The organism is Pseudoalteromonas sp. NS-SX12 (assembly GCF_057367955.1).
The window spans coordinates 1,228,700-1,459,385 of record NZ_CM170634.1; the positions used below are offsets into that span (position 1 = coordinate 1,228,700).

193 protein-coding genes, 4 tRNA genes, 3 rRNA genes and 2 riboswitches (1 of these 202 only partly in view) are annotated in these 230,686 nt (G+C 40.8%); of the genes, 121 read left to right on the plus strand and 79 right to left on the minus strand.

Annotated features, from left to right (window positions below):
• Window positions 1–281: the final stretch of a translational GTPase TypA gene (gene typA, locus AC2IOM_RS05850; protein ID WP_486359385.1), read on the plus strand. It extends 1,546 nt beyond the left edge of the window; the window shows 281 of its 1,827 coding nt (coding positions 1,547–1,827); the start codon falls outside the window, past its left edge; it ends in the stop codon at window positions 279–281.
• Between the two features lie 242 nt (window positions 282–523).
• Here the strand turns inward: typA and AC2IOM_RS05855 are convergent, their stop codons facing one another.
• From AC2IOM_RS05855 to dapA, 5 genes are all read right to left on the minus strand, one after another.
• Window positions 524–1,528 carry a phospholipase A gene (locus AC2IOM_RS05855; RefSeq protein ID WP_486359386.1) on the minus strand — a complete coding sequence of 335 codons (1,005 nt, stop codon included), beginning with the start codon at window positions 1,526–1,528 and terminating at the stop codon, window positions 524–526.
• 108 nt (window positions 1,529–1,636) lie between these two features.
• Window positions 1,637–2,749: a succinylglutamate desuccinylase/aspartoacylase family protein gene (locus AC2IOM_RS05860; RefSeq protein WP_486359387.1), complete on the minus strand. Its 1,113-nt coding sequence runs from the start codon at window positions 2,747–2,749 to the stop codon at window positions 1,637–1,639.
• A 2-nt stretch (window positions 2,750–2,751) separates the two neighbouring features.
• Complete coding sequence (locus AC2IOM_RS05865) at window positions 2,752–3,957, minus strand: PLP-dependent decarboxylase (RefSeq protein WP_486359388.1); 1,206 nt, start codon at window positions 3,955–3,957, stop codon at window positions 2,752–2,754.
• Window positions 3,957–4,697: a 2,3,4,5-tetrahydropyridine-2,6-dicarboxylate N-succinyltransferase gene (locus AC2IOM_RS05870; protein ID WP_010561625.1), complete on the minus strand. Its 741-nt coding sequence runs from the start codon at window positions 4,695–4,697 to the stop codon at window positions 3,957–3,959. Before AC2IOM_RS05870 ends, AC2IOM_RS05865 begins: the two co-directional genes overlap by 1 nt.
• Window positions 4,698–4,709: 12 nt before the next feature.
• The gene (dapA, locus tag AC2IOM_RS05875; protein WP_138629422.1) at window positions 4,710–5,591 is read right to left on the minus strand and encodes a 4-hydroxy-tetrahydrodipicolinate synthase; all 882 of its coding nucleotides are present in this window, start codon (window positions 5,589–5,591) and stop codon (window positions 4,710–4,712) included.
• Window positions 5,592–5,716: 125 nt separating this feature from the next.
• Window positions 5,717–5,911, minus strand: a riboswitch (Lysine riboswitch).
• Between the two features lie 175 nt (window positions 5,912–6,086).
• Here dapA and AC2IOM_RS05880 point away from each other — a divergent pair.
• Window positions 6,087–7,025, plus strand: coding sequence for a Solitary outer membrane autotransporter beta-barrel domain (locus AC2IOM_RS05880; RefSeq protein ID WP_486359389.1), 939 nt, complete (start codon window positions 6,087–6,089; stop codon window positions 7,023–7,025).
• 186 nt (window positions 7,026–7,211) lie between these two features.
• Window positions 7,212–8,261, plus strand: coding sequence for an energy transducer TonB (locus AC2IOM_RS05885; protein ID WP_486359390.1), 1,050 nt, complete (start codon window positions 7,212–7,214; stop codon window positions 8,259–8,261).
• 50 nt (window positions 8,262–8,311) lie between these two features.
• On the opposite strand, the gene AC2IOM_RS05890 is transcribed toward AC2IOM_RS05885, so the two are convergent.
• Window positions 8,312–8,932 carry a DUF4097 family beta strand repeat-containing protein gene (locus AC2IOM_RS05890; RefSeq protein WP_100914240.1) on the minus strand — a complete coding sequence of 207 codons (621 nt, stop codon included), beginning with the start codon at window positions 8,930–8,932 and terminating at the stop codon, window positions 8,312–8,314.
• A 91-nt stretch (window positions 8,933–9,023) separates the two neighbouring features.
• Entirely contained in the window at window positions 9,024–9,920 is an 897-nt protein-coding gene (locus AC2IOM_RS05895; protein ID WP_486359391.1) for a TraB/GumN family protein, read from the minus strand.
• 529 nt (window positions 9,921–10,449) lie between these two features.
• On the opposite strand from AC2IOM_RS05895, the gene ilvG reads away from it, so the two are divergent.
• The 8 genes from ilvG to AC2IOM_RS05935 all read left to right on the plus strand — a co-directional run bounded on the left by ilvG (window position 10,450) and on the right by AC2IOM_RS05935 (window position 19,432).
• Window positions 10,450–12,099 (plus strand): acetolactate synthase 2 catalytic subunit, encoded by a 1,650-nt coding sequence (gene ilvG / locus AC2IOM_RS05900; protein WP_486359392.1) that lies wholly within the window; start codon window positions 10,450–10,452, stop codon window positions 12,097–12,099.
• Complete coding sequence (gene ilvM, locus AC2IOM_RS05905) at window positions 12,096–12,344, plus strand: acetolactate synthase 2 small subunit (protein ID WP_010561632.1); 249 nt, start codon at window positions 12,096–12,098, stop codon at window positions 12,342–12,344. The genes ilvG and ilvM overlap by 4 nt, the downstream gene beginning before the upstream one ends.
• 25 nt (window positions 12,345–12,369) lie before the next feature.
• Entirely contained in the window at window positions 12,370–13,284 is a 915-nt protein-coding gene (locus AC2IOM_RS05910; protein WP_010561633.1) for a branched-chain amino acid transaminase, read from the plus strand.
• 62 nt (window positions 13,285–13,346) lie between these two features.
• Window positions 13,347–15,203 (plus strand): dihydroxy-acid dehydratase, encoded by a 1,857-nt coding sequence (ilvD, locus tag AC2IOM_RS05915; RefSeq protein ID WP_486359393.1) that lies wholly within the window; start codon window positions 13,347–13,349, stop codon window positions 15,201–15,203.
• A complete protein-coding gene (gene ilvA, locus AC2IOM_RS05920) occupies window positions 15,203–16,750 on the plus strand; it encodes a threonine ammonia-lyase, biosynthetic (RefSeq protein ID WP_486359394.1) in 1,548 nt (515 codons plus the stop codon). The genes ilvD and ilvA overlap by 1 nt, the downstream gene beginning before the upstream one ends.
• A gap of 106 nt (window positions 16,751–16,856) precedes the next feature.
• A complete protein-coding gene (locus AC2IOM_RS05925; protein WP_486359395.1) occupies window positions 16,857–18,032 on the plus strand; it encodes a methyltransferase in 1,176 nt (391 codons plus the stop codon).
• 25 nt (window positions 18,033–18,057) lie between these two features.
• Complete coding sequence (gene can, locus AC2IOM_RS05930) at window positions 18,058–18,708, plus strand: carbonate dehydratase (protein ID WP_010561637.1); 651 nt, start codon at window positions 18,058–18,060, stop codon at window positions 18,706–18,708.
• Window positions 18,659–19,432: a substrate-binding periplasmic protein gene (locus AC2IOM_RS05935; protein ID WP_394227657.1), complete on the plus strand. Its 774-nt coding sequence runs from the start codon at window positions 18,659–18,661 to the stop codon at window positions 19,430–19,432. The genes can and AC2IOM_RS05935 overlap by 50 nt, the downstream gene beginning before the upstream one ends.
• Before the next feature lie 9 nt (window positions 19,433–19,441).
• Here the strand turns inward: AC2IOM_RS05935 and ubiK are convergent, their stop codons facing one another.
• On the minus strand, window positions 19,442–19,702 hold the full coding sequence (ubiK, locus tag AC2IOM_RS05940; protein WP_486359396.1) for a ubiquinone biosynthesis accessory factor UbiK: 261 nt from the start codon (window positions 19,700–19,702) through the stop codon (window positions 19,442–19,444).
• Between the two features lie 130 nt (window positions 19,703–19,832).
• Between ubiK and rep the strand changes: the two genes are divergently transcribed.
• Entirely contained in the window at window positions 19,833–21,845 is a 2,013-nt protein-coding gene (rep, locus tag AC2IOM_RS05945) for a DNA helicase Rep (RefSeq protein ID WP_486359397.1), read from the plus strand.
• A gap of 3 nt (window positions 21,846–21,848) precedes the next feature.
• Here rep and AC2IOM_RS05950 read toward each other — a convergent pair whose 3' ends face one another.
• The 3 genes from AC2IOM_RS05950 to elbB form a co-directional block, all read right to left on the minus strand.
• Window positions 21,849–24,362 (minus strand): GAF domain-containing protein, encoded by a 2,514-nt coding sequence (locus tag AC2IOM_RS05950; RefSeq protein WP_486359398.1) that lies wholly within the window; start codon window positions 24,360–24,362, stop codon window positions 21,849–21,851.
• A gap of 279 nt (window positions 24,363–24,641) precedes the next feature.
• Window positions 24,642–25,037, minus strand: a complete 396-nt coding sequence (locus AC2IOM_RS05955) for a c-type cytochrome (RefSeq protein ID WP_100914232.1) — start codon at window positions 25,035–25,037, stop codon at window positions 24,642–24,644.
• 157 nt (window positions 25,038–25,194) lie between these two features.
• Window positions 25,195–25,845, minus strand: a complete 651-nt coding sequence (gene elbB, locus AC2IOM_RS05960; protein ID WP_138629400.1) for an isoprenoid biosynthesis glyoxalase ElbB — start codon at window positions 25,843–25,845, stop codon at window positions 25,195–25,197.
• A gap of 491 nt (window positions 25,846–26,336) precedes the next feature.
• Between elbB and polA the strand changes: the two genes are divergently transcribed.
• Window positions 26,337–29,075, plus strand: coding sequence for a DNA polymerase I (gene polA, locus AC2IOM_RS05965; RefSeq protein WP_486359399.1), 2,739 nt, complete (start codon window positions 26,337–26,339; stop codon window positions 29,073–29,075).
• Between the two features lie 282 nt (window positions 29,076–29,357).
• Here polA and yihA read toward each other — a convergent pair whose 3' ends face one another.
• Entirely contained in the window at window positions 29,358–30,005 is a 648-nt protein-coding gene (gene yihA, locus AC2IOM_RS05970; RefSeq protein ID WP_486359400.1) for a ribosome biogenesis GTP-binding protein YihA/YsxC, read from the minus strand.
• A 343-nt stretch (window positions 30,006–30,348) separates the two neighbouring features.
• Between yihA and AC2IOM_RS05975 the strand changes: the two genes are divergently transcribed.
• From AC2IOM_RS05975 to hemN, 5 genes are all read left to right on the plus strand, one after another.
• A complete protein-coding gene (locus tag AC2IOM_RS05975) occupies window positions 30,349–30,981 on the plus strand; it encodes a c-type cytochrome (RefSeq protein WP_054978105.1) in 633 nt (210 codons plus the stop codon).
• 578 nt (window positions 30,982–31,559) lie between these two features.
• Window positions 31,560–32,207: a class I SAM-dependent methyltransferase gene (locus AC2IOM_RS05980; RefSeq protein ID WP_486359401.1), complete on the plus strand. Its 648-nt coding sequence runs from the start codon at window positions 31,560–31,562 to the stop codon at window positions 32,205–32,207.
• Window positions 32,208–32,243: 36 nt separating this feature from the next.
• Window positions 32,244–32,825, plus strand: coding sequence for a Der GTPase-activating protein YihI (gene yihI, locus AC2IOM_RS05985; RefSeq protein WP_486359402.1), 582 nt, complete (start codon window positions 32,244–32,246; stop codon window positions 32,823–32,825).
• Entirely contained in the window at window positions 32,825–33,328 is a 504-nt protein-coding gene (locus AC2IOM_RS05990; RefSeq protein WP_486359403.1) for a DUF2489 domain-containing protein, read from the plus strand. The genes yihI and AC2IOM_RS05990 overlap by 1 nt, the downstream gene beginning before the upstream one ends.
• A gap of 118 nt (window positions 33,329–33,446) precedes the next feature.
• Window positions 33,447–34,817, plus strand: coding sequence for an oxygen-independent coproporphyrinogen III oxidase (gene hemN, locus AC2IOM_RS05995; RefSeq protein ID WP_486359404.1), 1,371 nt, complete (start codon window positions 33,447–33,449; stop codon window positions 34,815–34,817).
• Between the two features lie 4 nt (window positions 34,818–34,821).
• Here the strand turns inward: hemN and AC2IOM_RS06000 are convergent, their stop codons facing one another.
• The 3 genes from AC2IOM_RS06000 to AC2IOM_RS06010 form a co-directional block, all read right to left on the minus strand.
• Entirely contained in the window at window positions 34,822–35,313 is a 492-nt protein-coding gene (locus AC2IOM_RS06000; protein WP_486359405.1) for a DUF1285 domain-containing protein, read from the minus strand.
• Between the two features lie 31 nt (window positions 35,314–35,344).
• Window positions 35,345–35,914 carry a YceI family protein gene (locus AC2IOM_RS06005; protein ID WP_486359406.1) on the minus strand — a complete coding sequence of 190 codons (570 nt, stop codon included), beginning with the start codon at window positions 35,912–35,914 and terminating at the stop codon, window positions 35,345–35,347.
• A 68-nt stretch (window positions 35,915–35,982) separates the two neighbouring features.
• A complete protein-coding gene (locus tag AC2IOM_RS06010) occupies window positions 35,983–36,450 on the minus strand; it encodes a DUF721 domain-containing protein (protein ID WP_486359407.1) in 468 nt (155 codons plus the stop codon).
• A 348-nt stretch (window positions 36,451–36,798) separates the two neighbouring features.
• Between AC2IOM_RS06010 and secA the strand changes: the two genes are divergently transcribed.
• From secA to AC2IOM_RS06065, 11 genes are all read left to right on the plus strand, one after another.
• Window positions 36,799–39,510, plus strand: coding sequence for a preprotein translocase subunit SecA (secA, locus tag AC2IOM_RS06015; protein ID WP_100914224.1), 2,712 nt, complete (start codon window positions 36,799–36,801; stop codon window positions 39,508–39,510).
• 68 nt (window positions 39,511–39,578) lie between these two features.
• The gene (mutT, locus tag AC2IOM_RS06020; RefSeq protein ID WP_486359408.1) at window positions 39,579–39,968 is read left to right on the plus strand and encodes an 8-oxo-dGTP diphosphatase MutT; all 390 of its coding nucleotides are present in this window, start codon (window positions 39,579–39,581) and stop codon (window positions 39,966–39,968) included.
• Between the two features lie 143 nt (window positions 39,969–40,111).
• A complete protein-coding gene (gene ggt, locus AC2IOM_RS06025) occupies window positions 40,112–41,800 on the plus strand; it encodes a gamma-glutamyltransferase (RefSeq protein WP_486359409.1) in 1,689 nt (562 codons plus the stop codon).
• Between the two features lie 204 nt (window positions 41,801–42,004).
• A complete protein-coding gene (locus tag AC2IOM_RS06030; protein WP_486359410.1) occupies window positions 42,005–44,590 on the plus strand; it encodes a family 20 glycosylhydrolase in 2,586 nt (861 codons plus the stop codon).
• 311 nt (window positions 44,591–44,901) lie between these two features.
• Window positions 44,902–46,212, plus strand: coding sequence for an N-acetylglucosamine MFS transporter NagP (nagP, locus tag AC2IOM_RS06035; RefSeq protein WP_486359411.1), 1,311 nt, complete (start codon window positions 44,902–44,904; stop codon window positions 46,210–46,212).
• Window positions 46,213–46,769: 557 nt separating this feature from the next.
• A 16S ribosomal RNA gene (locus AC2IOM_RS06040) occupies window positions 46,770–48,302 on the plus strand.
• A gap of 76 nt (window positions 48,303–48,378) precedes the next feature.
• Window positions 48,379–48,455 (plus strand) — tRNA-Ile (locus AC2IOM_RS06045).
• 45 nt (window positions 48,456–48,500) lie between these two features.
• Window positions 48,501–48,576, plus strand: a tRNA-Ala gene (locus tag AC2IOM_RS06050).
• Window positions 48,577–48,851: 275 nt separating this feature from the next.
• Window positions 48,852–51,732: ribosomal RNA gene (locus tag AC2IOM_RS06055) — 23S ribosomal RNA — on the plus strand.
• Between the two features lie 143 nt (window positions 51,733–51,875).
• Window positions 51,876–51,990 (plus strand): 5S ribosomal RNA (gene rrf / locus AC2IOM_RS06060).
• Together the 16S, 23S and 5S rRNA genes with 2 tRNA genes alongside form the textbook arrangement of a ribosomal RNA operon.
• 352 nt (window positions 51,991–52,342) lie before the next feature.
• A complete protein-coding gene (locus AC2IOM_RS06065) occupies window positions 52,343–53,002 on the plus strand; it encodes a substrate-binding periplasmic protein (RefSeq protein ID WP_486359412.1) in 660 nt (219 codons plus the stop codon).
• Between the two features lie 34 nt (window positions 53,003–53,036).
• Here AC2IOM_RS06065 and AC2IOM_RS06070 read toward each other — a convergent pair whose 3' ends face one another.
• Window positions 53,037–55,070 carry a methyl-accepting chemotaxis protein gene (locus tag AC2IOM_RS06070; RefSeq protein WP_486359413.1) on the minus strand — a complete coding sequence of 678 codons (2,034 nt, stop codon included), beginning with the start codon at window positions 55,068–55,070 and terminating at the stop codon, window positions 53,037–53,039.
• Between the two features lie 112 nt (window positions 55,071–55,182).
• Here AC2IOM_RS06070 and AC2IOM_RS06075 point away from each other — a divergent pair, with 112 nt between their 5' ends.
• Complete coding sequence (locus AC2IOM_RS06075) at window positions 55,183–55,974, plus strand: NAD-dependent epimerase/dehydratase family protein (RefSeq protein WP_486359414.1); 792 nt, start codon at window positions 55,183–55,185, stop codon at window positions 55,972–55,974.
• Between the two features lie 17 nt (window positions 55,975–55,991).
• Here AC2IOM_RS06075 and hutC read toward each other — a convergent pair whose 3' ends face one another.
• Window positions 55,992–56,699: a histidine utilization transcriptional repressor HutC gene (gene hutC, locus AC2IOM_RS06080; RefSeq protein ID WP_054981127.1), complete on the minus strand. Its 708-nt coding sequence runs from the start codon at window positions 56,697–56,699 to the stop codon at window positions 55,992–55,994.
• Window positions 56,700–56,869: 170 nt separating this feature from the next.
• Between hutC and hutI the strand changes: the two genes are divergently transcribed.
• On the plus strand, window positions 56,870–58,123 hold the full coding sequence (gene hutI / locus AC2IOM_RS06085) for an imidazolonepropionase (protein ID WP_486359415.1): 1,254 nt from the start codon (window positions 56,870–56,872) through the stop codon (window positions 58,121–58,123).
• Window positions 58,124–58,147: 24 nt separating this feature from the next.
• Window positions 58,148–59,950, plus strand: coding sequence for an EAL domain-containing protein (locus AC2IOM_RS06090; RefSeq protein WP_486359416.1), 1,803 nt, complete (start codon window positions 58,148–58,150; stop codon window positions 59,948–59,950).
• Window positions 59,951–59,987: 37 nt separating this feature from the next.
• On the opposite strand, the gene AC2IOM_RS06095 is transcribed toward AC2IOM_RS06090, so the two are convergent.
• A complete protein-coding gene (locus AC2IOM_RS06095) occupies window positions 59,988–61,037 on the minus strand; it encodes a formimidoylglutamase (RefSeq protein ID WP_105170315.1) in 1,050 nt (349 codons plus the stop codon).
• Window positions 61,030–61,530 carry a ribonuclease E activity regulator RraA gene (gene rraA / locus AC2IOM_RS06100; RefSeq protein WP_010562157.1) on the minus strand — a complete coding sequence of 167 codons (501 nt, stop codon included), beginning with the start codon at window positions 61,528–61,530 and terminating at the stop codon, window positions 61,030–61,032. Before rraA ends, AC2IOM_RS06095 begins: the two co-directional genes overlap by 8 nt.
• Window positions 61,531–61,853: 323 nt before the next feature.
• Between rraA and AC2IOM_RS06105 the strand changes: the two genes are divergently transcribed.
• The 3 genes from AC2IOM_RS06105 to AC2IOM_RS06115 all read left to right on the plus strand — a co-directional run bounded on the left by AC2IOM_RS06105 (window position 61,854) and on the right by AC2IOM_RS06115 (window position 65,366).
• On the plus strand, window positions 61,854–62,363 hold the full coding sequence (locus AC2IOM_RS06105; RefSeq protein WP_105170314.1) for a phosphatase PAP2 family protein: 510 nt from the start codon (window positions 61,854–61,856) through the stop codon (window positions 62,361–62,363).
• Window positions 62,360–63,409 carry an MJ1255/VC2487 family glycosyltransferase gene (locus AC2IOM_RS06110; protein WP_486359417.1) on the plus strand — a complete coding sequence of 350 codons (1,050 nt, stop codon included), beginning with the start codon at window positions 62,360–62,362 and terminating at the stop codon, window positions 63,407–63,409. The genes AC2IOM_RS06105 and AC2IOM_RS06110 overlap by 4 nt, the downstream gene beginning before the upstream one ends.
• A 76-nt stretch (window positions 63,410–63,485) precedes the next feature.
• Window positions 63,486–65,366: a methyl-accepting chemotaxis protein gene (locus AC2IOM_RS06115; RefSeq protein WP_486359418.1), complete on the plus strand. Its 1,881-nt coding sequence runs from the start codon at window positions 63,486–63,488 to the stop codon at window positions 65,364–65,366.
• Here AC2IOM_RS06115 and AC2IOM_RS06120 read toward each other — a convergent pair.
• The 5 genes from AC2IOM_RS06120 to priA form a co-directional block, all read right to left on the minus strand.
• On the minus strand, window positions 65,356–65,724 hold the full coding sequence (locus AC2IOM_RS06120; protein ID WP_486359419.1) for a gamma-butyrobetaine hydroxylase family protein: 369 nt from the start codon (window positions 65,722–65,724) through the stop codon (window positions 65,356–65,358). The two genes, AC2IOM_RS06115 and AC2IOM_RS06120, sit on opposite strands and share 11 nt — an antisense overlap.
• 63 nt (window positions 65,725–65,787) lie before the next feature.
• Window positions 65,788–67,116, minus strand: a complete 1,329-nt coding sequence (gene hslU, locus AC2IOM_RS06125; protein WP_486359420.1) for an ATP-dependent protease ATPase subunit HslU — start codon at window positions 67,114–67,116, stop codon at window positions 65,788–65,790.
• A 6-nt stretch (window positions 67,117–67,122) separates the two neighbouring features.
• Entirely contained in the window at window positions 67,123–67,644 is a 522-nt protein-coding gene (hslV, locus tag AC2IOM_RS06130) for an ATP-dependent protease subunit HslV (protein WP_010562151.1), read from the minus strand.
• A 131-nt stretch (window positions 67,645–67,775) separates the two neighbouring features.
• Complete coding sequence (locus tag AC2IOM_RS06135; RefSeq protein ID WP_100914210.1) at window positions 67,776–68,297, minus strand: SPOR domain-containing protein; 522 nt, start codon at window positions 68,295–68,297, stop codon at window positions 67,776–67,778.
• Window positions 68,298–68,311: 14 nt separating this feature from the next.
• Window positions 68,312–70,486, minus strand: coding sequence for a primosomal protein N' (gene priA, locus AC2IOM_RS06140; protein ID WP_486359421.1), 2,175 nt, complete (start codon window positions 70,484–70,486; stop codon window positions 68,312–68,314).
• A 211-nt stretch (window positions 70,487–70,697) separates the two neighbouring features.
• Between priA and rpmE the strand changes: the two genes are divergently transcribed.
• Together rpmE and AC2IOM_RS06150 are read left to right on the plus strand one after the other, a co-directional pair.
• Window positions 70,698–70,913: a 50S ribosomal protein L31 gene (gene rpmE / locus AC2IOM_RS06145; protein ID WP_010562148.1), complete on the plus strand. Its 216-nt coding sequence runs from the start codon at window positions 70,698–70,700 to the stop codon at window positions 70,911–70,913.
• Window positions 70,914–71,311: 398 nt separating this feature from the next.
• Window positions 71,312–72,553, plus strand: a complete 1,242-nt coding sequence (locus AC2IOM_RS06150) for a malic enzyme-like NAD(P)-binding protein (RefSeq protein ID WP_100914208.1) — start codon at window positions 71,312–71,314, stop codon at window positions 72,551–72,553.
• 44 nt (window positions 72,554–72,597) lie between these two features.
• On the opposite strand, the gene metJ is transcribed toward AC2IOM_RS06150, so the two are convergent.
• The gene (gene metJ / locus AC2IOM_RS06155) at window positions 72,598–72,921 is read right to left on the minus strand and encodes a met regulon transcriptional regulator MetJ (RefSeq protein ID WP_010562146.1); all 324 of its coding nucleotides are present in this window, start codon (window positions 72,919–72,921) and stop codon (window positions 72,598–72,600) included.
• A gap of 190 nt (window positions 72,922–73,111) precedes the next feature.
• Between metJ and metB the strand changes: the two genes are divergently transcribed.
• A complete protein-coding gene (metB, locus tag AC2IOM_RS06160) occupies window positions 73,112–74,332 on the plus strand; it encodes a cystathionine gamma-synthase (protein ID WP_486359422.1) in 1,221 nt (406 codons plus the stop codon).
• Window positions 74,333–74,340: 8 nt separating this feature from the next.
• Entirely contained in the window at window positions 74,341–76,677 is a 2,337-nt protein-coding gene (gene metL / locus AC2IOM_RS06165; protein ID WP_486359423.1) for a bifunctional aspartate kinase/homoserine dehydrogenase II, read from the plus strand.
• 88 nt (window positions 76,678–76,765) lie between these two features.
• Here the strand turns inward: metL and AC2IOM_RS06170 are convergent, their stop codons facing one another.
• Window positions 76,766–79,222: a penicillin-binding protein 1A gene (locus AC2IOM_RS06170; RefSeq protein WP_486359424.1), complete on the minus strand. Its 2,457-nt coding sequence runs from the start codon at window positions 79,220–79,222 to the stop codon at window positions 76,766–76,768.
• A 135-nt stretch (window positions 79,223–79,357) separates the two neighbouring features.
• On the opposite strand from AC2IOM_RS06170, the gene AC2IOM_RS06175 reads away from it, so the two are divergent.
• The 9 genes from AC2IOM_RS06175 (at window position 79,358) to AC2IOM_RS06215 (ending at window position 88,347) form a co-directional block, all read left to right on the plus strand.
• Complete coding sequence (locus AC2IOM_RS06175; RefSeq protein ID WP_100914204.1) at window positions 79,358–80,437, plus strand: pilus assembly protein PilM; 1,080 nt, start codon at window positions 79,358–79,360, stop codon at window positions 80,435–80,437.
• Entirely contained in the window at window positions 80,425–80,991 is a 567-nt protein-coding gene (locus AC2IOM_RS06180) for a PilN domain-containing protein (RefSeq protein ID WP_100914203.1), read from the plus strand. Before AC2IOM_RS06175 ends, AC2IOM_RS06180 begins: the two co-directional genes overlap by 13 nt.
• Window positions 80,988–81,593, plus strand: coding sequence for a type IV pilus inner membrane component PilO (locus tag AC2IOM_RS06185; RefSeq protein ID WP_100914202.1), 606 nt, complete (start codon window positions 80,988–80,990; stop codon window positions 81,591–81,593). Before AC2IOM_RS06180 ends, AC2IOM_RS06185 begins: the two co-directional genes overlap by 4 nt.
• Window positions 81,590–82,123, plus strand: a complete 534-nt coding sequence (locus AC2IOM_RS06190) for a pilus assembly protein PilP (RefSeq protein ID WP_138629370.1) — start codon at window positions 81,590–81,592, stop codon at window positions 82,121–82,123. Before AC2IOM_RS06185 ends, AC2IOM_RS06190 begins: the two co-directional genes overlap by 4 nt.
• Window positions 82,110–84,194, plus strand: coding sequence for a type IV pilus secretin PilQ (locus tag AC2IOM_RS06195; protein WP_486359425.1), 2,085 nt, complete (start codon window positions 82,110–82,112; stop codon window positions 84,192–84,194). Before AC2IOM_RS06190 ends, AC2IOM_RS06195 begins: the two co-directional genes overlap by 14 nt.
• 142 nt (window positions 84,195–84,336) lie before the next feature.
• On the plus strand, window positions 84,337–84,855 hold the full coding sequence (gene aroK, locus AC2IOM_RS06200) for a shikimate kinase AroK (RefSeq protein WP_010562137.1): 519 nt from the start codon (window positions 84,337–84,339) through the stop codon (window positions 84,853–84,855).
• An 18-nt stretch (window positions 84,856–84,873) separates the two neighbouring features.
• Entirely contained in the window at window positions 84,874–85,953 is a 1,080-nt protein-coding gene (gene aroB / locus AC2IOM_RS06205; protein WP_486359426.1) for a 3-dehydroquinate synthase, read from the plus strand.
• Window positions 85,943–87,433, plus strand: coding sequence for an AAA family ATPase (locus AC2IOM_RS06210; RefSeq protein WP_486359427.1), 1,491 nt, complete (start codon window positions 85,943–85,945; stop codon window positions 87,431–87,433). Before aroB ends, AC2IOM_RS06210 begins: the two co-directional genes overlap by 11 nt.
• Window positions 87,434–87,510: 77 nt before the next feature.
• The gene (locus tag AC2IOM_RS06215; protein ID WP_010562134.1) at window positions 87,511–88,347 is read left to right on the plus strand and encodes a Dam family site-specific DNA-(adenine-N6)-methyltransferase; all 837 of its coding nucleotides are present in this window, start codon (window positions 87,511–87,513) and stop codon (window positions 88,345–88,347) included.
• Here AC2IOM_RS06215 and AC2IOM_RS06220 read toward each other — a convergent pair.
• Window positions 88,344–88,514: a DUF2970 domain-containing protein gene (locus AC2IOM_RS06220; protein WP_082428583.1), complete on the minus strand. Its 171-nt coding sequence runs from the start codon at window positions 88,512–88,514 to the stop codon at window positions 88,344–88,346. The genes AC2IOM_RS06215 and AC2IOM_RS06220 overlap by 4 nt on opposite strands.
• A gap of 11 nt (window positions 88,515–88,525) precedes the next feature.
• Window positions 88,526–88,837: a hypothetical protein gene (locus AC2IOM_RS06225; RefSeq protein ID WP_157813513.1), complete on the minus strand. Its 312-nt coding sequence runs from the start codon at window positions 88,835–88,837 to the stop codon at window positions 88,526–88,528.
• Between the two features lie 229 nt (window positions 88,838–89,066).
• Between AC2IOM_RS06225 and rpe the strand changes: the two genes are divergently transcribed.
• The 10 genes from rpe (at window position 89,067) to speD (ending at window position 98,818) form a co-directional block, all read left to right on the plus strand.
• Window positions 89,067–89,741: a ribulose-phosphate 3-epimerase gene (gene rpe / locus AC2IOM_RS06230; protein ID WP_486359428.1), complete on the plus strand. Its 675-nt coding sequence runs from the start codon at window positions 89,067–89,069 to the stop codon at window positions 89,739–89,741.
• Between the two features lie 96 nt (window positions 89,742–89,837).
• On the plus strand, window positions 89,838–90,842 hold the full coding sequence (trpS, locus tag AC2IOM_RS06235; RefSeq protein ID WP_010562130.1) for a tryptophan--tRNA ligase: 1,005 nt from the start codon (window positions 89,838–89,840) through the stop codon (window positions 90,840–90,842).
• Window positions 90,843–90,907: 65 nt separating this feature from the next.
• Window positions 90,908–91,492 (plus strand): anthranilate synthase component II, encoded by a 585-nt coding sequence (locus AC2IOM_RS06240; protein WP_486359429.1) that lies wholly within the window; start codon window positions 90,908–90,910, stop codon window positions 91,490–91,492.
• Between the two features lie 11 nt (window positions 91,493–91,503).
• Window positions 91,504–92,664 (plus strand): HDOD domain-containing protein, encoded by a 1,161-nt coding sequence (locus tag AC2IOM_RS06245; RefSeq protein WP_486359430.1) that lies wholly within the window; start codon window positions 91,504–91,506, stop codon window positions 92,662–92,664.
• 312 nt (window positions 92,665–92,976) lie between these two features.
• Complete coding sequence (locus AC2IOM_RS06250; protein ID WP_100914196.1) at window positions 92,977–94,182, plus strand: aspartate aminotransferase family protein; 1,206 nt, start codon at window positions 92,977–92,979, stop codon at window positions 94,180–94,182.
• Window positions 94,183–94,242: 60 nt separating this feature from the next.
• Window positions 94,243–95,265 (plus strand): arginine N-succinyltransferase, encoded by a 1,023-nt coding sequence (astA, locus tag AC2IOM_RS06255; protein ID WP_486359431.1) that lies wholly within the window; start codon window positions 94,243–94,245, stop codon window positions 95,263–95,265.
• 19 nt (window positions 95,266–95,284) lie between these two features.
• Entirely contained in the window at window positions 95,285–96,751 is a 1,467-nt protein-coding gene (gene astD, locus AC2IOM_RS06260) for a succinylglutamate-semialdehyde dehydrogenase (RefSeq protein WP_100914194.1), read from the plus strand.
• Window positions 96,752–97,073: 322 nt separating this feature from the next.
• Window positions 97,074–97,412, plus strand: coding sequence for a DUF3802 family protein (locus AC2IOM_RS06265; protein ID WP_395388670.1), 339 nt, complete (start codon window positions 97,074–97,076; stop codon window positions 97,410–97,412).
• 91 nt (window positions 97,413–97,503) lie between these two features.
• The gene (locus tag AC2IOM_RS06270; protein ID WP_486359432.1) at window positions 97,504–97,908 is read left to right on the plus strand and encodes an OsmC family protein; all 405 of its coding nucleotides are present in this window, start codon (window positions 97,504–97,506) and stop codon (window positions 97,906–97,908) included.
• A gap of 97 nt (window positions 97,909–98,005) precedes the next feature.
• Entirely contained in the window at window positions 98,006–98,818 is an 813-nt protein-coding gene (gene speD / locus AC2IOM_RS06275) for an adenosylmethionine decarboxylase (RefSeq protein ID WP_100914192.1), read from the plus strand.
• 42 nt (window positions 98,819–98,860) lie between these two features.
• Here speD and AC2IOM_RS06280 read toward each other — a convergent pair whose 3' ends face one another.
• The 7 genes from AC2IOM_RS06280 to cutA form a co-directional block, all read right to left on the minus strand.
• A complete protein-coding gene (locus AC2IOM_RS06280) occupies window positions 98,861–99,013 on the minus strand; it encodes a hypothetical protein (protein ID WP_157813512.1) in 153 nt (50 codons plus the stop codon).
• Window positions 99,014–99,318: 305 nt separating this feature from the next.
• A tRNA-Ile gene (locus AC2IOM_RS06285) sits at window positions 99,319–99,395 on the minus strand.
• A 193-nt stretch (window positions 99,396–99,588) separates the two neighbouring features.
• Window positions 99,589–100,929, minus strand: a complete 1,341-nt coding sequence (gene accC / locus AC2IOM_RS06290; RefSeq protein ID WP_010562121.1) for an acetyl-CoA carboxylase biotin carboxylase subunit — start codon at window positions 100,927–100,929, stop codon at window positions 99,589–99,591.
• Window positions 100,930–100,950: 21 nt separating this feature from the next.
• Window positions 100,951–101,409: an acetyl-CoA carboxylase biotin carboxyl carrier protein gene (accB, locus tag AC2IOM_RS06295; RefSeq protein ID WP_486359433.1), complete on the minus strand. Its 459-nt coding sequence runs from the start codon at window positions 101,407–101,409 to the stop codon at window positions 100,951–100,953.
• A gap of 40 nt (window positions 101,410–101,449) precedes the next feature.
• Complete coding sequence (aroQ, locus tag AC2IOM_RS06300; protein ID WP_486359434.1) at window positions 101,450–101,890, minus strand: type II 3-dehydroquinate dehydratase; 441 nt, start codon at window positions 101,888–101,890, stop codon at window positions 101,450–101,452.
• Between the two features lie 192 nt (window positions 101,891–102,082).
• Entirely contained in the window at window positions 102,083–103,888 is a 1,806-nt protein-coding gene (locus AC2IOM_RS06305) for a protein-disulfide reductase DsbD (protein ID WP_486359435.1), read from the minus strand.
• The gene (cutA, locus tag AC2IOM_RS06310) at window positions 103,888–104,205 is read right to left on the minus strand and encodes a divalent-cation tolerance protein CutA (protein WP_100914188.1); all 318 of its coding nucleotides are present in this window, start codon (window positions 104,203–104,205) and stop codon (window positions 103,888–103,890) included. The genes AC2IOM_RS06305 and cutA overlap by 1 nt, the downstream gene beginning before the upstream one ends.
• 180 nt (window positions 104,206–104,385) lie before the next feature.
• Here cutA and AC2IOM_RS06315 point away from each other — a divergent pair, with 180 nt between their 5' ends.
• The 4 genes from AC2IOM_RS06315 to AC2IOM_RS06330 all read left to right on the plus strand — a co-directional run bounded on the left by AC2IOM_RS06315 (window position 104,386) and on the right by AC2IOM_RS06330 (window position 108,422).
• A complete protein-coding gene (locus AC2IOM_RS06315; protein WP_486359436.1) occupies window positions 104,386–104,889 on the plus strand; it encodes an FxsA family protein in 504 nt (167 codons plus the stop codon).
• A 121-nt stretch (window positions 104,890–105,010) separates the two neighbouring features.
• Window positions 105,011–105,298, plus strand: coding sequence for a co-chaperone GroES (locus tag AC2IOM_RS06320; RefSeq protein ID WP_010562115.1), 288 nt, complete (start codon window positions 105,011–105,013; stop codon window positions 105,296–105,298).
• Between the two features lie 50 nt (window positions 105,299–105,348).
• Entirely contained in the window at window positions 105,349–106,995 is a 1,647-nt protein-coding gene (gene groL / locus AC2IOM_RS06325; RefSeq protein WP_010562114.1) for a chaperonin GroEL, read from the plus strand.
• A gap of 218 nt (window positions 106,996–107,213) precedes the next feature.
• Window positions 107,214–108,422 (plus strand): tyrosine-type recombinase/integrase, encoded by a 1,209-nt coding sequence (locus tag AC2IOM_RS06330; protein ID WP_486359437.1) that lies wholly within the window; start codon window positions 107,214–107,216, stop codon window positions 108,420–108,422.
• A 7-nt stretch (window positions 108,423–108,429) separates the two neighbouring features.
• Here AC2IOM_RS06330 and AC2IOM_RS06335 read toward each other — a convergent pair whose 3' ends face one another.
• Window positions 108,430–109,272: a hypothetical protein gene (locus tag AC2IOM_RS06335; protein ID WP_486359438.1), complete on the minus strand. Its 843-nt coding sequence runs from the start codon at window positions 109,270–109,272 to the stop codon at window positions 108,430–108,432.
• 114 nt (window positions 109,273–109,386) lie between these two features.
• On the opposite strand from AC2IOM_RS06335, the gene AC2IOM_RS06340 reads away from it, so the two are divergent.
• From AC2IOM_RS06340 to AC2IOM_RS06350, 3 genes are read left to right on the plus strand one after another with little or no spacing between them, the layout of a single operon-like run.
• Window positions 109,387–109,575 carry a helix-turn-helix transcriptional regulator gene (locus AC2IOM_RS06340; RefSeq protein WP_486359439.1) on the plus strand — a complete coding sequence of 63 codons (189 nt, stop codon included), beginning with the start codon at window positions 109,387–109,389 and terminating at the stop codon, window positions 109,573–109,575.
• Window positions 109,575–109,898, plus strand: a complete 324-nt coding sequence (locus AC2IOM_RS06345; RefSeq protein ID WP_486359440.1) for a hypothetical protein — start codon at window positions 109,575–109,577, stop codon at window positions 109,896–109,898. Before AC2IOM_RS06340 ends, AC2IOM_RS06345 begins: the two co-directional genes overlap by 1 nt.
• Window positions 109,898–110,305: a hypothetical protein gene (locus tag AC2IOM_RS06350; protein WP_486359441.1), complete on the plus strand. Its 408-nt coding sequence runs from the start codon at window positions 109,898–109,900 to the stop codon at window positions 110,303–110,305. The genes AC2IOM_RS06345 and AC2IOM_RS06350 overlap by 1 nt, the downstream gene beginning before the upstream one ends.
• A 70-nt stretch (window positions 110,306–110,375) precedes the next feature.
• On the opposite strand, the gene AC2IOM_RS06355 is transcribed toward AC2IOM_RS06350, so the two are convergent.
• Window positions 110,376–110,927 carry a hypothetical protein gene (locus AC2IOM_RS06355; RefSeq protein WP_486359442.1) on the minus strand — a complete coding sequence of 184 codons (552 nt, stop codon included), beginning with the start codon at window positions 110,925–110,927 and terminating at the stop codon, window positions 110,376–110,378.
• Window positions 110,920–111,795, minus strand: a complete 876-nt coding sequence (locus AC2IOM_RS06360; RefSeq protein WP_486359443.1) for a plasmid recombination protein — start codon at window positions 111,793–111,795, stop codon at window positions 110,920–110,922. The genes AC2IOM_RS06355 and AC2IOM_RS06360 overlap by 8 nt, the downstream gene beginning before the upstream one ends.
• 635 nt (window positions 111,796–112,430) lie before the next feature.
• On the opposite strand from AC2IOM_RS06360, the gene mads1 reads away from it, so the two are divergent.
• The 6 genes from mads1 to AC2IOM_RS06390 all read left to right on the plus strand — a co-directional run bounded on the left by mads1 (window position 112,431) and on the right by AC2IOM_RS06390 (window position 122,694).
• Window positions 112,431–112,622, plus strand: a complete 192-nt coding sequence (gene mads1 / locus AC2IOM_RS06365) for a methylation-associated defense system helix-turn-helix domain-containing protein MAD1 (protein ID WP_486359444.1) — start codon at window positions 112,431–112,433, stop codon at window positions 112,620–112,622.
• Entirely contained in the window at window positions 112,615–115,701 is a 3,087-nt protein-coding gene (locus AC2IOM_RS06370) for a type I restriction endonuclease subunit R (protein ID WP_486359445.1), read from the plus strand. Before mads1 ends, AC2IOM_RS06370 begins: the two co-directional genes overlap by 8 nt.
• A complete protein-coding gene (locus tag AC2IOM_RS06375) occupies window positions 115,694–116,881 on the plus strand; it encodes a restriction endonuclease subunit S (protein ID WP_486359446.1) in 1,188 nt (395 codons plus the stop codon). Before AC2IOM_RS06370 ends, AC2IOM_RS06375 begins: the two co-directional genes overlap by 8 nt.
• A complete protein-coding gene (locus tag AC2IOM_RS06380; protein WP_486359447.1) occupies window positions 116,874–118,169 on the plus strand; it encodes an AAA family ATPase in 1,296 nt (431 codons plus the stop codon). Before AC2IOM_RS06375 ends, AC2IOM_RS06380 begins: the two co-directional genes overlap by 8 nt.
• On the plus strand, window positions 118,166–119,803 hold the full coding sequence (locus AC2IOM_RS06385; RefSeq protein ID WP_486359448.1) for a type I restriction-modification system subunit M: 1,638 nt from the start codon (window positions 118,166–118,168) through the stop codon (window positions 119,801–119,803). The genes AC2IOM_RS06380 and AC2IOM_RS06385 overlap by 4 nt, the downstream gene beginning before the upstream one ends.
• A 515-nt stretch (window positions 119,804–120,318) precedes the next feature.
• Entirely contained in the window at window positions 120,319–122,694 is a 2,376-nt protein-coding gene (locus AC2IOM_RS06390; protein ID WP_486359449.1) for a PAS domain-containing sensor histidine kinase, read from the plus strand.
• Window positions 122,695–122,703: 9 nt separating this feature from the next.
• Here AC2IOM_RS06390 and AC2IOM_RS06395 read toward each other — a convergent pair whose 3' ends face one another.
• The gene (locus AC2IOM_RS06395) at window positions 122,704–125,118 is read right to left on the minus strand and encodes an EAL domain-containing protein (protein WP_486359450.1); all 2,415 of its coding nucleotides are present in this window, start codon (window positions 125,116–125,118) and stop codon (window positions 122,704–122,706) included.
• Between the two features lie 295 nt (window positions 125,119–125,413).
• Between AC2IOM_RS06395 and AC2IOM_RS06400 the strand changes: the two genes are divergently transcribed.
• Complete coding sequence (locus AC2IOM_RS06400) at window positions 125,414–125,908, plus strand: DUF3016 domain-containing protein (RefSeq protein ID WP_105170289.1); 495 nt, start codon at window positions 125,414–125,416, stop codon at window positions 125,906–125,908.
• 30 nt (window positions 125,909–125,938) lie between these two features.
• Here the strand turns inward: AC2IOM_RS06400 and AC2IOM_RS06405 are convergent, their stop codons facing one another.
• Together AC2IOM_RS06405 and AC2IOM_RS06410 are read right to left on the minus strand one after the other, a co-directional pair.
• Window positions 125,939–126,247 carry a hypothetical protein gene (locus AC2IOM_RS06405; protein WP_100914182.1) on the minus strand — a complete coding sequence of 103 codons (309 nt, stop codon included), beginning with the start codon at window positions 126,245–126,247 and terminating at the stop codon, window positions 125,939–125,941.
• 42 nt (window positions 126,248–126,289) lie between these two features.
• On the minus strand, window positions 126,290–126,583 hold the full coding sequence (locus tag AC2IOM_RS06410) for a prephenate dehydrogenase (RefSeq protein ID WP_486359451.1): 294 nt from the start codon (window positions 126,581–126,583) through the stop codon (window positions 126,290–126,292).
• Window positions 126,584–126,656: 73 nt separating this feature from the next.
• Here AC2IOM_RS06410 and AC2IOM_RS06415 point away from each other — a divergent pair, with 73 nt between their 5' ends.
• Window positions 126,657–126,863: a hypothetical protein gene (locus tag AC2IOM_RS06415; protein WP_038642861.1), complete on the plus strand. Its 207-nt coding sequence runs from the start codon at window positions 126,657–126,659 to the stop codon at window positions 126,861–126,863.
• 117 nt (window positions 126,864–126,980) lie between these two features.
• On the opposite strand, the gene epmB is transcribed toward AC2IOM_RS06415, so the two are convergent.
• Entirely contained in the window at window positions 126,981–128,000 is a 1,020-nt protein-coding gene (gene epmB / locus AC2IOM_RS06420; RefSeq protein WP_486359452.1) for an EF-P beta-lysylation protein EpmB, read from the minus strand.
• Between the two features lie 42 nt (window positions 128,001–128,042).
• Between epmB and efp the strand changes: the two genes are divergently transcribed.
• Complete coding sequence (gene efp / locus AC2IOM_RS06425) at window positions 128,043–128,612, plus strand: elongation factor P (protein ID WP_010562106.1); 570 nt, start codon at window positions 128,043–128,045, stop codon at window positions 128,610–128,612.
• Between the two features lie 75 nt (window positions 128,613–128,687).
• Window positions 128,688–129,659: an elongation factor P--(R)-beta-lysine ligase gene (epmA, locus tag AC2IOM_RS06430; RefSeq protein ID WP_486359453.1), complete on the plus strand. Its 972-nt coding sequence runs from the start codon at window positions 128,688–128,690 to the stop codon at window positions 129,657–129,659.
• Window positions 129,660–129,727: 68 nt separating this feature from the next.
• On the opposite strand, the gene AC2IOM_RS06435 is transcribed toward epmA, so the two are convergent.
• The 5 genes from AC2IOM_RS06435 to AC2IOM_RS06455 all read right to left on the minus strand — a co-directional run bounded on the left by AC2IOM_RS06435 (window position 129,728) and on the right by AC2IOM_RS06455 (window position 133,552).
• Entirely contained in the window at window positions 129,728–130,948 is a 1,221-nt protein-coding gene (locus tag AC2IOM_RS06435; RefSeq protein ID WP_486359454.1) for a methyl-accepting chemotaxis protein, read from the minus strand.
• A 28-nt stretch (window positions 130,949–130,976) separates the two neighbouring features.
• Entirely contained in the window at window positions 130,977–131,486 is a 510-nt protein-coding gene (locus AC2IOM_RS06440) for a hypothetical protein (protein ID WP_486359455.1), read from the minus strand.
• A gap of 42 nt (window positions 131,487–131,528) precedes the next feature.
• Window positions 131,529–132,224 carry a glycerophosphodiester phosphodiesterase gene (locus tag AC2IOM_RS06445; RefSeq protein ID WP_486359456.1) on the minus strand — a complete coding sequence of 232 codons (696 nt, stop codon included), beginning with the start codon at window positions 132,222–132,224 and terminating at the stop codon, window positions 131,529–131,531.
• Between the two features lie 270 nt (window positions 132,225–132,494).
• The gene (locus AC2IOM_RS06450; protein WP_395388682.1) at window positions 132,495–133,367 is read right to left on the minus strand and encodes a DMT family transporter; all 873 of its coding nucleotides are present in this window, start codon (window positions 133,365–133,367) and stop codon (window positions 132,495–132,497) included.
• A gap of 109 nt (window positions 133,368–133,476) precedes the next feature.
• Window positions 133,477–133,552, minus strand: a tRNA-Ala gene (locus AC2IOM_RS06455).
• Between the two features lie 141 nt (window positions 133,553–133,693).
• Between AC2IOM_RS06455 and AC2IOM_RS06460 the strand changes: the two genes are divergently transcribed.
• The 3 genes from AC2IOM_RS06460 to AC2IOM_RS06470 are packed head-to-tail and all read left to right on the plus strand — an operon-like array spanning window position 133,694 to window position 135,361.
• Window positions 133,694–134,482 carry a class I SAM-dependent methyltransferase gene (locus AC2IOM_RS06460; RefSeq protein WP_486359457.1) on the plus strand — a complete coding sequence of 263 codons (789 nt, stop codon included), beginning with the start codon at window positions 133,694–133,696 and terminating at the stop codon, window positions 134,480–134,482.
• Window positions 134,482–134,880, plus strand: coding sequence for a hypothetical protein (locus tag AC2IOM_RS06465; RefSeq protein WP_486359458.1), 399 nt, complete (start codon window positions 134,482–134,484; stop codon window positions 134,878–134,880). Before AC2IOM_RS06460 ends, AC2IOM_RS06465 begins: the two co-directional genes overlap by 1 nt.
• On the plus strand, window positions 134,873–135,361 hold the full coding sequence (locus tag AC2IOM_RS06470; RefSeq protein ID WP_486359459.1) for a prolyl-tRNA synthetase associated domain-containing protein: 489 nt from the start codon (window positions 134,873–134,875) through the stop codon (window positions 135,359–135,361). Before AC2IOM_RS06465 ends, AC2IOM_RS06470 begins: the two co-directional genes overlap by 8 nt.
• On the opposite strand, the gene AC2IOM_RS06475 is transcribed toward AC2IOM_RS06470, so the two are convergent.
• Window positions 135,347–136,489, minus strand: coding sequence for an MFS transporter (locus AC2IOM_RS06475; protein ID WP_138629877.1), 1,143 nt, complete (start codon window positions 136,487–136,489; stop codon window positions 135,347–135,349). The two genes, AC2IOM_RS06470 and AC2IOM_RS06475, sit on opposite strands and share 15 nt — an antisense overlap.
• Window positions 136,490–136,647: 158 nt before the next feature.
• Here AC2IOM_RS06475 and AC2IOM_RS06480 point away from each other — a divergent pair, with 158 nt between their 5' ends.
• The 6 genes from AC2IOM_RS06480 (at window position 136,648) to AC2IOM_RS06505 (ending at window position 142,195) form a co-directional block, all read left to right on the plus strand.
• Window positions 136,648–137,190: a DUF2058 domain-containing protein gene (locus AC2IOM_RS06480; RefSeq protein ID WP_010562096.1), complete on the plus strand. Its 543-nt coding sequence runs from the start codon at window positions 136,648–136,650 to the stop codon at window positions 137,188–137,190.
• A gap of 297 nt (window positions 137,191–137,487) precedes the next feature.
• On the plus strand, window positions 137,488–137,760 hold the full coding sequence (locus AC2IOM_RS06485; protein WP_486359551.1) for a c-type cytochrome: 273 nt from the start codon (window positions 137,488–137,490) through the stop codon (window positions 137,758–137,760).
• An 82-nt stretch (window positions 137,761–137,842) separates the two neighbouring features.
• Complete coding sequence (locus tag AC2IOM_RS06490) at window positions 137,843–139,027, plus strand: BaiN/RdsA family NAD(P)/FAD-dependent oxidoreductase (protein WP_486359460.1); 1,185 nt, start codon at window positions 137,843–137,845, stop codon at window positions 139,025–139,027.
• Between the two features lie 164 nt (window positions 139,028–139,191).
• A complete protein-coding gene (locus AC2IOM_RS06495; RefSeq protein WP_486359461.1) occupies window positions 139,192–140,130 on the plus strand; it encodes an HlyD family secretion protein in 939 nt (312 codons plus the stop codon).
• Complete coding sequence (locus AC2IOM_RS06500; RefSeq protein ID WP_486359462.1) at window positions 140,127–141,056, plus strand: ABC transporter ATP-binding protein; 930 nt, start codon at window positions 140,127–140,129, stop codon at window positions 141,054–141,056. The genes AC2IOM_RS06495 and AC2IOM_RS06500 overlap by 4 nt, the downstream gene beginning before the upstream one ends.
• Window positions 141,053–142,195, plus strand: coding sequence for an ABC transporter permease (locus AC2IOM_RS06505; RefSeq protein WP_486359463.1), 1,143 nt, complete (start codon window positions 141,053–141,055; stop codon window positions 142,193–142,195). The genes AC2IOM_RS06500 and AC2IOM_RS06505 overlap by 4 nt, the downstream gene beginning before the upstream one ends.
• Here AC2IOM_RS06505 and AC2IOM_RS06510 read toward each other — a convergent pair.
• The 4 genes from AC2IOM_RS06510 to recQ form a co-directional block, all read right to left on the minus strand.
• Window positions 142,192–143,916 (minus strand): BamA/TamA family outer membrane protein, encoded by a 1,725-nt coding sequence (locus AC2IOM_RS06510; RefSeq protein WP_138629860.1) that lies wholly within the window; start codon window positions 143,914–143,916, stop codon window positions 142,192–142,194. The two genes, AC2IOM_RS06505 and AC2IOM_RS06510, sit on opposite strands and share 4 nt — an antisense overlap.
• A gap of 120 nt (window positions 143,917–144,036) precedes the next feature.
• Complete coding sequence (locus tag AC2IOM_RS06515; protein WP_486359464.1) at window positions 144,037–145,305, minus strand: metal-dependent hydrolase family protein; 1,269 nt, start codon at window positions 145,303–145,305, stop codon at window positions 144,037–144,039.
• 61 nt (window positions 145,306–145,366) lie between these two features.
• Complete coding sequence (locus tag AC2IOM_RS06520; protein ID WP_486359465.1) at window positions 145,367–145,642, minus strand: DUF3630 family protein; 276 nt, start codon at window positions 145,640–145,642, stop codon at window positions 145,367–145,369.
• A gap of 15 nt (window positions 145,643–145,657) precedes the next feature.
• On the minus strand, window positions 145,658–147,481 hold the full coding sequence (gene recQ, locus AC2IOM_RS06525) for a DNA helicase RecQ (RefSeq protein WP_486359466.1): 1,824 nt from the start codon (window positions 147,479–147,481) through the stop codon (window positions 145,658–145,660).
• Between the two features lie 159 nt (window positions 147,482–147,640).
• Here recQ and rarD point away from each other — a divergent pair, with 159 nt between their 5' ends.
• Window positions 147,641–148,531: an EamA family transporter RarD gene (rarD, locus tag AC2IOM_RS06530; RefSeq protein ID WP_486359467.1), complete on the plus strand. Its 891-nt coding sequence runs from the start codon at window positions 147,641–147,643 to the stop codon at window positions 148,529–148,531.
• On the opposite strand, the gene AC2IOM_RS06535 is transcribed toward rarD, so the two are convergent.
• Window positions 148,518–149,750 carry a GGDEF domain-containing response regulator gene (locus AC2IOM_RS06535; RefSeq protein ID WP_486359468.1) on the minus strand — a complete coding sequence of 411 codons (1,233 nt, stop codon included), beginning with the start codon at window positions 149,748–149,750 and terminating at the stop codon, window positions 148,518–148,520. The two genes, rarD and AC2IOM_RS06535, sit on opposite strands and share 14 nt — an antisense overlap.
• Window positions 149,751–150,041: 291 nt before the next feature.
• On the opposite strand from AC2IOM_RS06535, the gene AC2IOM_RS06540 reads away from it, so the two are divergent.
• On the plus strand, window positions 150,042–150,977 hold the full coding sequence (locus AC2IOM_RS06540) for a porin (protein ID WP_100914157.1): 936 nt from the start codon (window positions 150,042–150,044) through the stop codon (window positions 150,975–150,977).
• A gap of 82 nt (window positions 150,978–151,059) precedes the next feature.
• Here AC2IOM_RS06540 and hemH read toward each other — a convergent pair whose 3' ends face one another.
• Complete coding sequence (gene hemH, locus AC2IOM_RS06545) at window positions 151,060–152,079, minus strand: ferrochelatase (protein WP_486359469.1); 1,020 nt, start codon at window positions 152,077–152,079, stop codon at window positions 151,060–151,062.
• A 207-nt stretch (window positions 152,080–152,286) separates the two neighbouring features.
• Between hemH and AC2IOM_RS06550 the strand changes: the two genes are divergently transcribed.
• Window positions 152,287–153,486, plus strand: a complete 1,200-nt coding sequence (locus AC2IOM_RS06550) for an alkaline phosphatase family protein (protein ID WP_486359470.1) — start codon at window positions 152,287–152,289, stop codon at window positions 153,484–153,486.
• Between the two features lie 442 nt (window positions 153,487–153,928).
• Here AC2IOM_RS06550 and AC2IOM_RS06555 read toward each other — a convergent pair whose 3' ends face one another.
• Window positions 153,929–155,233 (minus strand): inosine/guanosine kinase, encoded by a 1,305-nt coding sequence (locus tag AC2IOM_RS06555; RefSeq protein ID WP_010562081.1) that lies wholly within the window; start codon window positions 155,231–155,233, stop codon window positions 153,929–153,931.
• A 181-nt stretch (window positions 155,234–155,414) separates the two neighbouring features.
• Here AC2IOM_RS06555 and tadA point away from each other — a divergent pair, with 181 nt between their 5' ends.
• Window positions 155,415–155,915 (plus strand): tRNA adenosine(34) deaminase TadA, encoded by a 501-nt coding sequence (gene tadA, locus AC2IOM_RS06560; RefSeq protein WP_010562080.1) that lies wholly within the window; start codon window positions 155,415–155,417, stop codon window positions 155,913–155,915.
• Here the strand turns inward: tadA and AC2IOM_RS06565 are convergent.
• Window positions 155,912–156,061: a hypothetical protein gene (locus AC2IOM_RS06565; RefSeq protein WP_157813511.1), complete on the minus strand. Its 150-nt coding sequence runs from the start codon at window positions 156,059–156,061 to the stop codon at window positions 155,912–155,914. The two genes, tadA and AC2IOM_RS06565, sit on opposite strands and share 4 nt — an antisense overlap.
• 123 nt (window positions 156,062–156,184) lie before the next feature.
• Window positions 156,185–157,531 carry a membrane-bound lytic murein transglycosylase MltF gene (gene mltF, locus AC2IOM_RS06570; protein ID WP_010562079.1) on the minus strand — a complete coding sequence of 449 codons (1,347 nt, stop codon included), beginning with the start codon at window positions 157,529–157,531 and terminating at the stop codon, window positions 156,185–156,187.
• Between the two features lie 204 nt (window positions 157,532–157,735).
• Here mltF and purL point away from each other — a divergent pair, with 204 nt between their 5' ends.
• From purL to AC2IOM_RS06590, 4 genes are all read left to right on the plus strand, one after another.
• The gene (gene purL, locus AC2IOM_RS06575) at window positions 157,736–161,620 is read left to right on the plus strand and encodes a phosphoribosylformylglycinamidine synthase (RefSeq protein ID WP_486359471.1); all 3,885 of its coding nucleotides are present in this window, start codon (window positions 157,736–157,738) and stop codon (window positions 161,618–161,620) included.
• Window positions 161,621–162,070: 450 nt separating this feature from the next.
• Window positions 162,071–162,295 (plus strand): FeoA family protein, encoded by a 225-nt coding sequence (locus tag AC2IOM_RS06580; protein WP_486359472.1) that lies wholly within the window; start codon window positions 162,071–162,073, stop codon window positions 162,293–162,295.
• Window positions 162,296–162,310: 15 nt separating this feature from the next.
• Window positions 162,311–164,116, plus strand: coding sequence for a ferrous iron transporter B (feoB, locus tag AC2IOM_RS06585; protein WP_486359473.1), 1,806 nt, complete (start codon window positions 162,311–162,313; stop codon window positions 164,114–164,116).
• A gap of 188 nt (window positions 164,117–164,304) precedes the next feature.
• Entirely contained in the window at window positions 164,305–164,814 is a 510-nt protein-coding gene (locus AC2IOM_RS06590) for a DUF2780 domain-containing protein (RefSeq protein WP_105170265.1), read from the plus strand.
• A gap of 42 nt (window positions 164,815–164,856) precedes the next feature.
• On the opposite strand, the gene AC2IOM_RS06595 is transcribed toward AC2IOM_RS06590, so the two are convergent.
• The 5 genes from AC2IOM_RS06595 to AC2IOM_RS06615 form a co-directional block, all read right to left on the minus strand.
• Complete coding sequence (locus tag AC2IOM_RS06595) at window positions 164,857–165,246, minus strand: hypothetical protein (protein ID WP_486359474.1); 390 nt, start codon at window positions 165,244–165,246, stop codon at window positions 164,857–164,859.
• On the minus strand, window positions 165,246–169,406 hold the full coding sequence (locus AC2IOM_RS06600) for a S8 family serine peptidase (RefSeq protein WP_486359475.1): 4,161 nt from the start codon (window positions 169,404–169,406) through the stop codon (window positions 165,246–165,248). The genes AC2IOM_RS06595 and AC2IOM_RS06600 overlap by 1 nt, the downstream gene beginning before the upstream one ends.
• A gap of 60 nt (window positions 169,407–169,466) precedes the next feature.
• Complete coding sequence (locus AC2IOM_RS06605) at window positions 169,467–170,924, minus strand: NAD-dependent succinate-semialdehyde dehydrogenase (RefSeq protein ID WP_486359476.1); 1,458 nt, start codon at window positions 170,922–170,924, stop codon at window positions 169,467–169,469.
• Complete coding sequence (locus AC2IOM_RS06610; RefSeq protein WP_486359477.1) at window positions 170,911–172,554, minus strand: FMN-binding glutamate synthase family protein; 1,644 nt, start codon at window positions 172,552–172,554, stop codon at window positions 170,911–170,913. The genes AC2IOM_RS06605 and AC2IOM_RS06610 overlap by 14 nt, the downstream gene beginning before the upstream one ends.
• A 199-nt stretch (window positions 172,555–172,753) precedes the next feature.
• The gene (locus tag AC2IOM_RS06615) at window positions 172,754–173,179 is read right to left on the minus strand and encodes a hypothetical protein (RefSeq protein WP_486359478.1); all 426 of its coding nucleotides are present in this window, start codon (window positions 173,177–173,179) and stop codon (window positions 172,754–172,756) included.
• A gap of 139 nt (window positions 173,180–173,318) precedes the next feature.
• On the opposite strand from AC2IOM_RS06615, the gene AC2IOM_RS06620 reads away from it, so the two are divergent.
• Window positions 173,319–173,858 (plus strand): GNAT family N-acetyltransferase, encoded by a 540-nt coding sequence (locus tag AC2IOM_RS06620; RefSeq protein WP_486359479.1) that lies wholly within the window; start codon window positions 173,319–173,321, stop codon window positions 173,856–173,858.
• Between the two features lie 514 nt (window positions 173,859–174,372).
• Here AC2IOM_RS06620 and AC2IOM_RS06625 read toward each other — a convergent pair.
• Window positions 174,373–175,380 carry a glycosyltransferase family 29 protein gene (locus tag AC2IOM_RS06625; RefSeq protein WP_486359480.1) on the minus strand — a complete coding sequence of 336 codons (1,008 nt, stop codon included), beginning with the start codon at window positions 175,378–175,380 and terminating at the stop codon, window positions 174,373–174,375.
• Window positions 175,381–175,684: 304 nt separating this feature from the next.
• Here AC2IOM_RS06625 and AC2IOM_RS06630 point away from each other — a divergent pair, with 304 nt between their 5' ends.
• From AC2IOM_RS06630 to AC2IOM_RS06650, 5 genes are all read left to right on the plus strand, one after another.
• Window positions 175,685–175,861, plus strand: coding sequence for a hypothetical protein (locus AC2IOM_RS06630; RefSeq protein WP_486359481.1), 177 nt, complete (start codon window positions 175,685–175,687; stop codon window positions 175,859–175,861).
• Window positions 175,862–175,965: 104 nt separating this feature from the next.
• A complete protein-coding gene (locus AC2IOM_RS06635) occupies window positions 175,966–176,919 on the plus strand; it encodes a ribonuclease Z (RefSeq protein ID WP_486359482.1) in 954 nt (317 codons plus the stop codon).
• 66 nt (window positions 176,920–176,985) lie between these two features.
• A complete protein-coding gene (gene rnr, locus AC2IOM_RS06640) occupies window positions 176,986–179,415 on the plus strand; it encodes a ribonuclease R (protein ID WP_486359483.1) in 2,430 nt (809 codons plus the stop codon).
• A 4-nt stretch (window positions 179,416–179,419) separates the two neighbouring features.
• Window positions 179,420–180,157 (plus strand): 23S rRNA (guanosine(2251)-2'-O)-methyltransferase RlmB, encoded by a 738-nt coding sequence (gene rlmB, locus AC2IOM_RS06645; protein ID WP_010562064.1) that lies wholly within the window; start codon window positions 179,420–179,422, stop codon window positions 180,155–180,157.
• A 120-nt stretch (window positions 180,158–180,277) separates the two neighbouring features.
• Window positions 180,278–180,706, plus strand: a complete 429-nt coding sequence (locus AC2IOM_RS06650; protein ID WP_486359484.1) for a BLUF domain-containing protein — start codon at window positions 180,278–180,280, stop codon at window positions 180,704–180,706.
• Between the two features lie 76 nt (window positions 180,707–180,782).
• Here AC2IOM_RS06650 and AC2IOM_RS06655 read toward each other — a convergent pair whose 3' ends face one another.
• On the minus strand, window positions 180,783–183,560 hold the full coding sequence (locus AC2IOM_RS06655; protein WP_486359485.1) for a M16 family metallopeptidase: 2,778 nt from the start codon (window positions 183,558–183,560) through the stop codon (window positions 180,783–180,785).
• A 366-nt stretch (window positions 183,561–183,926) separates the two neighbouring features.
• On the opposite strand from AC2IOM_RS06655, the gene thiI reads away from it, so the two are divergent.
• Entirely contained in the window at window positions 183,927–185,387 is a 1,461-nt protein-coding gene (gene thiI / locus AC2IOM_RS06660) for a tRNA uracil 4-sulfurtransferase ThiI (RefSeq protein ID WP_054981462.1), read from the plus strand.
• Here thiI and AC2IOM_RS06665 read toward each other — a convergent pair.
• Window positions 185,365–186,276, minus strand: a complete 912-nt coding sequence (locus AC2IOM_RS06665; protein ID WP_486359486.1) for a ketopantoate reductase family protein — start codon at window positions 186,274–186,276, stop codon at window positions 185,365–185,367. The two genes, thiI and AC2IOM_RS06665, sit on opposite strands and share 23 nt — an antisense overlap.
• The gene (locus tag AC2IOM_RS06670; protein WP_100914138.1) at window positions 186,245–186,607 is read right to left on the minus strand and encodes a VanZ family protein; all 363 of its coding nucleotides are present in this window, start codon (window positions 186,605–186,607) and stop codon (window positions 186,245–186,247) included. Before AC2IOM_RS06670 ends, AC2IOM_RS06665 begins: the two co-directional genes overlap by 32 nt.
• 276 nt (window positions 186,608–186,883) lie before the next feature.
• On the opposite strand from AC2IOM_RS06670, the gene AC2IOM_RS06675 reads away from it, so the two are divergent.
• Window positions 186,884–187,366 (plus strand): YajQ family cyclic di-GMP-binding protein, encoded by a 483-nt coding sequence (locus tag AC2IOM_RS06675; protein WP_100914137.1) that lies wholly within the window; start codon window positions 186,884–186,886, stop codon window positions 187,364–187,366.
• Between the two features lie 88 nt (window positions 187,367–187,454).
• On the opposite strand, the gene AC2IOM_RS06680 is transcribed toward AC2IOM_RS06675, so the two are convergent.
• Window positions 187,455–190,709 carry a M6 family metalloprotease domain-containing protein gene (locus AC2IOM_RS06680; protein WP_486359487.1) on the minus strand — a complete coding sequence of 1,085 codons (3,255 nt, stop codon included), beginning with the start codon at window positions 190,707–190,709 and terminating at the stop codon, window positions 187,455–187,457.
• Between the two features lie 200 nt (window positions 190,710–190,909).
• Window positions 190,910–191,069: riboswitch (cobalamin riboswitch) on the plus strand.
• Window positions 191,070–191,103: 34 nt separating this feature from the next.
• On the opposite strand from AC2IOM_RS06680, the gene AC2IOM_RS06685 reads away from it, so the two are divergent.
• Window positions 191,104–193,011: a TonB-dependent receptor domain-containing protein gene (locus AC2IOM_RS06685; RefSeq protein ID WP_486359488.1), complete on the plus strand. Its 1,908-nt coding sequence runs from the start codon at window positions 191,104–191,106 to the stop codon at window positions 193,009–193,011.
• A 57-nt stretch (window positions 193,012–193,068) separates the two neighbouring features.
• Here the strand turns inward: AC2IOM_RS06685 and msrA are convergent, their stop codons facing one another.
• On the minus strand, window positions 193,069–193,593 hold the full coding sequence (gene msrA / locus AC2IOM_RS06690) for a peptide-methionine (S)-S-oxide reductase MsrA (RefSeq protein ID WP_486359489.1): 525 nt from the start codon (window positions 193,591–193,593) through the stop codon (window positions 193,069–193,071).
• A gap of 65 nt (window positions 193,594–193,658) precedes the next feature.
• On the opposite strand from msrA, the gene AC2IOM_RS06695 reads away from it, so the two are divergent.
• Window positions 193,659–194,360, plus strand: coding sequence for an SDR family NAD(P)-dependent oxidoreductase (locus AC2IOM_RS06695; protein ID WP_486359490.1), 702 nt, complete (start codon window positions 193,659–193,661; stop codon window positions 194,358–194,360).
• Between the two features lie 26 nt (window positions 194,361–194,386).
• Here AC2IOM_RS06695 and AC2IOM_RS06700 read toward each other — a convergent pair whose 3' ends face one another.
• Window positions 194,387–197,476 carry an efflux RND transporter permease subunit gene (locus tag AC2IOM_RS06700; RefSeq protein WP_486359491.1) on the minus strand — a complete coding sequence of 1,030 codons (3,090 nt, stop codon included), beginning with the start codon at window positions 197,474–197,476 and terminating at the stop codon, window positions 194,387–194,389.
• On the minus strand, window positions 197,473–198,534 hold the full coding sequence (locus tag AC2IOM_RS06705) for an efflux RND transporter periplasmic adaptor subunit (protein ID WP_486359492.1): 1,062 nt from the start codon (window positions 198,532–198,534) through the stop codon (window positions 197,473–197,475). The genes AC2IOM_RS06700 and AC2IOM_RS06705 overlap by 4 nt, the downstream gene beginning before the upstream one ends.
• Before the next feature lie 222 nt (window positions 198,535–198,756).
• Between AC2IOM_RS06705 and AC2IOM_RS06710 the strand changes: the two genes are divergently transcribed.
• The 10 genes from AC2IOM_RS06710 (at window position 198,757) to rpmG (ending at window position 209,144) form a co-directional block, all read left to right on the plus strand.
• Window positions 198,757–199,449: a DUF2982 domain-containing protein gene (locus tag AC2IOM_RS06710; protein ID WP_486359493.1), complete on the plus strand. Its 693-nt coding sequence runs from the start codon at window positions 198,757–198,759 to the stop codon at window positions 199,447–199,449.
• Window positions 199,450–199,524: 75 nt separating this feature from the next.
• Entirely contained in the window at window positions 199,525–199,857 is a 333-nt protein-coding gene (locus tag AC2IOM_RS06715; RefSeq protein WP_105170248.1) for a hypothetical protein, read from the plus strand.
• Between the two features lie 235 nt (window positions 199,858–200,092).
• Window positions 200,093–201,787, plus strand: coding sequence for an Lcl C-terminal domain-containing protein (locus tag AC2IOM_RS06720; RefSeq protein WP_486359494.1), 1,695 nt, complete (start codon window positions 200,093–200,095; stop codon window positions 201,785–201,787).
• A 13-nt stretch (window positions 201,788–201,800) separates the two neighbouring features.
• A complete protein-coding gene (locus AC2IOM_RS06725; RefSeq protein WP_234004657.1) occupies window positions 201,801–202,322 on the plus strand; it encodes an Lcl C-terminal domain-containing protein in 522 nt (173 codons plus the stop codon).
• A gap of 60 nt (window positions 202,323–202,382) precedes the next feature.
• Window positions 202,383–203,165 carry a YggN family protein gene (locus tag AC2IOM_RS06730; RefSeq protein WP_486359495.1) on the plus strand — a complete coding sequence of 261 codons (783 nt, stop codon included), beginning with the start codon at window positions 202,383–202,385 and terminating at the stop codon, window positions 203,163–203,165.
• The gene (locus tag AC2IOM_RS06735) at window positions 203,165–204,022 is read left to right on the plus strand and encodes a sulfurtransferase (RefSeq protein ID WP_486359496.1); all 858 of its coding nucleotides are present in this window, start codon (window positions 203,165–203,167) and stop codon (window positions 204,020–204,022) included. Before AC2IOM_RS06730 ends, AC2IOM_RS06735 begins: the two co-directional genes overlap by 1 nt.
• A 163-nt stretch (window positions 204,023–204,185) precedes the next feature.
• The gene (locus AC2IOM_RS06740; protein WP_486359497.1) at window positions 204,186–207,308 is read left to right on the plus strand and encodes an efflux RND transporter permease subunit; all 3,123 of its coding nucleotides are present in this window, start codon (window positions 204,186–204,188) and stop codon (window positions 207,306–207,308) included.
• Between the two features lie 11 nt (window positions 207,309–207,319).
• Window positions 207,320–208,378, plus strand: coding sequence for an efflux RND transporter periplasmic adaptor subunit (locus tag AC2IOM_RS06745; protein ID WP_486359498.1), 1,059 nt, complete (start codon window positions 207,320–207,322; stop codon window positions 208,376–208,378).
• Between the two features lie 361 nt (window positions 208,379–208,739).
• The gene (gene rpmB, locus AC2IOM_RS06750) at window positions 208,740–208,976 is read left to right on the plus strand and encodes a 50S ribosomal protein L28 (protein WP_010562023.1); all 237 of its coding nucleotides are present in this window, start codon (window positions 208,740–208,742) and stop codon (window positions 208,974–208,976) included.
• A gap of 12 nt (window positions 208,977–208,988) precedes the next feature.
• Window positions 208,989–209,144 (plus strand): 50S ribosomal protein L33, encoded by a 156-nt coding sequence (gene rpmG / locus AC2IOM_RS06755; protein ID WP_005493124.1) that lies wholly within the window; start codon window positions 208,989–208,991, stop codon window positions 209,142–209,144.
• A gap of 248 nt (window positions 209,145–209,392) precedes the next feature.
• On the opposite strand, the gene AC2IOM_RS06760 is transcribed toward rpmG, so the two are convergent.
• Complete coding sequence (locus AC2IOM_RS06760) at window positions 209,393–211,411, minus strand: tetratricopeptide repeat-containing diguanylate cyclase (RefSeq protein ID WP_486359499.1); 2,019 nt, start codon at window positions 211,409–211,411, stop codon at window positions 209,393–209,395.
• A gap of 123 nt (window positions 211,412–211,534) precedes the next feature.
• Entirely contained in the window at window positions 211,535–212,455 is a 921-nt protein-coding gene (locus AC2IOM_RS06765) for a manganese-dependent inorganic pyrophosphatase (protein ID WP_010562021.1), read from the minus strand.
• A 414-nt stretch (window positions 212,456–212,869) separates the two neighbouring features.
• Between AC2IOM_RS06765 and AC2IOM_RS06770 the strand changes: the two genes are divergently transcribed.
• Complete coding sequence (locus AC2IOM_RS06770) at window positions 212,870–213,331, plus strand: hypothetical protein (RefSeq protein WP_486359500.1); 462 nt, start codon at window positions 212,870–212,872, stop codon at window positions 213,329–213,331.
• An 8-nt stretch (window positions 213,332–213,339) separates the two neighbouring features.
• A complete protein-coding gene (gene mutM / locus AC2IOM_RS06775; protein WP_486359501.1) occupies window positions 213,340–214,149 on the plus strand; it encodes a bifunctional DNA-formamidopyrimidine glycosylase/DNA-(apurinic or apyrimidinic site) lyase in 810 nt (269 codons plus the stop codon).
• A gap of 43 nt (window positions 214,150–214,192) precedes the next feature.
• Here mutM and AC2IOM_RS06780 read toward each other — a convergent pair whose 3' ends face one another.
• From AC2IOM_RS06780 to AC2IOM_RS06790, 3 genes are read right to left on the minus strand one after another with little or no spacing between them, the layout of a single operon-like run.
• Window positions 214,193–214,693: a DUF3299 domain-containing protein gene (locus tag AC2IOM_RS06780; protein ID WP_138629960.1), complete on the minus strand. Its 501-nt coding sequence runs from the start codon at window positions 214,691–214,693 to the stop codon at window positions 214,193–214,195.
• Between the two features lie 7 nt (window positions 214,694–214,700).
• Window positions 214,701–216,038, minus strand: a complete 1,338-nt coding sequence (locus AC2IOM_RS06785) for an ABC transporter permease (protein ID WP_486359502.1) — start codon at window positions 216,036–216,038, stop codon at window positions 214,701–214,703.
• A complete protein-coding gene (locus AC2IOM_RS06790) occupies window positions 216,035–216,721 on the minus strand; it encodes an ABC transporter ATP-binding protein (protein ID WP_486359503.1) in 687 nt (228 codons plus the stop codon). The genes AC2IOM_RS06785 and AC2IOM_RS06790 overlap by 4 nt, the downstream gene beginning before the upstream one ends.
• A 199-nt stretch (window positions 216,722–216,920) precedes the next feature.
• Here AC2IOM_RS06790 and AC2IOM_RS06795 point away from each other — a divergent pair, with 199 nt between their 5' ends.
• The 4 genes from AC2IOM_RS06795 (at window position 216,921) to AC2IOM_RS06810 (ending at window position 223,117) form a co-directional block, all read left to right on the plus strand.
• Window positions 216,921–218,021: a phosphoribosylaminoimidazolesuccinocarboxamide synthase gene (locus AC2IOM_RS06795; RefSeq protein WP_105170235.1), complete on the plus strand. Its 1,101-nt coding sequence runs from the start codon at window positions 216,921–216,923 to the stop codon at window positions 218,019–218,021.
• A 547-nt stretch (window positions 218,022–218,568) separates the two neighbouring features.
• Window positions 218,569–220,404, plus strand: a complete 1,836-nt coding sequence (locus tag AC2IOM_RS06800) for a S8 family serine peptidase (protein ID WP_486359504.1) — start codon at window positions 218,569–218,571, stop codon at window positions 220,402–220,404.
• 136 nt (window positions 220,405–220,540) lie between these two features.
• The gene (locus tag AC2IOM_RS06805; protein WP_486359505.1) at window positions 220,541–222,358 is read left to right on the plus strand and encodes a S8 family serine peptidase; all 1,818 of its coding nucleotides are present in this window, start codon (window positions 220,541–220,543) and stop codon (window positions 222,356–222,358) included.
• 75 nt (window positions 222,359–222,433) lie between these two features.
• Window positions 222,434–223,117: a CPBP family intramembrane glutamic endopeptidase gene (locus AC2IOM_RS06810; RefSeq protein WP_054980534.1), complete on the plus strand. Its 684-nt coding sequence runs from the start codon at window positions 222,434–222,436 to the stop codon at window positions 223,115–223,117.
• 7 nt (window positions 223,118–223,124) lie between these two features.
• Here AC2IOM_RS06810 and AC2IOM_RS06815 read toward each other — a convergent pair whose 3' ends face one another.
• The 4 genes from AC2IOM_RS06815 to AC2IOM_RS06830 form a co-directional block, all read right to left on the minus strand.
• The gene (locus AC2IOM_RS06815) at window positions 223,125–224,315 is read right to left on the minus strand and encodes a hypothetical protein (protein ID WP_486359506.1); all 1,191 of its coding nucleotides are present in this window, start codon (window positions 224,313–224,315) and stop codon (window positions 223,125–223,127) included.
• Between the two features lie 43 nt (window positions 224,316–224,358).
• Entirely contained in the window at window positions 224,359–226,716 is a 2,358-nt protein-coding gene (locus AC2IOM_RS06820) for an EAL domain-containing protein (RefSeq protein ID WP_486359507.1), read from the minus strand.
• A gap of 6 nt (window positions 226,717–226,722) precedes the next feature.
• Window positions 226,723–227,376: a cupredoxin domain-containing protein gene (locus AC2IOM_RS06825; protein WP_486359508.1), complete on the minus strand. Its 654-nt coding sequence runs from the start codon at window positions 227,374–227,376 to the stop codon at window positions 226,723–226,725.
• A 201-nt stretch (window positions 227,377–227,577) separates the two neighbouring features.
• Window positions 227,578–228,438 carry a YicC/YloC family endoribonuclease gene (locus tag AC2IOM_RS06830; RefSeq protein WP_486359509.1) on the minus strand — a complete coding sequence of 287 codons (861 nt, stop codon included), beginning with the start codon at window positions 228,436–228,438 and terminating at the stop codon, window positions 227,578–227,580.
• A gap of 188 nt (window positions 228,439–228,626) precedes the next feature.
• Between AC2IOM_RS06830 and rph the strand changes: the two genes are divergently transcribed.
• The 3 genes from rph to AC2IOM_RS06845 are packed head-to-tail and all read left to right on the plus strand — an operon-like array spanning window position 228,627 to window position 230,438.
• Window positions 228,627–229,340, plus strand: coding sequence for a ribonuclease PH (rph, locus tag AC2IOM_RS06835; protein ID WP_010561976.1), 714 nt, complete (start codon window positions 228,627–228,629; stop codon window positions 229,338–229,340).
• 11 nt (window positions 229,341–229,351) lie between these two features.
• A complete protein-coding gene (gene pyrE / locus AC2IOM_RS06840) occupies window positions 229,352–229,996 on the plus strand; it encodes an orotate phosphoribosyltransferase (protein WP_038637440.1) in 645 nt (214 codons plus the stop codon).
• A 58-nt stretch (window positions 229,997–230,054) separates the two neighbouring features.
• A complete protein-coding gene (locus AC2IOM_RS06845) occupies window positions 230,055–230,438 on the plus strand; it encodes a diacylglycerol kinase (protein ID WP_105170221.1) in 384 nt (127 codons plus the stop codon).
• Window positions 230,439–230,686 lie beyond the last annotated feature (248 nt).

A 230,686-nucleotide genomic window follows, 5' to 3' on the forward strand; every position in this document is an offset into this window, starting at 1 on the left:
GTGTGGAAGTATACGAAGGTATGATCATTGGTATTCACGCGCGTGATAACGACCTTACAGTTAACGCGCTTAAAGGTAAGCAACTTACTAACGTTCGTGCATCAGGTACTGATGAAGCGCAAAACCTTGTGCCACCAATCATTATGTCGCTTGAGCAAGCGCTTGAGTTTATCGATGATGATGAGCTAGTAGAAGTAACGCCTGAAAGCATTCGTATTCGTAAGAAACTTCTTACTGAAAGCGAGCGTAAGCGTGCTAGCCGCGAAGCGAAAAAAGCGTAATAGCGATTTCGTTTTGTAATAAAAAAACCAGCCTAGGCTGGTTTTTTTTATGTTTGAAATTTAACGAAATGCTCTGATACCAATTCACTTAAATAGCAGCTCATCCTAGCGGACTAAATATCATGCTAACTGCGTTAGAATTTATCAATGTAGAACAACTACATAAGAAAAATTCTGCCTTGTTAGCATTTCATTTATCCAGCGCTATCCCTGATCACATACTTAACAGAATTGGTATGAAATTATAAAAAGTCAGTTAATAAAATACCTACACCAAAGCGTTCAATGTGTTGGTTGTAATCAATTAAACTTTCGCCATAACCATTGTAATATTGTGCGTAACCTCGTAAACGACCCCACGCAGGGAATGACCAATCAAGCTGTACTGCACCTTTGTTATCTGACTTTAAGTTGTTGCGTAACATTACGGTAAATTCATGTTCTTCGTAGCGATAAATCGTTGCAAATTCAAAGTGTCCCATGTAGTCATCAATATCTGGGTTGTCATCACCAGTTGGGTCATCTTCGTTGCGTCTTTCTTCTTCAGGGATGCGGTACCAAGGCCTAAAGCTAAACACAAAGCCATCTTGCTCCCAAAACAGGTTCGCATAAATTCGATTCCATGAACGTGAAAGTGGAATATTTCGGCCATTTGATTGGTGTTCAAAACCAAGCACTATGCCCATTTCGTCACCCCATAAACGATTTTCATCGTCCAGTAAATTCATCCAAAATACTTCAGGTTGATAGTTGGTTTCTCGAAATGGCGATGAAATATCATTATTGTAGAGTTGCCAATACGACTGCATGGTAAAACCAAAATAAAATGCTTGGTCGATATCAGACTTAACTTGGTATAGCGGCACTTTTAACGACAGCTGAAACTTAGCTTCTAACTCATCTAAAGGCGCACCTTTTAAGTTAGGATCGCTTTCTGCAGGCGTGTTTTTGGGGCGATCCATGTAAGTCACAGGTAGAATATAGTTGCGATTATGTGGCGTAATTACATTGGGGTTGTTGGTGGTAACTTTTTCTCGGATAACGCGTTTATCAATTGCCGACATGTCATCCATATCTGTTATTTTCAAACACTTTTTCTTAATTTCAGCAAGTGTTTGCGAATCATCGCCTGCAGCAAGTTCGTTAAGAATGCATTGCTTGGCGAGTTCTTTTTCAGAAGGGTCGTCGTTTGCAAATGCAAGCGAGCTGGCCAGTGAGAGTATTAAGCTAGAAGCTAAAAGGCGCATTAATTATATCCCTAAAATGAGTGAGCTTTTATTATAACCATTTTAGAAACATAAAAAAGGCGGCATATTTGCCGCCTTGTGCCCCAAAGGGGACTTCTCACGCAACTGTTACAATTCAAAGTAGTTTGTAAAAAATTTATAAAGCTCAGTGCCTTGATTTACGCTGGCTGACGCAAAGTGCAAAATTGCTATGCCGTCTTGCTCTAGGGTAATTTCATTTAGTGGCTGTTCAGATAAATAGCGTTCCATACGTAAAATTTTGGCAATGGTATCGCCTGCTTTTACGTGGCTACCGAGCGCTGCTGTGTATTCAACCATGCCACCCATTGGCGCGTAATACGCAAGATAATCATCTAAATAACAGGCGTAGCGGGTAATGGCTTGTGGCTGGTAATGAGAATCTTGCAATGCTTCTTTATACGTTAAATAGCTTAGTATGCTGTTTGCATCGTTAGCGGCTTCTGTCAGGTCAATCTTTTCTTGTGAGCCTAGCTCAACGGTAAAGGCTTCCACTAAAACGGGAATGTCGCGACCTGCTTTTTTATAGGCTTGGCTTAGTTGCCACCATGGACAAAAATTCGCTTCGTCCATTGCGCCATCAAATTCATTTGGAATAAGTAACACATGCTCAATATCAAAATAACGGGCACTGTCTTTGGCATATTCTGGGCAATATAAGTGCTTAGCTGAGATAGGCCCTGTGTGTAGGTCGAGCACAATGTCTGCCTGATGCGCTAATTTTTGTAAGTTTAAAGCAATTCGCTTACCCGTATTGAGTGCGTAACTTGGCCCTTCTAAAATTTCGGCAGTTGCATTTATTAGGCGCGATTTAAACGCACTTTTAATTGTTGCGATATCAGCATCCTGATATTCCGCAACAAAGCCATCGACCAAAGCCGAGTGGTTTTGATATATACGGTTCCAGTTGGTACCCGTAATTGGGTCAAATCGTCCTAGGGTAAACTCTCCAGATTTTTGGTTGCAACCAATAGGGTTTGCATAAGGCACTAAGGTAATGTTTGATGCCAACGTCTCGCGCTTCAGTTTTTCAAGTAACTGATATATCACCGCGTTCCCTTGTACTTCTGCACCATGCATATTGGCTTGAATATACACATTTGGTCCTGTGCCGTTTCCTTTGAGGCGATAAACCGGAATAGTCAGCGGTAAGCCGTTGGCAATTTCACCAACTTGAATGTTTTCTTGGGTGATTAGGTTCATAGTTACCTCAAGTAATAATCAGCGCTTTCGCTTTGTCTGACACATGTTACGACGCCGTTTTTTACGATAAATTCTGCGGGTAATTCATGGCATAAAAAGTACGGCATACTTTCAGTAAAGCCATACGCGCCACATTGGGCAAAAATAAGCCAGTCAGTGTCGTTAATATCGTTGGCTAATTCAAATTGGCCTAAGCTATCTAGTGCTGTACAAAGCGGTCCGTGCACTAAATAGGGTTTAGTTTTGCTGTCTGTTTCACGCAATAACTCAGCAGGGAATGCCTGGTTGGTAACGGCAGGGCGTAAAATGTGGTTAATACCGCCAGCAACAATAAGTTGATTAGCACCGTAGTTTTGCTTTTGTTCAACGACAGGATTGGCATAAAAACCCACTTCGCCAACCGCATAGCGGCCGAGTTCCATCCAAAGCTCTTCGCAGCCTACCGCGTGCTTTATTGTTGCCAGTGCATCTACTAATTCTTGCCAGACAAGCTCAGTGCTTGATGCGCAATAAGGAATACCTAGGCCGCCGCCTAAATCTAAAATACGTAGGTCAAATCCGAGTTGCTTACTTAAACTTTGTAAAGGTGCAATCATGGCACGCCAAAGCTCAGCTAGCTTCTCTGTGCTGAGCATATTGCCCCACTGAAAAATATGTAAACCAGCAAAGTCGAGCGCTGGGTAATCGGCAATACTCAATGTGGCCCAGTCGTCACAGCCAAGGCCAAACGGTGTTAAGCTATCGCCACCAAGTGGGTTTTTTTCACTGTCTGGCCAGCGCAATTGCACTCGCAATAAAATGCGCAGGGTTAGGTTATGTTCACTCGCAGCTTGGTTTAACCAAACCACTTGGTTGTGACTTTCAGCGACAAAGGTGCGAACACCTTTATCGAGAAAATGCTGAATCTGCTTTTTCGATTTTGCAGGTCCAGTGTTGAGCACACGTTTTGCGTCTATGCCTTGGGCTAAAACTTGGTTTAGTTCACCGCTGCTTGCTACATCAAAGTCAAAGCCACATTTATCTAACGTTTGGATGATCGCTGAAAGCGGGTTTGCTTTTACTGCGTACCACAGTTTCACCACATTTTGTGATGTAAGCTGCGTTAAATGTGCTTCTAGCTTATCTAAATCGTATAGATAAAATGGCAGATCTGTTTGTTGGCAAAGCTCTGCAAGTAATTGACGTTGTGGTGTGCTCAAAAAGCTCATTAACGTAAAGCCTCTTCCAGTTCTAATGATGCATCGCTTTGTTCATCACGATATTTAACGATAAGCGCACATGACATGCTTAAGCCTTGCTCGCGGCCCCATTCACTTGATGAAGGGCGTGAACCTGGAATAACAATCGCATTTTCTGGAATTGGTTCACCTTTTTCTAAAACGCGCTCATTTACACAGTCATAAACAGGAATAGTCGCAGAAAGACGCACGCCTGGTGCTAGTACCGCACCTTTTTTAACTACAACGCCTTCAACGATGACACAACCTGCGCCGATAAATGCATCATCTTCAATTACTACAGGGCTTGCGCCAACAGGCTCTAATACACCGCCAATTTGCACTGCAGCACTTAAATGTACGTTTTTACCAATTTGAGCGCATGAGCCTACTAATGCATGGCTATCAACCATAGTGCCGGTATCGATGTAAGCGCCAATATTCACATAGGCTGGTGGCATAATCACTGTGCCGCTTGCAACATAGGCACCTGGGCGAACACTCGTACCACCTGGCACCATGCGTACACCTTCTTGTGCAGAAAAGCCGCGTACAGCAAGGTTATCTTTATCTACAAAACCACCTGGAAACTCAGTGTTAGTACCATTTTTGAAAACATCTAAAATGCCTTTTTTAACTTCAACGTTCGCGTGCCAGTTACCATTTTCATCTTGGTTTGCTGCGCGTAAGGTGCCGTTTTCTAGGTTTTTTAATAGTTCTTGCCAGTTCATAGTACTTCTCTCTTAATTCCAAGATAAAATTGTTTGATTAGCAGCGAGAATTGCTGCAGGTGATTCCAGCTCATGATGGGTAAGCGGTGGACGTAAATTAGGGGTGTTGAGCTTGCCTTGTTGGTGCATTAGCACTTTTACCGGCACAGGGTTAGCTACTTCAAATAAGCTATTTACCGCGTCGCTCCAAGTAGTAAACAGGTTTGGTGTGCCTAAAAGCGATCTGCGAACAAACTCTGCGGTTTGTTTAGGCCATGCGTTAGCAGCAACCGATACTAAACCTTTTGCGCCAGCTTGGGCAAAATATGGCATTAAGGCATCATCGCCACTGTAAATAGCCACATTAGGATTACTACTCCTAAATACTTCAAATTTACTAATGTCACCACTGGCTTCTTTTAAAGCCCATAAGTTGGTGTGATGACTTAATGCGGATAACAGTTCAGGAGCAAGTGCTACGGCGCTGCGTCCTGGCACGTTATACAACATGCAAGGAAGTTCTGTGGCACTGAGTAATGTATCAAACCACTGAATTTGGCCTTTAATGCCGGGTTTAGCGTAAAGTGGTGAGCCTAGTAATAGTGCGTCAATCGGTTGTTGGTTACAGAACTCTAACCATTCAAGTTGTTGCGGTAAGTTAACCCCGCCTACAGCAACCATCAAAGGTACAGTCGGCGATAAGTCACAGACAAAACGCACGATTTGCTGCTGCTCTGCGATGGTTAAGGCTAAACCTTCACCTGTGCTGCCGAGTAATAAAATGCCATTGTTGGCATCTTGTTGATCTGCTACTAATTGCGCAAGATTGTCATAGTCAACTTCACCCGTCTCAGTGAAGGGGGTGACTAATGCAGTCCACAGCGGGTACTGCGTCAAATTAAATTGTGATTTCATCTCTAGCGAACTTAATATGTGTTCGAAGAAGGGATAAGAGAAAGGCTTAGTCCAGCTTCGAACAACTAAAAATTCGAAGAGCAATGGACTTAAAAAATAGATAAGGCGAATGGCCTTATTTTTCTAAGACCAGAAGCTCTCCACCAAACATATTTACTTAATACAAGTAATTGGTGACAGTCGCCGGGATTCAGCCCAAGCGCCCGAGATAAGTTATCAGCAAAAAAGCTTATCTCTCGGCGTTAATTCCCCTCATTCAGTGTCTTTGGAGTTTGCTCCCCTCAACTGAACTACCTGAATAACGCACCTCTTCCAGCCCTAAGCTAGCCGCTATTTTAAATAGCCACTAACGTAAAATAGGGTGATTGAGCGGCAATTGAAACATTTTGGACGTCTAAATGTCAATAAAATTTATTTTAGAGCACTGCAATCGCATGATGTTTAATGATATAACTAGCGGCTATTGCCGTTGAAGTTAAGTAAAAATCGTTAGTTGTGAGAAAGTTAGTATTTTTGTTGTGCGTTTTTATAACCTTGCCATGCGATGCATCGGTGAAAAAAGCCTATGAGGAATCGTTTGCGTCCTCGGTAGTATTAAGTGACTCTGACGTAGTGCGCTTTGGCTTTGGTAACTTTGACCCGGTTAATATTTTAGAGCAACTCGGTGATGATGCGGGCGATAAAAGTGTTGATTTAAGAACTCAGCTACAAGTATTTGCACTGCCTTATACCTACACGTTAGACGAAGATTCACGCATAAACACGCACTTTTCTTATATTTCACAATCGCAAGAAATATTGCTGGATGATGTGACCATTCCCGACGATAGCCATGATCAAATCTTCACCGCTTATGCCGATTATGAAACAGCGCTGTATCGTTACGATAATTGGTTGTTAGAAGGCTCAATTGGTGCGCATGTGATGCATTACGACAATATTCATGACTACAACAGCCCTGAAAGCCGCGCCGCTAAAGCAGAAGTGGAAGGTATTTATTTTAATACAACTGCAAACTCAGTTTTAACCGATATGGGGTTAACTCTCAGTCGCAGAAAAGCCAGTCGTTGGGGGCATTGGTTAGTTAAGTCGACCTATAACCACTTCTTTGGTAAAGGGTTTGGTGGTGATGATGCAACACGTGACTCAACCCCATCAGGTTGGTATTTTGCGAATAGCGTTAGGGCAACCATTAAGCTCGACCAAAAATTAAAACATACAGAGTCAATCTATCTTAAATTTCAGCGTGTTGATTTGGGTGGAGACGCACGTAGCGCCTTTAGCACAGGCCATTATTATGAGTACGGTGGCGGCTTATTAATTGACACTCGGCCGTGGACATCTTGGCTTGATAATATCGGCATTGGCTTGCATTACAACGAGGGTAGTGTACTTAGTGGCGGCAGTATTGTAATCTACTTCAATGAAGAGTAACTCCAACTCACTGTAATTGTTATTATTTTAGTGCGCTAAAAGCAATGCTAACTAAGCCTAAATTATCGATGTGACAAAGCACTATCAGATAAATTCCGCCTTATTAGTATGTCATTTTCTCAGCGCAATATTTGAACATAGACGTAAAGAGTTGGTAAACGCCACGAATATAAAAGGACTTAGATAATGATTCTATTACCGCTTATAACGCTGTCTGCAAGTGCCTTGAGTGCAGCTGATACATCTGATTTAGCAAACAAAACCGAACAGCTTCACTTAAATACCATTGTCAATGCTGAGGCAATTGAGCGTGTGCCGCCTAAATATCCAATTAATGCTGCGCGTAACGGTAAAGAAGGTTGGGTGCAACTAAGTTTTGTAGTCGAACCAGATGGTTCAACATCTAATATTATTGTTGAAGATTCCTCTAATGAGGCATTTGAAAAGTATGCACTGCGCTCAATCAAAAAGTGGAAATACTCACCAGCCACTAAAGATGGTAAGCCAATTCAGCAATGTCGAAACCAAGTACAGTTGAATTTTAAATTAAGCGACACCCCTAAAGGTGCGTCAAAGTGGTTCTTTAGGCAATATCGCTCGGCAATGGTTTTTTTAGAGGAAAATAAAGTCACTGAGGCCGAAGAAATAGCCAAGAAGATCGAAGAAAAAGGTCGTTGGAATGCGTATGAAGATATGTATTATTCAATTCTTACCTCGCTTATAGCTGAAAAAAATACCAATCCAAAGGCCGAGCTAGCGGCAATTCAAAAAGTGTTGTCTTATAACGACTTACAAGAGGAAGCACAATACAGTTCGCTTGCTGCACGTGCATTTAGTTTAGCGGTAGAACTTCAGGAATATGGTGATGCGCGTTCGATTTTTGCAACACTTAAAAGGCATTACCCAGAAAATGAAAGATTAGCGATGCTTTCGCCTTACTACAATCAAGTAACGGCGTATTTAAAAAGTGATAAACCAATTATTATTAATGCACAAATAAGTAAACGTGACTTTTGGAGCTACCAGCTCGAACGCAGTGCTTTTATCATTGATAATGTGGTTGGTAATTTAACCAATCTTGAAGTGCGTTGTGATAATCATCATTCACAATTTTTGGTCGAGTCAGGCAATAAATGGCAAATTCCTGAATCTTGGGGAAGCTGTTCTGTGTATGTGTTTGGCGATACCAATGCCAAGTTTACATTGGCCGATGTTCACGGCGAACAAAAAATCTAAATAATAAAAAAGGCGCTTAACGCGCCTTTTTTAGTTACTTGCTGCGTATTTTATTTACGCACTTTGATATCACCTACACCTACTTCGGCTTCAATGCTGTGCTCACCTGCGCCAGAGTAACGTGTTTCAGAGCTAACAATATTACGTGTGCTTTCTAAGTCGCCACTAAAGCCTTTAATGCTAGTATCGCCAACGCCTGTTGATAGTTCGATGCGCTTAAAGTCATCAAGTACTGTATCGACACGAATTGAACCAACACCTACTTCTGCTTCAAGTGAGTTTTCAAGTTTTTCTACATCAATGCTGCCAACGCCAATTTCAATGTCGATCGCTGCATGCTTTGGCACTTTTACAACCCATTCTTGACTTAAGTTTTCTTCGTCAATTTCCAATGAAATACGGTTATCACGAACGCGTTTACTTAGTTCTACATTTGATACATCACGATTTTTTGAAAACCAGCCTTCGTCTTTGCCCTCAATTTCAATTTCAATGCTAAGCTCGTTGCTATCTACTGTGATAATTTCGATGCTGCCCACAGGGAAATCAATTTCAAGGTTTTGACCTTGGTTTAATGTAAGAGTTTCAGTAATACGTTTTTCATCGCCAGCATAAAGATTGGTTGAGATACTTGCGGCGATTAATGTCATTGCTAACGCTAATTTTTTCATGATGATTATTCCTTTTGATGACTGCGCTTAATCAGTTTTAACTGTTTGTTATTTAGTTAGACGCAGGCATCAATTAAAAAGGTTTAAAAAATTATTTATTTTTTTTCGAAAGTTTAAATCCTTCCTTTTCAAGAAGCTTTAATAAACCTTGTGGGCCGTATAAATGAAGTGCGCCAACAGCAATAAAATGTGGTTGTTTGGTTAGGGGAGCCTTTAACTGATCTACCCAGTTGTTATTGCGATCAGTAAGCAGTACTTTTTCAGTTAACGCGCTGTAGCTGTCACCCGTAAAGGTTTCGCGGTAGTAGTTTTCAAGTGCGCTATCGTTGCCTCGCTTCCAGTTACCAATCAGACGATTAAAGTACTTATCCATATCAGCCAGTTCTTTTAAACCGTCTTCAATCATTTTGTTGTTATGTTTGCTAAATCCTTTAAACATGCCCATTTGTTGCTCTAGCGTTTCAAGTTGCATAATCGGAATTTGCAAACGTTGCGCGACATTCATTACTTGCTTGTCGATACCAAAGGAATCTTGATAACCTGCTTTTTGGTATTCCATTAGGGTGATCTGTAGCATTACAGCAAAGGGCTGCATTTGCTGAAAAAGCTCCATACCAAGGCCTAACTTCGCCATATAACTGCTTAGCGCTTTGTAATTTTTAGCGGATAATTCTGACTGTAACGTCTTACCTGCAGGGAGCAGCATATAGTTCATCATTACTTGCTGCTGTTCTATTGGGTTCACCTTAGATAGATCAACCTCAACAACCAGTTTATCGGTTTTTTCAATCGCGCTTTTTACGTAGCTTGGTAAGCCCGCCATTTGCTGATCACCCAAGTGAACAGTGCCTAGTAAATAGGATGTCACGCCATTTTTTTCAATTTTCCAAAGACTTGGGTTGATATTGCTGTTTGCAAATACTGGTTGAGCTAAACCAAGTAATAGAATGGGTAGTAGCAGTATTCGCGTAATTAAGAAAAGTCGCATTGCAGATCCTTGCGTTAATAATTAATTTTGCGTATCAGTGTACTTGATAGTGCAATATTAGTCTTTGCCTAATTATTAACAAAAAAGTTATAAGACTTTTAAAAATAAAGCGATATTCAAATAAGCTTTAGTCTTAGCATACATAATCTTTAAAATTGTATAAAATGGATTTTTTATTCTTTTTATGTGTTTTTTTATGCTTATCTTGGTTTTAAGTTAATTCTATTGATTTAAAAATGCATAGATTTCTTGATTGACTTTTTTGCTCATAAACGATACTAATAAAAAAGAAGCCAAGCAGACGAACGCTTGGCTATTTTTGTAAAGAATTTATGGTTGCTTAAACACATGTTTAAAACAGTAAACGTACTAGTCCTAATTATTAACGTGGTGATTATTATTACCGCGGGGGCTTCGTAGTGCTGTAGCAAAAGTTAAGCATTGAGAGAGCCCCCGAACTGAAAAGTCCGGGGGCTTTTTTTTGGCAGTAAGAAAATGAGCAAGTAGTAAACATCACAGGGTAGAGAAAATGACAGGTGCAGAGTTAACAATCGATTTATTAGCCAAACATGGCGTGAAAGAGGTATTTGGATACCCTGGTGGTGCGATTATGCCAATTTACGATGCGCTGTATGGCTCGCCTGTTACTCACTATCTAACCCGTCATGAACAAGGCGCTGGTTTTGCCGCTGTTGGTTACGCAAGAAGCACAGGCAAACTGGGTGTTTGTTTTGCAACTTCAGGCCCTGGCGCGACAAACCTTATCACTGCACTTGCCGATGCCATGATGGATTCTGTACCACTGCTTGCAATTACCGGTCAAGTACCTACCGCAGCGATTGGCTCAGATGCCTTTCAAGAAGTCGATGTGTTAGGTATGTCACTGAGCTGTACTAAACACAGCTACATGGTAGAGCGAGCTGAAGATTTAGCCGAGGTTTTACAAGAAGCGATGCATTTAGCGCAATCAGGCCGACCAGGCCCCGTGCTTGTTGATATTCCGAAAGATATCCAAATGGGCGCTGTTAATTATCATCCTTGGCTTGCGGCAGACGACTACAAACCTGAATTGAGCCAATCGGAACTAACCAAAGCTAATGAACTACTAAGCCAAGCGAAAAAACCACTGGCGTATGTGGGTGGCGGTGTACAAATGGCAGATGCACAAGATGAGCTTATGCAATTCTTAAAAGCGACTAATATGCCTGCTGTAAGCACATTAAAAGCGCTTGGCTCTGTGACAGCTGATTATGCCTATAACCTCGGAATGCTGGGCATGCACGGTGGTCAAGCAGCTAACTTAGCAGTGCAAGAATGCGATTTGCTAGTGTGTATTGGTGCTCGTTTTGACGACCGTGTAACAGGTAACCTTGCTAAATTTGCCAGTAAAGCTAAGGTTATCCATTTAGATGTTGATGCTGCTGAGGTAGGTAAGCGTAAACCAGTTAATGCCTCACTGGTTGCTGATCTAAAAGATTCATTACCGCATTTAGCGACGCACAAAAGTAATCCAGAATGGTTGGCGCATATCAGTCACATGCAACAGCAATATGCATGGCGCTATGACTACCCTGGTGAAAAAGTATATGCCCCTTATTTATTAAATCGCTTAAGCCGTTTAATGCCAAGTAATGGTGTGGTGTGCTGCGATGTTGGTCAGCACCAAATGTGGGTTGCGCAACATATGGCGTTTTCACATCCAAGTAATCATTTAAGCAGTGGTGGTGCAGGCACTATGGGCTTTGGTTTGCCCGCCGCAATCGGTGCGCAAATCGCTCGTCCTAACGACTTTGTATTAACAGTTTCTGGCGATGGTTCAATCATGATGAACATTCAAGAGCTAGCCACAATTCGTCGTAACAATTTACCCGTTAAACTACTTATTTTAGATAACCAGCGTTTAGGTATGGTTAGACAGTGGCAGCAACTTTTCTTTGATGGTCGCTACAGTGAAACAAATCTTTCAGATAATCCTGACTTTGTACAATTAGCCGCTGTTTTTGGTATTCCGGGTGAAACCATCACCCATGCAAACCAAGTCGATGAGGCGATAGATAAATTAGTGGCGAGTGAAGGCCCTTATATTCTTCACGCGTGTATAGATGATAAAGAAAATGTTTGGCCATTAGTTCCGCCAGGCGCCGCAAATGATCAAATGCTAACTGAGGTGGCAAAATGAAGCACAACTTATCAATAGAAGTGAAACAACAAAGTATCGCATTAGAGCGGTTTTTACGTGTAACACGCCACCGCGGGTTTAATTTAACCTCAATGAACATTGAGACTAGCGAAGAAAAGTATATTGTAAATATGATGGTAGACAGTGACCGACCTATTTATTTATTAACACAACAATTAAAAAAGTTAGTTGAAGTAAACCAAGTTGAAATACTTGAACAACAATCGATAGCAGCAACTAGCTAATTATTATTTTTTAAGGTTTTAGAGAATGTCAGATTTAATTTGGTTCAATGGCAAAATTATTCCACAAGAACAAGCAACTACTCACGTACTTAGTCATGCGCTGCATTATGGTAGCTCAGTATTTGAAGGTGTACGCGCATACGAAACGCCAAATGGTCCAGCCATTTTCCGTTTGCAAGATCACACCAAGCGTTTATTTGATTCAGCAAAAATTTACCGTATGCAAATCCCTTACACAGCTGATGAAATTAATGAAGCGTGTAAAGCAGCAGTACGTGAAAACGGTTTAAAAAATGCGTATCTACGTCCGTTTGCGTTTTTAGGCAATGTGGGATTAGGCGTAAATCCTAAATCACATAAAGCAGACGTTGCCGTTGCCGCAATGGAATGGGGTACGTATTTAGGTGACGGCGCATTAGAAGCGGGCGTTGATGCGTGTGTTTCATCATGGAACCGTTTAGCACCTAATACCATGCCAACAGCAGCAAAAGCAGGTGGTAACTATTTGTCATCGCAGCTAATTTCAGGTGAAGCAAAACGTAATGGTTACGTTGAAGGTATCGCACTTGATGTAAATGGCTATCTTAGTGAAGGTGCTGGCGAAAACCTATTTATTGTTAAAAACGGCGTAATTTATACGCCACCAACAACCGCTGCGATTCTGCCGGGTTTAACACGCGATACCATGATGTATCTTGCGAAAAAAGCGGGCTTTGAAGTACGTGAAGAATCAATCTCGCGTGAAGCGCTTTACCTTGCAGATGAGTTCTTTATGACAGGCACAGCAGCAGAAGTAACACCAGTGCGTAGCGTAGACCAAATTGAAATTGGTACAGGTAAGCGCGGTGAAATCACTGAGCAATTACAACAAGCGTATTTTGATTTAGTGAAAGGCCAAACAGAAGATGAAAATGGCTGGTTAACACTAATCAACGAATAATACGAAAACGACATATTTATTGGGAATGAGGAATGGGGCAGAGCCCTAAAATGAGGTAAACCATGGCAAAATTAAGAAGTGCAACAACAACTGAAGGTCGTAAACGTGCTGGTGCTCGTGCACTCTGGCGTGCAACAGGGATGACAGATAAAGACTTTGGTAAACCCATTGTTGCTGTGGTGAACTCATATACCCAGTTTGTACCGGGTCATGTTCACTTAAATCAACTAAGTGAAATGATGGCTGAAACCATTCGTGACGCAGGCGGTGTACCACGTGAATTCAATACGATTGCTATCGATGATGGTATCGCTATGGGTCATGGCGGCATGCTTTACTCACTGCCTTCACGTGACCTAATTGCCGATTCTGTTGAATATATGGTTAATGCTCACTGTGCGGATGCCATGGTGTGTATTTCAAACTGCGACAAAATCACCCCAGGAATGTTGTTAGCTGCACTTCGCTTAAATATTCCGGTGATTTTTGTATCAGGTGGACCAATGGAAGCGGGTAAAACACGCCTTGCTGAAATTGATATCAAGCTTGATTTAGTTGATGCCATGGTAAAAGGTGCCGATCCATCGGTAAGTGATGAAGATTCAGACCAAGTTGAGCGTAGCGCCTGCCCAACTTGTGGTTCGTGTTCAGGTATGTTTACCGCTAACTCAATGAACTGCTTATTAGAAGCGCTTGGTTTAGCACTGCCAGGTAACGGTACAACATTAGCAACACATAAAGACCGCAAACAACTTTATGTCGAAGCAGGTCGCCGTATTGTCGATTTATGTCGTAGCTATTATCGCGATGAAGACGATTCAGTACTGCCGCGCAACATCGCTGATCGCAGCGCATTTATGAATGCCATGACACTCGATATTGCAATGGGTGGTTCATCAAATACGGTGTTACACATCATCGGCGCAGCGCAAGAAGCGGGTGTTGATTTTGATATGACCCATATTGATCAGCTGTCACGTCAAACACCTTTCTTATGTAAAGTAGCGCCAGCAACACCTGAATATCATATCGAAGATGTGCACCGCGCTGGTGGCATTATGGGTATTCTTAACGAGCTTGGTAAAGCAGGTAAGTTAGAACTAAATGCAGGCCATGTGGCTGGTGGCACCTTAGGTGAATTAATTGAAAAATGGGATGCAACCAATTCTGAAAATAGCGCTGCACAAAAATTCTATAAAGCGGGCCCTGCGGGTATTCGTACCACTAAAGCGATGAGCCAAGAAACGCGTTGGCCTGAGCTTGATCTAGACCGACAAAATGGCTGTATCCGCAGTGTTGAACATGCGTTTAGTCAAGATGGTGGTTTAGCGGTGCTTTACGGCAACCTTGCGCCAGACGGTTGTATTGTTAAAACCGCCGGTGTTGCAGACGGCATGTTGGTATTTAAGGGCACTGCGAAAGTATTCGAATCCCAAGATGATGCAGTTGACGGCATCTTAGGTGGCCAAATCGAAAAAGGGGATGTGGTTATCATCCGCTATGAAGGACCAAAAGGCGGTCCTGGCATGCAAGAAATGTTGTATCCGACTAGCTACCTAAAATCGATGGGATTAGATAAAGATTGTGCGCTATTAACGGATGGTCGCTTTTCTGGTGGTACATCGGGCTTATCAATTGGTCACGCTTCGCCAGAAGCCGCTAGCCAAGGTGCAATCGCGCTGGTTGAAAACGGCGATGAAATCGTCATTGATATCACCAAGCGTAGCATTGATATGATTGTTAGCGATGAAGAGCTTGCTGCGCGTCATGAAAAGCAGTTAGCCCGCGGTAAAGATGCCTACAAACCAGTGGATCGCGTACGTAGTGTAACGCCTGCATTAAAAGCCTATGCATTATTGGCAACCAGTGCGGATAAAGGCGCGGTACGTGACCTTAAAAAGTTAGAGGAGCTCAGTTAATGGTCTCCCAAGAGCTCGATTATTTTCGCGCTATAATCCAAGCCAATATGGAGCCCTTGGCAAAAGTAACTGAGGTTAGCCCAGTTACTAGCCTTGAACAAAAACTTGGCAATCATATTTGGTTAAAGCGCGAAGATCAGCAGCCGGTATATTCGTTTAAATTACGCGGTGCGTATAACAAATTAAAGCAGCTACCAAAAGGCTCGCAAGTAGTCACAGCATCAGCTGGTAACCATGCTCAGGGTGTGGCACTTAGTGCAAGCCACCTTGGTCATACAGCACGTATTGTAATGCCAGTGACTACACCGGAAATCAAAGTAAATGCGGTGCGCAATCTGGGTGGCGAAGTTATTTTACATGGCCATCACTTTGATGCTGCGAATGCCTATGCACTGGAAATTGCTGAAAAAGAAGGTGCGGTGTTTGTACCACCGTTCGATGATAAAGATGTGATCATCGGGCAAGGTACCATTGCGCGTGAACTAATGCAGCAGTTGCCATTACTTGATGCGGTGTTTATTCCGGTAGGTGGCGGTGGCTTATTAGCAGGTATGTCGATTTACTTAAAATCACTGCGCCCAGATATTAAAGTGATCGGTGTTGAAGCTGAAGATAGTGCCTGTTTAAAAGCTGCAATGGATGCAGGTGAACCGGTTGAACTTGAGCGCGTAGGCAGTTTTGCCGATGGCGTTGCGGTTAAAATCATTGGTAAAGAAACTTTTCGTTTAGCGCAAAAATACTGCGATGAAGTCATTACCGTTTCGAGTGATGAAATTTGCGCCGCGATGCAAGATATTTTTGTTTCAACCCGCGCCGTCGCTGAGCCATCAGGTGGTTTATCACTGGCAGGGCTTAAAAAATGGGTAGCACAAACGGGTTCAAAAGGTAAAAACCTAGCGGCAATTTTATCAGGTGCAAACCTTAACTTTGATAGATTGCGTTATGTGGCAGAACGTACAGCGCTGGGTGAGCATAACGAAGCGCTTTTAGCGGTGACTATTAAAGAAGAAAAAGGCAGTTTTAAAAGTTTCTGCAAGGCACTAAATGGTCGTTCAATTACGGAATTTAATTACCGTTACACAGGCCCAGGCGATGCTGAAATTTTTGTTGGTGTTGGCTTGCGCAATGGTGAAGCGGAACTGGTGAGCTTAAAACAAGAGTTGACTGATAAAGGTTATGCTTTTGTTGATATGACCAATAACGAGCTGGCTAAATTGCATGTGCGTTATATGGTTGGCGGTAAACCGGGTGAGCAGTTATCAGAGCGTTTATTCCGTTTTGAGTTTCCTGAATATCCAGGAGCGCTCGAGCGTTTTCTTGATACCTTAGGTGCAAATTGGAATATCAGCTTATTCCACTATCGCAATCATGGTGCTGCAACCGGAAATGTATTGGCTGCATTTGAAGTGCCTGAGCAAGATAATGCTGCTTTTAGTGAGCACTTACAGCGCTTAGCTTATGCTTATCAAGAAGAAACTGACAACCCGTGTTATTTGCAGTTTTTGTCGAGTAAAGCACAAAAGCTTGCGCAGGTAGCAAACAGCTAACGTAAACAACTGACCTAAATGCCCCAATTATTGGGGCATTTTCTATTCTGAACATCACAGCAAGATTTGCTATCATAGCGCTACTCAAATTTAGCTTGTGTTGAAGATGTCTCACACCGCACTTTTTACCGCAATTGATACGCTATTAACTAAAACACAAGCCTATTGGCAATGTGTTGCTTTTGCGTCGCGCGAAATACCTTGGCCGCATTTAACAGAAATCCTGCTGGCGTTATCTGACGATGATGTTGAAAAGCTTGAAAGCAATCAAGTTGAGCTGCAGCGTTACTTGGCCAATCTTATTCCTGAATTAGATAATGTTGAAAGTTTGTTGCAACTGCCAAGCGCAAATAAGCAGGCAGCTGAATTTCCGTTTTGGCTTACCAATGGCATTAAAGGCAGCAAGATTGCGCAATTAGAAAGTTTTGTGATGCAAACCGCAGAGCGAGACTTACCGCTACTGGAGTGGTGCGCAGGTAAAGGGCATTTAGGGCGGCTATATCATTTTGCCCACAAAGTGCCAGTACAAAGTGTTGAAATACAGCCTCAGCTGGTGGCTCAAGGGCAGCAGTTAGCACAGCAATTTGGCTTGGATATTAAACTGGCTGAATTGGATGTTTTATCCGAACGTGCGGCAGATTATTTACAGCAAGAACAGCATGCGGTGGCGCTTCATGCCTGTGGTGGGCTGCATCAAGCACTGATTAAACATGGTGTCGCCAAAGGCACTAAATTAATGAGTATTTCACCCTGTTGTTATCACTTATTTCAGCAATCTGAACAGTATGAAGCAATGAGCAATATTGCTAAGCAGTCTCAGGTTACCTTTACTGCCAGTGATTTAAAGCTTGCGCTGCAAGAAACAGTTACCTCAGGCAAGCGCATTTCACGTTTACGCGAAACTGAAACCGTATGGCGCTTAGCATTTGATTGTTTACTTGATGATGTACTTGAAAAAGACAGCTATCTTCCGGTGCCGTCCGCCAAAAAAGCGTTGTTCACCGGTGAGTTTAGTGATTTTTGCACGTGGGCTGCCAAGCAAAAAAATATCACTTTACCAGAGCAGATAAATTACGCAGCTTATTTAGCACAAGGCAAATTACGGCGTCAGATTACCCAGCGCATTGAGTTAGTGCGCCATGGCTTTAGGCGTTTGATTGAGCTTTGGTTAGTGCTAGATCGTGTTTTATATTTGGAGCAATTTGGCTACCGCGTTACACTCAGTGAGTTTTGTGAAAAACAGATCACACCAAGAAATATACTAATTCAGGCAAAAGCCTAAAAAACTATCAGGAACGCAAATACTGATGAATAAATTAGCGCATCTTTTTGTTAAGAATCGCTCGTGGGCAAAAGAAACAACGGATCGGGATCCTGAGTTTTTTAAGATTCTTTCAATGCAACAAAACCCCGAATATTTATGGATCGGCTGTGCCGACTCCCGTGTACCCGCTAACGAGATAGTGGGTTTATTACCGGGCGAATTATTTGTTCATAGAAATGTGGCAAATATGGTGGTACATACCGACCATAACTGCTTGTCTGTACTACAATATGCAGTAGAGGTTTTAAAAGTAAAACACATTATGGTTGTAGGGCACTACGGCTGTGGTGGCGTAAAAGCAGCGCTTGATGGCATTCGACTTGGTTTAATCGATAATTGGCTGCGTCATGTTGTCGATGCGCGCGATAAATATGAGACTGAACTTAGTAGCTCTGTTAGTGAGCAGCAAAAGTTTGATCGCTTATGTGAAATAAACGTCATTGAGCAAGTGAAGAATGTGTGCCAAACAAATATCGTGATGGATGCGTGGGAAAGAGGGCAAGCATTAGAAGTCCATGGCTGGATATATGGGTTGGCCGATGGCCATATTAGAGATTTAGAAACCAGCATTAATGGGGCGAACGATGTGGCAAAAATTTATAACAATGCCGTTCAAGGTGTGTTTAGTCGTTAGTGCGTATTTTGCGTTAACAGCTAATAATGCCTATGCCGAGCAAGTTGTACCACAAACGACAGAACAAAAAATAACACTGCGTTTTGCAGTGCCGCATTTTCCACCGTACATTTATTTAAATGAAAATAAAAAGCTTGCAGGGCAAGGTATTGTGCGAGTAACGCAAGTACTTAATAACTTGGAAGTAAACTACGAGTTTGAGCTTGTTGCAAATTACGGTGTGGCGCTGCGTGAAATGCGAAGTGGCAATGTTGATGGTTTTTTCTTAGCGACGCAAAATCGTTTTCGCGACCGTATTGCAAAAATTAGCGATGCGGTACTCATTAATAATTGGAGCTGGTTTTATAAAACATCTAATGTAATTGATGTGAAACACAGCGGATTTCGCGAACAAGCAAAAATAGGCACTATTTTAAACACCAATACGCAGGTGTGGCTGCAAGATAATAATTATCCTATAGCAACGCTTAGTAATGATGTGGATACGCTAGTTGAAATGCTGTTGGCTGACCGACTAGATGCGGTGTTTTTATCGGAGAGTGTGTTTGTTCATGCGTTATCAAAACGATCGCAAAGCCTTGATAATATAGCAAGTATTATTGAAGCAAGCAGAGATTTCTCGGTTTACTTTTCAAATAACTTTTTAGTAGAGCACCGCTGGTTTTTAGACGCATTTAACAGCGAGTTAGCAAAATTAAAAGCACAGGAAAAAGAAGCGCTTTAGCTTCTTTTTTTATTCTGCGTCTTTATCGGCAAGCTTTGCTTCTAGGTCGTTCACACGTTGCTCTAAAATCGCCAATTTCTCACGTGTTCTTAATAATACTTGGCTTTGTACTTCAAAATCTTCACGGCTAACAAAATCCATTTCACTTAATTTATTTTGAATCGCTTGTTTTGTTTTGCCTTCCAATGTATCTGCTAAGTTTTTAACACCTTGTGGCATGTTTTCAGTAATTTGCTTGGCAATTTCTTCAAGTTTAGCTGGGTTAATCATAGTCAAATTCTAGTAATAAAAACTGTGTTTAGTTTAACCCATCAGGGCGTGCAGGCAAAGACAATCCTTGCGCCTGACATAGCTGCATTTTAAAATCCCTTTCTTTGTTGTATTAATGCAAGCGATTTTAATGAAACTCAATCCTAAACAAGATGAAGCGGTTAAATATATCAGTGGTCCATGCCTAGTGCTGGCAGGTGCTGGCTCAGGTAAAACCCGTGTAATCACAAATAAAATTGCCTACTTAGTGCAAAAGTGCGAATACAAGGCACGCAATATTGCAGCGGTAACCTTTACCAATAAAGCAGCTAAAGAAATGCGTGAGCGTGTGGCACAAACACTGGGTAAGCAAGAAGCGAAAGGGTTATGGGTTTCTACGTTTCACACGCTTGGCTTGGAAATTGTTAAAAAAGAGCTAGATGCACTGGGATATAAACCTGGTTTTTCATTATTTGACGACCAAGACAGCAACAAACTTTTGGCTGATTTAACAGAACCCGAATTAAAAGGCGATAAAGACTTACTTAATCTGTTAAAAATGCAGATTTCGAATTGGAAAAATGACCTGATTTTGCCACAGCAGGCCATTGCAGAAGCGAGAGAGCAACAAAAAGTACTATTTGCTCAGCTTTATGCGCGTTTTCAAAATCAACTGCGTGCTTATAACGCGCTCGATTTTGATGATTTAATTATGATCCCAACTTTGCTGCTAAGCGCTAAGCCAGAGGTGCGTGAACGCTGGCAAAATCGCTTTCGCTATTTGTTGGTGGATGAATATCAAGATACTAACACCAGCCAATACCAATTAGTTAAACTGTTAGTGGGTGAGCGAGCGCGCTTTACCGTGGTAGGCGATGATGACCAAAGTATTTATTCTTGGCGCGGAGCAAAACCACAAAACCTAGTGCTGTTGAGTAAAGACTTTCCCGGATTACGTTTAATTAAACTTGAGCAAAATTATCGTAGTGCTGGCCGAATTCTTAAGTCTGCCAATATTCTTATTGCAAATAATCCGCACGTGTTTGATAAAAAGTTATTTAGTGAATTAGCATACGGCGAACAGATTAAAGTTATTGCGACAAAAGATGAAGAGCATGAAGCTGAGAGAGTGGTTGCTGAGATTATTTCGCATAAGTTTATGAAGCGCACCAGCTATAAAGACTACGCAATTTTGTATCGTGGTAATCACCAAGCAAGGGTATTTGAAAAAGCCTTAATGGGAAGCCATATTCCGTACAAAATTAGCGGCGGTATGTCGTTTTTCTCACGTGCAGAAATTAAAGACATTATGGCGTATTTAAGGTTATTGGTGAATCAAGATGACGATAACGCCTTTTTACGTATAGTAAATACGCCACGCCGTGAAATTGGCCCTAGCACACTTGAGAAATTAGGATCGCTGGCGAATGAAAAGCACATTAGTTTGTTTGCCGCGTGTTTTGAGCCTGAATTATCGTCGCGCTTAGCTGGGCGTGGTTATAATGCGTTAATGGGTTTTGCCCGTTGGGTGGTTGAACTTTCAGACCGCGCAACTCGCGGAGATACTCTTGAAGCCGTAAAAGACATGGTACGCGAGATTAATTACGAAGATTATTTGTATGAGACCTCAACCAGCGCTAAAGCTGCTGAAATGCGTATGAAAAACGTGTCGGAGCTGTATCGTTGGATCACCGATATGCTGGTTGGCAGTAGCGATAACCCGCCGCTGACCTTACCTGAGGTTGTGATGAAGCTAACTCTGCGCGACATGCTAGAACGCAATGAAGAAGAAGATGAGTCAGATGCGGTGCAATTACTGACATTACACGCATCGAAAGGCTTGGAATATCCTTATGTGTTTATGGTGGGTATGGAAGAGGGATTGTTACCACACCAAACCAGTATTGATGAAGATAACGTTGAAGAAGAAAGGCGCTTAGCTTACGTAGGCATTACTCGTGCGCAGCAAGAGCTGATTTTAACCTATGCGAAAGAGCGCAGAATGTTTGGTGAAACGGCAACGCCAGAGTTAAGTCGTTTTGTTGCTGAAATGCCACAAGATGATCTTGCTTACGAGATGCGAAAACAACCGCAAAACCAACAACAACGTATGGAAAAAGGCCAAGCGCGCGTTGCTAATTTACGCGCCATGTTAAAGAAATAACGTTTACTTTTTATTGGTTTTACTGAGCAGTGATTGCCTTTTATCGAACTGCGATAGCTGCTCAGAACCTTGCGTTAGTGGGCTTAAGAATAAGTTGATACCAAGTATTTTGAGCGCTGACTGAAAATTCACTATGGCAGGTCCAGTTGCGATAATTTCACACTTACTGCCTTTTGTAAGCGCAAGTAAGGCAGCAAGCTGTTGCTGTGCTATTTTCTCTGTGACTAATTTTCGACAAAAGTTAAGTTCTAACTGCATAAAATCAAATTCCACACAGGTTAGCTTTGCAAGATCGATTTGCTGACGAGCAACGTCAATAACACCTATTTTAAATCCTAATTTTTTGAGTTTTGCTAGATTATCAACCTGGGTCGTCGACATTTCAGCAAGATTACTGTCGTTAATTAACCAGCAAATATTATTTGCTGACTTACTTAGTGCTTTGTAAAAACGATCAAATTCACGTGCCAAAATACTGGTGTGCAGTTGCAAAAACACCGTACCATTTTGCACAACATGAGGGAGAATTTGATTTAATAAGTAATCACAATAATCAATTGCCGCATGTTGTTCTTGTAATAAATGAGCAAGGGCTATTGTTGCACCTGATTCCAGTGTTAGCTGTGGATTGTAAAAAGTAGCGACACTGTGATCTTTATGCAGATCAATCACATTTGATTTGGCAAAACTCAGTTGCCCAGCGTTAATTTCTGTCGGGCAAATCAGGCTACTTCTTGGCTCTAGATGTTCAGCGCTGAGCTCAATGGTACCTTTACCTGATTTCTTCGCTTGGTACATAGCACTGTCAGCGTCACGAATAATTTGGTCAGTGCTGGTATAGGCTTTATTGCTGTATGCAATACCAATGCTTGCCCCGCTTTTAACGCATAACTCATTAATACAAAAAGGCTTGTTCATTAATTTGATAATGCGCTTAGCGATAAGCTCAGCTTCGTCTTTGTGCTGTAAATGAGTTAATAAAATAACAAATTCATCACCACCAAAACGTGCTAGTAAATCATGCTCACGAATGCAGGTAGAAAACTCATTAGCAGTCGATTTTAAAAATTTATCGCCAGCGTGATGACCGAGAGTATCATTGATATCTTTAAAATTATCGAGGTCAATAAACATCACAGCAAAGCCGTGCGATTTATCCCGCTTATGACGTTGCAGGGTTTTATCTAATTGAGAAATAAACAAACTTCGGTTTGCTAAGCCTGTTAAATTATCATGATGTGCATCATGAAATAATTGCCGTTCAATTTTCTTACGCTCTTCAATTTGCAGTTGCAAATGAATGTTGGCTTGCTGTAATTCAGCCGTTTTTTCTTTCACTCTTTGCTCTAATTGGTTATCTGCCAAGTGTTTTACGATTACATTGGAAATTTGCTCAGAGACAAAAGAGATAAGTTCAATATCAGATTGTTTGTAGCTGTATTCGTTATTAAACGCCTGACAAGCCAATACACCAATTACTTGTTGGCGGTGATAAAGCGGCACGCCAATCCAAGAAGTCGGTAAAGGAGAATTATTAAATTTAGCTGGCAGCTCAACATGGCCTTTTGCCACTTCATTTAACACACGGTTTTGGTCAAATAATTCCGTTTTACCTGAGCGAATAACAAATTCAGTTAATCCTTTAGAGAAGGTACGAGGTTGATAATCAACAGACATTTCATCCACTGCGTAAGGACAGCTGATCATATTTTCGCTGTGATCATAAAGCGCGATAAATAGGTTTTTAGCGAATACTTCTTCGTTAACAATATTGTGAACTCGCTCAAAAAAGTCTTGGTTGTTAAGACTTTTTGTTGCTAGCTTAGAAATCGCGTACAAAATATTTTGTTTGCGAATAGTATCTTGGTTTCGAGCAATTTCGCGGCTTAACTGTTCAGTGCGCTCAGCAACTTGTTGCGCCATATACTGGCGCTTTTTAACGCGTTCAACTGCGGTACTAAAATAGAATGCAACCGTTTCGAACAGTGCTATCTGACTGTCATCAAACGGCTGATTTACATTATAGCTTTGTGTTGCCATAACGCCGATCACGCGACCGTCGTGATGGATTGGCACACCTAACCAGTATTCACAAGGCGTGCCCATAACACGGCATACACCTTTAATTTCGCAATCGGCAATTTGTTCTTTATTAAATAGTTTGGTTTTACCGGTCTTAAATACAAGTCCGGTAAGCGAATTATCGAGCATTCCTGTTTGTTGGGCTTGAATTGGTAAATGAATGCCATCGATCTCGTCGACAAAATAAGTAAGTTCGAGTTCGCCAATATCAGGGTTGAATAACACCACATAAAAGTTTCTACATGGCAGGCTGCTTTCTAAAATTTGCTGAATAGCGGGGTAGAGCAAGGTAAGTTCTGATACTTTACTTGCTTGTTCGGATAATTGTAATAACGCAGTTTGCGTTTGCAAAGAGGTTTGATATTTCTTTACTAAACTTTTTAAGCGCTTTATTTTTCTTTGCTGTGAGCCGCTATCGGCATGAGCATCTTCCATTGCTATTTCTTATTATTAGGTAGAATTTATAGCAGTGTGAACCCAACCGAACCACACAGTTAATCACTGCCTATTTTTTAACCTTATTTTTCCATTTTTCGTTTTAAATAGCAATCTTGTTGATGAAATTGCTTTGATATTTAACTCATTGATAAATTTGAGTTTTCAAATAAATTGAATATTCTTTTTTATTCTAACTTGTGTTTTCTTAGTTATATAAATGTTAACCAATAAAAAAGCCGCTTAGTTAAGCGGCTTTTTTTAAAATGCGTTTTATGTTTAGTGACCTTTTGCCATAAACTCAATTGCATCTTTAATTTCATCATCAGAACAGTTCATACATGTACCGCGAGGAGGCATTGCATTAAAACCATTAATTGCATGCTGCATTAGTACATCCATGCCTTTCGCCATGCGAGTATCCCAGTCAGCTTTTGTCTTTGGCGCGCCTAGAGCACCTGTACCGTGACAACCAAAACAACTTGCTTGATACACTTGTTGGCCAGTACGTGGGCCTGTTGGCTCAGCAACAACTGGTTCTGCACCTGCTAAATAAACAGAGCCAACTGGAGCGATACGTTTTTTAATTGCTTCTTCAGTTAACGAGTTATCAAAAGGTGCTGCAACTGCGACAGTTGCACTCATCATTAGTAATGCTGCTGTTAATTTTTTCATTTTTTACTTGCTCACAAATTGAGGTGATCAATCACAATAGACGGAAATTAGCACAATTATAACGTTTGCTGCGAATTTATAAAATGGTTAGTTATGGCTATTTAGTCGTAAAATATGAAAAAGTTGCGCTAGCGCAACTTTTTCTTTTGTTACAGGGTTAGCTCATTTTTACTAATTGTGCGATGGCTTTTTCAATACCGCTCGCCGCTTCGCGAATATTTGTCGCTAACATATAAGCTGGTGTGCTGATTACTTTTGCACTTTCGTCGATAATAATATCGTCTACCGCACAGTTTTGGTGTGCTGCGCCTAATGCGTTAACAACATTTGCTGTATCTAGGTCATTGCCAATGGTTGCAAGTGTGCCTGCGGCGTACACTTGTGGAATAATTGCCGGTGCAATACAAATATAGGCTGCCGGTTTTTGCGCATCAGCAAATGCACGACACGCGTTGGCAACGTCTTCATTGATCTCGCACTCAGCGCCTTTTAATGCGAAATCACATAAATTTTTCGCAGCGCCAAAACCACCAGGTAAAGCGAGTGCATCAAACTCCGAAATGTTGAGCTCTTTAAGATCCTTGATCTCACCTCGTGCAATACGCGCAGATTCGACTAGTACGTTGCGTTTCTCAGGCATTTCCTCGCCAGTGATATGATTAATTACATGGTGTTGATCTATATTGGGTGCGAAACATTGGTAACTTGCACCTTGCAGTTCAATATTTAACAGCGTTAATACTGCCTCATGAATTTCAGCGCCATCAAATACACCACAGCCACTTAAAATCACTGCTATCTTTTTCATATATCTATTCCATATCTCAAGATTAGTTAAGCATTATATTCTAGCTATAAAGAAACGATGTAAATAAAAAAAAATTATAAAAAGATCGCTAGGATCTTTGATCTTTTATTGGTAGAGTAACTGCCCTGCTAAAGATTAGGATGTTCCTTGCCAAGCTTTAAGGATAAAAAGTTTAGCAGTTTCCACATCTTGGAAAATTAATAATAATAACAATACGCTAGTAAATTAGCCTTGTTAACTCATTGTATATTAATCAAAAATTTAGATTCTCCATTTGTTTTTTCAAATTCGGGGAAGGCTCTGTTACATCTTTACTAACAAACTTATCCACAGGTTACAACCAGTTGGCCTGAAGAATATTTCAACAATTCGTTTACTGCTTGCACTGCACTGATTATTTCTGTTGTTTATAGAGCTGAATTCTCGTTTTCTTATCGGGGATATGGCATGCTATCGGCAATTTATGTTTAATCGTTTTAAGGCGAGTGCTAATGGCTCAGATCCCTGAAAATCCGTTAATCTTGGTTGATGGTTCATCATACTTATTCCGTGCTTACCATGCTCCACCACATCTAACTAACTCAAAAGGTGAGGCTACCGGTGCTATCTATGGTGTAATTAATATGCTTAAGAGTTTAGTTAAGCAGTATTCGCCAAGTCATATGGTGGTGATCTTTGACGCCAAAGGTCCAACTTTTCGCAATGATATGTATTCTGAATACAAGGCAAACCGCCCACCGATGCCTGATGATCTGCGCACTCAAATTGAGCCTATTCACAATATCATTAAGGCAATGGGTTTACCGCTTATTAGCATTCCGGGTGTTGAAGCCGATGATGTAATTGGCACATTAGCAAAACGCGCGTCAGAACAAAAACGTCATGTACTTATTAGTACAGGCGATAAAGATATGGCGCAGTTAGTTGATGAGCATGTAACACTTATCAACACCATGACTAATACGATTATGGACCCTGCTGGAGTTGTTGATAAATTTGGTATTGGTCCTGAGTTAATCATCGATTATCTCGCATTAATGGGCGATAAAGTCGATAACATTCCAGGTGTACCAGGTGTGGGCGAAAAAACGGCTCTTGCAATGCTGCAAGGACTCGGCTCTATTGACTCACTTTACGATAACTTAGACAAAATCGCAGATCTTGGTTTCCGTGGTTCAAAAACCATGTCGAAGAAACTAGAAGATAATAAAGAACAGCTTCAGCTTTCTTATGAGCTTGCAACGATTAAGTTGGATGTAGAAGTTGAGCAAAACTTGGATTCTTTCGAAGTTGCGGCGCCAAATACTGATGAATTGATCAAGCTTTATGGCGAGTGTGAATTTAAGCGTTGGTTAAGTGAATTACTTGATGGTGACACCGCACCTGCTGCGGAAGTTGAAGTGGCAACTAAACCTGTTGAAACAAATTACGACACTATATTAACTGAAGCACAGTTAGATAGTTGGGTTGCTAAATTGCAAGCGGCAGATCTTTTCGCATTTGATACTGAAACCACCAGTCTTGATTACATGCAAGCTGATCTAGTCGGTATGAGCTTTGCGGTAACAGAAGCGGAAGCAGCTTATTTGCCGCTTAAACATGATTATTTAGGTGCGCCAGCACAACTAAGTCACGAGCTAGTATTTGCTAAACTTGCGCCAATTTTAGCTGATGAAAATAAAGCAAAAGTAGGGCAAAACCTTAAATACGATAAGAGCGTACTCGCGCGAGCGGGTATTGAACTTAATGGTATTCGTTTTGATACCATGCTTGAGTCTTACGTACTCAATAGTGTTGGTACTCGTCATGATATGGACTCACTTGCGCTAAAATATCTCGGCCATAAAAACATTAGTTTTGAAGAAATTGCAGGTAAAGGCAAAGCGCAGCTAACCTTCAACCAAATTGAGCTAGAAAAAGCGGCACCTTATGCGGCGGAAGATGCCGACATAACCTTGCGATTACATAATACGCTTTGGCCAATGTTAGAAAAAGAGCCTGAGCTAGTGGATGTTTTCAATTCAATCGAATTGCCGTTGGTAAATGTGTTATCAGATATGGAACGTACCGGTGTTCATATTGATAGCCAAATGTTGGCACAGCAAAGTGTTGAAATTGCAGCGCGTCTTGAAGAGCTAGAAAAAGAAGCGTATGAGATTGCAGGTGAGGAGTTCAACCTAAGCTCAACCAAGCAATTACAAGGTATTCTATTTGAAAAACTTGGCTTACCAGTATTAAAGAAAACACCAAAAGGTGCGCCGTCGACAGCGGAAGAAGTGCTGCAAGAACTTGCTCACGATTATCCATTGCCTAAATTGATTATTGAACACCGTGGTTTAGCCAAGCTCAAATCAACGTATACTGATAAATTACCTAAAATGGTAGATGAAGTAACTCAGCGTGTTCACACTTCGTATCATCAAGCAGTTACCGCAACAGGTCGCTTAAGTTCAAGCGATCCTAACTTACAGAATATTCCAATTCGTAATGAAGCAGGTCGCCGAATTCGTCAGGCCTTTGTTGCGGCTCCTGGCAAATTAATCATGGCGGCTGACTACAGTCAAATTGAATTGCGTATTATGGCGCATTTATCGCAAGATAACGGCCTATTAAGTGCATTTGCTGAAGGTAAAGACGTTCACAGCGCAACAGCTGCGGAAGTATTTGATGTACCACTTGAAACTGTTACATCTGATATGCGTCGTAAAGCTAAGGCTGTAAACTTCGGTCTAATTTACGGCATGAGTGCCTTTGGCTTGTCACGACAATTAGATATCCCTCGTAATGAAGCACAACATTATATGGATACCTATTTTGAACGCTTCCCAGGTGTACTTGAGTATATGGAACGCACGCGTGAAGATGCCGCTGAAAAAGGTTACGTTAGTACCTTATTTGGTCGTCGTTTATATTTGCCAGATATTAAAGCGCGTAATGGTGCGCGTCGTAAAGCAGCTGAACGAGCAGCAATCAACGCGCCAATGCAGGGCACTGCTGCCGATATTATTAAGCGCGCAATGATCAATGTAGCTGGTTGGCTGAAAACGCAATCGTCAGATGATATTGAAATGATCATGCAAGTTCACGATGAATTGGTGTTTGAAATTAACGCAGATAAAGTGGACGAATTTAGCGATAAAATTTGTTCATTGATGAGTGAAGCAGCTCAGTTGGACGTACCATTGTTAGTGGAAGCTGATTCAGGTGATAACTGGGAGCAGGCTCACTAGTTTGCGCATAAATTAACAACAATTTTAAGTAGCCAATAATTAATGTTGGCTATTTTTTTATGTTAAATTTAAGTTTGCTGAATTTTAGTGCAGATTGTTACATTTCTTTGCAATTTGTCGCGATATAACTTTATTTTGCAAATCTGCTTTGTTAAAGTGCGCGCCGTCCTATAAGGACATCCTGTTGATGATGTATCTCTTACGGGGTACAGCGTTTTAATAGCTTCTCCCCAGATTGCTATACCCGGTTGGTTTTTACCAACCGGTTTTTTCTCAAACGTTTTATTGTTGCTCGTCTGACTCTTGTTCTGGCGCTACCGCGTCAATTTCACCTAAGTACCAAACATCCAGTGTTTTTGCCAATTCTGGCAAACCAATGCCTTTTAACGATGAAAACGCGTGAACAGTAATTTTGTCACTGAGTTCTTTTAACTCGCGGCGAACTTTTAGCACTTCACTTTTACGCTTGCCTTGTTTCAGTTTGTCGGCTTTAGTAAGTAGCGCAAGAATCTCTAAATCACTTTCAACGGCCCAGTTAATGAGGTCCATATCAAGCTCTTTTAATGGATGACGAATATCCATTAAGACCACAATGCCTTTTAAACTTTCACGCTTTTGCAGGTATTCACCTAGTGATTTCTGCCACTTCTTTTTCATTTCAAGTGGTACTTTAGCAAAACCATAACCTGGTAAGTCGATGATGCGCATATCTTCACCCAGCGAGAAGGTGTTGATTAGCTGCGTACGACCTGGTGTTTTACTTGTGCGCGCAAGTTTTTGATCGGTTAATGTGTTTAGCGCACTTGATTTACCCGCATTAGAACGACCTGCAAACGCAACTTCAACACCCGAATCAGCAGGCAGTTTAGTGATGTCTGGTGCACTTGTAATAAAGCTCGCTTTTGAATATTGAACCCGTGACTTTAGCAAGGTTAGCTCCTTAAAACGCTATCTTAAGATTAAAGGCGAATCCCTATTTTCAGAGATTTTTGCTACACTGCCTTTAACATATCTTTTATTTCTGGGCGCGTATTTTATACTAACAATAGCCAAATAAGTAATGCTTTGTCTTTTTTAATGGGTCAAATTAACCTTGAGAAAGATCAAAGAAATGCGCCTTTACGGAGTTTTTTAGTAAAAACCCCTATATTTTATATGTTTTATCAAGGCACAAGAGGTGTCAGATAAAATTTAATCGTGTAGAATATGGCTACTTTAGCTGGTATTCATTCCTGCTTGTCAGGTTTTAACAGGGTCGAAACAGAGAAATAGCATGAAAAAAATAGCTTTATCTTTAATGATGGTTGCTGGTGCGTTCAGCGTCAATCAAGCTGCTGCTTTTGAGGGCGATATAGAAGCTGGTAAAACAAAAGCTGCGACATGTGTTGCTTGTCACGGTGTAGATGGAAACAAACCTCTTCCTAATCACCCTAAACTTGCAGGTCAGCACGCTCAATACTTATTTAAGCAATTAAAAGAGTTTAAATTAGGTATGACATCAGGCGGTGCAGAAGGTCGTATGGACCCTGTAATGAGTGGTATGGCTATGCCACTATCTGAGCAAGATATGCGCGATATCGCGGCTTACTTTTCAAGTCTTAATATGGAACCAGGTAGCACACCAGAAGAAGTGGTTGAGCTAGGTGGTAAACTATACAAAGCAGGTGATGCAGAACGTGGTATTCCGGCATGTGCAGCATGTCACGGTCCTCGTGGTAACGGTACATCATTAGCGGGCTTCCCGAAAGTATCATTCCAAAATGCTGATTATGTAAAAGCGCAACTTGAGAAATTCCGCTCAGGTGATCGCAATAATGACCTAAATGGTATGATGCGCGATTTAGCGACAAAACTAACAGATAAGGACATTGAACTACTTTCTAAGTACGTTTCAGGTCTTCATTAATAACACTTATTCATATAAGTGATGAAAAAAGCAGCGCAAGCTGCTTTTTTTATACCTTAGTCTGTGAGATATTTCTCACAATCATAGTGAGATAATGACTAATGTTAACTGTAAGTTAATTCGCTATTTTGTCACTAGTTATTGCTTAAGTGTCTGTTTTTTATTGTTAACACGATTTTTAAAGAAATCTTTTTTTATTTATTTTAGTTAAATTAGTTGTAACAAATTTATTAACAAGTAAATTATTCACCTGTCGCAAGGGACAAAAAAATAACAGGGAAAGCAGTAAAATACGGAAGTGCAGCGACAATTATGTGCGTAGGGGAAAGTAACCATAGGTTACATTAATGGACTGCTAAGAAAGCGTCAGGAAGACCGAAAATAAAAAAAGCACGGATGAAAATAATAAAAATACGGATAGTAAAATAATAATAAAATTAGACTCGTTGGTTAAAACAGTCGAAGGGAGAAGTGTCATAAGACACTCAGATTAGTAAGCGGCAGAGATTCTCTGTCGCTTTTTTATTTGTCGCAATAAAATTGCTATGATTACGGCAAATAAATTTCACGTTTAAGCCATGTCTGAATCTTGTCCATTATGTCTGCATTCTAAAAGCACCTTTTATAGCGAAGACAAACGCAGAGCTTACTTTCAATGTGAGTTATGTCAGTTAGTATTTGTTGCGCGTAGCCAGTTAATTTCACTCGAGCAAGAAAAACAAATCTACGATAGTCATGAAAATGATGTAAATGACGCGGGCTATCAGAAATTCCTGAGCCGCGCTTTAACGCCTTTGCTGCCAGAATTAGCAGAAGCTAGCCAGGGTCTCGATTTTGGTTGTGGACCGGGCCCCGCACTTGCCAAAATGCTCACAGAGAAAGGTCATGCTACAGCGCTTTACGATATCTTCTATTATCCAAACACTGAGGTGTTAAATCGTCAGTACGACTTTGTAACCTGTACTGAGGTAATTGAACATTTAGCCAATCCAAACGAAGTGTGGGCGCAACTACTGAAATTATTAAAGCCAAATGGCGTATTAGTTGTGATGACAAAGCTCGTCATCGACCAAGCCCGATTTAAAAATTGGCATTACAAAAATGATATTACGCATATCAATTTTTTTTCGCGGGTCACGTTTGATTATTTAGCACAGCACCATGGCTTATCACTGGCATATCATGGTGATGACGTGATGCTATTTAAACAGTCAGCAATAGTGTAAAATAAGCTTAGTTTTGTAAAAATTTTAGATTTAATTATGACCAGAAAGAAAAAGTCACGCAAAATCGGTACCGGTGGCAACGGAAGCTTCCGCCTTAGCAAAGAGAAACTTGCCGAACTACGCGCTTTGAAAGAGCAGCGTGTTAAAAAGCGTACTGGTAATAAAGCGGGTACACGCAACGCACAAGATGCCTTAAATGAGCAGCAAGGTGCGGGTAAGCAACGCAAAGACAGTCGTTTAGGCAGTAAAAAGCCTATTAGTCTTGTGCCTGAAGCAGAGGTTACTCAGCAACAGCCAGAGTTTAAGCGCCATCTACAGCCGCAAGTAGAGTTACGTAAAGTAGGTGAGCCTGAACTAACACCAGAGCAAGAGCTTGAGCAAATTGAAAACGATCAAAAGCTAATGTCGTTACTTGAGCGTCAAAATGCAGGTGAAGTGTTAGTAGGAAAAGACATCAAATACTTAAACGCAAAGGTAGAGCGTCACCAAGCACTTTGCGATTTGTTAGGTATTGATGATGAAGATGAGTTTGACGACGAAGACATGCTTGACCAATTTATGTCGAACGATCTTGCCGATGAATGGTTAAGTGATGATGACGAGGAGGAGCTTAAGTAGTGAATGCTATTTGGGTTATCGCCATTATTATTGCCGCTGCTATTGTTGCAGGGTTAGCTTTTTACGCTGGTAAGTTGTTATTCCAACTGAAAGTGCAAAAAGAAAAGCAACAAGCGCAAATTGAAAAGTTAAAAGTTAAAGCGGCTGAACGCAATGCAAAAATTGCCGACAGCATTAACTTAATTGCACGCGCGATGAAAGAGAAACAGTGTGAGTATTCAGAAGGATGTTTACGTATTTGGGTGTTGATGTCGCAGTATCAATTCTCCGAAACAGTGGATCTTGAAACGGAATACCAGCACGTTTTCAAAATGTATGATGTGGTAAAGGAAATGCCGACCCACGATGCGCGTAAGAAATACAGTAAGAAAGAAGTTTTCCAAATGGATAGCAAGCGTTGGCGTGCTGAAAAAGAGCTTGAAGAAGGTATTTTGGCTGAAGCAGCTAAGCTAGAAGCTTACTTCCCAGCTGATCCGAGTACCAAACACGTATTCGCTAATTAGTCACCTTATCTAATCTGTAAATAAAGCCAGCACTCGCTGGCTTTATTGTTTTGGATCAAAGCCGATTTTTAGTTCCTTTTGTACACTTGCTATACCTTAATATTGTTAGGTTTCAGTCGTGCAAAATTTCGTTGAATGGGATAACTCCCTTATAAAAAAATACAATGTGTCAGGTCCTCGTTATACTTCGTATCCAACGGCGTTGTCGTTTGAGCCTGGCTTTTCTGTTGATTCGGTAACACAGGCGATCGCCAAAAGCGATAATACGCGCTTGTCGCTGTATATTCATGTACCGTTTTGTCACCAGCTATGCTATTACTGCGGCTGTAATAAAATAATTACTCGCCACCAACATAAAGCAGATGTGTATTTAGACTTTTTAGAGCAAGAAGCAAAAGCACAAGCAACTCTTTATAAAGATTACAAAATCGAGCAGTTACATTTAGGTGGTGGTACACCCACGTTTTTAACAAAAGAACAAATGAGCCGTTTAATGGCGATTGTTAAAACGTATTTTAACTTTTCAGATAAAGTGCAAGCTGGAATTGAAATTGACCCACGCTCTTTACCTGAAGATATGCTTAGTCATTTACGCTCGCTTGGTTTTAACCGTGTGTCTTTTGGTATTCAAGATTTTAATGATGATGTGCAAAAGGCTGTAAACCGTGAACAATGTGCTGATAACGTTGCAAACTTAGTTACTGAAGCGCGCGCACTCGGTTTTTCTTCAGTGAATGCCGATATGATTTACGGCTTACCATTGCAAACGCCAGAAAGCTTCCAAGAAAGCATGGCGCGTTTAATAGCCCTGTCGCCTGATCGTGTTTCGGTATTTAACTATGCCCATTTACCTGATCGTTTTGCTGCACAGCGCAAAATTAAAGATGAGCAATTACCTAGCCCAGAGCATAAGCTAACAATGTTTAAAAACACCTTGGCGCAAATGGTTGAGGCTGGATACGTTAATATCGGCATGGATCATTTTGCAAAAAGCACGGATTCGTTGGCGATTGCGCAGCAACAAGGTAAATTGCATCGTAACTTCCAAGGCTACACTACACACGGTGAGTGTGACTTATTGGGTTTAGGTGCATCCTCTATTTCGCAAGTAGGCGATAGCATTTTCCAAAACCCGAAAGATTTGAAAGATTATTATCAAACCGCTGAAACGGCGGGCGTACCTGTTGTTAAAGGCCTAACGTTAACCACAGATGATAAAATTCGCGCATTTGTGATTAAAGAAATTATTTGTCACTTTAAGTTGAATTTCGCAGATGTTGAGCGCAAGTTTTCGATTAATTTTGCAGATTATTTTGCTGAAGAATTATCTGGGCTTTCGTGTTTTGCTGAAGATGGCATGATCTCATTAAACGATAAACAGCTTGTGGTTGAAAATAAAGGGCGTTTGTTTATTCGTAATATTTGTATGACGTTTGATGCGTACTTAAAACAACAAGCAAAGCTAACACGCTTCTCGCGAGTGATTTAAAAGTTTAACCAATAAAGAAGTCTTGGCCGCCAGAGCAAATAGCAAAGCGGCCTTTTTTTTGCTCTGAGATTTCAGCCCATTGATAAAATACGTTTCGTGACACTTTCGCCATTACACCATGATGTAAATGCAGGTAAGGCACGCCACCATTTATCTCTAAGATGTGATTTTCACCAAGTACATACTCTCTTGCTAGGTTATCGCAGCAAACAATAAAGCCGTCTTTTTGATACCAATGCGTAATTAGAAAAGGCGCATCTTCTACCTGAATGCGCATTTTCTCAACGGGTGTTTTTAAATAGTAGTGGCCTTGCTCTTTGGTTAGTACTTTTGCAAACAGTTTTACCAAATTAATGCGATTGATTTTGCTTGTTTGGAAATACCAATCGCCATTGCGTTTGATAGTGATATCAATATCGCCACAACTTTCTGGCTGCCATGTTTCAAATGGCGCAATACTGGTTTCAATTTGTTGTGTTAATTCTGCAAGGTTCACTTTTGAACAAGACCTGTGTTTGCCGCAAAAATTACTTAGCGAAATGCAATACGAAAGTCACAGGCACAGCGCGCGCGATATTGGGTAGGCCTGCTACTTTTTGCAGCGCTGCTACGCCTGTGTCTAGATTAAAGTCGCTGGCATTAATTACAACAGGTGTCATTGCGCTGACAAGTAAATCATCTTGGCTAGTACGGGCAACAAATACTTCGATTGAAAGCGTTTTTTTAATGCCATTTAGCGACAACGTAGCAGGTACTGAAAATACATGTGTCGGTGCGTTTTTCATTGCGGCAAGTTCTTTGCTCACATCGGCGCTTAACGTTAGTGTTGGAAATGCTTTAGTGTTGAATAGCATGCTTTGCATACGTTCATTGCGAATAGGGATATTAGTTTCAACCGACGTTAGGTCAATTTCTAGAGATAATTTACCGTCGTCAGCAATCGTGCCAGATAATGTTTTAAAGTGGTGTACTTCACCGATTGTGTCTTTTTTTACCGAGACAAAACTGAGTTTAGAACTGTCGTTTTGTAGTTGCCACGCTGCAAGCGAACTAAAGCTTGTAGCCAGTAAAGCAATTGAAAAAAGTGATTTAAGCATAACGCATACCTAGGTTAGTAATAAAAATAATTGCGATTCTATAGTAACTTAACTATCGCTAAATTCCATTACCTATCTGCGAGCTTAGCGAGTTTTTCGAGTTTTAACCTAAGAGAGTCCGGTGCGTGCTGAGCAACTTCAAGCAGCGATTGTTGTGCACTTTTTGTTAGACGTTTCTTTTCTTTGCTTTGCTGCTGTTGCTGGTTTGCTTGTAGGCTTTTTGCGCTGCGTGGCGATGTTTGAATTTTAATCTGACACAACTCAGGCAGACCAAGGCGTCTAAAGTCACTGAGTAAGCTCATTTTCATATAGTTTAGGCGCATCGCAACTGCTGCAGATTGGGCGTTTAACACTAAGGTGCCATCTTGATAGTTTGCTATGGTGCACTTTTGTAGCATATTTTGATCAAGTATTTGTTCAAGCAAACTTTGTAATTGCTTGTTTTCTTGATTCTTATTTGAAAACTGCTGCAGCCGATTAGGAAGGTTAGTCAGTACATCCCCTAGCGGTTTAGGTGCAAACCTGTTTTTAGCCATGGTTAGATACCTCTTTTTTATTATTGTATTGGGCAAGAATAGTTACAGCAAGTAAAAAGCTGTAAATAAAGCAGAACAAAGGGCAAATTAAACTTGGCTCACTGTGATTAAACGAATAAAATATCGCCCTTGAATTTGGCAGTTTTGTCTCAATATATAGAAAAATATAGCTGTATCACACAAGGCTATATTGCTAGTTATCTCAAATAATGCAATTTCACTATTGTTAACGAGCCAGGTTTGGTCGGGTTAACTAGCAATATCGGTGCTCTGCTGATACTGTACGCACAATTAATTTGAAAAGTGGCATGGGTTTTGTCACTAAACTAAGGTTGTAACGGTTTTATCATGATAGCTAACTTACTTACCAAGATATTTGGTAGTCGCAATGATCGAATAATTAAAAACTTACGAAAAACGGTCGCGCAAATTAATGGATTAGAACAGCAATACGAAGGGCTGTCGGATGAAGAACTAAAAGCGAAAACAGCTGAGTTTCGTAAGCGTTATGATAATGGTGAAACCTTAGATTCATTTCTAGCTGAAGCATTTGCAGTTGTACGTGAAGCATCAAAGCGTGTTTATGGTATGCGCCATTTCGATGTACAGCTGATTGGTGGTATGGTTTTACACCAAGGTAAAATCTCTGAAATGCGTACTGGTGAAGGTAAAACCCTTACAGCAACTTTACCAGCATACTTACATGGTTTAACAGGTAAAGGCGTTCACGTTATTACTGTGAATGACTACCTTGCAAAACGTGATGCGGAAACAAACCGCGCACTTTTTGAATTCTTAGGTCTGACTGTCGGTTGCAACGTACCGGGCATGATGCCGCAGCAAAAGAAAGTAGCTTATGCTGCTGACATTACTTACGGTACAAACAACGAATTCGGTTTTGACTACTTACGTGACAATATGGCGTTTACACCAGATGAGCGTGTACAACGTCCTTTATACTACGCCGTAGTGGATGAGGTTGACTCAATCTTAATTGATGAAGCGCGTACGCCACTGATTATTTCTGGTCCTGCGGAAGATAGTTCTGAACTTTATCAACAAATTGATAAGCTAGTTCCAAGCCTAGAGCAGCAAGAAAAAGAAGATGAAGAAGGTGTTGAAGGTGATGGCGATTTCACTATTGATGAAAAAGCTAAACAAGTACACCTTACAGAGCGTGGCCAAGTACGTGTTGAAGAACTACTTACTGAGCTAGGTTTAATTGATGAAGGTGATTCGCTTTATTCTGCTAATAACATCACATTATTAAGCCACGTATATGCAGCACTTCGTGCGCACAAGCTTTATCAAAAAGACGTTGATTACGTAGTAAAAGATGGCGATGTAATCATTGTTGATGAGCACACAGGCCGTACTATGGAAGGCCGTCGTTGGTCTGAAGGTTTACACCAAGCTGTTGAAGCAAAAGAAGGTGTAAGCATTCAAAATGAGAACCAAACACTGGCATCAATCACGTTCCAGAATTACTTCCGTTTATACGATGTACTTGCTGGTATGACAGGTACAGCCGATACAGAAGCATTTGAGTTCCAGTCAATTTACGGTTTAGAAACCGTTGTTATTCCAACTAACAAGCCGATGGTACGTGATGATCGTGCGGATTTAGTTTATTTAACACAAGAAGAAAAGTACGAAGCAATTTTAGCGGACATTCGCGACTGCCAAGAGCGTGGTCAGCCTGTGCTTGTGGGTACTATTTCAATCGAAAGCTCTGAATACTTATCGCAGTTTTTACGCAAAGAGAAAATTAAGCACAACGTACTTAATGCAAAGTTCCACCAACAAGAAGCTGAAATTGTTGCCAATGCAGGTCTTGCAGGTGCAGTAACCATCGCTACTAACATGGCGGGTCGTGGTACCGATATCGTGTTAGGTGGTAACTGGAAGTTGGAAGTTGAACAACTTGAAAACCCATCTGATGAGCAAATTGCAAAGATTAAAGAAGAATGGCAAAAACGTCATGATGCAGTACTAGAAGCAGGTGGTTTACACATTATTGCTACTGAGCGTCATGAATCACGTCGTATTGATAACCAGTTACGTGGTCGTTCTGGCCGTCAAGGTGATGCGGGTTCGAGCCGTTTCTACCTATCAATGGAAGATGCGCTTATGCGTATTTTCGCTGGCGAACGCATGATGAACATGATGCGTAAACTTGGTATGCAACGTGGTGAAGCAATTGAGCACCCGTGGGTAAACCGTGCAATTGAAAATGCACAGCGTAAAGTTGAAGCGCGTAACTTTGATATTCGTAAGCAACTACTTGAGTACGATGATGTAGCAAACGATCAACGTCGTGTTGTTTACACACAGCGTAATGAACTGCTTGAAGAAGGCGATATTTCAGAAACAATCACAGCAATTCGCTCGGATGTATTAAACGGTATTATCGATCAGTACATTCCACCACAATCACTTGCTGATATGTGGGATATTGCTGGCTTAGAAGATCGCTTACGTGCAGATTTCTTAGTTGAAATGCCTCTACAACAATGGCTTGATGAAGACAATAAACTTTACGAAGAAAAACTTCGTGAGCGTATTGAAGAAGGTGTTACAGCGGCTTACAAACATAAAGAAGATCAAGTGGGTGCAGATGTACTACGCCACTTCGAAAAAGCAATTATGTTACAAACGCTTGACCAACATTGGAAAGATCACCTTGCTGCAATGGATCACTTACGTCAAGGTATCGGTCTGCGTGGTTATGCACAGAAGAATCCAAAGCAAGAGTACAAGCGTGAATCATTCGAATTGTTCTCTGACATGTTAGAAGCACTGAAAGTGGAAGTGGTTAGTATTCTTGCAAAAGTACAAGTACGTGCTGAAGAAGATGTTGAAGCGGTAGAAGAGCGCCGTCGTCAGCAAGCAGAAAATACGCCAAAGCAATATCAACACGAAGAAGCTGAGCACGTAGGTGGTGAAACACCTGAAGGTGCAGCTGTAACTGTACGCAACGATGCAAAAGTTGGCCGTAACGAACCATGTCCATGTGGTTCAGGTAAAAAATACAAACAGTGTCACGGTAAATTAAGCTAATTGAACCAGACTCTGTTAAAAAAGCGACACTTAGATGTCGCTTTTTTTATGATTAAAGTGAGTGAAAAATGAAAAAACAAGTACATGTTGCAGTTGGTGTAATCAAAAAAGCTAACTTAATATTTATTGCAAAGCGTCACGATGAACAACATCAAGGTGGAAAATGGGAGTTTCCAGGCGGTAAAGTAGAAGCGGGTGAAACAGTAACCCAAGCACTGGCAAGAGAATTAAACGAAGAAATTGGCATAAAAGTAAAATCTTCAACACCCTTTTTAGAAATTCACCACGACTACCCAGATAAATCAGTGCACCTTGATATTCACTTAGTAGAAGAGTTTGATGGGCAAGCGAGGCACCTTGAAGGGCAAGATCACAAATGGGTGGCTATTAGTGATTTAAATAATTACGAATTCCCAGCAGCTAATGTTGTGATTATCGAAAAGCTGCAAACAAATTAGTTCCCAAGTTGGTAGCAGAGCATGTACGGCTTTGCTACTAACCTGCATTTTATCTACAGATCTTCTCTATTTACCTCGAATTATTGTTTCCTGTTCAGAAAAAGCGCTATGTTAGCTATAACCAGAACAACAGGATAATAATAATGAAATGGCTTAAACCCTCTCTACTGATTATCAGTTTGGCAATTCCATCTATCGCCAGCGCTTACGACCGTATTACAGGTGAAATGTTTGCCAGTCGCTCAGAAGTATTTGCTGAAAATGGCATGGCTGCAACGTCACAACCGTTAGCAACGCAAGTTGCACTTGATATTTTAAAAAAAGGGGGCAATGCTGTGGATGCTGCAATTGCAGCAAATGCAGTATTGGGATTAGTTGAGCCAACAGGTTGTGGTATTGGTGGTGATTTATATGCCATTGTGTGGCAACAAAAAGAGCAAAAGCTGCATGGACTTAATGCATCTGGCCGTTCACCAGCATCGTTAACGCTAGATACATTAAAAGCACAGGGCGACAAAATCCCAAGTTATGGCCCTTTGCCGGTTTCAGTGCCTGGTGCGGTTGACGGTTGGTTTGAATTGCACGACAAATTTGGCAAATTACCAATGGCTGAGTTATTAGCCCCTGCAATTCACTATGCTGAAAATGGTTTTCCAGTATCAGAGCTAATTGCTTACTACCTAGATAAAAGTGTTTCTGTTCGTGGAAGGTACCCGGGTTTTAAAGAAGTCTTTATGCCAAATGGCCATATGCCAAAAAAAGGTGAAATCTTTAAAAACCCTGCACTTGCACAAACTTACCGCAAAATTGCTAAAGGCGGTCGCGATGCATTTTATAAAGGTAAGATTGCAAAAGAAATCGATCGTTATATGAAAGCTAATGGTGGTTATTTGAGTTACGACGATTTAGCATCGCATAAAAGTAACTGGGTAGAACCAGTAAGTACTAACTATCGTGGTTATGATTTATGGGAACTGCCACCCAATGGTCAGGGCATTGCCGCGTTACAAATTTTAAATATTCTTGAAGGCTATGATATTGCAAGTATGGGTTTTGATAGCCCTGAATATATCCATACTTTTGTGGAGGCTAAAAAATTAGCTTTTGCTGATCGCGCTAAATACTACGCTGACTCATCATTCAATGACATTCCAGTAAAACAATTAATTAGCAAAGAATATGCGGCAAAGCGTCGCAAGCTTATTGATGAAAATAAAGCGAGCAAGCAAGTGGATCCGGGGCCAGTAGAAGGAGATACCATTTATTTAACCACTGCTGATAAAGATGGCAACATGGTATCACTTATTCAAAGTAACTATCGCGGTATGGGTTCTGGCATGACGCCAGAAAAGTTAGGGTTTGTGTTGCAAAATCGTGGCGAGCTATTTGCCCTTGAAGAAGGCCACTTCAACGTTTATGCACCGAAGAAACGACCTTTTCATACTATTATTCCTGCCTTTGTCACCAAAGATGGCAAACCTTATATAAGCTTTGGCGTGATGGGTGGCGCTACACAACCGCAAATGCATGCGCAAATTCTAATTAATATGATTGATTTTGGTATGAACCTGCAAGAAGCAGGTGATGCACCACGCATTTTACATACTGGTTCGTCGCAGCCTACTGGTGAAAAAATGACAAATGGCGGCTATGTTAGTTTAGAAGCTGGTTTTTCAGAAGAGACAAAACGTGAGCTGGTGAAAAAAGGACACACACTTCAACATGCAGTTGGCCCCTACGGTGGTTATCAAGCGATTATGAAGCAGCTCTCAAATGGCGTTTATGTTGGCGCATCAGAGACGCGAAAAGACGGTATGGCTGCAGGCTATTAATAATCTCAACACGTTAGAGGTATTTTGTAATACCTCTAACTTACTGATATTAAATGTTTTCAGATAAAATTAAGGTTTTTTTTAAGTTGTTTTGATAGCGCTGTCATTAAATAGTCATTATGATTCCTAATAACAAAAACTAAAATTAACGCTTTCGTTGCTCTATGGTTAGAAAGCGCATAATTAACAAGTAAAGGAAGTCTTATGTATTTGAGAAAAACCATACTTGCTACAGCTTTATTGGCAACGCCGTTATTTGCTAATGCCAAGCTATCGCAATCTGACATTAAAGAATTTGCAGCACAAGCGGATCTAAAATTTGGTGTCGTTGATAATTTTCATAACAACGATGGCGGTTACATCGGTAAAATCCAACTTAAAAACACTTCAAAAGTTGCACTACCAAAAGGTGAAAGTAACTGGCAGCTGTATTTCCACAGTATTCGTAAAGTAAAAACCTCTGAAGTAAAAGGTATTGCAATTGAGCATGTAAATGGTGACTTACATCGTTTAGTGCCGACTAAAACATTTGCTGGTTTAGCTGTTGATGAAACGTTAGCACTTGAGTATGAAGCAGCAGCTTATATTGTGTCTTATTCAGATGTGATGCCGCGTGCATTTATCTCACTCAATAATAAAGACGCTGAAGTGTTTGCCAGCACAGATACTGAAGATTTAAAACAGTTTGTATTGCCAATTGTTGAAGAGCGCCAATTAAAGAAATTTAACACGCCAAAAGATTTAAGTGTGATTGCCGATGCACAAAACCGTCATGCACTTAATATCAAAAATGAAAAATACACGCCAAGCCAAGAAGAAGCCCTTAAGCGAATTATTCCAAAGCCACAAAGCGTTGATTTTTCTCGCGGTGAAGTAACGCTTTCGTCAGATTGGGTTGTTAGTTATCAAGGTAGCCTAAAGCAAGAAGTAAATGTACTGCTTGATGATTTATCAAAACTATATGGCCTTAAATTAGAAGCGAATGCTGACCATATCTCAGTAGGTAAAAAACCGCATTTATCTTTAAAAGTAGATAATTCAATTCAAAATGGTGATGCTGAAAGCTATCACCTAGAAATTGATAAAAACAAAATTACGGTTGTTGGTAGTGATAATGCAGGTGTGTTTTATGGTTTACAGTCATTATTGGCTCTTTTCCCAGCAGACACCAACGGCAGCGTTGAATTACCACGTGTAGAAATTAAAGATTCACCGCGCTTTAGTTACCGCGGTATGCATTATGACAATGCACGCAACTTTCATGGTAAAGATGCAATGTTTAAGTTGGTTGAGCAAATGGCAAAATATAAGCTCAATACATTGCATTGGCACTTTTCTGATGATGAAGGTTGGCGCTTAGAAATCCCATCATTACCTGAGCTTGCAGAAATTGGTGGCGTACGTTGTTTTGATTTATCTGAAGATTCTTGCTTACTGACTCAGTTAGGTACAGGTCCACATAAAGATGGTTCAGGTAATGGTTACTTAACAAAAGATGACTTTGTTGAATTATTAAAATTCGCCGCTGCACGCCATATCAAGATCATTCCTGAGGTAGAATCGCCAGGTCACGCGCGTGCATCAATTATTGCGATGGAAGCGCGTTATCGTAAATTGATGAAAGCAGGCGATGAAGTAGGTGCGAAAGCATACTTATTGAGTGATCCTGAAGACAAGTCAGAATACATCACAGTTCAGAATTACACTGATAATTCTATCAATGCGTGTATGGACTCAAGTTATAACTTTATGGAAAAAGTGACGTACGAACTTCAACAAATGTATCGTGAAGCGGGTGTTCGTTTAGAAAATCTGCATTTTGGTGGCGATGAAGTAGGTGCTGGCTCATGGACTAATTCACCAGCGTGTCAAAAAATGTTTGAAGAGGCCGGTAATGGAGTTGCAGGTCCTGCCGATCTTAAGCCTTATTTTACCCAGCGCGTAGCAAAAATGCTTGCTAAGCGTGGTATTGCACCAGGTGCATGGGAAGATGGCTTAATGTATGACCGCGTGAATACATTTAACCGTGAAGAATTCCCTAATCCTGTATTTACAGCTAATGCTTGGGATAATATTTGGGAGTGGGGTGTTGCTGACCGAGCTTACCGTTTAGCAAACAATGACTATCAAGTTGTTTTATCGCATGGTACACATCTTTACTTTGACCACCCGTATGAAGCTCATCCAGAAGAACGTGGCTATTATTGGGCAACGCGCTTTATCAGTAATGAAAAAGCATTTGGTTATATGCCAGACAATGTATATGCAAATGCTGACTTCACCCGCACTGGTGAAGTGATCAAAAACCTAGAAGACTTAGTTGGCCGTCCATTACCTCAGCTTGAAAAGCCTGAAAACATTTTAGGTATGCAAGGTCAGGTATGGTCTGAAACTATCCGTACTGAAGATCAAGTATTGGCTATGTTGTTCCCACGCGTGTTAGCAGTCGCTGAACGCGCATGGTATAAAGCGCCATGGGAAGGTGAAAATCCAGATGCACAAAAGCGTGCAAAAGATTGGATGACTTTCTCTGCTGCACTAGGTACTAAGGAACTTGCAAAACTGGCGAAGTCAGGTGTGAAAGCTAATTTAGATGTCCCTGGTGGTGAAGTTAATAATGGTACGTTAACAACCAGTGTTGCGACGGCATACTTAGATGTTGAATACAGCATTGACCAAGGGAAATCGTGGCAAACATATCAAAAACCTGTTGCTGTGGGTAATGCCCAAGTGTGGTTGAGAAGTTCATTAAATGACCAAGTTAAGAGTCGTATTACTACGATTAATTAACTAATTGTTATTAAAACTAAAGGGAGCATTTGCTCCCTTTTTGTTCTAATTAATTCAAAATTCAAACTGGCAATATTTATTCAATTGCATTAAAGTAAAATGACAGCGCTATCATTTTGTGGCTTAGGGGAAGCGCTAACTTCCATAAATTGCCGTATTCAAAGTGATTAGCGTTAATAATAAAACCAAGAAATAAACTGATTGCGTTAACTATTCATATAGTGCGTCTGAAAGATGAGGCTACTTAACGCAAATGGTATTTTCATAGCGTAAAGCTATGACATAAGATTAACTGCAACAAGAAGAAGTTTATGGAAGCAACAGTGGAAAACGAATCAAACAAAAAGAGTAGCCTAGTTCCAATGGCTATAGTGGCTACTCTATTTTTTATACTGGGTTTTGCTACATGGTTAAACGGTTCATTAATGCCGTACCTTCAGCAAGTTCTACAATTAACACCTTTCCAAGCGTCGTTAATTCTATTCTCTTTTTATATTGCAGTTACTTTCACTGCAATTCCATCAGCGGCAGTGATCCGTAAAGTAGGCTACAAAAATGGTATGGCATTAGGTATGGCTGTCATGATGGTTGCTGGTCTATTGTTTATTCCAGCAGCTAAGACGCAATTTTTTGCTTTATTCCTATTCGCTCAACTGGTAATGGGAACAGGACAAACGCTTTTACAAACTGCAGTTAATCCTTATGTTGTTCGCTTAGGCCCTGAAGAATCTGCTGCCGCACGTGTAAGTGTTATGGGGATTCTTAACAAAGGCGCAGGTGTTATTGCACCATTAGTATTCAGTGCATTAATTTTAAGTAATTTTACAGGGCTAACTGGCAAAGAGCTTACACAACAAGATATTGACATGATGGCTAATGGTTTGGTGCTACCTTATCTTGGTATGGCGGTATTTATTGGCGTACTAGCATTTGTTGTTACAAAACTGCCAATTCCTGAAATTGAAGATGAAGAAGAGTCTGACACTGAGAAAGGGCATGTAAAAGAAGCGCTTTCTCATCCACAATTGAAGTTTGGTGTGATTGCTATTTTTGTATATGTAGCTGTAGAAGTAATAGCGGCAGATACAATCGGATCTTTTGCGAGAGCGCTAGGTGTCGAAAATTATGCAGTAATGACTTCTTATACGATGGTTTGTATGGTGTTGGGTTATATTATTGGTATTGCACTGATCCCTCGTGTTATTTCTCAAGCCAAAGCATTATCGATTTCTGCGATACTTGGCTCAGTGTTAACTATTGGAATTTTAGTAAGTGATAGCTCTTCGACATCAATTGCGCAGACTATCTTAGTTCCATTCGGTGGAGCTGAGTTACCGAATACACTAATTATTTTAGCCTTGCTTGGATTTGCAAATGCAATTGTGTGGCCAGCAGTATGGCCTTTAGCGTTATCTGGTTTAGGTAAACTAACAAGTGCAGGTTCAGCTTTACTAGTTATGGGTATAGCGGGTGGTGCATTTGGTCCTCTAGCGTGGGGCTTGGCATCAGGTAGTGCTGGAACAGCAGAAGGCTTACAAAGTGGTTACGTTGTAATGTTACCGTGTTACTTATTTATTCTTTTCTATGCGTTGAAAGGCCATAAGTTAAGAAAAGCTGACTGATTAATTTTTCATTAGTATTACACTCCCGTAAAACGCCAAACCTAAGTTTGGCGTTTTTTTATGCGAAAATGTAGCTCCTAAGTTAAGAATTGAAGGTTTTGGATATTAAATAATCAAACGATCAAAAAAGATCGTTTTTTTATAAAAAAGGGGTTGATCTGATTTTCGATCTGCCTATAATGCGCTTCCACCGACACGGAGCACAGCAACAACAAACGCTGAGTTAAGTGGAGGAAAGTCAAACGGAAAGTTACTTTGAAAAATAATTAATTTTCTAGTTGACTTTAAAAGTGAAGCGGTTAATATGGCGCTCCACTTCGCAGCGAGAGATGCTGCACTGTTCTTTAAAAATTTAAGCAATCATCTGTGTGGGCACTCGTACAGATTAAGTTCTAACATACGCTTTTAGCGTAACAAAATTTAGACTTAATTGAACTGAGTGACCAACGGAAATAAACATAGTTTATTTCAGCACAGTCAATTCGATATCTCATCTCTTGTAGATGGAATATCAAAATCAGAATTCATTGAGTCGGACTTATGTCCAAAAACACTTTTAATTGAAGAGTTTGATCATGGCTCAGATTGAACGCTGGCGGCAGGCCTAACACATGCAAGTCGAGCGGTAACATTTCTAGCTTGCTAGAAGATGACGAGCGGCGGACGGGTGAGTAATGCTTGGGAACATGCCTTTAGGTGGGGGACAACCATTGGAAACGATGGCTAATACCGCATAATGTCTACGGACCAAAGGGGGCTTCGGCTCTCGCCTTTAGATTGGCCCAAGTGGGATTAGCTAGTTGGTGAGGTAATGGCTCACCAAGGCGACGATCCCTAGCTGGTTTGAGAGGATGATCAGCCACACTGGAACTGAGACACGGTCCAGACTCCTACGGGAGGCAGCAGTGGGGAATATTGCACAATGGGCGCAAGCCTGATGCAGCCATGCCGCGTGTGTGAAGAAGGCCTTCGGGTTGTAAAGCACTTTCAGTTGTGAGGAAAGGTTAGTAGTTAATACCTGCTAGCTGTGACGTTAGCAACAGAAGAAGCACCGGCTAACTCCGTGCCAGCAGCCGCGGTAATACGGAGGGTGCGAGCGTTAATCGGAATTACTGGGCGTAAAGCGTACGCAGGCGGTTTGTTAAGCGAGATGTGAAAGCCCCGGGCTCAACCTGGGAACTGCATTTCGAACTGGCAAACTAGAGTGTGATAGAGGGTGGTAGAATTTCAGGTGTAGCGGTGAAATGCGTAGAGATCTGAAGGAATACCGATGGCGAAGGCAGCCACCTGGGTCAACACTGACGCTCATGTACGAAAGCGTGGGGAGCAAACGGGATTAGATACCCCGGTAGTCCACGCCGTAAACGATGTCTACTAGGAGTTCGGTTTTTCGGAACTGTCTTCCAAAGCTAACGCATTAAGTAGACCGCCTGGGGAGTACGGCCGCAAGGTTAAAACTCAAATGAATTGACGGGGGCCCGCACAAGCGGTGGAGCATGTGGTTTAATTCGATGCAACGCGAAGAACCTTACCTACACTTGACATCCAGAGAACTTACTAGAGATAGTTTGGTGCCTTCGGGAACTCTGAGACAGGTGCTGCATGGCTGTCGTCAGCTCGTGTTGTGAGATGTTGGGTTAAGTCCCGCAACGAGCGCAACCCCTATCCTTAGTTGCCAGCGATTCGGTCGGGAACTCTAAGGAGACTGCCGGTGATAAACCGGAGGAAGGTGGGGACGACGTCAAGTCATCATGGCCCTTACGTGTAGGGCTACACACGTGCTACAATGGCGCATACAGAGTGCTGCGAACTCGCGAGAGTAAGCGAATCACTTAAAGTGCGTCGTAGTCCGGATTGGAGTCTGCAACTCGACTCCATGAAGTCGGAATCGCTAGTAATCGCGAATCAGAATGTCGCGGTGAATACGTTCCCGGGCCTTGTACACACCGCCCGTCACACCATGGGAGTGGGTTGCTCCAGAAGTAGGTAGCTTAACCTTAGGGAGGGCGCTTACCACGGAGTGATTCATGACTGGGGTGAAGTCGTAACAAGGTAGCCCTAGGGGAACCTGGGGCTGGATCACCTCCTTATACGATTTAGAACTTTTTGTTCGAAGTGTCCACACAGATGATTGTTAAATGATTGAGAACAACAATAATTGATTATGGGTCTGTAGCTCAGCTGGTTAGAGCGCACGCCTGATAAGCGTGAGGTCGGTAGTTCAAGTCTACTCAGACCCACCACTTTCTCCTCCCAGATTAAGTGGCAACATAATCAACTTATATAGTGGGGCTATAGCTCAGCTGGGAGAGCGCCTGCCTTGCACGCAGGAGGTCAGCAGTTCGATCCTGCTTAGCTCCACCACTTTCTCTCTTCTCAAACCTAAATAAACTAACATCACAGTATGTTTAGTTTTGAGAAGTAATTCTCGATTGCTCTTTAAAAATTTGGAAAGCTGACAAACTTTAAATTAAGTATTTCTTAGGAAATACAATATTTAATTTAGAGTTCTCAAAATAAAGTAAAGAAAATATGCCGCATAACAAATTGTTATGTTGGTATCTACTTTAGTATTCAATATTTAACTTCTGGCGGAGTTAAAAACTGTCTTTAGCAATACAAACCATTTTGGGTTGTATGGTTAAGTGACTAAGCGTATACGGTGGATGCCTTGGCAGTTGGAGGCGATGAAGGACGTATTAACTTGCGATAAGCCTAGTCAAGCTAGTAAAAAGCGCTTGAGACTAGGATTTCCGAATGGGGAAACCCACCACTTAGTGGTATCACTTACTGAATACATAGGTAAGTGAGGCGAACCGGGAGAACTGAAACATCTAAGTACCCCGAGGAAAAGAAATCAACCGAGATTCCGAAAGTAGCGGCGAGCGAAATCGGATTAGCCCTTAAGCTGTAATGTAGTTAGTGGAACATTCTGGAAAGTTTGACGATACAGGGTGATAGTCCCGTACACGAAAACTTATTTACAGTGAAATCGAGTAGGTCGGAGCACGTGAAACTTTGACTGAATATGGGGGGACCATCCTCCAAGGCTAAATACTCCCAACTGACCGATAGTGAACCAGTACCGTGAGGGAAAGGCGAAAAGAACCCCTGTGAGGGGAGTGAAATAGAACCTGAAACCGTATACGTACAAGCAGTAGGAGCAGATTCGTTCTGTGACTGCGTACCTTTTGTATAATGGGTCAGCGACTTATATTCAGTAGCGAGGTTAACCATTTAGGGGAGCCGTAGTGAAAGCGAGCGTTAACTGCGCGTTTAGTTGCTGGGTATAGACCCGAAACCCGGTGATCTAGCCATGGGCAGGTTGAAGGTCAGGTAACACTGACTGGAGGACCGAACCGACTATCGTTGAAAAGCTAGCGGATGACCTGTGGCTAGGAGTGAAAGGCTAATCAAACCGGGAGATAGCTGGTTCTCCCCGAAATCTATTTAGGTAGAGCCTCGGACGAATACTATTGGGGGTAGAGCACTGTTAAGGCTAGGGGGTCATCCCGACTTACCAACCCTTTGCAAACTCCGAATACCAATAAGTAATATCCGGGAGACACACGGCGGGTGCTAACGTCCGTCGTGGAGAGGGAAACAACCCAGACCGCCAGCTAAGGTCCCAAAGTGTATGTTAAGTGGGAAACGATGTGGAAAGGCCCAGACAGCCAGGAGGTTGGCTTAGAAGCAGCCATCCTTTAAAGAAAGCGTAATAGCTCACTGGTCGAGTCGGTCTGCGCGGAAGATGTAACGGGGCTAAACATACCACCGAAGCTGCGGCTGCGAATTTATTCGCGGGGTAGGGGAGCGTTCTGTAAGCTGTTGAAGGTGTACCGGGAGGTATGCTGGAGGTATCAGAAGTGCGAATGCTGACATGAGTAACGATAAAGCGGGTGAAAAACCCGCTCGCCGGAAGACCAAGGGTTCCTATCCCATGCTAATCAGGGTAGGGTGAGTCGACCCCTAAGGCGAGGCCGAAAGGCGTAGTCGATGGGAAACGGGTTAATATTCCCGTACTTGGAATAATTGCGATGGGGGGACGGAGCAGGCTAAACAAGCATGGCGTTGGTTGTCCATGTGAAAGTATGTAGGCTGGAAACTTAGGCAAATCCGGGTTTCTAAGGCTGAGATACGAGACGACACACTACGGTGTGGAAGTTGTTGATGCCATACTTCCAGGAAAAGCCTCTAAGCTTCAGATTATTTCGAATCGTACCCCAAACCGACACAGGTGGTCAGGTAGAGAATACTAAGGCGCTTGAGAGAACTCGGGTGAAGGAACTAGGCAAAATTGTACCGTAACTTCGGGAGAAGGTACGCTCCTATCTGTGATGAGACTTGCTCTCTAAGCGGACGGGAGTCGCAGTGACTAGGTGGCTGGGACTGTTTATTAAAAACACAGCACTCTGCAAATTCGAAAGAAGACGTATAGGGTGTGACACCTGCCCGGTGCCGGAAGGTTAATTGATGGGGTTAGCTTCGGCGAAGCTCTTGATCGAAGCCCCGGTAAACGGCGGCCGTAACTATAACGGTCCTAAGGTAGCGAAATTCCTTGTCGGGTAAGTTCCGACCTGCACGAATGGTGTAACCATGGCCACGCTGTCTCCACCCGAGACTCAGTGAAATTGAAATCGCAGTGAAGATGCTGTGTACCCGCGGCTAGACGGAAAGACCCCGTGAACCTTTACTACAGCTTGGCACTGAACATTGACCCTACATGTGTAGGATAGGTGGGAGGCTTTGAAGCACAGTCGCTAGATTGTGTGGAGCCGTCCTTGAAATACCACCCTTGTAGTGTTGATGTTCTAACATAGGCCCCTGAATCGGGGTTGTGGACAGTGCCTGGTGGGTAGTTTGACTGGGGCGGTCTCCTCCCAAAGAGTAACGGAGGAGCACGAAGGTTTGCTAAGTACGGTCGGACATCGTACGGTTAGTGTAATGGTAGAAGCAAGCTTAACTGCGAGACAGACACGTCGAGCAGGTACGAAAGTAGGTCATAGTGATCCGGTGGTTCTGAATGGAAGGGCCATCGCTCAACGGATAAAAGGTACTCCGGGGATAACAGGCTGATACCGCCCAAGAGTTCATATCGACGGCGGTGTTTGGCACCTCGATGTCGGCTCATCACATCCTGGGGCTGAAGTCGGTCCCAAGGGTATGGCTGTTCGCCATTTAAAGTGGTACGCGAGCTGGGTTTAGAACGTCGTGAGACAGTTCGGTCCCTATCTGCCGTGGGCGTTTGAGAATTGAGAGGGGCTGCTCCTAGTACGAGAGGACCGGAGTGGACGAACCGCTGGTGTTCGGGTTGTGATGCCAATTGCATTGCCCGGTAGCTACGTTCGGAATCGATAACCGCTGAAAGCATCTAAGCGGGAAGCGAGCCTCGAGATGAGTTCTCACTTTAACTTGAGTTAACTGAAGGGCCGTTGAAGACTACAACGTTGATAGGCAGGATGTGGAAGTGGTGCGAGCCATTAAGCTAACCTGTACTAATTACCCGTGAGGCTTAACCATACAACGCCAAAGTGGTTTATAACCCGCAGAAGTTGAATAGCTCGAAAAGAGCAAAGTACTAAAGTAGAAACTTTACGAATTGAGATAAAAAGACAGTTTTCCAGATTTAGATTTAAGACAAGCTCTTAAGTCAACCAGATTTGCTTGGTGACTATAGCGTTTTGGAACCACCTGACCCCATGCCGAACTCAGAAGTGAAACGAAACAGCGTCGATGATAGTGTGGGTTCGCCCATGTGAAAGTAGAACATCGCCAAGCTCCTAATTAAAAGAAAGCCTCAACATAATGTTGAGGCTTTTTTGCATTTGAACTCCAGAAAAGATAGGGCGAACGCCCATGTGCCTCTTCACCGCTGTGAGCACTTGAACATCGCAAAGCTTCTAATTAAGTAAGGTCGATAAAAGCCCTTCATCCATGAAGCTTATCGACATTCGTACATCCATGTACATCAAAGCCTGCTCAATGAGCGGGCTTTTTGCGTTTTGAGGATTTCACTTCATACTTAAACGTCTAACCTAACATAATAATTTATTTTCAATTCTGTATGCTAAAAGCTCTATCACTCCTTTTGTTAGTTTGTTCATTTACATTAACTGCACAGCAAGTTGTTGTGTTAAGCAGTGAAGGGCCTCCGCATACAATCAATGATGCTCAAAATAGTGGGATTGACCTAGATGTAGTGAAAGCGGTTTTAACGCGTCTAGGTTACGATGTGAAGTTTCATTTTGTGCCATTAGGGCGTGCTGAGTCATTAGTTAAATCTGGTGCGTACGTAGCTATGGCGCCTATCTTTGCGACAAGCGATGAAGAGCGGTTTTACGTTTCTCATCCGATTGTTAAGTATGCGCCTACGGTATTTTCATTAAAAAATAATAAACTAACACCGCAGTATTTGAGTGATTTGAAAGGTCATTCGATTATTACTTTTCAAGGTGCACCTGGTTATTTCGGTAAAGAATTTGAATTGCTTAGTAAGCAAAATAACTATTTTGAATCACCGAGCATGAAGGTGATCCCTGAGTTAATTAAAAAGGGGCGGTATGACTATGCTGTGCTAGATAAGTATATTTTCTATTACTTTTATCGCTTTGTTGATAAACAGAGAGATCTTTCTTTATTTAAAGAGCATGCGTTGATCCCATCGGTAACTGCAAGTGCTGGGTTTTCGGATAAGTCGCTGCGCGATGAGTTTAATCGAGAATTAGCCACCTTTTTGCTTGATGACGGTTATCGTAAGGTTGTGGAAAAGTATCTTGGTAAGTTGGAGTAAATGACGAAGCGCGCAACGCGCTCCGCCATGTTTATTATAATTTAAATTCGTTTACTGTTTTATTTAAATTACCAGCAAGGTTTCGTAATATCTGTGCTTCTCTTGCTAACTCATTAGCATGCTGTGATGTATTGTTAACTAACGAGTTAATTGAGCTTAAGTTATTATTAATATCCTCAGCGACGACAGTTTGCTCTTCTGTTGCGGTTGCAATTTGATGGTTTTGATCTTGAACTAAACTCACCGATGTTGAAATATCGGTAAAGGCTTGTAACACTTGTTGAGTTTTGTCACTTGAGCGTGATACTTGCTCTTTTCCTTGTTCCATCATTTGCGTTGCTTGCACTGCGATTTGCTGTAAGCGAGTGATCATATTACGAATGTCATCTGTTGACTCTTGGGTACGACTAGCAAGCGTTCTTACTTCATCTGCTACTACCGCAAAACCTCTACCTTGTTCACCCGCTCTGGCAGCTTCTATGGCGGCGTTAAGGGCGAGTAGGTTAGTTTGTTCTGCAATGCTATTAATTACATCAACTACGCTGCCAATATTATTCGATTCTTGCTCCAAACCTGACACAACTTCAGCGGCATTTTGAATATGCTCCGAGAGTGACTGCATTTCATGTTGTGCGGTATTTGAAAGGGTCACACCTTTGCTCGTTAACTGGTTTACTGAATCAGTGCCTTCGTTGGCTTGCTGCGCATTGCGTGATATTTCTAACACAGTTGCAGCCATTTCAGTTACCGCAGTGCTGACATTATCTACTTCGTCTTTTTCTTGCAGGATTTCTTGGTGAGTTTCTTCAGATACTCGGCTTAATTCCGCCGAAGCACTATCAAGTTGAATTGATTGATCGCGTGTATTAATAAGTAACGTTCGTAGCTTATCTATAAAGGTATTTACATGCTGCGCTAATTGACCAACTTCATCTTGGCTATCAACGCTAATGCGTTTGGTTAGGTCGCCTTCGCCTGAAGCGATATCTTGCATGGTTTCTGTTAGTGCTGAAATTGGTTTAACAATCATTTGTGTAGCGAAAAAAATCATCGCCATAATAATAGCCAGAATAATAATTACGCTTGATGTGGTAGCCCATGCCGCTTCTTTTACAGGCGTATTAATATAACTTTCAGGCACAAGCAAACCTAAATACCAATTCAAGCTTGGTTTGCTTAGCTCTAATCGTTGATATACAACAAAGTAAGTTTCACCATTGAGTGTTACTTGGCTATGCCCTGATTTTTGCTGCTTCATTTGACTATTGAGTGCTGTAAAACCAGCGGTGTTTGGCATTTGTGACTCAAGAGCTGATAAGTCGTCTTTTGAGATGCCACGAGACTCATCTTCAATCACCGATAGTGCGTGTTTAGTGCGATTTGATAAGTGTACGACTTTCTGTTCATGGTCGAGTAAAAAGCCATAGCCAACATTGTTAAATTGTATTTGTTCAATCATTTCTGCAATGTTGTTAAGTTTTAGGTCTACTCCACCTACACCAATTAGTTTTCGATTACTATCATAAACAGTTTGTTGCACTACGGCTGATACGTTACCTGTGGTTAAATCAATAGCGAGAGGGCCAACATATAAGCCATCATGTTTTAGTGCGTCTTGCCACCAACCGCGTTTATAGGCAAAGTACTCTGCGCCATTGTATTGTGTGGTACGCTCATTTTCTTTGAAGTAAGCGCCAGTATTCGCTGAGGCAAAAAAGGCGGAAAGAATATTACTATCAGAACCACTAATCCTGATGAAGTCTTGGTTGATGGTGTTGTATCCTTGTGAGTTTTGATAATCAGCACCTCGCTCGGTCCAATTCGCGAACCATTCGACTAAATGTGGATTAGTAACAAAGGTTTCTACAACGCGACCATATTGCGAAAAAAAGCCTTCAATATTAAGTTTTTCGGTTTTTAAATAGCTTTTCGCCTCAGACTCGACGGAGGCGCGTGACAGGTTTGAAATATGGCTAACAAAATAAAAGGCTGAGAGTATAAGCAGCACAGTAATCGTACCGCCAATTAGTAATAGGATTTTCTTTCTCAAGGATAAATTATTTAACATTCTTATACTTCCTGAGGGCTAAACAGTTGAATTTTTATCGATACAAAACCACGTAAGCAGACGCAAAATTATTGTTATATAATCGGATTTTGTTCTTAGACTCTATCTAGTAATGATTAATAATTCAAATAATGGCGTTGTAGTGGGGGCAGGTTGGCTAGGGCAGCCTTTGGCTAATAGTCTTGAAGCCGATGGTTGGCAGGTTGTTAGAACAAGTCGCCAAGCTCAAAATAAGCCCAACTGGGCGCAATTTAACCTTGAGCAAGGCATTTGTGAGGTTGATATGCCGCATGCTGTGTGGTTTTTCTGTATGCCACCTGGTCGTACTATTGAGGCTCAGCGCGCATATTCTCAGTACTTAACAGAGAGTTTAGCATTGGCTAAAGCACAACAGGCTAAACGCTTTGTGTTTTGCTCTACAACCGGTGTTTATCCAACTAAAGCTCAAACTTATACAGAGCTAAGTGCGTTTGAAGCATCAGCTGAAAAGCAATCGCGACTATTAGAAAATGAGCTACAAGTGGCTGATAGTGGTTTGCATTATGTTATTGTTCGCTTAGGTGGGCTTATCGGTGAAAAGCGTCACCCAGGGCGTTTTTTAAGTGGTAAAACATTATCATCAAGCGCCAATGCGTTAGTAAATATGTTGCATCAAGATGACGCAGTAACGGGGTTGTCATTTATTGCGACGCATAACCTTACTTCGTCGATTGTTAATTTAGTGACACCACATCATCCGACTAAGCAGGCGTTTTACGCAGAGGCTACTAAACTACTCGCAGTTGACGGCGTGAACTTTGAAAAAAGTAATTTAGAAGAGCGTATTATCTCATGTGATTTACTTGTAGAGCAGGGCTTTCAGTTTAAATACGATAACTTGTTTGAGGCCCTAAAGAACTGCTAACAAATACGCAGCATTACTTAGCGTTTAAATGTTAAATGCCCACCAAGGCGATATTTACTGCCCGGTGAAATAAGGCGAGTAAAGCTAACAACACCATTTGACGACCAAGTGCGACGAATAACTTGTAAGCAAGGTTCTTCATTAAATAGCGATAGCCATTGGCTTATTTGTGGGCTTGGCATTATTGCTTCAACGGTATGGCGCGCTTCGGTAAGTGGCGCCACTTCGCATAAGTATTCGTGCGGCGTTACTTGTTCAAAGTTTTGCTGCAGATACCCTGGCGCAAATGCTGGGTTTACAAAACGCTCTTCTACTTGAATTGGTGTGCCGTTTTCAAGGTGTACAAGCACCGAACGGTATACTAGGCTGTCTTGCTCAACGCCTAAAGCAATTGCGATCGGTGCAATTGCGGGCATTGATTCTAAAATTTCAGGAATACACTTATGTTCACTGCCACGCTCTTTAATTTCATCGGCAATATTACGAATTTCCAGCAAGTTAGATTGTGATTTAAAACTTGCGACAAAAGTCCCTAATCCTTGTGTGCGGCTTAGAATACCAGCGTCTGTTAACTCACTGAGCGCACGCCTTGCTGTCATACGGCTTACACTAAATTGCTCGGCGAGTTCATTTTCTGACGCTACTCGACTGTTCTCAGCCCATTCGCCGGATTTTATCTTGCCAATGATGTATTGTTTTATTTGCGCGAATTTAGGTTGTGCCATAGTAACAGTGTTGTTGATTATTCAATTGTTTTAAGCCTTTTACCTAAGCATTAACGAGTAATCAAGCTATAGTTGATAAAAGATACAATGAAGATGGCATAATTGTATTGTATATACAAGTCTTCTTGGTAGACTTTCATTTTTAAGAATAGATGTAATTTGAGTTAGTTATGACAGCCAATGATGTAAATGCGGCAGCGAAGCAGAGTTTTGATTTAGTGATCACCAATGTTCATATTGCAACCATGGACAGCGCAATAGACGATACCTATGGCACGGTGTTAAATGCTGCTTTGGGTATTAAAAATGGCAAAATTGCTTGGTGTGGTAATGCAGCGGATTTTCCTGAGTTTGATAGTTTGCAAACCCCTGTAGTAAATGGTCATGGTAAATGGATTACGCCAAGCTTGATTGATTGCCATACTCATATTGTATGTGCTGGCAATCGTGCTAACGAATTTGAAATGCGTTTAAACGGTGCAAGCTATCAAGAGATTGCAGCGCAAGGCGGCGGCATTATCTCAACAGTAAAAGCGACACGAGAGGCTGATCATGAAGCGCTATTTGTTAGCGCAAAAGATCGTTTAAATGCATTGTTGAACGAAGGTGTTACTACAGTTGAAATTAAGTCAGGTTACGGTTTAGATCTAGACAGTGAAATTAAAATGCTCGAAGTCGCAGAGCAACTGAATCAACACCACCCAATTGATGTACAAAAAACGTTTCTTGGTGCGCACGCATTACCGCCAGAATATAAAGACAAAGCTGATGATTACATTACCTTAGTATGTGATGAAATGATGCCAAAAGTGGCTGAGCTTAACTTAGCCGATGCTGTAGATGCGTTTTGTGAGGGGGTTGGTTTTTCAAACGAACAAACTCGCCGTGTATTTGATGCAGCGAAAAAGCATAATCTTCCTGTAAAACTTCATGCAGAACAGCTTTCAAATTTGCAAGGTGCCCAATTAGTTGCAGAGTATAACGGGTTATCGGCGGATCATATTGAGTTTCTTGATGAGGCGGGTGTTGTAGCAATGGCGCAAGCTAATACCGTTGCAGTGTTGCTGCCTGGTGCCTTTTATTTTTTACGTGAGACACAATTACCGCCTATTGAGCTGCTGCGTAAACATAAAGTAGCTATGGCAATTGCCACCGATTTCAACCCTGGTACGTCACCTATTTGCTCGGTACAATTAATGCTTAACATGGCATGTACACTATTTAGATTGACTCCTGCTGAATCACTTGCGGGCGTTACGGTAAATGCAGCTCGCGCACTGGGGTTAACGGACCGAGGCGTAATTAAAGTAGGACTAAACGCTGATTTTGTGCTCTGGGATATTGATTCTCCGGCGCAGTTATCGTATCAATATGGCGTCAACCCTTTGAAGGGACTATGGAAAGATGGTCAGCAATTAAAGTAGGAAGCTATTTCCTGTGAGAGGCGTATGAAAAAAGTAATAGCAGCGGGCGGTTTAACGCTTAGTTCGTTTTCACTGTTTGCAGCAACAGAAACGAGCATGTTTACATTTCCTAGTTTAGTTGCTGGGATGTTGCTTGTGAGCTGGTTGCTAGCGATTTTGCAAGCAGGCAATGCAGTGAATCGTGTGTTGGATATTTTGCTTGGTGTGGCAACACTGGCATTTCTTTCAACCAATAACCTTGTTGCTATTATTATTTGCGCCTTGATTTTGCTAGCAGAATGCTATTTTTCGCAGCAAAAAAAAGCACAGCGTATGGCGCTATGGCTAAACGTTGTTAGTTTATTGTTATTTCTTGGCCTTTCAGTCGCTTTCTTTACAGATTACTTAAGTGGCGCTTGGCCTCCTGTTGCAGTTGTATTTCACTATATTTTTGCCAACCTTGATACTTACTTTAGACGTGAAAAGCGCCTTAGAATTGCCTTGTCTTCGCAATTGCACACCAATGAAGCGCATAACGACAAACAGTTGCTACTTGAGCGCAGCTTATTTCTAAATGGCTATGACAATTGGCAAGTACAGTCGCTTAACCGTGTTTTGGTTTTAATTAAGCTTGAGGGATTGGGTCAAATTAACCGTATGGTGGGCCATGACTTTGGCGATTTATTAATTGCTAAGCTCGGCAAAAAAATTAATGATGAATTAAATACCGGTGATGTACTGTCGTTATCATTATTTAATGAAGACGTGCAACTTTGTTATTTAGGTGGGGTTGATTTTGCCTTTGCCGTTGATACCAGTAATGAAGCGCACATTCATCAGCGTTTAATTCACCGCATATACGACGTAGTGCACAAACCTACGCAAGTTGACAACATCGATTCAGAGCTCTCTTTACGAGTTGCGATTGTTGAAGACAAAAAACAATTAACGGCACAGCAGTTACTTGCGCAAGCGCATTTAGCTATCGAATTCACGTCAGAAATAGATTGGTTAATTACCTTCCAAAAAGAGATTGCAGAGCGAGCAGACAAACGTAGGCAGCTACTATCTGATTTATCAGTGCTTGATTTTGATAAAGATTTTCAGCTTTATTTTCACCCAGTTATTGATATTGAAACAAATCAAATTTTGTTTATTGAGTTGTTGTTGCGTTGGCATCATCCAAAATTTGGTACTTTAGAGGCAAAACACTTTATTGATGAAATTAGTGCGGCGGGATTAACATTACCGATTGCACGTTGGGTGTCAGAGAAAGCGGCTGAATTGGCGTTAGCAATTAAGCTTGAAGAAATTAATGTACCGATAAGCGTTAATTTATTTGGTAAAGAATTGCTGCAAGATGAGTTTATTGATCACCTAGCTGATGTGTTGGTAGAGCACAGGTTAACCGAAGGCGATATTATTATCGAAGCGCCGGTGAATGTGTTTATGGGGTTGCCTGATTTTGGTGAATCTATTTTACGACGCCTTAAAGAAAACAACATTGCGGTGTGTTTAGACGATTTAGGTATTGAGCCATTGCAATTATCTAGGTTGCCTCGTCTAGCGTTAAATTATGTCAAAGTTGATGGTTCAATCGTTAAAGAGCTAACTGAAAATGTAAACACGCGCAGCTTATTAAGCGGCATTATTGATATGAGTAATAGCTTAGGTATTAAGGTAGTATGTGAGGGTATCGAATCTGAAACTCAATATACCTATATCAGTAGTATGAAGTGTCATGCGGCGCAAGGTTATTTATTCTCAAGACCATTACCGAATGTAGGCTTGTTGGGATGGTTAAAGCAGTGGCAAAAACGTCTTGCCAACGGTGAGCGCCCTTATTAGGCGCTCATTTTATTTGTAAACCTGTAGTGTAAGCTAGTTAAGCTTCGCGACCACTTAAATAGCTGGCAACAAGTGCTGCTAAGATTTGTCCGGCCTCATTCATACCTTGGTTTACACCATTAGCATGCTCGCTTGGTGCAGCCTCACAAAGGTGCAAGTAGCGGGTGTATGGGTTTAGTGCTAATTGATAAACAAATTGCTCAGCTTCATACACTGCTAAACCACAATTGGTAAAGGCACTGACAGGCATATAAGAAATGCTATCAACATCGACCTCAATCCCCATAGGTAATTGATAGCCTTGCATTCGTGCAAGTGCGGCTTTATTTGCTTCGTTCAGGCTAAGCTCTTGTCTTACCTTAATTGCTTGATAAGAATCGTAAGAAAACCCAGCATCATGCATACGGTCAATGATGGCTTGATTGTTCTTTAACTCGTGCATAGCAATTACGTGATAATCACGTAAGTAGTTTTGCTGATGTGCATAACTAAAGCCGTTGCCACTATGTCTGCCTTCTGTGGCTCTAAAGTCAGCATGAGGGTCTAAGTTTATGGCGCAACAGGCTTGTTGCGTACTTTCACTTAGTGCCTTGATAATAGGGTAGCAATTGTTATGTCCGCCACCTATCACGATTGGCTCTAATCCCGCATCAAAAATCATTTGTAATACTGGACTAGCGATATCATCAATTTCACCGCACAGTGTGCGCAGTGTATCGAGTTCGGCTGGTACTTTGTTACTTAGCCCTTTGCCGCGTTTCATAATATCGGCACAATCGACTTCACCCAGTAACAGTACTTTATTGCTGGCAATAAATTGGTTTGCTTGCAAGTTTAAAAACTTGCTCAGGAAGGCCTGCCAGCCAAGTTCGGCACCACCATTACCTAAATTGGCGCGAGGACCAATATCTTCCGGAATACCAACCAGAACGTACTTAATGCCATAGGCAGATGCATCGGCGAGTGCATTTTCAATTGACTGTTGCTGATTAATAAACGAAATACTTTGCCAAACGCGCTGCTCACCTGCGCGCGCTTGACATAAATCAGCAATGCTTTGCTCGGTATATATCTTAAGCTTATTCATCTTCGTCTAAATCAATCGACAACTCTTCAGCAGAAAGAATGATGCCCGTGCTATCGGCATAGATGTAATCTCCTTCAAAGAAAGACACACCTGCAAAATTAACCGGAGCACCTAACTCGCCATAACCTTCGCTGTCGGCCGCTACTGGAATTGATGCTACTGCTTGAATACCAATATCAAGCTCTTCAAGGTCGCTAACATGGCGAACACTGCCGTAAACAACCAATCCTTCCCAGTTGTTATCAAGTGCAAGTTCAGCAAGTTCAATATCAATTAATGCGCGGCGCGTAGAGCCGCCTCCATCGATTAACAGTACTTTGCCTGAACCATCCTGTGACAAAGTCTCTCGGATAAGTTGATTGTTCTCAAAACATTTTATTGTGGTAATTTGACCAGCAAAAGCAGTTGCGCCAGCAAAATTAACAAACAAAGGTTCTAGTACGTCGATGCTATCAGCAAACTGATCACACAGGTCTGATGTATTGATTTCCATATTAGCTCCAAGGGCTTAAATAGTTTTCTCAGTATACCCTGCAGCATGATTAATACAATTGATCTCGTATGGTTTTGTAAATGATTTAGCTATGTTCGTTAGGTTTTATCGTGGGTTGTAGCTAGTGTTTTATGTTATTGATGTTTAGGTTTCTGTAAATGGCTCGCCATGAACTAAACTGAAGATAACTTCCGATAAATAACCTCTTTTATTGGCTGTCATAAATAGGTCATTAAATTACCATCTTAATTACGTGAAACTGTCACCTGATTGTTACGTAGCGAATCTAAAGTCAAACTAACTCCTTGCAATCGAGAATTGCTATGCAAACCATTTCACAGTTAGACCGAAAAGCATTTTTTAAATTGTTTAATCACCAAGCGTCTAAACGCAGGTTATACGTCATAAAAGCGGTGTCAAAATTGGGAGATGGCTTTTTGTATTTACTTGTTGGGGCAGCATGCTACTTGATTGATACTGAAACCAGCAAGTTAGCTTTATTTGCTTTGGTTTTAGGGTTTTCAGTAGAACGACCTGTTTACTTCTTTTTGAAAAACACCTTAAAGCGTGAAAGACCTAGCCAGTCAATTGTCGAAGGTTTTGTGGTGCCAAGTGACCGCTTTAGTTTGCCATCAGGACATAGCTCCGCTGCATGGCTGTTTGCCTGCGTTATTACTTGGTATTTTCCTGAGTTTAGTTACGTATTGTTGTTGGCAGTTGCCATTTCATTGTCACGCGTAATGCTTGGTGTGCACTATCCATGCGACATTATCGTAGGCGCTATACTGGGTACAGGGTTTGCGTTTGTAGGTATTTTCGGAGCTTCATTATGAAAATTTTATATGGCATTCAAGGTACTGGTAATGGGCATATTACACGTGCTCGGGCAATGGCTAAGTCATTTGCAAAAAGCAGTATTAAAGTGGATTACTTTTTTAGCGGCCGACCTGCAAATAAGTATTTTGATATGTCTGACTTTAATGACTACCAAACACGAGAAGGTTTTACTTTTGCCATCGAAAACGGCTGTGTAAATAAGCTCAAAACCCTTAAAAATATTCGCGTTGGTCAATTTATTCACGATGTTAAAAAATTTGATTTATCGGGCTATGACTTGGTTATTAATGATTTTGAGCCCATCTCAGCGTGGGCAGCAAAGCTTGCTAAAGTACCTTGCATTGGTATTAGTCACCAAGCCTCTTTTTTATCAAATAAAGTACCGTCGCAAGGGGCGACCTTGTTAACGCGTTTGGGTTTAAAGTTGTTTGCTCCTGCTGATTGTTATTTGGGCGTTCACTGGTTTCCGTATCATCAAAATATTATTCCGCCATTTATCGAGCCAGTTAAAAGCTGGCAAAAAGACAACTTTATTGAAAATAAGATCTTGGTTTATTTACCTTTTGAAGATCCAAAGAAGATCATTGCGTTATTACAGCATTTTCCTGAATACGAATTTTATTGCTATCACCCACAGTTAAGTAATAAAAGCATTAATCACCACATTCATTTGCGCTCACCGTGTCGAGTTGGTTTTTTAAATGATTTGGTCTCTGCCTCTGGCACGATAGGTAACGCGGGTTTTGAGTTATCAAGCGAAGCGCTGCGTTATGGTAAAAAGTTACTGCTAAAACCGCTCGATGGCCAATTTGAGCAAGCGTCAAATGCATTTACCTTAGTCAATGCTGGGCTTGCTACTAGTATGTCTTGCTTAAATGCCGATGTAGTGGACGATTGGCTCTCGGTCAATAACAAACAAGCGATTAATTTTCCCAGCGATCCTAGTCCGTTAACCGACTGGATAGCAGCGGGTGCAAGTGATGTAAAAGCCTTATCAGATAACTTATGGCAAAACATTCAGCTTCCTATGTTTTCAGGCTAAACTACTTTTAGCACAATTTTATATAGCATCTATACTTTTATAAGCTTTCTAAAAATTATATGAAACAGAGGTTTATATGGAGCTGCTACAACGCTTAACAATTAAAGCTCGGCTACAGTTAAATGCTTTTTTTGTGGGTGCGGCAATGTTTATATTGCTGCTAGTGATTCTTTATGAAGCATCAGTGATGCTTAAACTGAATACAGCGATTCAGTTAACAGAAGAACTGGCGATTCATGAAGGTGTTTTACGTAAACATGAAAAGAATTTTTTATTTTATAAAAACGTTGAATCGCTAGAGCTGTTCGATAATGAGTTTAAGTTACTGAAAAATAAATCAAGCAACTTAAATGAGCTTCTGCAAGAACTTGATATATCAACCAAAACGCTAGCTGAATTAAATGGCATAATCGATCAATACAATGCCGATTTTAACGAGGTGGTAGCTCTGCAACGGCGTATTGGTTTACACCCGAAAGATGCAGCCTACGGTAATTTAAGAGCCGCAGTGCATCAAGTAGAGACCTTACTAAAAAAGCAAAACAACTACCAGTTGCTCGCCGATATGTTGCAGTTACGTCGTAACGAAAAAGACTTTATGTTGCGCCTCGATAAAAAATACTTAACCCGCTTTAACAACAATATAAACGCTTTTAAAAGTAATATTCAGCAGGCTGATTTCGATTCGAGTTATCGCTCTGAATTACTAACATTACTCGATACTTACCAACGGGAATTCTCAGCGTTAGTATCAGCACAGGAGGCGCTAGGCCTAGATTTAGAGTCGGGAGCCTTGGGCAAAATGGCTGCTAGTGTCGCGAAAAGTGATGTCTTGGTTGATCGAATGACCGCTGAAACGAAAGCGGCAATTGAGCAAAGTGCCGATTTCACATCAATGGTTGCGATTGTCATATTTATTTTATCTACAGTGATAGTGATGAGCTTGGTGTATATGACCAGCCGTTCAATTATTTTACCGGTAAACCGAGTATGTGACATTATTCATACAATACGCAGCACTAACGACTTAACGCAGCGTGTGCAAAGTGCGGGTAATGATGAAATTGCACGAATGACTGGTGATTTTGATTCCTTTATTAGTGACTTTAAAAATTTGATTTTTGAGGTTAAACAAGCGCTTGGTATTTTAAATTCAGCAACAGAGAACCTTGCCAATACCACTGCTGAAACCAGTGACGGCATGCGTGAGCAGCTGCATGAAGCGGATATGGTGGCTACAGCCGCGACTGAAATGCAGGCGACCATTCAAGATATTTCACACAATACTGAGGCTGCAGCTAAAAAAGCAGAATCAACCAATGAAAGTGCAATGCAAGGTAAGCAAGAGGTTGATTCTACAGTAGCACGTATCTCAGAGCTTACTAACTCACTTACGCATGCATCTGATGTTGTAACTCAACTAGAGCAAGATGCGGTAACGATTGGCTCTGTGCTTGATGTTATTCGTGGTATCGCTGAACAAACTAACTTACTTGCACTTAATGCGGCGATTGAAGCGGCGCGTGCGGGTGAACAAGGGCGAGGCTTTGCGGTAGTTGCTGATGAAGTACGATCGCTGGCGCAAAGAACGCAAGATTCAACACAAGAAATCGAAAGTATTATCTCGACATTACAACAGCGCACGCAAGAAGTGGTAAGTGTGATGGAGCGCTGTAAAACTCAGGGGAGTTCAAGCTCAGAGCAAGCGGTACAAGCGGGGACCTTGCTCTATTCAATTAGCGAAGATGTACAAACCATTATGGATATGAGTACGCAAATAGCCACCGCAATAGATGAGCAAAATCAGGTGGCGTCTGAAGTGAATAAAAATGTTATTAAAATTCGTGATATTGCGGAGCAAGCGGCAACACATGCGCAAACTAATGCGCAAACCAGTGAAGAAGTGTCAACTCAGGCTGAAGTACTGCACCGAGCAATTGAAAAATTTAATGTGTAATTTTAATTGGGATCAAGGCGTCGCGAGACGCTTTGTTTTGTTTTAAGTTGGCTAAGTATGTTTGCCATAGCGCATCATGATTTTGAGCTAAGTGAAACAGATAGCCCCAACTGTAAAGCCCGGTATTATGGCCATCATTAAAGATAATGCGCACAGCATAATGACCTACTTGCTCTATCGCCTGTATGGCAACGTCTTTTTTATTGGTTACTAAAATCGGTTTGCCATGGCCTTGCACCTCTGCAGAAGGCGAATGAACGCGCAAAAACTCAGGTGTAAAAGTATGCAGACTTTGCCCGTCAAAATACACATCGAGCAAGTTTGAAACACGATGATAATGTAATTTAGAAACTAACATAAAATACCCAAATAAAAAGGCGCCAATAAGCGCCTTTTCAATTGTTATAAAAGACGAGTCAAATTATAAGATAAAACGACTTAAATCTTCATCTTTAACTAATTCACCTAAGAAACGCTCAACATAAGCTGCATCTACAATCAGGCTCTCACCTGATTTTTCGCTCGCATCATATGAAATTTCTTCCATTAGTCGTTCCATTACTGTGTGTAATCGACGAGCACCAATGTTTTCGGTTTTTTCGTTTACTTGCCACGCAGCTTCCGCAATCTTAGTGATTGAGTCGTCACGGAACTCAACATTAACACCTTCAGTGCCCATTAGTGCTTGATATTGTTCTGTAAGCGATGCGTGAGGTTCAGTTAGAATTCGCTCGAAATCAGATGAGGTAAGCGCTTCTAGTTCAACGCGAATTGGTAAACGACCTTGTAGCTCAGGAATCAGATCCGACGGTTTTGCCATTTGGAACGCACCTGATGCAATAAAGAGGATGTGGTCAGTTTTAACCATGCCGTGTTTAGTATTTACTGTTGAACCTTCAACAAGTGGCAGTAAGTCGCGCTGCACACCTTCACGGCTTACATCTGGACCTGATGATTCACCGCGCTTACAGATTTTGTCTATTTCATCAATAAACACAATACCATTTTGCTCAACGGCATTGATCGCTTGCTCTTTTAGCTCTTCAGGGTTTACCAGCTTTGCAGCTTCCTCTTCAGTAAGTAGCTTAAACGCGTCCTTAATTTTTAGTTTACGCTTAGACTTTTTATCGCCACCCATGTTTTGGAACATGCTTTGTAGCTGATTAGTCATCTCTTCCATGCCTGGAGGCGCCATAATTTCTACGCCAACAGGTGCTTGAGAAACATCAATTTCGATTTCTTTATCGTCTAATTGACCTTCGCGTAATTTCTTACGAAATGCTTGACGCGTTGCATTATTTTCAGACTCTTGCGCTTGGCCCCATGCATCTTTTGCTGGTGGCAATAAGGCATCTAAAATGCGTTCTTCAGCGGCTTCTTCTGCTCTGAACTTGTACTTTTCGGTTTGTTGTTCACGTGTCATCTTTACTGCAATATCAGCAAGATCGCGAATAATGGTTTCAACTTCTTTACCAACGTAACCTACTTCAGTGAATTTCGTTGCTTCAACTTTAATAAATGGTGCGTTAGCTAGTTTTGCTAAACGGCGCGCAATTTCAGTTTTACCTACACCCGTTGGGCCAATCATTAAAATGTTCTTTGGCGTTACTTCACTGCGCAGAGCTTCGTCAAGTTGCATGCGACGCCAGCGGTTACGAAGAGCAATCGCAACGGCTTTTTTAGCTTTGTTTTGACCAATAATGTGCTGGTCTAACTCATGTACAATTTCTCTTGGTGTCATTGCAGACATATTCAATTACCCCAGCTCTTCAATGGTTTGGAAGTTATTAGTGAAAACGCAAATATCGCCTGCAATTTTTAGGCTTTTTTCTACAATTTCGCGCGCACTTAAATCGGTGTTTTCAAGTAATGCAGTTGCTGATGCTTGGGCGAAGTTGCCGCCACTGCCAATAGCAATTAGGTCATGCTCAGGCTGCACTACATCGCCATTACCTGTGATAATCAGTGATGCAGTTTCATCTGCGACGGCTAGTAGCGCTTCGAGCTTTCTCAATGCGCGGTCGGTGCGCCAATCTTTGGCCATTTCAACAGCCGCTTTGGTTAAGTGGCCCTGATGCATTTCGAGTTTGGTTTCAAAACGTTCAAATAGTGTAAAAGCGTCGGCTGTACCGCCCGCAAATCCGGCAAGTACTTTGCCGTTATAAAGACGACGCACTTTTTTTGCATTGCCTTTCATGACTGTGTTGCCCAGTGAAACTTGGCCATCACCGCCAATCACTACTTTGCCTTCGCGGCGCACAGAAACTATCGTAGTCATAAATAAACCTTAGGTTTAATCTGTTAATTTCAATTGTTATTGATATGGGGAGTAAACAAAGGATTTCAAGGCTTGGCGGGGGAACTTGGTAGCAAAACAAAGCTACCAAGCTTGAATTTGTGTTAGTTGTGTTACTTAGGCATTAAATAAATGCGACAGCGAGAAATGCGCGCACGTTTAATTTGGTTGTTTGCACTTTCAGCAAGACGCTTAGTGGCAAATGGTTCTATTTTTACGCGATACCATACGCCATTTTTGCCTTCTGTACGGTCTACATCAGCAATGAGGCCGGTCTTAAATGCAATTTGTGCTTTTAGCGCTTCCGCATCATCGCGATTACGTAGCGATGCACATTGCATATAGTAGGGGCCTTTTTGCTCTTGTTCTGTAACTTCAACTTCAATGTTGGCATTCTCAATTTCTTCAATGAAATCGGGCTTTTTCGGCTTAGGCTTCGGTGCTTTTGTTTGTTCTTTGGCAACTTTTTGCTGCGATGCTTTTACATCGCTATTAGTGGTAATAAAGTACAAGCCATAAATACCGGCCGACACTAAAACAACCGCGGCTACTAACGCAGCAACAGGAAAAGGGCGTTTGCTTGGGGTCGTTTTTTTAGGGGCACGTTTTTTATTTACGTAATCTCTTTGGGCCATTGTTTACTATTTTCTTATGCCATTGAAACTGGGTCGATATCGATACTCCAGCGGACCTTTGTTGCTAGCTTACTCTGACTTATGTAGCTAACAAGTTGATGTAGGTATAAGTGCAATTTTTTGCGCTCATTACCTTGAATATGGAGCTGGTAGCGGTATTTGCCTGCAATGCGCTCAAGTGCTGCAGGAACAGGTCCGAGCAATTGTATACCAGAAGGCAGTTGTTCTGGAATAAGGTCGTACAAAAAATTATTGATGTCGTTTAGCTTATGCGACTCGCAACGAATGATTGCAAGACTAGTGTAGGGGGGTAGCAAGGTTTCTTCACGTTCACGCAAAGCATAACGGGAAAAGTCTTGGTAGCCATTATTGATTAAGTCTTGTAATAGCGGATGTTCTGGAAAATGTGTTTGGAGCAATACCGTGCCGGCTTCACCGCTACGCCCTGCGCGACCTGAAACTTGGGTAATTAATTGGGCTAGGTGCTCTGTAGCGCGAAAATCGTAAGAGTAGAGTCCGCTATCTACATCCATAATGACGACTAGCGACACTTCACTAAAATGATGTCCTTTAGCGAGCATTTGGGTGCCAATTAAAATGCGCGGTTCGCCTTTGTTTATGTCGTGCAGTGCGCTTTCTAAACTGCCTTTTTTACGGGTTGAATCGCGGTCAACTCGGGTGATTGGGGTGTCTGGAAAGCTTTCAGCTAAAAACTCAGCAACTTGTTCTGTACCTTGTCCTGCGGGGATAATTTGCGTACTACCGCAATTTGGACATTGTGTTGGCACATGCTCTTGCGCTCCGCAATGATGGCAAATTAAATTGCGAATATGTTTGTGATAGGTGGCATTGGCGCTACAGCGTTGGCATTGACTTAGCCAGCCACATTCGTGGCAAATAAGACTAGGCGAAAAACCTCTACGATTTAAAAACACCATAACTTGCTTACCTTTAGTAAGCTCTTTTTTGATGTAATCAAGCGTTGCAAGTGCAAGACCAGACTGCTGATGCTGCCCTCGCATATCAAGTAGCACATACTGATTATCGCTTTGTGTTTGTGCTCGCTCAGTTAATGTAAGCAGTTGGTACTTATTATTTGTGGCATTATGAATCGTTTCGAGCGACGGCGTTGCACTACCCAAGATTAATGGAATCGCTAGTTTAGCAGCACGAAAGCATGCCAAATCACGGGCGTGGTAGCGCAGTGAATCTTGCTGTTTAAATGACAAGTCGTGCTCTTCATCAACAATAATCATCGCAAGTTTGGCAAATGGTAAAAACACACTAGAGCGGGTGCCAATTACAATGGCAGCGCTTTGAGTTTGTGCTGCACGCCAAGTTGATAGGCGTTCATTATCCGTCATTGCGGAGTGCCAAAGCATAATAGGCACATTAGGGAAGCGCCTACGAAAGCGGTTAACGGTTTGTGGCGTTAAGCCAATTTCGGGTACCAGCACTAACGCTTGTTTACCTTGTTGCAATGGCTTTTCCAGAGCTTGCAGATAAACTTCTGTTTTTCCGCTGCCAGTTACACCTTCAAGCAAATAGCAGGTATAGCCTGTAGCTTGATTAATTGCTGCAAGTGCAATGGCTTGTTCACGCTTAAGCTTGGGTTTATCGCCGATTGCGAGAGGTTTTGATTGCCAATCACGATTGTATTCAACCGTTTTTTCAATAATCTCTTTTTCCAGCAGTGATTTAACGGTTGCACTACTAAAGCCGAGCGCACTCAATTCGGTAACTGGCGTACTGCCCGAATCAACTAAATGCTCGATTAGTTGGCGCTGTTTTTTACCATTCACTGATGCATTTTCATCGATTAGTTTAATGATAGGCACCGCAGACTTATCAACTGCTTCGCCTTTATTTAACAAAGTTGGTAGTGCAACTTGGTAGCACTCGCCAAGTGGGTTTTGATAATAATGACTCGCAAATTCGATAAGGCTGATCATGTGGCGATCAATAATCGCGTTGTTATCAATTAAACGTGAAATAGGTTTTAGTTTATCGAGAAATTCACTATTTGATTTTAACGCAACAACAATGCCGACAAGTTGCTGACGGCCAAACTGAACTGCAACACGACAACCTACCGCAATATTAGTTTGAAACTGAGGTTCAACGAGGTAATCAAAGTTACGGTAAAGCGGTACATTTAAGGCAATTTCTGCAACAACAGGCGTAGTCATTCAACTTTTATTTTTAGAGCGTATTTGTGGAAATTAAATCATGGCATTGTGTTTGCGGCTAGTGTTAAACAAAATTTATCTGAAGATGGTTAAAGATCTTGCTATTGGCATGTTAGTTGGCTAGAATTCGCGCCCTATATATTTTTGTTTAACAACGTATGGTGCCAGACTTCGGGTTTGGAGAGCGATGCGGCCTAATTAGAGGTTTACTATGAAAGAAGGTATCCACCCTAAGTACGAAGCAATCAATGCTACTTGTTCTTGTGGTAACAAATTCGAAACGCGTTCAACTCTTTGTAAAGACATCCACTTAGATGTTTGTTCAGAGTGTCACCCGTTCTACACTGGTAAGCAAAAAGTGCTTGATACAGGTGGTCGTGTTGATCGCTTCAACAAGCGTTTTGGCGCGCTTTCAAGCAAAAAATAAGAGCTATTTTAGTTCTTTCAAAAAAGCACCTAAGGGTGCTTTTTTTGTATCTAAAATTTAATATGAATTTTTGTCATGTTATATGGTTTTTCTATGTCTTTTTATTCTAAATAGATGGCTATATACTGGATTATAGATAGCTTCAATATTCATTATTTTTACTATCTGTTGGCAAAATAGTATCTGTCGAGTGTAAAAAATAGATGGTTGTGAATCTGGTCGGATCTGAATTAACTTCAATCTGGTAATGATTTAGCAGAAAATATCCACAAGCCTATTGTTGTAAATTCAACTATGGTCTTAGGTTAAGATATAACCGCATTTAACTTCTATTTACTCTAAATGCCGTACTATTAAACCAGTATCTCTCACTTTTAACATCGTAGGATAAGGCACGCATGTCTGACATAAGAGAAAAAGCGCTACAATACCATTCTGAACCCGTTCCTGGAAAAATCAGCATCGAATTAACCAAACCAGCAGAGACAGTTAATGATCTTGCATTAGCTTATAGTCCTGGTGTTGCTGAGCCAGTTCGTGAGATCGCAGCAGATCCGAACAATGCATATAAATATACTGCAAAGGGTAATATGGTCGCTGTTATCTCAAACGGTACTGCAATTTTAGGTTTAGGTAATTTAGGGCCGCTTGCATCAAAACCTGTTATGGAAGGTAAGGCGTTATTATTTAAGCGTTTTGCTGGTTTAGATTCAATTGATATTGAAGTTAAGCACCGTACTACTGAAGACTTTATTAATACTGTAGAAAATATTGCAGATACTTTTGGTGGTATTAACCTGGAAGATATTAAAGCGCCAGAGTGTTTTGAAATTGAAAAAGCGCTTATTGAACGTTGTAGTGTGCCAGTATTTCATGATGACCAACATGGTACCGCGATTGTAACTGCGGCGGGCATGCTGAATGCGTTAGAGATCCAAGGTAAAAAGTTAAAAGATGCATTAATTGTATGTTTAGGTGCAGGTGCAGCAGCAATTGCATGTATGGAGCTGTTAATTAAATGTGGTGCACAACGTGAGCACATTTATATGCTTGATAGAAAAGGGGTTATTCATACGCGTCGTGATGACCTAAATGAATACAAAATGTTGTTTGCGAATAATACAGATAAGCGCACCTTACAAGATGTTATTGAAGAAGCAGACGTATTTGTGGGTGTTTCAGGTCCTGACTTATTGGCTCCTGAAGATCTAAAATTAATGGCAGATAAGCCTGTGGTATTTGCGTGTTCTAACCCTGATCCTGAAATTAAACCGGAAGTGGCGAATGCTGCGCGCAATGATTTAATTATGGCTACAGGTCGTTCAGATTACCCTAACCAAGTTAACAATGTATTGTGTTTCCCATTTATTTTCCGCGGTGCGCTTGATGTGCGCGCAACAGCGATTAATGACGAAATGAAAATTGCGGCGGTAAATGCGATTCGCGAAATTGCTAAAGAGCCAGTACCGCAAGAGGTATTGTCAGCGTCTGGTGAATCAAGCCTTGAATTTGGTAAAGATTACATCATTCCTAAGCCAATGGACCCGCGTTTGCTTCCGCGAGTAGCACGTGCGGTTGCAGAAGCTGCGGTTGAGTCAGGCGTTGCGCAGATTGAAATGCCAGAAAACTACATGCTTTAACTTGGTTAAAAGCAAAAAAACCTCAGCAATTGCTGAGGTTTTTTTTATTCATCTTCAAGCTCTGGAACCGGTAAGCCGCGTTCAGCAAGAATTTCTTTTACCCTTTGCGGAATATGCTCAGGGTTATCTTTTCTCAGATCTTCATCGTCAGGCAATGGCTGACCTGTAAACGCATGCAAAAATGCTTCACACAGTAGTTCGCTATTGGTTGCATGACGTAAGTTATTTACTTGTCTACGAGTGCGCTCGTCTGTCAGTACTTTCAATACGTTAAGTGGGATAGATACGGTAATTTTTTTCACTTGTTCTGATTTTTTACCGTGTTCTGCATATGGGTGAATATATTCACCGTTCCATTCAGTTGCCATAAAGTGTACTAGCCTATATCTGTTACGATTTAATTTTGACGATAGCCTGTATATTAAGAGGCAAAATTTTATCGTTTTAAAATATATAGTCAAATATCATTTATTTGGCTATATAGACGTGTAAAAGTTTTGACTTCCATTACTTACTGGTTTAACCTTTTAGACGTCTAAACATCCAAGTGGCAGAGTTATGAAGCAGAACAAACAAACAACCCTTGCTGTTCGCAATGGCATTACCGCAGATAAGCATCATGGTGCGGTTGTTCCACCATTATATTTATCGACGACTTATTCGTTCGCCGATTTTGATAAAAAGCGTGATTATGATTACGGCCGTAGCGGCAATCCTAATCGCGATATTTTGGCTGATACGCTTGCTAAGCTAGAAGGCGGTGAAAAGGGGATTGTAACTGCAACAGGTATGGCTGCTGTTCACTTATGCACACAAATCTTAACACCAGAAGATACTATTTTAATTCCTCATGATTGCTATGGCGGCAGTTACCGTTTATTCACGAGCCTTGAAAAACGCGGTTTATTAAAGGTAGCGGTTGTCGACTTTACACAAGCGTCTTGCTATGAGCAGATTAAAGCAATTAAACCTAAGCTAGTGTGGATTGAAACGCCAAGTAACCCAGTTTTACGTTTAACTGATATTGCCAACGTAGTGGAAGTTTCTCACTCGGTAGGGGCGTTAGTGGGAGCTGACAACACGTTTTTATCTCCAGCATTGCAAAACCCAATTTCATTTGGTGTAGATATTGTTATCCACTCAACCACAAAATACATCAATGGCCACTCAGATGTTGTTGGTGGCGTGGTTATCACACGCACCGCGGAGTTAGGCGAAGAGCTCGCTTGGTGGGCAAATAATATTGGCATTACAGGTGCGCCATTTGATGCGTATTTAACGCTGCGTGGTATTCGTACTTTAAATGTGCGTATTAAACAGCACCAAGAAAATGCATTTGCTATCGCACGCTATTTAGAAACCTGTGAGCATGTAGAGAAAGTTTATTACCCAGGTCTTGAAAGTCATCCACAACATGATTTAGCAAAAGCACAGCAAAAAGGTTTTGGTGGCATGGTGAGCTTTAGTATTAAAGGCACAATTGAAGATACGGCTAAATTTTTAACCAGTGTAGAACAGTTTAGCCTCGCTGAATCACTTGGTGGTGTAGAGAGCTTAATTTGTCACCCAGCTACCATGACACACGCCGGCATGGCGCCTGAAGCACGAATTAAAGCAGGCGTTAACGATACGTTAATTCGTATTTCTGTTGGTATTGAAGATGTTGAAGATTTAATCGCAGATCTTGAACAAGCATTCGCAAAAACAATTAACAAAGATGTCGCTGCTGGTGGAGAAAAAAGCACTCAATGCTGCGCTGCACGACCTGCATTGTGGTGATTATTTAAATGACAAAACAAGTATATAAATTTGGTGGGTCAAGCCTAAGCAGTGCCAAGCGCTACCATGCAGTTGCCAATATTTGTCAGCAACTAGCGTATGGCGATGCCATTGTTGTATCTGCTGCAGGTAAAACGACCGACACGCTTGTGCGCTTGTGGTCGTGTTATCACAATCAAGATCATAAAGGTGTTGGTGAGGTAATTGCGTTACTAAAAGATCACCAATGCGCACTGGTTTCTGAATTATTAGGTGATAAAAGTGAAGTGTATGCTCACTTTATTGACGATATTAATGCAATCTCTCAACGTGCTGGCTGTGCAGAGTTAGAGCAGGCGTGGTTGCTTGCTCACGGTGAGCTGTGGTCTGCCCGATTACTTGCGCATTATTTAAATAAGCAAGGGGTTGCTGCGACTCACTTTGATAGCCGCAAGCTATTTGTTGTTGCACAAAATAATCTTAAGCATCAAGAAAATACTGCACGCTGCCAGGCATTAAAGAGCGACCAACTTAATGTGGTGACGGGATTTATCGCAAGTGACGAAGTGGGTAACACGGTGACGCTGGGCCGAAATGGTAGCGATTACAGTGCGACTTTGCTTGGTAAATATATTAATGCCAGCAGTGTTACAATTTGGACAGATACTCAAGGCGTTTACAGTACCGATCCACGTAAAGTAGAGAAGGCGGTTAAATACAATAAAATTAGCCAGCAGCAAGCACAACAATTAGCGCGATTGGGTAACCCTGTATTGCACGCTAAAACCCTGACACCATTAAAAGACAGCGATATTAAATTAGTCGTTCGTAGTAGCTACGATAGCCATAGTGATGGCACGCAAGTGGTTGCTAACGAACAAGCGAAAGCAAAACGTTTTTTAACGACATTAGCCAGTGTTGACGTGTTTCAACTTACTCATAACAATAAAGATAGCATTCGAGAGTTAAGTATTATTCTGCAGCATCCGCTTCAGCCGCTTGAGGTAGAGGGTAATACGTTACTGCTTGTTCCAAGTCAGTTTGGCGAGCAAGTTGCGTCATATTATTTACAAGATGCGGTGCTTATTGAATCGAATGTATCTGGTGTGGCTATCGTGAGCGAGGCCGGCAGTGAATCGCAGTTACTTGAAAGTGCAAAAGCATTATTAGAGAAGCAAAGCATGACATTACGTGGTGCGTGGAGTCAAAATGGCTTTGCTATTTTACTTGGCGACCAGTTGCTTGAAAGCGATACGCTGTCATTGTTACATGATGAATTGATCACCGCTAAACAAGAATTAGCTGTGATTGTGGCGGGTATTGGTAATGTTGGTGAAGTCTTTTTATCACAGCTTAATGACCAGTTAGCGCGTCTAAATACCTTGTTACCAGTTAAGTTGGTAGGTTTATTACGCTCAAGTACGAGTTTGTTAAATGGCCAGGGTATAGAGCTGGCAACAGCCAGTGCAAACTTCAAAAATAATGCAAAAGCGTCATCACCTGAGCAGATTATCGAGTTTATAAAAGAGCTTGATTATGGTCATAAAGTGGTAATTGATATCACGGCAAGTGAATCGTTTAGTAAGTTATACCCTGAATTTGCGTTGCACGATTGTCATATTATTTCAGCAAATAAATACGCGGGCACCGCAGAGCTAACTTGGTATGAAAATTTACGTCGCTTGCAGACAGAGAAAAATTTACTGTGGCGTTACAACACAAGTGTAGGCGCCGGTTTACCAATTAATTTTGCTTTAAAAGACCTGCAAAACTCAGGCGATAAAATCACTAAAATTAGTGGTGTGTTCTCGGGCACATTGTCTTGGTTAGGGGCAAATTATTCGCTCGATAAAAAGTTCTCAGATTTAGTTGAGCAAGCGCGAGAGCTGGGCTTTACCGAGCCTGATCCGCGTGAAGACCTTTCTGGCCGTGACGTACAAAGAAAATTACTTATTTTGGCGAGAGAGCTCGGTTTATCACTTGAACTAGACGACATTGAGTTATCGGCGTGGATGCCAAATGAGCTTGCCGAAGGGTCTTGGCAAGATGCATTAGCAAAACGTGAGTTACTTGATACATTTGTGGAAGAGCTCGCTCTAGATGCACAAAGAGAAGGTAATACACTTAGGTACGTGGCTGAGCTTGATACCACAACCTCACCTATTACGGCAAAAGTAGGGTTAAAAGCTGTTGCTCCGTCAGCTGCGGTTGCAACACTAACTCCGGGCGATAACATTTTTGTGATCAATAGTGTTTGGTATGCTGACAACGCATTGATTATTCAAGGACCTGGAGCAGGGCGTGAAGTTACCGCTGCGGGAGTGCATTCTGATTTATATTGGCTCTGCCATAAACTATCAGAGTAATCAGGATAATTAATATTAAAAAGCCGCTAACAGTGTTAGCGGCTTTTTTAATTTATATAAACTGATATATCCAAATGAATTGATACCGTTAAAATAGCTCTTCAGTTGTTTTTCCTGAATCAGTCGTTGTTGTATAAGGGTCAAATAAATTCTGCACTTCTTGCTGAGTATACTGCGTTGGTGCTGTGCCCTTAATAAAATACTCAAATCGTGACGAGTTATCGGTTTTTTTAGTTAGTAACCCTGATTTACGGTCGATTCTTACAGAGACGAGCCCTTCTGGTTGTTCAATAGGTGCGCTAGGCATACCTCTTAGTGCTTCACGCATATAATCAAGCCATGCAGGCTGCGCCGTTCGTGCACCAGATTCACCGCCAGCAAATTGATTGCGACTTAAATTATTATTGTAACTTACTCTACCTAAACGCTTGCCGGCATCATCAAAGCCGACCCATACAGTGGTAATCACTTGACTGTTAAAGCCTGAGAACCAAGTATCTACAATATCGTTTGTAGTACCGGTTTTACCTGATAAGTCATTACGTTTTAAATCTTTTGCACGCCAACCAGTGCCAACCCAACCTGGTTCTCCATAGATTGCAGTGTTCATCGCGTCGGCAATTAAAAAGGCATTTTGTTCGCTAATTACGCGAGGTGCGTAATGAAAGCTATCACGCACTTCTTCAGCGCTACACTGATTGCAAACTACTAACGGTTGAGATTTATATACGATGTTGCCTTCGGCATCTTCAATACGGTCAATAAAATATGGCTCAATTAAATGTCCGCCATTGGCAAACGTTGCCATACCACGCGCCACTTCTAAAGGCGTTAACGAAGCAGCACCGAGTGAAAGTGCTTCATGGGGTTTAATGTCCTCAGGTGAAAAGCCAAATTTAAGTAAATGGTCAACTGTTTCGCGTGCGCCTATGCCTCGTAACAGGCGAACTGCAACCACGTTTTTAGACTGTGCTAATGCGCGACGCACACGAATTGGGCCATCGTAATTAGCTGGACTATTTTCTGGGCGCCATGCGATGCGTTGTGCGGAGTTCCAGCTATTTATTGGTGCATCGTTAATTATAGAGCCTAACGAATAGCCATGCTCAATTGCAGCTGAATAAAGGAATGGCTTAATGTTTGAACCCACTTGACGTTTTGCTTGGGTTGCGCGGTTGTATTGCGATAACTCGAAGCTATAACCACCAACAAGTGATTCAATTGCACCGGTTTGAGGATTAAGAGACACTATTGCACTGCTCACGTCAGGCATTTGAGATAGTTTATATTGACCATCTTGATTTTGCTGTAGCCAAACGAACGCCCCAGGATAGAGTATATCTGAGGTTGTTTCAGGCGGCTTTCCTTGGCGTGAATGCGAAATGTATGGACGAGCCCACTTTAATCCGTCCCACGGAATTGTGATTGAATTGCCGTTTTTAAGTACTGCATAAGCATTTTGCTCATCAATTTGCTCTACAACAGCTGCTTTTAAATATCCGATTTCATTTACTGATTCGAGATAAGACAGAATTTCATTACGTTGCCAAGCCGTATCCGTTTCGGAGTTCCATAAATAAATGTTAACTCCTCTAAAACCATGACGATGGTCATAGTTATGAATATTATCCATTAACGCTTTTTGCGCAGCCGCTTGGTTTTTAGCGGTGATAGTTGCGTAAACTTTATAACCGTTATTATACGCGCCGTCTAATCCGAAGCGTGCAACCATGTCAGCTCGAATCATTTCTGAAATATAAGGTGAAGAAAACTCGATTTCAGCACCGTGCTTTTTCGCTGTTATTGGCGCTTTACTTGCTTCGTCAAATTGTGCTTGTGAAATGTATCCTTCAACTAACATACGTGAAAGAACAACGTTGCGGCGGTGTTTTGCCCGAGTTGGATTACTAATAGGGTTTAATGATGAAGGGGCTTTTGGTAAACCAGCAATCATCGCAAGCTGTGGCAAATTAAGTTGATCTAAATCTTTGCCGTAGTAAACCTGCGCTGCTGCGCCAACACCAAATGCACGATGACCAAGCTCTATTTTATTGAGATAAAGTGCCAATATTTCATCTTTTGTCATTAGGCTTTCAATATGCAACGCAATAAAAATTTCTTTTATTTTTCGCATGTATGCTTTTTCGCGCGTTAAAAAGAAATTACGCGCCGTTTGCATGGTGATGGTACTGGCACCTTGTTTCTTTTCGCCTGTTGTAATTAGTACGATTGCAGAGCGAACAATGCCGATTGGGTCGATGCCGGGGTGATCGTAGAAACGATTATCTTCAGTCGCGAGTATAGCGTTTAAAAAATCTTGCGGAATTTGATCTATCGTAACCGGAATACGTTTTTTTTCACCAAATTGGTTGATTAATTGGCCATCTTTGGTGAATACTTGCATAGGTGTTTGAAGTTGCACGTCTTTTAAAACGGCAACACTGGGTAGTTCGGGCTTTACGTAAAAGTAAAGGATAACTACTGCAAAAGTACCAAGAATGGTACATATGATAATAAAACGTAAAAAGTTTTTTATAAAAGCCACAGAAAATTCCCGAGAATGGACTCCCAATTACAAGATAACACTGGTAGTATATCCTGATTAATTTTTGAATAAAATTTTTTCGCTAGATTTTATAAAGTTATTATAATTATAAAAAAAAGGATTAGCGTTAGGTTTATGATAGGTCAACTGTTTAAAAAACCACAGCCTCTGATGGTTGGTATTGATATTGGCTCTCACTCGGTTAAAGCCGTGCTATTAAGCCAGAAAGACACTCATTATCGACTTGAAGCGTTTGCTGTCGAGCCAATGCCTAAAGGGGCAATGGCAGAAAGGACGATCCAAGATATTGAAGCTGTTGGTCGTGTAATCAATAAAATTCGTAAAAAACTCCCCAAAAACATTTCAGAAGCGGCAACTGCAGTATCTGGTCAGGCGGTTATCACGAAAGTTATTTTTATGGATGTAGCCTTAACGGATGCTGAATTAGAATCTCAAATAGAAATTGAAGCGGACAGCTTAATTCCTTATCCACTTGATGAAGTGAGTTTAGATTTTGAAAAGCTTGACGTAAACGATGCTGATCCATCAAAAGTAAACGTATTGCTTTCAGCTGCGCGTACTGAAAGTGTTGAAGCGCGTGCTGGAGCCGTTGAGTCAGGTGGTTTTGTTCCTAAAGTTGTTGATGTTGAAGCGTATGCGTTAAGTCGTAACCTCGAATTGTGCTACGACTTCCTGCCAGAAGACGCTGCAAATAAGGTGGTTGCCTTTATTGATGTAGGTGCAACGATGACGCTTATTAGCGTAACGCAGAATGGTGAGACACTTTATACCCGAGATCAGGTTTTTGGTGGTGAACAATATACGCAAAGTATTGTTTCTTACTATAATAAGAGTTTCGATGAAGCGGAACTTGCAAAAACGTCAGGTGACTTACCACCAAACTATACGTTTGAAGTATTAGCACCGTTCCAAACATCATTTCTGCAACAGGTTCGTCGTGCTATTCAAATGTTCTTAACCACAAGTGGCAAAGACCAAGTTGATTATATTGTATTATCTGGTGGTACCTCGTTAATCTCTGGCTTAGATAAGCTACTGATTGATGAGTTAGGTATTCATTCTGTCATTATGAACCCATTTGAGAAGATGGAGCTAGCACCTGGCGTAGACCGTGAATCTTTAGAGAAGAACCAAGCACAGTTAGCAGTAGCGACGGGCTTAGCACTAAGGAGTTTTTCACCATGCCACATATAAACCTCTTGGCGTGGCGTGATGCGTCGCGCAAGGAAGCACAAAAGCAGTTTGTTACGATTCTTGTGCTCGTTGTTATTGTTGCGTTTGGTAGTATGTTTGCACTAAGTATGTTCTATGGTGCATTAAAAGATGGCCAAAATGTTCGTAATAACTTTCTTACTTCAGAAATAGCGCTACTGGATCAGCGAATTAAAGACATTCGAGAACTAGATAAACGAAAAGCTAGCTTGCAACAGCGTATGCGCCTTATCGAAGAGCTACAGAGTAACCGAAATCTAGGTACGCAGATTATGGATGAAGTTGCATTGGTAGTTCCGTCGGGTGTTTATCTAACAAGCTTAGAACGTCGCGACCGTGCACTTCAGATTGTTGGTAAAAGTGAATCTCATAACCGTGTATCTGCAATGTTACGTAAGCTTGAAGAGTCATATTTATTTGAAGATGCAATTATGCAAGTAATTGAAGCAGGCGACCAAGAACTGCGTTTGCTTAACGACTTTAATCTAAGGTTTAGAGTTAAGCCGTTTGAAGAAATTAGCGAGGTTCAAAAATGAATATCGATTTAAAATCGCTAAATGAAATCGACTTAGATGAATTAGACCTAGAAAATATAGGTAGCTGGCCGCTTGCTGTTAAGGTAATTGTTTGTTGTATCGCTGCAGGCTTAGTCGCATTCTTTACATATTCAATGATGGTTTCAAGTGAAATTGAAGCATATGAACAAGCGCAGCAAAAAGAGCAAGAATTACGGACGACTTATCGTCAAAAGTATGACGTAGCTAGTAAGTTAGAAATTTATCGTCAACAAATGGTTGAAATGGAAGAGAAGTTTTCACAGCTTTTGAAGCGTCTTCCTACTTCAAGTGAAACACCTGGCTTAATTGAAGATTTATCTTACATTGGAACATCAAGCGGTTTAACGTTCCACAAAGTTGAATGGATGCCAGAGATCGAAAAAGAGTTCTACACTGAGTTACCAATTAAAATTGAAGTGGTAGGTAGTTACCATGATTTTGGTGAGTTTGTAAGTAAAGTAGCTGAGTTACCTCGTATTATCAGCTTACATGACTTCACAATTGAAGGTGGAGAACAGCAAGAGCAGTTAGAGTTTAGCGTTGTTGCTAAGACCTACCGCTACGAAGGGGAGCGCGAATGAAAAAATTAGCTATTTTAGCTTTGCCTCTAATTCTTAGTGGCTGCTTTGATGATTTAACGGAACAACAAGAATTTATTAATCAGGTGCGTGCTAATACTAATAATAACGTAGAGCCAATTCCTGAAATTAAGAACTTTAACCACTTTGCTTACACTGCCAGCGAAAAGCGAAGCCCTTTTGTAGCACCAAAACCAGAGGTAATTCAGGATCGATTATTGCAAGTTCAAAACTGCTTGCACCCTGACCCTCGTCGTAGAAAAGAAGCGTTGGAGCGTTTCCCGTTAGAAAATCTACAAATGCGTGGCACAATTGGCTCAACAACAGAGCTGTTAGCACTTATTACAGCTCCTGATAACTCATTGCATGAAATTGGTGTTGGTGAGCGAATGGGACTATTTAATGGCAAGGTAACTCAGGTACAAAATGGCTTTATTGAGCTGCTAGAATTAATACCTGATGGTGCAGGATGTTGGAAAGAACGCCTGACGAAAGTGGAAATCGTGGAGGCAGGTAGCAATGCGTCAAGTTAATAATAAAGGGTTTAATAATATGCGATTAGCAGTAGGTCTACTTCGTAAAGGCTTTTCAACTTTACTAGCAGCAGGTTTATTGGTGCTTTCATTTGGGGCGTCGGCAGTCCCTCTGCTATATGATGTGCGCTATAACCCATTACTCGATGGCGAAACAGAAATCGAATTCGTATTTGATGAAGAAATTTATGTAGAGCCAAAAATTCAGGTGTTTTCAGAACCTGCACGTATCGAACTCTTTTTCGATGAAGCTGACTTTGAGGAAAACTTAACAGAAGTTTTGATCAACAAAGCCGGTGTTAAGCGTGTTACTCATGCATTTGAGAATGATGGTTTTAAAGTAACTGTATTTTTAGATTATCTGAAAATTTATCAAACACGCGTAGACAAGAATCTTTTCTACTTACATGTAAGCGATAACCCAACGCAAGATGTAGCGGAAACTTCAGCAGTTGAAGATAGCTCAAGTTATATCAACAAAATTCAAGCAATTGATTTTCGTCGCGGTGAAAGTGGTGAAGCTCGCGTTATGATTTTCTTACAAGAAAATATGGCAGCTATCGATGTAAGCGAAAAGGCGGGTAAAATTGTTGCTGAGTTCCATAATACCGACATTCTTGATGATCTTCTTTATCAGTTAGATGTAATGGATTTTGGTACGGTAGTTAGCACTGTTGAAACATTTAAAGATGGTATTAATAGTCGTATTGTTATCGATACAACAACTGGCTTTGATTATAACTACCAACAATTGGATAACATCTTCACATTAACTGTTGAAAAAGATGAATCAAAGCGCAGCTTCTTAGGTGACGGTAAAGATTACCAAGGTAAGCCGATGTCGCTTAACTTCCAGGATATTTCTATTCGCCAAGTACTACAAATTATTGCGCAGTATAACAACTTTAACTTAGTAACGAGTGATTCAGTAGAAGGTAACATTACACTGCGTTTAGATGGTGTGCCTTGGGACCAAGCGCTTGATGTAGTGCTTCGTATGAAGGGCCTTGATAAGCGTATGGATGGTTCAATCTTAATGGTTGCACCAACAGAAGAGCTGGCTTCTCGTGAAGCTCGAGAGTTAGAAGTGAAACAGAAAGTTGCTGAGTTAGAGCCGCTCTATAGTGAGTATATTCAGTTAAATTACGCAAAGGCAAAAGATTTCTCTGAACTGCTTAAGTTTGAAGGTAACAGTATTTTATCAAGCCGTGGTTCTGTTTCGGTGGATGAGCGTACAAATACACTTTTAATTAAAGATACTGCTACTAGCATCGAAAGTGTTCGCCGCATGATTGAGAATTTAGATATTCCTGTTAAGCAGGTTAAAATTGAATCTCGCATGGTAACCGTACGTGATAATGTACAAGAAGACTTAGGTATTCGCTGGGGTTTTAGTGATCAGCAAAACTCTGATGGCGTTTCAGGTACGCTTGAAGGGGCTAATAGCATCGGTAATGGTATTATTCCAGCGTTAAGCGATCGCTTGAACGTTAACTTACCAATTGCTAACCCAGCAGGTAGTATTGGTATTCATGTAGCTAAGCTTGCAGATGGCACACTAATTGATTTAGAACTATCAGCACTTGAACAAGAAAATAAAGCGGAAATCATTGCAAGCCCAAGTATTACTACGGCAAACCAAAAAGAAGCACGCATTGAACAAGGTACTGAAATTCCTTACGTTCAAGCAGCTTCAAGTGGTGCAACAACGGTTGAGTTTAAAAAAGCAGTATTAAGCTTAGAAGTAACGCCACAAATTACACCTGATGATAAGATTATCTTAGATCTTGTTATCACTCAGGATACGCGTGGTGATACGGTGCAAACACCAACAGGGCCAGCTGTGGCGATTGATACGCAAGAAATCCGTACACAAGTACTTGTTGATAATGGCCAAACCATTGTGTTGGGTGGTATTTATCAGCAGCAGATTGTGAGTAACACTAAGAAAGTTCCTCTGTTAGGTGATATTCCTTACCTTGGTTACTTGTTCCAATCAAATAGTGAATTTAACGAGAAGAAAGAGTTGCTTATCTTTGTAACTCCTAAAATTCTTAATGATTCTTTGTAATTAAAAAGGGCTGAATAGCCCTTTTTAATGTATAACACTTGAAAACCTTGCCTGTTTGTTGAGATAATCCCAGCCTTACTTTTGGGGACCAGCTAATAAGCGGGGTTTTTTTCAATTTTAGAGTTCGTTTGTACTAAAAGATATGGCTGAAAAACGTAATATATTTCTAGTGGGCCCAATGGGCGCAGGTAAAAGCACTATTGGTCGTCACCTTGCAGACCAACTTCATTTAGAGTTTTTTGACTCAGACCAAGAGATCGAGCGTCGCACTGGTGCGGATATCGCTTGGGTTTTTGATATTGAAGGTGAAGAAGGGTTTCGTCGCAGAGAAGAATCTGTTATTTCCGACTTAACAGAAAAGCAAGGGATCGTACTAGCAACAGGCGGTGGCTCTATTATTAGTAAAGATGTACGTAATAAGTTATCTGCTCGTGGTATTGTTGTTTACTTAGAGACACCAATTGAGAAACAACTAGCGCGTACACAACGCGATAAGAAACGTCCGTTGCTTCAAACTGAAGAAGCGCCTAAAGATGTGTTAGTTCGTCTTGCTGATGAGCGTAACCCTCTTTACGTTGAAGTTTCAGATTTTGTTGTTCGTACTGATGAACAAAGTGCAAAAGTAGTTGCTAATCAAATTATCGAAAAGATAAATTTCTAAATATAAAAGGGGATGCGCATGCTTGAATTATCAGTTAATTTGGGTGAGCGCAGCTACCCGATTTATATTGCACAAAACAATCTTACCGACAGTCCAAATTTATCCAATATTTTGGCAGGTCGTAAAGTGGTGATTGTTTCAAATGAAACAATCGCTCCTATCTATCTAGATAAATTTACATCCCAATTACCAAATAATGACTTTCTCTCTTGCATCATTCCCGATGGTGAGCAATTTAAATCTTTAGAATACTTCGAATTCATTAATCGCTTTCTGTTAGAGCATAATTGTGGCCGTGATACTTGCCTTATAGCGCTTGGCGGAGGTGTGATTGGTGATCTTACTGGTTTTGTCGCTGCATGTTACCAGCGTGGAATTGATTTTATCCAAGTACCAACCACACTACTTTCACAGGTGGATTCATCGGTTGGCGGGAAAACAGCGGTTAATCACCCACTCGGTAAAAATATGATTGGTGCATTTTACCAACCAAAAGCTGTTTATATCGATAACAATACACTTAATACGTTACCAAGCAGAGAGTTTGCTGCAGGTATCGCAGAAGTGATTAAATATGGGTTAATTTACGATGTTGATTTCTTTAAATACATTGAAGATAACGTCGCTGAAATAAAAGCGCATAACTCGGAACAATTAAGCCAAATTATTTATCGCTGCTGTGAAATAAAAGCCGAAATCGTTGCGCAAGATGAAAAAGAAGCAGGTTTACGTGCATTGCTAAACCTTGGTCATACTTTTGGTCACGCAATTGAAGCTGAGATGGGATATGGTAACTGGTTACACGGCGAAGCAGTTGCAACTGGTATGGTTTTAGCATCCCAATTAGCATATCAAAGAGGCAAGCTATCAGAGGCGGAATTGAAACGTATTGTAAATTTGATTGCAGAATTTGAATTGCCGGTTAGCGCACCAGTGTCAATGTCGTGTGATGATTTTGTAAAACACATGGTTAAAGACAAGAAAAATAAGCAAGGCGTTATTCGATTCATTATTCCAAGCAAGTTTGGTGCCTGCGAGTTAGTTGATGATGTAACTCAGCAAGAGCTAGAAGAGTTATTTAAGCTGCATGCAAACTAAAATATTGCCCAGTAGGCAAGCACTTGTTGATCGAATTGAACTGCAGTTTGCCTACGGTAATAATTTTATCTGTCTCATTTCAGAGGTAGGACTTGGAAAAAGCTACCTTGCTGAGACATTCATTTCCGAAAAGTTTACAGAGCATAACAAGGCTTATGTTAAAGCAACGCGCAGTGCGCAAGACAGACATCTAATCGGGCAAATTCTTGAACAAAGCTTTTCAAATCCATTGATTGATTATGATCTGACTATAGCTGAAAACTTTATCGGGTTAACAGGCGAATCGATAGAGCCACTGCTGATTGTTATTGATGATGCTCATTTTATCAGTGATGATTTTGCAAATGAACTATTCCAACTAACCGAGTCTTACCAAGGTCAGATTCGCATTCTATTAACTGCAACAAGACAGCTTCCAGTGGCTGAAGCGATTAACATGCACATTGAAGCATTAGATCAGGTTGAAAGTCTAACCCTGATGAAAATGTATTTTAGTGATTTACCAAGTGTTGATGAACCTATTTTTAAAGCGTTTATTGAAGCTTCTAATGGTAATCCTCAGCTACTATTAGCTTGGAAAAAAGATAACACCGAGTTGCAGGTAGCGATGCAAAAACGCAGTAGGCAGTATAAAGTCTACCTTTTGTTAATTTGCATATTAATATTGATTGGATTGTTAATTTCCTTAGCTTTGTACTTTTTTGATAAAAAGAATATACAAACTACTTCAGTTAACAATCAACCGACAACTGCAATTACTATTGAAGATGTTTCGTCATCTAAACCTGTTGACTTAACAGCTAAACTCGACAAAGCTTCTGGTCAGCCAGAGCAGCAGCCAGAGCAGCAGCCAGAGCAGCAGCCAGAGCAGCAGCCAGAGCAGCAGCCAGAGCAGCAGCCAGAGCAGCAGCCAGAGCAGCAGCCAGAGCAGCAGCCAGAGCAGCAGCCAGAGCAGCAGCCAGAGCAGCAGCCAGAGCAGCAGCCAGAGCAGCAGCCAGAGCAGCAGCCAGAGCAGCAGCCAGAGCAGCAGCCAGAGCAGCAGCCAGAGCAGCAGCCAGAGCAGCAGCCAGAGCAGCAGCCAGAGCAGCAGCCAGAGCAGCAGCCAGAGCAGCAGCCAGAGCAGCAGCCAGAGCAGCAGCCAGAGCAGCAGCCAGAGCAGCAGCCAGAGCAGCAACCAAAAAACTTGACCGGTAACGAGTGGTTTATTGCACAGCCAGCAAATTATTTTACAATTCAGCTTATGGTGGTGCGTGATCTAGAAGTGATATCACAAACAGTTGAAAACCTGAATTTAGATAACACACATATATTTGAAATAAAGAGCAATCAAGCGAGTCTAAATGGTTTAACCTATGGCTTATATAGCTCAATGGCAAAAGCACAAAAAGCGAGAGCAGAGCTACCAGCAACGCTTTTAAACCAGGGCGCGTTTGTCAAATCAGTAGGTAAAATTCAACAGCAAATTCAAGCAAATAACTAAAGCCATAGTTTACTAGTGTGAGCTAGTGTAGAATAGCTGCCCTCGACGTGAATTATAAACAATAAATACCAGCTAGCATGAACAAAAAAACACGCGCATTTTTAAAATGGGCAGGCGGCAAATACAGTTTAGTTGAAGAGCTTTCTAAGCGCTTACCAACAGCAGATACGTTAGTTGAGCCTTTTGTTGGTGCTGGTTCTGTTTTCCTAAATACGCAATTTAAGCATTATATTTTGAATGATATTAATGCAGATCTCATCAATCTCTATAATGAATTAAAAGATAATCCAGATGAGTTTATTGCCGATGCGCGGAAATTGTTTGTTGATGTAAATAATGATGCTGATGTTTACTATGAGTATCGTAAACAATTCAATGCGTCATCAGATGCCTATGAGCGTGCGATTCTATTTTTATATATGAATCGTCACGGCTATAACGGTCTTTGCCGTTACAATAAAAAAGGCATATTCAATGTACCATTTGGCAAATATAAACGCCCCTATTTCCCTGAAAATGAATTGTATTTTTTTGCAGAAAAAGCGCAGCAAGCGACCTTTACGTGCTTAAATTACGAAGAAGTATTTCAAGCTATTCCGGAAAATGCGGTTATTTATTGTGATCCTCCTTATGTTCCGTTAAGTAAAACTGCGTCATTTACTAGTTATGCTAAAGGCGGTTTTGATCTAGACGATCAAGCTAACCTTGCTAACTTGGCTGAAAGTCAGGCGTTTAACCAAGGTAATTCCGTTTTAATCTCTAACCATGACACGTTATGGACACGTAAAATTTACGCGCAAGCGAGCCTTGATGTGATCCAAGTAAAACGCACAATTAGTCCGAAAGGAAATAAGCGTAATAAAGTGGGTGAATTAATGGCGTTATACAAAGCTGACGTGGACTACGAGATTTAACTAACAACCAGCTGAACAACAAACGTAATTGTTAAAACAAAGGCGACTGTTAGTACAATGCCAAGCACAATTAAGTATCTTACCGATAAGTTTTTGAAGTGATGATGTTGTCGCTTGCTACTCTGTACGCCAAATAATGCAGCTAAAACGGCTTGTAAATACTGCATTATAACGCTCCTTATCTTATGTGCGTTGAATAATTCGCTTGTGCTTCTTTTTTGCCTGACTCAAGCAGTTCAAGTAAGTCTAGATAATGAAATTGAGAACTGCGACTTTTTCCAATGAACCAAGAAAACCAGCTTTGATTCGCGGCTCGAGCTTGGCAGCTACCAGTTGGGAAATATTCAGTACTCGCGACTTGGAGTTTTGAAGGGCAATTACAGCCGTGTGATGTAGTGTTACCTTTTGCAATTAATGAATACGAAGCTGCAGAAAACACCGTAATAGTTGTTGCCAACACCGTGTGTTTTATCCATTTGCTAAACATCATGTTCTGCCTCTTCCTATTAGTAACATGACTAAAGCTTAACCAAGTTTTAGGGACAAAACAACGGTAATTTAACGCAAAATACAACTACTCCATCTCAAATTATGTTATAAATGTTAACCATTTGTAAAGATGAATTTTAAGAAAAAATAGGTTACAGTATGTGCTGCTTGTAATTGAGCAATTCTTTCTTCCCGTTCAATGTGTTAACAAAAAAATTTGAGGTAGTGTTATGTCGCAGTATTTAATTGCACCTTCTATTCTGTCAGCTGATTTCGCGCGTCTAGGTGAAGAAGTCGACAATGTTTTAAAAGCTGGTGCTGATGTAGTGCATTTCGATGTGATGGATAATCACTACGTACCCAATTTAACAATTGGACCAATGGTGTGTAAGGCACTACGTGATTATGGAATTGAAGCACCGATTGATGTGCATTTAATGGTAAAGCCAGTTGATACACTTATTCCAATGTTTGCCGATGCAGGTGCAAGCATAATTACATTCCACCCAGAAGCAAGTGAGCATGTAGACCGTACACTTTCATTAATCAAAGAGCATGGGTGCAAAGCAGGCTTAGTACTAAACCCAGCAACACCGCTAAGTTGTCTAGAATACGTTATGGATAAACTAGACGTTATTTTATTAATGTCAGTTAACCCAGGTTTCGGTGGGCAAAAATTTATTCCAAATACGCTTGATAAGCTGCGCGCAGTTCGCAAGTTGATCGATCAATCTGGCTACGATATTCGTTTAGAAATTGATGGTGGTGTAAATGTGAATAATATCGCTGAAATTGCAGAGGCGGGCGCAGACATGTTCGTTGCAGGTTCGGCAATTTTCAATCAGCCTGACTACAAGCACGTAATCGATCAAATGCATGAACAACTGTCTCACGTAAAATCTTAAAAAATGTGAAATTCAGGTCGACAAATGCTTGCTTCCAATCTTGAAGCATTTAAAATTGTCGGCCTTATTTGTAAATTAAATTAGTAAAGGAAAATCATGACAAAGCCTGTAGTGTTAAGTGGCATTCAGCCCACCGGCGGTATGACAATTGGTAATTATATCGGTGCCATTAACCAGTGGCTTAAATTACAAGAAGATCATGATTGTTACTTTATGCTGGTTGATTTGCATGCGCTTACTGTTCGTCAAGAACCTGAAGTGTTAAAGCAACGTGTATTAGATGGTATTGCGCTTTATGCTGCGTGTGGCATTGATCCTGAAAAATCAGCGCTATTTGTCCAATCACAAGTACCAGAGCATGCACAGCTTAGCTGGGTGTTAAACTGTTATGCACAAATGGGTGAGCTTAATCGCATGACGCAGTTTAAAGATAAGTCAGCTAAAAATGCGAATAACATTAATGTTGGCCTATTTAGTTACCCAGTATTACAAGCTGCAGATATTTTGCTGTATCAAGCGGATCAGGTGCCAGTGGGTGAAGATCAAAAGCAGCATTTAGAATTAACGCGCGATATCGCAACACGCTTTAACAATTTATATGGCGACGTATTTAAAATTCCAGAGCCATACATTCCAGAATTTGGCGCGCGCGTGATGAGCCTGCAAGATCCAACTAAGAAAATGTCAAAGTCTGATGATAATCCAAATGGTTACATCATGTTATTAGATGAACCTAAAAAGATCGAGAAGAAGCTTAAGAAAGCCGTTACCGATTCAGACGAGCAAGCACGCATTTATTTTGACCCGCAAGAGAAAGCCGGCGTTTCAAACTTATTAACCTTGCTTTCTGTGGCAACTGGCAAATCGATTGAAGAGCTTGTGCCAGCGTACGAAGATAAAATGTACGGCCACCTGAAAAAAGACACAGCTGAAGCTGTGGTTAGTATGATTGAGCCGATTCAAACGCGTTTTAAAGAAATTCGTGAAGACCAAACATTGCTTAACAGCATTATGAAATCTGGTGCTGAAAAAGCGGGTGCGCGTGCAGAAGCAACGCTTAAATCGGTTTACAATGCGTTAGGTATGATCCCACGCCCATAATCTTGGCCACATAATGCCAAACAAGAGCCAGGTTTAGCCTGGCTTTTCTATACATAGGTGCATCCATGTTGTTAATGATCGATAACTACGATTCGTTTACTTATAACTTAGTGCAGTACTTCCAGCGCCTTGATGTTGATGTGAAAGTGGTGCGCAATGATGAGCTCTCAGTTTCTGAAATAGCCAAGTTAAAACCGCAATATATTGTTATTTCACCTGGCCCATGCTCGCCAAACGAAGCTGGGATTTCGCTTGATGTTGTGCATCAACTAAAAGGCCAGCTGCCAATACTCGGAATTTGCCTTGGTCATCAAACGATCGCGCAAGCGTTAGGTGCGAATGTGGTGCGAGCAAAACAAGTAATGCATGGTAAAACATCAAAAATAATCCATACTAATCAAGGTGTATTCACTAATTTGCCAAACCCATTGGAGGTTTGCCGCTATCACTCTTTAGTTGTTGAAAAGCAAAGTTTACCAACAGAGTTAAATGTTACGGCGTGGAGCGTGGATGCAGATGGACAACAAGACGAAATAATGGGTCTCAAGAATGAGAACTTGGCTTTAGAAGGGGTTCAATTTCACCCTGAAGCCATTTTAACGCAATCTGGATTAGCACTACTAAACAACTTTATAACTACGTATCGGTAATCGTTTTTTACATGAATAAAGCGACAAAGCAAAAATGGCAAGCAGAAATGCTAATTGGTCGATTTCATGACTTATTGTTAGGTCAGCAGTTTGCACAGCAGCAAATTGGTTATATTCATACACTCGATGTTAATTACGGTGAGCCTCTACCGGTACGAAAGCTGTTAGAAGTTGAGCAAGTTGCAGCAAAAGCCCGTGAAAAACAAGACTCTCGTAACCATCAATTTATTGCCGATGTAAATGCTGATCTGCACCAGCAAATCGAAGATGAAATTGATAAGTGCATGGATAATATTGAATACATTTATAAAGAAATTATTCAAATTCAAGACAATATTCCTGCAACCTTGGACATTTTGGCGGTTAAATCAGCCTCGGTTGGCCGTATCGACCCACTTATCACCGATTTACATTGGTTAGGTGAGGAGATCCTTAAGTTTATTAATTTGCCACAATACCGTCCTGAAAAAGACCCAGCTAAAGCGGTAAGAGTCGATAACCCGTCGCTTGCGCTGCGTTATATCGGCCTTGAAAATTTAAAGCTGATTGTACCGACATTCTCATTAAAGCACTGGACACCTCACAGTACCGCGCCATTCCAAATGTTAAAACGCAAGCTATGGGAAACCGGTATGGCTGCGGGAATTGCATCGCGTAGTTTAGCTGAAGAAAAGGGAGAAGATGGCTACAAACCATTCGTACTGGGAATGTTTCATGGTTTAGGAAATATGGCGTTAATTCGTCTCTATCTTCGACTATTTGATGCGCTGTGGGAGAAAAACTCCCGTGAAGCGCGCGAAAATGGTAATAAAGATCGCCATACCGCGCTCTCAGAAATAAAACCTGAAGCCTTATTTTTACGAAACCTGATGGTAGAGAAAGGCGCGCGTTTGTCCTGTAAGTTGATAGAGCATATGAGCTTAAAATACCTTCCTATTGCGCAGGCTATGCATGATATCGCCGAGAATAAGCCATTTGATGAGTGTTTACCGTTAGCGCAAACAGTATTGAAAGGGCGCGCATACAGTTATTATAAGTTTTTACAAAAACATACCTTAATCGAACCCGACGAAGCAAAAGCGCTGTTTACGCATTATCAATTTAGCGGCAAAGAACTCAAATTACTAGCAAGTACCAGCTTGCAGAATCTGCAATTACGCATTGAGCGATAATTATCCTTACTTTTTTCGTAATTTTTTACGCCTATTCATGCAATGTGAATAAATTTCACTAAACAAAGTAATTCACTAGCTTACATAGTGAAGTTTGGTAGAAGATAGGTGTGTTAAACAAAATAGTTATTCATATAACATGAAATATTATCCGAAACCCTTGTATTTAAAGGTGTTAGGGCTATTTTTAAGGAAGACAGTAGGGGAATTTTCTGGAATAATGTCAGTCCGAATTTTGCCCGATTTAGCGGGCTTAGGTAACACAAAAGTGTAATAAAACCTTGTGTACCGAAAAATTAATGAGGAGTTAAAATGACAGTTTCAAGAGCATTATTTGACCAAGTAATGGTACCTAACTATTCGCCATCTGCGGTTATTCCGGTTAAAGGTGAAGGTTCACGAGTATGGGATCAACAAGATAACGAGTATGTCGACTTTGCCGGTGGCATCGCGGTTAACTGCTTAGGTCACTGTCATCCAGCGCTTGTTTCAGCATTGAAAGAGCAAGGTGAAAAATTATGGCACCTTTCAAATGTATGGGCTAATGAGCCAGCACTTCGCCTAGCTGAAAAGCTAACTAAAGCGACATTTGCAGATAAAGTATATTTTGCAAACTCAGGTGCAGAAGCTAACGAAGCTGCACTAAAACTAGCACGTCGTTGGGCACTTGATAATTTTGGTGCTGAAAAATCACAAATTATTTCATTTAATAAAGGTTTCCACGGCCGCACATTCTTCACCGTAACTGTAGGTGGTCAAGCGGCTTACTCGGATGGCTTTGGTCCTAAACCAGGCGACATCGCGCACGCTGACTACAACGATTTAGCATCATTAGAAGCGCTTATCTCAGATAATACCTGTGCAGTAATGCTTGAGCCACTACAAGGCGAAGGTGGTGTTGTAAGCCCAACTAGCGAATTTATGCAAGGTGTACGTGCGCTATGTGATAAGCACAACGCGTTACTTATTTTTGATGAAGTACAAACTGGTGTAGGCCGTACAGGCGATTTATACGCTTACCAGGGCTTAGGTGTAACACCTGACATTTTATCTACAGCGAAAGCGCTAGGTGGTGGTTTCCCAATTGGTGCTATGCTTACAACAACTGAGATTGCTAAACACTTAAAAGTGGGTACGCATGGTTCGACATACGGCGGTAACCCGCTTGCATGTGCAGTAGCTGAAGCGGCATTTGACACCGTTAACACAAAAGAAGTACTTGAAGGTGTAACGGCTAAAGAAGCACTTTTCAAAGAGCTACTTGCAGAAATTAATGCTGAACACAACGTATTTGCAGAAGTACGTGGTAAAGGCTTGCTACTTGGCTTAGCGTTAACTGACGAATACAAAGGTCGCGCAAAAGAGTTTATGACAGCAGGTGTTGAGCACGGTGTGATGGCGCTTGTTGCCGGTGCAGACGTAATTCGCTTTACACCATCATTGGTAATTCCAGAAGCTGATATCCGCGAGGGTATGGCTCGCTTTGCAAAAGCAGTAGCACAGGTTGTTAAAGGCTAAGAGCAAAGACAGAAAAGCGGCATTTGGCTGCTTTTCTTAATTTTAATATAGGGGCTACTAATGATTATCGTTCGTCCGATTAAAAGCTCGGATTATCCAGCTTTAATGAAGATAGCTGAAGATTCAGGTCATGGCTTCACGTCTTTGCCACAAAATGAAGACCTGCTTAAGCGCAAAATCACGCGTTCAGAGCAAAGCTTTAGCAAATCAGTTTCTCATCCTGAGGATGAGGGTTATTTGTTTGTTATGGAAGATTTGGCGACTGGCGAAGTTGTCGGTACATCTGCAATTGAAGCGGCAGTTGGCTTAGATGATGCCTTTTACCATTATCACTTAAGCAAGGTGATCCACTCGTCGCGTGAACTTAATGTTTACAAAGCAGTAGATATTCTTACCTTATGTAATGATTACACTGGTGCAACAGAGCTATGCACTTTGTACCTACAAGATCATTACCGTCAAGGTGGAAATGGTAAGTTATTATCAAAAATGCGCTTTATGTTTATGAATGCGCATGCAGAGCGCTTTGCTAGTAAAGTATTAGCTGAAATGCGCGGTGTATCTGATGAAAACGGCGAAAGCCCGTTTTGGCAATGGTTAGAAGAGCACTTCTTCTCAATGGATTTTCCAACGGCAGACTACCTGACAGGTATTGGCCAGAAAGTGTTTATTGCTGAATTAATGCCAAAATACCCAATTTATGTAAATTTACTTAGTAAAGACGCACAAGCGGTAATTGGTCAGGTGCATGATAAAACCCGTCCAGCAATTGAGTTATTAAAAAGCGAAGGCTTCACGTTTAACGGCTATGTCGATATTTTTGATGCAGGGCCAACGGTAGAAGCAGATATTAGTAATATCAAAACAATCCGCGATTGCCAAAACCGCACTGTGGTAATTGGTGATATGGCACAAGGTTCAGAGGCAAGTTTTATGCTGTCAAACCACAAGTTGGTTGACTTTAGAGCGTTACTATCGACAATGACCTTGGATGCAAACAGCGAGACAGTTACTTTGTCTGCTGAACTTGCAAATGCGCTACATGTTTCAGAAGGTGATGTGATCACTATCGCACCACTTTAAATAGTTAGGAGAAATTGAGATGACTCACGCCGCTCAGTTTATAAATGGCCAGTGGTTAGCTGGTGAAGGAGCTGAATTCAGCTCGTTAAACCCTGCAAAAGGGGAAGTAATTTGGTCAGCAACGGCTGCAACAGCAGGTCAAGTTGACGCAGCAATCAACGCAGCACGCGAAGCGTTTTATAGCTGGACAGATTTAACATTTGAACAGCGTTTAGAGATTGTTAAAAAGTTTGCTGAACAGCTTGCTGAAAATAAAGATGCGCTTGCCAAAGCCATTGCACTTGAAACGGGTAAACCGCTTTGGGAAACAGCAACAGAAGTTGGCGCAATGATCGGCAAAATCGGTATTTCTGAAAAAGCGTATTTAGAGCGCACAGGTACTGTTGAAAACCCGATGCCTCAAGGCCGTGCTGTAATTCGTCATAAAGCACACGGTGTTGTTGCGGTATTTGGTCCTTACAATTTTCCTGGTCACTTGCCTAACGGTCACATTGTTCCTGCATTACTTGCTGGTAACACAGTTATCTTTAAGCCATCAGAACTAACCCCTATGGTTGCCGAGTTAACTCTGCAATTGTGGGAAAAGGCGGGTCTACCTAAAGGTGTAATCAACCTAGTTCAAGGTGAAGTTGAAACAGGTAAAGCGCTAGCATCTCATCGTGGTATTGATGGTTTATTCTTTACTGGTTCATCGCGTACTGGTCATTTAATTCACCAGCAATACGGCGGTCAGCCAGGTAAAATTTTAGCGTTAGAGATGGGTGGTAATAACCCACTAATCGTTAAAGATGTAGCAGACACTAAAGCAGTTGTTCACGATATCATTCAATCAGCGTTTGTATCGAGCGGTCAGCGTTGTACATGTGCACGTAAGTTATTCTTACCTGCAGGTGAACAAGGCGATGTGATTTTGTCACAGCTAATTGAAGCAACTAAAGCAATTAAAGTTGGTTTTTACGACGATGAAGATCAACCGTTTATGGGTTCAATGATCTCAGAAGCCGCTGCTAAATCAATGATGGATGCACAAGCTCAGCTTCAGTCTCTTGGTGGTGAATCACTAATTGAAATGACACATACTGCGGGCACAGGTTTTGTTACACCAGCGATTATTGAGTGTTCAAATATTGCTGATTTCCCTGATGATGAGCATTTCGGTCCATTGCTAAAAGTATTCCGTTACACTGATTTCGATGCAGCAATCGATAAAGGTAACGATACAGACTATGGCCTTTCAGCAGGCTTATTAAGTGATAATGCAGCTGATTACGACCATTTCTTACGTCGTATCAGAGCGGGTATTGTTAACTGGAACCGTCCAATTACCGGCGCTTCAAGTGCCGCACCATTTGGTGGTATTGGCGCATCAGGTAACCACAGAGCAAGTGCATACTATGCAGCTGATTACTGTGCATACCCAGTTGCTTCGGTAGAGCTTGAAAAAGTAGCGATGCCAGCAACATTAAGCCCAGGCATTAAAATTTAGTAATAAGTTTTAACTATAAAAGCAGCGCAAGCTGCTTTTTTTATGTCTATAGTTATTGGAAGAAAGGTGATACCAATTTACTTAAATAGCTCAATTTTTTTGGCGGGTTAGCTGTAGAGCGAGTTGCGCTGAAATTTATTAATGTAGCCTCATTACATTAAAAAGGTTCGCAATGTGAGCATTTGAGTTAATCAGTGTAATAGCTAAAAACATAGTTAGCAGAAGTTGGTATTAGAAGTAATAAAAAAGTGCAGGGTAGTATTTATTTAACTAATCTGCTTAAAATAGTCATATCAAATACACGTAGTAGGTAGATAAATAAATGGTAATTGATCAGCAAGGTTATGATGAGCTTATCATGTACTTAACAGAACACTTATCCTTGTTCGAAAAGCCAGGAGAAGTTCGATCAGGCGCGCCTACAGTAATGGCATTGATTGAAGATGATATTGCTGAGCAAATCATTAATTTTTGCATGCAGCATGAAGACTTAAGTGTTGATGATCGCAGTGTGATTATGCGTGAAGTTGACGGTATTGTGTATGATCTGCAGGAAGTGCTATCGGGCGTTGTTAATCAACCTGTTACGATTGAACAACATGCCTTTATTGATGAGTTTTCAGGGCTCGTTAAAAATTTATTTGATTCAGCTGTTTCCTAGCTATATTCACACTGTTAGTTAGCGCTTTTTATTGCTATCTTGTGTTGCTTACATACAATCGTTTATAGATTAATAAACAAGAGCGTAAACAATGCAAGCAAATGTGAAATGGGTCGACGGAGATACCTTCGTTGGGCTTTCTAACTCGGGCCACAATGTGGTGTTTGATACAGGCAGTGATAGCGCTGCGCCAAGCCCTATGGAAATGGTTTTAATGTCAGCCGGCTGCTGCTCTTCTGTTGATGTTTATAGCATTTTAAATAAAGCAAAACAAAACTTTTCCAACCTTGAAGTAAAGCTCTCTGCAGAGCGTGCAGAAACAACTCCACGAGTTTTTACTAAAATTAATCTACACTTTGTAGTTACTGGTAAAGATGTGTCTGAAAAACATCTTTCACGTGCAATTAGTTTGTCAGCTGAAAAGTACTGTTCAGTAGCACTTATGCTAGATAAAACAGTCGATATTACACACAGTTACGAGATCATTGAAGAATAGCAAAAATAGTACTTTTGCGCGGGGGGATTTTCATATAAAATCCGCCCTCTTCAAAAGCGAAATCGCGATTATTTTATACAATTGAGGGTGGTTTATAGTGCCAAAGCCATTTAAAAAGCTAAAGTTACACGGTTTTAATAACTTAACAAAAAGCCTTAGTTTTAGTATTTATGACGTGTGTTATGCAAAGACACCACAACAACGTAAAGAATACATTGAATACATTGATGAACAGTACAGTGCTGAACGCCTAACCGATATTTTAGGTGAAGTAGTTGATATCATCGGTGCAAATATTCTAAACGTTGCTCGCCAGGACTACGACCCTCAAGGTGCTAGTGTAACTATTCTTATCTCTGAAGAGCCAGTGGCCGATGCGACAGCTCAGCAAGAGGAGCCAGGTCCATTACCAGACTCAGTTGTTGCACACTTAGATAAAAGCCATATTTGTGTACACACATACCCTGAGGAGCATCCTCATGACGGTATTTGTACTTTCCGAGCGGATATTGAAGTATCAACCTGTGGTGTTATCTCACCACTTAAAGCGTTGAACTTCTTAATTCACTCATTAGAGTCTGATGTTGTGACGATTGATTATCGTGTGCGCGGCTTTACGCGTGACGTAGATGGCAAAAAGCACTATATTGATCATGATATTCATTCAATTCAGAACTTTATGACTGAAGACACGCAAGACGCGTATCAAATGATTGACGTGAATGTATACCAAGAAAACCTGTTCCATACCAAAATGATGCTTAAAGAAACCGACTTAAATGCGTATTTATTCGGTATTACAACAGATGATTTATCTGAAGATGAGCAGCAGGAAATTCGCCACAAGCTTTCACGCGAAATGCATGAAATATTTTATGGTAGAAATTACCCAGCAGATTCTGCATTTTAAAAAAGGCGCTTAAAGCGCCTTTTTTATTCCAATAATCCAGTATTACTCTGGTGGCTTAGTTGGTCTTTGAGGTTTATCTTTTGGATTTGACGCCATAATTTCCGCACCACCAACATCTGAAAGTATTGCGCCTGTATCCATAGCAATGCCACTTGCTTGTAACTGCAGTGTGAAATATAGAATTAAGCTGATCATTCCGCATCCTTATTATAAATTCTGTTCTAAATGTTTGCTGCTACCCAAAAAGAGTACTTAGTTGTTATCTAAGTAAATTTATACTTGCTCATTTTTTGTTCTGCGTCCACATCTTAATCATCTGAAATATAAACAAATGTAAACAGGTTGTTATTTTTATTGCCGGATTGAAGTGGTTGATAGCCGTAGTTAAATATTTCTACTAAGCAGATAAAAATGATTTGAAAACACAAATAGCTAGACGATTTACAGCATTAGGGTGCGAATATTTGAGAGTATTTTTGCGTTTTGGAACAATAATAAAATGGTGGCCCCACCTGGACTCGAACCAGGGACCTAACGATTATGAGTCGTGTGCTCTAACCAACTGAGCTATAGGGCCATTTAAGACGCGTTAGTTATAGTTATGTAATAACTAAGCGGTGAGAAGTATAAGAACTTTTAATTGCCTTGTCACTAGCCAATAGGGTAAAAAATGTATTTTATTAATCAATTGATTATTAAATGTTCGCAACTGTACAAGTCAAAATTAGAGAAATAAAAAAGCCAGCAACTGCTGGCTTTTTTCTAAGGATTTACAACCCTAATTTCTTCTCTAAATAGTGGATGTTTGTGCCACCATTATGGAAGTTTTCATCAGCAAGAATTTTCTTGTGAAGCGGGGTGTTGGTTTTTATACCATCAATTACAAGCTCGTTCAGTGCGTTTTTAGCACGTGAAATCGCTACGTCACGGTTTTCACCGTAAGTGATAAGCTTACCAATCATTGAATCGTAATGCGGTGGTACTGAGTAATCAGCGTAAATGTGGCTGTCCCAGCGAATACCTAAACCGCCAGCAGGGTGGAATCGTGTGATTTTACCTGGTGATGGAATAAAGGTTTCAGGGTCTTCCGCATTGATACGGCATTCAATCGCATGGCCGCGAATAACAATATCATCTTGAGTAATTGATAATGGTTGGCCAGCTGCAATTTTTAGCTGTTCTTTGATCAGATCGATGCCAGTAACCATTTCAGTTACTGGGTGCTCTACCTGAATACGTGTATTCATTTCAATAAAGTAGAACTCACCATTTTCGTATAAGAACTCAAATGTACCTGCACCGCGGTAGCCAATTTCAACACATGCACGTGTACAGCGTTCACCAATGTTTTTACGCATTTCTGCTGTAATACCTGGCGCAGGTGCTTCTTCTACCACTTTTTGGTGGCGACGTTGCATTGAACAATCACGCTCACCTAAGTGAACCGCATTGCCTTGGCCGTCAGCAAGAACTTGAATTTCAATGTGACGTGGGTTTTCAAGGAATTTCTCCATGTAAACAACGCCATTATTGAAGAATTGCTTCGCTTCTGTTTGCGTTAATGCAATTGAATCGATTAGCTCTTCTTCGCTACGCACTACACGCATACCACGACCACCGCCGCCGCCAGCTGCCTTGATGATTACTGGGTAACCAATGCGTTTTGCGATTTGCTTGTTGCGCTCGCTGTCGTCTGTAAGTGGACCATCAGAACCTGGAACACAAGGAACGCCGGCTTTACGCATAGCGTCGATTGCTGAAACCTTGTCACCCATCATGCGAATAGTGTCGCCTTTCGGGCCAATGAAAATAAAACCACTTTGCTCTACTTGATCAGCAAAGTCGGCATTTTCTGATAGGAAACCGTAACCTGGGTGAATTGCTACAGCGTCAGTTACTTCTGCCGCCGCAATGATACGTGTTGTATCTAAATAGCTTTCAGATGCAGGTGGCTTACCAATACAAATGGTTTCATCTGCAAGTAAAACGTGTTTTAGGTCTTTGTCTGCAGTTGAGTGCACAGCAACAGTTTTTATACCGAGCTCTTTACATGCACGCAGCACACGCAGGGCGATTTCGCCGCGGTTTGCAATTACAACTTTATCTAACATAAGGGTTGCCTTCTGCGTGTGTTATTCGATTACAAATAGAGGTTGGTCGAACTCAACAGCATCTTCGTTATCTACTAAGATCGCTTTAACAACACCCGCTTTATCAGATTCAATTTGGTTCATCATCTTCATTGCTTCTACGATACATAATGTGTCGCCAACACTTACTGTGTCGCCAACTTCTACGTATGATGCCGCTTCAGGTGAAGATGCGCGGTAGAATGTACCTACCATTGGTGATTTAACTTGATGGCCTGAAACAACAGCAGGTGCTGCTGATTCTTCAGTTGCAACAGGTGCCGCTGCCGGAGCTACTACTGGCGCAGCAGCAGGAGCCGCAGCGTAATGAACTGGAGCAGCCATTGGTGCAGAGCTATGACGATTAATACGTACCGACTCTTCACCTTCCGTGATTTCTAATTCAGCAATACCTGATTCTTCAACAAGTTCAATAAGCTTTTTGATTTTGCGAATATCCATTCTAACGACCCGCCTTATAATATTTTATTTAAATGTGTGTTTAGCGATCGGCCAAGATAGCGTCTAATGCCATTTTGTAACCGTTCGCACCAAATCCGCAAAGAACGCCTTTTGCAACATCACTAAAGTAGGAGTGATGGCGAAACGCTTCTCTTTGATAAATATTTGTCAGATGTACCTCAACAAAAGGAATCGCTACACTGAGTAATGCGTCGCGCAGTGCTACGCTGGTATGCGTAAATGCGGCAGGGTTAATAATAATAAAATCAACCTGCTCAAATGCTGAATGAATCGTCGAGATTAATTCGGCTTCGCTATTACTTTGAAAGTGCGTCAGTGCCACGTTGTTTGAATCTGCGTACTGAGTTAAGTGTTGCATTATTTCAGCTAATGTTTGCGCACCGTATATTTCAGGTTCGCGTTTGCTCAACATGTTTAAATTTGGGCCATTTAATACTAAAACTCGTAAACGTGCAGTCATCTTTCGTGAACTTCCTATTAAATCATTGAGGTTTGCTATTTTTTGTAAATTCCACGTTTAACTTAAGGTTTGTCGTGGTAAATAGCAAGTTTTTCTCACGATGGCGTATTATTATAGAGAGTTCGCAGAATATAGCAGCAAAATACTGGTCTAATCAGCAGGGGGGATGGTTTGCTGATTAGACCGGGGTAGTTAGAATTTATTAGAAAGGGCGCTTAAGTGGGCTGAAAATTCATCAGCATTTTGAAAACCAGTAACGCGATGGTCAGGTAACTCTTTGCCTTGACGGTCAAAGAATAAAATTGTTGGCAAGCCGAATACATCAAAGCGTTCCATAAAGGCGATAGTGGTATCATTTGATTCAGTTAAATCAGCTTGAATTAATACATAGTCTTTAAACGCTGCTTGCACGTCAGCATCTGGGAAAGTGTACTTTTCGAACTCTTTACAAGCAACACACCAGTCAGCGTATAAATCAAACATCACAAGCTTTCCTTGTGCTGCTGCTTTAGTCACTTCTGTATCCAGCTCTTCTAAGTTAGTAACGTGAATAAACTGGCCGTGTACATCCGCAGATGTGTTTGCTGTTACTTTCGCAGAGTCTGATGGCCAAATTTGTTGACTAATTGACGTAAGTGCACTAAACACCATTACAAACGAAACTAACCAGAGCGCAGTTTTGCCTTTGTTATTTGTAGTAAGAGTATGCCAGTAATAAAGGTAAACCCCAGTTACTAATAATAAGCCTGAACCAATCATTACAATAATATGCCAAGGTACGATGCGCTCTAATAAAATCAGCGGTACCATTAGCATAATAAAGCCGAATAAGGTTTTTACTTGCTCCATCCAAGCGCCTGCTTTTGGTAATAACTTACCGCCAGAGGTACCTAATAACAGAAGTGGAATACCCATACCAAGGCTTAGCACATACAGCGTAATGCCACCGACAAAGTAGTCGCCACTTTGTGCAACATATAATAACGCAGCAGATAATGGCGCTGTAGTGCATGGCGAGGCGATTAAACCAGACAATACACCCATCATAAATACGCCAAGGTAGTTGCCCGATTTTTGGTTATTCGATAATTGCGTTAAGCGCGTCATCCAACTTTCTGGCAATTTGAATTCATATAAGCCAAACATTGAAAGTGCTAACAACACAAACAAAATACTAAAGCTAATCAGTACTGCAGGGTGCTGAATATATCCTTGTACTTGCCCGCCAAGTGATGCTACCACTAAACCAAGCAGCGCATAGGTAATCGCCATACCTTGCACATAGACAAATGATAAGGTGAACGCGCGTTTAGTTGATAACCCTTGTTGGCCTGCAATTAAGCTTGAAAGAATAGGGAACATTGGGAATACGCACGGTGTAAAGGCCAGTGTTAAACCCAATGCAAAAAAGATGGCTAAATTAGTTAGTAAGCTTTGCTGGTTTAACTTGTCTGTAAGTGATAACTCACTGTTAGATTCATTTGAAGGCGTTACTGGTGCTTCTGAAATACTATCGTTTGTAGTTTTGTCAGCTGATGAGCTTTGGAAAGCCGTTAGTGGAATTTCCACAATGACAGGTTGATAACACAGCCCCGCTTCTGCACAGCCTTGGTAGCGTACTTTTACGTAAGCACCCTCTATTACATTATCGAGTTTAGAGACTGTAGTGAGCTCATTAAAATACACTTGCGTTTTACCAAAGTACTCATCTTCGTGGTCATTACCTTTAGGTAATTTTGGCAGTGTTAACTCAGCACCTTTGGCAACAAATTCTAGCTTTTCTTTATAAAGGTAATAACCATCAGCAATATCCCAGCCTATAAATAAGGTTGAGCCTTGCTGATCAAAATCGATTTTAAATGCTTCATCGACCTTTAAAAACTGAGGTTGACTGGTTTTTATAAGATCATTAAAGGTGGTATTGGCGTTTGCCGGTTGACCTAAAAAGGCAAAAAGCGTGTTTAATAACAACACACAGCCAAAAGTTATAAAGCGCATTACGCGAGTACCTCATCTATCCAACTAAAATATTCGTCATTGCCATCAGTGATGTTAATCACTTGAATTTCAGGCACATCATACGGGTGGATCTGTTTTAATGTGTCGATTAATACGTGAGTTTTTGCCGCTTGGGTTTTTATAAACAGCTTAATTTCCGTATCGTGTGCCATTTTACCTTGCCACATGTAAAAAGATTCAACTTGCGGTAAGACATTTACACAGGCAGCAAGTTTCTTTGTGAGCAGTGTTTTTGCAATGGCATGTGCGTCATCTTTTGTTGCACACGTTGTTAGTACTAATTGATAATTAGCCATACTGAACCTTCAGAAAATGTGTAAGTCTCACATTTTATACATTAAATATCATGAATGATCATTAAAACAGGGTGATTAGATAACAGCGAAAAGAGTGATTCTTTAAGCTGTATTTTTCCTAAGCTTGAATTAAGACCAGAAAACCCCAATATTCATTTCATCTATTTTTAAGGAAGCGCTATGTTTAAAGCCTTATTTTTTCTTTTTATTGTTATCCCGATTATTGAAATAGCTCTACTTATTCAGGTAAGCGAAGTGATTGGTGGTTGGAGTACCATTGCGCTTGTTATTGTAACTGCTTTTGTCGGTGCTAAATTAGTAAAGCAACAGGGAACAGATGCGCTGAAAAACGTGCAAGTTCAAATGGCGCAAGGGCAAATGCCGGCAGAAGAGTTGTTTGCAGGTTTATGTGTGATTATTGCCGGTGTGTTGTTATTAACCCCAGGTATTATGACCGACGTCATTGGCTTTTTGTTACTAACCCCAGTTGTGCGTAAGCGTCTTGCAGCTAATTTAATGTCGCAAGCTAAGGTGAAAATGACCAATCCACAGCAAGGTGGTGGCTTTTATTATTCATCTTTCACACACACTCAGTCACCTGAGCGTGAGCAATTTACTGAAACACATATTCAATCAAATAAACCGTCTAATACATTAGAGGGTGAGTTTGAGCGAAAAGACTAAAAAATTTGCAATAAACCCCTTGGGATCTATTTTTTAATCCCCATAAATTGCATAACTAACTTTTTTGGGCCTTTAGGCCTTATTTCTGAGATAGAAAATTAAATCAGGAGAAAAACCCATAATGAACATTCGTCCATTACATGATCGCGTTATCGTAAAGCGTCTTGAAGAAGAAACTAAATCAGCAGGCGGTATCGTACTTACAGGTTCGGCTGCCGAAAAATCTTCACGTGGTGAAGTTGTTGCAGCGGGCAATGGCCGCGTGTTAGAGAACGGCGAAGTGCGTGCACTAGAAGTTAAGGCTGGTGACACAGTACTTTTCGGCTCTTACGTAGAAAAAACTGAGAAAATCGACGGTCAAGAATACTTGATCATGCGTGAAGACAATATCTTAGGTATTGTTGGTTAATTTTTCGTTTTTAAATTATCGGTTTTAACAGAATTTTAAGGAATTAAATCATGGCAGCAAAAGACGTACGTTTTGCAGGTGATGCTCGCGCTAAAATGCTAGCGGGTGTAAATGTATTAGCAGATGCAGTTAAAGTTACACTTGGTCCAAAAGGCCGTAACGTTGTTTTAGACAAGTCATTCGGCTCACCAGTAATCACTAAAGATGGTGTATCAGTTGCGAAAGAAATCGAGCTTGAAGACAAGTTCGAAAACATGGGTGCACAAATGGTTAAAGAAGTTGCATCTAAAGCAAACGATGCAGCGGGTGACGGTACAACGACAGCAACTGTACTTGCACAATCAATCGTAAACGAAGGTCTTAAATCAGTAGCTGCGGGTATGAACCCAATGGACCTTAAGCGCGGTATTGATAAAGCAGTTGCAGCAGCGGTAGAAGAGCTTAAAGCACTATCTGTTCCATGCGCAGACACAAAAGCAATTGCACAAGTTGGTACTATTTCAGCTAACTCAGACACAGAAATCGGTGACATCATTGCAAATGCAATGGAGCGCGTTGGTCGTGAGTCAGGTGTTATCACTGTTGAAGACGGTCAAGCACTTGAAAACGAACTAGACGTTGTTGAAGGTATGCAGTTTGACCGCGGTTACTTATCGCCTTACTTCATCAACAATGCTGAGAAAGGTGTAGTTGAACTAGATAGCCCATTTATTCTACTTGTAGACAAAAAAGTATCTAATATTCGTGAGCTTCTACCAACACTTGAAGCTGTTGCAAAAGCAAGCAAGCCGCTACTTATTATTGCTGAAGACCTAGAAGGCGAAGCACTAGCAACATTAGTTGTTAACAACATGCGCGGTATCGTGAAAGTTGCAGCGGTTAAAGCACCTGGTTTTGGCGACCGTCGTAAAGCAATGTTACAAGACATCGCAATTCTAACTGGCGGTACAGTAATCTCTGAAGAGGTGGGTCTTGACCTAGAAAAAGCACAGCTTGAAGATTTAGGTTCAGCGAAGCGCGTTGTTATCACTAAAGATGATACAACAATTATCGATGGTGTTGGTGAGCAAGGCGCAATTGATGCACGTGTTAACCAAATCAAAGCACAAATCGAAGAAGCAACGTCAGACTACGACAAAGAAAAGCTACAAGAGCGCCAAGCTAAACTAGCTGGTGGTGTTGCAGTAATCAAAGTAGGTGCTGCTACTGAAGTTGAAATGAAAGAGAAGAAAGACCGCGTTGAAGATGCGTTACATGCAACGCGCGCAGCGGTTGAAGAAGGTGTAGTACCAGGTGGTGGTGTTGCTCTAGTACGTGTTGCTAGCAAAATCGAAAGCCTAACAGGTGACAACGAAGACCAAAACCACGGTATTAAAGTTGCTCTACGTGCAATGGAAGCACCACTTCGTCAAATCGTTTCTAACGCAGGTGATGAAGCATCAGTAGTTGTTAACGCAGTAAAAGCAGGTGAAGGTAACTACGGTTATAACGCTGCAACTGGCGAATACAGCGATATGCTAGAAATGGGTATTCTTGACCCAACAAAAGTAACGCGTTCAGCATTACAATTCGCAGCATCAATTGCTGGTCTTATGATCACTACAGAAGCTATGGTTGCTGAAATCCCTCAAGATGCGCCAGCTGCACCAGATATGGGCGGTATGGGTGGCATGGGTGGCATGGGCGGCATGATGTAAACCTCCCACACTCATTTCAAGTAAATTCACTTGAATACAGAAAATCAATTAAAGCCCCGAAATTCGGGGCTTTTTTGTATGGGTTGATTTCAATTTGTTTCAAATTAATTCATTCAATTTCAATTTTCTAGGGTACAGATTAGGGTAATTATAAATTGATAATGTCAGAAAAATGATATAAAAATAATTTAATACCCTAATTTAAACCCTTATTAAAAATGGAAAAAATTCTTAAAGACTCGAAAATAGCCAGTGAAACATGCCCTGAGGGTCGGAATCAAACCAAACTTTACGATGGTAATGGTTTGTATTTGTTGATAAAAAGTAGTGGCTCCAAACTCTGGAGATACCGATATCAGTTTCAGGGGAAGGGAAACGAAATAGCGTTAGGTAAATACCCTACAGTTAGCCTGCATGATGCTAGAGAAAAGGCTGATGTGCAGCGAAAGCTTGTTGCTGCTGGAAAGGATCCTGCGGTTATCAGAAAGTCTGAGAAGGCCGCAATAAACCTTGGTGATAGAACATTTGGCACGGTCGCTTTAAGTTGGTGGGAACAACGCAAAGATAAGTGGAGTAAGGATTATGCTAAAAAGGTCAAACGCTGGATTACCAAAGATTGCAAAATCTTGTTGCCACTTAATGTCAATGAAATTGATGAAGGACATATAACAGAATTAATGATATCAATAGAGTCTTCCGGAAATATTAAAAAAGCACCGGTAGTTTTGTCTATTGTTCGTAGGGTTTTTGGCCGTGCTTTAGCGTTAAGGTTTACAAAACGCAACCCAGCCCAAGGCTTTCCATTGATGGATGTTATATCTCCACTTCCTGCGGTGAAGTCTTTTGCTGCTATTTTAGAGCCTAAATCTTTAGGTAAATTGATATTTGACATTGATACATCTGAGTCAGGTACGTACTGTACTGTTGAGGCACTGAAATTACTACCAAGAGTATTTTTGAGGCCGAATGAGTTGCGAAATTTACGATGGGATTATGTCGACTTTAAAGAAAAGCTCATTAGAATCCCTGCTGAAACGATGAAAAGTAAACGAGATCATTTGGTTCCATTATCAACACAAGTCATTTTACAGTTGAATGAATTGAATAAAGTAACTGGGTATTCACCCTATATATTTCCTAACAGTCAAAATAGTGATAAACCAATTAGTAAAAATGTATTGACGAACAGACTCAAAGCTCTAGGGTATAGCGGAGATATAATGACTGCACACGGATTTAGAAGTACGGCATCAACAATTCTTAATGAAAAAGACTGGGATGATATCGTGGTTGAAATGCAATTAGCTCACCTTACAGGAACGGTAACATCTAGAACCTATAACAGAGCAAAATATTTATCTCAACGTAGAGCAATGATGCAATATTGGGCGGATCACTTAGAAGAGTTAAAGTCAGGGTATTTGTAAACTAGTTTTAGTTAGCTGTCGCAATAAATTTGTTATACCAATCAGATGCAGACTTAATACATGGTACTTCTAACCACAATTGACTTGGAATACCCATATTTAATTCAAAGTTATATAGGGCTTCAATTTGTGATTTAGCAAAAAAGATTTTAGCTAAATTATGATATCTATCATTGTCAGTTAAAAACCTAGCTCTGAATATTTCATAAGCAATATTAATATATAAATTTTCAATTTCAGCTATTGGAAAGCCTAGAAAAAAAGAGTCTATATTTGGCAGATAAGAACCCATAGCTCTAAACTCATCTAACCAATTGTCTGCCTCAATTGACTCTATTTCTTCATCTGTAATACTAATACGTTGATATTTAGGGGAAGGGGGCTCGTTTTCGCTTAAGTTAAATCCAATAAGCTCGTCTTTATAAAAGTCAGTACCTTCTGATTTTTCTAATGCAATTAGTAAGTTATCCTTAAATATTTCTATAGCTAGATCAGGAGTTTCTGCCGACATTATATTGAACATACCTTGTGCTCCATCGGTGTAAAAGAAAGCACTTCCCGGCACTAACTTTTCAACTTGGTAGACAAAATCCATTGTTGGAGATCTTTTTCCAAAAAAGTAATCACGCCATTTTCTTAGATCTGTATTAAGCAACAGTTTCCTTGCTTCATTTTCAATTTTTGAGCCTTCATAGATACCTACAATTTCATCTACCTTCAAAACTTGCTTGTTTAATACCGCTCTTTTAGAGCGATAATTTGTTAATTCTTGAGGGCTTTGGACTCCCCATTTTTTGAATAAAAAACGACACCAAAACGCTGTTTTAAGCCGATCAACTTCAGTTGCCATACCACATCTCAGTTAAAAAAAATAGTCCCATGTACCAGCCAATTTTGATGGCTTATACAGCAACATTTTCTCACGTTAATTTATACCCGTAAATTAAATCAAGAGGAATTATCAATGGAAAACAAATTAGTATTAAACTTCAATGATCTAGAGCTAATTCTAGGTAAAAGCAAGGTGACAATTTGGAGGTACATTCAGGCAGGTGTATTGCCTAAGCCCATGAAGAAAGGGAGATTATTTATTGGTTGGCGCAAAGAAACAATAGAAGCTTGGTTAGATGAATGTGAAAAGGAGGCTGCGTAATGAATAATCAGATTTCGCGACTAAATAAAATTTATAAAATTACGGTTAATGAATTGAAAAATTGTCTATCGGATGAAGAGTTAGCATTCATCGGAACACGATTTTTCCTTTTCGAAATTGCAAACGATTCTCTTTTTTCAAACAACCAAATAATTGAAATACTTACAGCATTCAAAGAAATTACTTTTGATGAATTCAGTCTACATGATGTTTTTAAGCATGACGTTCGAATAGTATTTCAAGCATTTGAGTTATCTAAAGATTTGAATAATTCAGGACTTCAGTCTCTTAAAGATCAAGCTAAATCAAAAGAGGTGAAGTAATGAGACAAATCAGCATTACTCAGGACAATGCTTACTTAATCGATCAGTATTTCGCTCAATTGCAAGCTGGGTGCAAAGTAAGAACACTGAGCTATAAAGATTTAGAAGCAGCATCGCACATTGCCGAATCAATATTAGAGCGACTACTACGAAAGCAAAATCGGCAGAATATTTTGGCCTTGGTAAAACCTAAGTACATGGCATTTAAGCCCGAGTACCGAGGTGTTCCCCAGCATACTCAATGTTATATTAAGCGTGGCAAAAAGCATTGGTATTTATCTAGCATTATGCGAACAAAAGCTGATCGTGGTGGTAGTTGTAAAGTTGAGATCGTTAAAGATTCACTCGCTAATAAACACATTGATATTGTGAAGTTTGTGACAAAAGACTTAACTAGCGATTCTTAATAAACAATCCCCTGCTACCGCAGGCAGTACTATCTATATAGTGGTTAGCTCGATAGCTAGCCACTATAGTTTAATATTCATCATCAAATATTATATCAAGCTGCTTTTGCTTAATGCTCTTTAACAACTTAGTTTGATCGCTAATTTCGAAATTTTTTATATCTTGAAATTTTTTTAATTGAGGTAATTCTGTCTGGAGATCCTTAATAAATCTTTTTAAGTGTTCGTCAAGTAACGAAGCAGCTCTTTTAGAGTCATCAGAATGCGAAAAAATAAATAAAAGTAACTTAAGCAAGTGTGTGATTGAACGATGGTAGCCAACAATTAAACTTCCAACTTTTATTGACGACAATTTAGAAATGAAATTCGGGTATTCCAACTCGTTTAAGTTAGAGTTTATATGTCCATATTCTGCTTTTAATTGCCTTATAAACTTATCGATAAGGATAATAGAATTATTCAGATCATCAAGATCACTGATTGATGCTATTTGCTTTTGAATTATTGCGTTGACTTGCATAAAAAGTTGATAGCTTAAAGACTTTGTGTTGCTTGGTTGATGTTCAGTAAAAAGCATCGCGTATAACTCAAGTTGTGATTCAAGTTCAGTTAAATTAATCATGAGAATTAAGCTCCTTATCTTGAGACAAAGGCATACTACTTTTAAAAATACTTGGAGGGAGAAACTCTCTTAGCATCACCTTTGCTTTCTTTAGCTTGTTTTTTAGAGAGCCTATTAACTCATTTTGTGTGTTAAAAATTTTAGCTAGCAAGGCTGCATAATTTCGTTGAGCATACCACTCCGCTCGACTTAATCTACGTCGTTTAGGCCCAAATCTGAGCTGTCCATGTTTTAAGCTTACTGAAGCATAATAGTTATCTTGAAAAGTACGCATAGCAGACTTGTAGGCGTAATCTTTGGTGCTCTTTTTGGTGCTTTTACACGCTCTCTGGGCTTCAAGGCCGGGATGAAACGACGTTAAGTTAATACTACCGTCATCATTTAGCTTAGGCGTCGCTCCGAAATGCAGATGAATCCAGCGCTCGTCCAAATGGGCTTCGAGAGATACGAAGCTATCACCAAGTTGATCTTTTAAAAATTTTTTTGTGTCATTAACCCACAATTGAACTTCACGTGAGTGCCAATTTTCAAGAGTAGACTCAACCTTAATCGAGGCAACTCCAAACCCTATTATTTGCGCATCTTTTCGAATTTTCCTACCTAAACGGTCTTTACTGTTTGCAGCTAGCAACTTTGCCTTTTCCAAAGCTTCAAGAGGCTTTACACCATAAAGTAATATTGGCTCTTGGGGGCTTGTTATGTGCGGATATGAGTTTTCTGTACGTTGACACTCTCGTGCAACCGCTTCCGCGGAAGGTCTCTTACTGTTCTTCCTAGGAACATCAGCGTATGTTTCAAAATGTATGAATTGATAGCTATTTTGCATTTTATCACCTTGGATAGTTAAAAATTTATTTTTGATATCCATGATGCTGAAGGCAGATTATCTCTTTTCTCCAGTCCTGCAAGGCCGACGTTTATGTTTGCGAAGCAAAAATACATAAACCTAGTCGGTCACTAGCTTTATTGAATACTGTACATGTAACCAGTATTAGTGTCAAGGTGAATTTATTGTGCGTTTTCGTACAACATTGATTTTTATGATTATTTTTTTGTTTTATGTTGACTTTTCTATTTTTATAATTTAAAATAAATCATTCTAAACTGTTCTGCTTATTTTTCTTCTTTCGTCAGAAAGAGGATTTGATATTTAAAACCTTCTTTTTACTTTTTCTACTTCTCATTTATCTTCTTAAATTTGTTACTTTTTATATAATTTAACAATATTTACTATAAAAAAGTGACTACATAACACCACACGAAGATAGAAAAACTTCTTTCGCTAGAAAGGGGATTATATAAAGTCTTAGATATCAAAATTTAAAATTTTGTTGATATCAAAAAAGCCCCAAATTTTAAATTTTTTTGATACCCGGCTTCGATTGGTTAAAACTTTGATCAAATCGAACAAGCTTTGTTCGTTAACTCTATCCTTTTCCTCAAACCTCTTGTTTACTCCCCAATTTTCTCATACTCTAAATTCAAGAAAATTGAGGGCTCGATATGTCTGACGAAATACTCACTCTTAAAGAGTTAGCTGAATATCTCAAATTAACTGAAAAAACGGCATACCGCCTAGCTGCTGAAGGAAAGCTTCCGGGGTTCAAAGTGGGTGGTTCTTGGCGGTTTAAAAGTGAAGATATAGATGCATGGATACAAAAACAAAAAGTAGCTAAGGACGAAGTTAATGATTAAAGAACAACAAATCGAAGAAGCTCTAATTTCTAAGCTTAAAGATCTTAAGTATACCTATCGTCCAGATATTAAAGATAAGGCTTCTTTAGAACAAAATTTTCGTGAAAAATTCGAGCGCCATAACTTAGTAAAATTAACAGACTCTGAATTTTCTAAGCTCAAGAGCGAAATTATTAGCAACGATGTCTTCACATCTGCAAAACGCTTGCGTGAACGACAAGCTTTTGAACGTGAAGATGGTACTCCAATGGATTACACCTTAGTTAATAATAAAGACTGGTGTAAAAACGATTTTGAAGTTACCAATCAGTTACGTATCAATACCGAAAACAGCCACCATCGCTATGACGTAATAATATTGATGAATGGCTTACCAGTTGTACAAATAGAATTAAAATCTCATCAAATTGTTACCCGTCGTGCCATGGAACAAATCGTTAATTACAAGAACGATTTAGGCAATGGCTATACGAATAGCTTAATGTGTTTTATGCAGTTATTCATTGTTAGCAATGGAAATAGGACATATTACTTTGCTAACAATCAAAACCAACATTTTACATTTGATGCAGATGAACGCTTCTTGCCGATTTATCAATTAGCAGACAAAGACAATGAAAAAATTCACAATCTAACAGACTTTTCCGACAGCTTTTTAGCCAAGTGCACCTTAGGTCAAATGATTGGTCGCTATATGGTTTTAGTGCAGTCTGAACAAAAACTGATGATGATGCGCCCGTATCAAATATATGCGGTGCAAGCGATAGTAGATTGCATAAAAGAAGACCGTGGCAATGGGTATATTTGGCATACTACAGGCAGCGGTAAAACCTTAACATCATTTAAAGCTTCGACTCTCTTAAAAGACAACGAAGATATCCACAAAGTATTATTCGTGGTGGATAGGAAAGATCTCGACCGACAAACACGTGAAGAATTTAATAAGTTTCAAGACAAGTGTGTTGAAGAAAATACCAATACTGAAGCATTAGTGCGTCGGCTACTATCTGATTCAAAAAAAGACAAAGTTATAGTAACTACTATTCAAAAACTAGGGTTAGCACTTGATGAAACAAGTGAGAAAGCAAAGCAACAACAAGAAAAAGGTAAGCTGACTTACAAGCAACGCTTAGAGCACCTAAGAGACAAACGCATGGTGTTCATTTTCGATGAATGCCATCGTTCGCAGTTTGGTGAAAACCATGGTGCAATTAAAACATTTTTTAATAATCACCAACTGTTTGGTTTTACAGGTACACCAATATTCGACGATAACTCGACGATCAAACGTTTTTACGAAGATAAAGGCTATAAAGTCACAACTGAGGATGTTTTTGAAAAACCACTCCATGAATACACGATTACTAACGCAATTCACGACCGTAATGTTTTGAGCTTTCATGTTGATTACTTCGGAAAGGAAGTAAAAGCACTTGAAGACGGCAAGCAACAAGATGAAAGCAAGCAAAAGAAAAAAGCGAAAAAAGAAAATCCTCCACCAGAGGCTGTTGTAAAAGCAATTTTAGATAAACACGATCAAGCAACTGATTACCGCCGTTTTAACGCAATCTTTGCCACTTCAAAAATTGATAGTGCAATTGAGTATGTAAAGTTGTTCAAACAGCAACAAGCTGAACGATTAGCTGAAGATGAAGACTATCGCCCTCTAAATATCGCATGCGTATTTTCTCCTCCAGCTCAAGCTTTGGCAAAAGATAAAGAAGGTAACGCAAAGAATATAAAAGACATAAAACAGCTTCAAGATGACTTAAAACAAGAACAAGAAGACAACAAAAATAATCCTGAAGAAAAGAAAGCTGCGCTAATAGATATTATTAGTGGCTACAACAAAATGTACCAAACAAATCATTCTATCAACGAGTTTGATTTGTATTATCAGGATGTCCAGCAACGAATTAAAGACCACAAATATCCAGATGCAGATTTACCAAGAGGCCACAAAGATAAAATCGACATCATAATTGTTGTCGATATGCTACTTACAGGTTTTGACTCAAAGTACCTTAACACTCTGTATGTAGATAAAAATCTAAAATACCATGGGTTAATCCAAGCATTTTCGAGAACAAACCGTGTATTGAACGACACTAAGCCGCATGGGAATATTTTAGACTTTCGTTTTCAAGAAGATGAAGTGGACACTGCTATCGCAAAGTTCTCTGGCAGTGGTGAAGAGGCTGATAAAGAAATTTGGCTAGTTGATCCAGCCCCTGTTGTAGTGGAGCAATTTAAGGAAGCTGTCGATGAATTGGAAAGTTTTATGGGGAGCCATGGTTTAACAGCTACGCCTGATCAAGTACCAAATTTAAAAGGTGAAATCGCTAAAATTGACTTTGTTAGTCATTTTAAAAAGGTGCAAAAGCTAAAAACCAAGCTCGATCAATACACAGATTTAAGTGAAGAAGACGTCAATGCTATTAACCGCCTCATGCCAATTGATAAGCAACGTGGATTCAAAGGTGCGTATTTAGAAACAGCCATTGAGCTTAAACCTTTACAGCAAAAGCCAATAGACGATACGTCTTCAGAGTTGACCGATAAGCTTCAACAGCTAGATTTGGAGCTGGTCTTATTTGGTTCCGCACTTATTGATTATGACTATATTATGGCTCTTATTGCTCGCTCAACGGTGACAACTTCCATTCGCAAGAGAGCTGTCACTCGTGAAGAGGTTATCGATATTATTAAGTCCAATGCCAATATCATGGATGATCATGAGACCATGTTGGCCTACGTAAGCTCTTTACCTGTAGGTCAACAAAATGAAGATGATATCCGCAAGGGTTATATAGCTTTCAAATCTAAACTTGCTAAAGATAACCTGCAAAATATAGCTAAAAATCACAGTTTAGAGCCAGATGCTCTACAAGCTTTTGTAGATAACATATTGGACAGAATGATTTTTGATGCAGGGCTATTAACCGATTTGCTTGCACCACTAGGACTAGGCTGGAAAGCAAGACGCACTGCTGAATTAGCACTAATGGATGAATTAGGCCCTTACCTTCATAAACTAGCCGAAGGTCGTGAAATTTCGGGGTTAGAACTTGATGAGTAATAATGCAGAGAAAAAAAAACTAGTGCCTGAGTTAAGATTTCCTGAGTTCCTCAATGAAGTAGATTGGCATCAGTACAAAATTGAAAATATTTGCGCTAAGCCATTTAGTGGAGGGACTCCGACTACTTCACAGAAAAAATATTATGGAGGCTCTATTCCGTTCATTCGGTCTGCCGAGATTAACTCTGCGGTAACTGGTTTATCTTTAACTGAGGAAGGCTTAAATAATTCTTCTGCTAAGTTAGTTAAAAAAGGTGATGTTTTATTTGCTCTATATGGAGCAAATAGTGGTGACGTGGGCCTAGCAAAGATAGATGGTGCCATTAACCAAGCAATATTATGTTTAAGGGCTAACGCGAGTAACGAATTTTTATACCAATATTTACTCTATAAAAAGACTCAAATTATCTCTAAATACCTACAGGGGGGGCAAGGTAATTTATCAGGGGACATCGTTAAATCAATTGAGCTGCCAGTTCCTAAACCAAAAGAACAAGAAAAAATTGCTGACTGTTTAACCTCTTTAGATGAGTTAATAACAGCTCACACAAAAAAGCTCGACTCAATAAAAAATTACAGAAAAGGTTTAATGCAACAACTTTTCCCAACCGAAGGTGAGACTACTCCCAAATTGAGGTTTGCCGAATTCTCTGACGCAGGGGACTGGAAAAATAGAAGTTTCTCCACCATGTTTGAAATTGGTGGGGGTAAAGATCATAAGCATTTAGCGAAGGGAAATATTCCTGTTTATGGATCTGGCGGCTATATGCGTTCCGTAGATTCATTTTTATATGATGGAGAAAGTGCTTGCATAGGCCGTAAAGGAACAATTAACAAGCCTATGTATTTAGAAGGTAAATTTTGGACTGTTGATACTCTTTTCTATACACACTCATTTAAAGGCTGCTCGCCTAAGTTTGTTTACTTACTTTTTCAAAATATTAATTGGTTAAAGTTTAATGAAGCTGGCGGGGTTCCAAGTTTATCTAAGGTGATTATTAATAAAATTGAAGTCCGAGTCCCTAGCCAAGATGAGCAAAATAGAATCGCAGCAGCTATCTGGTCAATTGATAAGTTAATAACTGAACAAGATAAAAAGCTTGAATCTTTAAAGGACCATAAAAAAGGCTTACTGCAAAAACTTTTCCCATCAATCAAGGATGAAGATTACCATGAGTAGCATACCTGTATCATTTCCCAAAGAGCATTTTGAAAACCAAATAATTCCAAAAATTCAAGGGAAGCCAAATAAGAAATTACTAAAAGATATTTATCAGTTAAGCGGTGATGGGGAGCTTTACCAGCTAAAAGACAGCTCAGATGATGATGCTACTCAAGAAGCAGAACATCAATTAATTAAAGCAGGCTTGTTAGCCGTTGAAAGTTTAGAAAAAATAGCAGCTACAATTCGACTTCTGTTGGATAAAAAACGTTATATGCTTTTGTTCGCATACAACGGCACAGGTAAAACTCGCTTATCTGTAGAATTTAAGAATGTTTTAACTGATGGAAATAAAGATACTCTTTATTTCAATGCTTTTACAGAAGACTTGTTCAGCTGGGACAACGACTTAGAAAATGACGAAAATCGTAAGTTAAAATTAAACCAAGAATCAAAATTCTTTGATGGCATAAATGAGCTAGATTTAGATAGCAAAGTAGGTGTTCTTGTGCAACGCTATGCCGATTATAACTTCATTATTGACTATGACGATTGGGAAGTTACATTTTTCCGTGAGCGTGACTCTGAGAATGATCCTATTCCCATTAAAGTGTCTCGCGGTGAAGAAAATATCTTTATATGGTGCTTTTTCTTAGCGATTGCTCAACTAGCTATGGATAAACAAGAAGCGTATAGCTGGGTAAAATTCATTTACATTGACGATCCTATATCTTCGCTCGACGAGAACAATGCAATAGCTGTTGCGCACCATTTAGCTACCATGTTTAAAAAGCATCATGAAGATAATGACAATAGCGATATTCGCACCATAGTTTCATCACATCACACGCTGTTTTTTAACGTTATGTGTAATGAGTGGGGGAACGCTGAAAAATTCTATTTTAGTGCAATAGGCGACGCTTATTTACTTAAAGAGTTACGTGGTGATAATGCTCGTATTTATCATGTTGCTATGATCAAAGAGCTTAAAAAAGCCGTCGATAACAATGAGGTTTATACCTACCATTTCAATATTCTTCGTTCCCTAATGGAAAAAGCCGCAGTATTCCACGGTTATAGCGACTTTGGCCACTTTATCAAATTTGATGATGATGACGAAGAACACACAAAACTGAAGCGAATCTTACAAATAATGAACCATAGCGGTTACTCGATGATGGAACCAAGAGAAATGGGTGCTGAAAATAAAAGAGATTTTGTAAAAATATTTAATGATTTTATTGAAACTTACCCATTTAACACCACCATTTTTAGCGAAGTTAACACAGAGGCACTAAACGCATGACTCAAGAAGAATTAAATAGACTAGGTAAGACCCTCTGGAATATCGCCGATAAGCTGCGTGGTAAAATGAATGCAGACGACTTTCGCGATTATATGCTGTCGTTTCTGTTTTTAAGATATCTATCTGATAGTTATGAAAAAGCTGTAATGAAAGAGTTGGATGGTGAACTACCAAAACTTAGCGAAGATGATACGAAATCGCAGCTGAAAGTTTGGTATGACGCAAACCCAGCAGATACCAAAGATTTTGAAGATCATATGCGAACTAAGGTGCATTACGTAATTGAGCCAGATTACCTTTGGAGCAATATCGCTAAGTTAGCAAAGAATCAAAGCGACCTATTGCTTAGCACATTAAAGGAAGGGTTTGATTACATAGAAAACCATAGTTTTGGCGATAATTTTAAAGGTCTGTTTTCTGAAATTAATTTATCGTCTGATAAGCTTGGTAAAGATTACGTAACTCGAAATGATAAGCTTTGTACAATCATAGAAGAAATAGCTGATGGTATTGATGAATTCTCAACTGACACCGATATATTAGGTGATGCTTATGAATACTTGATTGGAGAATTTGCGGCTGGCTCGGGTAAAAAAGCAGGTGAGTTTTATACCCCTCAACCAATGTCTACTATTTTATCACGCATTGTAACCCTAGATAGTCAAGAACCAGCTGAAGGGCCAAAGTCAGGTCTAAAAAGCGTAATGGACTTTGCTTGTGGTTCTGGTTCTTTGTTATTAAATGTACGTAAACATATTGAAGAAGCAGGTGGTAAGATTGGTAAAATATATGGCCAAGAAAATAATATAACCACTTTCAACTTAGCTCGAATGAATATGCTTTTACATGGAGTGAAAGACACAGAGTTTGAATTATTTCATGGTGATTCGTTGCTGAATGAATGGCCTAGCCTAAAGGAAATGAATCCAGCTAAGAAACTTAAGTGTGACGCGATAGTTGCGAATCCACCGTTCAGCCTGCGTTGGGAGCCAACTGAAGCACTTAGTGAAGATTTTAGATTTAAAAGTCATGGAATGGCGCCTAAATCTGCCGCTGACTTTGCGTTCTTACTGCACGGTCTACACTTTTTAAGTGACGAAGGGACGATGGCAATCATACTACCTCATGGGGTTTTATTTCGAGGTGGTGCAGAAGCCCGAATTCGTAAAAAGCTATTAAAAGACCATCAGATCGATACCGTTATTGGTTTACCTCCTAACTTGTTTTTTTCGACAGGCATTCCTGTTTGTATTCTAGTTTTGAAGAAATGCAAAAAATACGATGATGTGTTGTTTATTAACGCTAGTGCTGAAGAAAGCTTTGAAAAAGGCAAACGTCAGAACAAACTTCGCCCAACCGACATTGATAAAATTGTCGAGTTTTATCAATACAGAAAAGAAGAATCTCGTTTTGCTCGCCGAGTAAAAATGGCTGAAATAGAAAAGAACGAATTCAATCTAAACATATCTCGTTACGTAAGTATCGAAAAGCCTGAAAAGAAAATAGATTTGGCCGAAGAGCATGCAAAACTGGTGAATATAGAAAAAGACATTGTGGAAGCCACAGAAACACATAATAAGTTTTTAAAGGAGCTTGGGTTAGATCCTCTGCCAATTAGTCCAATAAAAAATTAATATGTAAATCATACTGGTGGGGTATGGTGTAGGGTATCTTATTTTTAATATTTTAAAAATACACTGAATAACAGTTTCTTGGGGCTTGTGTGGGCGGCATGATGTAGTCGTCCCTCAAGTTACCTACTTGTCAAAAAAGCCAGCGCAATGCGCTGGCTTTTTTATTGCGTTAAAAAATTGATTTAATTTATAAAGTTACCAATACTTATTAGTCGAACTTTCTAGGGTCTGTTGACCTTTCAAGTTCGTTTTTGCAGCAGTTTGATTGGGTTTTATACAAGGCAGAGGCTACGTGGCATAGTTATTCTATGTGAGTCAGCCGATAACACAGTAGAAAACCCAATCAAGCGTTGCCGAACGGTTCTTTTGAGCGCACTTTTCTCATTGTTGTTCGATATTCGCTTAGATTGCTAGGCCACACATCGAGCGCCGCGATAAAAGCACGCTCAAAGAGAACAAAAATAGAACAGCAAAGATCAACAGACCCTAGTAAACGGAACTTTAGGATAAGCGCAATGACCAAGTCTGCTAAAATTAATCTCATTCTGCTGTTTTCAATACTTTGTAATATTCTTGTATTTAGCACCACTTTTTACGACGCTCATAAATTAAAGCAAGAGCAGGCAACCTTATCGCAAATAATTACAGACAACACTGAGTTGCTAATTAAGTTGCATGAGCTAGAGCGCACGGTTGGCTACTCAGGCTATATCCATCATTTCAAAAACTATGTTATTCGCAGAGATCATCAATACTTTCATGATGCAAAGGAAAGCTATGTAAAAGCACAACGACTAATGCGTGAAATTCGTGAAATGTCCAACGAATCCGATGTTGTACAAAATTTAGCGTTGCTAGAAGCCACATTAAACGAATATAACTTTAACTTAGAAACACATTTTTCATTACCTGGGCAGCTAACCGTTGACGAATTAGACCGACTAGTGAAAGTGGATGACACACTAGCTGCGAATGCAGTTAATAATATTGTTGAAAAAGTCTTACCAAAAATACGTCAGTCAAATAGCACTTTTTTAAATCGAATTGAAACTCAGCTTTTTTATAGCTATTTAACCTCCGCAATGATTTGTTTGGTGATTATTATATTTACCGGATTAGTAATTTGGCATATCAACAAATTAAATCAATCGGTTGGAAAATTTGGAAAACTGTTTGATGCATCACCAGATGGCATTATTCATGCTGATAATAGTGGCAAGGTGCTTGCCGCTAATCATGCAGCGCAGGCGCTATTTGGTTATTCATCAAGTGAGTTTTCAAATAAATTTATTGAAGACTTAATGGCCCGAGAGTTAAAAGAAACGCATCAGGGTTATCGTCAAGAGTTTACAAAAAAAACGCAGTCTAAAAATATGCTGGATAGACGCAATGTTTACGGAATTGATAAGCAGAAGCAACGGATCCCACTGCAAATAGCTATTGGCAGCTTCTTAGAAAACGATGAGTACCAAAGTGTCAGTATCCTAAGAGATATGCGAGAGATTGCGGGGTTAAATCAAGAGCTAAAATTCCTGAGTTCCATCATCAACGGCTTGTCATCATATGTTGTGATTATTAATGAGCAAGGCGAGGTGATTACCGCTAATTATGATTTGCAAAATGATATGGGTGTGCAAAGTGTTGAGCTTGCCAATACCCAAGCCTGGCAGCGTGATCCAACCACCAAAAAACAATTGCAAAGCGCCATAGAAAAAGTGAAAAGTACAGGTATAGAACAGCGTTTTGATAGCCAAATTTGGGTTGATGAAAAGTTTTTTAAAGTTGATGTTGTGGTTGCTAATCTTGATACTCAGTCAGAAACGGCTTCCAATATTATTTGCTCTGCACATGATATTAGCGAGCGGAAGTATTTTGAGCAGCAGTTGCTTGAGAATGAAGAGCGCTTCAAACTGGTTGTAAACCATGTATCTGAGGGGATTATTTTACTCAATAAGCAAGGGCGTATTGAATGGTTGAATGCTAAAGCCATTGCGATGTTGTCGCCGTTTACACAGGGATTAAGCCCCTGTAATTTTATTGATGTATTTACGGAGAAAGATCAGCGAGAAATTGCCACTATAATAAATGATCTAACCACCCAAAACCCAACAAGCGAACCGTTTCAGGCGCTACTTGCATTAGATAATGAATCGTTACCCGTTGAGGTATGTATCACGCGTTATGCAGATAATATGGAAATTAACTATTTGGCAACCGTGTCGGATGTTTCGGAGTTATTGGCTGCGAATGACAGGCTAAGCAAAATGCTTGAAGAGAAAAGCATTTTGCTCAATGAAATTCATCACCGCGTAAAGAATAACTTACAAGTCATAACCAGTTTATTGAAGCTGCAACAGCAGCATGTGCCAGAAAGTGCAGCAAACGAGTTACTAGCCTGTCAGCAGCGTATACGTTCAGTTGCCTTGGTACATCAATTACTTTACGAGCAAGAGAATAGCTCTAAAATTAACTTTGTAGAGTACACTGCTAAGTTGGCACAATTAATCTTATTAGATGGTATTAACCATGCTCCTTACAAGGTAGAACTTAAGTTACCGAGCCAAGCGATTTATTTGCCAATTAGCATTATGGTGCCGATTGGCTTTGTGATAAATGAAGTACTAACGAATATTCAAAAGCATGCTTTTCCTGAAGGTGCAGAAAAAGGCTTGATCACTATTTTTGCTGAAGAAGTGGAAGAAGGACTGGATTTATCAATCAAAGATAACGGAACCGGCTTTGATATCGAGCAGTTCAATCGCGCCAGTTCGCTCGGTCATACGCTTATAGGGTTATTTACCAAACAGGCAAACGGCACAATTAAGGTTGAAAGTGAGCTTGGAAAATACTCTCACTTTCAGTTCCATTTTGATCTATCGTATGCGAAGTAAATTACTGGATTACTGTTCATCTACTGCAAAGTGTTGTTCAGGTGCGCTATGCGATTGACCACCTAGCAGTGACAAAAACAGTGATACTGGCATTGGCTTAGCATGATAAAACCCTTGCTGATGAATCGCTGGGTCTTGTGCGAAGTACTCGCTTTGTTTTGCCGATTCAATGCCTTCTACGACAACTTTATAGCCTAACGACTTACTCAAGTTTACCATGTGTTCGCATACTTTTCGTGCTTTACTATCATCTGGGATTCCTTCAATAAACACTCTATCAATTTTTAATATATCAAGATCAAATTGTTGCAGCAGCTCTAATGATGAGTAGCCGCGGCCAAAGTCATCTAGTGCGATGGAAAATCCAATCTCTCGTAACCGTTCAATATTTTTAATTGCAGGTGTATCAGTTAATGCCGTTTCGGTGATTTCTAATGTTATGTTGTTAGGTGAAACTTGCTTACTGCTAATAATCTCTTCGAATTTTGCCGGCAGAGACGGATGTGAAAGCTGTTTAGCAGATAGATTTAAGCCTAGCTTTACATCAGTAAAGCCGGCGTTACTTAAATGCTCAATCGCATCGCATACTTTTTTCAGCATGAGCTCACCAAGTGGAAAAATAAGCCAGCTTGATTCTGCGATTGGAATAAAGTCATTGGGTGAAATAAACCCCGTTGCTTTATCACGCCAGCGGCAAAGCCCTTCAGCACTTGATATTTCACCTTTATTATCAAAAATGGGCTGTAACCAAAGTTCGAGCAGTTCATTTTCAATGGCAAGCTTTAAACCTTGCTCTAAAAATAATTGGTACTGAGCTGAGCTTCCCATATCTTCTTGGTAAAAACGAAAATCATTTTTACCGCCATTTTTCGCCGCGTACATGGCGATGTCAGCTCGTTTCATCAGATCAGATGTATCGCTAATAGTATCGTCCCACTGCGCAATACCAATTGAGCATGTGAGAGAAATAGAAACATCTTTGCATTTGAATGGTTCTGAAATTGCTTTGTTTATTGAGTTAGCAATTTTACTAACATCGTTGGCTGTGAGCTGACCATCTAACATCAATACAAACTCATCACCACCATGACGTACCATAATGTCAGAGGAGCGGAAGATATGTTTAAGTCGCCATGCAAATTCGGCCAAAATTACATCACCGTATGAATGTCCGTAGGTGTCGTTGATCAGTTTAAAAGAATCAAGGTCAATAAACATAAGCGTAAATTTACCTGAATCAAAGAACTCTTGAGGGTTAGCGAATGCACGGTTCATGTAAGTGCGATTATACATACCTGTTAGTTCATCGCGGTAGGCTTGGTATTGTAGCTTACGCTCAGCCATTTTTAATTCAGATATATCGGTAACTATCATTACCAACTCATCACTTTGGTCTTGATGTGATATTAATTTGCCATTAACCAGTGCGTAAAATAATTCGCCAGATTCAGTTTTAAAAGTTTCTTCTCGCCGTGAACAGAGATCCTCCCACGGCTGTTGGTTAATATCTTCAGCGCGCTCTCGTTTTACAATGGCGTGGTAGTTTTTATTAATCAATTGAGATAGCGGGTAACCAATTAATTTGCAAAAAGCAGGGTTTGCTTTGGTAATTTCACAGTCTTTATTGAGTACTAAAATGCCATCTGCAATATGGCTGAATACAGATTTTGATACTTTTAACTCACGAATATAGGTTTCAGTTTCGGTAACGTCTTTCATTGCCCCAATTGGGGTATCGCCACCTTGTAGCTTGATATCGCTGGTATAGACTTCGAACCAATATTGTTCATCGCTAAGTGGCGATTTAATTCGGATTTTTTGATTGGATTTTTGCCCTTCTTTTAACAGCGATTCAACTTTCCATTTGTCTTGCTCATGTACCATGCTAATAAATTCATTAAATGGTAGCGGACTTAAATGACCGAAGTATTTTTGCAGCATTTCCGTACCAGTAAATACTAAATGTTCTGCTTCAGGGTTATATTCCCATACATTAAGGTTGGCAGCTTCAATTGCGAGTTTAAGGCGCGCTTCCGATGAGGTTATTTCATCTTCATAACGAAAGCGATTAAGTGCTGTTTCAATAACGGCTCTTACTTCTCTAAGGTTGTAGGGTTTTACTATATAACCAATAGGATTAGCTGAATTTGCAGACTCGATAATGTCATCATTGGCATATGCAGTAACATAAATAATAGGAATATTTTTTATGGCATTGATTTTTTTGGCAGCATTAATACCGCTGCCGCCCGACTCAAGATTGATATCCATTAAAACAAGGTCAGGGTTTTTCTCTGTGAACAGGGCGAGTGCCTCATCTTCACTATTGGCAATACCCACAACCTCATAACCTAGTGACTCAAGCTCGATCTTAAGGCTTAATGCAACAATCTGTTCGTCTTCAACAATTAATAACGAACTCATAACTCTATCCTTTTAATTAACTTACACCTGTCGCTACTATGTCTAATTAAGCGAATTAATTATCGACATCTTTTTAAGTTTAGTTGGTTTAAATTGATTCTCAAATTTATGCCACTAAAACTGATTTAAAACATACCTTTGTCGATTAAGCCTAGTGCTAATCTAGGGTTAATTTTTTACAATAATTATGAAAATATTATGTGTTAAGCGTATATTAAGTGTCAGGATAGATAATAAATATAAATTGACATAGCGAGTGACCCTTTACACTTGCCAGTTCTCTAGGAGCATACTAATGAAATTAGCGAAGGTACTATTATTAAGTGTTGTAACAATTTCACCGTTCTCAGTATTTGCAGGTGAGGCAAGTGTAACGTATGGGAAATTTAACGATTTCACCGATGTACGTGCAGCAAACGAAACACGTGGTGGCTACCACAAACGAATCGAAAAGCAATTTACCAAGCATTTTCAAGAGTTAGCTGAGAAGTTACCTGAAGGCTATAAGCTAGGTGTGACAATCAACGATATCGATCTTGCTGGTGATGTACGTTTTGGCGGTGGCAGAGAAATGCGCATTGTTAAACCAATTCATTTTCCAAAGCTTAAATTTAGCTATGCGTTAACTGATGCCAATGGCAAGCTGGTGGATAAAGGTGATGCTGAATTAAAAGACATGAGCTTTATGGACAAAATTCGTCGTGGTCGAGACGAAGAATTTATGCACGAAAAACGTCTTATTACAGATTGGTTTGAAGACCAATTAGTGTCAAAAATTGATGCCAACTAATCGTAAACCAATTAAGAAAAAATAGCGGTACTATAATAGTGCCGCTATTTCTTTGTAGAGTTTACTTGCTTGGGTTTCACTTAAGTTGCCAGCAGCTTTCGACTGGCCAATCGAACTGGTTACACGAATAACATCAGTTTGAATTTGTTTTATTTCCTGCTCTGCCGTTAACTGAGATTGCTGTTGCTTTTCTCTCGCGAGCTTTGAAATATTGACAATATCCTGATTGAACTCATTTAAATCAGTACTGATGTTAGTGTTATTACTGTCAGGCGTAACCTTTCTTGTCGTAGAAACGGCAATTTCACTTCCTGCAGTAACGGGAGATACGGCAGACATGACAACCTCAACAAAAACATTACTGATTAAATTATAGGCTACTTACTTAAAGCTTGCTAATAACTGATGCAAGTGTTGCATTTTTATCACTACATTTTTTAGTAATGCTTGATCAACACTGTCTTGATTTGAAAGTGTTTCAACTTCACTTGCAACCTCAAGCACATATGGTTTAAATCGTTTCGCCTCGATAGTAAAACCACTGTCTTTATTAAATAGCGTAGAAAATTTACCTTTGCCTTGTTGCTGTAAGGAATCTAATTTGCCATCTGCATCAATAGCTTGGCGATACAATACTTTAAGATTGTTGTTTAGCTCAGAAATAATCGAATTCATGATAAAAAATTACTAAAGTCTCACTATACTTAGCCGATATAGTAACACAGTTTAATTTACAGGTGAGGTCATGATGAATATATCAGGTGCAAGTTTGCCTACGATGAATAGCAGTGAAAGTGCTGAAGTACTTAGCGCGTCACTCGCAAAGCGTCAGCAACAGGCAGATGGTAAAGCAGCTATTGCTTTAATTGAAGCTGCAACGCAAACAATGCAGTCGCTGCCAAGCCCAAGTAAGCCAACTGCAAGCTTAGGTAATAATATTGATGTTTACGTTTAGCCCTGGTGCAAACGTAAGAGGTTTATTATTAAACTAAGAGTTATTTTCTAAGCTCCCGAAGTAAAGCCCCAGTATTTTTTGGGGGTTTACTTTTATCCTCTCGCGTTAACATTCTATCTAAAAATCATAAAGTCCTAAATCTAATGGCGTTTTACTTTTTTCTCCGCCAACTTCACGTACTAGTTTGGGTACTAAAAAGCCGGGCAACTCAGTTAATAACTCACGATGTAATGCAATTGCCTGGGCATCGGTAATTGCAAAGTGGTGGGCGCCTTGTACTTTGTCTAACACGTGCAAATAATACGGTAATACATCCGCTTCAAATAAACGTTCAGAAAGCAAAATTTGTGCTGCCACTGTGTCATTAATGCTTTTTAATAATACCGCTTGATTTAATAAGGTATATCCCGCGCGTTTTACGGCGATAAGCTGCTTTTTTAATGCGTTGTCAATTTCATTTGCATGGTTAATATGCGTTACTAAAATCAATTTGAGTCGAGTGTGTGTGGGAATTGCTAAGAATGCTTCTGTAATACGTGCAGGGATCACCACCGGCAATCGTGAATGAATGCGCATGCGTGTGACATGGTTAATTGCTTCTAGCTTTTCAATAAACCACATTAGTGCTTCATCATTAGCCATCAGCGGGTCGCCACCACTTAAAATCACTTCGTTTATTTCGGGATGCTTTGCTATGTAATCAAGAGCACTCAGTAAGCTTTGTTTATTTTGGTGATTATCTTGATAAGGGAAGTGTCTGCGAAAGCAATAACGGCAGTTTACAGCGCAACCACCACGAAAAATAAGTAATACTCTCGATTTATATTTGTGCAGCAGGCCCGGAGTTTGGTTATTTTGCTCTTCTAATGGATCGCTTGTGTAACCTGGGTGTGTTTCAAACTCATCCGCAAGTGGTAAAACTTGTTTAAGTAATGGATCGTTTAGATTGCCTTTTTCCATTCGTGATACAAATGGAAGTGGTACTCTCATAGCAAATAGCTTTCTCGCGGCAATGTCGTCTGATAAATTTTTTGAGTCAATTTCCAGTAACTTAAGCAGTATTTTTGGGTCGGAAATGGCATTTGCTAATTCTTTTTGCCAGTTAGTATGCAAATTTGCTTCAATTCTTTGTATCATTAGCCGATCAATTATGTAAAAAATTTTGCGATAGAGGAAACGATGGCGAATTATAGCACCAATGAGTTCAAGGGCGGCCTAAAATTTATGTTAGATGGCGAGCCGTGTTCAATTCTTGAAAACGAAGTTGTAAAACCGGGTAAAGGCCAAGCATTTAACCGTGTAAAGGTACGTAAACTTATCTCTGGTAAAGTGTTAGAAAAAACATTTAAATCAGGTGAAAGTGTAGAAGCTGCAGACGTTATGGATATCGAGCTAGATTATCTATACACAGATGGTGAGTTCTGGCATTTCATGAATAACGAAACGTTTGAACAGGTTGCTGCTGACGAAAAAGCAGTTGGCGATAGCGTTAAATGGTTAGTTGAAAACAACACGTGTACCATTACTCTTTGGAACGGTAACCCAATCTCAATTACGCCACCAAACTTTGTTGAGCTAGAGATCACAGACACAGATCCTGGTCTGAAAGGTGATACTGCTGGTACCGGTGGTAAGCCTGCTACTTTAACAACAGGTGCGGTTGTACGTGTTCCTCTGTTTGTTCAAATTGGTGAAGTAATCAAAGTTGATACACGTTCTGGCGAATACGTTGGTCGTGCGCAAAAATAAATTTTGATTTTATTTCGAAGAAAATCCCAGCGCTAGCTGGGATTTTTGTTTACGCCATAATTAAGAGTAACCATCATGACAGTCCAATGGCAGCCAAGTGCATCAATCGAAAACTTAAACGCGCGGGCAAAAATCATTAAAGCAATTCGTGAATTTTTCTACCAAAGAAATGTAATGGAGGTCGAAACGCCAAGTTTATCGCAGGCAAGCGTTACCGATATTCACTTAGCAAGTTTTAGTACTCAGTTTGTCGGCCCTGGGTTTGCTAAAGGCCTACCACTTTATCTGCAAACATCGCCGGAATTTGCTATGAAGCGATTGCTTGCCGCTGGCTCTGGCGCGATTTTTCAGTTGGCAAAAGCGTTTCGTAACGAAGAAGCGGGCCGTCATCATAATCCAGAATTTACAATGCTGGAGTGGTATCGACCTTTCTTTAACGCAGCGCAGTTAATGGATGAAATTAATGACTTAATGATGAGTTTGTTAGGGTGTGGTTCAGCAGAGCGTATCACTTATCAAGACGCTTTTTTAACGCATTTAAACTGTGATCCGCTCACCGCATCTATCGAAGAGCTTTCAGCGCTTGCCGCTGAGCAAGGGTTTGAGCATATTGCTGCGCAAGAAAACGATAAAGACACTTTGTTACAGCTGCTATTTTGCATGTGTATTGAACCCAAAATAGGTCAGCAAGCCCCTTGTTTTGTTTATCATTTCCCTGCATCACAAGCGGCACTCGCTAAACTAAATGGCGCAGACCCTCGCGTTGCTGAGCGTTTTGAACTGTACTTTAAAGGTATGGAGTTAGCTAATGGCTTCGATGAGCTTACTGAGGGTTCTGAACAGCGACAGCGCTTTGTTGATGATAATCAAAAGCGAGCATCGCAAGGTTTACCAGAGATTGCTATTGATGAGCGATTTTTAGCGGCGCTTGATTATGGTTTGCCACAGTGCTCAGGTGTAGCGTTAGGAGTGGATAGGCTAATTATGTTGGCACTTGGCGCTGAGCGGATATCAGAGGTATTAGCGTTTGATGTTGAGAGGGCTTAACCCTCTCTTATCAGTGCTAGTTTTGAAAGTATCAAAACTTTCGGAGGTTTGCTAATCCATTGCTTAGGTTAAATAAACTGTTCGAGATCTTTTTTGGTATCGGATGTTTGACACTGCAGCTCTCTACTATTCTCATTGGCGTTACTAATATTATCTTTCGCCATATGGCCTAGCTCGACAATTTGTTGTACCGAGGAATGGGTTTGTTGTTGTGTATGTTCCAGCTGATGCACGGCCGCAACAATTTCTTGTAACTGAGATTGGTTACTTTCTAGTTCTTTAGTCATTTGGCTAAACACATCATTAGTATTTGCTATCGAATTTTCAGCGCTGCTCGATTGCTCAATCAATTGTTCAGTTTCGCGGTTTGTTTCACCAACAAGCGTATTCATTTGATTAATAAAATCATTAATTTGGCGAGTTGCATCGTTAACTTTTACTGACAGTGAACGCACTTCATCTGCTACCACTGCAAAGCCACGACCGGCTTCACCCGCGCGTGCAGCCTCAATTGCGGCATTAAGCGCTAGTAGGTTGGTTTGGTCTGAAAACTCTTCAACCATAGTGAGGATTTTTCGAATGTTGTCTGAGTTTTCTTTTAAGCCACCCACGGTTGTGGCGAAGCTGCCTAGTAATTCGGTCATGCGCTGAATTTTAGTTACTAGATTTCCAATTTCATTGGCAGAGGTATGAACTTTACTCAGGTTTTCAACATTCGCATCAAAGGTCATTTGGGTATTTTGTGAAATTTGATTTAGGCTTTGGCTAACTTCTTCACTGGCGGTAAAAATTGTATTACTAAGTGCTAGCTGCTCTTCACCAATACGGTTGGTTTCAGTCATCGACTTAGTCACGTTTTGATTGGTCATTTCAGCAAGTTCAGCTTTTTCATACACCTGTTTTAATAATGCTTCTAAACGCGAAACAAAGGTATTGTATTGTTCGCTGAGTTCACGAAACTCATCAAAGGTAAACTGGGGTAAATGGGTTGCTAAATCAGCGCCTTTCTCATTGATATCTGTCAGTGTTTTCTTTAGTGCATTAATCGGGCGCACAATTAAAAAGTGCATGTAAAAGCAGGTAAAGAAGAAACTGCCAACACTGATTAACGCGATAAACCAATAGCTCATATCAATATGGCCATTATCAGTCAGCTCTTGGTACAGCCAAATTAACGTAATAACTTGAAAGGCAAACAGAAAGCTCAAATTGCCAAAAATTTTGCGTGTTAGTGTAAAGAAAAAGGTTTTTTCAATTTTTTCGTATAATTGCATATATAAAGAACTCATTTTGCATGCCTTAAATGACCTTTACCCTTTAAAAAAGCTCAACATCATCATCGTGCTGTTGTTGTTCTAATTGACGATGTAATTCAAGCGCTTGCTGTTTGGTTTTACCATCCATAATTGCTTGAAAAATTTGATGTTCAGATTCCATTGAATAACTATTTTTTAATTGGGTGCGCAATCCTTGCCATTTATCTTCATCGGCTAAGTTATCATTATCTTGAATCAAATGGCTCAATTGATCCATCGTTTGCTGAATATGTGACAATTGTTGTGTCAGTCTATCGTAAAACTGAAATGCCATAACCCCATCGTTTACACTGTGCTGTATTTGCTGATGTAATTCATCTAATTTCGACGAAGTGCTTTTTTCATTTTCAAGTTTGCTGCAAATGTTCGCAAGGGTTTGAAAAACTCGGCTTAACTCTAATATATCTTGATCGCTTTGATTCAGGCTTAGCGTTAATTGCGTATTGCATAAAAGGAGTAGGCGGGATGCTTCACTGCGAAAGCAAAATAAATCTTGCTGTTGTTGGTCCATTAAATGCCCCTAGGTAACTAAGCGATATGCTTATAGTTAGGATTATTTTTGCAACAGAAAGCTTTGTGCTTTAGAGGGGTAATTAGTAAAAATGCCATCTACACCAAGCGCAAGCATATCGTCAATGTCTTCCTGTTTATCTACAGTATAGGCAAAAACCTTTAAGTTTCTTGTTTTTGCATCGGCAACGTACTCGCAGTTGATAAAATTTTTATCCACATGCACGCTGTAGGCATTTAATCGTTCAGCAAATTCACAATACCCCAGCGGAATAGAGCCGGTTAATGCACCTATTTTTACCCAAGGTAATTGTTGTTTAAGCCATTTTAGCTGGTGATGGTCAAAAGAGGATATTAGAAGGTTTTCACGTGTTAGCAGCCCAGCTTGAACTTGTCGTTCGATTAGTTTGACTAGCTTATCGAGTGCGAAGGTGTGTTTGAGCTCTAGGTTTAATAACGTTTGATTATTAACCCATTGAAATACTTCTTCAATACTTGGTACAGTTTGTCCGTTACCTGCATCATATTGTTGCACTTCGGCAAGTGTGAGTTTGTTAACTTTCCCTCGCCCATTGGTTGTTCTGTCAAGCCAAGTATCGTGAATAACGGCAAAACCATCAAGCGTACTTTGTAAGTCAATTTCAATGCCATCAACACCCAATTCCAACGCCGCTAATATCGCTGAGCGTGTGTTTTCAGGATACAAACCACTGGCGCCTCGGTGGGCAAAAACTTTCATGTACTAACCCTTCTTGCTCTTAGTAAAAAGTTTATCTCGCACTCAACTTACCACAGCTTAATGGTTAAATTGCACAATTACTTTGAAATCAATCAAGATTTTCAACATCTGTTAAAAGCTAAATCGTAATTCACCTTATTAGCTAATCATGCTAGCTAGGTTGCTTGCTAGTAACGTGCCCGTTTACCTGTACTAAGCAATAGCTATAATTCAGCTTTGCAGGGCGCTGATTGATTTTTGCTCACCGGCTTTAACAGAACTAGTATTTTATTATTTTGCTGCCTTAGCTTGTTTGTTAACTAGATAAGTTTCAAAAAATGCGCCACTAATCACCAACGAGCCACCAATTAATGTCGTCAGTGTAATCTTTTCGTGTAACAGTAAAAAGGCGAAAAAACTTGCATACAAAGGCTGCAAGCATGAAATTAAGCCTGCGGTTTTAGCACTTAAATGAGCAAGGCTTGCGGCAAATAAAGCATGTGGGGTTGCGGTAAACACTACACCAACAAGTAAAAGTAAATAGAGGTCGTGTTGCGAAACTTGGCTAAGAGGTACTTCAACAAATGCGCATAACATTATGCTTGCAACAAGGGTTTGATAAAGCATCGTTTGCGGCCCCGAGTAACCCATAAAAAAGCGCTTGTGCAGAATATTGCGCAGGGCAAATAAAAATCCCGAGAACATGCCTGTTACTATGCCAAGGGTAACTTGATTACCAAGGTTTGCTTCCGGTACAAGCAAGTAAATCCCAAGCAACACCATCATGGCAATAAATACATCTTGCATATGAGGTAGCCGCTTTGAAAAAAGTGGTTCCATAAAGACGGTCATCACAGGGTAGGTAAAAAATGCGATGATGCCTATGGTGATGCCGGCCATTTGCATACCAGCAAAATAAGTCACCCAATGTAGACCTACAACCACGCCAAGGATCAAGGCTACACCGTAATCTTTGGTTTGTTTTAATAAAATAGCTTGGCGTGTAAAAAACAAAAAAGCACACAAAGCAATTGCTGCGACGGCAGTACGGTAAACGGTTATATCTAGCGCATTAAGACCAATTAGTTTGGCAAACAGTGCAGTGCCACCAAATAATAAAACGGCAGAGTGTAAAAAGGTTAAGCTTTGCTTTTCAGGGGACATAATAAGCAGAAAAAAGAATAATTTGCTGCATTATATCAAGATTAATTTAGCGAGAGATTTTTATTTCAAATACTTGGTATTGAATTTAAAAATAAGAGAGGTTGGAAAGTGGTGGAGCTAAGCAGGATCGAACTGCTGACCTCCTGCGTGCAAGGCAGGCGCTCTCCCAGCTGAGCTATAGCCCCACATTCCAAAAAAGGACATTCAAACCGTGTTGCGTTTGAACGGGCAGAACTTTAATTTTTTTTCTGTCACTGGTCAAGTATTTTTTGTAGCATAAAAGATAATTTTCGCTTGTTTGCACATTAATTGTGCGAGAGAGACCAATGGATATTAAAAACTATAACAATCATGCATGGAATAAACAGGTTGAAGCACATAATGAGTGGACTCAACCTGTCACGATTGAACAAGTAGACGCGGCACGAAAAGGTGAGTGGTCAATTGTTTTAACACCACATAAAAGTGTGCCTCATAACTGGTTTGGCGATCTTAAAGGCAAAAAAGTGCTTTGTCTTGCTTCTGGGGGGGGGCAGCAAGGGCCTATTTTAGCGGCTGCGGGTGCTAATGTAACCGTATTTGACTTATCTGAAAATCAACTTGCGCAAGATACGCAGGTTGCCAAGCGCGATGGCCTAACGTTAACAACCGTTAAAGGTGATATGACAGACTTGAGCTGTTTTGAAAATGAAAGCTTTGATTTAATTTTCCACCCTTGTTCTAATAATTTTGTGCCTGATATCTCTGGCCTTTGGGCAGAAGCTGCTCGTGTATTAAAAGTAAACGGGCGTTTACTAAGTGGCTTTATCAATCCTGCAGCGTATATATTTGATTGGTTTGAGGCTGAAAAAGGCGTTATTAAAGTAAGGCACAAGTTACCCTTTAGTGACATTAATAACTTAACCCAAGCAGAATTGACACTGCTAAAAGAGCAAGATGAGCCACTGGTGTTTAGTCATTCATTTGAAGAGCAAATTAAAGGTCAGCTAGATAACGGTTTAGTGTTGGTAGATATGTTTGAAGATGATTGGCATTCAATGGCGTTTTCTGAATATTTTCCGCCAACCATGGCGTGTTTAACAATTAAGTTGCCACAAGCAGTATGGAATCCTTAATGAAACAAATAATTATAACGGTGCTGAGCGCTACTGCGTTAATTGGCTGTGCGAAGTCGGCACCAGAACCTGAAGATTTTGAGATAGTTGATCAACAGCTAAGAACGATAACAGACAATGACGGCGCTAAGTTATTTTCATATTTAGTCACGGTAAAGGCGGGTTCACAAAAGCTCATAAATAAAAAGCGTCAGCTGACAAAGTCAGAGATTAAAAAATTATTAAAACAAGAGAATTTTGTCGACTCATCATCACTTAAACTCGATCTAGAAGATAAAGCAGCACTGCAACTTGACGCTGAATTAAAAAAGAAAAACTACTGCCAAGATAGTTATCAAATAGAAGAAGTTAAATGGCGCGACTACAGCGTAAGATTAAGCGGGCGCTGCGATGAGTGATATTGCGTTTCTTGAAAAGGTATTTAGCGAACTGGCAATTGACTGTGAAAAAATATCACATCCGCCGCTACATACCGCAGTAGAGGCAGATCGTCTGTTGTTGGAACGCCCCGGAACACGCTTAAAAAATTTATTCTTACGCGATAACTACGGCAAGCGACATTTTTTGCTCATTACGTCACCTAATAAGCAGGTCGATTTAAAAGCTTTATCAAAATCACAAGGATTGTCACGTTTGGGCTTTGCCTCAAATGAACGCTTGGCGAAATATTTAGCGGTAAAACCGGGGTGTGTTTCCATGTTGGCGCTTTTAAATGATGCGGAAAATGCGGTGCAACTATGGGTGGACGATGCGATATGGCAATCTGATTTGTTTCACTGCCATCCATTTGATAATACCCAAACTTGGTTAATGCAGAAAAACGACTTACTTAAAGTATTAGAATATTCCAATCACAGTGTTGAGTTAGTGAGTTTGTAAGCGTTTAAATTTAGCTACCAGTAAGCCAGAAGCCACACACATCAGTAGCAAGGTCATTAAAAACGCACTTTTGCCAGCGTGCTGATAAATAAGCCCTGGCAAAAATGACCCCAGCGTACCGCCACAATAATAAAAAGATACATACAGCCCATTAGTTAGCGAGCTGGGCGCATAGCTGATTTGGTTAAGCAATGCGGAGGCGCTGGCATGAATAATAAACATTGCCCCACAAAACACCGTAAAACCGATAAAAAAGAGCGGAAACGTGGTTGAAAATAAGCTTGTGATACTGAGCGCATAAACCACAAAGCTAATCACTAGTAAGTTAACTTTACCTTGTGTGAGGTTTTGCAAACGGGTGCTTAATAATGAGAAACAAGCGCCTAATAGATAGCCTGAATACACCAAACCAATATCTTTTGAGCTGGTAAACTGATAATCGTTTTGCAAAATAAAAGGTAAGTAATTTAATAGCGCAGTAAAGCAGAAAAACATGCCAAATACGGCGCAATAAAGGTACAAAGTGCTGCCTTTAGTTACCTTATGTAGATTCTCTTTAAGTGATGCCGGTACGTTTCTTTGACCGACATAATCACGCACTTTTTTATTGGCAAGACTAAGTGATAACAGCACTAATACAATTGCGAGCAAATAAAAATAAACCTGCCAATGGGTGTATTCGCTTATTGAAGCGCTGACAACGCGTCCTAAAAAACCACCTGCAATTGTGCTTAAAATATAACTTGTGACGGCTTTACTCAAAAAGCTGTAGCGATAATGTTCGCCAATATACGAGGTCATTGCGGTGAGCGCTGCCGGCAGCAGTAAACCTTGAAAAAATCGAATAATAAGTAATTGCTGAAACGTTTGCGATAAAGGTAATAACGCACAGCTAATACCCAATAAAAACAATGCTATTTTTAATAATGAGAGTGAGTTTATACGAAGTAGTAGATAGCCATAAACTAATGGTGCAACCGCCAATGGCAGCATAGTTACGGTCATTAGCAAGCCCGCCTGCGCAGACGTTAAATGGTATGACTTTGCCAGTAAAGGCAAAATTGGCTGTGGCCCATATAATACAAAAAACGTAAAGACCGAGCACAAAAGTAAATGTATAAACTTCATGGTGAGAGAGGGTTGTTTATAACGGCCAAATTGTACCGTATTTTTAATTGCTTAACCTTAGTTTAAGCTAACTTTTCCTTGATTTAAGTTATGCTGGCTTCACATCTGGTGAATGGCTGTTATAAAATAACGCTAATACTTTTATAAGAGAATTAATCATGGGTTCATTACAAGATCAGTTGCTAAAAGCAGGCCTTACTACTGAGCATAATATGAAGGTTGCTAAGTCAGAAAAGCGTAAACAAAACAAAAAGAAGAAGAAAAAAGGCGCAACCAGTAACCCAACCGATTTGCAAAAGCATATTGAGCAAACTAAAGCTGAGCAAGCTAAAAAAGCAGCTGAAGTAAATGCGCAGAAGCAGGCCGAACTAAAAGAAAAAGAGCAGGTAGCTCGCGTTAAACAAATTCTAGAGCATCATAACCAAGACGAAATTAGTGGTGATGTTACCTTTAATTTTACCTTTGAAAGCAAAATCAAAGAACTTGAAGTTAATGAGATTACTCACAAACAACTAGTTAAAGGTTTGTTGGCTATTTGCTATTTAGAGGGCAAGTTCTATGTACTACCTGATGAACCTGCACGCAAAATTGCAGAGGTAGACGAAAAGTATATTGTGCTGCATGCAGAGCCGGAAAAAGATCAAAAAGATGAAGATGATCCTTACGCAGACTTTGAAATACCAGACGACATCATGTGGTAATCCACTGTGAAAAAAATGCCTCATTTATTGAGGCATTTTTGTTTGTGGTTAAGTAAATAAATTTGATCAAACGCAAGGTAACCTTCGCTTAGCGACTCAATCTTGCATGCTTGTTTGTTTTTTATACGGTTTTATCTTTACAAAACAGTATGAAAGTGGTCTACAATAGGTTAGTGCGAGTTTAACTTGTTGATTCAACAGTATATTGCAATTGAGAATTATTTACCGTCGAGATGGAATTATAATATGAATAAACTTTCAAAAACGCTCAGTGTAGCGGCTTTAACACTTGTGGGCATGGCGTCAGGCAATGTAATCGCAGCGGATGGTGCAGCACTTTATACAGCTAAAATGTGCCAAACGTGTCATGGGGCTGAAGGTAAAGCGCCAATTATGCCACTTTACCCTAAACTTGCAGGTCAAAACAAAGAGTACTCTTTAGCTCAAATGAAAGACATTAAATCAGGCAAGCGCAACAATGGCATGGCTTCTGCGATGAAGGCAATGGTTGCCAATGTTACCGATGAAGAGTTAGAAGCAATTGCTGATTATTTATCTAAAGTAAAATAATCACTTTATTGATTCAAAAAGCCGCAGATGCGGCTTTTTTTGTTTATAATGCGCGGCCAAAATAGCGAAGCGGGTAATAAAAATGGTTCAGGTTGATGTATTGGTTATAGGGGCTGGTGCCGCTGGTTTAATGTGCGCCGCACAAGCAGGTTACCGTGGACGCTCTGTCACTGTGATTGATATGGGTAAAAAACCGGGCCGTAAAATCCTGATTAGTGGCGGCGGCCGTTGTAATTTTACCAACGAAAATGCCTCACCAGAAAATTATCTTTGCACAAATCCGCACTTTGTTAAATCGTGTTTAAGCCGTTATACCCAACATGACTTTATTGAACTGGTTGATCGTCATGGTCTTGCCTACCACCACAAAACACTCGGTCAGCTATTTTGCGATAACTCAGCGCAAGATATTGTCGATATTTTATTAACCGAATGCGAATGGGCTGGGGTGACAATCCAACTTCGCCAAGAAGTACTGAGCGTGGAAAAAACCGAAAGTGGTTTTACCGTAACAACCAGTGAAGCAAGCTATAGTTGTGAATCGCTGGTGGTGGCTTCTGGTGGTTTAACTATGCCAAAACTAGGCGCTACACCAATCGGTTATAAAATTGCAGAGCAGTTTGACTTAGATGTATTGCCAACAATGGCAGCTTTAGTACCTTTTACGCTGCATCAACACGATAAGACGCGTTTTGAAGCCTTATCGGGTATTAGTGTACCGAGTATCGTAACAGCCGAAGATGGCACACAGTTTAAAGAAAATATTTTATTTACCCACCGTGGCTTATCAGGGCCGGCAATACTGCAAATTTCATCATTTTGGCGTGCGGGTCAGGCGGTATCAATTAACCTGCTACCTGAGCTAGACCTTGCGGGTGAAATTCATACACAACGTCAATCAAATGGTCAAAAATCGCTTAAAAATGTGCTTGGAAATTTGTTACCAAAGCGTTTTATTGAAATTTTAGTAACTGGTGGTGATATTCCAGATAAAGCGATTAATCAGTTATCTCACACTGAAATTGAGCAGTTATCTGATTTTATTCATAACTGGAAAATAAAACCCAATGGAACAGAGGGTTATAGAACCGCTGAAGTTACTTTAGGCGGTGTAAATAGCGCTGAATTAAGCTCTAAAACATTTGAAGCGAATAAAGTTAAAGGGCTTTACTTTATTGGTGAAGTGACTGAAGTCACCGGTTGGCTCGGGGGCTATAATTTCCAGTATGCGTGGAGCTCCGGCTGGGCGTGCGGTCAAGCCTGTTAATTAATCTGAGTTAAATATCAACTCTCCATTCTATATCGAGCAAACTTGATGTAAGCCACGTTTGCTCATTAAAAACATGCCTTTCACAATTTAAATAGTTTATTTTTCACGCTTTTTTGTTAGCTTAAAGACTCGCCTTTATTTTTGATAGGGAGTTCAGGCAGATGAAAGCGTGGCTTAGTATTTTCGTGTTTATTTTATTAGCTGGGTGCAGTGATGAGCAGAGTGTTGCCCTTGGCACGTTAGAGAGAGATCGCATAACCCATTCGGCAACAGTCAATGAGGTATTAATTGCGTTGCCAGTAGAACGTGGCAGTATGGTTAAACAAGGGGATGTGCTAGCGCAATTAGATAATACTAAGCAATTAGCCCGTGTTGCTAAAGTGAAAGCCGATTTAGAGTCTGCGAATGCACATTTTATTAAACTTAAAAACGGTGCCCGCGAAGAAGAGGTGGCAAGAGCGCAAGCCACGCTTGCTGCTAATAAGGCTAACTTAGTAGAGGCGCAGCAGAACTACCACCGTGCGGTTGAAATTGTGGCAAAAGATCTCGCACCTAAAATCAGCCTAGACAGTGCAAAAGCCAATTTAGACGCAGCTACCGCTAATGTTGAAGCGGCAAAGCAGCAACTAACCGAACTTACTAACGGCACGCGAGTAGAAGATTTACAAGTCGCCGCAGCAAATGTTAAGGCCCAGCAAGCGTTACTTAGCGCAGAAGAAAAATTACTAAGTGAACTTAATATCAGCGCAACCCGTGATGGCCTTTTGGATAACTTACCTTGGAACTTGGGAGAGCGTGTTACCTTAGGTAGCCCTGTTGCGATTGTGCTTGCTGGCGAAGCACCTTTCGCGCGAATTTATTTGCCACAACAAGCGCGGGCAAAATTAAAAGTGGGCGACAGCCTAGCGCTGACTATTGCCGAGCAATCAGAGCAAATAAATGGCACAGTGCGTTGGCTTTCTCATGAAGCTGCTTTTACCCCGTATTATGGTTTAAATCAGTATGACCGTACCCGTTTAATGTATCTTGCTGAAGTCCAATTACCAGCAAAATACAAAGATTTACCCTCTGGTTTGCCAGTTGAGGCAACGTTGCCATGAGTGACGCGGTTATAAATGCTAATGGATTAACCAAGCAGTTTGGTGAAGTAATCGCTGTTAATCAGCTTGATTTAACCATAAATAAAGGTGAAGTTTATGGCTTTTTAGGGCCCAATGGTTGCGGTAAAACCACGGCCATTCGTATGCTAACCGGGCTTTTAATGCCCTCTAGTGGCGATGTATCAGTACTTGGTTTATCACTGCCAAAACAAGCTAACTTACTGCGTTATAAAATTGGCTATATGACGCAAAAATTCTCACTTTATGATGATTTAACGGTAGCAGAAAACCTTGCGTTTTTAGCGGATGCTTACAGTTTAAAAGGCCAGTACAAACGCAGTCGTATTGATGAGTTGTTAGCAATTTATGATTTAGCAGCAAGAGCAAATCAACTTGCCGGTAGCATGAGTGGCGGGCAAAAACAGCGCTTAGCCTTAGCGGGTGCCACCATTCATAAACCTGAGTTACTTTTTTTAGATGAACCAACCTCTGCTGTAGACCCTGAAAACCGCCGCGATTTTTGGGAGAAGTTATTTGATTTAAGTGAGTTGGGCACGAGTATTTTGGTCTCAACCCATTATATGGATGAAGCTGAGCGCTGCCATAAATTGGCAATTTTAGAAAAAGGCATTAAACGTGCCGATGATTCCCCAGAACAGTTAATGGCGAATCTAAATTGCCAAGTTGTTGAAGTAGAGGTGAACAATTCGCGCAGCACTAAACGCAGCTTAGAATCACATCAGCATATTCATTCTGCGACTCAACTAGGCGCAAGGCTTAGGGTGCTTGTTGATAATTCAGTTAATGATGCTGAAACATGGCTTTTGCAATTTGACGATGTAGTTGCCGCTAAAGCGGTGCGTCCGAACCTTGAAGATGTGTTTGTTAGCGTAACGGGTGAGCGCAATCGGGAGCAAACGATATGAACCTATCTCGCATTTTTTCGATTGTTAAAAAAGAACTGCTTCAGCTCAAGCGCGACAAAACCACCTTTGCCATGGTGGTGATGATCCCCTTAGTGCAGTTGTTATTATTTGGCTTTGCGATTAATACGCAAATTCGTGATATTCCCATTGCGGTGGTAGATCAAAGTAATTCGGCGCTTGGTCGCGTACTCACACAAACGGTTGAAGCCAGTCAAACAGTTAAAGTGGTTGCTAAATATCCCAGTGTTACTTTGGCGGAAAAAGCCATGGCGCAAGCGAAAGTAAGGGCTGTTTTAGTTATTCCGCGCGACGTTGCTGAGCGTCTTTCTCGCCATCAAGCACTAGGCAGCGCAACGCCAAATTCAAGTAATTACCAGCTGGTTAGACCGATTGGACAATGGCTGGTGGATGGCTCCGACACTATGATCACAGGGGCAATTAAAGGGCTTGCCAATATGCCGCTCGGTGAATTAATGAAACAGCCTGTTAATCGGCAAGTCACCACCTTTGCGGTAACGCCATATTACAATCCTGCCCAGCGCAGTGTCGTAAATATTGTGCCAGGGTTAGTTGGCGTAATTTTGACTATGACCATGGTGATGTTTACCTCGGCGGCAATTGTTCGCGAGCGAGAGCGGGGCAATTTAGAAATGCTAATTAATACACCAATCAGCTCGTTTGAATTGATGCTTGCGAAGATTATTCCATTTATTTTTATTGGCGCACTGCAAGTAACCATTATTTTATCGCTGGGTTATTTAGTATTTGATGTCAAAGTGGTGGGGTCGCTATTACAGCTTGCGCTGATGACCTTGTTGTTTATTTCAGCTAGCTTGGTATTAGGATTAATCATTTCAACCATTGCAAAATCGCAACTACAAGCCATGCAGTTAACGGTATTTGTGTTGTTACCGTCGATTTTACTCTCAGGCTTTATGTTCCCGTATGAAGGCATGCCGGAAGTAGCGCAGTATATTGCCGAAGGCTTACCTGCAACCCATTACATTAGAGCTATGCGGGCGATTGTACTGCGCGATGTGGAAGTGAGTGATATGACCTATGATGCCCTTTGGTTAATGGGTTTTACGTTAGTTGGTTTGATCATTGCGTCACTGCGTTTTAAAAAGCGGTTAGATTAAAAACGATTTTTAACTTTAATTACCCATTGTACTGTATCTATTTCGTCGTCTTTATCGAGCGGGAAGGCAAGGTCGATATGAATGACGGTTTTTGCAGTTGCACGGCTTGGCGCAAGACGTAAGCCAATGCCAGCGTCTTTTAAAAATTGGCCATTTTCGCCGTTGTTTTTATCGGGGAACCAAGCGCGGCCTACATCAAAAAACACAGCCCCACCTACTTTAAACAGTTGCAGTAAGTGATACTCCCAGTAATAGCGCTTTTCAAGATTGAGCAACACAGAGCGGTCGCCCATTTGGTAATGAAGCGGGTAACCTCTAAGGCCTGTATCACCGCCTAGAGTCAGTTGTTGATCGGCTGTTAAGTTGCCACCATAGCGCAGTGAAAGATTAGCAAACCATGCGCGATAGCTGCTGCTATTGTAGAGAAAATTAGTATCTAAGTAAGCGTGTAAGTTTTCGCTTTTTTGTTGCTCTGTGTTCCAATAGCCATGTACCCCTGTGTACAAGCGCCACAGCATACTATCATTTAAATGAAACGCTTTTGCGGCGCTGGCTTCAAGCACAACACGGCTATCGTCATCAGCAAGGCTTTCATCTGAATAGCCAAGTCGGGCAAATACATTCCAACCTAAATTTAAATCTTCGGTGCGGCCAATTGAGTCGAAGTTACTCAAGGTAATGTATCTATCTTCAATTAGCTGATAGCCAAGCCAAGGGTAATTAAGTGAACGATCTTTGGCTAACGGTAAAGTGGTTTCAGCGATTTGTTCAAACTTAAAATCTTCTTGTTGCCAGCCTACAAGCCAACGGTTAGTCCAGCTGCCCAGCTTACTGCCTTGGCCATAGAATACTTGGTTAATTTGATTCTCTTGTTTGAATTCCGATACCACATCACCGCGATAATAAAGTGGCAACTCTTTTGTATCATCTAAGGTAACAGCACCATAACTTTGCTGTGATGCGAGTGAATAAAAGGGGAGTTTAAAGTCTAAATAGACGCGTTCACCATCGTCATTGTCGCTAAATTCAAAACGGCTACGATAGCGGCTGCCCCATATATTTGGGTCATCATAGATAAAAGTATAACCAGTGCGGTCGGCATCGCTACGCCAGGAAAGCGAAACGCGTTTACCTAAACCAAGCAAGTTTGTATCGCGAAAACCAAGTTGCGTTTTATCCTCGCCGCCGCTGCGGCTATAGCTTATTTCTGGAGTTAGGGTCCACAACTCTTTGGTGGTGATAGTAACCACAATATTGTCATCACAATCACGTTCAGCTTCAATTTTAGCATCGTATAAATAGCGTGCATCACGCAAAATACGCTCTGATTCGCGTAGCAGTTGTTGGTCGTATTTATCACCTTGTTGAAACAGCAATTGCTGCAAAATAACGTGTTCTTTGGTGACGATATTAAGTGTATTTAAACCACGAAATAAAAAGTTATCTTCTTTAGGGTTGTTAGTATCAAAAATATTATGTCGAACGAGTCGAATATCACTAATAATCGCATTGGGGGCATCGGGTAGTTTGGAGTTATCAATGCTTTCAATATCAAAGTTACTTTTACGATCTTTTGGCTGATCAGCAAGCCATTGGCATTGGCTTAACGAAAAAATGTCCGACTTAGAAGTGGCGTCTGCTTGCGCTGCGCAATAGCCATAAAATGGCACGAAAACAAGGCAAAAAAGTGCGCTAAAACGGCTAAATTTTAATACTGACATAACGCTCCTTTTTACTTGGGTTTATTTTAATTCTATACCATTAATTTTAGTCTTGCAGAAATTAAAGCAAATAAAAAGCAGCCAATGGCTGCTTATAACTAATTAAAATATAATAATTTATTACTTAACTACTTGGCCTGAACGCATCACGAAAGTGACGTCCATTAACTGCTGTATATCCTGTAATGGCGAGGCTTGAGTGGCGATAATGTCGGCAAATTTACCGCTTTCGATAGTGCCTAGCTGATTTTCCAAACCAAGTAACTTTGCGCTGTTTATGGTGGCCGATTTGAGCACTTGTTTTGCTGGCATTCCGGCCTCAACCATCAGTACAGCTTCACGCGCGTTGGTACCATGTTTTGATACCCCACTGTCGGTGCCGTAAGCAATATTTACACCGGCTTTATAGGCATTAAAGAAATTACCTTTCATATCGTTGCCAACACGGATCGCTTTGGCTTTTATCGCATCACTCATAAAGTTTGAGTTATTGGCCATTTCAACAACGGTTTCACCAGCAAGCAAAGTAGGCACCAAATACGCGCCGGTTTTCTTGAACAGTTTATAGGCTTTTTTGCCTGCGTATGAGCCGTGCTCGACACTCGCAACACCAGATTCAAGAGCGGCAATAATGCCATCTTCTTGGTGAGCGTGCGCAGCTACTTTTCTGCCCATGGTGCTTGCAGCCTTAACCACTTGATTAAGTTCATCGTCTTCCATTTGTTGGCCTGTACCGGTTGCACGGTCTGTTAACACGCCGCCTGTAGCGGCAACTTTAATCCAATCGGCACCATATTTTATGGCGTGACGCGTCGCTCGGCGACAATCATAAGGGCCATCGCAGGTAGTTTTTTTAGCAAATTTGTCCAGCATTTCATGGTGCACGCCACTGCTATCAAGGTGACCACCTGTAATCGCAACGCCACCTGCAGCAATAATACGCGGCCCTTCAAGCCAGCCTTTGTTTATGGCATCACGCAGGGCATACATATATTGTGGATCGGAACCAAGATCGCGCACTGTAGTAAAACCGGCTTCTAAGGTTTTTTTGGCGTAATGGGCACTGCGCATGCCGACTAGTTCGGGTGATACTTTGGCAATTTCTGCATCGTTGTTTGGTCCTAACTCAAATTGCAAATGTACGTGCATATCCATTAAGCCTGGCATTACAAAGCTGTCAGATAAGTCGATCAGTGTTTGCTCATTACTGGCTTGTTGAAAACCGGCTTGAATACTGACGATTTTGTCGTCTTCAATAATAATAGTTTGCTTTGAAAGCGGTTTTTTATCGGCGTGAACTAGTAGTTCGCCTGCGTGAATGAGAGTTTGTGCTGCAAAGCAGTTTGGAACAGCGAATAGGGCGAGCGTGAGTAATGATTTTTTAAACATGGCTATTGTTCTTATTGTTTTGTTTTACCTCACGCTAGCATGGTGAAAAGTAATGTCAAAACTAAAGCGATGAATAGAGCTCAGGTAATAAATCGAGGTCTTGTTGGCTGTCGCTATTAATCCAAATGCTTTGACTATAGTGTTCAAAGTTTAAATTAAATGAGGTGTTTTTAAATTTGAAGCGCATTAAGTGGCGGTCGGCACCTTGTTCAAACTCTAACGATGAAATTGCATCATTGTGAAGATAAATACTTGCCCACAGCTCAAACTCTTCATCATCTGGCAGTTCAACAGGGGTAATTAAAATATGGTCTGAGAAAAGGGCTTTGCTAGTCATTATATGTTCCAATAATTAGCTGGTTAAATGCATACGAATGGCATTCATAAAGTAGGCGCCATATTTATTGAGTTTGGTAAATCCAACACCTGATACTTTCAGGAATTCGGCATCGCTGGTTGGCATCTTTTGCGCCATTTCAGCAAGCGTAGCATCACTGAATACCACATAAGGTGGTACATCTTCCGCGTCAGCCAGCTCTTTACGTAAGCCGCGAAGTTTGGCGAATAGCTTTTTATCGTAGTTAAAGCGTGCAAGTTTGTCTTTGTAAACGTGTTTCACTTCAAGTCGCGGTTCGGCTAGTTGCAGGGCAAAATCACCTTTTAATACTGGGCGAGCTGCTTCGGTTAAGCGTAAGCTAGATGATTGCGTGATATCTTGATGCAATAATCCGTGGTGAATAAGCTGACGCAAAATACTCAGCCAATATTCAACCGATTTGTCTTTGCCAAGGCCAAACGTTGAAAGTTGGTCGTGTTGGTTTTCGCGAATACGAATGGTATTGGCGCCGCGTAATACTTCAATCACATAACCCATACCAAACTTTTGCTCGACGCGATAAACGCAGCTTAATGCTTTTTGAGCCAGTTCAGTTCCATCAAATTGTTTTGGCGGGTTTAAGCAAATATCACAGTTTCCGCAAGGCTTGCCTTGATACTCAGAAAAATAGTTAAGCAGTATTTGGCGGCGACAGGTTTGTGCTTCAGCAAAACTGGCCATGGCGTTAAAGCGCTGCTCTTCTACCTTACGGCGTTGCTCGTCTGGAATATCATCAAAAAAGCGTTTTACGCGGGGTACATCGGCAGGGTCAAAATACATAATGGCTTCGGCTGAGAGGCCATCACGGCCCCCGCGACCGGTTTCTTGATAGTACGACTCGATGTTTTTAGGAATATCGTAATGAATAACAAAACGCACATTCGGTTTATTAATTCCCATGCCAAAGGCAACGGTCGCCACGACGATATGAATATCGTCGCGCGCAAATGCATTTTGCACAAATGAACGCTGTTCATTTTCAAGCCCGGCATGGTAAGAGGCTGCGTTATAGCCTGCATCAACCAGCTTTTCAGCTATGTCGTCAACGCGCTTTCGGCTTGAGCAATAAATAATACCGCTTTGTCCTTTTTGCTCTTTTAAAAAACGCATTAACTGACTAAGCGGTTTGAATTTTTCTTCAATGGTGTAACGAATATTGGGGCGGTCAAAACTGCCCGTATAAATATGGGCGTTAGTAAGACCCAGTTGCATCACTATATCGTTACGTGTGGCAATATCTGCCGTTGCAGTGAGTGCCATAATAGGAATATGGCTAAAGCGTTGTTTAAGTTGCCCTAAGCGATAGTAATGAGGTCTAAAATCATGGCCCCAGTGAGAAACGCAGTGCGCTTCATCTATGGCAAATAAACCAATATTTAAATGCTGTAAGCGGGTACTAAAATCGTCAGTAAGCAGTCGCTCAGGTGCTACATATAAAATTTTAATTTGGCCTTGGTGCAGGCCTTGGTAAATTAATTGCTGCTCTTCGCGCGATTGGCTGTTGTTAATGTATGCCGCTGCAACACCTTGTGCTTTTAGCTGTGCGACTTGATCTTGCATCAGGGAAATAAGCGGCGACACCACAATGGTAATACCGGGTAACAGTAATGCAGGTACTTGGTAGCATAATGATTTACCGCCCCCTGTTGGCATCAAAACCAAACAATCTTGACCTGCAAGCACGGCATCAATGACTTGCTCTTGCCCAGCACGAAATTGCTTATAGCCAAATACTGAACTTAATACGCTGTGAGGCGTTTGTTGCTGCATTACTGGTTGGGTCGCTTGTTGATTTTCCATTACATTAAGGTGTATTCGATTGGCATTATGTTATCTGCATTGACTTACAAAGCATGCAATTTTAGCGAGCGCTAATTCTAAAGTCTTTTTATCGCGCTGTCTTTACTTAAATTGAGCAGATCCCTAAACTGGCGCTCCCTGAGTTGTTGAGTGATTGATATGCAAAGTCAAAAGCAAGGCGTTATTTTTGCCATCGCTGCATTTTTAATGTGGGGGCTCGCCCCAATTTATTTTAAGGCAATAGATCATGTTGCCGCGATGGAAATATTACTACACCGTGTGGTGTGGTCAGTTTTATTCTTATTAGTGATTCTTACGGTAGTTAAAAAATGGCGTTTGGTTAAAAGTGCGTTGTTTAATGTTAAAACAGCAGGCTGGTTATTGCTGAGCGCCGCGTTACTTGGTTTTAACTGGGGGTTGTTTATTTGGTCGGTAAATAACAACCATATGTTGGATGCCAGCTTAGGTTACTACATCAATCCGTTGTTAAATGTGTTGCTGGGTGTGCTGTTTTTATCTGAGCGACTAAGAAAATTACAACTAGTTGCGGTTGTACTGGCAGTAACGGGTGTGGTAATTCAGCTTATAAGCTTTGGTTCGTTTCCGATTATTGCGTTTAGCTTAGCAAGCTCGTTTGCGCTTTATGGGTTAATTCGTAAGAAACTACCGGTAGATACCTTGCCAGGTTTGTTGATTGAATCGTTATTTATGTTGCCGGTAGCGCTAATTTATTGGTGGGGTTTAGATACACCAACCAGTGATTTAACCAGTAATAGCGTATCGCTTAATTTATTGTTAATTTGTGCAGGTATTGTGACTACGCTGCCGCTACTGTGTTTTACAGCGGCTGCGCGTCGTATTCAGTACTCAACTCTCGGTTTTTTCCAGTACATTGGACCAAGTTTAATGTTTATTTTGGCGGTGCTGTTTTATGGTGAAACCTTTAGTGCTGACCGCATGGTAACGTTTGGTTTTATTTGGTCTGCACTTGCGTTATTTAGTTTTGACTCTTACCGTAACGCAAAGCGCGTAGCGGTTAACCCACAATAACGCGGTTTCTGCCTTGCTCTTTTGCTTGATACAGGCACAAATCAGCAAGCTTTAACACTTCGTCTGTGCTCTGTGTATCTTTTACGGTAACCCCAATCGAAATGGTTACACAGAGTGTTTTACTGGCACAATCAATTTGCAGCTGGCTTACGGTTTCTCTAAATTGCTCAAGTAGTGCTTGATTGTCTTCGTGATTTTCATCTTTAAACAACACGGCAAACTCTTCACCACCTAGGCGAGCAACTAAATGATCTTTGCCAAACATGGTATCAAATAAACGTGATACTTCTTTTAGCACGACATCGCCAGCATCGTGGCCATAGTTATCGTTTACTGCTTTAAAATGGTCGATGTCGAGCATTGCTACTTGGTGAGCAAATTTTTGTCTTTTCAGTAGGCTATTTGCTTGCTCAAAGAAGTATCGACGATTTGGCAGGCCTGTTAAATAATCCGAATTAGCCTGACGACGAATAGTGGCAATGTTTTCTTGCATATCCAAGTTTTGGCTTACGCGGCAATAAAATTCTTCTGGGTAAAAAGGTTTGCGCAGGTAATCGTCGGCACCATTTTTAAGAAAATTAGCCGATACGCGATTATCATCGGTACCTGAAATACCAATAATTACTTTATCTTCAGAATTGAATTTTTCGCGAATTTTACTGGTTAAGGTAACGCCATTCATATTTGGCATTTCGTTGTCAGTAATAATGACTTTGATATCGTCAAATTGCTCAAGCTGTTCGAGTGCTGATACACCATCAACGGCTTCGGCAATTAAATATTTGTGTCTTAGCAAATAGCTTTTAATTAGTTTGCGCGTGTTTCTTGAGTCATCAACAATAAGCACACGCACATTTTCGTTACGTGGCAAGCGTTTAAGCTGTGTTTCTAGGTAGGTATACGCTTGGCGGCTCTCTTTGGTGATGTAATCAACAACTGGGTACTGCATAACAGTATCACGGGTTTTGTCGTCTAATTTTCCAGTCATTACTATCGTCGGGATTGATGCGCCAATCGTTAATGGAATGGCTTCACCATTTGATGCGTCGGGTAGCACATAATCCACAACAGCACAGAAGTAATCATTTACTTCAATTAAATCAATCGCGGATGCCAAGCTATCGGCAATATCGACTTGATAGCCAATTCTAAGTGCAACATGACGTTGTATTTTAGAAATTGAGGGATTGTCTTCAATTAACAATAGTTTAGGCAGCACTGTACTTCGTTATAGTTGTTTAAATTATAATTTTTAGTTTAGTGGCATAAACAAACTCTGTGAAGATATTTTGCTAATTTATTGTTCCTATACATAAATATGACAGCTAAATGTCACTTTTCTTAATATGATTATTCTCGTTCAGATGTTGTATTTATTGGTAAGTGACAATTTGAATACAGAAAAATGAAAAAAAAGTTTCAAGTGTAATATTTCTGTCACGTATTGATGACACACTGCGCCTCGTTCAAATTGATTACAAATATATTTCACTCATTTAGAGGTTTTCACATGAAAAATGTTAAGGCTCCCCTTGCTTTATCTTTACTAGCTGCACTTTCAGCACCTGCAATGGCTGATGTAAACGTTTACGGTAAAGCGAATGTTACAGTACAAAATAGCGATGAAGGCGAAGGCTCTTTTACTGAAATTAAAAGCAACGCGTCTCGTTTTGGTGTAAAAGGCAGTGAGACACTTAGTGAAGAATCAGGCTTAAAAGTTGTTTATAAGCTTGAATGGCAAGTTGATATGTCAGATGCTTCAAACAGCAGTGATGACCATCTTAAGTCACGTAACCAATACGTTGGTTTACAAGGCGGTTTTGGTGAAGTATTAATCGGTCGTAACGACACAGCATTAAAGCAATCACAAGGTAAACTAGACCTATTCAACGACCTTGAAGGCGATATCAAAAACGTATTCAAAGGTGAAAACCGTATGGGTGATTCAATCACTTATAAAACACCTAAGTTTAACGGTTTCCAAGTTATTGGCTCTGTAATTGCTGAAGATTCAGCTGACGCTGACAATGGTTACTCAGCAGCAGTTACCTATGGTGATAAAGGCCTTAAAAAATCTGCGATTTACGCATCTGTTGCGGTAGATAGCGAAGTGAAAGGTTATGACGTTGTTCGTGGTTCAATTCACGGTAAAGTAGCGGGTGTTAAGCTAGGTGCAATGTACCAAACACAAGAAAAAATCGACGGCTCTGAGTCAGCAGATGGTTTCTTAGTTAATGCAGCATACAAAATTAACGACTACACATTAAAAGCACAATATCAAGTGCTTGAGTTTGATGCAGATGTTGATGACAAAGTAGCGACGTCTGTTGGTGTTGATTACAAGCTTAACAAAAACGCTAAGCTATTCGCTTTCTACACTAAGCAAGAGAAAGACGAAACTACAGATAACGATTACCTAGCGATTGGTATGGAATACAAGTTCTAATCGAGCTTATATTGCTAACAATAATTTAGGTAATGAAAAACCCAGCTAGTGCTGGGTTTTTTGTTGTTTATACTGCGGAAAATTATAAATGCTGTTTTATGATTTCATAAAAGGCAGCAATATGATCATCGCGGTCATTTAATGCTGGAATATAACGGTAGTGCTCGCCGCCAGCATGTTCAAAAATTTCACGATTTTCTTCTTCTAATTCTTCCAATGTTTCCAAGCAGTCTGAGCTAAAAGCAGGGCTGGCAATGGCAATGTTCTTAATGCCATCTTCTTTCGCTAATTTTTCGAGTGTTTCATCGGTGTAAGGTTTTAACCATTCCGCTTTACCAAAACGACTTTGGAAGGTGGTGATTACGTCGTCTTTGTTAAGTCCTAACTTTTCTACCACTAAACGGGTGGTCATTTGGCAAAAACAATAATAAGGATCGCCTTTTTCTAGGAAAAACTTAGGTGTGCCATGGTAGCTAAGTACCAATTTTTCAGGCATACCATGTTTGTCTAAATCTTCTTTGATACTTGCGGCAAGGGCATCAATATAATGCGGGTTGTCTTGATAACCATTGATAAAGTGTAGTTCAGGTACCCAACGCCAGTTAACAAGCTCACGACTAATGGCATCGTAAGTTGAGCCAGTAGTTGAACCGCTGTACTGAGGATATAAAGGCAAGACGACAATTTTTTGATAGCCTTTTTCACGAATCTCGTCGAGCACTGATTTGATTGATGGGTTACCGTAGCGCATCGCTAAGAATACTTCGGCGTGATCTAGGCCTTTGTCTTTAAGTAAGGCAGCTAGCTTCGCTTGCTGTTTTTTACTGTAAACCAATAATGGTGAACCGTGTTCAGTCCAAATACCGGCGTAAAGTTTTGCCGAACGTTTTGGGCGAATACGTAAAATAATGCCGTGCAGAATAATTTTCCAAAGCACGCGCGGAATTTCAACGATGCGCGGATCAGATAAAAATTCTGCCAAATAGGTTCTTAGGGCCTTTGCGGTGGGTGCATCTGGGCTGCCTAAGTTAGTGAGTAAAACGGCTGTTTTTTTATGAAATCGTTTATGCGGTTCTTCAGTGACGGCAGTGAATCGAGACACGGTGACCCTTACTTAATTTGCTAAATTAAAAAGATTGTATCAAATCTTTTTGGAAAATTGCCCACATTACGTTGTGTTAGCTATTTAAGATCAATTTTTGATAAATAACTCGAGCTTACGTTAAATAAATATGGCTGAGGACAAATAGCCTAGACTTTTGTAATTCAACAAGTTTAGATGGTGTAAATTACTACACAAGCAAAGCAAATGAAAAAAATAGCTGTTTTACTTCTCGTTGTTTTAAGTGCTTTAAGCACGCCAGTGTTTGCCAAAGAACAAACCGTTATTTTGATTTCCCTTGATGGTTTTCGCTGGGATTATATTGAAAAGCACCAAGCAAAGAATTTAGCAAAAATCGCTAAAGCAGGCGTTCGCGCAGAGCGCATGATTCCAGTTTACCCAACGAAAACATTTCCTAATCATATTTCAATTATTACCGGCTTACAGCCCGCTAATCACGGCATAATTGATAATAAGTTTTGTGATAGAAATCGTAAAGAATGCTACAGCATGGGCAAAGGACGTAACGACAGTACCTGGCTAAACGGAACGCCACTTTGGAATCTTGCTGAAATGCAAGGTGTTAAAGCAGCCACTTACTTCTGGCCAGAATCAGACGCGCGCTTTAATGGTCGTACACCAAGTTACTTTTATCACTACTCGCAACATAGCGATTATCAGCGCCGCGTAGACCAAATTGTAGACTGGCTTAGCTTGCCAAAGGCACAGCGCCCACGTTTTATTGCCGCCTATTTTTCAGTGGTCGATTCAATGGGTCATGATTTTGGACCTAATGCACAGCAAACGTTCGATGCCGTACAAAAAATGGATGCGTTAATTGCCCAGTTGGATGCGCGCTTAGCTGAGCTAAAAGATCTTAATATTAATTTAGTTTTAGTATCCGATCACGGTATGTCGCAAGTTGATCCGAAACAGACCATTGAAATTAATTCGTTGGGCTTGTCTGAAAATGATTTTGTTATTAAAAACTCGTATACCCGTGTGCAGTTTTATAAAAAGCCAGAATCTCAAATCGCTACTTTAGAGGCTAAAAAACGCCTAGCAGAGCAAGCGAAAGGGCGTTATAGCGTACTTGATAAAAACACACTAGCAAGTCGCGGGATTAAGTTTGGTGCTCGAGATGCAGATATTATTATTGAAACCACTGCACCAAAAACGTTCTCATTTGAAGGTGAATCAGATTATTTAGGCACACATGGTTATGCCTACACTCAAGAAATGGGGGCATTATTTATAGCAAAAGGACCTGCGTTTAAACAAAATACGTCGATTGCTGAGTTTCCTAATCTAGATGTTTACCCAACAATTGCGAAAGTACTTGGCTTAAAAATACTTTCACCGGTAGATGGTGATGGCAAAAGCTTGGAAAGTGCACTTGCTCAATAAAGCCAGTAATAGCTATTTCGCTTAAGTATATAAGCAGCTTTAGCCGACTTAAATAATGCGTTATTTGAGTAAACAGGTATTAAGCGCAGAAGTTAGGTTAAATGTTTTATTTTTTAGCAATAACTTTTCAGAAAATTAATTTAATTAGTATGAATTAAGCAAAGGTTAAGTTTAAAAAGGCTAAAGTAAGCTTAAGTTCCAATCTCCCTTGGACTTTATTTCCCTTGTTGTTTTTATACAAGCTTTGCCCGCTAACTTTAGCGGGCTTTTTTATGCCAGTTGGCAGGTTTGCTTATTTAAAAATGTAGGAGTTGACAGAGTTAAGCTAAGGTTAAGATAGTAAACTTATACTAAAAACCAGTTCCCAATCTCCAAAAGTACTGAGTTTAACTTGGTAACAAAAAGCCCGCATATTGTAGCGGGCTTTTTATATTAGGCGGGATTATTGTTCCCAGTAAGCTTGTTGCAAACTGTCTTCTCGTTCAGGCAAGCCGCGCGTTAAACGTGGCGAATGTTGCACTAATACTTCATAACTTACACGGTTAGCATATTTACTGATTTGTGAAAGCGACGAATAGGTAAGCGCATTGATTTTATGCTTACTTGAGGTAGGAACATTTAACTGGTGATATACATTAGCGCTAATATCGTGAAGTACTGCTGCCAGTGCGCCATCACCTGCGCCATTGGTATTTTTAATGCTGTCAGGCCCGCCCATGTAAGGTGCAGTGTGAGTGTAAATTTTTACTGGATTTTTACAGTCTTTACGACGCATTGCGCGTGAAAATTCAAACTTATTAAAATCAGGAATACTGCCTGGCATTAATTGGTGTTCTGTTGGGCGCTTCCAACAGTCATCAATATAACTAGCTAAGAACATGCCTTGAGCGCCAGCAGTACAAATTACCATATCAACCCAATCGAGCGCTTTATCGGCGGCTAATAGCGGGTCTTCAAAGCCGGTAATAGCAAGGCCTTCCTCTTCGTTCATGGCTAATATGTCAACGTGGTCGTTAACGAAGTTTTGCCACCACTCTGGGTCTTGCTCAATTAAGAATTTGGTGCCTAAGCTCAGTACAACAGGTACATTTGCTGCGTTTGCGTATTCAACGGCTTTTAACGCCGCTTCGGTCATGGTGTCTTCACCTGTGGTACGCATTAAATAGGCCGAAATAACTAAAGCAGACGAGTTAGCAATAAGCTCTTGGGAAATGGATTCAGGACGTAGGCGGTTCATTAAGCCTGGACTGATAGCGAAAGTACGTTCGCCACTTTCATCAATAAGGGTAAAACAACGGCCAATTGGGCCATCGACCGGTTGTAGATGTTCTAAATCTACGCGGGTTGAGGTTTTACTAACGAAACGATAGGCATAACTACCAATTTTGATATTTTCGCACATTACACCAAGCAATACCGAGCGGTCATCTGATAACACTGAGTAATTGTGCATGGTGTTACCAATAGTGCCGCCTGCAAATTCGTAGTCGATCATGTCATGATCTTTTAAGCGTGCATAGAGAGCGTTGGTGGTGTCATCATCCATTACTTGCGACATACCGCGGTGCAGGCCAAACTCATTGAGAAAGGCTTGATCAACTTTGGCTTCTATATCAACCACAATTTGGTCAATACCCACTATGTAATTACGTGCAAGCTTGCTGTCTTGTGTGATCACGTTCGTTAACGGATCTTTATCTTCCACTGGAAAGTAGTGTTTTTGTCTGCGTCGTCCAGGAAATTTCATCTTGTTTCTACATTGCTTTGGCGTCGTGCAAAATGGCGGCGGATTATAGCCTAAAAAATAATTGAATAACTATGACATTAGCCCTTTATTTTAAAAAATTCTAAGAAAAAGAGATAACAATGCATGAATCTTTTTAACTTGGTAAAATATTTAAGGTGTTTATAAATCAACCTGAGTAAGTATGTACCCTGAATTTAGCGATGAATATTGGATGATTGAGGCGCTTAAACGTGCTGATATTGCCGAGCAACATGGAGAAATACCAGTTGGTGCCATTGTTGTAAAAGACAATCAGATTATTGCTGAGGGATATAATTTATCAATTACACAGCATGATCCATCGGCCCATGCTGAGATGATGGCAATTCGCCAAGCTGGCAAGCACATTGAAAATTACCGTATGCTCGATTGTACGTTATACGTCACACTTGAACCTTGCTCTATGTGTGCAGGGTTATTGGTGCATAGCCGTATAAAGCGTTTGGTATTTGGCGCACATGATGAAAAAACAGGTTCAGCGGGCAGTATTATGGACTTAACCCGTCACGAAAAGCTCAATCATCAAATAGATGTAACCAGCGGGGTTTTAGCTGAGGTGTGCAGTGAAAAGCTGTCGGCATTTTTTAAAAAACGTCGCGCAGAAATAAAAGCCGCTAAAAAAGCGGCAAAAGGTGAAAGCTAGCTCGCTTCAGCTTCCACCAATAAATTAAATGCTCTGCGACGCTCAAGCACTTTACGATGGGTGTTGCGTCTTGCAATGCGGCGACGAATAGCACAAGTGTTAACCGTACTGCGTTTTACTTTGAATTTTCTACGCGTTCTTAGCATAGGTTCTCCTTAAAAAGGTGAGAGTGGAGAAGGGGGATTGGCTAAAGCCCTTATCTCTCGATAAGTTTATTAATAAATTATGACACTTATATGACATTCACAGTGGTGAATTCAACTATTGTGTTACTCATCTTGGTTTTCATCAAGCCAAACGAGCGTGTCGTAATAGCGGCGAATATTATCGACATATTTAACGGCGACATCGCCACGGGCAAACCCGTATCTTGTTTGGCGATAGTAGCGCTTTTTAATCAGTAACGGTAAATGTTTTTTCACATCTGCCCATTTGTCGGCATCGCCACCTGCTTTTTCAGTTAGCACGCGAGCATCTTCCATATGACCAAAGCCCACATTGTAAGCCGCAAGCGCAAGCCAAGTGCGGTCTGGTTCTTTTATACGTTCGGGCACGCGATTAATCAATTTTTCTAAATAGATGCCGCCACCACGAATATTTTGTTCTGGTTCAAGGCGGTTTTTAACACCCACCGATTTAGCTGTGGGCAATGTCAACATCATAATACCGCGTACGCCAGTGGGCGATTTGGCACGTGGGTCCCACATCGATTCTTGATAACTGACTGCTGCCAGTAAGCGCCAATCAAGGCTGCGTGAATATTGCTTAAACCAATCTCGGTATTTAGGTAATACATCACGAACTGCTTCTATATAAGCGAGGGTATTGATGTAGTTAAACTGACGAACGTGGCCAAAATATTTTTCTTCTAGGTTTTGTAATAGGCCTGTTGAGCGTGCATAACCAAAAAACTCAATCGCCATTGCATATAAACTGTCGTCATCATTTTGCTGTAGCATCCAAGCGACGGGTTCTTCACGGGTCACCGAAAATGCAATACTAAGTTCTGGGTGATAGCGGCGAAACAGCGCCAAAGTGTGCGAGTCAGCAATGGTGTAATCGAATTTGCCATCAATAATGCCTTGTAATAATTCGGCTTCATCAAACTCTTCGGTTTCAACCCATTGTAAGTTTTCAAAATTGGCTTTTGCTTTTAATAAACTGGCGGCATGAGCGCTTTTGGCTATAACGGTAACAGGGGCATCTAGCTGTGAAAAATTACGCGGTCTTTTGCGCCCTTGTTTATAAACTAGTTTTTGACTGATTGAGCGATATTGCGGAGCAAAACGGTATTTATTTAAACGCGATTTGTTTAGGGTAAGGCCTGAGGCGAGAATATCGATTTGTCCTTTTTCTAGCTTGTTAAGCATGTCTTTAATTGAGAAAAAAGGAATGATTTCGAGTTCTGCGTCAATAAAGTTTGCGAATGCTTTGGCGAGCTCATATTCAAAACCTAGCTCACCATTGGCACTAATATAGTAGGTACTTTCGCCGGCAAGCGTGCCGATACGAACTTTATCTTTTTGTTTAATTTGGCCGAGGTGTGTTTCTGCGACAGGCTCTGAGCATGCTGCCAGCAAAAAAATAACCAGTGTAATTACAACGCGTTTTAGCACTCAAATCCTAAAATAACTAACCCCTACAAGCTTGTTATAACAGATAAAGTCCCGATCGTCACGAGGACTAATGTCCTATACATGAAAATCGAATTTGCCTATTTTTGTCTATTTTTTGATTTTTATTTAAATCTCATGTCATTTTCCACTATAATGTGCGCCCATAAATCTTCGTTCAATCCTTAACCCCGGATGAAAATACCTATGTTGATCCTACGTGGTGCACCTGCACTTTCTGATTTTAAAGTTCAAAAGATCCTTAAAACCTGCGCTGACGCCAATTTACCAGTGACTGGTGTTTACGCTGAGTTTATGCATTTTGCTGATTTAACAGCAGAACTTTCAGAGTCTGAGTTAGACAAACTAAATAAGCTATTAAAGTATGGCCCGACCATTACTGAACATACGCCTGAAGGTGCGCTCATTTTAGTGACGCCGCGCATTGGTACCATTTCTCCATGGGCATCAAAGGCAACTGATATTGCTAACAACTGTGGTTTAGACAAAGTACACCGTGTTGAACGTGGTATTGCTTACTATGTTGAAGGCGACCTAAACGCTGAGCAGTTAAATGACGTTGCTAAGCTAGTTCATGACCGTATGACAGAGTCTGTGCACAACAGCCTTGAAGATGCAGGTCAGTTATTCCGCGTTGAAGAGCCGCGCCCAATGTCATCTGTAGACATTCTTGGCGGTGGCCGTGAAGCACTTGTGACGGCAAACGTAGAGCAAGGTTTTGCACTAGCTGACGACGAAATTGACTACTTAGTAGAAAACTTCACAAAACTAGGTCGTAACCCGAACGACATCGAGTTATTCATGTTCGCACAGGCGAACTCTGAGCACTGTCGTCACAAAATTTTCAACGCCGATTGGACAATCGACGGTGTAGAACAGCCTAAGTCGCTGTTCAAAATGATCAAGAATACTTACGAAACGCACCCAGAAAACGTACTGTCTGCTTATAAAGATAACGCAGCAGTAATGAAGGGTTCTAAAGCGGGTCGTTTCTTCCCAAATAAAGAAGGCGAGTACAGCTACAATCAAGAGAACATTGAAATTTTGATGAAGGTTGAAACGCACAACCACCCAACTGCGATTGCGCCTTTCTCTGGCGCATCAACCGGTTCTGGTGGTGAAATTCGTGACGAAGGTGCAACAGGTCGTGGTTCTAAGCCAAAAGCAGGCCTAGTTGGTTTTACTGTATCTAATCTTCGCATCCCTGGTTTTGAACAACCGTGGGAAACTAACTTCGGCAAGCCTGGTCGTATCGTTGATGCACTAGACATCATGATTGACGGCCCGCTAGGTGGCGCGGCGTTCAACAACGAATTTGGTCGTCCTAACCTACTTGGTTACTTCCGTACTTACGAAGAAAAAGTTAACAGCCATAACGGTGAAGAGGTACGTGGTTACCACAAGCCAATCATGCTTGCAGGTGGTCTTGGTAACATCCGTACTGAGCATGTTCAAAAAGGTGAAATTCCAGTAGGTGCTAAGCTAGTAGCACTAGGTGGCCCTGCGATGAACATTGGTCTTGGCGGTGGTGCTGCATCATCAATGGCATCTGGTCAGTCAAACGAAGACTTAGACTTTGCATCTGTACAGCGTGAAAATCCAGAGATGGAGCGTCGTTGTCAGGAAGTTATCGACAAATGTTGGCAGCTAGGTGACGAAAACCCAATCGCGTTTATCCATGATGTAGGTGCGGGCGGTCTTTCAAACGCATTCCCTGAGCTAGTAGACGACGGTGGCCGTGGTGGTAAATTCCAACTACGTAACATCCCGAACGACGAGCCAGGCATGGCACCGCACGAAATTTGGTGTAACGAATCACAAGAACGTTACGTACTTGCAGTAGCGGCAGAAGACTTTGCACGTTTTGAAGAAATTTGTAAGCGTGAGCGCGCACAGTACGCTGTAATTGGTGAAGCAACTGAAGAGCGTCACCTAACCGTTGCGGATAGCCATTTTGATAACAACCCAGTAGACCTTCCACTTGAAGTACTACTTGGTAAAGCACCTAAGATGCACCGTGACGTTGAGTCAAAGCAAGTTGAAGGTGAAGCACTAAAAACTGACAGCATCGACGTTGAAGAAGCGGCTAAGCGTTTACTTCGTCTACCAACGATTGCTGAGAAAACATTCCTCATCACCATTGGTGACCGTACGGTGACAGGTCTTGTGGCACGTGACCAAATGGTTGGCCCTTGGCAGGTACCAGTAGCAAACTGTGCTGTAACTGCAGCTGCGTTTGACACATACCACGGTGAAGCCATGTCAATGGGTGAGCGCACACCTGCAGCACTTCTAAACTATGGTGCATCAGCACGTTTAGCAGTAGCAGAAGCGTTAACTAACATTGCTGGCGCAAACATTGGTGGTCTTGAGAACATCAAGCTATCTGCAAACTGGATGGCAGCAGCAGGTCACCCTGGTGAAGACGCAGGTCTTTACGAAGCGGTTAAAGCTGTGGGTGAAGAGTTATGTCCAGCACTTGGCCTAACGATTCCAGTTGGTAAAGACTCAATGTCGATGAAGACAACATGGCAAGACGACGGTGAAGACAAGGCGGTTACAGCACCTCTTTCTCTAGTAATCACTGCATTTGGTCGTGTAGAAGACATTCGCAAAACAGTTACACCTCAGCTTCGCACTGATAAAGGTGACTCAAGCCTAATCCTAGTTGATTTAGGTGCAGGTCAAAACCGTATGGGTGCATCAAGCCTTGCACAGGTTTACAAGCAGCTTGGTGATAAGACGCCTGACGTTGATAGCCCAGAGCTATTAAAAGGCTTCTATGAAGCGATGCAAGCACTTGTAGCTGACGAGAAGTTACTTGCTTACCACGACCGTTCAGACGGTGGTTTATTCACAACAGTAGCTGAAATGGCATTCGCAGGTCGTACAGGTGTGACTGTAAACCTTGATAGCCTTACAGGCTCTGATATCGAAGCGCTTTATAACGAAGAGCTAGGTGCGGTAATTCAGGTTCGCAACGACGACCTTGCAGCAGTTGAAGCTGTGTTAGCGGATAACGGTCTTGCAGCAATCAGCCATACTATCGGTGCATTAAACACTGAAGACAAAGTTATCTTCAACCGTGGCGGCGAAGCAGTACTTGCAAATACACGTACTGAGCTACGTACTATTTGGGCTGAGACAACTTACAAGATGCAAGCACTTCGTGATAACCCAGAGTGCGCTAAGCAAGAATTTGATGCGAAATTTGACGAAAAAGATCCTGGTCTTAACGTTAAGCTAAGCTTCGACCTAAACGAAGATGTAGCAGCACCTTATATCGCAACAGGAGCTAAGCCTAAGATGGCTATCCTACGTGAGCAAGGTGTTAACTCACACGTTGAAATGGCAGCAGCATTTAACCGTGCAGGTTTTGCAGCAGTAGACGTACACATGAGTGACATCCTTGAAGGTCGCCTAACGCTAGAAGAGTTCAAAGGCCTTGTAGCATGTGGTGGTTTCTCTTACGGTGACGTACTAGGTGCTGGTGAAGGTTGGGCTAAATCAATCCTATTCAATGACATGGCACGCGATCAGTTCCAAACATTCTTTGAGCGTCAAGACACGTTCAGCTTAGGTGTGTGTAACGGCTGTCAGATGCTTTCAACACTGAAAGAGCTTATCCCAGGTACTGAGCACTGGCCACGTTTTGTAACCAACAAGTCAGAGCGTTTTGAAGCACGTTTCAGTCTTGTTGAAGTACAAGAAAGCCCGTCAGTATTCTTCCAAGGTATGGCTGGTTCTCGTATGCCTATCGCAGTATCTCACGGTGAAGGTCACGCTGAGTTTGCAAACGACGCAGCAGTGAAAGCAGCACTTGAATCTGGCACTGTTGCAGTTCAGTACGTTGATAACTTTGGTAAGCCAACAACGCAATACCCTAACAACCCGAATGGTTCACCAGAAGGTATTACAGGTATTACATCAACGGACGGTCGTGCAACAGTAATGATGCCACACCCAGAGCGTGTATTCCGTGCAGTAGCTAACTCTTGGCACCCAGATGAGTGGAAAGAAGATAGCCCATGGATGCGCATGTTCCGTAACGCACGTAAAAACGTGGGTTAATTGAGTTAATTTATAACTCGTTAGAAAAGGTCGCGTAAGCGGCCTTTTTTGTATCTGTACGTTGAGACCGACAAAAATATCGGGAATATTTTTGAACAGCGAAGCTGGCCCGAAGGGCGAAAGGCAGCATGCCTGAAGTCATCGAAGTTTCGCAGCGTGTTTTACGTCAGTCTGCGATGACGATTACTGCGTAACGCACCGGGCCGCAGCTTCAGGATGAATTAGTCTGCACTACCTCAACTAGCTTTAAAAAAGGTCACTTCGGTGGCCTTTTTTATTATCTAAAATAAATATTTAAGTTAAATAAGATTAGTAACTTTTACAGGATTTTAATTTAATTAATAAATTAAGCTTTATTTATATAAAGTTTAGATAAATATTCAAATTGCATTGAGCTTTGTTGTAGAAAAGCGCATACTGGCGGCAAATATTTAACTGCGAATAAGTATCATGACGATTTGTGATGTTCCCGTAAAGCAACAGGCGACAATAGTGCGTTTGTGTCCAAGTTTAGATTCCGCCGTCGCTCAACGACTAGAGGAAATGGGGTTCGCTGAAAATGCGTTAATAACCTGCATACGTCGCACACCGTTCAATGGTCCCATTGTTTATCAAGTGGGGGATTGTGTTTACTCACTCGAACCTGCAATAGCTAAACGTATTTACATCGCATAAACTGTAAGAACCCTCATGAAACGAATTTTATTAGTTGGTAAGCCCAACTGTGGTAAAAGTTTGCTTTTTAATCAGTTAACAGGCTTAAAGCAAAAAGTTGCTAACTTTCCAGGTGTCACAGTCGAGCTTAAAAGTGGTCAATTTAATGACTTTGAAATAGTTGATTTTCCAGGTACCTATTCGCTAAATACGCTTTCAAAAGATGAGCAGATCGCAGTCGAAAAGCTAAATGAGGCGATTAATCAAGACGACACCGAAGTGATTGTAAATGTACTAGATGCAACGCGATTAGAGCGCAGTTTGGTATTTGCATTGCAAGTGCAACATTTAGCGCAGCAACATAATAAAAAGGTCGTGTTTGCACTTAATTTAATTGATGAATTACAGCGCTTTAATCATCAAATAGATGTCGCACAACTCTCTAAAGATTTGAATGCTCCAGTATTTGCTTTGTCAGCAAAAACGCTTACTGGTGTAACTGAGTTTCAAAAAGGCTTAGTTGAAATTACTAAAGCACCTTTTCAGCAAAATCCTCATTCAGATCCTAGTACAAATGTGCAAAGTGCTAAAACACTTGCAAAAAAATATGCAATTGCCAGCGATATTGTGCTTAAAAAGCAAAATGTTATCGATAACTTTTTGTTAAATAGCGTGTTTGGCGCTGTGGCATTTTTTACAATTATGTTTTTATTGTTTCAGAGCATTTTCACATGGGCTGCGCCGTTAATGGATGGCGTAGAAATGCTTATTGGTGATACCGCCGCGCTTGTTACAGGCTTATTGCCAAGTGGCATGATGCAAGACTTTACGACAGATGCTTTGTTTGGTGGTGTGGGTTCTTTTTTAGTATTTGTGCCGCAAATTATGGTGCTAACTTTTATTATCGGGTTACTGGAAGATAGTGGCTATCTTGCGCGCGCTGCGTTAATTTGCCATAAGCCTTTAAGCTTCTTTGGTTTGTCTGGTCGTAGCTTTATTCCTTACCTATCTGCACATGCCTGCGCGATACCTGCAATTATGGCCGCCAGAACCATAGAATCACCGCGTAAACGCCTGATCACTATGATGACTATTCCCCTGATGTCATGCTCTGCAAGATTGCCGGTTTATGCCTTGTTAGTTGCGGTATTTATTCCGGCAGATCACACAGTACTTGGTGTCTTTAACTTACAAGGTATCGCATTTTTTGCCCTGTATTTATTTGGCATTGTGATGGCGCTGATTGTAAGTGCATTATTGAGTAAATCTAAAATGACAGAGCAGAGCCAGTCTGAAATGCCATTTATTTTAGAACTGCCAACTTATCGTATGCCCCATTGGAAACCACTAATGCACCGTGTTTTGAACAGTGGCATTTATTTTATTAAACGCGCCGCACCGGTTATTTTTATGGTGTCAGTAGTGATTTGGGTACTGGGTTATTTTCCGCAAAATGCTGATTTAGAGCACTCGTTACTTGGTCAATTTGGTCAGTTTATTGCACCAGTGTTTGAACCACTTGGTGTAGATTGGCGCTATGGTGTGGCAATCATGATGTCGTTTTTGGCGCGAGAAGTCTTTGTAGGTGCGTTGGGCACACTGTATGGCATGGAAGGTGCTGATGAAAATATTGCAGGACTAGCATCACAAATTATGGCAGATGGCTTACCACTTGGTACTGGCATTGGTTTAATGCTGTTTTATGTAGTGGCATTACAATGTGTAGCAACCGTGGCAACGATAAAAGCGGAAATGGGTAACGCTAAACTCGCATGGGCTTTATTTGTGGTGTATGGATTAGTTGCTTATTGCTTAGCTGCACTTGCTCATTACTTTATATAAACATATTACGTTATGCATTAGGGGCTATTTTCATGGCTCCTTTTCAGCCATAGGTGCGTTACCGAGTCGATGTTGTGATTCAGTTTTAGGTTGAGTACCAGAGTGAATTAAATTAATGACTTTTTAATCCCTTAGTTGTTAGTATTGCGCTGTACCTAAATCGGTTAACCCCTTATTGGAAGTAAGTAATGAAAAAATTAACTTTAGTTGTAATGGTAACGGGCGCGTTTTACGCTAATTCTGTGAGTGCGGTTGATTTAAAAAGCACGTTAAATACTGCTGTCGCGAACCAAACAGCAGAAAAAACAACATCAAATGCCTTAGTAAAATATGCATCTGAACAATTGGGTTTATCTGAAGATATCATTGGTTCAGGCATGGGCGCGTTGCTCAAAGTAGCAAAAGATCATGTTAGCCCTGAAAACTTTGCTTTGATTAGTCAAGCATTACCAAATACTAACGGGCTGATCAGTGAAGCGCCTAAATCGTCAATGTCTTCACTAAGTTCAATGCTAGGCAAAGGCGGCGATAAAACTAAACAAGCAGCAAGCCTAGGTTATTTGGATAGTGCGTTTGAAAGCATCGGTATTCCAAAAGAGCAAGTACCTTTACTAGTAAACTCATTAGTTGGCTACATGGCGAATAATGGATACAGCAAAGAAGCTAACTTGTTAAAGCAAGGCCTAAGCTTTTTATAAATTTAGAATCACAATAAAAAAGGCCACAATGGCCTTTTTTATTTAAACAGGGGTTGTGTGTAACCGCTTTTCTCGCCATATTTTTAGGTAAAATAGCCCGAGAGTCAGCTCGGTGATTATTGCCAAAAAAATCCCCACACCTGCATTACCTAGCGTAAATTCAATACTCCCCAGTATTGCCAAGCCAAACATAATCACCATAAAACTCAAGCTAACAGCTAGCTGTGTGGTTTTGTCTGATATTTTGCGTATTTGCCAAGATACCAATGCAAGCCCAAGAAACAGAATGCTTGCTCTACGCCCCATAAAATAGGTTGCATCGCTGGCTTCAATATTAAATAGATAAAAAAGCAGCTCAGGCATTCCCATTAGGGCGACTGAAAGTAACGCAGCGATTAACGCCGTGATAGCTGATAACAAACGAAAGCTCACTATTTACTCCCAGTAAAAAATGTAAAGCGTCGTATTATCGAAATTGATAACAGTGTTATTAATGCAAAAAATGGCAATGCTCCCGAGGATGACTTCCTATCGTCTGTAACGTTATTTGTTGGGAGTGCTGATTTAGAGGCATCTAGCGGGAAAGCATCTTGGCTATCTTCTACGCCGTCACCATCATCATCGGCATCAGTATTGTTGCCTATACCATCACCATCGGTATCAACTGACTCTGTCGCATCGAGTGGGAATGCATCCGCAGCATCTAATACACTGTCATTATCGTCATCAGTATCTGCGTTATTGCCTATACCATCACCATCGGTATCGACCGACTCTGTCGCATCGAGTGGGAATGCATCCGCGGCATCTAATACACTGTCATTATCATCATCAGTATCTGCGTTATTACCTATACCATCACCATCGGTATCGACTGATTCTGTCGCATCGAGTGGGAATGCATCCGCAGCATCTAATACACCGTCATTATCGTCATCAGTATCGGCATTATTGCCTATGCCATCACTATCTGTGTCTACCGACTCACTTGCATCGAGTGGGAATGCATCTTCGGTATCTAGTACACCATCATTGTCGTCATCAGTATCAGCATTGTTACCAATACCGTCAACATCGGTATCCAGCCATTCACCTGCATCTAATGGGAAAGCATCTTTATCGTCTAAATAGCCATCATTATCATCATCAGGATCGAGTTTGTTTCCAATGCCATCATAATCAGAATCTAACCATTCAATGGGATTAAATGGGAAGGCATCTATATCATCGTTGTAACCGTCATTATCATCATCCAGATCTTGGTCGTTTGGAATGCCGTCGTTATCTGCGTCATTAATCTCGCCAGCTTCTGAACCGTAAGTAAAATAATCATTGAGTGAATAAATGACATCTCTGGAATTAGTGCCATCGAAGGTAACGCGTAAACTGAGCGAATGATTTCCTTCTATTAACGGCAAGGAAACTGCAACAGGTCCTAAATCAGCTTGCCAAAAATAAACTTCTTCCCAATCACCGTCATTTATCTTTATTTCAGTTTTCTTAGCTTCTAAATCATTTCCCATGAAATGAATATCAATACCAATCTTATTGAGCTCAGGCTGAATAAATGTTCCACCATGATAATAAGCACCAATAGTTCCAATGCTTGGAATATAAAAACTGTCTTTGGCTGAAAGCTCAATACTGGAATTGTTAAAAGTCAGTTTAAATTTCAGGTTTTCACAGCTGTCTTTAAAATGTGAAAGACGAGACTCATTTGAATTTAAAGTACCAGTGTGAAGCTGTGTTTTTGTACCATCTTCATGCTCACAGAAAAATTGGTATTGACTATCAATATTGTATTTTGCACCTTGTAGGTCATGGTAAAATTGACCGTCCAAATATTTATTTGGTTTAAGTGAGATTGTTTCTCCATCACTTACAATAGATGCTGATAAATAAGCCTTTTCTGGGTTAAGTGGCAGTTCATTATTGGGCGTTTCTATTGGATAGCTATCGTAACCCCGAACGTAGTCAGAAATGCGTAGTTTGCCTTCGTTGCTTAAGCCGAAGTATGGTGAAACAATAAACGCTGTTTCAGCATTAGTAGAATCAAATAATTGCAGTATTTTTTTATCTAATACTGATTCATTGTTTGTTTCGAACACTTGTATCTTAGTTATGTCGTTGGATAAATCTATATTATTTGCAGGATCGTAGTGATGATCTAGCACTTTGTAAGCTGCAACGTCATTATAATTCGATAAATCAAATGTTGTGGCACTTAAAGTTGTTAAATCAATTTGAATATCCTCACCAAGCATGCCTGTTTTTGAAGGTGTGTTTTGATATAAAAATAGTTTTTCTGTGTCGGATTGGTCTGTAATTCTATAGTGGGATTGATAGGAAAACTCATAGCTATGGTCAAGATTACCAACTGCAAGGTATTGAATGCTAGGCTGAGTAGGGGCAGATAACCATCCTAGTTTAAATGTATCTTTTGAAAAGTACGTTGACGTAAAGAAGTTGTTGATGTGTGTAAAGTCACTATTACCATTTGCATGTGTTAAGGAGGTTAACCCCGTTACGTGAGTTAACTCATCAACATCTAATTTAAATTCGGTATTCTCAGTTAAGTTTAGTAGATGAGAAGAAATCCCTTTTTTTATATTGATAAAACCAGACCTAACAGGTAAATCGCTAGTATCTAGATTAAAATAGGTAGCTCCCAACCAAAGGCTAGTATCGGGAATATTAATTGTTACAGGAGATTGACCTGTTACCGTGTAAGTTGACCTTTCGCCGCTAGAATCGATCATATCTACAGATACCTCACTCGGTGAGTTAGTAGACAAAGTTAGTTTCATCGCATTTTCAAAGTAAGTAGGAATGCGTAATCTACTGGTATCAGATTCAAAAACGACCGCATTATGATGAATGCCATCAGCTGCAACATCAGGAATAATAGCGGTATCTTGAACATCAACAGTAATTGTTAATTCAGCGGAGCTTTTTGCTGCGACAACTATCGATTCTTTATCGCTCGAAATAGAAGCACCAGTGGGAAAACCTTCTGTAAAACTCACCTTGTAGGTTTGCGCCTCGTTAGCGCTATTATAAATTGTGAATGTCTTGGTGCTAGACCATTGCTTAGTGTTTTTATCTAAGGTACCAAAATTTAACGCGGTTAGACTGGCGGATGTAGTTGCTTTTAGGCTTGCTAATATATCCAATCTTCCAGCGCCTTGTGCAAGTGGTGATACACCTAGATCAATTGCTCCTGCTGCCAATAGCTGTTTGGCAGAGGAAGCGTTAAGAGAATCATTGTTCTGCTTTAATAACGCAATGGCTCCTGCAACATGTGGGGTAGCCATACTCGTGCCGCTTAAATGACCATAACTATACCTACCAGTTAATGTCGACTCTATGTAGTGGCCAGGAGCTGTAATTTCCGGTTTTGTAAAATTAGTTGCGGTTAGCGCTTTCGATGAGAATGATGACATTTCATCAATCTTCCTCGATGATGCAACGGTGATTGCTTTTTCGGCAGCTGCTGGAGAACTGTTGTTTATAGCGCCATAATAGCCATCATTACCGGCAGCAACTACCACAACTACTCCTGCATCAACCGCATTATTAACAGCGGTGCTGGTTGGATCTGTAGCATTACCACTTCCGCCTAGACTCATATTGATAATGTCTACTGCATCATCAGTTGTAATATCTCCATCAGGGTCTACTGCGCGTTCAATACCAGCGATAATGTCACTACTATATCCCCAACCATCGTCATTAAGTACTTTATAAGCATGAAAAGTAACATTGGGCGCAACGCCTTTAATATAACCATTTGCGCCTACAATACCAGCGACGTGAGTACCATGCCCATTTTCATCCATAGGATCATTGTCGTTGTAATGAAAGTCATAACCATTTGTTACGCGGCAATTAATACCAAAGCAGCCACCTAGATCTGGGTGAGTGTAATCAACACCTGAATCTAAGATAGCAACAACAACGCCTTCGCCTGTTAATAGTTTTCCGTCATTACTTTGAAGCTCCCATACTTTGTCAGCATTAATAAGTGGCACACTTTGTTCTAAATTAATGGTTTTAATGGTGTCTTTACTTACGCTTTTTACGCTAGGGAGTTGTCTTAGCGAATCTATGTAAGTTTGTTCGGCTTCTAATACAATCGCGTTGTTTACACGTGAAAATTGTCTTAACACCTTTATGTTTGGCGAAATAGCGCGTAGTGCTTGAATTGTTGATAATTGCTGGTTTTGAATGGCAAGTTCTGTTTGTTGAAGCTTAGAATTAATATGATGCAGCTGGTTTTGTGAAGCTGTTTTCGCTTGACCTTTGTCGGGAAATAGTTGTTTTTCAACTTTTCGTTTTACTTCTAATACCGATGCCTCTTCAAGCTGAACGATATAACGAGGTTTAGCACTCGTGTAGTATGACTTTTGCTCTAAAGGCTTACCATTTTCATTCAGAACAACGCGTGTGTGTTTTGTGACACTAGTATGACGTTCATTCAAATTTAGATTGTTTGAAAGTGAAAAGTTTGTGTTGCTTGCGTGTAATGAGGTAGCGATTGATAAGGCACATACAGAGACTGCGAACTGTCCCTTTTTCACAAAATATGTCATATATCATCCTTTGAGTACTATGAATATGGTGCTCATAGTACTCAGTTTAAAAGGTGATCGCTAGTCTAGATTGCCGAAACATAAGTATTTGATTTCTAAATAATCATCTAATCCATAAGCGGATCCCTCGCGGCCGTAACCGGACTGTTTTACGCCACCAAATGGGGCGGCAGCATTTGAAATAATGCCTTCATTAATGCCAAGCATGCCAAACTTTAATTGATTGGCTGCGCGTATAATGCGATTAATGTTTTGGCTGTAAAAATAAGCGGCAAGACCATACTCAGTATCGTTAGCGAGATTGATAGCACTTTGCTCATCATCAAAGCTAAAAATAGTGGCTACTGGGCCAAAAATCTCGTTTTGCGCAATCTCCATGGTGTTGTTGCAGTTGGTTAAAATAGTTGCTGGGTAGCCAGTTGCACTTGCTTCACCTTGGTAGTGAATATGTGCGCCTTCACTTAGCGCTGTATCAACTAGTTGTGTGACTTTATCGATTGCGGCTTGGTTAATAAGTGGACCAAGTTGCACATCGTTAAGGCCATTGCCTTGTGTTAACTGCTTTAACTTTTCTGTGAAGATAGCTAAAAACGGCTGTTTAATGGATGCGGCAAGATAAATACGATTGGCGCACACACAGGTTTGCCCAGCGTTTCTAAATTTTGCTGCAATTAACCCTGTGGCTGCTGCCTCTAAATCAGCATCGTCAAAAACAATAAATGGTGCATTACCGCCCAGCTCCATCGAAACTCGTTTTACCGTTGATGCGGCTTGTTTGGTTAGTAATTTCCCCACTGCTGTAGAACCGGTAAAACTAAACTTGGCAATATCTGGATGGGTTGTTAACACCTCGCCAATGGCTTTAGCATTAGTACCCACAACCACATTAAAAACACCTCTTGGTATGCCAGCTTGTAGGCTTAACTCAGCCATTGCTAGCGCACTTAAAGGCGTTAACTCTGATGGTTTCACAATAAAACAACAGCCTGCAGCAAGTGCAGCTGCGGCTTTTCGGGTGATCATCGCATTAGGAAAATTCCAAGGTGTAATCGCCGCAACAACACCAACTGGGTGTTTTGTTACAATCACTTGCTGAGAATTGCTTAGTGCAGGAATAGTATCGCCGTAAACTCGCTTGGCTTCTTCGCAAAACCACTCAATATAACTAATGCCGTATTTAATTTCACCGCGCGCTTCCGCCAGTGGTTTGCCTTGCTCTAAGGTGAGTAATAGCGCTAAATCGTCAAGATTTTCTGTTAATAGCTCGCCCCATTTTTTAAGTTGAGCTGCTCGTTCGTAGGCTGTGGTACTTTGCCATGCTTGTTGAGTGCTTTTGGCTGCAGAAACCGCATCTTCAACTTGCGTTATCTCAATATCATCAACCTGCAGTAGTGACTGATTGTTAAAAGGATTAACAACATCAAATGAGTTGTTTGATGATAACCATGAGCCATTAACGAAACTACTTTGTTTAATCAGTGATTGGTTTTTTAACTGCGATAAATTAGGTGTTGTCACGTACTAACTCCTGTGGTTTCAAAATAGTCTCGTCGTATACGTAAAAATGCTCACTTGAGGCTTGCTGCCACCAGATACTCCAATTGCCAAGTGGCCTATCTTCCAGTATTTCACCTTTGCGTAACGGCTTTATTAAGCTGCCAACCGACATTAGCAAGCCGTATGGCGTTCTGCGTTTTACCATTTGCGGCAATAGTTTATCGGGGTCGTCTAACCCCATGCTGCCGAGTAATTCATAAAAGGCGTGTAGGGTATTTTTATGAAAGTTTTTAACTCGCTCACTTTTACTTTCAACATCGATTGCTTTTGCGCGCGCAGGGTCTTGTGTGGCAATGCCAGTTGGGCATTCGTTAGTGTTACAGCTGCGAGATTGAATGCAGCCTAATGCCATCATCATAGTTCGCGCCGCGTTCACAGCGTCTGCGCCAATTGCAAGTTTTGCTAATAGATCGAATGCCGATGCGGTTTTACCAGAGGCAATAATGCTAATTCTATCGCGAATACCAACGCCAATTAATGCGTTATGAATAAGGTAAACACTTTCAAGGCAGGTCATGCCTAAGCGGTTTGAAAATTCAACGGGCGCAGCACCTGTGCCACCCTCAGCGCCATCAACTGTAATAAAATCGGGGTAAATATCCAGTTCTAACATGGCTTTACAGATTGCTAAAAACTCCGCGGGGTTGCCTAAACAAAGTTTAAAGCCAACAGGTTTGCCTTGGCTAAGTTCGCGTAACTCAGCAACAAAGTTAAGTAATTCTTTTGGCGTTTTACACTTGGGATGCGCCGCTGGTGATATACAGTCTTTATCTTGGTCCACCAATCGAATACGTGCTATTTCGTCGGTAATTTTTGCTTTAGGCAATACACCACCATGGCCTGGTTTTGCACCTTGCGATAGCTTTATTTCAATCATTTTAACTTGCGGTAATGCGCTTTTAGTGCGAAATACTTCATGGTCAAAGTCGCCATCTTGTGTACGACACGAAAATAACCCCGAACCGATTTGCCAAACAATGTCGCCACCGTGTTTTAGGTGATAAGGGCTGAGCCCGCCTTCACCTGTATTGTGGTAAAAACTACCTTTATGGGCACCTAAATTTAGTGCTTCGATGGCGTTTTTACTTAACGAACCAAAACTCATTGCAGAAATATTTAAGCGAGATGCGGAATAGGGTTGTTTGCAATCCGGACCACCAATTAGCGTGCGCTTATATTCTTCTTTTACGTCACACGGCGCGAGCGAGTGCCATAAACTTAAATAATTTTCTTCCAATAAATCGCGCTGCGTACCAAAGGCAATCGTATCGCGCACCGATTTTGAACGTTGGTAAACAAGCGAACGCTGCTCGCGGTTAAAGGGTTTTTCTTCGGTGTCGTTGGCAATAAAATATTGCTGTATTTCAACGCGAAATGATTCTAAAAAATAGCGAATGTAAGCAACAACTGGGTAAAGCCGGTTTAAATTACGCTTTGAGAAAAAGATATCGAAAAAGCCAATCGCACTGTAAAGAAGGGTAAAAATAAACAGCGATAGTGTTAGGTCATCAGGATGCTGTTGCCATAAAAAAAATGTAGTAGCGTTTCCTAAGGTGAGTATTAACCAATAGGTTTTTTGTATAATAGTCATGTAGTTTACTCTTATTTTGCTGACGGATGCGTATAAGAGATAAAGGATTGACGCGAGACGACTAATTTGGGCAACCCTTGCACTCGCCTCTAATTTTGCATAATAACGTGGTCTTTGTCACTGAAAGAAAAAGGAAACCGCATTGATTTCCTTTTATTCAGAAAGGGTTGGGTTCTGAATGTTTAACTGGTTTTAAAAATTAGCGAGCAAGTTTACGCCAAACTTCCGTTTCTTCTGTGCCATTTACCAACCCTTTGTGATGCCAGTAAATAACTTCTTGGCCGTGTTCTTGTTTGGTTTCAAGCCAACCTTTAAAGGTAAACACTTTACCTTGGTGCTCATTTGAAGTGCCTTTTTCAATATGCTCGCTGTAGCTATCGCCGTCTATGGTAAACTTGCCGGCTAAATACCCTAAAAATTCACCTTGCTGCATATTGTTTAAGGCAAATTTATCGCCTTTCACGGTTTTGATTGCCACAAGTGTCGCGTTATCTGCTTTTAGTACTTCACCTGACGGCGTTTTGTATTCACCTTTAATAAATTGCCAATCACCTTCATATTGGTGGGCAATGGCATTTGATACAAAAAGTGTGAGTGTTAGGCATAGTCCTTTAATTAAATTCATTGGTGTTTCCTGTTATTAATGTTTGGTAACAGTTAATACTAAAGGCCTTTTAAAAAGTAGTGTTAGAATCACAAATCAGAAAAAAATAAGAAAAATTCAGCCCATAAATCACATTAATTACCGCTCAGGAGTATAAAAAATGCAGCCATCATCTTCACGCCTTAATTATTCATTTATCACTGAAAAAGATATCGATGATTTATACCAACTCGACCAAGACCCTGCGGTAATGAAATATTTAAATGGTGGCAAGCCAACCACGATGGAAGAAAAGCACACAGTGTTTTTACCGCGTATGGCAAAGTATGCCAATAAAGAAAAAGGTTGGGGTCTTTGGAAAGTTAACATTAAAGAGTCGGGTGAGTTTATTGGTTGGATTTTAGTAAGGCCAATGCATTTCTTTAATGATGAAGCCGATACCCAGTGGCATAACCTTGAACTAGGTTGGCGTTTTAAGCAAAGCTCATGGGGTAAAGGGTATGCAACTGAAGCTGCTAATGCCCTAGTTGAGCAGATTGCGTTAATGCCAGAGTACACGCATATTAGTGCAATTGCGTTAAAAGAGAATGCGGGCTCCATTGGTGTAATGGAAAAGCTTGGTATGAGGTTTGTGAAAGAGTACATGCATAGCGATCCGTTAGGGGATATTCCAGCGGTTTATTATGAGCGCAGGCTTTAATAAATAATTTGGATTCTTACTAGAAAATTACGTGCCGTCTTCCTGAGCTTGTCTCTGGATCTCGAAATGGGTGTTGTGAAGTTAACTCTTAGCTGTAATACAAATTTGAAAGTATATTTGTCGCGCTGGCGACAGCAGCGTCTGTACTGTTATCTAGCGCCATCCATGGCGCTCTCTTGTTCATTTTTGTTACACGACAAAAACGAACCAAAAAACGTGCCCCAAAATCAAACTGATTCTTCAACCATAATTTAAATGTGAACATAAACGCCATGAATCGGCATCCATGCCTCAGCATGGCTTGCTCGACCGCTTCGCTTCCTGTCTCGCATTATTCATTTAAATAATGTTTTAAGGTTTGATTAATGGGGAGGGAGTGAACCTTAAAAATGTATTAAAGGTTTAGGTGGTGCGATGCACGATGCAAGACTTGACCCCTAACCTCTCCGAACAACAAGCGCCATACAAGAAAATCAAAGACTCTGAACCTGTTGTTCCTATTTTAGGTGTATGGTTAGTTTCGTTCTATGATCAACTTTATGAACTCATACGCACCATTGGAGGCTAGTCCCATACCTATGCCACCTGCAACACCTAACACAGACCACAAAATTGATTTCTTATTTCTTTCTTTGAAGGACTTTATTAACTTAACATCACCTTTGTTTATTTTTAGATACGATAATGCAAGGTAGCTGTCTATTGCGAGCTCTAATTTTTTGAAACAAAGCTCAGACAGGGAACTTATAACAAAAAACACGGAGCCATATAAGACTATAAATTGAACCAACTCATCCGATTGCATGCTACCAATATCTATTGATTGTGACACAAACAGACCTAGAAGCGCGACAATAACCATATGCCCAAATCTTGATATTAAATGAGATATTCGTTTCAATGGAGTAATGACATTTGATTCTTTAGACTCATCACACCCTTTTATCCATTCATCAAACATAGCAACGAAATGGCGGGCTTTTACATAGTCACTATACTCGACTTTTATTCTGGCAGTTGTGGTAACCATGCTGGAAATAATTGCTGAAGATATAAAGGCAGGGGCTTCTTGCTCTATTTGGTGTAGTTCTCCAACTCTCGATTTAACATTGGCTGCTACTTTGTAATTTTCAATCTCACCAGACTCTGAGTCATGGAGAGAAAATTGATATATAAGCGCGATTTCAGACGTTGGATTTGGGCTTGTGATATTGTGATTTTTGAAATCTTCAAATGATTTAAATCTCTCAGCTTCGCCTTCGTGATGACTGACCAAGACTCGCATGATTATCGATCCTCTTTGAGGTTTGGCTGAGCGTATAGATTGAACTATTTTCGCGTGAAGTTCTTCAATATCATTAAACGCTACAAGTATGTTATTTTTATATGACTTTGAAATTTCCTCGCTTTTTTGATTCACTTTTTGATGAATTTTAAAATACAAATCTAATTGTGAGTCATCAAAAGTTGTTAGGTTAGTATTTCCTGTACAATCATCTGCTCTTTCAATTATATCTCCCACTTTCAAATTATTCCTTCTACTTGATAAACTGTTAACGTTATTATTGCGAATTGTCTGTTTGATTTTCATCCTAACTTATAGTTTACCCGCTAACTGTTTTTTATTAAATATGCTTTTTTAAGTTACTGTTTTAAAGATTAAAACTAGGAGTTAATAGCTTTTCCTTACACTATTTCGGTTTAAAGGTTGTTGCTCAGAAGATACTTCCCGCTTTTATCAAACCCGAAAATCAAGTTTGAATCGATAATGCGAGACAGGGAGCGAAGCGGTCGAGCAAGCCATGCTGAGGCATGGATGCCGATTCATGGCGTTTATCATAAAATTCAAAATTGCTTTGAGGATTAAGTTTGATAGTGCGGTCGCCTTTCTTTTGGTTACTTTATCTTTGGCGAAGCAAAGAAAAGTAACATGGAGCCAATGGATGGGCTTTATGAAATACAGGGAGGTGAAGTTATTTAAAAACGCTGATGATGTGCAATAAATCCGAGGGACATCATTAATTTTCAAAAACCTAGCTACCAATTCCATCCCCAATCAATCTCCTCTACAATTTAACCAATACCCCCAAACCCATAGGCTCATAATTTGAAAATTCACTTTTTAGGCACTTCGTCAGCGTGTCCTTCACTTAATCGTAATGTTACTGCTACTGCGGTGAGTTTTGACTCGACTAAGTCGTGGTTGCTGGTGGATTGTGGCGAGGGTACGCAGCATCAAATTTTAAAAAGTGAACTGTCGAGCTACCACTTATCGGTGATTTTAATTACTCATTTACATGGTGATCATTGTTATGGCTTGCCAGGGTTAATTGCCTCTATTTCGTTGGCGGGGCGAAAAGAGCCTGTGCATTTAGTGGCACCTAAAGCGGTGATTGATTTTGTATTAAGTGCACTTAAATTTACCCAAATGGAAACGGGCTTTGAGTTAATTTGCTGTGAGATTGAAGCGCTAGAACACGCCCTTGATTTTAGTTTTTGTCAGGTGTCTATTCACCCATTAAAACACCGCGTACCAAGTGTTGCCTTTAAAATAACGGAGCGAAATATTCCGCGTAAACTGCATCTTGATAAGTTGGCAAATGACGATGTCGCTACAGGTAGCCATTATAACGTGCTGCAAAAAGGGCAGAATGTTGAATACCAAGGTAAGTTGTTACGCGCCGAAGATTACACTTTTCCTAGCTGGCAGCCGCGTAAGGTGATTATTTGTGGTGACAATGAAAAGCCAGCATTGTTATCCGATGCGGTTGAAGATATCGATTTACTGGTGCACGAAGCGACGTTTACTCACAGTGATTTACATAAAGTTGGGCTGCATACCGGGCATAGTGATGCCAAACGCATTGCTGAATTTGCCGAGTTATACCATATTCCGCGCCTTGCGCTGTTTCATTTTTCAAGCCGCTACCATGGCGAAGGCATGTTAGAACCGCTAGAAAACGAGGCAAAAAGCCACTACAACGGCGAGTTAACATTGGCATTTGATGGCTTAGTCGTTGAAATTGACAAACAAAAGCGCGTGCAAAGCGACTTGTCATAGAAATGACCTGTCACCAAGTGGTTAAATGGTTTAAAATAAAAGCACTTTCATAGATAGTGCGAATTCATGCCGAAAAAAGATCCTTATTTAGACCGCGAACAACAAAAATACGACAATCCAGTGCCGAGCCGAGAGTTTATTCTTGAGCATATCAGCAACCGAACTAAACCTGCTAATTTTGCCGATTTATGTGGCGAACTAAACGTGTTTGAAGAAGAGCGTCAAATCGCTTTAAAACGCCGTTTACGCGCAATGGAGCGCGATGTTCAGCTGCTATTCAATAAATCAAAATGTTACTGCATTCCTGATAAAGTCGGTTTGGTAAAAGGTAAAGTGATTGGACATCGCGAAGGATTTGGCTTTTTAGAGCTGGATGAAGGCGGTAAAGATTGGTTTATTCCAAAACACCAAATGGAGCAAGTGCTACACGGCGACCGTGTATTAGCAAAGCCAGCTAGTTTTGGTAAAAACGGTAAATGCGATGCACGAATTGTACGTGTGCTTGAAGGTGAAAGAGCACCGATTATTGGTCGTTTTTTCCGTGAGCATGGAATGGCAGTTGTGGTGGCGGAAGATCCGCGCATTAGCCAAGATATTATGATTTTACCGGGCTTTGAAGGTGATGCTAAGCACAATCAAATGGTGCAAATTGAAATCACTCAGCGCCCAAGCAAGCGCATGAACGCACTTGGTAAAGTAATTGATGTACTTGGTGAGCATATGGCGCCGGGTATGGAAATTGAAGTTGCGCTGCGTAATCACGATATTCCAAATCAATGGCCAAAAGATCTTGAGCAGCAAATCGCTGGCCTAACTGATGAAGTACTGGAAAAAGACAAAGAAGGGCGTATTGATTTACGTCATTTACCACTGGTAACGATAGACGGCGAAGACGCGCGCGACTTTGATGATGCAGTATTCTGTGAAGCGAAAAAGTCAGGTGGCTGGCGTTTATGGGTCGCGATTGCCGATGTATCGCACTATGTTAGCAAAAACAGCCCTTTAGACCGTGAAGCAATTCAACGTGGTAACTCGGTTTATTTCCCATCAGAAGTCATTCCTATGCTGCCAAAAGTGCTGTCTAACGGGTTATGTAGTTTAAACCCAAAAGTAGACCGCCTGTGTATGGTGGCTGAAATGACGGTATCGCAAACAGGTAAACTGTCGGGTTATCGTTTTTACCAAGCTGTGATGAATTCGCATGCACGCTTAACTTACACCAAAGTAGGTGAGTTACTGGGTGGTGATGAAAATGCATTAGGTGAAGAAAATGCAGCGCTTGTGCCGCATATTCGTGAATTGCACTTAATGTACAAAACACTGAAAGCGGCGCGTTTAGAGCGCGGTGCAATTGAGTTTGAAACCAAAGAGCCTAAATTTATTTTTAACGCGCAGCGTAAAATCGAATCAATTGTGGCACTGAGCCGCAACGATGCACATAAACTGATTGAAGAGTGCATGATTTTAGCGAACGTTGCTGCCGCCAAGTTGTTAGAAAAACACGAAGCGCCAGCGCTTTACCGTGTGCATGACGAGCCTGATCCTGAAAAGCTAATGAACTTTAGTCAGTTTTTAGGTGAACTGGGTATTGAAGTTACGATGCCGCAAGAGCCAACGCCAAAAGAAGTGGGCGAGTTATTTGACCGTTTAGAAAAGCGCCCTGAAATTGAGCTTATTCAAACCATGTTGTTGCGCTCAATGAAGCAAGCGGTGTATCAGGCAGATAATATTGGTCACTTTGGTTTGGCATTAAAAGCCTATGCGCACTTTACCTCGCCAATTCGCCGTTACCCTGACTTAGTTGTGCATCGCGCAATTAAAGCCGTTATTAAAGAGCAGGGGCAAAAAACCTCGGGCGAATATGCCTATATTCAAGATGAGGTCGATCAGCTAGGTGAGCAATGTTCAATGACCGAACGCCGCGCTGACGATGCCACCCGTGAAGTAGCTGATTGGCTTAAGTGCGAATTTATGCAAGACCGCGTAGGCGAAGTATTCAGTGGTGTGATTTCATCGGTGACAAACTTTGGCTTATTTGTGCGCTTAAATGACTTATATATCGACGGTATGGTGCATGTTACCTCACTTGGCAATGACTACTATCATTTCGACGGTAAAAAGCATTGTTTAATAGGTGAAAATAGCCGCAAAGTATTCCGTATGGGTGATGCTATTGATGTGCAAGTAGCCTCAGTTAGCCTTGATGACCGCCGCATTAATTTAACCCTAGGTGAAGAAGTAGGGCAAGACCGCTATTCACGTCGTCGTGCCCAAAAAGCCGTAAATGAAGCGAGCAGTGTGCGCGACCAACTGCGTGCAGGAACGATTCCTGAAAAAGGCAAAGGAAAGGGTAAACCAAAACCTGCGGGTAAATCATCGGGCAAGCCGACCAAGAAAAGCAAAGCAGGTAAAAAGTCTGCTAGCAAAACCAAATCAAAAGCTTCGGCTGCTAAAAAGCGTCCGGGTAAAAATGCAAGAAAACGTGCTAAGAGCTAATTAAATGAGTAACGAATTAATTTTTGGCTTTCACTCAGTGGAAGCAATTTTAAATAAAGAACCAGAGCGCTTTATCGAAATTTACGCGCTTAAAGGCCGTGAAGATAAACGCTTAAACCCGATTATTAACTTAGCGCGTCAATTCGGTGTATCAATTCAATTTATGCAGCGTAAAGCACTTGATGATAAAGCCAAAGGTGAACAGCATCAGGGGATTATTGCCCGCGTAAAAGAGGGTAAAAAGTACAACGAGAAAGATCTCGACCAGATCATTGCCAATAGCGATACGCCATTTTTATTAGTACTTGATGGCGTAACTGATCCACATAACTTAGGTGCGTGTTTACGTAATGCTGATGCAGCAGGTGTAGATGCGATTATTGTACCGAAAGATAAATCAGCCAAACTGAATGGTACCGCGCGTAAAGTTGCCTGTGGTGCGGCAGAAACGGTTCCTTTAGTGCAGGTAACAAACCTTGCTCGCACCCTGCGTGATATTAAAGAAATGGGTGTTTGGGTTGTTGGCACTGCTGGCGAAACAGATGTTGAAGTATTTGATGCTAAGCTAACAGGCCCAATGGCAATTGTAATGGGCGCAGAAGGCTCAGGTATGCGTCGCTTAACCCGTGAGCACTGCGATGAGCTGGTTAAAATTCCAATGGTCGGTACAGTTTCAAGCTTAAATGTATCAGTGGCAACGGGTATTTGTTTGTTTGAAGTACTGCGCCAACGACGCGCGTAAATATAGTTTACTCGCTTGGTAAAAAGGTCGCTTAGCGGCCTTTTTTGTTATTAAACAGTGACCTTTTTAAGATAACAGTCTATATATTTTAAAGTTGAACTTTAAGCCATGGAACTGTTTATGTCACTGCACCAATTAATTTATCAAAGTAGAGAAACACGCACGCTTTCAAATCAGGATTTTGCCGATATTTTAGAGGTAGCTCGCAAGTTTAATGAAAGCCAAGGCATTACCGGTTGCCTTTTTTATAATGGTGGTTGGTTGCTACAGGTGCTAGAAGGTGAACAAAGTACAATCGATTCGCTGTATCAAAAAATAGCGCGCGATGAGCGTCATAAAGACTGTAATTTGATGTATTTTGAACCCGTTGAAAAACGTGTTTTTTCCAAGTGGACAATGGGTATGATCAATTTAGAAACAGAAAAAAATAGCAAATACAGCGAGTTAAAATCTACGATGGATGAGTTTCAATCAGGAAAAGTAGCAGTGCCGCTTGCCATTAAGTTGTTTCGGATTTTTACCCACGACTTCACACCAAAATCTGTTTAGTTAATAAGTAGTCGTTTTGATTTCAATAAAAAAGCCGCTTTAATGCGGCTTTTTAAATTAATACTTACCTATTTCGTTAATCTTCTAGGTAAACAATTTCACCTAAGTTAAGTGATTCAAGTTCCGCTTTAATTTTTGCCACATCACCCACAATAACCCATGTCATTTGGTCTTGTTTGATAAGGCTTTTAGCTTGTTGTTTCACGTCATTAAGTGTGGTGTTTTTTACTTTTGAACCATATTGCTCAAGGTCAGATACATCTTTGCCTCGCTTATATGCGCTTGATAGCGAGCCAAGTAACGACCACTTTTTCTCGTAACGGCCTGGTAGTTTAGCAACCTTGTTACTGACAACTTTATTTAGCTCTTCGTCAGTCGCTGGTTTTTTACCAGTGTAGTTTTCTAGCTCTTTTAAAATCTCTTGAATCGACTCTTTGGTTTTATCGGTTTGCACTGGCGCATAAACAAAGAACGGAGATTGCCCTTTATAGTCAAGTAATGCAGAGCGAGCACCGTATGACCAACCTTTATCTTCACGCAGATTCATATTAATACGTGACGTAAATGAACCGCCAATAATGGTGTTCATAATATCCAGCTTAATATCTTGATCAGTGGCTAAACTATTGCGATCTGGGCCAAGTAAACCGGCAACAATCAGTGATTGTGGTGTATCTGGCTTGTCGATTACATATACTTTAGCTGTTTGTGCCGGTGTTACCTGCGTTAAGCTTACCGCTGGTTTTGCAGTATTTGGCGCCTGCCAGTCAGCCAACGTAGTATTTAGTGTTGTGGTTAGCTCATCCATTGAAATATCGCCAACCACAACTAAGCGTGCGTTATCAGGGCGTAACCAAGTGTTTTTGTAATTAACTAGGTCGTCACGAGTGAAACTGTTAACGGTTGCTGCGTAACCCGAGCCAGTTAAAGGTTGCGAATATGCGTGATTTTCACCGTATAAACGCGGTGGCAGTTCACGCAATGCATTGCTCATTGGTGTTGATTTTTCTTTTTTGATGCCGTCAATCGTGAGTTTACGAATACGCTCAATATCTTGCTCGTTAAATGCAGGGTTAAGTATCGCTTGTGAAAATAACTCAGCACTGCGCTGCCAATTCACTTTTAATGCACTTAAACTTACATCAGCGTTATCTAAACTTGCACCTGAATAAAGTGACGCGCCAATTTTTTCAAGTTCTGCAGCCAGCTCTAAACTTGATAATTCATTGGTGCCTTCGCGCAGCATTTTCATTGTAAACAGTGCAAGGCCAGCTTTATCGTCGGTAGTTGATGAGAAGCCACCGTCAAAATTAAGTTCCATATTGATACTTGGCGTATCAGAACGCTGTGCCAATACAACTTCTAAACCATTGTTTAAGCGTGCAGTTTGTACTTCAGGTAGCTTTAATTCAGGTAATGAATCAACGCTTGGTACTTTACTTCTATCTGCGCCTGTTTGGTTGTGTGAAAGCGTTTCAAACGGTTCGATTGTTAGTACAAAATCACCATCAGTTAACCATTTTTTACCTGCTTGTTGAATATCAGCAGGGGTTGCGGCGTTTTGAATCGCCTGCTGCTTTTTATAGAAAACAGGGTCGCCGTGGTACACCATGCCTGATGCTAGAATGTCTGACTTGCCACCAAAACCACCAACGCCTTCAACATTTTTTACCCAGCTTGCCGCATTTGAGAATTTAATACGGTTTAGTTCTTCGCTTGTTGGGCCTTCATTCAGTAGTTTCGCAAGTTCTTCATCAATAATCGCTTCTACTTCGTTTAAATTTGCACCCGGTAGCGTATCAACACCAATCATAATTTGACCCGCCATAGTGCGAGTGTAGTTAAAGGCAAATGCCATTGATGCTTTTTGCTCTTGATAGACTAGGCGCTTATAAAGGCGGCTGTTTTTTCCACCGGCAAGCACATCTGCAAGCAGTGATAAATACTCGCTATCAGCGGTACCTTTTTCAGCGGTATTCCATACTTTAACAATACGAGGACTCGGCACGCGGTCTTGCATTGTCATGCGTTTAGTACCTGTGCGCTTAGCCACCCATGCATCAATTTGTGCAACTGGCTTACCCGGTTTGATGTCGCCAAAGTACTTGTTTGCTTTTTCTTTCGCGGTTGCCACGTCAATGTCACCAGCAAGCACTAGTACGGCATTGTTAGGGCCATAATAATCTTTAAACCACTGGTGCACATCATCAAGTGACGCCGCATTTAAATCTTCCATTGAGCCGATAACAGACCACGAGTAAGGGTGACCTTTCGGGAATGTATTTTCCGCTACCGCTCCCCACATTTTGCCATAAGGGCGCGCTTCACCTTGGCGTTTTTCATTTTGTACAACACCGCGTTGTTCATCGAGTTTCTCTTGAGTAATGGCGCCAAGTAAGTGACCCATGCGATCAGATTCCATCCAAAGCGCCATATCTAATGCCGTCGTTGGTACGTTTTGGAAGTAGTTTGTACGATCGTTGTTTGTAGTACCGTTTTGTTCAGTCGCACCGGCTTTTTCGAATGGACCAAAATACTCATCGTTATAGTTTTCAGTACCGTTAAACATTAAGTGCTCGAATAAATGGGCAAAACCAGTTTTGCCTAATTTTTCATGCTTTGAGCCAACGTTATACCAAACGTTTACTGCGACAATCGGTGCTTTTCGGTCTGTGTGAACAATGACTTTTAAGCCATTATCCAGTGTAAAAGAGTCATAACTTACGTCAACACTCGGTAAGTTAATTGCAGCGCTTGTTGATTGCGCTTGAGTCGATGATGAGGTTGTACTGTTACAGCCTGAAAGTGCTAAAGACACAGCGACGGTAAGCGCCGTTAAAGTGAGTTTTTGCATTAATACTATCCTTAGAAAATTAGAGTACGTTGCACTGAACTGCGTGGAATTATTTTACTTTTGATGCTGCGGACTCTAATAGCAAACGCCAAGCGCTGTTAGTTGTTAAGAAAACTAATTGCCACGCCCTGATTTATTCCATTAAAGACAACGGCACTACGCTACAGTAACAACTTAGGTCAATATGCCTTTAGCTATAAAACACTAAGCGAAATTGAATTGCAAGGCTATGATTTAACAGATGTAAACAGCTTGGAAACGAAATAGAGCAGACAGCAGATATAACTAGCGTGCTTAAACTAAACTTTCAACAAGGGACTGAGTCTTGGTATAATAGTAAATTCACTGTCGCTTTGAGAATGATGTATGTTCAAGTTTATTGTTAAATTACACCCAGAAATATCGATTAAAAGTAAATCGGTTCGCAAACGTTTTACCAAGCTTTTAGCATCGAATGTTAAAAACATGGTTATTCGCGTTCATGAAGATGCGAAAGTAATTCAAAACTGGGACAACATCGTAGTGATGTGTAAAAGCCAAGATGAAGAAGTTCGCCTTGGTTTAATCGATACCCTAAAGCGCGTGCCGGGTATTGTGCAATTTATTGAAGTACAAGAAACCACATTTGAATCTTTAGATGATATTTACCAAGTTGCACTTGAGCTTAACAAAGAGCGTTTAAAAGGCAAAACCTTCTGCGTACGTTGTAAACGCCAAGGTAAACATGACTTTACCTCAAGCGACGTAGAGCGTTACGTAGGTGGTGGTTTAAATCAGAATGTTGAAGGTGCACAGGTAAAACTGCAAAAACCTGAAATTACAGTAAAAGTAGAAGTTAAAAACGAATTTGCTTACATCATTAAAGAAACGCACTTTGGTTTAGGTGGCTTTCCGCTTCCGACTCAAGAAGATGTATTAAGCTTAATGTCGGGCGGTTTTGATTCGGGCGTTGCAAGCTACTTAATGATGCGTAAAGGCGCGCGTACTCACTTCTTATTCTTTAATCTTGGTGGTGCAACACACGAGATTGGCGTTAAGCAAGCAAGTTACTATTTGTGGAAGCAATTTAGCTCAACGCACCGTGTAAAGTTTATTAAAGTAGACTTTGAACCTGTTGTTGCTGAAATTCTAGAAAACATCGAAAACAGCCAAATGGGTGTGGTACTTAAACGTATGATGATGCGTGCTGGTAGTGCAATTGCACAAAAACTGGGCATTGATGCGTTAGTAACCGGTGAAAGCTTAGGTCAGGTATCGAGCCAAACTTTAGCAAACTTAAATGTGATTGATCGCGTAACAGAAACGCTAATTTTACGCCCGCTTATTCAACACGATAAGCAAGAAATTATCGATATTGCTCGTAGCATAGGTACTTCTGAAATGGCCGAAGCTATGCCTGAGTTCTGTGGCGTTATTTCTAAAAAGCCAACGGTAAAAGCTAAGCTTGATAAGATCATTGCAGAAGAAGAAAACTTCGATTTTGATGTGCTTGATACGGTTGTAAATAATGCGCGTATTATGTGCATTAAAGAGATTGAAGCCGAAACAAAAGAAGAAGTTAAAGAAGCGGAATCGGCAGCTGAATTACCAAAGGGTGCGATTGTGATTGATATTCGTTCGCCGGAAGAAGAAGACAATGATCCGTTAGAGCTTGATGGTATTGAAGTTAAACACTTACCGTTTTATAAGTTAGCAACACAGTTTGGTGATTTACCAAAAGGTGAAGACTATTACCTCTATTGCAAAAAGGGCGTAATGAGCCAATTACAAGCGCTGATCTTACATGAAGAAGGCTACACTAACGTTAAGGTGTACCGTCCTGAATAAGCGCTAAAAAGCGAGAGTTAAATGGGGTTGAATAGCAATATTCAGCCCCTTTTTTATGAATGTAACCACAGATACTGTCGATTTCGCTTTGCTGCTGTTTAAACACGTCGCGATTCATTGACGAATAATTTTGCGCTGTAGCACGCATTACCCGGTAGACACTGTCAAGCGCGCTACTAAGTGATATTTCCACCCCTTCTTTATTAGCAATAAATACCGCTTCATTGACCAAACCGATAATTTCGCTGGCATATTGTGGTTCGATAAGTGCGCCGTTTTTAACTTGATGTACTGCAGTTAACGGGTTAATGGCAATATTAATAATCAGTTTTTGCCACAGTAATGCGTTAATGTTTTGCTCTATGGTGATATTTGGTATGGCTGTTAAAAGATGCTCGATTGTTGGTGTTTTTTCGGTGTTAGCGTTTAATGCGCCAATAAAACTAGCGCCAAAGCCGGTGTGTGCTATCGCAAAATCTGCGTGCTTAAGTGCCGCCATGCTGGTGGTTAAGAAAAACAAATTCTGTGTCGCGAGCGCTTGGTTAATTGCTGTCAAATTGGGCATGCCATTATGGCTCAATATCACGGTAGCGCCGCTGCTTATTTTATTTTGCAGTTGAGTTAAAACGTTTGCGACTTGGTAAGACTTGGTTGGAATAAAGAGGTTATCGATAGAGTCTATCTCATCAATCGTTACGGTTTCGAGCGAAAATGTTTCAATCGACTGGTCAAGCGCTGTAACCGTTATGTGCGCTGAGTTTTTGGTTTTGCTGCGTACAATCAGTTTGATATCAAATGCTGTGTGCAGCAATTGGGCGAACAATAAGCCAATGGCACCGTGGCCAACAATATACAGCTTAGGCTTGTTCACTTTGTTTCGCTTTTGCATAGCGTTTATGCCATACAGCACTGATGATTAAGTAACTAAGAATACCTGCAACATCAGCAACAAAATCAGCAAATGAAGCTTGGCGATGAGGAAGCATGCCTTGCACGTATTCCACACCAGCACCATATGCTGCCAAAATTACGATATATAACCAGAACGGCGCTTTTACCGCGCGTTTTAAAAAGCCTGTTAACACAAAAAACACAGCGAAGTGAGCAACCTTATCGATGTGCGAGATGCTAACTAGCGATGACTTTACTTCTTTAAAAAAGAGCAGGCTGCAGGCAATAATAAATACAATAAACAATGCCTGATAAATACGTCGGCTCACACAAAACTTCCTCAAAATCACGAATTTCGAGTATAACAAATAGCATTGCGTGAAAATATGAAAAATTTGTAAGTTTAATTATGCGCTTTATAATACCAATTCAATTAAATAGCTAATCATGCTAGCGAGCTAAATATCATGCTCACTGCGTTATAATTTATCGGTGTTTAAAGTTAAATTCTGCCTTGTTAGCATTTCATTTATCCAGCGCTATATCTGATCACATATTTAACAGAATTGGTATAATCGCACCATTAGCACATTACGGAGATAACTATGCCTTCATTTGATATCGTTTCTGAAGTGGAAATGACTGAAGCAAAAAACGCGGTTGATAATTCAAATCGTGAATTAGATACGCGTTACGATTTTAGAGGTGTTGAAGCCTCATTTGAATTTGGTAAAGAAATTATCACGATGAAAGCTGATTCAGATTTTCAGCTTAATCAGATGTTTGATATTTTAGCGGCAAAAGCAGTAAAGCGCGGCTTAGATGTAAAAAGCTTTGAAGTAAAAGATGTAGTTCACACTGGTAAAACGTATTCTCAGCAAGTGTTTATCAAGCAGGGCATAGAAAAAGACATTGCCAAAAAAATAGTGAAGCTGATTAAAGACTCAAAAGTAAAAGTACAAGCTGCGATTCAAGGTGAAGAAGTGCGCGTAACAGGTAAAAAACGCGATGACTTACAAGCTATTATGCAACTCGTTCGCGAAGCTGAATTAGGGCAACCGTTCCAGTTTAAAAATTTCCGCGATTAATCGATGGATTTTCAAAATCGCCAATTATTTTAGCGGTTTAAATCAAATAAAAGAGCCACAAATGTGGCTCTTTTTTTATGGATTAATCTTAACTTCGTCTGCGTAAGCTAATTAGAGTGAGAAGCCCCAACATTGAAAATAAACTACCGCTTGAAGAACTTGATGTTGCTTCAGTAGTTGGAGGAGCAATGTTTTTAATAGTTACTTGAACACTTGCTGTGCTCGTTAGTAATTGGTCGTTCACTGTAACTTCAAATGTAAGTACTTGATCGCTATCAACGCTAGGAGCAGTGAAAGTTAAGTTTGCTGCATCGGTACTGGTTAAATTCACTGCCGGACCACTGGTTTGTTTCCAGTTGTAATAGAGTTCATCACCATCTGGGTCGCTCGACTCTGCGGTTAACGTGACCGTTGCACCTTCATTCACTGATAAATCATTACCGATTGTAACTACCGGTGCTTGATTTGAACGCTTGATGTCAATTGAAATATGAACACCTGAAGAGCCCTTACCATCAGATACTGACACAAACAACTTAATAGCGGTATCACTTGCTACATCTGGTGCTGTAAAACTGAGAGTGTTGCTGGCATTACCTGCTAAATTAATTGCAGGGCCTGAGGTTTGTTGCCACTCATAGGTTAGTGCATCGCCGTCTTCATCTGTCGCGGAGACGGAAATAGTCACTAGCTCATTAGCTAATACTGATTGAGGCGCATCAATTTCGACAACTGGAAGCTTATTTACATTGATAACGTTTACAGTGATATATGCGGTTGTACTACCTTTGCTATCATCTGCTGTGAGCGAGAATGTTAAGCTTTCGTCTGCTTGCACTTGCGGTGCGGTAAAGTTTAGGTTTGCACTTGTGCTATCTGCAATTGCCACTTCGGTACCTGATATTTGCTGCCAAGCTAGCGTGATCGGGTCGTTATCAGCATCGCTCACAGTTGCGCTTAGCGCCACAGCTTCGCCTTCGGTAACATAATGAGTGGTTTCAAGTTGAATAATCGGTAGCAGGTTGTTGTCTACCGTGTCTTCAACTTCAAGGTAATCAAGGTAATGTGAAATCAGCGCAGACTTACTGCCAGCAGATAAATGACTTAGTGAGCAAGTATTCACAATTAGTTTGCTGTTATTGATAGCACCTTGAATGCCGCACGGGCCAAACTCATTTTTCCATTTACCTTCAATGTCATCATAAAATAGACCTTTTGCGTTAAGAAAGGTTGTAGCATTTTGTTGTGTAATAAACTCAGAGCTAGGCGGTGAGATGCTATCCTCAGCAATGATAGTTTGGCTGACGGTTTGTCCATTATTAAGCGCGATACTTTCCACTTGCTCAACACGAACATCGGTGTTGGTTACCGTTAAATCGAGTGCATTGCTAAGCTCTGGCGATAAGCTAAGGACATTTTCACCGGCAATAATAAGTTTGCTGTTAAAGCGCGAGTAGTTATCAATAAATGATACTTCTTCACTGCTTGCTTTACGGTCACGGCCGAATGCTTGCAGTGTGCCATCGTCGAGTCTATTCCAAGGCGTGCGAGACTCACCAAAATCGACAGAGACAAATTTAAAATTGGTGCTAGTTAGCGGGAATAAAAAGTCTGAATAGTAAACTGGTAAGGTCAAGCTATCGTAAACTTGCTTTGTTTCCGTATTTAATGAGTGATCTAAATGAAAGTGCACTGCTGAAGATTCACCGTTGTATGCGAATACTTTCAAGTATTCAGCGCTTTTATAACCTTCTGCGGTAACGGCATTAAACTGCAAATTTAGTTGGCCATTCTCGGTAATAAGCTCTGCAAAATTCACATCAAATGGTGCGGATAGTGTTTTTTTAAGTTCGCCGTTAATTAACAATTCAACATGATCAACTTGAGATAAGTCGTCACTGCTAATGGTTGCTTGTGCATTATGTGCTATCAGTGATTTATCGCTAATAGAACCGACCGAAATCGTCGCAATGCTAGGGTAAACCTGTGCATTAAACGTAGCGCTATTGCCATCGGTATTGAGGTTTTGAATATCTACGCCGGTATGTTTTGCGGCATAGTTTTTACTCGCTGGCTGTGTTTGAGGTGAAAAGCTATCGCCCGTAGTAAATACATCGTTTTCATCAGCGTAGGCCGCAGCTAGTTCAATTTCATTTAAATTATCAGCTTGAATAAGGCGGATCAGCTTGTTGTCAGAGTAGCTGTTATCGTTGGCAAAGTAGCCCCAGCTATTGAGCTCTGAATTTATGTGCCAAATATTTAAACCTTCAGCGTTTAAGTTTAAGTCGTTACCGCTTCTATCGCGGTATTGCACAATAAAGTACTCGTCGTATTTATTGGTGGCACTTGTGTCGCTGCGTAAAATAAGCGCATCTTGGTTAGTTGATGTGGCTGAAAGTTGATAGTTGGTATCTGAAGTTGATGCAAACTGCGGCGTCAGCCAGCCAAGTGCAAATTTACTAAATGCACTGTGATCTGAACTGTTATTATCCATCATATCCATACCACCTGTACCACCACGTGGACCAATGCTGTCGTCGTAATCGTAGTAATCAGGCAGGCCAAGTGCATGGCCGGTTTCATGAATAAGTACAAGCGGCGAAAATGCTTGTCCTTCCGAATAGGCCAGCCATTGCCATGATATTGTGCTGATGGTTTTACCATCGACGGTAAATGAATTGTCGCCAAAACCCGAGAAAGTACCCCACCAAAGGCTTGCCCATTCGCCAGGTGGGCCAGTCCAAATCACCGCAACGTAATCGATGTCGCCGTCGCCGTCGTTATCGTATTGGCTAAAATCATGGCCAAGCGCATCATGGTGTTCAATTGCTTCTTTGATGATTTGCTGCTTTACCTCTGCGGCATTTGTGCCATCGTCAAGCGGGCGGTTGTACTCGGTTTTATACCAATCAAGCACATTACCTTGAATATCAAGTTTGTTATATGACGAACGCTGGTAAAATGCGCGGTGGCTTTCAAACGGGAAACTGCTGGCGTTGCCCTCACCAAAGATTTTACTGTTAATTGCGCTTTGAGAGTTGCTTTCATTGTGTAAGTAATCGGGAAATTCAACTAGCAGCACTAACATTTTAGGCGTGCCTAAACTTGGAAAATACCCTTCAAATGGGTTTGCTTCATCAGCTTTATTTTGCATTGTTCGCAGGTGCGGCAAATGGTGTAAACGCTGGTGGTTACCGTATGATTTTGCTTGCAAAGCGCGCTGGCTAAGCGTTTTTTCGGCTTTATAGCGTTTTAGCTGCTCTTGCGTGGGTGGTTGTAATGCACTTACGTGTAGTGTCAAAAATGCACTACAGGCAAGAAGCACCTTAGTTAACTGTTTCATAGTTGAATCCGTTACAAATCTATTGTCACTGTGTGAGTAATAAAGTTTACTCCTAAATGACCTTTTATAGAAACAATTACCGCACAGTAGATGAACTGTTTTTAGCGGTTTAGACTTCTAAAATTGACATTTTCACTTATCCCCTCCACAATACGCGCCTAAATTTATAGCCTATTGGTGCCGTTAAATTTTTGCTCTTTCGCTTCAGTAAAATAGCGGGTCAAACATAACAACGGATAATCGGGAAGTTGGTGCATAAGTCCTTGCCTTATTAAGTCCAACGCTGCCCCCGCAACGGTGATGTATTTTGTATTAAATAAAATGCTCAGCCCGGAGACCGGCCAATTGGTTTCTTAAAACGATTAACATTGTGCGGTGGGCACAAGGGGATAATATGTATCATAAATCTAAGTTAGGTTTGGCGCTTAGCCTTGCCTTGTCTTCTTCATTCGTTGCAGCTAACACAACTGACGCTCAAACACAGCATGATATTGAAACCATTGTTGTTACCGCGAATAAGCTTGAGCAATCAATTGACCAAACTCTGGCAAGCGTGCAAGTCATTGACCGTGCGCAAATTGAGCAATTAAATGTGCGTGATGTGTTAAGTGTGTTAGAAACGCAAGCGGGCATTCAAGTAAACCGTAATGGTGGGCAAGGGCAAAATGCGAGCCTATTTGTACGTGGCTTAGAATCTCGTTACTCGCTTATTTTAATTGATGGTGTGCGCGTAGGCTCAGCAACCTTAGGTTATAAAAGCTTATCAACTTTGCCATTAAATTCAGTTGAGCGTATTGAAGTAGTAAAAGGCTCTCGCGCAGCACAATATGGTTCTGATGCGTTAGCGGGTGTTATTAATATTATTACGCGTCAATCACAAGGCCACAGTATTGCATTAACAACAGGCTCTAATAGTTATGCGAGCTTAGAAGGCACGTCACGTTTTACTACGGAATACGTGGATATTGCGCTTAACGCAGGTTATGAGCGTACAGAAGGATTTGATGTATTAGAAAACGATGCAACAAACTTTGCAGATCCAGATAAAGACGGTTACGACAACTTAAACCTAGGGCTAAACCTTACTCATAATAATGCGTTGTTAGGTCAATTAGGTTTTATTGCTCAGTATTCAACGGGCGAAGTAGAGTTTGATAATTATTATGATTATCAAGAATCTACATCAGATAAGACCGAATATGAAAACTACCATGTAAATGCTAATTGGTTTAAACAGTTAGGTGACTTTAGCCATAAAGTAGATGTCGCGTTTAGCCAAGATCAAGATGATACGTTTGGTACTAAACCAACTAGTCGCTTTGCAACAGAGCGTGTACAGCTAGATTATTTATCGACATATCAGTTATCTGAGCAAATCGACTTTAATGGCGGCTTAAACTGGCATCAAGACAAGATTGATACAACGAGCAGTTATGATGAAAAAAGTCGCAATGCTTACGCTGCATTTGTTGGCGCGTATTACGATGACGGTAACTTTTTAGCTAATGTGGCTGTGCGTCATGATGATTATGATGAAGTTGGAGCTGAGCAAACGTATAACATTGCGGGTGGTATTTACCTGCATCAAGACGCAGTATTGCGTGTAAGTCAAAGCTCTGGCTTTAAAGCACCTACGTTCAACGATTTATACTACCCTGGTTCAGGTAATCCAGAACTTGAAGCAGAAACATCAGTTAACCGTGAGCTTGGCTTACGTATTGATTTTGATAGCTTAAGTGTGGATGTTGCGGCATTTCGTAATGAGCTAACCAATAAAATTGCGTGGGCACCGGCACCAACAGCGGATAACCCATATCGTTGGTCACCATTTAATATTGCTGAAGCACGTTATGAAGGCGTAGAGCTAACCACGAATTTTGCATTTTACGGTTTTGATAACACGCTAAATGTAAGCTATATCGACGCGCAGAAAGTGGATAACTCACCAACCGCGCTTGAAAAATATAGTGACTTGCCATTTGTTGCAAAAGAAAATGTGCGTTACAGCATCGCTAAGCAGTGGCAAGATTTAGATATTAACTTAAGTGTTGCGTATCAATCAGAGCAAAAATCGACGCTGATTACTAAAATCCCATCGCGCATTGTGTGGGACTTAGCTGCAAACTATCAAATTCAACAGCAATTAACCGTAAGTGCTCGTATCGAAAATCTATTTGATAAAGAGTACATTCCAAGTCAGGGTTATGGCGTAGATATCGATGGCGATTGGGTAAATGATGCGTTTTACCACTACAACGAAATTGGTCGTCAGTTATTTGTTGGTATCGCGTACGATTTTTAACTGAGCGATTTAACAGCGAATCATTTTGTAAAAAAAAGCCGCAAGTTGCGGCTTTTTTTATTGCGCTAGTAATGTCGCATAATTAGCTGAGAACTTAGCTAATTTAGGGCCAATCATAATACTGCAATACGGTTGATTAGGGTTATCGCGGTAGTAGTCTTGGTGGTATGTTTCAGCGCTATAAAAAAGTGTTGCTGGGCTTAGCTCAGTGACAATTTTGTCTGCAAAAAGTGCCTGCTGACTCGCCAGCATTTTTAAGCTTGCTAGCTTTTGAACATCATCAAGATAAAAAATAACACTGCGGTATTGTGTACCCACATCATTACCTTGGCGGTTTAATTGTGTTGGATCGTGTAACTCAAAAAAGATTTGTAATAGTGTTGAGTAGCTAATGGCTTGCTCATCAAATTCAATTTTCACCACTTCGGCATGACCAGATAAGCCGGTACAAATATCTTGATAAGTTGGGTTATCTAAATGACCGCCACTGTAACCTGATAGCACCGATTGCACGCCTTTTAAACGGCGAAATGCCGCATCAATACACCAAAAGCAGCCACCACCAAAAATTGCTGTTTGCATTATTGTTTAATCTATTTTCTTGTTAGTTGCGTAAAGATTAATACAGTTAGACAAGGGACGGCAAGATGAAACAAAGTTTAATTATTGGGGCGGGCGGCATAGGTTTGGCTATTGCTGAGTTATTATGTCAACAAGGCGACGAACACAACATTACCATTATCACCAGCAATCCAACTCTTTTAAGTGATAAACGCTTTAATGTGTTATTAGTCGAAAACCACAGCGAACAGCAGGTCGCAAGCTGTTTGGCAACGTTATCAATTAAGTTCGATTATGTATTTTGTTGTTTGGGTTTATTGCATCAAGAGGAAATTCAGCCCGAAAAAAATCTATCACAATGGCGTGTTGATTCGGCAATGGCATTAATGCAAGCCAACGCATTTGCGCCGCTCACCTACTTAGTGCATTTACAAAAATTACTGACAAAAGAGTGTAAATTGGCATTTTTATCAGCGCGAGTTGGCAGTATAAGCGATAACCGCTTAGGTGGTTGGTACAGTTACCGTATGGCGAAAGCAGCACTTAATATGGCAATCAAAACTGCGAGTGTGGAACTGGCTCGAAGTAGCAATAAGGTGTGTGTAATAGCCTTTCATCCGGGCACAACTGATACCAAGCTATCTAAACCATTTCAACGTAATGTGCCGGAAAATAAATTGTTTACTCCACAATTTAGTGCGGAATGTTTAATTCGCTTGATGTTTCAGGTTAATGAAAAAGACAGTGGAAAATTCTTTGCGTGGGATGGGCAAGAAATAGAGTGGTAGCTAAGCTTAGCTACCACTCTATAGTTTTATAGCGGATGATCGCTGGCTTGATCTTGTATTGCTTTTTCAGTGGTTTCTGGCGATTGTGTGTTACGCGCCAGCATGTAATACGCACTTGGAATAACAAATAGTGTTAGCAAGGTAGCCACAACCACACCGGTTAAAATAACAATACCAATAACCATACGACTTTCAGAACCTGGGCCCGATGCCAACACCAGCGGTACCGAACTCATTACTGTGGTTAAAGAGGTCATAATAATTGGGCGCAGGCGCTGTTTCGAAGCGCTGATTAATGCCTCGGTAAAGGCGACACCTTTATCGCGCAGCTGGTTGGCAAACTCCACAATTAAGATACCATTTTTGGCACTTAATCCTATCAACATAACAATACCAATTTGGCTATAAATATTGAGACTAGAGTTTGTGAAGAATAACCCTGTTAATGCACCGACTAAGCCAAGTGGTACTGTAAGCATAATTACTAACGGGTGCACAAAGCTCTCAAATTGCGCTGCAAGTACTAAGAAAGTAACCGTGAGCGCTAAAATAAACACATAGGTCATTGCCGATGCGCCTTCGTAGAACATTTGCGATTCGCCTTTGTAATCAATCGCGCCTTCAATATCGTTTTCTTCCATTGCCACTTGGTTTAGAAAATCAAGCGCTTCAGCTAGTGAGTAATCAGCTGCAAGGTTGGCGCTAATAGTAATGGCGCGCATACGGTTATAACGGTTTAAGCGCGCTGCAGTCGCTTGTTCATCAATGGCGATTAAGCTATCCAGTGGGACTAAATCATTGTTACGTGATTTTAGGTAAATCGACGAAATATTTTTCGGGTCTGAAAAGTCAGCTTTGGTGCCTTTTAAAATTACATCGTATTCTTCACCGCGGTCAATAAATGTGGTGACTCGGCGCTGACCCAGCATAGATTCAAGTGTGCGGCCAATTTGCGAAATACTAATACCCAGATCTGCTGCTTTGTTTTTATCAATACTGACTAAAAACTGCGGAAAGGTTTCTTTGTAATCGTGGTCAAGACGCACTAGCCCTTTGTTCTCGCGGGCACGAGCTAGAATACGGTCACGCCAATCGGCCAGTTCTTCGTAGCTGTTGCCTTGCAATACAAACTCAACCGGACGACTGTTACCACGACCGCCAACACCAGAGCGCATAATGGCAAAGGCGCGCACATCGGTAACATCGGTTAATTTACCGCTGATTTCGCCCATTACTTGCCACGTATCGCGTTTGCGTTCATCCCAATCGGCCATACCGACAATTGCAACGCCGCCACGGCCACCCCAGCCAGGTACACGAATAAGTACGCGACTTAGTTCACCATTTTCCTGATACGGCATCAGTTTTTCTTCAATCTTAGCCATGTTCTGTGCGTTATTTTCGTAGCTTGCGCCTTCAGGGCCATTCATCATTATAAAGAAAGTACCGCGGTCTTCTTTTGGTGTCAGTTCCGATGGAAGTTGTTTAAATAACAAGTAGCTAGCAAGGCCTGCAAAAATAAGAAGTAACAGCATGCTTTTACTGCTAGCCACGTTGTTACGCAGTAAATTTTCGTAGCCGTTTTCAACTTTGCTAAATAGTGCATCAATTTTATGACTAAACTTCGACGCTTTCTCGCTTGGTTTTAAAATTTTAGAGCACAGCGCTGGTGATAATGTGAGTGCGGTTAAACTTGAGAAAATCACCGCTGCGCTGGTGGCCATAGCAAATTCAGTAAATAAGCTACCAATTCGGCCTTCCATAAAGACTAGCGGCACAAATACCGACACCAGTACGAGTGTTGTTGCAACAATTGCAAAGCCGACTTCACGTGCACCGCGATAGGCCGCAAGCAGTGGCGGTTCGCCAAGTTCTACTCGGCGGTGAATGTTTTCAAGCATTACAATGGCATCATCTACCACTAAACCAATTGCCAGTACTAAGGCGAGTAAGGTAAGTAAGTTAATTGAGTAACCCATGCCGTAAAGAAAAGTAAAGCTACCAATCAGTGCAACGGGTACGGTAATTGCCGGAATAAGAGTTGCGCGCACGCTGCCTAAGAATAAAAAGATAACGGCAACTACTAACGCCATTGCAATAGCGAGTGTGCGATATACCTCAGCAATTGATTCACGGATGAAAATAGATGAATCGTAACTGTCTTGAATGGTGGTGCCTTCAGGTAATGAGCGCTTAATTTTTTCTATTTCTTCGCGTGCTTTTTCAACTACGGTTAAGGTGTTAGCTTTGGCTTGCTTAACAATACCAAGGCCTATCATATCTTTGCCGTTACCGCGGAATAAGTTTTCTTCATCAACCGCTTCAAGCTTTACATCGGCCACTTCTTTTAAACGCACTAAGTAACCACTGTCACCACGTTTAATGACTAAGTTTTGAAAGTCACTTTGCGATTTATAGCTGCGCGCAATACGCACGGTAAAATCGCGGTCTACCGATTCAATTTCACCGGCTGGTAATTCAACGTTCTCTTGACGTAATACACGTTCAATTTCATCTGCGGTAACCCCTTTAGCGGCCATTGCATCGCGATTTAACCATACTTTCATTGAATATTCGCGTTGACCACCAAGACGCACATTGGCTACGCCATCTACTACCGCAAGCCTATCAACAATATAACGCTGGGCGTAATCAGACAGCTGCAATGAATTCATTGATGTACTGTTTAATACAAACCATGCAATTGGGCTTTCATCGCTGTCGGATTTTGACACTTCTGGCGGGCGTACTTGCTCAGGTAAGCTATCAAGTGCGCGTGAAACACGTTCGCGTACATCGTTGGCAGCGGCATCAATATCGCGGTCAATATTAAATTCAATGGTAATATTTGAGCGACCATTTCGGCTTGACGAGTTAATGCTTTTAACACCTTCAATACCTGAAATACGGTTTTCTAATACTTGGGTTATTTTGGTTTCGATAACCTCAGAAGACGCACCTGTGTAGCTAGTGCTTACTGACACAATTGGTGTATCAATATCTGGGTACTCTCTTAGCGGAAGCATTGAAAATGCAACTAAACCAAAAGTAAGTAGCAGTAAGTTTATTACGGTTGCAAAGACCGGACGTTTAACTGAAATGTCGGTTAAAATCATTTCAGCATCTCCTTAATTGTTACTTGGCTATTTGGTCTGACTTTAATAATCCCTTCAGTCACAATTTGTTCGCCTTCGCTTAAACCGCTGCCAATGGCAACCCAACCACCGCGGCGCAGGCCAATAGTGACTTGACGTTTTTTAATCACGTTATCTTTAATCACATAAACAAAGTGTTTGTCTTGCTGCGGAATAAGCGACTTTTCAGGCACCATCAAGGTATTCTCTGCGCTTAGTTCTAATTGTGTGTAAAGCAGCATGCCAGTGCGTAGCATGTTATCTTTATTATCAAAGTTAGCGGTGATTTTTACACTGCGTGTCGCCGCATCAATACGACTGGCAATGTGTGACACTTTACCGCTGAAGGTTTTTGTTGGGTAAGCAGGGCTTGTTGCGGTGACTGTCATACCAATGGCGATTTGTGCGAGGTATTTCTCTGGTACATTAAAATCGGTTTTAATCACGCTGGTATCATCCAGTGTGGTGATTTCTGTACTGGTATTTACAAAGGTACCTGTAGATACTTCTCGCAAGCCAAGTTTGCCGCTAAATGGGGCGTATAGCTTCATTTCAGCAAGTTTAATTTTAGCGCTAGCCAGTTGTGTTTTGGTTGCCTCATAGCTTGCCTCTTGCTCATCAAGTGCAGAGCGTGCAGTTGCTTGTGTTTTTGCCAGCTGTTGTAAACGCTTTAATTTGCGGTTCTCTTCTTTTAACAGAATTTCAAGTTCTTCAACGCGGGTTTTTTCTTCGGCATCTTGAAGTTCAACCAGTAGCTGGCCTTTTTTAACGGTGTCGCCATCATCAAAAAAGATATTTTTAATATAGTCTGATTGTGCGCTAACGAGCGTTACCGCTTGATTTGCACGCGCAGTACCAAGCGATTCGATAATATTTGCTTGGCGGCTAATTGCCACTTGATGCGCTTGTACTGGTGTTGCGTTTGCATTTTGCTTGTTTTGTTGTCCTTGCGATTCAGGTAAATACAAATAAATGCATAAACCGAATAAAACAAAACAGATGAGGGGGAATAATGCTTTACCAGATTGTTTTGCGTGCATAAAAGTTTCTCGTAAGTGTTCAGGGCTCACTATTCTACTAGACAGTTTAGAACTTGTGCGTGCTAGGCATCGTATAATATTGTGAATTAAACGTGTTTTTTTCCGTGAGTACGTAGAATTTATGAAAAATAAAAGTAAAAATTGCCCATATTGCAAACAGCTACGAGCAGCATTAATTTGGGGTGTTTTAATGGCATGTTTATATTTTAGTGTGTGGGGCTAATGGCAAAGCGTTTAAAAATAGCCGCATCGGCGCATAAATACGGTGGCGAGTTTTTGGTTGCCGGTAGCATTGTTCTGGTGCTGGTATTGTTGTTCGTTAAATTAAAGCCCGAACCCATCTCTATTTTTGATGCGGCGGTAGTGATTGGCGCCTTGTTTGCGATGTTTATCGGATATTTTAAATTATCAGAACCGCGCTATAATTTAGTATTGAGCAACAATGGTTTAGTATTTTATCATCGCTACGGCAAAGTACGTATTTCTCGCGACAATATCGCTGAAGTTGGTCAAGTAAGCATTGCAAACGATGAACAATTTATTGAACTTTCGTGCTTGGGATTACGGCTTAAGTCGATTGCGCCACTAATTAAGCGTATGCCACCAAGGTTGGCACTTAAGCTAATTATGGAGCAGCGCAATTGGCTAATTGCAGGCATTAAAGTTAAGTGGCCGCTAGGTAATGTGCCGGATGATTGGCTAATTGAGGCGAATCAGTATCAAGATAAGTTTGAATCCAATGGTTTACTCGCCATGATGAGCCATCGTCTTGAGCATTTTAACGAGCTTTATGGCTATCATTTTTTGATATCCTATAATTATTTTGATCGCCCAGCAGATGAATTTGTGAATTTATTGCAACACTGGTTGCGAGATCCCGAGAAAACGATAGAAAAATATAGTAACATCAAGTAGAAAGATAGTTATAAGCGCAAATTTTTGAATGAAAACTCTCAGAGTTTCGCGTTGCGTAAATCGGAAAGGCTGAATATGACAGTTGAAAGAGCATATGTAAAAAGTGGTCGCAACACCATAATTCATAAAGAAAAAAAGTTTGATTTAGTGATTGTTAATGGGGACAACCACCCCAAGATTAGAGTGACTGCTTTTGGTTTACAGCCTTTTAAAGAAAGCCTGCCGCGCAACCGCAGGGAAGCCAAAGAGCGTTATTTAGAGGTCGTGCAAATAGGCTCACCAGATGTATTTGGTGAAGAGAAACAACTTCTTTTTTTACAAGCACTGGATGGCCGAGAGTATAAAGTTGATTACTCAAAAGTTGGCACAAAGCTGTTTGTGCGCGTTCATCAAGAAAGTTATTTATAAGCAATACCAATTCAGTCAAAGCGCTACTTATGTTAGCAAACTAAGCATTACGTAAACTGGTTTAGGCTGTATCACTGTCGCGCAACTGAATCACAAACAGTTCTATCTTTTTGGCATTGGTATATTAGAAAAAATTTGTTTATATAAAAAAGCAGTCATAGTTGAAAAATTATGGCTGCTTTTTTGCATTAAATTTTTATATTTTAGAACAACGACTTTTGATTAGGTGTTATTTATGACCATTGGAAAACAGCGTTCCGTGTTGCTCACTTGCTTAAGCGCCATGTTAGTACTGGGGTGCGGTGGCGGCTCAGGTTCATCTAACGATGACAATACCAGCGCGCCTTTGTCTGTTAATGCCGGAAGTGATATTGCACTCGATGAAAAGCTAACGTTTTCAGTTAACGCGGTCGCAAGCCCAGAAGGTGGGACGTTTACTTGGCGACAGTTAAGTGGGCCGCAGATAGAAGGGTTTCCACTTGAGGGAGCCAAGCAAGAAATTGTCGCGCCCGATGTAAAACAAGATCAAACAATTGAGTTATCGGTTGAATATGTTGCCCCAGATAACCGTACGGTAAGTGATAACTTGGTGGTGTCGATTAACTCAGTTAATTTATTACCCGTTGTTTCAATTAAGCAAACTGGGCCAACAAGCTTACCGTCACAATATGGCGATACTATTGTGTTGTCTAGCAGTAGCTCATTTGATCCTGATGAAAATGGTCAATTAGTCAGTTATTTGTGGCAACAAGTTGCAGGAACGGCAATTACCATTGCCGATAAATCATCTGCTGATTTAACATTTACACACCCATTACTTGAACAAAATGACGAGGTAACGTTTAGTTTAACCATCACTGACGATGAAGGTGGTCAGCAATCTAACGAGTTAGCGCTAACCTTACAAAAAAGTAATCAGCTAATTTTTGCCAATGCCGGCGCAAACCAAAGCGCGCAAGAATTTTCCACTGTTACCTTAGATGCAAGCGCTTCAACCAGTGTTGATGGCAGTTTTCGCTGCAATTGGGTACAGCAATCAGGTGTAACAGTTACACTCGATAATAGCGATGTGTGCAAAACTCAATTTATAGTGCCAGATGTTGATGCCCCTGAAAGCCTTATATTTGAGCTAACGGTAACGGATAACGCCAATCGCTCTGACAGTGCACAAACACAGGTACTTGCAGAGCCAAAAGCTCTCGGTTTAATTAATGACAGTGGTATGAATCGCTGCTTTGATAACAGTAAAGAGTTAATTAACTGTGTTTCAACTGAATTCCCAATGCAGGACGCAGCACTTGGCCGCGACATTCATGCTGGTTTACTTGATAAAGTTGGTAGCGGCCCTGAGGCATTTGATTTCACCAAGCTTGATCAGTTTGCCGGAGAGTTGCCAGACAATGCCATTAACTTTAGTTGTGTAAGAGATAATATTTCAGGACTAATTTGGGAAGTTAAGCAGCCCAGTAGTGGCACATTGCCTAATACGCAACTGCGCGAGGCACAAAATACTTATAGTTGGTATTTAACAACGGTTAATAATGGTGGTTTTGCTGGGGTAGAGGCGCCCGCACAAGTTTCTTGCCCAAGTACGGTTAATTGTGGTCTTGATCAGTATGTAACTGAGGTTAATGAGATTAATTATTGTGGCGGTAATAATTGGCGAGTGCCAACCCATAGTGAGCTAAGCTCGCTACTGCATTTCGGTCAGCAGGGCTCGGGCAGTGTGCTGATCTCTGATTTTTTCCCGCACTCGGCAACACTCGCAATTGATGGTGTACTTCCGTATTGGACAATGCAAACCAGCGCTGAAGGTGGACAAAGCGCATTTGCTTGGGCGATTGATATGTTTTCAGGTAAAGACATTGGTTATCCTAAACAAAACCTTGGCTACATACGTTTAGTGCGAGACACCAGTAATGATGATTAATAAAGAGGGTACTATGCGTATTTTTAGTAAATTATCGATTATTGTGACTACAACTATCTTTGCATGCTCTGCTAATGCGCAAGTATGTGTTGGTAATATTCCTAGCACGTCACCAACAGCGCAATTTACAGTAAATGCAGATGGCACCGCGGTTGATAATTTAACTGGGCTGATGTGGATGCGTTGTAGTATTGGCCAATCGTGGGATGCGACTAATAGCACCTGCACCGGTGGCACTGAGCAGTTAACTTGGCAACAAGCCTTGCTAGTTGCAGCAGATTATCAATACGCTGGCTTTGACGATTGGCAGTTGCCGAATGTTAAAGAGTTAAGTTCGCTTGTTGAACGTCAGTGCGTTGATGCGGCAATTAATAACGTTGTATTCCCAGCAACATTGGCACAAAACTATTGGACCAATACAAGCGGTGTTGGCAGTATTACTCAAGCATGGGCCGTGGCCTTTTATAGCGGTAAAACAAACCTAAGAAGCAAAACCTCAGATGTGCACTTGCGTTTAATGCGCTATGCGAAATGATTTGGTATCTACCTCGTTAGTTTGATAATCTTGTTGAGTTATCTTTGGGGTAGAATTGTTATGAAGTTGGTGCGATTTTGGGTCTTTTTGATTACAAGCATACTGTTTTCAAATGTATCGTTGGCTGATGAATTGTGTGATGTTGAGCTCGGACATGGCTTAATTATTACCGATGATGTCATTCGCATTGTTGATAAAGGGCAAACCAATGTGCAGATAAATAACGACACTCAGTTGTTTATTCGCGGTCGTTGGGTTGAGCTTAACGATGAAGAGATGCAAGTTTTAAAAGAATACAGTAAAGGGTTGCGCAGTACCGTACCTGAACTGGTTAAACTTGCTACCGACGGTGTTAATTTAGGCTTGTCAGCAATTGAACAAGTGGTTACAGGCTTTACCGATAAAGAGCCAGAAGTGTTAAAAGACCAACTAAAGTACGTTGAAATTGCCCTAAAAGATAAGTTTAAAGCGGGCGACGACTTTTTCTATATCGCACCACAATCCCTTTCTAAATTAGATGATTTTTTTGAAAAAGAAATCAGTCAAAAAATTCACTCTGCTGTGCATGGTTCTCTCGGCGCTATTTTAGTTGCGCTTGGTGATGCATTTGAGTCAAATGAAGGCAATATCGAGCAGAAAATCACAGGCATGGGGGAGCGTATTGATATTATCGCCAGCGAAATTGATAAGTCATTGCAAAAGAAAGTTGTGCAGCTCGAACAAAAAGCGAATCAATATTGCGGTTGTCTACGTACCTTAAATGAGACTGAAGACAAACTACAGCAGCTAGTGCCAGAACTTGCTGATTTTGATTTAGTACAAGTAAAAGGGTTGAGTTTGTAATGACTAATTCAGTATTTGATAACACTGATTTTCAAGTGGATTGTACTTGGTTAAAGCAACACCTCGATGACACTAATTTAGTTGTTCTTGATGCCAGTATGGATAACCCGGTAAATAAATCAAAAGATCAAAGTTGTGGCGTGATCCCAGGCGCAATCCGTTTCGACTTTAGTAACCATATTGTAGATGTCGCGGCAGCATCACCTAACACCATGCCAAGTGCGCATGTTTTTGAAGATAAAATACAGCAGTTAGGAATTAATCAAGATTCGCATTTGGTTGTATATGATAAACAAGGTTTGTTCTCTGCAGCGCGCGCTTGGTTTATGTTTAAAACCATGGGCTTTGATAATGTTGCTATTTTACGTGGCGGCTTACCCGCATGGCAGCAACAGGGTTTTGACGTTGTTGAACGTTACGCGATGCCAGCAGTGAAAGGTAATTTTAAAGTTCAGCAAGATAAGCAACTATTTGTTGATAAGCACTATGTATTGAATGCAATTAACAATGACGATATTCAAATTGTTGATGCGAGAGGTTATGGCCGTTTTAGCGGGCAAGAAGCAGAACCGCGTGAAGGGATGCGCAGTGGTCATATTCCAAACTCGCTCAACTTACATTACGCCAGTTTACTCGAACAAGGTGAGTTGTTAGATAAAGCTACGCTCAAACAAATTTTTAACGAACTTGTTCCCGCACCCAAAGAGTTTATATTTAGTTGTGGATCAGGTGTAACTGCGTGTATTTTGGCATTAGCCGCTGAGATTGCGGGGTTTGATAATGTGAAAGTGTACGATGGCAGTTGGAGCGAATGGGGTAAAGATAAGCTGTTACCAATCGATACTGTGTCAAACTAAATCATATAATAAAACGAACTTTTAGATGATTTAGTTTGTTTCTATGTCATTTATCTTAGTTCTTTGTGCGTTCAACTTTTCGAAATATTTACACACAATTTACAACTAGCAATGATGATACAAACAACTAGACTACACCTAGTTATACCCCTGTATTATCATTATGAATATCACAAGAAGTTCCTTAAAAAACCCAGCCAGCGTGCTGGTGATTTTAGTGCTAATTATGCTGTTTGGTACAATTAGTATCTTTAAACTACCTATCCAATTAACCCCCGACATTGAGCAACCACAAATCACGATTATTTCAGGTTGGCGCCAAGCTGCCCCAGAAGAAATCGAGTCAGTGATCATTGAGCCGTTAGAAAATGCGGTAAAAAACACGCCTGGTGCGCTTGAAGTAAATACGCAAATTAACCAAGGGCAGGGTTTTATTAATTTAACCTTTGCTGTTGGCAGCGATATGCAAGAGGCGATGCTAAATGTGCTAAACAGCTTAAATCAAGCACCGCCTTTGCCTTTAGATGCAATGGACCCAATTGTTACGGCAGGTGGTAATGCAGGCCCTGGCTCTGGTGGACCAACCGCAGCAACGTTATTGGTGGTACCTACGGAAAGTAGTGGCCATCTCGATATGGCGCGTTATCAAAAACAAATTGATGAATTAATTCAACCGCGTTTGGCTAAAATTCCCGGCGTGGCCTTTGTGAACTTAGCGAGTGAAAGACCACGTGAGCTGCGTGTTACTTTTGACCCCCATAAAGCAGCAGCGCTAGGCATTAGCTTAAATCAAATTAGCCAAACACTTGCTTCTTCTACCGATACTTCAGGTGGTATTGCCGATGTTGGTCGTCGTCAATATACCGTACGTTTCACTGGGCAATATGATTTAGATAATATGGCGCAAATGCGCATTGGCTATTCAGGTGAGCGCGCTATTTTCTTAGGCGATGTAGCGAAAATTGAAAATACCGTAACAGACCGCCGTGCAATGACGCTGCGAAATGGCAAACCTGCTTATTACATTACGCTTACCCGTGCTAATGAATCGAATACTGTTGCGGTACTTGATGAGCTGAATGCCACAATTAAAGAATTAAACGAAGGTATACTAGCTCAAGAAGGCTTAGCGATTGAATTAAGTTACGATGCATCTGTGCATATTCGTAACGCATTACAGTTGGTAAAAAGTAACCTTGGCCTAGGTGTACTATTGGCCTGCGGTATTTTGTGGTTGTTTTTCAGAGGTTGGCGTACAACGTTAATTATTGCATCGACAATTCCGGTGTCGTTAATGGTGGCTTTTTTAGCGTTAAGTATTTTTAATCGCAGTTTAAATGTGGTGTCGTTGGCAGGATTGGCCTTTGCTGTAGGTTTAGTACTTGATGCTGCGATTATTGTGCAAGAAAATATCACGCGATTGATGCAAGCAGGCATGGCACGAAAGCAAGCCGTGTTAAAAGGCGCGGTGCAAGTAAGTGGTGCGCTATTTGCCTCAACTGCGACCAGCGTAGCGATTTTCCTACCAATTTTATTTATGGCGGGTATTGAAGGTCAGCTCTTTTCAGATTTAGCGTTAACGCTTTCTATTGCGGTAATTGCCTCATTAATTAGTGCTATCAGTATTATTCCTATCGCCAGTAAATATTTACTGAGTAATGAAAATAACGACGATCAATTTCATGCCTACTGGCGTCGTTTAACCAATTTAATTATGCGACTCACTAGCACGCGCACTAAGCAAGTTTCTTGGGTGGTAGGACTGTTAGGTGGCGCGATACTGGTGACATACACTTTAGTGCCGCAAACTGACTTTATGCCGCGCGCACCAACGGATGGCTTTTTTTATAGTTTAGTAACACCAGCCGGTGCCAATATTGACTACATGGAAGAGGAACTGGCTGAGAAAGTAAAACAGCGCCTAATGCCTTATTACTTAGGTGAGAAATCACCTGCAATCAAAGATTTTAATTTCTATGTGTTTGGTTCAAATGCAGGTGGCTTTATTTATTCTGCCGATGCTCAGCGCGTAGAAGAGTTAATGCAAGTTGCTCGCGAGGAAATATTTGCAGAGCTACCCGACACCCAAGTCTTTTTATTTAGAGGCTCGATGATCCAAGTAGCAAATGGAGGCAACGGCCGCACTTTAAGTATTGATTTACAGGGCTCTGATATGGAGCAATTGATGTCTACTGCGCAATTAGCACTGGCTGAAGTGAAAAAAGCTATGCCAGAAGCAATGGCGCAGCCGCAACCCTCTCTTAATATGGCAGAGCCTGAATTGCGACTAACGCCAAATGATAGACGCATTACGCAAGCGGGTTTAACACGTCGTGATGTTGCAAGTGCGGTGCAAGCCTTTACCAGCGGTATGTTTATTAGCGAATACTTTGACGGTAACGAACGCATGAACGTGATTTTACGCGCTAATCCATGGCAAAGCCCTGAAGAGCTAGCGAGTTTACCTATCACAACACCATTGGCAGGTGTGCAAACGCTGGGTGAGCTAGCCACTATTGAGCGAACCGTTGGACCATCTCAATTACGCCGTGTAAATGGCTACCGTACTGTTAGTATTCAAATTACGCCGCCAAATGATATGAGTTTACAGCAGGCGCAAAAAATACTTACTGAACAAGTGATGCCCGTTGTGCGTGAAAACTTACCTCGCTCAGCAAACGCAATTTTGGCTGGGAATGCGCAAAAAATGAATTCAGCAATTGAAGAAATGGCCTACAACTTTGTGCTTGCGCTATTTATTTTATTTTTATTGATGACGGCACTGTTTAAATCGGCTCGCGATAGCCTGTTGGTATTGTTAGTTATGCCTCTGGCCGTAGCGGGCGGCATCTTGGCGCTAGCAGCACTTAACGTTGTGAGTTTTCAGTCACTCGATTTACTTACTATGATTGGCTTTATTATTTTACTCGGGCTGGTGGTGAACAATGCGATTTTATTAGTAGATCAAACTCGCCAAGGCGAACGCGATGGTTTATCACGCCGTGAAGCGGTTGAAAATGCAGTACTTATTCGTGCAAGACCGGTTTATTTAAGTACCTTAACCAGTTTATTTGGCATGTTGCCACTGATGATAATGCCGGGGGTGGGTTCGGAAATTTACCGAGGACTGGCGACTGTAATTGTTGGCGGTATGGCAATTAGTGCCATGTTTACCTTAATTTTAATGCCAAGTTTATTACTACTAGGTAAACAAACGCCACCGCAATTAAAACAAGCCAATACTAAAAACGATAAAACACAATTAGATCTGGTTGCTAATAAATAGGGGATACCAAGATGAGTAAACCATTAAATACGCTGTTAGTTGCTTCATCGCTGTTGGTTGCACCTTTATATGCATTACCAACGGTTGCGGTTAAATTGGTTGAGCAAGCGCCGCTTGTTCAAACTGTGGCTCTGAACGGCACCTTAAGAGGTAAAGGCGATGTTGATTTAACCGTTGGCACCGCGGGTAAGCTTAGTTTTGTTGCAGAGCCAGGCGCCATGATAAAGCAAGGTGATGTGATAGCACGAATTGAAATGCTACCGCTTGAATTAGAAGCGGCAGAGCAGCGCATTATGATTAAGCGAGCTGAAGTTAATTTAACTTATCAACGTCAAGAGCTTGAACGGCTTAAAAAATTAGCTAAGACTAGCAGTGCAGCAGCAAACCAAGTTGATTTAGTGCAAAGTCAGCATGACTTAGCTCTCACCGATATTGAGCTGGCAAAAGTGAAGCTGAAACAAATTGAAGACCGCATGGCACGAGCAACTGTGGTTGCACCATTTGACGGCATAGTCAGCAAACGCTTTTTATTAGCGGGCAGTGATGTAAGCCGTGCCGATAAGTTGGTGCATTTTATTGATATCAACAATTTGGAAGTACGTTTTTATGCGCCGGTAAAGTACTTGGCATATGCAGCGGTTGGTCAAAACGTTAGCTTAAGTAGTGGCAGCTTTGATAATTTGCAAACCGGTAAGGCAAGGGTAAGCGCGGTTATTCCAGCCACAGATTCGCGCTCGCAGACATTTGAAGTACGCGCTAAGCTGCTCACAAACAATAAAATGAGTTGGGCCAGTGGCCAACTTGTTGATGTTGATTTTAATATTGAAAAAACACAACCAAGCTTATTAGTTGAACGTGATGCGCTTATTTTACGAAAAGCAGGCGTTCATGTTGTAAAAATACAAGATGACAATAAAGCACAACAAGTTGCCGTGGAAGTTGGCCAAGGGCAAGGCAGTAAAGTTGAAGTGCGTCCTGTAACATTGGAGCAATTAAAACTAGGCGATAAAGTTGCCACCAGAGGCGCTGAAAGACTCACATCAGGACAAGAAGTATTAGTGCAAGAGTAAGCTTAATTAAAAATTTTGACACAAAGTGAGAAAAGCTATTGTTACTTTGTGCCTTTACTTACGAAATTAGTAGGCTAATTTAGTTCTGTTTGTAAAAAGAAAACTCGAAAAAACAGGCTGTTTTGCTTAATTCGCGGAAATAGTGAAAATAAAAGCAAGTTTTACTTTCCCTCGGGGCAAGAGATCACTATAATTAGCCGCTATAAAATTTACACATGAGCTGAACTAAAGATCGGGTTTCTTGATCTTAGCCTGTATTTGCTGTATAAAGAGCGCCCTTTGATTAATTCCGGGGCAGAAACGTACACAAACCTCGGAAGAAATGATTTAGCTCGAGCGAAGTTATTGGAGATAAATAGACATGTCTAAAGTCTGTCAAGTTACAGGTAAGCGTCCAGCGGTAGGTAACCACCGTTCACACGCTCGCAATGCGACTAAGCGTCGTTTTTTACCTAACCTACAAACTCACCGTTTTTGGGTTGAAAGCGAAAAGCGTTTCGTTACATTACGTACTACTACTAAAGGTATGCGTATTATCGATAAGAAAGGCATCGACGCGGTATTAGTTGATATCCGTGCTCGCGGCGAAAAAGTATAAGGAGCTTGAGTCATGCGTGATAAGATCCGTTTAGTTTCTACTGCTGGTACTGGTTATTTCTACACTACCGACAAAAACAAGCGTAACATGCCTGAAAAAATGGAAATCAAAAAGTACGATCCAAAAGTACGTAAACACGTGATTTTCAAAGAAGCAAAAATCAAGTAATTGTGATTTGCTGAAAGAATTAAAAAAACCCGAGTTTATCTCGGGTTTTTTATTGCCTGAATTTTAAGCCAGCTTAATTTAATAATATCCTCTCGCTTAAGTAAGTGTTTTACTTTAACGTTGTAAAGTTGTGTTGATGACAGGAAATGTTTTGCTGTTTAGTGGTTCTAATTGGGAATTGGCATCTTCAAGTATTTAACTTAAATGTTGCTTGAGATGTAAGATTACTGCTTTCAGCTCATTTTTTATTACTGTGTGCGACTGGTAACCGTCTTACTAACAATCATATCGTAGTTATTAATTACACTTGCTAGGTTGATTTGATACAAATCTAATAGTTCCCCTTGATTTCGTCCCGCCTGCTTTGCTTTGTATAACGCTTGATCTGCAAGTTCTAGGGCAAAGTCTAATGTTGTCTCATCATAAATATTGACGTTGGAAGCAGCGCCAATCGATACAGAAATTGACACGCGATGCAGTTCAAATGTAATGGGTTCTGAATTAGTAATAGTGAGTAATTTTTTTATAAGTTGAGCATCAGCTTCTAGGTTGCTATTTTCAATCACTAGTAAAAACTCTTCGCCACCCATGCGAATCAGATTATCTTGCTGGCGAATTGATTGCCGAATGCGCTGGCAAAATTGTTTTAGTACCTGATCGCCACAGGCGTGGCCATAGGTATCGTTGAGCGATTTAAAATGATCAATATCAAGGGCGAATAAGCTAAAGCTAACTTCAGGTACATTCAGCATACGCTCGCGCTGCTGTACTTCAAAAAAGCGACGGTTTAAAACTTCGGTAAGCGGATCGATAAAGCGTTCTTCATTGAGCTTGGTATTGTGTTTGGTTAGCTTTTTGTTGGATGTATTTAGCTTGCGATAAAAAAACGACAAAATAATAAAGGCCAATAAAGTGATAACAGCACTTAATACCCATATTCGTTTTTGCAATGACTTGTTTTCAATTTCAGTATTTTTGCGCTGATTATCAAACGCTAACTGCTCAATTTCTTGATCTTTTTGTGCCACCTCGTAAAGCTCTTTAATACGTAGCATGCGGCTCTCGCGTTCGGTGTTAAATATTTTATCGCTCAGTTCTTTGTAGCGTAACTGTGCTTTATATGCCGCTTCAAAATTTTCAATGCTGGCCATCGCTTCCGACCAAGATTTATAGTTATCTGCCAACAAGCTAATCATTTTATACTCTTCAAAATAGCTATTGCCTTTATCGAAGTACTCTTGAGCTAGGTCGAGCTGATTTAAATAAACATTATTAATCGCCATAATAGAGTAGGCGTGCGCAGCGAGGGTTTGATAGTCACTTTGTTGTGCATATTGCAGCGTTTTTTCTGCGTAGTCATTTGAAAGCGCAAGTTCGCCTTCAGTAAAGGCAATTGCCGCTAAATTACTGTAAATTTCATGAATTGCATCTTGGTTTTCAAGTTTTTTAGCCTGTTCAATAGCGTCTAGGTAAATGGCTTTTGCTTGAGCTGTATTACCTTGGCTATTCAGAATAAACCCTCTATTTTGATATAGACCTAAAATAGCATTTTGTTGGTCTACACTTTTATACCAATCAATCGCCCATTGGTTATTTATCAGTGCGTCGTCAAAAAAACCTAGCTCTGCTTCTGAGATTGCGATAATGGCTCTACTGGTGGCTTCTCGGTAATTGTCTTTATTCACGTTAGCAATGGTCATTGCCAATTTTGCAGCCTCAATTGCCGCCGAGTGCCTGCCTGTATCTTGCGCCATCATTGCAAAGCTAATGGCAATCCAGTATTTAAGCACAGGTGTTTGTGCGTTTAGTGCATAGTTAAATGATTGCTCAATGTAGAGATCGTATTGCTTAGCATCTTTTTCAAAATAATAGCGCCAAGATTTACAAAAGCTGGTTGCTGCAGAAATAGCGGGATCTGAGGCTGAGCTGATAGTCAGTGCCAGTAAACTTTGTTCTGTTTGTTGGTAGGCATCTTGTTGGTTATTCACCAGTTCAAGATAGCAGCGGTAACTTAATAAGTAGGCGAGATCGTTTAAATTATTTGTTGGATTTTGTTCATTAAACTGATTAAGCGCAGCCAGCATTTCAAGGTTGTCTTGGTTGTGCTTAAGCGAAAGCTGTTCAATGCGATTTTCGTAATTGGAGAATGTTAAGTTACTTTGCTTTTGAATGTGTGCGCTAATATTTTGCTGTGTTGCTTGCTCTATCTCTGTCGCATCAAGCGCAGCTGCAAATAAAACACAAAACAAAAATACTATTAATGGCATCGCAAACTTAACTAATTGAATTTATATAAGCATAGAGCTTAATTGATGGCTTGCATAGCGAAATGGCGCTTTATCTTAAGCATTAAAAAAGGCGCTAAACGCGCCTTTTTTACTAAAGCTTAATTAAGCAAATGCATCTTGTAGTGGTGGCACTACTTGCTTCTTACGGCTTAGTACACCATCTAACCAAACGCGGCTTTGCTCTGGTGCAACACCGTAAGCACGCTCAACAATGCCTTCGTCATCAGACGCGATAAGCATTTGTGAACCTTCTTTCATGATGTCTGTAAGTAGTAAGAATACAGAATGACGACCGCCTTCTTCTTTAAGCTTTGCAATGTCAGCTTCAAGGTCAGCTTTGATGTCGTCAAACACAGCTAGGTCGATAACTTCTAACTGACCGATACCTACTAGGTTACCGTTCATATTGAAGTCTTTAAAGTCACGCATAACGAGGTCGCGAGCTGGCGTGCCTTCAACCGCTGATTTCACTTTAAACATTTCCATACCGAATGCTTTGTAGTCTTCGATACCTGCGATTTCAGCCAGTACTTCAACACACTTGATGTCAGCAGTAGTACAAGTTGGTGACTTGAAGATAACCGTGTCAGAAAGAATCGCACCTAACATAAGACCCGCGATGTTCTTTGGAATTTCAACACCGTAGAAGTCATACATCATCTTGATGATAGTGTTTGAACAGCCTACAGGGCGGATCCAACACTCAAGTGGTGTAGACGTTGTTAAATCGCCCAGTTTGTGGTGGTCAACAACACCAACAACCGTTGCTTCATCAATGTCATCTGGTGCTTGTGTTTTTTCAGTGTGGTCTACAATGTAAACCTCTTCACCTGCGTAGCTCATTTTAAGCTCAGGTGCTTCAAAACCAAATGTGTCTAGAATGAACTGAGTTTCAGGTGATACATCGCCTAAACGTGTTGCGATTGCTGCCTCACCAATTTGATTCTTTAAATATGCAAGTGCAATTGCACCACAGATAGAATCTGAATCAGGGATCTTATGACCCACTACATACATTGCCATGGACGGAACTCCTTAAATTTTGGCGCATAGTTTAGCAAAAAAATAGCCTTTTAACAGCGACAGAAATTACTCATTTGGTATTACTTATACACTAGAGCGTGTTGAACTTTGTGGTTTAAATTCTGTTCAAATCCAAAGTGTTTTGATCGCGGTGTTGCTTTGTAGGCCTAGTGGGCTAGGTCAAGAAGCAACAACAAAGAACAAAACGCTTTGGGTGGAACCTGTTAGGCAGCGCTTGTTTATCGTTTATTTATGTAGAGTAACTACACTACAATCACTCTGCCTTGTCTAAATGCCAAACAAATTGCTGCAGAAATATACAGCAAAGGTCAACACGCTCTAGCTAAACGTGTGCTAAAACTGCTTGATTCATATAGACTTAGTAATACTGTAATATGCGCGTTTAGGATCGAAATGATTAGGCTTGGAAGAACTGGCTGGAATAATGTAATTATTTTCGCCATGCTGCTAATGATTTTTTTGTTTAATGGACTGCATCATAAGATTATCTCGACGTCTGATGATGAGACTACTCAATCATTGTTGCCAGCTAATAGCGCGGTACTTACCTATCAGTACAGTGATTTTAAAATTGAACGTATTGGCACGAGTTGGCGCACTAATAAGCAGTTAAATATTGATGTTGAATTGCTTGATTTAAATTGGCGACAAGCAAGCGGTGAGATGATGCCGATAGTTGATGAAAAGTCCTCGGCGCTCGCAAGCGTGGAACTTTTCATTGCAGGTTATGATCGCAGTTTGGTGTTTGACGTATTTACTACGCCAGATGGGTGTTTTGTTGATGATAATCAAGCGCGTCGTTTAAAATTAGATAAACAAACCTGCAATCAGTTATTTCCTACCACGGAGTTTTAGAGTTTTTTATGCCTGAATTACCAGAAGTTGAAGTAAGCCGTTTAGGCATTACACCACATATGCTAAAGCAAACGGTGAAACAAGTGCGCGTGCATCAAGCGCAATTGCGTTGGCCAGTGCCAGACGACGTTTATCAACTTGAAGGTAAAACCATTACAGACATTAGCCGCCGCGCAAAATACCTAATGATTAGTGTGGATACAGGCAGTGTGATATTACACTTAGGCATGTCGGGGAATCTGAGGGTGGTCGATAATTCTGTACCACTCAAAAAGCATGATCATATCGAAATAGAGCTCGAAAATGGCAAAGTACTCCGTCTAAATGATCCTCGTCGCTTTGGTGCCTGTTTGTGGCAAGCAGCGGGGGAAGTTCATAGCAGCTTACTAAAATTGGGCCCTGAGCCATTAACCGACGACTTTGATGCTGATTATTTGTATGAAAAATCACGACAAAAGCAAACTGCAATAAAACAGTTTTTAATGGATAACAGCGTGGTTGTAGGGGTTGGAAATATTTATGCCAATGAGTCTTTATTTAAAGCGGGTGTTCACCCTAAACGCGCTGCAGGTAAGATTTCTAAAAAGCGTTACCAACAATTAGTGCCTATCGTAAAGCAAACGTTAGCGGATGCTATTGAACAGGGTGGCACAACACTGAAAGACTTTGCCCAAACCGATGGCAAACCAGGCTATTTTGCACAGAAGTTATTGGTATATGGGCGTAAAGGTGAGCCGTGTGTAACCTGCAAAGAGCCGCTGCTCGAAATTCGTCAAGGACAACGCAGTACCGTGTATTGTAAAAATTGTCAGAAATAGAGTTAGAAAAAAGGCGCCGTAGCGCCTTTTTGTTTAGGTGTATTTAAAGGTCAAATGGCGCAACGCCCACACCTTCAATGCGATAACCTACTTTTGCCAACTCACCTTCCCAGCTTTCGGTTTTCATTTTACCGGTAACAGAAATCGCATCGTAAAGGCTTTCAATCGGTACGCCATCTTTAAAGGTTACATGCACAATCTGGTTTGGCGGCGGTGGTGGCACATGGATACAGGCGCCAAAATAAGGTACTAATAAAAATTCGGTGATCACTTCATCATTGCCTTCAAGTGGCACTACAAAGCCAGGTAATGTCACCATGGTATTATTCAGCTCTTTTACAATAGGCGCGTTTAAATCGGGTTGCACCCAGTTGGCTTCAGAGTTTTCATTATGTGCAGCTTGCCCTTCAACTGGTGATGAAGAATAGCCTTTAGGAATGAGATCTTCCCAGTAAAGCTCTTTTGCTTTTCCATTGGCAAACAGCTGATTACTTAATAACGTTATTAAGGCGAAAAAAGTAAACAATAGCGAATGTCGTTTCATATAATTCTCAAACTTTTATGGTTAAGCCATCGCTCAATGCGTAACGATATGCTTTGTAAGCAGGTAAACAACCAAATAAGGTACCAAGCAAAATAATACCAGCCAATAAGCTCATTTGATATTGGCTAAGTGCCATAAGTTGCAAGTGAATCCCGCTGATACTGCCAAGCATGTTAGCAAGCAATACAATAACAAGGTAATAAAATGCGATAGCCAGCAAGGTGGCACACGTTGTGATTAATAGTGCTTCTAACCCGAGTAACGTAAATATGGTACGTGGCGATGCGCCCACTGAGCGTAAAATCGCAAGCTCGCGGCGGCGCTGACTGAGACTTGCCAATAAATTAGTCAGCATACCAAGTAAAGCAATAACGACAACAGCCCCCGAGATAACCAATAACGCTTTTTCAAATACACCGACCACTTCCCATAATTGGCGCAAAGTAAACTTTGGCATAATCGCCAGCAGTGGCTCTTGCTTATATTGGCTGATATTGCGTTGTAGCTGCAGTGCAAAAATTGGACTTTTTAGGCCTAATAAAAATGCGCTGATTTGTTTTGGCTGGCCGGTGAGTTCCGCATTTGATAGGGCGGGCAACTTGCTATGTTCATCGCTTTGTTCGCTGTGATGTTGATGATCATCATGGTGGTCATGGTCATGGTCATGACGCTCATCTGCCTGATGTTTCTGGCTAATACTAGGCGTTGTTGAGCCATGAATGTTATCAATTGCCACTAATGGCACATGTACACTGTTATCAACCGCCGTGCCGGTGGCCGCTAAAATTCCCACGACTTTAAATGGGTGATCGTCATGATGGTGAAAACTGGTATTGCCAGCACCGTGCGACAGCACAATCGAGTCACCTAAATGGTAATGCAGTTTTTTAGCTACATTACTGCCAAGCACTACATGATTTACTTGTTCAAAAGCGTGCCCTTTTGAGAATGCGAGGTTTTGCTTATTGGCATAACGGTAATGAGTAAAGTAGTCATTATTGGTACCAATAACGCTAAAACCTTTGTGGCTATCACCAAGCGAAAGTGGAATAGCCCATTTTACAGAGCGCTTGCTAGTAATATCTTGATAGCTTTTGAAGCTTAAATTGTTAGTTGGGTGACCGATGCGAAATACCGAAAAAAGCAATAACTCAGTGCTACCGGTACGGGCACCGACAATTAAGTCGGTGCCTGATACCGTATTATGAAAACTCGCTTTGGCATCAACACGGGCACGTTCAATAAGCAGTAACAAGGTAATACTTAAAGCAATCGCAATGGTCGTTATCGCAATACTTGAAAAACGATTCAGTAAGCTTTTACGGGAGAGGGTTAATAGGCTCATAGTGTTTGCTCCTGCATAAAGCTTGAAAGCGCCACTTGCCTATCAAATAAATTTGCGAGCGTTTGGTCATGGCTGACAAACAAAACACTGGTTTGATTATTGTTAGCTTGCTCAAAAAGCTGGTTAATAAATTCTTCTCGGGCGTCGTTATCAAGGGCTGACGTTGGCTCGTCGGCAATAATTAACTCAGGTTCACCAAGTAATGCTCTGGCTGCTGCAACCCGCTGTTGTTGCCCGATGCTTAGTTGATTGACAGGCTTAGTAATATTCTGTTCGCTTAAACCAAGCGCCATTAATAATGTCGTCGCTCCTTTTTCAAGACTGCCGTATTTGGCTGTGGCTTTTTCAGTACGTATTTTTGAGAACTCACACCCCAGCGCTACATTTTCGGTCGCCGATAAAAAAGGAATTAAATTAAATTGCTGAAAAATATAACCAATGTGATTTGCGCGAAAGCGATCTTTTTGTTTTTGTGAAAGAGTCGAAAAAGCCGTGTCTAAAATCGAGATTGAACCACTGTTATGTTGCTGCACCCCAGTAATTAGCGAGAGCAATGTTGATTTACCACTGCCACTTGGGCCGTAAATAAATACATGTTCGCCTTTTGCTAAGGCAAAATCATGCAGCACAAATTGGCTGCGAGCGCCTGGGTAAGAAAAAGTGAGATTGTTTATCGCTAACATGACTGCACAAAATTAGTTTACATTGGTGTGATACTATAACAACAATACCTTGAAACCAATCTTTTGCGATAGCAATTCATACCCTTGCTTTTTTTGTTCAATTATTGAGTTTACAGTGACTTTTCACTAAAATTGGCGCACCCCAATTTAGAGCGCATAACGCGCTTTTCTAGTATCAAAAATATCTTTTGGAGTTTCCATGAGTTCATATAAGGTTTTGGACGTAAATGACGATTTACCGATCCGTACCAAAGGTAAGGTTCACAGCGGTAAAGTTCGCAGTGTTTATTGGTTAACCGAGCAAGACAGCGTTCGTTTAATCGAAGAAAAGGGATATAACATTCCAAAAGATACACCACTTGCACTGATGGTTATTTCAGACCGTATTTCAGCGTTTGACTGTATTTGGCAAGGCGAAAATGGCCTAAACGGTGTACCAGGTAAAGGTATTGCGCTTAACTCAGTGGCGTCTCACTGGTTTAAATTATTTGATGAAGCCGGTCTTGCGGGTAATCACATTGTTGATATTCCACACCCTTATGTATGGATTGTACGTAAAGCTGAAACTGTTCGCGTTGAAGCAATTGCACGCCAATACATTACGGGTAGTATGTGGCGCGATTATGCAAAAGGCGTTCGCAACTTCTGTGGTATTGATTTACCAGAAGGTTTAGAAGCTCACCAAAAATTAGACAATGTATTAATTACACCATCGACTAAAGGCATTATTACTGGCGTAGCAGAAGTGCCAGAAGTAGATGATGTAAACATTACGCGCGAAAACATCGAAAACAATTTAGCGGCATTTAACTTTAAGTCGGCAAGCGATATCGATTTATACGAAAAGCTATTAACTGAAGGCTTTAAGCTAATTAGCGAGCAACTTGCTGAGCTTGACCAAATTTTTGTGGATACGAAATTTGAGTTTGGTTATGTAGAAGAAGTCGATGGTTCGCATAAGCTTATTTATATCGATGAAGTTGGTACACCAGATTCATCACGTATTTGGGATGGCCCAGCTTACCGCGATGGTAAGATTGTTGAAAACTCGAAAGAGGGTTTCCGCCAGTTATTAATTAATAACGTACCTGATAGCGATGTATTACTTAATAAAGATCGCATGGATGAACGTGAAGAACTCGCCAAGGGTTACAAACTACCAGTCGATGTGATGATGCAAGTGTCAGACACTTACGTAGGTATTGCGAGCAAAATTGTTGGTAAACAGTTAGAAATTCCAAGCGATCCGCGTCAAGAAGTGATCGACATTCTTGATAAAGAGTACGGTCTAATCGACTAAGCTTTAATGCGCCTTAAATAACCCTTATTTAGGGCGCTTTTTTATAACACCTTTTCTTTATTAGATCTTACCTATTCAATCTACTATTTATTGCTTTCTACTTATCTTAGCGCTTTAGCCTGAAAATAAGGCTTCTCTCCCAGCATATTTTTGCCGTGTGTGTGACGTTTTTATGTGATGTTAACTTTGTTTACAAAGTGATTGTAAACAAATGTAACGGTGTTTTTGGGCTCAATATAAATGCAATGCGAAACAAGACTAATTTCTATTAAATTGAATTTGAGCAGGTCTGATGAGTTTGAAGGCATATATTGGAAATATTATCCCTTTTTTTCGATTAATTGAGTTGTTTGTTGCAATAATACTTTTAGCTGTTTAGCTCTGAAGCTGTTTAGATGTCTGCTTATTCTAATTTAAATTAAATTATTCCAATAATGGAATATGTGATTTTTGTTGTTGAAATGTTAAAACTTAGTTAACTTTATTCCCGAATACAGATACGGCTTTCAAAGCATGTGTCTCACTTTATGTAATCTGGGAAAGCTATATGAAATTAAAAACATTAACTACATCAGTACTACTAGCGTTAAGCACAGTAGCTACTGCGCAAGCAGCAGATGAAAACCGTTTTATCATCCAAGTTGATAACAACAACAAAGGCGTAGTAAAAGCGCTCGCTAAAAAACTTGGTGGTGATATTAAACTAGATTCAAATGGATTTTTTGCTGCAAGCTTCTCAGGGAAAGATTTATCAGAAGTGAAAGGACTTCTTAACAACCCACATATCAAACTAATTGAGCAAGATTTTGTGCGTAAGCCAATGTCACTTTACAGTGATGACATTGGTGATGCGATGACACAGCAATTAACACCGTATGCTGTATACCAATCACAGGCAGATCAACTGGCGTTTGATGCATCTTCAGATATGAAAGTATGCGTAATTGATTCAGGTCTTGATCAATCTAACCCAGATTTTGTTTGGGGTAACATCACTGGTGATAACGATTCTGGTACAGGTAACTGGAATGAGCACGGTGGTCCTCACGGTACTCACGTAGCGGGTACAATTGGTGCAGCTGATAACGGTTTTGGTGTAGTAGGTATGGCACCAGGCGTACCAATGCACATTATTAAAGTATTTAATGCTGAAGGCTGGGGTTACTCATCAGATTTAGCGCATGCAGCTAACCTTTGTAGCCAAGCTGGTGCAAACATCATTAGCATGAGCTTAGGCGGCGGCGGTTCTAACAGTACCGAATCAAACGCATTTGCGAACTTTACTGCTGCAGGTGGTTTAGTTGTAGCGGCAGCAGGTAATGACGGTAACAATGTGCGTTCATATCCTGCGGGTTACCCATCAGTTATGATGATTGGTGCTAACGACAATAACGACCAAATTGCTGATTTCTCACAATTCCCAAGCTGTAGTTCAGGTCGTGGTAAGCGTGCAACTGAAGATGAGACTATCTGTGTTGAAGTAACTGCTGGTGGTGTAGATACACTTTCTACTTACCCTGCAGATATGGCAACAAGCGCATCACTTTCTGCAGATGGCGTTGCGATGAATACGTCATCAATGGAAAATGCAGGTGAAGCAACAGCCTCTACCTTCTTTATGGGTACAGCTGAAGCGGTTAACTCTGCAGCTGCAGGTAAAATTTGTGTTATCGACCGTGGTAATATTTCATTCCATGATAAAGTACTTAACTGTGAAAACTCAGGCGGTGTGGGTGCTGTTATTATTAATAACGAAGCGGGCATGCTTTACGCAACATTAGGTGATGCTAACGCAACCTCAATTCCTGCTGTAGGTGCAGCACTTGAAGATCGTGCAGCGCTCCTAAATGCAGCATCAATGACAGTTAAAATTGGTACAAGCGATTACGGCTTTATGAGCGGTACGTCAATGGCTACTCCAGCTGTTTCAGGTATTGCAGCACTAGTTTGGTCAAACCACCCAACCTGTACTGGTACTGAAATCCGTGATGCGCTTAAAGCAACAGCGCAAGATGCAGGTGCGGCAGGTAAAGATGTTTACTTCGGTTACGGTATTGTTAAAGCAAAAGCGGCTGATGATTACCTAACAGCGAATGGTTGTACTGGCGGTGACAATGGCGGCGGTAACGGTGGCGGTGAAGTCGATATCACATTATCAGCACAGGGTTACAAAGTGAAAGGTACTAAACGTGTAGACCTAACTTGGTCAGGTACAAGTGTATCTTCAATGGACGTTTTCCGTAATGGTTCAATGGTTGCGACAGTATCAAATACAGGTAGCTACACTGATGCAGTTGGTGGTAAAGGTGGCGGTAGTTTCACTTACCAAGTATGTGAAGCGGGTACTTCAACATGCTCTGCTGAGAAAACAGTTGTTTTTTAATTAATTTTCTAATCAACCCATAAATCAAAGCCGCTTACGCGGCTTTTTTATGCGCTGCAATACCTGTTATTACTGGCATTTCGCATAAAATTTACTATTCTAAAAACTGCAACAATCATGTTTGGGGCAGTAACTTATGAAACTCTCTTCTCTTACCGTATGCATTGCATTGTCTTTTACTGCGAGTGTGTACGCCGAAATCGATAACCACCGTTATATCATTCAAGTCGACAATGGTCATAAAGGCGTAGTTAAAGCACTCGCAAAGCAATTAGGTGGCGAAATTAAGCTTGATAGTGATGGCTTTTTTGCCGCGTCATTTAATGGTACCGATTTATCTACGTTAAAAGGGCTGTTAAATAACCCGCATATTAAATTGATTGAACAAGATCATCCTCGCCAAGCATTTAATCTGTTTAATGATGATATTGGCGATGCAATGTCACAGCAATTAACGCCTTATGCTGTGTATCAATCACAAGCAAATCAAGTGTTATTTGATGGCAATACTGGTATTAAAGTTTGCGTGATTGACTCGGGCTTAGACCAATCTAATAACGATTTTGTGTGGGGCAATATAGATGGCACTAACGATTCCGGTACTGGTAACTGGTATGAGCAAGGTGGACCTCACGGCACCCATGTAGCAGGCACCATTGGGGCTGCGGATAACAGTTTTGGTGTTGTGGGTATGGCACCCGGCGTACAAATGCACATTGTAAAAGTATTTAATGCCAGTGGTTGGGGGTATTCATCAAGCCTTGCCCATGCCGCCAATGTTTGCGCGGCAGCAGGTGCTAATATCATTAATATGAGTTTAGGTGGCGGTGGTGCAAGCTCTACTGAGTCTGCCGCATTTGAAAACTTTGCCAGTGCTGGAGGTCTGTCTGTAGCTGCGGCTGGTAATGATGGCAATAGTGTTCGCAGTTACCCTGCAGGTTATGCGTCGGTGATGATGATAGGCGCTAACGATGCTAACAATCAAATCGCTAGTTTTTCTCAATTTCCAAGTTGTGAAACGGGTCGTGGTAAAAAACGAAAACAAGATGAAACCATTTGCGTAGAAGTCACCGCTGGTGGTGTAGATACCTTATCAACCTATCCTGCAGGAACTGCAAGTACTGCGGCTGTGTTAGCTGATGGTTTTGGGGTTGCTTCGAGCGCGATGGAAAATACAGGGGACGAAACCGCTGCACCTCACTTTATGGGGCTCGGAGATTCTGTCGATAGTGGTGCAAACGGCAAGGTGTGTGTGATTGATAGAGGTAGTATTAGTTTTCATGATAAAGCGCTTAATTGCCAAAACTCTGGTGGTGTTGCTGCGGTTATAGTGAATAATGAGGCTGGGTTATTTAGTGGCGCATTAGGTTCGCCTAATAACACCAGTATTCCAACAGTAGGAGTAGCTCTCGAGGACAGAAGCCAAGTGCTAAATGCGTTATCTATCCGCGTTAAAGTGGGAGCTAGCGATTATGGTTATATGAGTGGCACATCTATGGCAACTCCAGCCGTTGCAGGCGTAGCAGCACTGGTTTGGTCAAATCACCCAGATTGTAGCGGCGAAGATATTCGTAGTGCATTAAAAGCAAGCGCGCTTGATGGCGGAGCCACTGGTAAAGATGTGTACTTTGGTTATGGCATAGTACAAGCAAAAGCCGCAGATGATTACTTAATTGCTAACCCGTGCGGTGGTGATGGCGGTGGTGACCCAGGTACTACGGACCTTAACATAACTGGCTATAAAGTAAGGGGCGTACAACACGTAGACCTTGTTTGGTCGGGCATATCGGGCAGTTCGGTCGACATTTACCGTAATGGCAATGTTGTTAACTCAGTAAGTAATAATGGCGAATACACAGATAACATCGGCGTAAAAGGCGGTGGTAGCTACACCTATAAAGTATGTGAAGCTGGCACCAATCAATGCACTTCAGAGCAATCGGTGGTGTTTTAGCTAACTTGATTACTTCACATTAAATTCATTAAATTCTTAACGTGCCTTTCTATACTTTAATAGGAGGGCACGCTATTGAAACTCGATCCTACCCGTTGGGCGCCTAAGCATTATTACAAACGCATTTTGATTTGCGAATTTGTATTTTTATTCTTTTGTTTACCCGTATTTTTGTATTTCGTACGCGATGTGATTGCGCCTTACTTACTGCTTTTTTTGGTATCGGTAGTCGGGTGGTGTGTTTTACTGTTGTTAAGTGATCCGCGTTTTAAGCGTTTTCGCCTTTGGAATCCGGTGCAGCTTAAATTATCGCTCGATAGAGTAGTTGCTACTTTTTTAGTCGCAGCGCTATTAATGATGATAGCTAGTTGGTATTTTACCCCGCAATGGTTCTTTACGTTACCCACGCAACAAACTAAATGGTGGTTCTTGCTGTTAATTCTTTACCCTATTTTTTCAGCCTGGCCGCAGGAAGTAATTTTTCGTACCTTTATGTTTCATCGTTATAAACGGGTCTTTAAAAGTAAGCAGCTACGTGCATATTTAAGTGCGACAAGTTTTGCATTAGCACATCTGTTATTTGCAAATTGGATTGCGGTAGTGGGAGCCTTTATTGCAGGTTTAGTATTTTCATTTACCTATATTCATTCGCGCAGCACTTTGTTAGTCGCTGTTGAGCATAGTTTATGGGGATGTTGGTTATTTACAGCTGGGCTCGGAATGTATTTTGATAGCACAATGCGTTTATATGGCGAATAAATCATGTTTAATGTTTGAAGTAATAGCGGTAACCAATTTGATATTGGCTTTCTTTTTTATCTACTGCTTGGTTTACGTACCAGCGCGAAGGGCGTGTTGAATCGATATAGTTATACTCAGTTAGAATAAATGATTGTTTAGAGAGCTTATAGCGATAAGCGAGTGAAAGCGCATTACCTTGCTCGTTGTTGTTATCACCCCAAATGTTATCTAAATCATCCACATTAAAGTGCTCAAAGCGTGCTGCAATATGATGGTTTGACCAAAAATGACGTAACATTACAAATGCGTTGTTGAAATCATTATCGACCACTTTTTCTTGGTATGGTGATGTCATGTAAGTATTGCCTTTCATGTATTGGGCAATGACTTCCCATTCTTTCGCAAAACGGTATTTCAACGCTGAATGAATAAATTCTGTTGTCCATGTGTATTGGCCGTTTTCTACCACACCTTCTTTAGCAAAGTTATCGTAATAGCCTAAGTTGAATTTAAGTTTATTTGCGTACTTCCAATTGGCTGAAACATGCAAACCAAAACGGTCATCAAGCTCTAAAAAAGGGTCTGATTCAGCGGCTTGTGCAGCGAGTTTCTGTTGGCGTGCGGGAAAATCTTGTACAATTAATTTTTCATGTAGCAAGGTTTGGCGACTACCAACAGTCCAACCGTGCCACGCTAGCATTGCACCAGCAGGATCGTTGTTTTTAAACAGCGAAATATCGCCTGAAAAATTATGCTTTGAACCTGAGAATTTCCCCAACTTTTCAAGTGATAGGTTTATACCTGTATTTCGAAGTTCCTCACCAACCCAATTGTTTAAACTGCTAGAGGTTAATGTATAGGGGGTAGACCAGGCAGTAGCTACATTTTCAAAACTAATCGCTGGATAGAAAACACCGAGTTTTGATTTTATTCGCCAGCCATTGCTTGAAGGCAGGCCTTTGTAACTAACAAAGCCTTCGGTTATACCAATGACACTATTACCTTTGTTAGCAAATGCGTTAGCGACTAATGTTGCAGACCATGTTGAATTTAATTCCAAATTAAGATGGGCACCTAACTGTCCGAGTGCTATTCCAGAGCCATCGTCAAAACGAAACTTTCCATAATCACCGGTTAAATAGCTATTACTATCATCGCTTGTTACATGATAAGCCCTTAAATCAATTAGCCCTTTTATATTTGCATCTACGGCCAATAACTGGCTGCTTGTGCATAAAAGATAAATAGGTAGAAGGCTTTTAATCAAGGACTTTCGCATGTGTTTTTGTCTGTTTTTTATAGTTAGATTGAGATAACCATGCCTCAAATTCATGAGCGGGTAATGGTTTACTAATAAAGTATCCTTGTGCTAATTCACATCCTTGAGATTGAAGAAATAGTAATGTGGCTTCGTCTTCAATACCTTCCGCAACAACCGACAACCCCATATTGTGCGCAAGTTCAATGGTTGATTTAACAATGATTTGATCATTTTCATTATCGAGCAAATGCTGTACGAAGGACCGATCTATTTTTAGCTCTTGCACTGGCAGTTGTTTTAATTGCGCAAGTGAAGAATATCCCGTGCCGTAATCATCTATCGATAATTTAAAGCCGCTTTGATTTAGGTAGTTCAATACCTCGGTTGCCTTTTCAGGATCATCCACGACGGCATCTTCGGTAACTTCTAAAGTAATCGCGCAATCGGTTAATTGATGTTGTTGTTTTAACGAGATTACATAATCTGGATAGGACTTATCTAATATATTTTCGGCAGAAATATTTATTGCAATGTTGATGTGGATTCCATTTGATTGCCATGCCAAATATTGATTAATTGCCGCATTCGTTACCCAGCGAGTTAACGCATCCATTTGCCCGGTTTTTTCGGCAATGCTAATAAAACTATCTGGTGGAATTAAGCCTTTTTCAGGATGTTGCCATCTTACTAAGGCTTCAACGTGACTTATCTCCATTGTTTTTAACGAAAGCTTTGGCTGAAAAAACAGAGTGAGTTGGTTTTGTTCGATGGCTGTTCGCAAATTATTGGTTAAGAACAGGCGTTCAATGGCATTTTGGTCAAAAATTGGGTCATAAATTTGGAATGCTTTTTTGTTGTTTTTGGCGCGTTGAATTGCCACGTTGGATTTTTGTAATAATTCGGCCACAGAACAGTTTGGGTGTTGTGACGCAACAACAACACCAAAGGTAAACTGCAGGTGCAGATGAATGTTTTGAAATTGGCATTGCATTGTTAATGCTGATTGCAATGTGTCGATTAATACGTCTATGTTTTGGTTTTCAATTAGGAGTATAAAGTTTTCGTTACCTAAGTGATAACAATCAAAGTCATGTGGTGTATTTACAATACGATTCGCAACCTCATTGATGACATAGTCACTCGCCTGATAACCTAGGGTTTCGGCGATTTCCTCTGCTCTTAAAATACTCAGTTGTACAATTAAAAAGTCATGCTTGGATGTTTGACGTTTTTCAATTGCACTAACAAGTGCATTTCGATTAGGTAAATGTGTTAGTTGGTCATGAAAGGCTTGAAAGCTAATTGTTTTCTCGCGCGAAATAATCGCTTTTGTCATGTCATTAAATTCATTCGAAAGTTGTTTTAACTCTCGGCTACCCGACACATTTACGATACCGTCGTAATTACCTTTGGAAATTGATTTTACTTGGCTTATCAGACTTTTGATTGGGCGGGTAATGCCTCTTGCAATGGCAATTGCGCCAAACGTCGATAAAAGTACCGTAATAAAAACTAGCAAAGCTAATCGCGGCCACTGGATATCAATGCTTTTTAATAAATCTGCACGAGACTCAAAAAGCACCGCTGAAATATACCCATTGTCGGTGTTGCCAAGTTCTATTCGGTTATACAAATATTGATGTTCCGTATTGGCAATTATACGTTTAAATACATCGGCTTTTATTGGGTAATTATCTTCATCTGAGCTAGCAATAACTTGGTAATGCTTACCATCAAAGCTGGCAAAACCAATGTTTACATCGGTCAAGGTAGCGAGTTCATTAGCAAGTGCGTTATTAATCAAATAACCGAAACCCACCCAACCAACAATGCGAGAGCCACTTTTAATAGGTGCAAAGCTCAGTTGATAAAGTAAATCGTCAATAAAGACCAGTTGTGCCGTTTCTTGCTGTAAAAAGCTGGTGGGTTGGCTAAAAGGTTCACCTTGCCCTTTGCCCACTCGCACTTTTACTATTCCATCTTCGTTTGTGTAAGTAACTAGCTGCGCAAAAACGATTCCTTCGCTATTGATTGCCATTGCAAGGTCACTATCAATGCGTTTTCGGTGATTGTTTAGGGCAACTAAAAAGCTTTTTGTATCTTCGTCTAATACAGATTTTAGGCCGTAATCTTTTGCTGCTGTTTCAGCAAATGCAGAGAGGTAATAGCGGCGATTATTAAACTGTGTTTCAAATATATTAGATGCATTGCTTAAGCGATTATTTAATTGGGTACTCTCAAGCTTTACATTGGTGTGATAGGTAAAGTAGAAGCTAACCAGTTGCACGAGCAATAGTAAAAATAAGAACAATATTAAAATTTTACTTTGTAAACTGCGCACTTTGAAAAGTCTCATAGTTGATTAGTACTCTTCTAAAAATTCAAACTCTTCTTGCCCAACTTGTTTGGGAATAGGTAATAACGGTTTGGTTAGAGTTAATGTCAGTGTTTTTTTATCTGTGTTTAGCACATGGCTTTGGGTTATTTGATGTGATGGTGTGTCAAGTTGAGGATGCCAAACTGAAATATCATATTGGCCTGGGCTTTTTACTGTAAATACAGCGCTACCGTTTGTGTTTGTTTTAGTAAAATATGGTGTGTCGACAACCAATATGTAACCACTCATCCAATCATGAATGTTGCATCCCATTGCAACCTCTTCGGCTGCATTCATATCAGAGATATGCTTTGAATCACCCGCTTTTAACTTAAATTCAAATCGATTTTTACCTGACACAGAGTAAATATGATGGGTAATATCATCCTTATTTGAGAAAACAACATTTTGCCCTTTTTGCATCACGGTAATATATGGCGTAAATTTTTTACCTTGTTGATCAATGACCAATTTTTGGTTGTTGCTTGGTAAATCGGCGACCCTAGCTTTTGGCGTTACAAATACGACGACTTTATTTACAGCGTTATTATTTTTATCAACGACGTTCACCGTGAGCTCGAGTGCATTAGCTTCACTAAATGTAGTAACCGCTGATATTAAAAGTAATAAGTACCTCAAAAGATTTTCCCCATGCAATGCCAAGCTCATTTCAAATTAATTGTTAATGTTGAAAAGTGATTTTATGAGCTAAAAGTAAGTTTAGACCCGTTTATAGCTAGAGCGAGGTTTTAAGGAAAAAATTGCAAGATTTATTAATAATATAAAAAAAGCCAATCGGTGTTCGATTGGCTTTTTCGATATAGTAGATGTAAAAAGAGTTTATTCGATGTTTTGGATCTGCTCACGCATTTGTTCAATCAGTACTTTTAACTCAACCGCTGCGTTGGTGACTTCAGTATTGATAGACTTTGATGCGAGTGTATTTGCTTCACGGTTAAACTCTTGCATCATAAAATCTAAACGGCGGCCGCATGCGCCACCTTTTTTCAGGATTTTACGGGTTTCTTTAACGTGCGATTGCAGACGATCAAGTTCTTCAGCAACATCTTGCTTTTGTGCTAGGTAAATTAGTTCTTGCTCAAGGCGGTTTTGGTCAATCTCTGCTTTTAACTCTTCTAAACGGTTCGTTAATTTTTCACGCTGCCATTTCATTACTTCAGGCATTTGTCCGTTTACAATTTCAACTTGCTCAATAATCGCGGTTAAACGGGTATCTATCATGGTTTCAAGGTTTGCACCTTCCGAACCACGCGCATCAATAAAATCAGAAACCGTTTTATCAAAACCACTTAGCAATTCTGTTTGCACTGAATCCATATCCATTTCTTCAGCTTCCATAACACCTGGCCAACGCAGAATGTCCATCGGACTGATTTCGCCATCAATTTGTTCTTGTAGCCAAGTTGCATTTTTCATAATTTGCTTAGCTAACGCTTGATTGATTTTCATCTCGCCAACATGCGCAGGGTTGGCATTAAACTTAAGTGACACTTCTACTTTACCGCGCTGCAATTGCTTGCGTAGTTTTTCACGGATAACAGGCTCTAGTGCTCTAAATTGTTCTGGTAGACGAATAAAGGTTTCTAAGTATCTTTGGTTAACTGAGCGAATTTCCCAAACGCCGTTACCCCAGTCACCTTTAACTTCATGGCGAGCGTAGGCTGTCATACTATGGATCATGTGCGGTTTCCTAAGTTTTTAGAAATGATAATTTATGCTTGGTCGCATTATAGCGGAAGTTGTTAAGCAGCTTACAGTAAATTTTATCTGATAAAAATATAAAGACTGTGCCTTTTATGACTTTTCCCATAGCGATTCGAACAATTAGTTCTTATAATATGCCAAATCTTGAATAGTGAGGATATCCAATGCGTCCTAGTGAACGAACGCCTAACCAAATTCGCCCAGTTTCTTTTACTCGTAATTATACAATGCATGCTGAAGGTTCAGTATTAGTTGAGTTCGGCAATACCAAGGTATTGTGTACTGCAACAGTTGAAGCAGGCGTGCCGCGCTTTATGAAAGGGCAAGGTAAAGGTTGGATCACGGCTGAATACGGTATGTTACCGCGTTCAACTCACAGCCGTTGTGGTCGTGAAGCTGCAAAAGGCAAGCAAGGTGGTCGCACTATGGAAATCCAACGCCTTATTGCACGTTCGTTACGTGCAGCGGTTGATTTAGCTGCGCTTGGCGAAAATACAATTACGATTGATTGTGATGTTATTCAAGCTGATGGTGGTACTCGTACTGCTTCAATTAGTGGTGCATGTGTAGCATTAGTCGATGCACTTACCTACATGCGTACTAAAGGTATGATCAACGCAAATCCACTTAAGCATATGATTGCTGCAATCTCGGTGGGTATTTATAACGGTGAAGCGGTAACGGATCTTGAATATTTAGAAGATTCAGAAGCTGAAACGGATATGAATGTGATTATGACTGAGACCGGTAAGTTTATAGAAGTGCAAGGTACTGCTGAAGGCGAACCGTTCTCTTATGACGAATTAACTGACTTACTTGAATTAGCTAAGCATTCAATTCGCGAAATCATCGATATGCAAAAGCAAGCGTTAGCGTAATAGGGTACAACATGAAAGATTATCAAAAAGAGTTTATTGAATTTGCACTTGAGAAGCAGGTGCTTAAGTTTGGTGAGTTTACACTAAAGTCAGGTCGTACTAGCCCTTATTTCTTTAATGCTGGTTTATTTAATACTGGTCGTGACCTTGCTCGCTTAGGTCGTTTTTATGCGGCGGCATTACAAGACTCTGGTATTGATTTTGATGTGTTATTCGGCCCTGCTTATAAAGGTATTCCAATTGCGACAACAACAGCAGTTGCATTAGCAGACCATCACGACCGTGATGTGCCTTACTGCTTTAACCGTAAAGAGAAAAAAGATCACGGTGAAGGTGGTACATTAGTAGGTTCTGCACTTGAAGGTAAAATCATGCTGGTGGATGATGTTATCACCGCTGGTACTGCTATTCGTGAATCAATGGAAATCATTGCTGCAAATGGTGCTGACTTATCAGGTGTACTGATTGCGCTCGATCGCCAAGAAAAAGGTAAAGCTGAACTTTCTGCTATTCAGGAAGTTGAGCGTGACTTTAATACACAGGTAATTTCAATTGTTAAGCTAGCTGACCTTATTACTTACCTTGAACAAAAAGGTGATATGTCTGAGCATTTAGCATCAGTTAAAGCGTATCGCGACCAATACGGTGTAGCTTAATAACCTAAAAGTTTGATATAAAACCCCGATTATCGGGGTTTTTTTATGGATAAATAAAATGAGCGAAATTAATAAACCAAACGGCGGCGGGTTACAACGTGTATTTAAAGCCAGCTATTGTTCTTATTTAGGTATTAAAGCAGCAATAAAAGAAGAAGCAGCATTTCGCCAAGAGTTGCTTTTGGCAATTGTGATGTTTCCGGCATCATTTTGGTTGGCTCAAGATTTGATTCACTGGGCTGTGTTAGTTTCAGTGTTGCTATTAGTACTAATAGTGGAATTATTAAATTCAGCAATTGAAGCGTTAACTGATCGCGTAAGCACAGAAAGACATGTTTTATCTGGTCGCGCGAAAGATATGGGCTCAGCAGCGGTTACGTTTTCACTATTAATCGTCGGAATCGTCTGGGGCGTAAGTCTTTATATAAAGATCTTTGCTTAATTTACTTTGATGTAAAAATAGTCACTTCTTAAGTTATCCAGCTTTAAAAGTGATAAATATGTAACGAAAGTTGCAAATTATGGCGGTTTTGTACGTATTTCACCCAAACGATCCAAAAAACTAAAAAAAGTTTGAAATAGGGGTTGATCCAAGTCCGGATCTCTCTATAATGCGCCTCCACCAACACGGGGAACGACGCAGCATAGCAGCGAATCACGAGTTGGTTGAGTCAAGTAAAACTGAGTTTT

Coding starts and splice junctions, on each gene's coding strand:
- AC2IOM_RS05890 (WP_100914240.1), bottom strand. CDS start 8,932: ATGAAAAAATTAGCGTTAGCAATGACATTAATCGCCGCAAGTATCTCA.
- msrA (WP_486359489.1), bottom strand. CDS start 193,593: ATGCAAACAGCAATTTTTGGTGGTGGCTGCTTTTGGTGTATTGATGCG.
- AC2IOM_RS06395 (WP_486359450.1), bottom strand. CDS start 125,118: ATGAGTTCGTTATTAATTGTTGAAGACGAACAGATTGTTGCATTAAGC.
- AC2IOM_RS06830 (WP_486359509.1), bottom strand. CDS start 228,438: ATGATCCATAGTATGACAGCCTACGCTCGCCATGAAGTTAAAGGTGAC.
- AC2IOM_RS06335 (WP_486359438.1), bottom strand. CDS start 109,272: ATGGCAACTGAAGTTGATCGGCTTAAAACAGCGTTTTGGTGTCGTTTT.
- AC2IOM_RS06685 (WP_486359488.1), top strand. CDS start 191,104: ATGTATCATAAATCTAAGTTAGGTTTGGCGCTTAGCCTTGCCTTGTCT.
- AC2IOM_RS06565 (WP_157813511.1), bottom strand. CDS start 156,061: ATGCTAAGAACGCGTAGAAAATTCAAAGTAAAACGCAGTACGGTTAAC.
- AC2IOM_RS06380 (WP_486359447.1), top strand. CDS start 116,874: ATGAGTAGCATACCTGTATCATTTCCCAAAGAGCATTTTGAAAACCAA.
- tadA (WP_010562080.1), top strand. CDS start 155,415: ATGTACCCTGAATTTAGCGATGAATATTGGATGATTGAGGCGCTTAAA.
- recQ (WP_486359466.1), bottom strand. CDS start 147,481: ATGGAAAATCAACAAGCGACCCAACCAGTAATGCAGCAACAAACGCCT.
- AC2IOM_RS06475 (WP_138629877.1), bottom strand. CDS start 136,489: ATGAAGTTTATACATTTACTTTTGTGCTCGGTCTTTACGTTTTTTGTA.
- AC2IOM_RS06110 (WP_486359417.1), top strand. CDS start 62,360: ATGAAAATTTTATATGGCATTCAAGGTACTGGTAATGGGCATATTACA.
- AC2IOM_RS06360 (WP_486359443.1), bottom strand. CDS start 111,795: ATGGATATCAAAAATAAATTTTTAACTATCCAAGGTGATAAAATGCAA.
- rph (WP_010561976.1), top strand. CDS start 228,627: ATGCGTCCTAGTGAACGAACGCCTAACCAAATTCGCCCAGTTTCTTTT.
- AC2IOM_RS06580 (WP_486359472.1), top strand. CDS start 162,071: ATGACGATTTGTGATGTTCCCGTAAAGCAACAGGCGACAATAGTGCGT.
- AC2IOM_RS06315 (WP_486359436.1), top strand. CDS start 104,386: ATGTTTAAAGCCTTATTTTTTCTTTTTATTGTTATCCCGATTATTGAA.
- AC2IOM_RS06610 (WP_486359477.1), bottom strand. CDS start 172,554: ATGACTATTATACAAAAAACCTATTGGTTAATACTCACCTTAGGAAAC.
- AC2IOM_RS06070 (WP_486359413.1), bottom strand. CDS start 55,070: ATGTTAAATAATTTATCCTTGAGAAAGAAAATCCTATTACTAATTGGC.
- AC2IOM_RS06245 (WP_486359430.1), top strand. CDS start 91,504: ATGAATAAAGCGACAAAGCAAAAATGGCAAGCAGAAATGCTAATTGGT.
- astA (WP_486359431.1), top strand. CDS start 94,243: ATGATTATCGTTCGTCCGATTAAAAGCTCGGATTATCCAGCTTTAATG.
- rep (WP_486359397.1), top strand. CDS start 19,833: ATGAAACTCAATCCTAAACAAGATGAAGCGGTTAAATATATCAGTGGT.
- AC2IOM_RS06790 (WP_486359503.1), bottom strand. CDS start 216,721: ATGTTAGCGATAAACAATCTCACTTTTTCTTACCCAGGCGCTCGCAGC.
- rpmE (WP_010562148.1), top strand. CDS start 70,698: ATGAAAGAAGGTATCCACCCTAAGTACGAAGCAATCAATGCTACTTGT.
- feoB (WP_486359473.1), top strand. CDS start 162,311: ATGAAACGAATTTTATTAGTTGGTAAGCCCAACTGTGGTAAAAGTTTG.
- AC2IOM_RS06715 (WP_105170248.1), top strand. CDS start 199,525: ATGACAGTTGAAAGAGCATATGTAAAAAGTGGTCGCAACACCATAATT.
- AC2IOM_RS06555 (WP_010562081.1), bottom strand. CDS start 155,233: ATGAAATTTCCTGGACGACGCAGACAAAAACACTACTTTCCAGTGGAA.
- AC2IOM_RS06305 (WP_486359435.1), bottom strand. CDS start 103,888: ATGCGCTTTATAACTTTTGGCTGTGTGTTGTTATTAAACACGCTTTTT.
- yihI (WP_486359402.1), top strand. CDS start 32,244: ATGACCAGAAAGAAAAAGTCACGCAAAATCGGTACCGGTGGCAACGGA.
- AC2IOM_RS05950 (WP_486359398.1), bottom strand. CDS start 24,362: ATGGAAGATGCTCATGCCGATAGCGGCTCACAGCAAAGAAAAATAAAG.
- AC2IOM_RS06340 (WP_486359439.1), top strand. CDS start 109,387: ATGGAAAACAAATTAGTATTAAACTTCAATGATCTAGAGCTAATTCTA.
- AC2IOM_RS06550 (WP_486359470.1), top strand. CDS start 152,287: ATGAAAAAAATAGCTGTTTTACTTCTCGTTGTTTTAAGTGCTTTAAGC.
- mutT (WP_486359408.1), top strand. CDS start 39,579: ATGAAAAAACAAGTACATGTTGCAGTTGGTGTAATCAAAAAAGCTAAC.
- AC2IOM_RS06225 (WP_157813513.1), bottom strand. CDS start 88,837: ATGATGTTTAGCAAATGGATAAAACACACGGTGTTGGCAACAACTATT.
- AC2IOM_RS06805 (WP_486359505.1), top strand. CDS start 220,541: ATGAAACTCTCTTCTCTTACCGTATGCATTGCATTGTCTTTTACTGCG.
- ubiK (WP_486359396.1), bottom strand. CDS start 19,702: ATGATTAACCCAGCTAAACTTGAAGAAATTGCCAAGCAAATTACTGAA.
- AC2IOM_RS05870 (WP_010561625.1), bottom strand. CDS start 4,697: ATGAACTGGCAAGAACTATTAAAAAACCTAGAAAACGGCACCTTACGC.
- ilvA (WP_486359394.1), top strand. CDS start 15,203: ATGGTCTCCCAAGAGCTCGATTATTTTCGCGCTATAATCCAAGCCAAT.
- AC2IOM_RS06210 (WP_486359427.1), top strand. CDS start 85,943: ATGCAAACTAAAATATTGCCCAGTAGGCAAGCACTTGTTGATCGAATT.
- secA (WP_100914224.1), top strand. CDS start 36,799: ATGATAGCTAACTTACTTACCAAGATATTTGGTAGTCGCAATGATCGA.
- trpS (WP_010562130.1), top strand. CDS start 89,838: ATGACAAAGCCTGTAGTGTTAAGTGGCATTCAGCCCACCGGCGGTATG.
- accC (WP_010562121.1), bottom strand. CDS start 100,929: ATGTTAGATAAAGTTGTAATTGCAAACCGCGGCGAAATCGCCCTGCGT.
- AC2IOM_RS06400 (WP_105170289.1), top strand. CDS start 125,414: ATGAAATTAGCGAAGGTACTATTATTAAGTGTTGTAACAATTTCACCG.
- ilvG (WP_486359392.1), top strand. CDS start 10,450: ATGACAGGTGCAGAGTTAACAATCGATTTATTAGCCAAACATGGCGTG.
- rpmG (WP_005493124.1), top strand. CDS start 208,989: ATGCGTGATAAGATCCGTTTAGTTTCTACTGCTGGTACTGGTTATTTC.
- AC2IOM_RS06180 (WP_100914203.1), top strand. CDS start 80,425: ATGCCACATATAAACCTCTTGGCGTGGCGTGATGCGTCGCGCAAGGAA.
- AC2IOM_RS06190 (WP_138629370.1), top strand. CDS start 81,590: ATGAAAAAATTAGCTATTTTAGCTTTGCCTCTAATTCTTAGTGGCTGC.
- epmB (WP_486359452.1), bottom strand. CDS start 128,000: ATGATACAAAGAATTGAAGCAAATTTGCATACTAACTGGCAAAAAGAA.
- AC2IOM_RS06495 (WP_486359461.1), top strand. CDS start 139,192: ATGAAAGCGTGGCTTAGTATTTTCGTGTTTATTTTATTAGCTGGGTGC.
- AC2IOM_RS06465 (WP_486359458.1), top strand. CDS start 134,482: ATGAAACAAATAATTATAACGGTGCTGAGCGCTACTGCGTTAATTGGC.
- AC2IOM_RS06795 (WP_105170235.1), top strand. CDS start 216,921: ATGAGTTCATATAAGGTTTTGGACGTAAATGACGATTTACCGATCCGT.
- AC2IOM_RS06075 (WP_486359414.1), top strand. CDS start 55,183: ATGATTAATAATTCAAATAATGGCGTTGTAGTGGGGGCAGGTTGGCTA.
- rlmB (WP_010562064.1), top strand. CDS start 179,420: ATGAGTAACGAATTAATTTTTGGCTTTCACTCAGTGGAAGCAATTTTA.
- AC2IOM_RS05885 (WP_486359390.1), top strand. CDS start 7,212: ATGATTCTATTACCGCTTATAACGCTGTCTGCAAGTGCCTTGAGTGCA.
- AC2IOM_RS05895 (WP_486359391.1), bottom strand. CDS start 9,920: ATGCGACTTTTCTTAATTACGCGAATACTGCTACTACCCATTCTATTA.
- AC2IOM_RS05855 (WP_486359386.1), bottom strand. CDS start 1,528: ATGCGCCTTTTAGCTTCTAGCTTAATACTCTCACTGGCCAGCTCGCTT.
- efp (WP_010562106.1), top strand. CDS start 128,043: ATGGCGAATTATAGCACCAATGAGTTCAAGGGCGGCCTAAAATTTATG.
- polA (WP_486359399.1), top strand. CDS start 26,337: ATGGCTCAGATCCCTGAAAATCCGTTAATCTTGGTTGATGGTTCATCA.
- AC2IOM_RS06710 (WP_486359493.1), top strand. CDS start 198,757: ATGGCAAAGCGTTTAAAAATAGCCGCATCGGCGCATAAATACGGTGGC.
- AC2IOM_RS06415 (WP_038642861.1), top strand. CDS start 126,657: ATGAATATATCAGGTGCAAGTTTGCCTACGATGAATAGCAGTGAAAGT.
- thiI (WP_054981462.1), top strand. CDS start 183,927: ATGTTCAAGTTTATTGTTAAATTACACCCAGAAATATCGATTAAAAGT.
- AC2IOM_RS06675 (WP_100914137.1), top strand. CDS start 186,884: ATGCCTTCATTTGATATCGTTTCTGAAGTGGAAATGACTGAAGCAAAA.
- AC2IOM_RS06280 (WP_157813512.1), bottom strand. CDS start 99,013: ATGATCAGCTTAATTCTATATTTCACACTGCAGTTACAAGCAAGTGGC.
- AC2IOM_RS06270 (WP_486359432.1), top strand. CDS start 97,504: ATGCAAGCAAATGTGAAATGGGTCGACGGAGATACCTTCGTTGGGCTT.
- AC2IOM_RS05975 (WP_054978105.1), top strand. CDS start 30,349: ATGAAAAAAATAGCTTTATCTTTAATGATGGTTGCTGGTGCGTTCAGC.
- AC2IOM_RS06460 (WP_486359457.1), top strand. CDS start 133,694: ATGGATATTAAAAACTATAACAATCATGCATGGAATAAACAGGTTGAA.
- AC2IOM_RS06320 (WP_010562115.1), top strand. CDS start 105,011: ATGAACATTCGTCCATTACATGATCGCGTTATCGTAAAGCGTCTTGAA.
- AC2IOM_RS06760 (WP_486359499.1), bottom strand. CDS start 211,411: ATGCCATTAATAGTATTTTTGTTTTGTGTTTTATTTGCAGCTGCGCTT.
- AC2IOM_RS06700 (WP_486359491.1), bottom strand. CDS start 197,476: ATGATTTTAACCGACATTTCAGTTAAACGTCCGGTCTTTGCAACCGTA.
- AC2IOM_RS06655 (WP_486359485.1), bottom strand. CDS start 183,560: ATGCAAAAACTCACTTTAACGGCGCTTACCGTCGCTGTGTCTTTAGCA.
- AC2IOM_RS06265 (WP_395388670.1), top strand. CDS start 97,074: ATGGTAATTGATCAGCAAGGTTATGATGAGCTTATCATGTACTTAACA.
- AC2IOM_RS06665 (WP_486359486.1), bottom strand. CDS start 186,276: ATGCAAAAGCGAAACAAAGTGAACAAGCCTAAGCTGTATATTGTTGGC.
- rnr (WP_486359483.1), top strand. CDS start 176,986: ATGCCGAAAAAAGATCCTTATTTAGACCGCGAACAACAAAAATACGAC.
- AC2IOM_RS05860 (WP_486359387.1), bottom strand. CDS start 2,749: ATGAACCTAATCACCCAAGAAAACATTCAAGTTGGTGAAATTGCCAAC.
- AC2IOM_RS06240 (WP_486359429.1), top strand. CDS start 90,908: ATGTTGTTAATGATCGATAACTACGATTCGTTTACTTATAACTTAGTG.
- AC2IOM_RS06695 (WP_486359490.1), top strand. CDS start 193,659: ATGAAACAAAGTTTAATTATTGGGGCGGGCGGCATAGGTTTGGCTATT.
- accB (WP_486359433.1), bottom strand. CDS start 101,409: ATGGATATTCGCAAAATCAAAAAGCTTATTGAACTTGTTGAAGAATCA.
- epmA (WP_486359453.1), top strand. CDS start 128,688: ATGACAGTCCAATGGCAGCCAAGTGCATCAATCGAAAACTTAAACGCG.
- aroQ (WP_486359434.1), bottom strand. CDS start 101,890: ATGACTGCACGTTTACGAGTTTTAGTATTAAATGGCCCAAATTTAAAC.
- groL (WP_010562114.1), top strand. CDS start 105,349: ATGGCAGCAAAAGACGTACGTTTTGCAGGTGATGCTCGCGCTAAAATG.
- AC2IOM_RS06370 (WP_486359445.1), top strand. CDS start 112,615: ATGATTAAAGAACAACAAATCGAAGAAGCTCTAATTTCTAAGCTTAAA.
- AC2IOM_RS06135 (WP_100914210.1), bottom strand. CDS start 68,297: ATGGCCCAAAGAGATTACGTAAATAAAAAACGTGCCCCTAAAAAAACG.
- metJ (WP_010562146.1), bottom strand. CDS start 72,921: ATGGCAACTGAATGGAACGGTGAATATATTCACCCATATGCAGAACAC.
- AC2IOM_RS06520 (WP_486359465.1), bottom strand. CDS start 145,642: ATGACTAGCAAAGCCCTTTTCTCAGACCATATTTTAATTACCCCTGTT.
- AC2IOM_RS06470 (WP_486359459.1), top strand. CDS start 134,873: ATGAGTGATATTGCGTTTCTTGAAAAGGTATTTAGCGAACTGGCAATT.
- AC2IOM_RS06780 (WP_138629960.1), bottom strand. CDS start 214,693: ATGAAACGACATTCGCTATTGTTTACTTTTTTCGCCTTAATAACGTTA.
- AC2IOM_RS06630 (WP_486359481.1), top strand. CDS start 175,685: ATGGCGTTTATCATAAAATTCAAAATTGCTTTGAGGATTAAGTTTGAT.
- priA (WP_486359421.1), bottom strand. CDS start 70,486: ATGACTACGCCTGTTGTTGCAGAAATTGCCTTAAATGTACCGCTTTAC.
- AC2IOM_RS06175 (WP_100914204.1), top strand. CDS start 79,358: ATGATAGGTCAACTGTTTAAAAAACCACAGCCTCTGATGGTTGGTATT.
- AC2IOM_RS06490 (WP_486359460.1), top strand. CDS start 137,843: ATGGTTCAGGTTGATGTATTGGTTATAGGGGCTGGTGCCGCTGGTTTA.
- aroK (WP_010562137.1), top strand. CDS start 84,337: ATGGCTGAAAAACGTAATATATTTCTAGTGGGCCCAATGGGCGCAGGT.
- AC2IOM_RS06185 (WP_100914202.1), top strand. CDS start 80,988: ATGAATATCGATTTAAAATCGCTAAATGAAATCGACTTAGATGAATTA.
- dapA (WP_138629422.1), bottom strand. CDS start 5,591: ATGAAATCACAATTTAATTTGACGCAGTACCCGCTGTGGACTGCATTA.
- AC2IOM_RS06480 (WP_010562096.1), top strand. CDS start 136,648: ATGGGTTCATTACAAGATCAGTTGCTAAAAGCAGGCCTTACTACTGAG.
- AC2IOM_RS06220 (WP_082428583.1), bottom strand. CDS start 88,514: ATGCAGTATTTACAAGCCGTTTTAGCTGCATTATTTGGCGTACAGAGT.
- AC2IOM_RS06385 (WP_486359448.1), top strand. CDS start 118,166: ATGACTCAAGAAGAATTAAATAGACTAGGTAAGACCCTCTGGAATATC.
- can (WP_010561637.1), top strand. CDS start 18,058: ATGAATAAATTAGCGCATCTTTTTGTTAAGAATCGCTCGTGGGCAAAA.
- AC2IOM_RS05910 (WP_010561633.1), top strand. CDS start 12,370: ATGTCAGATTTAATTTGGTTCAATGGCAAAATTATTCCACAAGAACAA.
- rarD (WP_486359467.1), top strand. CDS start 147,641: ATGCAAAGTCAAAAGCAAGGCGTTATTTTTGCCATCGCTGCATTTTTA.
- AC2IOM_RS06650 (WP_486359484.1), top strand. CDS start 180,278: ATGTCACTGCACCAATTAATTTATCAAAGTAGAGAAACACGCACGCTT.
- AC2IOM_RS05935 (WP_394227657.1), top strand. CDS start 18,659: ATGTGGCAAAAATTTATAACAATGCCGTTCAAGGTGTGTTTAGTCGTT.
- AC2IOM_RS06350 (WP_486359441.1), top strand. CDS start 109,898: ATGAGACAAATCAGCATTACTCAGGACAATGCTTACTTAATCGATCAG.
- AC2IOM_RS06600 (WP_486359475.1), bottom strand. CDS start 169,406: ATGACATATTTTGTGAAAAAGGGACAGTTCGCAGTCTCTGTATGTGCC.
- AC2IOM_RS06730 (WP_486359495.1), top strand. CDS start 202,383: ATGAAGTTGGTGCGATTTTGGGTCTTTTTGATTACAAGCATACTGTTT.
- AC2IOM_RS06095 (WP_105170315.1), bottom strand. CDS start 61,037: ATGAATAAGCTTAAGATATATACCGAGCAAAGCATTGCTGATTTATGT.
- AC2IOM_RS06375 (WP_486359446.1), top strand. CDS start 115,694: ATGAGTAATAATGCAGAGAAAAAAAAACTAGTGCCTGAGTTAAGATTT.
- pyrE (WP_038637440.1), top strand. CDS start 229,352: ATGAAAGATTATCAAAAAGAGTTTATTGAATTTGCACTTGAGAAGCAG.
- AC2IOM_RS06720 (WP_486359494.1), top strand. CDS start 200,093: ATGACCATTGGAAAACAGCGTTCCGTGTTGCTCACTTGCTTAAGCGCC.
- rpe (WP_486359428.1), top strand. CDS start 89,067: ATGTCGCAGTATTTAATTGCACCTTCTATTCTGTCAGCTGATTTCGCG.
- elbB (WP_138629400.1), bottom strand. CDS start 25,845: ATGAAAAAGATAGCAGTGATTTTAAGTGGCTGTGGTGTATTTGATGGC.
- rpmB (WP_010562023.1), top strand. CDS start 208,740: ATGTCTAAAGTCTGTCAAGTTACAGGTAAGCGTCCAGCGGTAGGTAAC.
- purL (WP_486359471.1), top strand. CDS start 157,736: ATGTTGATCCTACGTGGTGCACCTGCACTTTCTGATTTTAAAGTTCAA.
- ggt (WP_486359409.1), top strand. CDS start 40,112: ATGAAATGGCTTAAACCCTCTCTACTGATTATCAGTTTGGCAATTCCA.
- AC2IOM_RS05865 (WP_486359388.1), bottom strand. CDS start 3,957: ATGAGCTTTTTGAGCACACCACAACGTCAATTACTTGCAGAGCTTTGC.
- AC2IOM_RS06845 (WP_105170221.1), top strand. CDS start 230,055: ATGAGCGAAATTAATAAACCAAACGGCGGCGGGTTACAACGTGTATTT.
- AC2IOM_RS06150 (WP_100914208.1), top strand. CDS start 71,312: ATGTCTGACATAAGAGAAAAAGCGCTACAATACCATTCTGAACCCGTT.
- metB (WP_486359422.1), top strand. CDS start 73,112: ATGAAGCAGAACAAACAAACAACCCTTGCTGTTCGCAATGGCATTACC.
- AC2IOM_RS06485 (WP_486359551.1), top strand. CDS start 137,488: ATGGCGTCAGGCAATGTAATCGCAGCGGATGGTGCAGCACTTTATACA.
- mads1 (WP_486359444.1), top strand. CDS start 112,431: ATGTCTGACGAAATACTCACTCTTAAAGAGTTAGCTGAATATCTCAAA.
- AC2IOM_RS06725 (WP_234004657.1), top strand. CDS start 201,801: ATGCGTATTTTTAGTAAATTATCGATTATTGTGACTACAACTATCTTT.
- AC2IOM_RS06510 (WP_138629860.1), bottom strand. CDS start 143,916: ATGTCAGTATTAAAATTTAGCCGTTTTAGCGCACTTTTTTGCCTTGTT.
- AC2IOM_RS06355 (WP_486359442.1), bottom strand. CDS start 110,927: ATGATTAATTTAACTGAACTTGAATCACAACTTGAGTTATACGCGATG.
- AC2IOM_RS06120 (WP_486359419.1), bottom strand. CDS start 65,724: ATGTTAGTTTCTAAATTACATTATCATCGTGTTTCAAACTTGCTCGAT.
- AC2IOM_RS06250 (WP_100914196.1), top strand. CDS start 92,977: ATGACAGTTTCAAGAGCATTATTTGACCAAGTAATGGTACCTAACTAT.
- AC2IOM_RS06435 (WP_486359454.1), bottom strand. CDS start 130,948: ATGAGTTCTTTATATATGCAATTATACGAAAAAATTGAAAAAACCTTT.
- AC2IOM_RS06410 (WP_486359451.1), bottom strand. CDS start 126,583: ATGAATTCGATTATTTCTGAGCTAAACAACAATCTTAAAGTATTGTAT.
- hslU (WP_486359420.1), bottom strand. CDS start 67,116: ATGTCTGCAATGACACCAAGAGAAATTGTACATGAGTTAGACCAGCAC.
- AC2IOM_RS06615 (WP_486359478.1), bottom strand. CDS start 173,179: ATGAATTTAATTAAAGGACTATGCCTAACACTCACACTTTTTGTATCA.
- AC2IOM_RS06115 (WP_486359418.1), top strand. CDS start 63,486: ATGGAGCTGCTACAACGCTTAACAATTAAAGCTCGGCTACAGTTAAAT.
- AC2IOM_RS06445 (WP_486359456.1), bottom strand. CDS start 132,224: ATGAAAGTTTTTGCCCACCGAGGCGCCAGTGGTTTGTATCCTGAAAAC.
- AC2IOM_RS06505 (WP_486359463.1), top strand. CDS start 141,053: ATGAACCTATCTCGCATTTTTTCGATTGTTAAAAAAGAACTGCTTCAG.
- aroB (WP_486359426.1), top strand. CDS start 84,874: ATGCTTGAATTATCAGTTAATTTGGGTGAGCGCAGCTACCCGATTTAT.
- AC2IOM_RS05980 (WP_486359401.1), top strand. CDS start 31,560: ATGTCTGAATCTTGTCCATTATGTCTGCATTCTAAAAGCACCTTTTAT.
- AC2IOM_RS06590 (WP_105170265.1), top strand. CDS start 164,305: ATGAAAAAATTAACTTTAGTTGTAATGGTAACGGGCGCGTTTTACGCT.
- mutM (WP_486359501.1), top strand. CDS start 213,340: ATGCCTGAATTACCAGAAGTTGAAGTAAGCCGTTTAGGCATTACACCA.
- AC2IOM_RS06500 (WP_486359462.1), top strand. CDS start 140,127: ATGAGTGACGCGGTTATAAATGCTAATGGATTAACCAAGCAGTTTGGT.
- AC2IOM_RS06745 (WP_486359498.1), top strand. CDS start 207,320: ATGAGTAAACCATTAAATACGCTGTTAGTTGCTTCATCGCTGTTGGTT.
- AC2IOM_RS06620 (WP_486359479.1), top strand. CDS start 173,319: ATGCAGCCATCATCTTCACGCCTTAATTATTCATTTATCACTGAAAAA.
- AC2IOM_RS05925 (WP_486359395.1), top strand. CDS start 16,857: ATGTCTCACACCGCACTTTTTACCGCAATTGATACGCTATTAACTAAA.
- AC2IOM_RS06785 (WP_486359502.1), bottom strand. CDS start 216,038: ATGAGCCTATTAACCCTCTCCCGTAAAAGCTTACTGAATCGTTTTTCA.
- AC2IOM_RS06030 (WP_486359410.1), top strand. CDS start 42,005: ATGTATTTGAGAAAAACCATACTTGCTACAGCTTTATTGGCAACGCCG.
- AC2IOM_RS06195 (WP_486359425.1), top strand. CDS start 82,110: ATGCGTCAAGTTAATAATAAAGGGTTTAATAATATGCGATTAGCAGTA.
- hslV (WP_010562151.1), bottom strand. CDS start 67,644: ATGACTACGATAGTTTCTGTGCGCCGCGAAGGCAAAGTAGTGATTGGC.
- AC2IOM_RS06800 (WP_486359504.1), top strand. CDS start 218,569: ATGAAATTAAAAACATTAACTACATCAGTACTACTAGCGTTAAGCACA.
- AC2IOM_RS06820 (WP_486359507.1), bottom strand. CDS start 226,716: ATGAGACTTTTCAAAGTGCGCAGTTTACAAAGTAAAATTTTAATATTG.
- hutI (WP_486359415.1), top strand. CDS start 56,870: ATGACAGCCAATGATGTAAATGCGGCAGCGAAGCAGAGTTTTGATTTA.
- AC2IOM_RS06390 (WP_486359449.1), top strand. CDS start 120,319: ATGACCAAGTCTGCTAAAATTAATCTCATTCTGCTGTTTTCAATACTT.
- AC2IOM_RS06705 (WP_486359492.1), bottom strand. CDS start 198,534: ATGCACGCAAAACAATCTGGTAAAGCATTATTCCCCCTCATCTGTTTT.
- AC2IOM_RS06770 (WP_486359500.1), top strand. CDS start 212,870: ATGATTAGGCTTGGAAGAACTGGCTGGAATAATGTAATTATTTTCGCC.
- AC2IOM_RS06405 (WP_100914182.1), bottom strand. CDS start 126,247: ATGTCTGCCGTATCTCCCGTTACTGCAGGAAGTGAAATTGCCGTTTCT.
- nagP (WP_486359411.1), top strand. CDS start 44,902: ATGGAAGCAACAGTGGAAAACGAATCAAACAAAAAGAGTAGCCTAGTT.
- AC2IOM_RS06330 (WP_486359437.1), top strand. CDS start 107,214: ATGGAAAAAATTCTTAAAGACTCGAAAATAGCCAGTGAAACATGCCCT.
- AC2IOM_RS06515 (WP_486359464.1), bottom strand. CDS start 145,305: ATGTTTAAAAAATCATTACTCACGCTCGCCCTATTCGCTGTTCCAAAC.
- ilvM (WP_010561632.1), top strand. CDS start 12,096: ATGAAGCACAACTTATCAATAGAAGTGAAACAACAAAGTATCGCATTA.
- AC2IOM_RS06105 (WP_105170314.1), top strand. CDS start 61,854: ATGCAAACCATTTCACAGTTAGACCGAAAAGCATTTTTTAAATTGTTT.
- rraA (WP_010562157.1), bottom strand. CDS start 61,530: ATGGAAATCAATACATCAGACCTGTGTGATCAGTTTGCTGATAGCATC.
- hutC (WP_054981127.1), bottom strand. CDS start 56,699: ATGGCACAACCTAAATTCGCGCAAATAAAACAATACATCATTGGCAAG.
- AC2IOM_RS06090 (WP_486359416.1), top strand. CDS start 58,148: ATGAAAAAAGTAATAGCAGCGGGCGGTTTAACGCTTAGTTCGTTTTCA.
- AC2IOM_RS06740 (WP_486359497.1), top strand. CDS start 204,186: ATGAATATCACAAGAAGTTCCTTAAAAAACCCAGCCAGCGTGCTGGTG.
- astD (WP_100914194.1), top strand. CDS start 95,285: ATGACTCACGCCGCTCAGTTTATAAATGGCCAGTGGTTAGCTGGTGAA.
- cutA (WP_100914188.1), bottom strand. CDS start 104,205: ATGGCTAATTATCAATTAGTACTAACAACGTGTGCAACAAAAGATGAC.
- AC2IOM_RS06215 (WP_010562134.1), top strand. CDS start 87,511: ATGAACAAAAAAACACGCGCATTTTTAAAATGGGCAGGCGGCAAATAC.
- ilvD (WP_486359393.1), top strand. CDS start 13,347: ATGGCAAAATTAAGAAGTGCAACAACAACTGAAGGTCGTAAACGTGCT.
- AC2IOM_RS06345 (WP_486359440.1), top strand. CDS start 109,575: ATGAATAATCAGATTTCGCGACTAAATAAAATTTATAAAATTACGGTT.
- AC2IOM_RS06540 (WP_100914157.1), top strand. CDS start 150,042: ATGAAAAATGTTAAGGCTCCCCTTGCTTTATCTTTACTAGCTGCACTT.
- AC2IOM_RS06450 (WP_395388682.1), bottom strand. CDS start 133,367: ATGTCCCCTGAAAAGCAAAGCTTAACCTTTTTACACTCTGCCGTTTTA.
- AC2IOM_RS06735 (WP_486359496.1), top strand. CDS start 203,165: ATGACTAATTCAGTATTTGATAACACTGATTTTCAAGTGGATTGTACT.
- AC2IOM_RS05955 (WP_100914232.1), bottom strand. CDS start 25,037: ATGAAAAAATTAACAGCAGCATTACTAATGATGAGTGCAACTGTCGCA.
- metL (WP_486359423.1), top strand. CDS start 74,341: ATGACAAAACAAGTATATAAATTTGGTGGGTCAAGCCTAAGCAGTGCC.
- AC2IOM_RS06680 (WP_486359487.1), bottom strand. CDS start 190,709: ATGAAACAGTTAACTAAGGTGCTTCTTGCCTGTAGTGCATTTTTGACA.
- AC2IOM_RS06005 (WP_486359406.1), bottom strand. CDS start 35,914: ATGCTTAAATCACTTTTTTCAATTGCTTTACTGGCTACAAGCTTTAGT.
- AC2IOM_RS06010 (WP_486359407.1), bottom strand. CDS start 36,450: ATGGCTAAAAACAGGTTTGCACCTAAACCGCTAGGGGATGTACTGACT.
- AC2IOM_RS06765 (WP_010562021.1), bottom strand. CDS start 212,455: ATGGCAATGTATGTAGTGGGTCATAAGATCCCTGATTCAGATTCTATC.
- AC2IOM_RS06440 (WP_486359455.1), bottom strand. CDS start 131,486: ATGGACCAACAACAGCAAGATTTATTTTGCTTTCGCAGTGAAGCATCC.